Consider the following 230,686-nt stretch of genomic DNA (forward strand, 5'->3'; position numbering starts at 1 on the left):
ACGGGCATCATTTACAAACTAAAACAAGAATCAATGAGAAAACAGCCAAAACAAAAAATATTTTAGAAAGGGCGGTCATGAAGATGACGGGAAAAGTTTATTTAGTGGGTGCAGGTCCTGGAGATCCCGATTTAATGACTGTCAAAGGAATGCGCTGCCTTCAGGAGGCAGATGTTGTTCTTTATGATCGTCTCGTGAACCCGGAACTTTTAAAGCATGCAAAAAAAGAAGCGCAGCTCGTATACTGCGGAAAGCTTCCAAATCATCATGTCATGAAGCAGGAAACGATTAACCATCTTCTCGTGAAATATGCTAAAAAGGGCCTGCAGGTTTGCCGTTTAAAAGGCGGGGATCCCTTTGTTTTCGGCAGAGGCGGTGAAGAAGCAGAAGAATGTGTGAAAAATGGCGTCACGTTTGAAATCGTCCCGGGTATTACTGCTGGAATTGCAGCTGCAGCTTATGCAGGCATTCCTGTCACACACCGAACCTTGAGCAAGAGCTTCGCATTTGTCACCGGGCACCAAGCCGGAAATGAAGAAGCCGAGCATCAATGGGCCCATTTGGCTCATGCGGTAGACACCATTTGTGTATACATGGGTGTATCGCACTTACCAAACATTGTTAAGAATTTATTGAACAACGGAAAATCTCCGCAGACTCCCATTGCACTGGTACACTGGGGAACCCTCGAAGAGCAGCGGACTGTGACAGGTACTCTTGCCACCATTGAAAAAAATGTAAAAGAGGCCAATATCGCAAATCCCAGTATGATTATTATTGGTGATGTCGTTAAGCTCCACGATAAAATTAATTGGTTTGAAGAAGAAGTTTTACCGAATTTGCCGGTTATGCAGGGGTTAAGTTAACGTGTTTGTGGTATAGGAGAGAGGGAGCTGTTTCGTGTGCAGCTCTCTTAATTCGCTAAAATCAAGTTATGTTATATTGGCGTGGGAATGAGCCATTTGTGGGGCAGTTCTAAGGTTTTATCCGAAAATATCTTTTTGCCGGTCAATCAGGAACATATTTACAGACTAAGTGCTTCCAAACTATGCACTCTTTTTGCTTATCAAAAATACTTCCCAAAATCTCTTCATTCAACCTACCAGGAAAGGAGGCCCCATATGAAAGCGATCTTATATATCGGCCATGGAACCCGGTCGAAAAAGGGGGCTGCGGAAGCAAAACTTTTTATAGAAAATGTTATGAAAAAGGTTGAACATCCCATTCAGCAGCTGAGCTTCCTCGAACTCACAGAACCATCAATAGAACAAGGGTTTGAGCATTGTGTCCATAAAGGCGCTACCGACATAACGATAGTTCCTCTATTTCTGCTGGCAGCAGGACATATTAAGCAAGATATTCCTGACGCACTTGCCCCATTAATTCAAAAATACCCTAATATAAACGTAACAACAGCAGATCCTTTCGGAGTACAGCACCTGATTTTAGACGCTATTGCCGGGCTGGTTACCACGGAAGCTCACCCAGTTAGCAGCCATGATTCAATCCTTATCGTCGGGAGAGGGAGCAGCGACCCATCCATACAAGAATCATTCCACTCAATCGCACAAGGAATCAGCCAGCGGCTTGACTTGAAAGAGGTCCATGTGTGTTATTTGGCTGCAGCGTCCCCATCTTTCCAAGAAAGTCTGGATTCCCTTTGTGAAAATGCAAAAGGCAGAATCATTGTTATCCCTTATCTTTTATTTGCAGGTCTTCTATTGAGTGAGGTTAAGAGGGAAGTAGAAAAGAAGAAGAACAGGGGACACTCGATTTTACTAACGGATGCGTTGGGAAGCCAGCAGGTTATACAGAATATTGTCATCGAAAAAGCTAACGGAAAGGAGAATGCGAGTGCAGCCGCTAGTCATTAATTTAACTGGTAAAAAAATTGTTATCGCAGGCGGAGGCAGGATAGCCTTCCGTAAAGCGAAGGTGCTGGATACAGAACAGGCAGATATTATATTTATTGCGCCAGATTTTTCAAAAGATGTCATTGGGCTTGCCAATCAAAAAGGGTATGAACTTGTTCACCGTGAAGCATATCCAGAAGACTTTGAGGATGCATTCCTCACCATCCTGGCCACCAATAATCGGAAAATAAACCAGGCCCTGGCCCAATCACTTGCTCCTGCACAGCTAGTATGTGTTGTTGACCAATCCGGCGAAGGGAATGTGACATTTCCGGCTACTGTTCGCCGCGGTCATCTGCAGGTTGCTGTCACTTCAAACGGTGCCAGCCCCAAGCTTACCCGCAAGCTGAAAAAGGAATTGGAGGAGCAATTTAATGATAGCTGGACCGGATATACTGGTTTTTTGGCAGAATGCCGTGAGTATATCCGAAAGCTTCCAATCTCTTCCGAAGAAAAAAATAAGCTTCTGGCGGAATTGCTTGATGACCGCTATCGTGTCCATGAAGATGTCCGTGAGGAAAAATGGAACCATCTGCAATCATTACAACTTAGCTAATTTATGCAAAAACCGTGTGTTTCGCACAACGGGTTCGGATACCTGTCAATTTTTATAAAAATACGTTTGAAAATCTGCTTATATTTGTTATACATTTTGTCCTGCAAAATGCAGGGCTTTTTGTTATGTAAGAATATTCCAAAGCGCAACCTAATGTATAATGCATTTTATGGCCAATGCACTGTTATAAAACTATATGTTGATTTCACTGTGTTTGAAAAATAACCGGAAAAATTCCGTTTGAAATGGGAAATACCCATATTTCCTTAAGAATAAGTGGAGTTTTTTCGCTTATATGTTTCATATCTTTGAATTTTGGCTTATTTAGAGCAGTTAACCGGAATACCTCCGCTTATCTCTGCTTCTTAAGCTTTCTCTATATATATTAGCCGGAAATTCTCCGCCTATTAATTCTCATACCTATACGAAAATCATCAGTGAATAATTACAGAGCCAAAGAGAAACTTAGTTTTGTAACTAAAAAACATAGCATTTTGCAATCCAATCTCTGTAACCTTACATTTCGAAATACAAATAGGACCACAGTTTCAAGCCTATTTTTATAATTACTCGCGTTGTATCAATGAAAAATGACCATCAATTTCACATACAAATTGATGGTCATTTTAAAATACACATTGGATTTTTGTGACAGGTAAAAGGACCCGTTATGTTTCGCACACGGTTTTTTATTTTGTTTTATTGTGCATATACACTATGGTACATTAAAACCAATGAAGCAGGAAGGCGGCAGATATATGGAGCTTTTAACTCATGAGCTTGCACAGGAAATAGTGGAACGGACAATGAAAATTCTAAATAAAAATATAAACGTGATGAATGAGGAAGGCATTATCATTGGATCGGGCGATCGCAAAAGGATTAATCAGCTTCATGACGGTGCTTTGCTTGTCCTGAAAAAAGCGGAAAGTGTCGAAATTGATGAACCAAAGGCTTCAAAGCTAAAAGGGTCGAAGCCCGGAATCAATTTGCCTATTCGTTTTAATAACCAAATCGTTGGGGTAGTTGGCATAACGGGGGAGCCGGAACAAATCCGCAATTATGCAGAGCTTGTTAAAATGGCGGCAGAACTAGTGTTAGAGCAATCTTTTTTGCTGGAGAGAGTGCAATGGAAGCAGCGTCTGCAAAGCGAGATTGTTAATCAGCTTATATCTGATGAACATCTAAATAAAGCCTGGATAAAAGAGCGTGCAGGATTTCTTGGCATCGATCTTGAACAGCCGAGAGCAGCTATCATACTTAAACACAACAGGCATCCTGAAGCAGCCATACAAAAGCTCATAAGCGCCATTCAATTTGAACTCGAAAAACAAGATCTAATTGGTGTAACCTTTAATAATGAAATTGTGATACTTAAAGCTGGATCTCCATCTGAATGTACTGCATTTTTAAGACGTCTGTTAAACGTTCCAAAGGAGAAAATGGTGTTTGGAATCGGCAATATGTCTGAAACCATCAATGAAATCAAGACATCATTTCATTTGGCACAACTAACTCTCGCTGTTGGACAAAAGCTTAACCCAGATGCAGGTTTTTACCGTTACGAGGAGTACCGATTGGAAGTTATGCTATCGAAACTGGCACAAACTGAGCAGCCTGGGAATGCTTTCTCTTTTTACGACCGGCTGCTTGAGCAGGATAAAAAGGGGGAACTGGCGCATACCTTGGATATTTACATAAAAGAAGGCGGAGAACTGAACAAAATTGCGGAGAGCCTATTTATTCATCGCAATACACTCAGATACCGGCTGGATAAAGTCACAGAATTGACAGGAAAGGACCCAAGAAATATTAAAAATCTAATTGAGTTGTATATGGCAAAATTAATAAATGATCTTCGCTGATTGTGCAGATGCACAATTTATAGAAAATTCACTGCTTAAAATTTAGCAGCATACACAATGTAAAAAGCACCGCAAACGCTTACAATAAATTAATAAGCAAACAAGCACCTTGGGAGGTTTTCATATGGATGTTACTGTAAGCGCTTTAGGGGCCATTAGTGCCTTGGTTATTGCTATTCTATTAATCTTGAAAAAAGTGCCGCCTGCGTATGGGATGGTTGCCGGTGCATTAATCGGCGGTTTGATTGGCGGCGTTGATATTACAAATACAGTGAATTTAATGATGGAAGGCGCCAAAGGGATTATCCCGGCAGTCCTAAGAATACTGGCTGCAGGTATTCTGGCAGGTGTCCTGATTGAATCAGGTGCAGCATCTTCCATTGCTGAAACAATCGTAAAAAAATTCGGAGAAACGCGTGCGCTGCTTGCCCTGGCGGTGGCGACGATGATATTAACAATGGTTGGCGTTTTCGTCGACGTAGCCGTAATAACAGTATCACCAATCGCTCTGGCCATTGCAAAAAGAGCTAAGCTTTCAAAAATGGCCATCCTGCTTGCGATGATCGGCGGCGGTAAAGCAGGGAACATTATGTCACCGAATCCAAATGCCATTGCAGCCTCAGATACATTTGGCGTTCCGCTTACATCCGTCATGGCTGCGGGATTCATTCCAGCTATTTTTGGACTGGCTGTTACGTACTTTATTGCCAAGAAACTCGTAAATAAAGGCTCGGCCGTGATGACAGAAGATGTGGAAATGACAGATAACACGAAGCTTCCATTATTCTTCACAGCTATGATTGCACCGCTGGTTACGATTATTCTATTGGCGCTGCGCCCATTATTTGATATCAATATTGATCCAATGGTTGCTCTGCCGGCCGGAGGTATTGCAGGTGCCATTGCCATGAGAAAAACTAGAAAAATCAATGACTATGCTGTTTCCGGGCTAAGCAAAATGTCCGGCGTTGCCATTATGTTATTGGGAACTGGAACATTAGCCGGCATCATTGCCAACTCAGCGTTAAAAGATGTCATTATTAACGCATTAAGCTCATCAGGTCTTCCAGCTTATCTGCTGGCTCCTGCTTCAGGTATTTTCATGTCTGCTGCAACAGCTTCAACAACCGCTGGTACTGCTGTAGCGAGCGGAGTCTTTGGAAGCACGATTTTAGGATTGGGCGTATCTGCATTGGCTGGAGCTGCCATGATCCATGCTGGTGCCACTGTACTTGATCACTTGCCGCACGGAAGCTTTTTCCACGCTACAGCAGGCAGTGTCAATATGGACATAAAAGAACGCTTAAAACTGATGCCATACGAGTCTCTTGTCGGTTTAACACTCGCAATTATTTCTACTCTTGTATTCGGCGTCTTTAAGCTTTTTGGATAAGGTGAAACAAATTGTCTTTGAAAGCTTGTAACGGAGCTGCACTGCCGTTAACGCAGGTTAATAGAAAGGGAGATGTTCAATTATGAAAATAGTAATCGCGCCAGACTCCTTTAAAGAAAGTTTATCAGCTCTGGAGGCGGCCAATGCAATCGAAAGAGGTTTTAGAGCCATTTTTCCTAATGCCGAGTACATGAAAATGCCTATGGCAGACGGTGGAGAAGGTACTGTCCAATCCCTGGTTGATGCCACGAATGGAACAATCGAGGAACGGACAGTGTCAGGGCCGCTGGGAGAACCGGTTAAGGCATTCTTTGGTTTAATGGGAGATGGAAAAACAGCGGTCATTGAAATGGCAGCAGCTTCAGGTTTGCATCTCGTTCCTGCTGAAAAAAGGAACCCGCTAATCACATCGACTAAAGGAACAGGAGAGTTAATATCAGCTGCATTGGATTTAGGCGTCAAACATATTATCATCGGAATTGGCGGAAGCGCTACAAATGATGGTGGCGCCGGAATGGTCCAGGCATTGGGAGGTAAGCTTCTAGATACAGCAGGCAATGACATTGGCCCAGGCGGCGGTTCTCTCTCTCAACTTTCTTTAATAGATTTATCCGACCTTGATGTTAGATTGAAAGACGTTCATATCGAAGTAGCCTGTGACGTTGATAACCCGTTAACCGGACCAAGAGGAGCATCTGCGATTTTCGGACCGCAAAAAGGTGCCACAGCTGAGATGGTAAAATTGCTGGATGAAAACCTGGCCCATTATGCGGATGTGGTAGAAAAAGCTCTCGGCAAATCCTTTCGCGATTTAGAGGGGGCAGGCGCTGCGGGGGGACTTGGTGCAAGCTTGCTCGCCTTCTTGAATGCCGATTTAAAAAGAGGAATTGATATTGTCCTTAATGCAGTAAATTTTGAAGCTGAAGTTCAAGATGCAGACTTGGTCATTACTGGCGAAGGGCGGATTGACAGCCAAACCATTTACGGTAAAACGCCAATCGGTGTGGCGAAAGCAGCTAAAAAATATGGGGTATCTGTGATCGGCCTTGCCGGTTCATTATCGGATGATAGCCACATCGTGCACGAACATGGGATTGATTCGCTTTTCACTATTGTACCAGGCGTTATTTTGCTGCCTGATGCGTTTGAACATGCAGCAGTTTATATGGAAAGAGCGGCTAGAAATATCGCGGCCACTTTAAAAATGGGTAAATAGGATTTAGATGGGAAGCTGCGAAGTGCAGCTTCTTTTTTTGCAGAAAAAAAGGCGTATACACGATCCAAAGAGAATATGTTTTTAAAGAATATTTAATTGGAGGCTATGTTAATGAAAGCAATTATTGTTCCAGAATACGGCAAGCCAGAGGTACTAACTTACTTGGATATAGATATACCAAAAATCAAACCTAACCAGGTAATGATTAAAGTTGAAAAAACAAGCGTGAATTATGCGGATGTGAAAGCAAGATATGGCCAGGGTGGAAAGGGCATTTTTCCTTTTATTCCAGGGTTAGATGCGGCAGGAGTAATTGTTGAAACGGGTTCTGAGATTACTAGGCTTCAAAAGGGTGACCGGGTCATTGCGTTTCCGGCTGAGGGCTCGTATGCAGAGTACGTGGCTGCCGATGAAAATTTGACATTTTCAATCCCGGATGAAGTCAGTTTTGAATTAGCTGCTGCTTGCCCGACGGTTTCTTTTTTATCCTATAAGATGCTCGCTGATATTGCCCGTCTTGAAAAAGGCGAAACCGTTCTGGTTCATTCTGCAGCCGGGGGAGTTGGAACAACAGCGATCCAAATGGCGAAAATCTTAGGTGCAGGAAAAGTAATCGGAACTGTTGGCAGTGAAGTAAAAGTTCCTGTTGCTCTGGAGGCAGGAGCGGATCATGTGGTTGTTTATGAAAAAGAAAATTTTGCCGATATGGTTAATAGTCTTACAGAAGGAGAAGGTGCAGATATTATTTTGGATTCATTAGCCGGACCCATTACACAGCAAAGCTTCGGCTGTCTTGCCGATTATGGACGGATGATCCAGTTTGGCAATTCATCGGGTGAAATAGGCGTAATTAAAACAAATGATCTTCATAAAAGCTGCCGCTCTGTTTTAGGCTACAGCCTGGGTACCACACGGAAAAAACGGCCGGAAACATTGAGGGAAACGGCGAATCAGGTAATGGAATATCTAAAAGACGGCAAGCTAAACGTAAAAATTGGCCACACCTTTCCATTGGAAGAAGCAGCAGCTGCCCATCAATTGATAGAAAGCAGGATGAGTACCGGAAAAATTCTATTGGATATACGATAATTATATTATGTAAACAAAGACTGCGCAAAAAAGCTATTTTATAAAAACAGGCCAGCAACGGAAATTTTCAGACCAAAACTCTCAATTTCGCTGATTTAGCGTTTGAATACCTCTTTTTAAGGAAAAAGTATCAACGACCATCATAAAAGGAGCTATTCTATGACATTAAAAATTCGTGTGTATTCTGATTATGTTTGACCATTTTGTTTTATAGCGGAGGTTCCGCTGAATGAAGCGATTAAAGGCAAAGATGTGGATGTGGAATGGATGCCTTATGAGTTAAGGCCATATCCGAATGAAACGCTGAAGCCTGAAGGGGATTACCTGCAATCTACTTGGAAAAACTTTGTTTATCCTATGGCCGATCAGTTCGGCGTAAAAATAGTTTTGCCGCACGTATCGCCGCAGCCCCATACCCACCTACCTTTCGAAGGCTTTCAATTCGCCAAAGAACATGGAAAGGGTAATGAATACAACCATCGCATGTTCACCGCCTTTTTCCAGGATGAGCTGGATATAGGGGATATTGAGGTCCTGACAAAATTAGCCGCCGAATTGGGGCTGAACCAAAATGCTTTCCGGGTATCACTGGAAACAAGAAAATATAAGGACGTCCATAAAGAAGCACTCAGACATGCCTATAACGAAGCGGAAATTCAGGCTGTGCCAACCTTTAAGATAGGAAATACGTTATTGTCAGGTGCACGCCCAAAGGAAATGATTGAAAAGGCGATCGAAGAAGAGATGATTCGGAAGAATGGTAAATCTGATTCCAATGGTTTCGCATGCGGACCAGAGGGATGCAGCTAAAAGGAGAGAAGCCAATGTCCAAGGATCCCATTGAATTAACCAAAATGACTATCTATCCGGAAGATACAGCGAATAAGGTGAAAAGCGCGTACATTAGCGGCTTTCAGCAGCCTGTTTATTTTGGTGTCCACGGCGGCGTTAAGCAATTTTATGGTGTTGAACCGGAAGTGGAGTATCCCTCTACACTCGACCATATTGTTGCAGCTGCAGGCGGCTGACTGGTTGGAACTTTAGCAGGCGCGCTGGAGGCGCGTGATATTCCAATTACGAGAGAAAAATTGCGGGCTGACGTACAGGGTGTAATTGAGGCACCGGAAGGAGTCTTGAAAATTACCACTATCCGCACAAAATTTAACCTGCTTATTCCAAAAGGAAAAAGAGAAGCAGCAGAACGGGCCCTAAATGTCTTCGAAAGAGCCTGCCCTGTTGCTCAGACTCTTAAAGGAGCAATAAACTTGGAAAACACATGGGAAATTACGGAAGAATAAATGAAAAGGACTGAATTTCAGTCCTTTTATTGTCCCCAAACCAATATAAAAATAAAATAAGCCCCCATCGTCAACAATGCTACCGGAACCCCAAAAGTTGCCCATTCTTTGCTTGTAATTTGCAGCTTGCCTGCTGCGATTATATTCGGAATATTACCGGGGATTAGCATACCCCCGCTAATGAGAAGTCCGAGCAGAATCGATTTTACAGTAAAATGATCCATAGATGGACTAATTTCGGCGGCTGCGAGCGTTGCATTATCCAAAACGGCTGAAATCATATTGATCCAGTACAGCAGCAACGGGTTTAAGCCGATCAGGAAATGATTGATTAACGGTTCAAATCCTGCACCCAAAAAGGTCAATCCCATTACGAAAAAATAAATCTTAAGGGCACGAACAAGAATTTCTTCATAGCTCTCACCAGCTGGCTTTTTGCTAAAGGACCCTCTTCCCGACACAGGCCGTTTTACAAAAAGGGCTGCCAAAATCCCGAAAAAAAGCAATGCTATCCCAATCTGTGATCCCACCAACTCCAGCAAAAAGAAAAAGTCTTCATTTAATTTGCTGATGGCGATGGTGGAAAGCGGCTCTCCGATCGGTGTCAGAGCAGCTCCGAGCCCGATTGAAAAACAAGCCAGGACTGTAAGTCGTATTTCAGACGCCCGATCAAGGCGAAGGGCACTGACAACTAGAACTAACACTAACGCGGCAATTATTGCTGTAATGATGCTCGAGATTAAGCCAAGCAAAATGACTACTATTGCTGCAAAAAAGCGAAAGGGCAGCCTGCGACTCACTGAAAGTATGCTGCTTTCCAGCTTTACCTGAAACCATTTAAAAAGCAAGCCGGCTACAAAAACGGCAGCTGTAATATTTATAGGGTCATAAGCTGCTTTTAAAAAGAGTGTGCCATTCATGACTCCGCTTGCAAATGCAGCTGACAGACCCATCACGAACAGAAACATCTCCAGGTTTTTTTCCACATGTTCCGAGATAAACGGCAGCAGCAGGACGACAATGAAAATAACCAGTAAACCAATAATCATTATCTATCTCCAATTGGTTATTTTCCAAGTTAAGCACAAGGAATACTACAATCGTATGCTTTAAAAGGGACAAACTTTCCATAAAAAAATCCCTGCGCTGACTGCGCTGGGGATTTTAATAAAGAAAATCAGCTATAATCATTTAATACTGTTCCTGTTATGTCAAATTCCGGTTCCAGGCTTTGCATGGCATTTGAAGAATTAGGAGTTGTCCCGGCGGTATTCATTTCCTCATTCACAGAAGATATTGGGGGAGTTTGACTGCGTTCATTTTTTTCTCGACTATCCAACAAGATCATCAACTCCTTTACAATATTTGTTTTTTTATTTCCTATTTATTACATATATTCAAACATGCAATTTTTGGAAGTTGTTCAAGGGAGATAATTTTATCATTCCCAAAGCAGGAGATTTTATGTTATTAATTTATACATTAAATGAGAAAAGTCTGCCTGCTTTAGCAGACTTTTTTCTATTTTTTGACTATTCAATCCTTTGAACTTATCCCTTTCAGTATGTTAAGATGTTATTTTATTTTAACACTTAAAGATATTAAATAGATTTCTAGAGAGGAAGTTCAGCTTGGATAAACGCATCTATTTATTGGCGATTATTTCGTTTGTTGTTGGTATGGTGGAACTTATTATTGGAGGTCTGCTGGACCTTGTTGCTGATGATCTTGATATCAGCCTCGGACAGGCCGGTCTTCTGATAACTGTCTTTTCACTTGCTTTTGCCATAGCAGCGCCTATATTGCTTACCTTAACTGTTAAAATGGAGCGCAGCCGCTTAATGATGATTTCCTTAGTCGTGTTTTTAGCGGGGAATATCGTGGCTGTTTTCAGTCCATTCTACAGTGTTCTTTTAGTTGGACGAATCCTGGCAGCTGCAAGCGGTTCGCTGCTGATTGCTTTATGTATGACAATGGCATCTTATATCGTAACTGAACAATACCGTGCACGTGCCATTGGAATTGTGTTTATGGGAATCAGTGCCTCCCTTGTACTGGGTGTGCCGATCGGCCTTATGCTTGGAAATGCGTTCGGATGGCGTGCACCCTTTGTCCTTATTTCTGTATTGACAGTATTATCTATGGCAGGCGTTTATTTCTTCATGGGAAAAGTAGCTCCAAAGCCTGCAGTGCCGATTGGTGAACAGCTTCGGACGCTGAAAAGCCGTAAAATCGCGCTTACACAGACTACGTCTTTCTTATTGATGGCCGGCCATTTAACTTTTTATGGGTATTTAACGCCATTTCTAAAAATGAAAATGGGGCTCGATGGCAATTGGGTCAGCATAGTGTACTTAATCTTTGGGATTGCGGCCGTAATTGGAGGAGGAATTGGCGGATTGATGGCTGATCGTTTTGGTGCAAAGCCTGTCATCTTAACGTTAATTGCGCTGTTCGGAGTAACCATTTTTTCGTTGCCGTTCGCAGCCTTTTCATTACCGCTCTTCCTGATAGTCGTCATCATCTGGAGCATGCTAAGCTGGGCTATTACACCAGCCATACACAGCTATCTAATTGAAGTATCTCCGCAAACATCAGATATTCAGCAAACTTTGAACAACTCTGCTGTCCACATGGGAATGGCATTCGGCAGCATGATCGGCGGAATCATGATTGAATCAACTTCCGTCGAACTCAATGCAGCTGCTGGAAGTGTCTTTATAGTCATCGCCCTTGGAACGGCTGCACTTTCCATGGCGAAAAGAGAAAGACCGCTAACAGCCGCAGAAAGCTTTAAAAAGTAGGCTATGTTACATCTGCCTGTTGATTTCCGCTGCAGGAGCTCCCTTCCAAGGGGCAATCCAAAGGAATCCTGGTCCATTCGCTCCAATCAACATTCATCTTTAAGCTTTTAATACAGGCAAAAGAAAAAACGCCAGGCTCTCCAATAGAGCGTGGCGTATTTTTGCTATTTACCGGAAACTGCAATAGTGATAAAATTCAGACAATAAATAGAGGAGGTATATTGTGCGGATTTCGATTATCATCATTGCATTTCTTGCGGCTATCCCAGGCAGTTTCTTTGTTTTCCCCTTTATAGAAGATCAGAATTGGCCTATTTTAGCTGAAAGCCTTTCATTTGGACTGTATTTTGGCATTATGATCTATATGGTTTTGAAAGCTGAGGAGCATTTGAATTTACAAGACAAAAAAATCGGTGTAACTCCCGGACTTTTTCTTATTGCAGGATTATTCCTGATTCCACTTTTAACTGAACTAATTCTAAATGGCGATTTGCGGTTTTTCCAATAAAAATCCAATTTTTGAGTGATCGAGTTTTTTTATTTCTAGTAAAAAACAAAGTATTTAAATAATTATTAAAATAACCGATATATATATTGATATACTTTTTGCCAATCGAAAAAAACGTAAATGTAGATGGAAAGTTAAGAAAATAGTTTTTTAATTTAAGGATTCAGAAAAAAGGGGTCTGTATAATGAGTCAATCAAGCTATATGCTTCGGACATTATTCGTCATAATACCTACTGTCATTATTATCAGTTTAGCCGTGAGTATCGGAAATAATTTGGAAGGGCAGGCTTTTTGGATCACAATCGGTTTTATCGCCAGTTTAGGGTCGCTGGCAGGTATTTTATCTGCTTTTATGAATTACCGAAAATTCATTGCGCCAATTGCAAAAATTAATGCCCATTTGGAAGAACTCGCTGATGGAAATATATCTAGCCGCCTGGATGAAAACTCCGTTGGCCAGCTAAAATCTATCGCTGCTGCACTGAACCATACGGCTGCTGTATGGCAGGATGTGCTGAATAATGTTGTAACCGCTTCAAATGAAGTCACACAATACGCTCAGCAGCTTTCAACTGGTGCACAGCAAACAAACATGGCTACAAGCCATATTGCCGAAGTGATAGAGGAAGTGGCAGCAGGGGCAGACAATCAGGTGAAAGGGGTTAACACAGCATCTGATGTGATCATGCAAATGTCTGACAGTCTGGGCCAGGTGGCAGCCAATTCTGAACAGGTGACAGAGCAAATCAATGATTCTCTTGAAAAAGCAAATCATGGCTCTCAATCCATTTCAACAGCAGGCTGCCAAATGAATTCCATCCATGCAAATGTCCAGGATTTATCTAAAGTTGTCAAAGGATTAGGCCAGCGTTCACAGGAGATTGGCAAAATCATTGAAGTGATAACAGGTATTGCTGCACAAACGAATTTATTAGCATTGAATGCTGCAATCGAAGCAGCTCGCGCAGGTGAACAGGGGAAGGGCTTTGCGGTTGTCGCAAATGAAGTCCGCAACCTGGCAGAAAAATCTGCTGAGTCCACTTTGCAGATTAGCCAATTGATTTCCCAAATTCAGGAGGAAACCAATCAAGTTGTTCAAACGATGGAAACGGTCAATCATGAAGTGACGGAAGGAATGGATGTGATGAAGGATGCAGGTGATTCCTTCAAACAGATTCAGCAATCTGTCAGCAGTGTTACCCAGCAAATGGAGGAGGTTGCCACCGCTATCCAGCAAATGTCTGCCGGCTCCCAGCAAATGGTTCAGTCTATGGATGAAATTACTCATGTTGCAAACGAATCGGCAATGGCTACACAAAGCGTACTCGCTTCCACGGAAGAACAGGCCGCTTCCATAGAAGAAATCTCAGCCTCAGCAGACCGGCTAACAGGTATGGCTGAGGATTTAAAGGAATTAATCAGCAGGTTTAAGTTATAAAACAAGGCTATTTTCTTGAAGATTGTTGTTTTTGAATCGATTTTGAATAGAAACATTAAAAATAAGGTTGGTTGATTGGAGCGTAAGGTGCGAGACTCCAGCGGGAGGAGTGGGACAGGTGAGACCCCACAGGCGCTGCGCGCCGAGGAGGCTCACCGCCCGCCCCGCGGAAAGCGAGCATCCTGAAGTAGAAATCAACCACTCCTCAGTACTTATTAATTAAAAAGAGTTTAGGCCATGCGGACCTAAACTCTTTTTAATTAATCATTTATTTTATCCAGCATGCTGATCGTATCGACAAGGTGATTATTAAAAATTTTCCGTGCCACAGTAAGAAGATCAATAATCATCGGATCTCTTAACGAATAGATGACCCGGTTGCCGTCCTTCGTGCCAGTAACAATATTTTTAGTCCGCAGTACTGTAAGCTGCTGGGAAACGGCAGAACCCTCACTTCCTACCAGGCTTTGAATTTCATTTACACTTTTATCGCCCTCTGCTAAGAGTTCTAATATTCTTATTCGGAGCGGGTGGGCCAGAGCTTTGAAAAAGTCTGCTTTGAATTGCTGCATATCAAGATTCAATGTAGGGTATCCTCACTTTCCTGAGTCATGGCGCTGATATCGCTTTTTCTCTTGCTTGACAGTTTGATCCGGCTAGTTTTCCGCATTCCCTGAATGCAAAGTGCCTGCAGCCCAGGCACTTATTTTCGTCGATTAACCTAAGTGCATGGTTGATGGCATCCCCGGTATGCTCAAAAATATGCTCATCCCCAATCATATCGTATAATCCCGTTTTCATTAAGATGCTTTTAGGCTGGGACTGAAGCCCGGATATTAAAATAATGCCATGCTTTGAAAAACTTTGCACGATATGAGCAAAGTTGGACTCGCCGGTTGTATCCATAAATGGAACACGGCCCATTCTCAAAAGCAGGATTCCTGGCTTGTAATGAATGGTATCCATAATGGTTTGCGAAAAAGTTTGGGCAGCACCGAAGAATAATGGCCCCTCCACATTAAAAATACTTATCTGTGGGCAATCGTGATGCTCGGAAACCATCTGAGATTGTACCTTTTTGTGTTTATTCTCCGGATTCGGCAGAGCTTTTACAGTAACAAGATGATCGCTCATTCTCTTCGTAAACAGGATGACAGCCATTAATAAACCGATTTCAACAGCAACTGTTAAATTGATAAAAACCGTTAATAAAAAGGTCACAACAAGCACAAGTGAATCTTCGGTCTTCGTTTTTAAAACGTGGCAGAAAACTTTTCTTTCACTCATATTCCAGGATACGACCATTAAAATTGGGGCCATGCTGGCAAGCGGAATATTGGATGCATAAGGTGCAAAAAGCAGTAAAACAAGCAATACCATAATACCGTGAATAACTCCGGAAAGAGGGGATGCAGCCCCATTTTTAATATTGGTGGCCGTTCTCGCAATCGCTCCTGTAGCAGGTATACCGCCGAAAAAAGGGGTAATCATATTGGCTATTCCCTGGCCGGCCAGCTCCCGGTTGCTGTTATGCCGTGTGTTCGTCATCCCATCTGCTACAACCGCAGATAGCAGTGACTCAATCCCGCCTAAAATGGCGATCACAAATGCGGGACGAAGGAGCTCTATTACTTTTTCCAAAGTCACATCCGGAATAGCGAATCTTGGGAGAGTCCCGGGAATTTCTCCAAATGATGAACCGATAGTGGCTACCTGATTTGGAAAAAATACAATTGCTGCGGCAGTGGAAAGCAGCAATCCAATCAGAGGGCCAGGCACCTTCGGAAAAAATTTAGGCGTTAGCAAAATCCCTGCCAGGCAAATGCTTGCAGTTAGAATACTATAAAAATTGACGGTATGAATATGGCTCGCAATCTCTCTAATATTATCGATAAAGTATTCATGGTTCTCAACACCCTTGAGCCCTAGAAAATTCGCGACTTGGCCAGTAAAAATAATGACGGCTATCCCGGATGTAAACCCAATGGTAACAGGCTTCGGGATAAATTTTATCAAGGAACCCAGCCTGAAAACGCCCATTAGAAAGAGCATAACACCAGCAAGAAAACCTGCAATTAATAAATTTTCATACCCATAAGTCAGCACGATACCGAACAAAATGGGAATGAATGCACCAGTCGGTCCGCCAATCTGGTATTTTGAACCGCCAAGAAGGGAAATCAAAATCCCGGCAATTATCGTCGTATAGATCCCATACTCAGGCTTAACACCTGAAGCAATCGCAAAAGCCATCCCCAGCGGAATCGCAATAACACCGACAATAATCCCTGAAAGCAAATCCCTCTGAAAACTTTGCAGCGAATACTCCGAATACCTTCCAGTAAAAAGCCACTTACTTTTCATACATAACCCTTCTTTTTGTAATTATATTTAAATATTAGTATATCTGATTATTTGAATATACTACAGTACTTTAAGAGAGTAAAGTAAGTTTTTAGTATTTTTAAAGGAATATTAATCTCAATTATAGATAAGGCTGAGAAGGAGATGATTTATTTGATCGAAAAAGAACGAAGCAAGCCTGTGACTATACTTAAACTGGAAGCATTGTTAAAACGCAGTTCCGATATGCAGCCAGGAAAGGAGAAAATTGTTTTCGAACTAAACAAACGAAACGCTGGGTATAAAGGAGAACAAAAGCTGGGTTATTATTTAAGTTTTTTGGGTGAAAAGGAATTAGGATGTTCCACGGGCTGCGTCTTTCTAATAATTGATGAGATTTAGCAAAGAAAACTTTAAAACTAGCTAACAAAACCTAAATTTAGCGAACAAACCAACTAAATTAGCGAATAAACTCTTCTAACTACTGTTCCCATGCGGTAATTAACATCTTTTTATCTCTACTAAAACAAAAAAAGCCATCATCCGATGACTTTTTTTGCATTTATGCAATGCCTGCTTTTATTAGCATCCCATCCAGCGGACGCTCCATAACCGTTTCCATCCATTTTGCCGCCTCAAGGACTGAATTAAGATCCGTACCTGTTTCAACGTCCATTCCGTGGAACATATTGATCATATCTTCGGTACATACATTCCCAACAGCTTTCGGCGCAAATGGACAGCCGCCCAGTCCTGCAATGGAAGAATCGAACCTGCGAACACCAGCTTGATATCCTGCTAAAACATTGGCTAAACCCAATCCTCGTGTATTATGAAAGTGGAGGCCAAGTGAGAGCTCCTTTCCAAATGCGTCAAAAAATGAATTTACTACTTTTTGCACCTGAATTGGGTTTGCCATTCCCGTTGTATCCGCTAGTGTAATTTCCGTGCATCCTGCTTCTAAAAATTTCCCGGCTGCTTTCAATACATTTTCCAGTGGAACTTCACCTTCAAAAGGGCAGCCAAATGCAGTTCCCAATACTCCGGCCACACCCTTATTGGAGGCAGCACCATCCCTTATAACCAAAGAGAGTTCCTCTACCGCCTGATCAACGGTTCTTTTGACATTTCTTAAATTAAAAGAGTCGCTGGTAGTCGTTACGACATGAAGAAAATCCACATCCGTTTTCAGGGCACGTTCTAGTCCTGAGCGGCTTAAAACCAAACCTCCATAGCGAACATCACTTCTATTTGGAAGCGATTTCAAAACTTCTTCTGCATCAGCCATTGGCGGAACAACCTTGGGATTAACAAAAGAAACCGCTTCAATATTACGAATGCCAGCATCTATCAACTTATTAATTAATTCAACTTTTGTTTCCGTTGATACAATTTTGCACTCATTTTGGAGGCCATCTCTAGGGCCAACTTCACAGATTTCGATCATTTTCCTTCCTCCTTTAAAAGATGAATGTTTTTGATTTGTTCCAGGTGCTTCAGGACATGGTCCCGGCCCTGGTAAATATGCTCGTGCATAGCGATTCTTGCCCGTTCGGGTTCGCGATTTATGATTGCTTTCAAAATTGTTTTATGAACCTCAAGAGATTGTTTGAGCTGAAAGCTGTTATACCAATAGAAGGACCTAAATACGATGGGTACAACCACGACTTTAGAAATATGAAAATGGATATGTTCATTATTAGAAGCAGCGACAATCGCCTCATGAAATTTTTGATTTACCTCAACAATATCCTTGAGGCTATTCATATCTGATTCCACGTAACGGTTAATCGCTTTTTCATACAGCATGTTGGCTTCTTCCATTTTCAGTAAGTCACCTTCTGTGCGATGGATCGCGGCCTGGCTGGCAGCATAGCCTTCTAAAAGAGTCCGCAAGTCATAGATCTGGCGGATGTCTTCTTTTGTAAAATGCCTTACACTAACACCCCGTTTTAAGGGAATTACAAGGCCTTCAGCTTCGAGCTGCTTAATCGCTTCTCTAATAGGCGTGCGGCTAAGATTCATTTCTTTAGCCAGTGATTCTTCAGCCAGCCTCATGCCGGGCACAAATTTCCCTTGAATTATCGCATCTTTAATAAATTCGTATGCATCCATAGTAACACCTCAACTGAATTGTATACAAAAAGAATTCTATTTACAACAAATATTCAGAAAATTATTGTGAAAATAGTGTCCTAATCACATTTTTGCATAGATTTCTGAAAAATTTTAAAATTCTAATTGACATCTTGTATACAAACCCTTAAATTTGTATACAAGATTAAGAAGATTGAGATTTCAACTCACAATCCAGAATTAACAGGAGGTAAAAATATGTCTGAAAAACACCTTCCATTGGAAGACATCAAAGTTCTAGAGCTTGGCACTCTTTTAGCAGGACCATTCTCTGGACGTCTACTCGGGGACTTCGGGGCAGAAATTATAAAGGTTGAACCCCCCGGAAAGTCAGATCCAATGAGGAACTGGGGAAAGTCGAAAGATGGAATCGGATTATGGTGGCCGATCCAATCCCGCAACAAGAAATCAATCACCCTCAATCTGCGGGAGGAAGAAGGACAAGAGGTTCTAAGAGAACTCATTAAAGAAGCAGATGTGGTCATTGAAAACTTTCGGCCGGGAACGATGGAAAAATGGAATCTTTCTTATGAGACCCTATCAGAAATTAATCCAAGATTAATTATGGTCCGTACTTCCGGCTATGGTCAGACGGGACCTTATAAACACCGTGCAGGCTTTGGAAGTGTAGGCGAGGCGATGGGAGGGCTCAGAAATGTAACCGGTTTCCCGGATCGGCCGCCCTCAAGAATCGGTGTCTCCATAGGTGACACACTGGCAGCACTTTTTGCCACAATCGGCTGTCTTGTTGCGCTACACGAAAGAGAACGTTCGGGAAAGGGACAGGTTGTCGATACTGCACTATATGAATCGGTATTCTCCATCATGGAAAGCATCATTCCGGACTATTTGCTTGCAGGATACATAAGAGAGCGAATGGGCAATATCCTGCCAGGGGTAGCTCCATCCAACATTTATTTTACACAGGATAAAACCTATATCGTAATTGGCGCTAATGCAGATGGAGTATTCCGCCGTCTATGCGAAGCGATGGAACAGCCTGAACTTGCCGATGATCCAAGATTCGCTACCCACCACGCCAGAGGAGAAAATATGAAGCTCCTTGACTCCATGATCGAAGAATGGACGAAGACACTCCCGGCGAAAGAAGCGCTCAAAATTCTTGAAGAAAGAGGAGTGCCATCCGGTCTTATTTATTCAGCTAAAGATATTCTGGAAGATCCTCACTATAAAGAACGCGATATGATCATAAAAGTCGACCACCCGGAACTGGGAGAATTTCCGATGCCTGGAATCGTCCCGAAATTAAGCAGAACTCCAGGAGAAGTGAAACATGCCGGCCCTGAGTCCATGGGCAAACATAACAAAGAAATCTATTCCGGATTGCTTGGTTTTAGCGAAGATAGATTAGAAGAATTAAAGAAAAATAATATCATTTAGGAGGGCTTCGAATGGGGGAGACCTTATATGAAAAAATTTGGAATAAGCATGTCGTACATGAAGAAGGTGATCAGCCTTCCATTTTGTATATTGACCTTCACTTAATCCATGAAGTGACGTCACCACAGGCTTTTGAAGGATTAAGAATAAAGAACCGCAAAGTGAAAAGGCCTGAATTAACAGTTGCCACTATGGATCACAGCATCCCAACAACAGATCGCACTTTGCCTTTCAGAGATGAAATCGCGAAAAAGCAAGTAGATGTGTTAGCACAAAACTGCAAGGATTTTCGGATTCCGCTGTTTGACCTGCACAGCCCCAACCAGGGAATCGTCCATGTCATTGCTCCAGAGCTTGGCATTACCCAGCCTGGCATGACGATCGTGTGCGGAGATAGCCATACCTCTACCCATGGGGCATTTGGCGCTCTTGCATTCGGAATCGGTACAAGTGAAGTGGAACATGTTCTTGCCACGCAAACACTAAAGCAGTTCAAAGCAAAAACATTGGCAATCAATATAAACGGGTCACTTCCCCCGGGCACAACTTCCAAAGATTTGATTCTTTCGTTAATCGGGAAATATGGCCATGATTTTGCAACTGGTTACGTGGTGGAATACCGTGGGGAAGCCATCCAAGATCTATCAATGGAAGAGCGGATGACTGTTTGCAACATGAGTATAGAAATGGGGGCAAGAGCAGGACTCATTCAGCCAGATGAAAAAACATTTGCCTATTTAAAAGGCAAACAGGCTGTGCCGCAGGGCAAAGACTGGGAAGAGGCATTGACGGAATGGAAGCAGTTTTATACCGACGAAGATGCGAAGTATGATTTATCGGTTGAGTTCAATGCTTCTGAAGTAATCCCTCAGATTACGTGGGGAACGAATCCGGGACAGGTTGCAGGGATCACTGAAGCAGTTCCATTATTCGAGAACCTTCCATTAGACCAGGTTAATCCAATGAAAAAAGCCCTGCAGTATATGGGATTGGAACCTGGTATGCCAATAATGGAAATTGAAATAGACAAAGTATTTATCGGCTCCTGTACAAACAGCCGGATTGAAGACCTGCGCAAAGCCGCAAAAATCGTAAACGGTTACAAGGTGGCTGAACATGTGGAAGCGCTGGTTGTTCCTGGCTCGCAGCTTGTTAAAAAGCAGGCAGAAGCAGAGGGGCTCGACCAAATTTTTATTCATGCAGGTTTCCAATGGAGAGAAGCGGGATGCAGTATGTGCCTTGGCATGAACGAGGACTTAGTCCTTCCTGAAGAACGCTGTGCTTCTACCTCAAACCGCAACTTCGAAGGCAGACAGGGCAGAAATGCCCGGACACATTTAGTCAGTCCGGAAATGGCGGCGGCTGCAGCCATCGCAGGGAGATTTGTCGATGTAAGAGAATGGCACGTCAGAGAAAGCAAGGAGGTCAATGCATAATGAACTCTTTTACGAGATTTACAGGAATTGTTGCGCCTCTTGATGCAGCAAATGTCGATACAGATGCCATTATTCCAAAACAATTTTTAAAAAGGATTGAGAGAACCGGTTTTGGAGAATTCCTGTTTTATGAATGGCGTTATGAAGATGGCAAGGAAAAAGGGGATTTCATTTTAAATAAAGAACCCTACCGCCATGCACCCATTTTACTGGCCCGGAAAAATTTTGGATGCGGTTCATCCAGAGAACATGCACCTTGGGCAATTGCCGAATATGGAATCAGAGTGATTATTGCCACATCTTTTGCTGATATTTTTTACAATAATTGTTTTAAAAATGGTATTCTGCCAGTCATCCTTCCTGAAAAGGATGTAGACTTTCTTTTTGAAAAAACCAGCGAAATGCCGGGATACCAATTAGCAGTCGATTTGGAGAAGCAAAGAATCGATGATCCATTGGGATATATGGCTGAGTTCGATATCGCTCCTTACCGGAAGGAACAATTGTTAAAAGGACTTGATGAAATTGGATCAACCCTTCAAGCAGCTGAAAAAATAGACACTTTTGAATCAACTCATAAAATTTTTTATAAAGTGGAGGTTTAGTTTTTAAGCTTTGTTAAACTCGCCTGTTGATTTCCGCTCCAGGCACTCAGCGAACCGCGGGCGGTCAGGGAGCCTCCTCGGCGCTCTGCGCCTGTGGGGTCTCCCTTTGACTCGCTTCTCCCGCAGGAGTCTCGTGCCCTAAGCTCCAATCAACAGGGTGCTAATATCAACATTGGGCATTAACAGAGCCAGTTTTTTAAAAAAGGGAGGCAGTAAAATGAAAAATGGGCAAGTCAAGGAACCCATCCACAAGAAGTGGATTTGGATCGTTCTCCTATTGATAACATTAGGTATTGTACCTTGGTATTTTCCGGCAGCGGCAACAGAACCTTATATTCTCGGATTCCCGTTATGGGCATTTATCTCGACTATTTTTTCACTCATTTTATGCGGGTATTTAAGCTGGCTTTGTGTGAATGAGTGGAATATCGTGGAGGATCAGGAAGAAGCTGAAAAAGTAAAGGGGGATAAAGGATGAACGAATTAGCTTTTGCAGGCACCGATGGAATTATCATTTTATCTGTCTTTGCAATCGTCATGCTTTTAATTGGCTATCTGTCTGGCAGAGGAGAGAAAAATATTCACGAAAGCCTTTCAGGGTACTATTTGGCTGGAAGAAACCTTGGCTTTGTCGCACTGTTTTTTACTCTTTATGCAACACAGTATAGCGGTAATACGATTGTCGGATACGCTCCAGCAGCCTATCGCACTGGCTTTTCCTGGCTGCAATCGATTTCCTTCATGACTATTATTATAGCGATTTATTTATTATTTGCTCCAAGATTATATGTTATTGCAAAAAAGAGAAACTTTATCACCCCTACGGATTGGATTCAGCACCGTTTTAAATCTAAGGCAGTTACTTTACTGAGTATTTTCCTGATGCTTTGGGGGCTGGGAAACTATCTTCTTGAACAGCTGGTTGCGATTGGACAGGCGGTTTCTGGTATGACAGGGGGTACCATCCCTTACCAAATTGCTGTAATTGTTTTTGTTATTGTCATGCTTGCCTATGAATGGATGGGCGGTATGAAAGCAGTAGCATTTACCGACGTCATGCAGGGAATAATCCTTATGATTGGAATCATTGTTTTCCTGATCGGTGGATTATATCTGGTAGGAGGCAGCTTTGGAGATGTAACCCGATATATTGCTGAGATGGAGCCTGCTAAAACAGCCGTTCCTGCGATGGAAGTAAATATTAATTGGTTCAGTATGCTCCTTCTTGTAGGACTGGGTGCAAGCATCTACCCTCATGCCGTGCAAAGGATTTATTCAGCACAAAGTGAAAAAACACTGAAAAAGTCATTTTCCCGTATGGCATGGATGCCTCCTATTACAACTGGGCTTGTTTTTCTAGTTGGGATCATCGGAATTATGCTTTTCCCCGGGCTGGATAAAACAGGTTCCGAACAGCTTGTTGGACTAATGGCTAATGAAATTGCAGCCATTAATCCATTTTACTACTGGGTTATGATTATCTTCTTTGGTGGAATCGTTGCTGCGATTATTTCCACCGCTGACTCTGTTTTACTAAGCTTTTCTTCCATGTTATCGAATGATGTATATGGTAAATTTATTAATCCAGGTGCCACGGAACATAAGAAAGTTATGGTAGGAAAAGTAGGCGGGATTATTGCGATCGTACTTTTACTGTGGATTGCCTGGAATCCGCCGGGAACGCTTTATGAAATCTTTGTTTTAAAATTTGAGTTGCTTGTACAGGTATTCCCTGCTTTTGTACTCGGATTATATTGGAAGCGCTTATCAGGCAAAGCCGTTTTCTGGGGAATGCTTGCGGGTGCATTATTGGCGGGCCTTCTGACGATTACAGGATATAAAACAATCTTTGGCATTCATGGAGGAGTAATTGGCTTGACATTAAATTTCCTCATTTGTGTAGCAGGTTCGCTATTAGCACCGGCAGTGTCAAAAAACAAGGTTCTAGAGGAAGATTTGACTGCGCTAAATTTGAAGGCTTAAAAGCCATTAAAAGAGATGAATTAATATGAGTAATTTATTGGCAAAAAACAATGTTGTATCATTGGCAGATCCTTGGAGAATGCTATTATTTCTTTTGCTGGCACAGCTTATGGTTGCATTTGTGGGAAGAAGCATTGGACCGCTGGGAGTGTTAATTGGGGAGGATCTAACCTTAAGCAAGTCGCAGATCGGCATGCTCCCGGCGGCGCTCTTTTTAGGGCAGGCGATTGTTTCTGTACCGGCCGGCTTTCTTACTGATTTGGTAGGGTCCCGTAAACTATTAGTTCTAGCTTCGGGCTGTATGGGTTTAGGCTTCCTGCTTATGACTTTTCTTCATCAGTTTTGGCTGGTCCTTTTATTGATTATTATCGGGGGACTTGGATACGGATCTATGCACCCAATAACAAACAGAGGAATTCTTTATTGGTTCCCGCTTAAACAGCGGGGCACAGCCATGGGAATCAAGCAGACCGGAATAACCGCAGGATCGGCTCTTGCCAGCTTGATCCTGCTTCCGCTCAGCGTTGCTTTTGGCTGGAGATTCGTTCTGCTGTGTGCTTGCATATTTTTGCTGGCAGGCGGGTTTATCTCCTATCATTTTTATAGAGATCCGCCTGAATTGACACAGTCAAAGAGCAGTACAGGAATAGTCCAATTCTATAAGTCTATGTTTAAAATGTTTAAGAATAAAGCTTTAATGCTCGTAAGTTTTAGTGCATTTGGATTAAACGGCACACAAATGTGTTTAAATACTTATATCGTTTTATTTGCCTATGAACAGCTTGAAATTTCCATCTTTTTATCCGGAATCCTGTTGGTCGTTTCTGAAGTGTGCGGATCGTTAGGGAGAGTTGCCTGGGGGATGATAAGCGATCGGCTGTTCAACGGAAAACGAGTTGTCATTCTTATGATCATTACAATCATCACAGCTTTGGCTAGCGGCACTGCAGCTTCAATCACTTCAGCTCCTTTTTGGGTAATGGTCCCAATTGTCGCCCTTTTTGGGTTTGCGGCGTCTGGTTTTAATGGAATTTGGATGAATCTTGCCAGTGAATTGGTTCCAAGAGAACAAGCCGGCATCTCAAGCGGAATAAGCATTACACTCGGTTCAGCAGGAGCTATCATCATTCCGCCGCTATTCGGTTTAATCGTCGACCAGACTGGGGATTTTTCTTCAGGGTGGTTCTTGATTACAGGTATGATGTTCGTTGTATTTGCCCTTCTAACCATCCTATCTATCTTAAATAAAAAAAGAAACTATGTCATTTAGTGTCTGGAAGGAGTTTTCTAAGTGGAATTTAATCCCTCACAACTTGGCGAAAAAGAAGTATATAAATTATTGACTGGATCAGTTGTACCAAGACCTATTGCATGGGTATCCACCTTATCGGAGGAAGGGGAACTGAATCTCGCGCCATTCAGCTTTTTCACTGTTGCCTCAAGGAATCCTCCAATGCTGTGCATTTCAGTTGGACCTGGTGTAGGAGACCGTGAAGGAACAGAGAAGGATACACTTGTTAACATACGCTCTCAAAAGGAATTTGTTATAAATGTTGTTCCAGCACCATTAGGAAATCAAATGCAAAAAAGCTCAGAAAATTTGCCAAGTGATGCGAATGAGTTTGAAGCAGCGGAACTTACCCCTGTAAATAGCCATCTGGTCAGTCCTAAAAGGGTAAAAGAAGCTCCCATTCATATGGAATGCAAACTTGAACAAATTATCCAACTTGGAAGTGACCATCTTATTATTGGCAGAATGGTTCATTATCATATCGAAGATGATTACTATCTTGGGAACTATAAAGTGAACTTGGAAAAATTACAGCCGCTGGGCAGATTAGCAGGGAATTACAGTGAAAGCAACGAATTCTTCAAACTTCCAAGATAAGCAACGAAAGTGCCGAACAACATTGTTCGGCACTTTTTTATTAATCATTCATCTTTTTATGCTATCCTATCTACAAAGAAAGCATGGTGAGGTGGTCATATGTATCACATTGGTGTAGTTGGACCGGAACAGTCGGTGGAGAGAATTTTGGATGTTGCAAAAGAGTTTGAAAAAGAGATGAAATTTCATCCTTATACATATAAGCAGGCTGTTGAAACAAAAGAGATTGTTGTCGCACATAAGGATGGGGTTGATGCCTGGCTGTTTTCAGGGCCAATTCCGTATGCCATTGCAAAAGGCGTTTTAGGCGATGATGAAAGCCTGCATGGCGTATTATTTTTGGAAACAGGTTTATATAAATCGCTTCTTAATTTGCTTTTACAAAACAGGGGCTTGAAACAGCTATCCGTTGATCTGCCTGAAGGGGCCAATATAAGCGGAGAGGCATTATCACAGCTAGAAGTCCCAGTGGAAAATCTCCACATTAAAACGTTTCCTGCCGATATTGAAGAGGATCAAATCTATGAATATCATTACAGGCTCTGGGAAAATAGGGAGACCGAGGGGGTACTGACTTGCTACCCGGGCGTAAAGGAACGGCTGAAAGCGCATGGCATCCCGGTTTCGTGGATCACCACGACCCGGCTGGAAACGAAGCAGACTTTAATGTCCCTTTCCGAAAAAGCAAAGGCCCATTATTACCAAAATACACAGGTGGCTGTTTGTTTTATAGAAACGGAAAATCCGGAGCTGGAAAAAGTGAAGGAAGAATTGCTGTATGATATGCAATGGACTGAGCTGAAAATGGATGAAATTCTCCTGAGGGCGAGCCGAAGTCTGAATGGATCTTTTCATAAAACTGGAAGAGGAGATTATATGATTTTTAGCTCCAGAGGGGAAGTATACCATCACATTAACCTCCTGCACGATACCATTGATAAAATTCGCGAGGATTGGAAGCGGCCAGTTGCGGCAGGTATCGGTTTTGGGGATTCTGTCCTGAAAGCTGAATTTAATGCCCGAAAAGCCGTTCAGCGATCGAAGTCATCCAAACAGGATAAGATTATATTACTTGATGAGCATGGGATTGTGGAAGAGTATCAAAATGATCAGGTGATCCTTTCTTACATTAGCGAAAGTGATGAACCCGAGCTGGTCAAGAAGCTGGGTGAATATCATATAAGTGTTCAGCTTTATAATAAAATAAAAAGCTATGTGGAGCGGAAGGATTGGGATACATTTACTTCTAAAGATATTGCCCTTGAGCTTGGCATGAGCAACCGCAATGCGCAGCGTATTATGCAGGGGCTGCGTAAAGCAGGGCTAATTGCAGAGGTCGGTGAAACAAAGAGTCATGATAAAGGACGGCCGATGAAATTATATAGTTTTTCACATTAAAAACAGCCATTCTAACTGGCTGTTTTTAATTTTGGAAAAAAAGTCCACTGAATATTTATTGAAAATTTTCTATAAATTCTATATTATATATTTAGCGCATATGCGTTAATTAGTCGTTATATAGGAGTGGAACAAATGGATTTCAGCAAGATTTTAACTCGAGTAGATGAAGTTTACGGTGAAGTCATCGATTGGCGCCGCTATCTTCATGAAAATCCGGAATTATCCTTTCAGGAAGTACATACTGCAAACTATGTTTATGAAAAACTAGAAAGCTTTGGCGGCTTGGAATTGTCCCGTCCGACGGAAACAAGCGTTGTTGCCAGATTAAAAGGTTCCAAGCCTGGAAAGGTGATCGCTCTTCGTGCAGATATGGATGCTTTGCCAATCACAGAGAATACGGGCCTGTCTTTTTCATCCAAAAATGCGGGCGTTATGCATGCATGCGGCCATGATGCCCACACTTCCATGCTACTTGGAGCAGCAAAAATTCTCACGGAAGAAAAAGAAAATTTGAGCGGGGAAATTGTCTTTATATTTCAGCATGCCGAAGAACTTCCTCCAGGCGGTGCAAGAGAAATGGTTGCCGCAGGAGTGATGGATGGCGTCGATCAAGTAGCAGGCCTTCATCTCATGTCAACCATCCCTTTTGGAACCATTGGCATTCGCGATGGTGCCATTACATCAGCAAGCGACATTTTTGAGATCACTGTTCAAGGTAAGGGAGGCCATGCTTCAACTCCTGAGTTAACCGTTGACCCTGTAGCAGTTGGCGCCCAAATTGTATCAGGTTTAAATCATATCGTTGCACGCTCTGTTGGACCGCTTGATTCAGCTGTTGTGTCAGTTACTAGATTTCATGGCGGAGAAGCCTTTAACGTAATTCCCGATACAGTGGAAATTGGCGGCTCTGTCAGGGTTTTAGAGGAGTCAACGCGTGAATTAATCAAAAATCGCATCACCGAGGTTGCCGAAGGAATCGCTAAAGCTCACGGCGCAGAGGCCAAGGTAGAGTACACATATGGCTACAACCCTGTCATAAATAACGAAGAAATAACGAAAGAGATTACAAGTATGCTGGAAACCCATTTTACGGACAGAAAAATCGAGTGGATTGATCCAATGCTTGGCGGCGAGGATTTTTCTGCTTTCAGCGAAGCCAAACCGGGCTGCTACGTAATGATCGGTGCGGGAAATGACCAAAAGGGGATCACCTATCCTCACCACCATCCAAAATTTGACCTTGATGAAGAGGCTATCAAAGACGGACTTAAATTTCATATTTTAACAGCCTTAATGTTAACAGAAAAATAGATTAGGAGGGGTTTTATGGCCCGGGACAACAAGAAAGAAAAAAAGACATTTTTTGACCGGATGCTCGATTCGATCGAATATGCCGGGAATAAACTGCCAGACCCAATTGTATTGTTTTTCATGCTATGCGGGATCATCCTGGCAGCATCCTTCATCGCCGGATTGTTTAAGGTTTCAGCTACTCACCCGGTAACAGGGGAAACGGTAGTTGCCAATAATCTTTTAGATGGAGCAGGAATCGTAGACATCCTCACCAAGATGGTGACCAACTTCAGTGAGTTTCCGCCACTTGGCATGGTACTCGTTATGATGATTGGTGTTGGACTGGCAGAGCAGAGCGGATTTTTCGATACGTTGATGAAGCGATCCGTAATTGCTACACCGAAAAAAATTATTATACCAAGTATTATTTTGATTGCCATTGTTGGTAACGTGGCTGCCGATGCGACACAGGTCGTCCTGCCTCCAATTGCTGCAACGGTCCTTATGGCATTTGGCTTCCATCCAATGGTTGGTTTAATCGTTGCTTATGCTTCGACCACCGGGGCATTTTCAGCCAACTTAATGATCGGTATGACTGATACGCTGGCTGCAGGATTTACCGAGTCAGGTGCACAGACTGTTGATCCTGATTATAAAGCTAACCCAGCAATGAACTATTACTTTATTGCGGTTTCAACTTTTTTCCTTTTAGCCGTTTCCACATGGGTAACGTATAAATTTACAATTCCGCGCTTTGGATCTTATACCGGGGAAATTGAAACGGTGACAACCGTGACCCGAGAAGAGAGCCGCGGTCTAAAATGGGCCGGAATTTCAGTCGCTGTGTTTCTTGTTGCAGTACTAGCCATGATCATTCCGGAAAACGGAATTTTGCGAAACCCTGAAACAGGTTCAATCATTGAAGGGTCTCCGCTTATGAGCGGAATCGTACCGCTATTGACGATCTTCTTCCTGCTTCCAGGCCTTTTCTATGGATTAGGAGCAGGCACTGTCAAAAGTTCAAAAGATTTTGGAGAGATGACTGGAAAAGCGATGAGTACAATGGGACCATATATTGTTCTCGTCTTTGCATCCGCTCAATTCCTTGCCTATTTCAGCGCCTCAAATCTTGGTCCGATCATCGCTATAAAAGGAGCTGACTTCCTTGAGTCGGTAGGCTTTACAGGAATACCGCTATTTATCGTATTTATTCTATTTGTCAGCTTAATCAATATCTTAATCGGAAGTGCATCAGCAAAATGGGCCATCCTGGCACCGATTTTCGTGCCGATGTTTATGTTCCTTGATTACCACCCAGCATTCACACAAGCATTATACCGAATTGGAGACTCTATCTCGAACCCAATCACACCGATGCTTCCGTATCTAGTATTGCTATTATCCTTTGCGAAAAAATACGACAAGAACATGGGCTTGGGAACCTTAATATCAGCTCTATTCCCATACACCATCTTCTTCGGCATCTTCTGGATTTTACTGATTATAGTTTGGTACCTATTAGGCATCCCAGTTGGGCCGGAGGGACCGATCCATTTATAAGATTTGTTGAACACCCAGGTTTGACTGGGTGTTTTTACTATATAAAAAGAGGTTCCGGAACCTCGGTTATAGAAATTTTAATAAAGAAAGGAGTGACCTTATTTTGATAGAAAAAGAACGAAGTAAACCTGAGTTAATTTTTAAATTAGAAGCTTTAATAAAACGCTGCTCTGAGCTCGAACCACGAAAAGATAGAATACTATCCGAATTTAATAAACGGAGTGCAGGGTACAAAGGAGAACAAAAGCTGGATTATTATCTAAGTTTTTTGGATGAAAAAGAATATTGTATATTTCACGGACTCCGGCTTTGGAATGGGAAGTATTTTATCCAAATCGATACACTGCTGCTCACAAGAAAGTTCGCATTCATACTTGAAGTGAAAAACTGGAAAGGAGTGATTTTATTTGACCCGCAATTTCATCAGCTGATCCGAATACAAAATGAAAAGGAAGAAGCTTTTCATGACCCCATTTCCCAAGCTGAACATCAAAGCTGGCAATTGAAAAATTGGCTGAAGGTACATGGATTTCCCGGCATACCGATTGAGTATTCAGTTGTCATAAGCAACCCCACAACGATAGTAAAAACTTCTTCAAATCAACATTATATCTCCAATAAAGTCATTCACGCCCATCGTTTAGTTAACAAAATCCTATCTGTTGAAAAAATGTACACAGCTGAGAAATTAAATGATAAAGAAATGAAGAAATTAAGTAAGACACTTTTGAAAAGACATACCATGGAAGAAATAGATATTTTGAAGTACTTTAATATAAACCCGGATGCCATACTAACGGGTGTGCATTGCCCCAATTGCTCTGCGCTCCCCATGATATTCCATTGGGGAAAATGGCACTGCTCGTCATGCAAAACTTCATCTTCCACTGCACACCATCAAGCAGTTAAGGATTACTTCCTTCTTATAAAGCCCACAATTACAAATGCTGAATTTAGGAAATTTACCCATACAGATTCAGTTTTTGTTGCCTCAAAGTTACTCTCTCATATGGAACTCCCTTATAAAGGAGAAAAGAGTATGCGAGTATACTCCAAATGGGTAAAATAGGTAGTTTGTTTTTTGTAAAATTTACCCAATAATATGAACTTCGCAAAACGTTTGGGAAAACTAACGAAAAGATAGATGAATTTAGCAAAAGGAATAGATAAAATAGCAAAAGAAAGGGTGAATTTAGCAAAAAGATACATCTAATTAGCAAAAAGATACCTCATAATTGGCAAAATAATGCTCTAAGAAACAGCGGTCAAAAAAAGAACTAAGATTTTCAGCTTAAAATGTAAAATACTTTGATCTATAATCCCTAATTATGTATTTCTTCTCCTCCAGGTGATACTATATCCTTAATAACTTACCGAATCTGGAGGCTTTACATGGAAAATTACGCAGATTTGATCCAAAAACAGAGAAATTTCTTTTCAGAGGGGAAGACGAAGGAAGTTTCCTTTCGGATGGAGGCACTCGGACGGCTCCGCATGATTATAAAAGAGCATGAACAGGGTTTGATGGACACATTAAAAGCAGATCTTAATAAAAGTGAGTTTGATGCTTATTTAACGGAGATCGGAATAGTGCTGGAAGAGATCCGTTTTACGATGAAGAATCTGAAAAAGTGGGCAAAGCCAAGGAAGGTTAAGTCGACGCTCGCTCAAGTCGGTTCGAAAAGCTACATTTATCCTGAGCCGTATGGAGTAGCACTCATTATCGCTCCATGGAATTACCCTTTTCAGCTGGCAATTGCACCGCTTATTGGCGCTATCGCAGCTGGGAACTGCGCTATTCTGAAGCCTTCTGAATTAACTCCGCGAACTTCGGCATTGCTGTCAAAGCTTATCAGCGAGAATTTTCCAGAGGAATACATAGCAGTCGTTGAAGGTGGAGTCGAAACAAGCACTGCTCTTTTGAACGAAAAAGTGGATTATATTTTCTTTACAGGCAGTGTACCCGTTGGAAAAATTATTATGGAGGCGGCTTCCAGGAATCTTACGCCGGTTACGCTTGAGCTGGGCGGAAAGAGCCCGTGCATTGTCCATGAAGATGCGAATCTAAAACTGGCTGCGAAAAGAATCGCCTGGGGCAAATATATAAATGCTGGCCAGACCTGCGTAGCTCCTGACTATATTTACGCACATAGCAGCATCAAGGAAGAATTTCTAAAAGAGCTCAAACACGCAATCCAAGAGCTGTATGGCGTAGATCCAATCGCTTCAGGCAATTTCACAAAAATCGTGAGCGAAAGGCACTTCAAACGCTTAACCCAATTTTTAAGCAACGGAACCACTGTTCACGGCGGCCGGCATGATCTCGGCACACTGACGATTGAACCGACTGTTCTAAAAAATATTAGCTGGGAAGATAAAGTGATGGAGGACGAAATTTTTGGACCAATCCTGCCAGTTCAGGATTACAAGGACTTGTCCAAAATGATCTGTGAGGTTAATGCAAGGCCGAAACCGCTGGCACTCTATATTTTTTCAGAAAGTGAAACGATACAAAACGAGATTCTCAACCATGTTTCATTTGGCGGCGGCTGCATCAACGATACAGTCTACCATCTCAGTTCTCCCTATTTGCCGTTCGGCGGGGTGGGGGAAAGCGGAATTGGCGCGTATCATGGGAAAGGAAGCTTTGATGTGTTCTCACATGAAAAAAGCATCCTGAAGCAAACAACCAAATTTGATTTGCCGTTCCGGTATCCGACTACAAAAAATGCCCTAAAGAAAGTGAAGCTTTTTATAAAATAAAGCCGTCTTGCCAAAAGGCGGTTTTCTTACGCATTATTTTTAGGAAGCTTCTTTCCTTTGTTCAAATCCTGGATTGCAGCTTCCGTTTTCTTGGAAAGGTTTTTCGTGTATGGGGAAATAGAGAAGGTGGGGAAGTCTATATTTTTCACTTTCTTTGTCAGCTTTTTCATTAGGATCAGCCCTTTAAATAGGATTTGTTTCTTTATTATATGAACGGACATGGTGAACATGAATAAAGGCGCGGAAGAAAAATCCTTCCACGCCATATAGTATGCTCACGCTTTGCTTTTTGTATAAACACTTATTAATCTTTTATTCTCTTTTATGATCCGTTCAGTGTGCGGGCTGACTTCAAAGGCAGGGAGACTGATCCGCGACTTTTTTTTCATGACCTTCATGGTGCTTTTACTGCTTAATTTGTCCTTTTTATTGTCCGCTGGTTCCTTCATGGTCTTCGTCCTCCTGTTCAGCAGGGAGCATTAGATCGTATATTGAGATAAGTGAAGTAAATAGCAAGTAGTCGAATTCTGTGACAAAATCATCGGAGGTTAATTTAATGACATAATAGTCTTCAAGTATGGAAAAAGGAATCAACGCCAATTTTTCATCAGCGTCATAATATACTTCCTTGCGGTCCAAACGGCTGTGAATCAAAGCTTTATCCGTATAGTGCTCAAGCAAATAGTCTTTATCTTCCTGAGTTGTGTATTTGCACAATACCGCTTTCATATCCACTTTTTCCGCGTAATCGGCCAATAGTGTTTCGATGCCGGCAATATAGGCTTCCTTATCTCCATAATAAATGTCGATCGGTTCATTTTTCAACAAATATTGAAAAGATTTGAGCTTATTCATGTGCGAGTTCAAGAGATCGTTATTTTCTTCAAGCAATTCTCTTGTATCTGTCGCCAGCTCGTTATTGCCAACTCTTTTCAAGTAAGAACCAAGGAAAACAAACGCGTCAACCAGTGCAAATATAATCGCGACAATCAGATAATTCAGCCAGTCTGTAAAAATAGAAACTGGCTCCTTCGTCCAATAAATCACTGCCCCCAGCACATAAATGATGTACCAGGTTTTCCGGATGGCAAAAATTCGTTCCTTAACTTTCTTTTCCCATAACCACACAGAAATAACATAAAACCCGAGACAAGCAACAATTATCCAAACCGCAATCTTAAAGAAAAGGAGCAAAAGGATCGCCTCGTCAATCAATAAATTTAAAAACGGTTAGAAAATTTGCAAAATTTGCCTTATAGTTACATTATAACAGAGAATATGTCAACAATTTGAAAATAAATTGGGCCGGAGGAAAAACATGAGGAAATACCTATTTATTAAGATTGCAGCCTTGATGCTGCTTTCGTTTATCAACCACAGAAGCATCAATAAAGCAGTGGAATTATGTGAGGAGGGAAAGGGGAATCCCCAGGTTCAGAAGGATATTTTTGCTTTTAACTGGAGTGTTGGCTGCGAGAAGCCATAAAATCTGAAAACAACAAAACTAGTTGCTCTCTAGGCCATGGGACAGCCATTATTCATATTCCTTCATATAATAAACAGTGAGTTTGTATAGAGAAGGGAGAGAAATGGAAAGGTGACATGGAAATCAAAGGCTGAAAAATGGCTTTCCCACAAAAATTTAGATAAAGAATTGAAGAAGTTACTCCTTACTATAGACCAGCAGACTTTAGAAGATTGCTTTTATAAAGATTTAGAATTTGGTACAGGCGGAATACGGGGCGAATTGGGAGTAGGAACGAACAGAATGAATGTTTACACTGTCCGCAAAGCTGCTAAAGGCCTTGCTGATTACATCTCTCAAAAAGGTGAAAGGGCAAAAAAACGGGGAATTGTCATCGCATATGATTGCCGCCGCAAATCGGACGAGTTTGCCATGGAAGTAGCGAAAACGGTTGGCAGGGAGGGAATACAAGTTTATCTCTTTAACGAATTAAGACCCACCCCTGAATTATCTTTCGCAGTAAGTTACCTAAAAGCTTCAGCAGGGGTAGTCATTACAGCAAGCCATAATCCGCCGGAATATAATGGTTTTAAAGTATATGGCGAAGATGGAGGACAGATTATTCCTTCCGTGGCAGCAGAAATCACCAGCTTTATCAATAAAAATGATGATGAGCTTTCCATCCAAGTAGCCGATGAAAAAGAATTACAGAATAGGAATCTGCTTACTTTTATAGGGAAAGAAATTGATCAAGCTTATCTAGAAAAACTAAAAACGATACAATTAAATAGAAAGATCCCTAAACAAGCAGGCAAGGATTTAAAGATTGTCTTTTCACCCCTGCATGGTACAGCCAGAGAACTGGTATATAAAGGCCTTCAAGCTTTCGGGTTCAATAATATTACCCTTGTAAAAGAGCAGGAAGCGCCAGATTCCGAATTTAGTACCGTAGCATCACCAAATCCGGAAGAGCATGCAGCTTTCGAGATGGCCATCCAGTACGGCAAACAACTGGATGCAGATATTTTAATGGCCACAGACCCTGATGCAGACAGGCTGGGGGTTGCCGCAAAAAATGAACAGGGGAAATATGAGATATTAACAGGGAATCAGTTAGGGGCGATCATGCTTCATTATTTATTGAATCAAAAAAAGAAGCAAGGAACTCTTCCACACAATAGTGCAGTTATTAAAACAATCGTTACATCCGAAATTGGCAGGGCCATTGCAGACGATTTCGGCATAAAAACGTTGGATACTCTGACTGGCTTCAAATATATCGGCGAAAAGATCAAGGAATTTGAAGAATCCAGGGAGCATGTATTTCAGTTCGGATATGAGGAAAGCTATGGGTATTTAATTGGTGACTTCGTCCGTGACAAAGATGCTGTACAAGCAGCCGTGTTTGCTGCTGAAGTTGCGGCATATTACAAATCCAAAGGGTTAACTTTGTTTGATGGATTACTTGATTTATATAAGACATATGGTTTTTACAGAGAAACTTTAAGAACCTTAACACTAAAAGGAAAAGAGGGTACAAGGCAAATCTCGCATATTCTCTCCGCACTTCGAAAAAATCCGCCCATAGAAATTGACGGCGTTAAAATTGCTCTCATCGAAGACTACCTGACAGGACGCCGGCACAGTCCTAATACTGCAGTTGAGAGCTCTATTGATCTCCCTCGTTCTAACGTTTTAAAATTTATATTGGCTGATGACTCATGGTTTACAGTCCGGCCTTCCGGAACCGAGCCAAAAATTAAGTTTTATTTTTCCGTTAAAAGTGAATCATTGCTTATGAGTGTAAAGTTAATAGAGAAGCTTGAAATTGGAGTAATGAAGATCATTGATGGTCTTAAAAATTAATAATTCATTTTCCTCGTAACTATGTAAAAAAGTAAACACTAATAATAATTTAAATTCCTACCAGTATTGATAAAAAATAGCTTCCATAACCATCCCCGCCTATAAAAATAATACCCTGGCCAAAAGCCAGGGTTACTTTCTATTCATAGCACGTCAGTTTTCCCTGCTATGAAAAGACATTGTCTTATATTCTTTTGATAGCTCTAATAAATCAAACTTATCAATGTTTGCCAATTCCCACCGTTTAAAGCTGACGTTTTTCCCATCGCCTAAAAGAACTGAATCAGGATAATTCTTCAACAAGAAATTTCCATATGTTTCAAACTCGGAGAAACTGCAAACATCATTCTTGTTGATATTTTCCACAATAACTCGATACCACGGTTTACGGAACCTTTTCTCAATTGTTTTCTTTAAATGCCTAACTTTTGGTGAATGGAAGAGCATATGATGTGAGATTAAAGAAACCGGCGCAATTGCTTTATGTCCAAGCAATAGTTCGAGTAATTGAAAGATTGGACGGTAATTCCATTTAAAGGCTGGACAATAAAAAACATCTTTATTTCCATAAATAAAAACATGAGGCTGTAAGAATATAGTATCTGAATCTAACACTAGATAGTAATCGTTTTTACATATTTCATCCCCGTTCAGTTTAATAAATTGCTGGAAGAGCCAGCCTGACCTATCAGCTTCTTCATAATAAGTTATGTCTCCCCATTTCCATCCCGGTTTTACAGTGTAATCGATATCATTCTTTTTTAAAGGTAAAATAGTATCTTCATCAATAAAAGTGCAAGAATGCTTTAAACAAAAATCCTTAATTTTTTTATTGTTGGGAGATACAATATAAATTTGTCCAATAGGGTGAAGAACTTTCTCTCTAACGGATTTAACTACATAGGGAAGTACTGTTAAGTCTTTCTCCAAAACTGGAATAATTACATCAAGAGGAATGGGATTAAACTGAAAACGGGAGTGATCTAAGTCATTTAATTTATGCATTATATATACGCCTCCTGCGTTTTTTTAGCCAATCAAGTAATTTTAAAGAATTTTTTCTTAAAAATGTACGCAAATATAAGTATTTGATTTCTTTCTAGCACTGCATCTTAAGTCTGCTATCTTAGCTTCATTTTAAAATATTCAATCATTAAATTTACCGGAACGGCATTTAACCAGCATTTTTAGGGACATCTTCTTTTAGCAGATGTAAAGAAATCGTTGTTTGGTTTTGGTTAATTTCAACAACTTTTTTTAACACAAAATTATCCTTATCTAACTATATTGTATTAACTGAGGTTTTTATGGGGGGAAGCGAATGGCGAAATTCAGCTTTATTATACTTTGTTTCAATAATTGGGAAATGTCTGAAACAGCCATTACAACTTTGTTGGAGTCCTTTGATTCATGCCATGTTTCAAAGGGAATTGAACTCATTATTGTTGATAATGGATCAACTGACAAAACCCAGAAAGGGATAAAAAGAATAAAAAAAAAGTACGAAAACGTTTTTATCAGTATTAAAAATGTTAGAGCAGAAAAAAACATGGGTTACACAGTTGGTATAAATTTAGGGCTTGCGAAATGCAAAGGAGAAATCATTTCAGTTTTAAACAATGACCTTGTTTTTCCGGTCAATTGGTTTAATGGATTAGTTGAAATATTAGAAAGCGACAATAAAATTGGTATGGCTGCCCCATATCTCTCGAAATGCACCGGACAGCAAAATGTAAAAAAAACATTTAACTCCAACGAAGAAATGAGAGCATTTGCAGCTCAATTTATGAATAATCCTGCAGAAACAATATTTACAAAAAGAGTAATTGGCGCATGTATGACTTTTAAGCGGGAAGTTCTAGAACGTATTGGGGGAAATGACATTTGGTTTGGCTTAGGTTTATACGATGACGATGACTGGTGTAATAGAACAATTGCCTCAGGCTATAAAATTGCGATAGCAGGAAAATCTTTTGTTCACCATATTACTTCAGCCACTTATAAACAGCAAATAAAATATATAATGGAGTGCAATCGTGTAAATAAGAGAAAGTATAACAACAAATGGAGATATATCAAGAAAAAACCTTCCGGACTTACAAGGGAGCTGCTCTATTTCCCTGTAAAAATGGAAGATTTTAGACAGCCCTCAAAAGATAAAACTAAAGTAAGCAGTAATCGAAGCTTAATGGTTGCTGACTGGACTCATTCCCACTCCAAATGGGAGGTAAAGCTTTTATCATCCATTAGTAAACTGAATCCTAATGAAGAGATTCATCTTTGGATTCCTAATTTATATTATGAAAGGCTGGATATTCTAAAAAAGATTTCAAAAAAAATAGAACCTTCCTTTATGTCTAAAATAAAAGTCACTCGACAGAACATTCCTCCAGCTGAACTTCTAATCTTTCTAAGTTCCTTTGACAAATTATATAGTGTTGAAAACGATTATATCAACAAGTATCTTATTTCTTTGGCAGATAGCATCTCTATTCAAACAAAATAAAAAATAGTATTTATTCTGAACAAATGAATCTTCATGAATTAAGATTAGATTGGAATCGAGTTAAAATAGGTATTTATTCTCTGTTTTTAACCCAATCGATTTTTGGAATTGGTCATAAATTAGTAAAGAAGGGCACAATTATAAATTTAGGCTGTTTTCGAAAAGTTTGTTCCTTTTCAACTACTAACTATGTTTTACCAACTGAGTTGATTGTAGTGAAGGGCACTTGACTCCTCGAAAATGCATCCGTATTTTCTTAGACGAGGTGTTTATTCATGGAAGGTTGTTCATCCAGCGGGAAGAGAGGGAGGTAAGAGACACCGCAGGCGACGCTGAGGAGGCTCACATTCCTCCCCGCTGACTGCTTGAGGGCCTCGTGCTGAAATCAACGGACCGAATTCATATGATAAAACAACAATCTATGAGAATATAGTCAAAATTTATCATAACTTATTTCATTCTTTGTAAAGCTCGTTCTTTCCCCTTCAGGTTAAACCAAACTGCAACATTGGAGGAGAATATGAAAGTAGTTATTTTAGCCGGTGGTTATGGCACAAGGTTAAGCGAAGAGACTCACTTAAAACCAAAGCCTATGGTTGAAATCGGAGAAAATCCGATTATATGGCATATTATGCAGTTATACTCCAGTTTTGGTTTTAAAGATTTTATTATCTGTTTGGGTTATAAAAGTCATGTGATAAAAGACTATTTTGCTAAATATTTTCTGCACAATTCTGATGTAACCTTTGATTTTAGGAGCGGCAATAAATGTGTTATTCATCACCAAACCGTTGAACCTTGGAAAGTAACATTAGTAGATACAGGATTAAATACTTTTACAGGCGGCAGGATAAAAAGGATTGAAAAATATATCGGTAATGAGCCCTTTATGCTAACTTACGGGGATGGAGTCAGCAATGTTAATCTCAAATCGCTGCTAAGCTATCACCAACGTCATGGAAGAATCGCTACAGTTACGTCAACACAGCCCCAGGGGAGATTTGGGGTACTATCCTTATCCGAGGATTCACGGGTAGAACAATTCCGGGAAAAGGTTGAGGGAGACAGAGGCTGGATAAACGCAGGCTTTTTTGTTTTGCAGCCGGAGGTTTTCGAATATTTAAATGATGGGGATCAAACGATATTTGAAAAGAAACCTCTGGAACGTCTCGCAGAAGATGGAGAGTTAATGGCCTATAAGCATACGGGCTTTTGGCATCCGATGGATACTTTGAATGATAAAAATTATTTGGAAGAACTCTGGTTAACTGGTAAAGCACCTTGGAAAACCTGGAAATAGGTGTTTGATTTCATAAAACCTCTGGAGGATCTATGAAAATACTAATCACTGGTTCAACAGGCTTCTTGGGAAGTCACATAATGAAGGCATTAATTAAAGACGGACATGAAGTTATCATTTTAAAAAGAAGCTTCTCGGAAATTTGGAGAATTTCTGACGTTTTACCAAAAGTGACTGTTTATAACCTTGATGAATGTACTATTGAACAGCCATTTAAAGAATGCGGCCCGATTAATACTATTATACACACTGCAACAAAATATGACCGAAATGGAGAAAGACCTTCGCAATTACTTGATTCTAATGTTGCTTTCCCATTAAAGCTCCTCGAAACTGCTATTTTATTCAAGACAGAAAAATTTATTAATACAGACTCATTTATACACAAAAATGGTCAGCAATATAATCATTTGGCAGGTTATGCTTTAACAAAAAAACAGTTCCTGGATTGGGGAAAGAAATTAACCGCTGCAAAAAATATTCATTTTATGAATGTAAGATTGGAACATGTATATGGCTCTTTTGATGGTGAGGATAAGTTCAATTCATTCGTAATAAGAAGCTGTTTGAAAAATATTCCTGAATTGGATCTTACTAAAGGAGAACAAAAAAGAGATTTTATCCATATAGACGATATAATTTCTGCCTACTCACTTCTATTGAAATTGGAAGGGGATCAAATTCCCTGGTTTCAGGAATATGAACTTGGAACGGGAAGGTCAGTAACAATACGTCACTTTGTAGAGCTTATCCATAAGAAATCCAAATCGAATACCGTATTAAAGTTCGGTGCCATTCCTTACAGACAAAACGAAATTATGGATTCGAAGGCAAATATTGAGGTTCTCCAAAAATTAGGATGGAGCAGCAACATAAATCTTGATAAAGGAATAGAGCAGATTTTAAAAGACGAAAAGAGTAGACTTGGTCTTTGTTAAATTTAAGTATTAAAGGTGGATGTATATGGGAGAATTTAAAAAGGATACAATTTATTATAAAGACCTAGATTATATATACAATAACCTTACACTTTCCGAAAAAGAAAAGCTTAGGAATTCGTCCGTTCTCGTTACTGGCTGTGCCGGATTCCTGGGTTACTATCTGATGTCTTTTTTACTTGAGTTCTCAGATTCAGCTCGGCATAAAAAAGATAATAGGAATCGATAACTTTAAACTCGGAAAGCCAAATTGGCTGATGAGACTAGATAATTTATATGATAAGTTAGACCTTTATACTCTCGATATTACTAAATTTTCGCAATTTGATACTGAAAAAATCCAAGATACAGATTTTATTATTCACATGGCCTCAATAGCATCACCCACCTACTATAGAAAATACCCCCTTGAAACAATAGATGCAAATATTTTAGGATTAAGAGCTTTGCTAGATTATTATAAGCAAAAAGATATAAAAGGCTTTTTATTCTTCTCCAGCAGTGAAGTTTATGGTGATCCTTCTCCTAATAACATTCCTACTTCAGAAGAGTATAGGGGAAATGTTGCTATGATCGGACCAAGAGCATGCTATGATGAAGCAAAAAGATTTGGTGAAACTATTTGTTATATTTATGCGGAAAAATATGATATGCCAATAACAGTTGTCCGGCCGTTTAATAATTATGGACCAGGAATGAAACTCAATGATAAACGTGTCCCAGCTGATTTTGCAAAAGCTGTTATTGATAATCAGAAATTGATTATTCATTCAGACGGCAAGCCAACAAGAACATTCTGTTATGTCACAGACGCAATAACCGGGTATTTAAAAGCTTTGTTCTATGAACCATTTGACTACTTTAATATAGGAATCGAAAAACCGGAAATTTCAATAGGGGAGCTGGCAAAAATCTATAAAGCCACCGGTGAAGCTATCTTCGGGTTTGACCAATTAATAGAACAAAAAAAATCCGAGGAACAAAAATATTTAACTCACAATCCAGCCAGAAGGTGCCCTGACATTACTAAAGCAAAGAAGCTTTTAAACTATTCTCCTTCCATATCCATTCAAGAAGGGGTAGGCAGGTTTCTTTTGTTTTTGAAAGAGGAGGGAATAATTCATTGATTACTGTAATCGGATTAGGGTTTGTCGGTTTGACAACTGCCTTGGGTTTTAGTGAAAAAGGGAACAAGGTATACGGTTTTGATATAGATGAACATAAAACAATGCAATTAAAAAAAGGAAAAATTCCTTTTTATGAACCTTTTCTTGATGAACAATTAAAAAAGCATTTAAATAGTTATTTTTTAATTACTGACAATTTGGAAGAAGCCATCAGAAATAGCGAAGCCATTTTTTTATGTGTAGGAACGCCAAGCAGCTCCGATGGAAGTGCTTATTTGGGATATATTTTTGATGCTATAAAAAATGCTGCACTTTATATTGAAAAGTCAGCTTTTAAAGTTTTCGTGATTAAATCTACTATTCCGCCTTCAACAACTAATACAAGGATTAAACCCTTTTTAGAAGAACTGGGGTTTAATGTGGGTGAAGACATCGGGCTTGCGAATAATCCGGAATTTCTAAGAGAGGGCTACGCTTGGGAAGATTTTATGAATCCGGACAGAGTTATCATTGGCCAGGAGGATGAGAAAAGCGGAAAGATATTAAAAGATCTTTACCAGAACTTTCATGCTGAAATTTTTCATGTTTCATGCAATACAGCTGAATATATAAAATATTTATCAAATACTCTGCTGGCAAATCTTATTAGTTTTGCCAATGAGCAGTCCATGATAGCCAAGTCTATCGGCGGCATTGATTTAAAAAAAGCCTTTAACATTCTTCATCTTGATAAAAGATGGCAAGGCGATCCAGCGTCCATGACATCTTACGTGTTCCCGGGATGTGGTTTCGGGGGCTATTGCCTTCCAAAAGATACTAAAGCGCTAATCAGCATGGCACTGCAAAATTCTTACTCACCAGATTTACTGAGAAGCATCCTGACAGTGAATGAAAATATAAAAGAACATGTAGTCAGAGATATTGTTGAAAATGTGGAAGCAACAGAGATAATTGGTATTCTTGGTTTGTCCTTTAAACCTAATTCAGATGATATTAGAGAAACCCCTGCTAAAGATGTAATTCAATCATTAATACAAAAAGGATTTAAAAATATTATTGCTTATGATCCTATTGCAAATGAAAATTTTAAAAAAACTTATCAACTTCCAATTGATTATTCCAATGACATGGAATCACTCCTTACAAAAGTAAACCACCTCGTCATTTTAACCGCTTGGAACGAATTCAAGGACATCAAAGGGAAGAACGTATTTGATTATCGATATATCTTAGATTAAGAAATATGTTATAAAAGAAGGTGAAATCCATTTGGGACTTGCAGAAGGCTTTTTAAAACGATTTAAAAAAAATGGAAATAAACGGTTTTTGGTAATAGCAAGAGTAGGAGATAAATCGCGGCACAAAGAATGGCTGGAGCCAAATAAATATAAGAACTTTGATTTACTCCTTCAATATTACGGAGATGGGAGCAATGATTTTAGGAAGGATTGTGAATATTACTCTGAAGGCAAGGATACAAAGTGGCCAAATATCTATAAACTTATAAAGGAAAACAAAAATCTGATCTTCAGTTATGATGCCATATGGATCCCTGATGATGATATAAGTACAAATTGTTATAATATAAATAATATGTTTAAGGTTTTTACTGCGTACCAATTGTCTCTCGCTCAGCCGGCACTAACGAGAAACTCTTATTTTTCCCACAAAATTACCTTAAAAAGGCCCAGGTTCTTATTGCGTTTTACACAGTTTGTAGAAGTTATGGCCCCAATATTTTCAACTAAAGCACTTCAAACATGCTGGCCGACCTTTAAAGAAAGTAAATCGGGATGGGGTTTAGATTCTATATGGCCTAAAATACTGGGGCACCCAAATTACAAAATTGCCATTATAGATCAAACACCTGTTTTTCACACACGGCCTGTAGGAGGAGGAACTTTATATAAAGACATTGATTGTTCTCCATATGATGAACTTCATCGTCTATGCCGTGAATATCAGGTCAAAAAGCCCTTTGACTTTAAACTGTATGGGGTTGTTAGAAGAAAGAACCCTAAAATAAAATGATGCTTTCAGACTTGGCATATTACTCACCATGAAAAATTTTTTATTATTTATAAAGTAGGGGGGCAGGAGAAAAATGAAGCAAATGGATTTCATAAAAAAAGGGAAATTTGATTTGCATTTACACACCACTGCTTCCGATGGAATTTATCCTCCCCGTAAGGTGGTTGAAATGGCAGCTCAAAAAGGGCTGGAAATGATAGCAATAACAGATCATGATACAATGTCGGGAATTCAAGAGGCATTATTAACCGGGGGAGAATTGGGGATAACAGTTATCCCGGGTATCGAGCTAAGTACAAAATTTAAAGGGAAAACGATAGATATTCTAGGCTACCAAATTCAAGAATCAAAAGAATTGTTAGAAGAATTAACTAAAATGAGAGATTTCCGTTTAAATCGATCTAAAATTATAGTAAATAAGTTTTTTGAAATGGGAATGGCCATCACAATAGAAGATGTACAAAAATACAGCAAAGGCGGAGTGGTTGCCCGTCCACATATTGCCCAAGCTGTTGTAGAAAAAGGCTATGCCCGAAATACTCAGGAAGTATTTGATCGTTATTTGGGTGATGGAAAGCCATGTTCAGTGGATAAGATGGTCCTCTCACCAGCCAGAGGCATTGAACTTATTCATAATGCCGGTGGAGTTGCCGTTCTGGCACACCCTTCTCTTATTGGTGATGATACAATTGTAGAAGAACTTATGAAGCTTCCATTTGACGGAATAGAAATTTGGCATCGAAAGCATAATCAGGAAGATATAGAGAAATATAAAAAACTGGCAATAAAATATAACAAGCAGGTGTCAGGCGGTTCAGATTATCATAACGATGAGCATTCAATCGGCCAGTTTGGCTACGAATAATAATAAAAACAGGATTTCAACACTAAGCATTTCTATTTGAAGGACAAGCGCCACTTATTGCTTGTTTCTGTATAGATCAGTGCCAAATTTTAATAGAATAGAGAATGTAATCGTATAACCGAAGCAGACAGAATAGAACATGCTAATCTGTCTGCTTCGGTTGAAATTTTTGACGAAAAATTAGAGAACTTAATACTTAAAACAACAGAGTAGTATATAATCAAACTTTCATTCTTAAATAACCTTCATCTTTATAACTGAAAATACTTCAAGAAAGACCAAACAGCCTGAGGCGATTCCCATATCGTCTCAGGCATTAATTCACAGCTATTTTCTTTGTGACTTTGTTGAAATTTTTAACTTATAATTATTTATTTTCCTGTAATACTATGCCGGTTACTTACGTCTTTCATTCTTTTAATTCTTTTAATCCTTTCAATCCTTCAATTAAAATCTCTATCACTTCTGGACGGCTGAACTGGGGAGGGGGAGTAATTCCATTACGGAGCATTTCCCTAACTTTTGTCCCTGAAAGATGCAAATGTTCTTCCTTGCTGTGCGGGCAGGTTTTGCTGGAGGCCATACTGCTGCATTTCTTACAATAAAAACTGTGTTCAAATGGAAGGATCGTAATGCCGATCTCTTCTTGTGTAAATTGAGAAAAGATTTTTTGTGCATCATAAGTCCCGTAATAATCCCCCACACCTGCATGGTCCCTGCCAACAATGAAATGGGTACATCCATAATTCTTACGGACAAGTGCATGGAAAACTGCTTCTTTTGGTCCTGCATATCTCATAGCTGCTGGGAAGACAGCTAAAGATACTCTATCTTGCGGATAATAATTTTTCAATAGAGATTCATAGCTTTCCATGCGAATATTGGCAGGTATATCATCTGATTTTGTTTCACCGACCAATGGGTTTAAAAATAAGCCATCGACTGTTTCAAGTGCAGTCTTTTGAATATATTCATGTGCACGGTGAACAGGATTTCTCGTTTGGAAGCCTACCACCGTTTTCCAATTGTTTTTCTCAAACTGTTTTCTTGTTTCAAGCGGTGTTTTATAATATTGGTCGAAGTCGGTGCTTTTCGGCGGAACTTTTGTCAGGATAATTGGTCCTGCTAAATAAACTTTGGGGCGTTTTAACAATTTATTTACACCTGGATGCTTCCTATCAATCGTCTGATAAACGCGATGTGCTTCAAGCATTTTATCCGGTTTGTATTTTTCATCAAGCTCTAATATCCCATAAACAACGTCATTATGTTTCAGTTTTACTTTATCTCCAACCTTTAGCTTGTCTGCTGTTTTTTGCTCAACTGGAAGGGTAATGGGAATGCTCCAGACCAATCCATTCGATAACCGCATATGATTGATGACTGATTCATAATCTTTTTCTCCCAGAAAGCCGGTCAGCGGGCTATATGCACCATTTGCTATCAGCTCAAGATCAGAAAGGGCCGTGGCATCTATATCCACCTCTGATTTAACATCAGTGGAATCATAATTTTCATTAATGCGGTTTACTAACTTTCCACCGTGAGGAATACTAGATGACATCAATTTTCACTCCTTTTTAAAAGAAGTTTTTTATCAAGGTAAGATAGGAGTATCCTAACAGCTTCCTCAATGCTCATTTTACTTGTATCAATCGTGATTTCAGGGTTTTTTGGTTCTTCATAAGGCTGGTCAATACCTGTAAATTGCTTGATTTCTCCATTTCTCGCTTTTTTATATAACCCTTTAGGATCTCGCAGTTCACATTCGTAAATCGGACATTTCACATAAACCTCGATAAACTCTCTTTCCCCAATGACTCTTCTGGCGTTCCGCCGATCGTCTTCAAAAGGGGATATAAGTGCTGCAAGGATAACGATCCCTGCATCAACAAATAGTTTTCCAATTTCGGCTGTTCTCCGGATGTTTTCCTTGCGGTCATTTTCAGAAAAAGCAAGGTTATTATTAATACCATGGCGAAGGTTATCTCCATCCAATAAATAAACGCTTATCCCTCTATTATGAAGTTCATTCTGCAGGGCATTTGCTATGGTCGATTTCCCGGAACCGGAAAGCCCAGTGAACCAAACCATGAAGCTTTCATGTCCATGCAGCGTTTGTCTATCTTCTTTTGTAATGGTAGATTGATGCCAGACAATGTTACTGTTATTTTTTTGTTTCTTCAAAGTAGAATTCTCCTTTCATCAACCATTAAAGCCATTTTAAAGTTGCTATAGAAATCGTAATAAACATACAAATTAGGCTTAAAGGGAGACCAGCTTTTAAATAATCGGTAAATCTGTAGCCACCTGGCCCATAAACAAGTAAATTTGTTTGGTATCCAATTGGTGTTAAGAAGCTGCATGATGCTGCAATGGCTGTGACCATGGCAAACATCATTGGATCTAAATTAAGCTGAGAGGATATAGAAAAGCCAATCGGAAACATTAGGGCTGCAGTTGCGAGGTTATTTAAGATTTCAGTTAATATTAAAGTAATTAGATAGAACACTATTAGTATTCCAATTATCCCTAAGCTTGACTGCAGCTTAGCCAGTATATGAGCAACTGTTTGCCCTAGACCTGTTAGTTCAACAGCCCGGCCTATTCCAATCGCACTGCCCATGAGTATAATTACATTCCAGTTTATGGATTTGATTGCTTCTGTTACGGTAATTGTTTTAGATAATAGTAAAATAACTGCAGCCATCATGGTTAGTTGATAAATAGGAAAAATTTGAAAAATTGAACCGAAAAGAATTCCAGCGAGGATGCCAGCAACAATCACTCGCTCATTTTTGGATTGCATTCTTTTATAATCTGAAGAAGAAAGAAAATAGAAATCCTCTGAATCCGACCATGATTTTGGGAAGTCACTTTTAGCGAGTAATAGAAGTGTATCACCGGGCTTTATCACCACATTGCCAATTCCATTAGTGATTTGTGTTCCTTTTCTTTTTATAGCTACAATCACGGCATGGTACTTGGAGCGGAAATGGCTTTCTTTGATCTTTTTATTAATTAGTGGAGAATTTCCGGAAACTCCAATTTCATATAGAATTGTACTTTTATCATCAAAATCCCCCATTTCAGGACACGGGACCAAGCCAAGCAACTCGCTAATCTTTAAGAATTCTTGCGGGTTTCCGGAAAAAACAAGGACGTCACCGCTTTGAATCATTTCCTCATGCGGGTCAGGTATTATCGTTTTACCTTGCCTGATAATTTCAATTAGAAACAATTGGTTTAAGTTTCGGAGCATGGCTCCTACAATTGTTTTACCGATTAATGTTGAATCCTTTTTGACTCTAAACTTATTAATAAAGGTTCTCTTTCCGTCTTCAAACATTTTTAATGAATGTGTCCGATCAGGCAAGAGCCGATAACCTGCAGCTGTAAAATAGAAAATTCCGGTTAAAGCTAAAGGTATTCCAAACAATGAAAAATCAAACAAATGAAATCCCTCCAATCCTCTCTCCAGCAAAAGCCCTTGGACAACAAGATTGGTAGAGGTTCCTATTAAAGTAATAGTTCCTCCTAAAATGGCTGCATAAGAAAGCGGTATAAGTAATTTAGATGGTTTTATTTTATGGGATATCGCCCAATTTTGAAGCGGGGGAATGAGCATCGTCACGATAGGTGTGTTATTCATAAACGCTGATAACCCGCTTACTGGCAGCATCAATCGGAAAATTACTTTCTTCAAACTAGTATTCTCTTTAAGAATTCTTGCAATTAGGCCATCCAGTATGCCGCTTTTGGAAACTGAAGCTCCCAAAATAAAGAGGAAGGCTACAGTGTGTACTCCGGGATTAGAAAATCCAGTCAAAGCATCATTCGGCGATAAAATGCCGGTAAAGATTAGAGCGCCCAAAGCTAAAAACACAGTAAACTCAGGCAGCAGCCATTCTTTTATAAGGACAAGAAACATGCAGGATAAAATGATGCAAAGAATGATAGCCTCAAGGCTCATAGATATCTCTCCAGACAATTATCAACTCGATGTCCTTATTATATTTATGTAAAAATCGCCGGCTTGTACATAATAAACGCCTGTATTTTTCAATTTCCCACTTATCGGCATACGGGCAAAAGCACAAATTAGGACAAACTAGTCATCACTCCATTCGGTTTGACAATAAAAACATATGATATTGTATGTTTTTTTAGATAAGCAGACACGAATAGTGAGGTGTTCAATAGATGAAAGTAGTCATAATGGCAGGAGGGCAGGGAACCAGGTTTTGGCCTTGGAGCGTAAAGGGAAAACCAAAACAATTTTTGCCTCTAATGTCTGAAGATACAATGCTGCAGCAAACATATAACCGATTTAGAAAATGGCTGCCCCAAGAAAAAATCTTCTTTATTACAACCGTGGATTATTACCAAATCATAAAGGAACAAATATCTTCCATTCATGATGATCAGATACTAATAGAACCTATGCCCAGGGATACTGCACCGTGCATTGCATTAACCGCTATGCATTTTATAAATAATCATGATGATGAGCCGTTCGCAGCTGTTCCGGCTGATCACTACATTCCGGATGATGCCGACCTAAAGGAAGTCTTTTTAAAAGCAGAAAAAGCCGCGCAGCATGTTGGCTCAATCGTGACGCTTGGTATAAAACCAACACGCCCGGAAACTGGTTATGGATATATACACGCAGAAGAAACCAGAGATAACAGTGATAGTATATTGAAGGTAAAAGCATTTATAGAAAAACCCTCAATAAATAAAGCAGAAAAATTAATAAGGGAACCGTATATGTATTGGAACAGCGGTATGTTTATCTGGAAACCGTCAACTATTGAGTATTACATGAAAAAGTTTCAGCCTGACATCTGGAACATTCTTATAGACAGTAATAAAGATATTCAATCGCAATACTCTTTATTGCCTAAGATTTCAGTTGATTTCGCCATCCTGGAGAAAGCGGAAAAAATTTATACGATTCCGGTTAATCTTGTGTGGGATGATGTTGGGAACTGGAGTGCCATGGAACGACTGAATAAAACCACAGCAGAAAATAATTTCCTCAATGGTGATATCCATTTATTTGAAACTAAAAATTGTATTATTAAATCTGAAGATAAGAAGACAATTGTGATGGGAGTAGAGGATTTAATCATAGTCTCAACGGAAGATGGATTGCTGGTCTGTCATAAGACGTATGAGCAAAAAATTAAAGAAATTCTCAAGATGATATAAAAGATGCAGAGCGAATGAGGCCCTTCGCTCTGCATTTTTTAGTGTCTAAGAATCAGCGGTATTTAAAATTACGTTCGATCCAGCGCTTAACTCCCGGGCTACCTTCTTGGAATTGTTTTACAAACTTATATTCTTCTAGAGAAAGGGCGGCAATATTTAAAATTGAACAGCATTTGCCCTCAGTACTGATAGAGAACGTATTCACATTGTTTTTGGAGGAAAATGGAACGATTATAAGTGATTCCCCCTTTTTTAGTACGGTGCTTTGTAAATGACGGTTATTTAGATAAAAATTTAAAGGCAAATCCTTCTTCCCATGAAAAGTGATGTCTAGCGCAATAGCATGCAGGGGATTAGAATTATCATTTATAATATGTGCAGTATACGTATGGGGCGTTTGTGGTAACGTTTCAGAAATATTAGGGCTTTTATTAAATATAGAGGTTGACCTAAATAAATGAATAAACCAAAAGACTCCTTTTTTTCTATAAGAGTTTAAAAACATACTTATCCATGTTCTAGACACTGTTCCAAAATGCTTCTTACTAGTCCGAATGATTTCGGGAAAGCCAACATCAGCAAACTTAGATCCTGATTTACTTTCAGAATAAAATCTTGCATTTGCTAATAAAGCTTTCACTTTCCCCATTTTATATCCATTTTTTGCAATTCTAATCCATAATTCATAATCCATGCAGAAGTCAAGATTTTCATCCACACCTCCAAGCTGATTCAGCATCTTTTTCTTTAAAAAAACAGCAGGCTGACATATCGGACAACCTCTAAATAAATCTCTCAGTTTCACATTTTTTGTTAGAATACGCCGTATTTCCTTATTGTTAATATCCGTTATATTCGCATTCCCATATACCATTGACCATTCAGGACGCTTGTTAAAAGCTTGGACAGCATTTTTCACAGCACCAGGCAAATATGTGTCATCTGAATTTAGCCAGCCAATAATTTCTCCCTTAGCCATTTTAATCCCTTTATTTATTGCATGAGATTGGCCTTTATCAGGCTCGGAAACAAAACGAAACCGAGGATCCCTTCTGCTATACTCCCTTAAAATTTCAATTGTACCATCGGTGGATCCTCCATCTACTACAATATGCTCAATGTCCATAAAATCCTGTGATAAAACGCTTTCTATTGTTTCCCTAATGAATTTTCCCTGATTAAAGGATGGAGTAACAATTGAAACTAGCGGTGATTTTATTTCAGTCATTTTTAACCTCCTTTATAGAAATTTTTAACTGTATTTAAAATAAATTATGAAAGATTTTGACAGATGTGAGGGTTGTTAGAAATATAGGACATATACCGTGTCAGTATATTTAGTTGGGGAATAAAATGTCAGGGGAATGATATTATGAACTGATTTAAAAATTCAAATGAGAGAAGGTAGAGAATTGAGAAATAAAAAAAAGATATTACTTTTTCTTCATTTACCTAAAACAGCAGGGACTACTATGAATTCAATATTATACAGTCAATATTCAAAAAAACAAAGAATTAGGTATTATACAGAAGAATATAGTGATTTTTTAAATGGTTTAAATACTAAAGTAAGAAAAATGCCAAATCTTAAATGTATTATGGGTCATTTTCGATTTGGCATCCATGAAAAAATCGAAACACCATCTACGTATATAACAATGCTTCGACATCCGATTGACCGAGTCATATCAACGTTTTATTTTATTAGATCGAATCCATTTCATCCTTTTTATCAGAAAGCTAACAATATGAACCTTAAAGAATTTGTACTTTCATCCGATATCGAAGCAGATTTTCTGGTTAATAATATGCAAACAACCTTCTTGGCTGGTGGGTATTTTCCGCCCGAAAAAGGTCATTTAGATTTAGCTAAACACAATCTAGCTAAATATTTCGAAGTGGTGGGTATTACTGAGAGGTTTAATGAATCCATATTTCTTATGAAGAAAGCGTTTGGTTGGAGAAAGATTGAATACAAACCAATGAATATAACTAGAAACAGACCAAGCATTGACGACCATTCTGGTGAAATTATTGAAATAATTAAACAAAAAAATCAACTAGATATAGAACTTTATAATTTTGCTGTACAACTATTTGAAAAACAGGTTGATAGTTTGGACTTAAAGACGAAGGAGGAAATGTATAGGTTTTCAACAAATCAGAAAAACAACAATAAAGATCATTAAAATAAGTTTACAAATAGGTTTAAAATGCAGAGGAAAAAATAAAAATCTGCATTTTTTATTTTAGGATTTTTTTCTTTAATAAAATATGTAAGCTCCCTCAGAAAGATTCAAAGAATTCATGATATTGATACAGTCACATTGTACCATCGAAGAATACAATATCCTAGCTTTGTCCTAAGAAATAACGGGAGTTGGTTATATGAAAAAAGCTTTAATAACAGGCATAACAGGACAAGATGGCTCATATTTAGCAGAATTTTTGTTAACTAAAGGCTACGAGGTATATGGACTGAAGAGAAGGACGTCAACACCAAATTTTGAAAATATAAGTCATTTACTGGATAAAATCACACTGATACCTGGTGATCTTTTGGACTTGCCTTCTTTAATTAATGCCATTAAAGTATCGAACCCGGATGAGATTTATAATTTGGCAGCTCAATCCTATGTTGCTGATTCTTGGAGTCAATCTATTTATACTGGTCAGACTACAGGAATTGGTGTAACAAATATGTTGGAAGCAATCAGATTGGCAAAACCCAATGTTCGCTTTTATCAGGCTTCCAGCAGTGAAATGTTTGGTAAAGTACTTGAGATTCCGCAAAAGGAGGGTACTCCTTTTTATCCCCGTAGCCCCTACGCTGCCTCCAAAGTTTACGGACATTGGATAACGGTCAACTATCGTGAGAGTTATGGAATGTTCGCTTGTTCTGGCATTCTGTTTAACCATGAGTCACCAAGAAGAGGACATGAATTCGTTACAAGAAAAGTAACAGACGGAGTTGCAAAAATAAAATTGGGTCTGAAAAAGGAGTTGCTTCTTGGGAATCTAGAGGCAAAAAGGGACTGGGGATTTGCTGGAGACTATGTCAAAGCGATGTGGCTTATGCTCCAGCAGGAGAAGCCTGAGGATTTTGTAATTGCTACAGGAGAAACTCATTCAGTGAAAGAACTTGTTGAAGTTGCATTTGGTTATGTTGGTTTAGATTGGAGGAAATTTGTTAAACAGGATCCGCACCTTTTTCGTCCAGCAGAAGTAGACCTTTTATTAGGAGACCCGCAGAAGGCTAAAACTAAATTAGGGTGGGAGCCTGAAGTCACCTTTGAAAAATTAATAAAAATGATGGTTGAAAGTGATTTGGAACGACTGAAAAATTTAACAAAAAATTAACTTTTATAAAGATACCCAAAAAAGGAGGAAAACGGTGAAGAACTCTAATAAGCAAACCATTCTATTTATGCATATTCCTAAAACTGCCGGTTCTACATTAATTCTAATCTTAGATGAGATATACAAAAATATCGACCAAAGATGTTTCGCGGACGAGAGAGAAAGAGTTATTAACTCATTAAAGAACGAAAAACCAGAATGTGTTTCAGCACATTTGCCATTTGGTCTTCATAAATACACTTCCAATGAATGTGTTTATATAACCATGTTAAGAAATCCTGTTGATCGAGTACTATCATATTATTATTGGATTCAAGAACATAGTATATCCTCACCCGCCAAGAATTTGACATTGGATGAGTATTTAAACTCCAGTCATTACTATAGGATAGTAAATCAACAAACGCAATTTGCTTCAGGAACTTCTGATACCCAAAAGGCCAATTTAGATAAAGCAAAAGAAAACCTTCAAAATCATTTTGCAGCTGTAGGTATTACTGAAAGGTTCGATGAATCTATATTATTATTTAAGAATGTTTTAGAATGGAAAGTGGTACCAGCCTATCAAAGGACAAATGTAACCAACAAGCCTGAAATCATACCAGATCATTTGATAAAAAAAATAATGGATGATAATAAATTAGATGTTGAACTATATGAGTGGGCAATTATCCAATTCGAAAAAGCTTTAAGGACTTTACACTAACTTCTTAAGACGTGACCTTTAAATGAAGGGAAGTGAACTTTTGATGTTTTTTAATACTAGTAAACATCCTCTTGTAAGTGTTATTACTCCTTCTTACAATCAAGCAAAATATATAAGAAAAACAATTGAAAGTGTATTAAATCAAGACTATCACCATATAGAACATATCGTTATTGATGGAGGCTCAACGGATGGAACCTTGGAAATTTTAGAGGAATTTCGTTTAACACATCCTAATTTTAAATTCATTTCTAAAAAAGATCGCGGCCAATCACATGCTTTAAACAAAGGAATTAAAATGGCTAGAGGAGAAATAATTGGCTGGCTTAATTCTGATGATACGTACCTTCCTGGAGCCGTAAATAAAGCTGTAGATACTCTTATAAAACATACAGAGTGGGGGATGGTGTATGGAAAAGGATATTATATTAATGAATTCGGTCAAATCCTTTCTGAATACCATGTCGAACCATATAACCCCCAAAATTTGTATTTAAGATGTTTCATTTGTCAACCCGCTTCATTTATTCGAAAAGAAGTACTTAAAAATTTAAAAGGTGTAGATGAATCACTAGACTTCTGTATGGATTATGATTTATGGATGAGAATGTCGAAGAAGTATCAAATAGGATATTTAGATGACTATTTAGCAAATGCAAGAGTACACCCACAGGCAAAATCAACGCTAAATTGGGTCGATGTTGGCCTCCCTGAAATAATGAAAGTATGCCTAAAGAATTACGGATCTGTTTCCAATCGCTGGATTTTAAATTATATTAAAAATCACAAAGAAAAAGGGAACATTGAGCTTATAAAGCATCTGCAAAAATACGAAATATTTGGTAAACCTCCGCAAATTAAAAAGATAAATCGCTATGATGATCTTTGGGTATCTCCGTATTTCCCTATTACTCTTCAAGATTACCCTGAAAATCCTGTTCGAAAAGTATTAATTAAAGGCAAAAACCACCATAAGTTTAAAAATTTGAAATGTCTGGTTTATATAAATGGGCAGTATATGAAGACATACACCATAAACGGTGAAAAATTCACCTTAGAAATACCTGTTTTTTCTAATGATAGAATTATTCAAATAGAATTGTTTATGAATAGAAAAAAGGTACCTAATAGAGTATATAAAAGTTCAGATTCACGGGAATTATGCTTTATTGCTAGTGAGATTATTGCTTTATCTGAAAAGGAATATACCTTTATGAATGTAATAATGGAAGAAATGAAGAATGTAAATAAATGGCTGGAAGTTAATAGAATTGTTAATCCTTTTGATAAAAGCAGGAAGGAGTGAAATAAAATGAACCTTTTTGAAAAAAGAATAGTTGTAACTGGGGGATCAGGTTTCCTGGGGAAACACGTGGTGAAAAAATTAGAATCCCGGGGCTGTAATAAAATTTTTGTTCCAAGAAGTAGTAGTTTTGATTTACGGAAAGAAAAAGATATAAAAAGAATGCTAAAAGAATATAACCCAGATATCATTATCCACTTGGCTGCAGTTGTTGGGGGGATAGGAGCAAATAAAAAGAATCCTGGAAGATTTTTTTATGACAACTTAATGATGGGAACTCAATTAATGGAGTTTGCCCGAATAGCTAATGTTGAAAAGTTTGTCGCTATTGGTACCATTTGTTCGTATCCTAAGCATACTCCTGTTCCTTTTAAAGAAAGTGATTTATGGAACGGTTATCCTGAGGAAACTAATGCGCCATATGGCTTGGCGAAAAAAATGATGCTCGTGCAATCACAGGCATATAGAGAACAATATGGTTTTAATTCAATTTTTTTATTACCGGTAAATCTGTACGGTCCTCACGATAATTTTGACTTAGAGACATCTCATGTTATACCGGCTATTATAAGAAAATGTATAGAAGCGAAAAACAATAAAGCAGGAAGTATTAAGCTTTGGGGCACCGGAGTAGTTACTAGAGAATTTATATATGTGGAAGATGCTGCTGAAGCTATAGTTTATGCTACTGAACAATACAATGATCCTCAGCCTGTTAACATAGGATCAGGCTATGAAGTAACTATTAAAGACCTTTCTGAACAGATAAAAAACCTTACTGGGTTTGAAGGGGAAATTATTTGGGACTCAAGTAAGCCCGATGGACAGCCGCGCAGAATGCTGGATACAAAGAAAGCTAAAGAGAAATTTAACTTTGAAGCTAAAACAGATCTTATTACTGGACTAAAAAAAACCATTGATTGGTACAGAGGCAATAAATGAATGTTAGAAATCATATGTACACTCCATATTTATTATGGAGTGGTCTTTTTACTTCTAAGCTATTAACAAAGTTTAAAAATCAATCCCAAACTTCCCAAAATACCAATCATCATCATACTTCCTCTTTCTAAAATATTCCTCCCGCTGTTTTAACACTCCATGTTGAATCACTCGTGGTTCAATTAATCTCCTATATTTGCCCCTTAGCAGTTTTCTGCATTTATAAATACGTGCATCATTGAAATGGGAGTAGGCCATTCTCATCAAATTGTAGTTGACTTCCACATATCTGACTTTGTATGGATGCTTTTTTCTGAAGAGGTGGAGGATCGTTACATCCGGCTGTACATGGCATCTGAAGCCGAACAGCCAGAGTTTAATAGATATCTCGACATCTTCATGCCCCCACGTTTTAAAGCCTGTCTCAAAGCCTCCTACGGCTTCAAATGCTGAACGGGTAATAGCGAAACAGCCGCCGGGCAATACCGCTGTTTCGAAGAGGCCGGATTGACGTTTGTTCCACTTAATCGATAAGGATGGTGTCAGCGTTTGGCCGAATCCAATCGATTTCGGATTATCCATTGAAGCAATCGCAGGTGTAACTGCATCTGTTTTATTAGAAAGCAAAGGTTCCATTAAACGATCGATCCATCGATCTTCAAATTCCAAATGGGCATCACAGAAGAAGAAATAATCGCTTTTTGCCTGTTCTGCCCCAATGTTTCTTGCGTTGGACGCTCCTGCTCCTCTTGTTGTTATAAGCTTAACTTGATCTCTTTTAATGTAAGTACTTAAGAAGTCACAGCAGCCATCTGTAGATGCATCATCCACCACTATTACTTCGAAAGGGTAGTCAGTTTTTATTGAAAATAGGGAATCGAGAGTGTTTTTTACATTTTTCCCTTCGTTTTTAGCCGGGAAAATAATGGAAACTAAGGGGGCCTGCTTCATCATGTGTCGCCTCATTTCATTATTTTATTCCTTTAATCAATGTATGTTTTTTTGACATCCCTGTGAGGGTTGAAAGGACAAAAAAAGCTGATTTTACTGACGGTTTTTTGCGCCACATTTACAAAAATGAGTAAAAAGACTAAAGATACTAGTCCACTCCAAACTGTTTGAATTCACATATACAAGTAGTAAGTCAAAAGAAAAGGCTTAAAACAGAAGCTTGATTCATTTTGGCTGAAAAAATTTTAAAGGAGTGTATTTTATGAAGAAATGTGGTTGCGGTAAAGGTCATGATCATGGCAAATGCCCATCAATGCCTGCATGCGACACAGCAAAGTCCCATGCACATTTTTGTGAAGCAGGAATGGTTCTTAATCCAGGCGAAGTAGAAGAAACGATTATCTTGGGGGATGTACCTGTTCAAGTTCTTACTGAAGCAGATATTTGCCTTCCATCATATGCGACAGATATTAAGGTAATCAGGAAAAATATCTTTTTAACTCAATGCAGAGCAATTCCGGCAGCACCAGATTCCGATGATGAAGACGGTACAACTACTAACGCGAAATTGTTTGTAGAAGGGTATATTCACAAAAACATCCAGTATGTTGAAGACTGTGAAGGATATGTTAAAGATTACTCTGTTAATGTACCGTTTAAATGCTATACAAGAGTAACAGACCTAGCACCAATCCCGGTCCCTGTATTTAGCTCTAAAAACAGTAATAATAGAGAAATCAGAGAGATTGCAAAGGACGGTATGGGAGCAAACCGCTGTACCTTTGGATCTAATACTTCTGAGTTTCTTAATGAACCGATTAAGTGTAAATTAATTAGCTGGGATTTAACAGAATCAGACCATTTATCTAACTTCGATAGATGGGGCAGATTTGACAAATTCGTTGAGAAAGATGACATTAATCTTGTATTAAGATTAACTCAGAAACAATTTGTGGACGTACCGCCAACAATGGAAGGCTAATAGTTGGCTAACAAAGTAAAAGAGGTATCCCAATACTATTGGGATACCTCTTTCAAATCAGGATTCAAAAGTAAATAAAGTTGAGCATATATTTTGCGTCTTAGTGAGTTAACGAAAAAAAATTTAGTTGTTTCTAATTAATCAAAAGAATAATGCCCCAATTTAAGAACACTGTTTTATTAACATTTATAAAGTCACATACTGCTCCTGCAAAAAATCCACACACAATACCGCTTCACCCTGAATTTCAAGACTTTTATCCTCCAGATTAGACTTATCATGATGCCATACAACCTTAATGCTTTTAAGCTGGCAATTAATTTCCTCAGTGAATTGCTGTAAAAATTCATAATGGACATCCTGGCTGTTCTCTGTTTGAAACATAAACTCACGTTTAGCATTTGGTATAGGCATTTCAGGCTTGCATAGCCACTCAAGATGGATCGTTTTCTCAAAAGGCAGCGGGGAAGTTTTCATGTGTAATTTATCATTCATTACATACTGGATTTCCGCTGTAAGGACCCCTTTTACAAACACTGTATTAGAAGGGAGAAGCGTAAGGCAGCGCAATGATTTCACTGTCCATACCGTTTTTGTTATGCATTTCGCTGGAACGTCTATTGGCAGGCAATCAAATATATTAATCTCCACCTCTGATTTGGCAACTAAAACAGGCACCTTCACAATGGGACCTGGATGGCATGATTCTGAACAATGATCATGAAAATCTAGGTCGGTATGCTCCTGCTCCATGCAGCTGCTGGATGACTCTTCATTTCGACAGGAAGAAGATTCCTCAAAGGTTTCTGTTTTATCAGAGGACTCGAGTTCAGATGTAAACTTATCCGTTAAGTAGCTGCTTTCTGATTTTGATTCCTTTAAACTGGATGATGATTCATCTGCACAGTCGGCCAAATCATTATTTGATTCAGTACCTAGCAGCATAGCTGAGAATTCATCTAATAATATGGATATCTTTTGATATTTTTCATTATCATTATCTGATTCCGGTTCTGAATAATGCGCTTCCTTTAACATTTTCGTAAATTCATGAATAGAACATGTTTCCTCCAGCATTGCCAAAATTTTATTTTGTAAACTGGATTCTTCAGCAGACTGCTCATCAAGCATGCACCAGGCTTTTTTCAAAATGTCTGAAAATTCTCCTTCATAGGAGGAGGATTCTTCAGAGAAATCAAGTTTAGATGTGCTGGAGTTTTCTAATCCATCACCAGTATTTTCATTATATGTTTGGTCCTCACAGCTGGAAACAGATTCTTCATTTGATATGGATGATTCCTCAATTATGAAATCCATTGTGTTTTGTTCTTTTTCTATAATAGCGGACGATTCATTTTCGCTAAACGACGACTCTGCAAGCAGGGCGAAGACTTCATCCTGGTTTGAAAAGTCGCTTGAAGAATCTGATGAAGATTCCTCAAGCATAGAAATGAACTCTTCCTCCAATGAAGAAGAAGGATATGGAGAGTGGGAAGAAGATTCATCGATCTGGAAATTCTCTTTAGAGCTTTCTTTATCAATTGCTGCAGTTTCAGCTAACAGTAAGGAAAATTCACTTTCAAGTTCAGAGGTAGCAGCTGGTTCTGCCATTTCGGGTTCAGCTGGTGTGTTTTTACTTTCTTCCGCATTCAAAATGGCTTCAAATGTCTCTTCAAGTTCAGCAGTAAATTCTTCAATTAATTTCGCGTGTTCTTCTGGAATTATGTCTTCCAGATCACTCCAATCCTGCTCCTGAATATTCGAGTTATCAACGGGTTCCTTTAAAGCGTCATTGATAAGTTCAGGCTCAGAATCTTGTTCTCGGTCTGCTTCAATCACCTGTACATGATTATCTGGTTTATCTGAATTATAAATAAAACTGTTTGAAAATTTGCTTGGTAAAGAAGGAGACCAGCTGAGCATAGGAGAAAAGGGCGTAAGCATATATCTCAATTTGTCGGGAATACGTGCACCTTTTCTTTTTACATCTATACTTTTTTCTTTTACAGGGAAGGGCTGCGCTAATGTAGCCTTTGGTTCAGGCATTTCTGTCCTTTGCTTTTCAGAACGCTTTACCTGCATTGCTTCCACTTTTGGAGGCGGTAAAATGAATGGGACCGCTCCTGCTTTGGGAGCAAAAATGGACTGTTTTTTCTTCCCTTGGCTGCGTGCAGGCTTTGGTTCCTCAAGTTTTTTTTCAGGCTTGATACTGCTTCGTTTTTCTTCCCCTGAAAAAAAGAACTGCTGATATTGTTCGGGAGGTTTTTCACTTATTGTATGGTTGTTGTAAATTCGATTATATGCTTTCCTCATATCACTCATATTCTCAGGAAGGTGCTGCTTTCAAAAAGCATCCTCTCCAATCCCCCTCCTTACCTTTAAGATCATTCTCTTTTTATAACATTAGTCACAATGGTGGAAGCAGTCATGGTCATCATCATTGGTTGTAGATGAAACCCTGATTTGCTGTTTTTGCAGGACTTTTATCGTTATATCTAAAACCATTTTTTCTTCCACTTTAGTAAAATATCCTTCCCCGATTGGACCTCCGCCTTTCGGAAGAGGCTGACGGTCAATTGCTTCATCCCACTCAATGATTTTGCTGCAGACCAGTTCACAAAAAGGCAATTCATTATAATGTTGTATGCTTTCCTGATGAAATTGTGACAGATCTTTAGTCTGCAGCTCATCCTTCTCGGGGTATCCGTGCGGGAGCGGCTTAGAAATTAGGAAATCAAATTCATTTCTGTGGTTGGTTTCCGGCATAACCGGACATGTTAAAAACTTTTTTACTTCTGTTACACATTGAAAGGGGACATCGACAGTATAAGAATGTATTTCCGATGCGATTGTTTTTCCAGTATGCATTTCAATATCCGGGCACGGGGTAGCATACTGAATATTTTTACGGACAAAACCTTTTATAAACAGCTTGTTGGTTGGCAGCAAAAGTCTGCATTGTGTTAACTTAACTGATTTTTTAATATCTTTAATCTCCAAAACAGGTTCCGGAAAAGTGATTAAGGCATCTATATTAATTTGCAAGGCTAGTTCAGCCAATACAACTGGCACCTTGGTCACTATTTTGCCAATACTTACATGCGGGTGGTGCTCAATGTGGCTTTCGCATTCACAATGTCGGGTTTCAGCAACGCATTCATTCGTATGTTTATCTTTGTGTGGTTCAGACATAATGGGCCCTCCTGAAGTCAAGATATTGCATCCTATGCATGACAAATGTCTATGTTTGGGCACATGCCTACGGAAAGTAATCTTTTTAGACTTTGAAAAGGGAGAAATGCCAATGTCATTTTATCAATGGAGTGAATAGAATATTATAGACAGCAGTATTTTTTATTTTATTAAATAAAAATAAAAAGGCAACACCAGGAATCCTTAAGGATTCCCAATATTGCCTTTAACACAATCCTTGACTCGCCAAAGTACCAAGGATTCAAATTTATGGTTGAGCAATAATTCTTACTTGCTGATTTTGCAGGATTTTGACTCTAAATTGTACGAACATTTTTTCAACAATTTCATGGAAGGTTCCTTCTTCAAAAGGAGCATTGCCAGGAAGTGGTCTCCGGTCAACAGCTTCATCCCATTCGGTAATATTACTTCTAATTAATTCACAAAATGGTAATTGATTATAATGTTGGGTACTAACTTGATGGAACTGTGAAAGGTCGCTGGAAAGAAGTTCATCTTTCTCAGGGAACCCCTTGCCTAACTCTTGTGCTCTAAAAAAGTCATATTCTGAACGTGTGTTAGTAATTGGTAATTGTACGTCGTTTACTAAAACGTTTGTTACACACTCAAAAGGAACATCGACTGTCAGGGAACGAATTTCAGAAGAGACACATTTACTAGAAGAATTCGGACATGGTGTTGCATATTGAATATTTTTACGAACGAATCCTTTTAAAAATAAAGGCAAGGTTCTATCTTCAAAGTTGGTAGTAGTTTGTGCAGGAAGTAGAAGTCTACATTGAACAATTTTCAGTCTCTTTTTAATATCCTTAATTTCTAATACTGGATCTGGAAATTTAATATTAGCTACTAGGTTTGTGGTAACGTCGATTTGAGCAAGTTCAACAGGTACTCGTATAATCCTTGTTCCAGATGGAGTTACGATTGGTGTTGCAACTGTATTCTCGCAGTCTCCCACAGTTGCAGATTCATTAAAATTAATACAATCTTTATTTTTATCCATTTCTTTTTTTCCTCCCTTGATTTTAGGTTCAAGTTATCCTATGCATTTCCATGGTCTATTGCAGTAGTACAAACGTGGAATTTCTCTTCTTTTCTTAGGCATTCTTCAAAAAAATTGATGGAGTACGGGCACAACTGGACTCCTACCCAGCATAAGATTCAAAAGGAGGAGTGAGGGAAAAATGGATAGACAAAATTTTCTTGCCGTTGATATAGGGAACAGCTGGTATAAAGCATTGGCTTCAGATAGCGGAGTGGTATCCGAGTACCAGCTTCCCAATGCGATTGCACTTTTTGATGATGAGTTTTATGAGGTACCGTACGATGATGAAGATGTTATTTTTGAAGAGAACCTCATTGTTGAAGTGAAAAGCCAGGCAGTAAAGGACCGAAGAGAAATCTTTTATATTGGAAAAGCAGCCGCCAAGCAAAAGGACGTAAGTCTAACAGGTTTTAATAACCAAAAGGTAGATGAAGACCGAACTTATCTGCTTCTCTTTGGATTGGCAGCTTATCATGCAGCACTTCAGCAGATGGATGATGTGGAGGTCGACTATACCATTGATCAATTGGCAGTATCATTGCCGACAACTCAGTACAAAGAGAGAAAATCAAGGTTAAAAGAGCGTTTAATTGGCACCCATACCATTATCTTTCATAAGGTACCCGGTTTGGCAGAACCAAAGGAGCTCACAGTGAAGCTTCATATCCAGGACGTGATTGTTGGGGCGGAGGGAGCATGCGCCTACCTTGGACTTACCCGTGACCAAGATACTTTAGGGGTTAAGAATGAAGACCTTGTAAAAGAGTCCAAAAAAGGGATTATTATCGGTGACCTGGGAGGGGACTCTGTAGACTTTGTGGGAATTAAGAACAACAAACCGGTTGCGTCTGTTGAAGGAGAGTCTTTTGGAATCAATCAATTTCTAGACCATATTATCCAAAAGGTCAGCAAGAATGAGCTATATCGGTTCGACTCAAGGGCAGAGCTCGAAGAAAAACTGGCAGCAGGACAATCAGAGTGGTATGTAGAGCCGTTTGCCGGGGTAAGGAAGGATATTAGCAAATACATTATTCCCCAGCTTAAATCAATGGCTTTCAAGTATTTAGAGCACTTTGACAGGGTACGAAGCAGCTCAAGAGAAATAAAAGGAGCGGTCAGGTATATAGCTGTTGGCGGGGCAGCTAAACTTGCACAAAAACAGATCCAGGAAGCTGCTGTAAAGTGGTCTGAAAGAGGACGCCCAATTGAATTGACATTTCCTGAGGATATGGAAAAGCTAAACGTACTGGGATTAATGATTCTCGCAAAAATGAACCAAATAAAAAAAGAAAAAGGAAATAGCCACGCCGTTTCCGTTAAAGGTTAGGGATGATGCAAATGTCCAAAACGTATACGGATTATTTCAATAAAACAGCCATAACGATTACTGAGTCCTTTATTGATGTAAAAACCGGCAGCAGTATCCCGATATCGCCAAAAGTACAGGAACAGATTGAATATCATTCAAAAAACCATACTTTGAATCATTTAATCTTGTCGGCTCTTCACAGTTACTTGCATCCAACAAGAGCATCCGCTGGAAGCCATGATTTAATCTTGCAGGAGTTATCAGAGCTTAAAAAGCTGATAGAGGGTGGCAGTTTATCAATCAATTCTGCAGTGAAGAAGCCGAGTAACACGGCTCCTTATCACAGAGAAAAAGCTGCATTGGATTTAAATGATGTGGAAGATGTTCTCGAAGCATTTGGCGGTTAACGGGTAAAAAGGTGCACCTATTAGGTACACCTTTTTATTTTGAGCACTTTTCGCATTCAAGTTGTTTACTGCAACTGTGTCTCCGAAAAAGGCCCTCTTTATAGACGGACAGCCGGCAGACATGTAACTGCACAGAAACAGGAAAGATCAACATTGATACAAATGCCAGTTGGAATTAAATCTTCTACATTTTCGCAATCAATTTGGCTGCATGGAGAACAAAAATCTTTTGATGCATTTTTGAAAGGATCTTTAGAAGACTTGCAGTGCTTAAAGGCCAGTAATTCCAGAACTGCGCATTTTCCATCGATATCTTTGATTCTAAAAATAAAAGAAGTAATACAGGCGAACTTTTTCTCCTTTGAATGATGGGAAAACGTTGTAACTCCTGTTGCCTTGAATGGTTCGCAGTCTCCGCAATAAAGGATAAAAGGGATTGTGTTCTTCTTTGGCTTTTTGGATCTCCCAAAAGCTCATCAATGGAACCACTGCAGGATGTTTTGCAGTCATCCTCTTTTTTAACCTTTTTCTGCGCTATAAAAATCGCTTCCAGGACCTCTTCTACACAATTTTCATGATGCTTTTTGTGGTGTTTTTTGACATCGTAATCATCTTTCATAGGCCAATGGCAATCACAGTCAAAATCATGACTTTCACAAACGTCATGATGCTTATCATAATCTTTATGGTTTTTCTTACCGCACATACCCATGTGTTCTCACTCCCCTAAAATATCGTTCCACCATTAGCATACGATTAGGTCTGATTTTTCGAGTGAGAATCTAGCCTATTAATATGAAAAAAATTATAAATAAGAGTACAGGAGGGATGGTCAAGCATCACAATTATACTGAATATAGATAAACAGCATAATCCCTTCTGTCTCATTAACCATATATTGAATATGAAGATAAAAATATATTTAGGAGGGTATTTGTGAAAAAGCCAATATTTTTAGAGCCTGTTTTCCAAGAAAGAATCTGGGGAGGGACAGCTCTAAGGAATATTTTTGGCTATGATATACCAAGTGAAAAAACGGGGGAATGCTGGGCGATTTCGGGACATGCCAATGGCCAAAGCACAGTTATAAATGGTGTTTTAAAAGGAAAGAAGCTGGATGAACTCTGGCGGGACAAGCGTGAATTATTTGGAGATTACCCTGCTGCCAAATTTCCGCTCCTAGTAAAATTACTTGATGCCAATTCAAATTTATCTGTGCAGGTTCATCCAAATGATGAATATGTCAAAAAACACAAAAAGGAGGAATTTGGTAAAAGTGAATGCTGGTACGTGCTGGACTGTAAAGAAAATGCGGAAATTGTGTTAGGACATACAGCAAAGACAAAAGAAGAGCTCATCCACTTAATCGAGAAGGGTGAATGGGACAGCCTTCTTAAAACAATCCCAGTTAAAAAAGGTGATTTTTTTTATGTTCCCAGTGGAACCATTCATGCTTTAGGTGAAGGGACGCTTATCCTGGAAATCCAGCAAAGTTCGGATACAACCTTCAGACTTTACGATTATGACCGATTGGATGATGAAGGAAAGAAACGTGAACTTCATCTTAAACAAGCTATTGAGGTAACATCTGTACCTCATCATCCACTAAAAGTTCAGCCAGTGACAATTAGTAAGGGAAGAAATCGATTTATTAAGTTCATAGAATCAGAGCATTTTAGTGTCTGTAAATGGGAGATTACAGAAAAAGCAGCTTTGCAAAATGACCATAAATTTTTGCTGGTGAGTATTATAAGTGGGTGTGGTGTCTTAACAGTGGATGAAAAACCATATCTTTTAAACAAAGGCGACCATCTCATTTTGCCAGCTGCATTAGAACAATTTTATTTAGAAGGTAATTTTAATGCAGTTGTCTCAAAACCCAAGAATGTTTAGTTTGAAAGATTAGAACAATGACATAGTTTAGATAAAAACCTAATAAAAAGCAAGCCTACACCGGCTTGCTTCATTGTTTTAAAGAACATACATAAATACACAAAGAAAATGCGCCATACTTCCCATCATAATGAAAATATGAAAAATCTCATGAAATCCCAAATGCTTAAACTCCAGGAATTTGGGTTTTACGGCATAAATAACTCCTCCAACTGTATAGAGGATGCCCCCAAGCAGCAATAAGGAAACACCCGCAAAACTTAGTGTTTCGGAAAGTGGGGAAAAGGCAAATACGATAATCCAGCCCATTGCGATATATAGGGCTGTTGAAAGCCACCGCGGGCAGTTGAACCATACCATTTTAAAAAGGATCCCTGCTGCAGCTACCGCACTAACAATTGAAAACAAGACCCAGCCTGTGACACCATTCAATGTGATGAGGCAAAAGGGTGTATAAGAGCCGGCTATTAATACAAAAATCATGGAGTGATCAAGCTTTCTTAAAAAGGCAATGACTTTATCTTTTGCCACCACCATATGGTAAGTAGCTGATGCAGAGTAAAGCAGAATTAAGCTAACTCCAAAAATTGTAACAGCCGCAATCGAAAGCGGTGAAGATGTTGTTAATGAAGCCTTGATAACCATTGCAAGCAGACCGACAAAGGATAAAATAGCACCTGCTAAATGAGTGAGCCCATTGATCGGCTCCCGGATGTAGGTTGTCATACAGTTTCCCTCCTAATGTAACAATATGTAGTTTTAATAACTATATATTATAATATAGATAAAACATTAAGTAGTCAACATTTACAACTTGTCCATTTTTAAGTAAAATTTACTTAAAAGTTGGCTCTGTTAATGTTTATTGTAGTTTTTTAGCACCCTGTTGATTGGAGCGGAAGGGACGAGATCCTCGAAAATGCATTCGCATTTCCTTCGTGCGGTGTTTATTCAAGGAAGCTTATTCAAAGTCCTGCGGGAGTGCGGATCAAAGGGAGACCCCGCAGGAGCATAGCGACGAGGAGGCTCCCGGATCGCCCGCGGAAAGGGAGTGCCTGCAGCGGAAAACAACAGGCAAATTTAACAGAGCCTAAAAGTTAGGATTTGAGGGATAACAATGGAACTGGAAAAAATGATTAAGGAAAATCAAATACAATTAGAAGATATACCAGAAATTGATTTATATATGGATCAGGTTATTCAGCTATTTGAGAATAAATTTGGCAGTTCAAAACGGAATGAAGAGGAAAAAGTATTAACGAAAACAATGATTAATAATTATGCGAAAGGGAAGCTATTTTTTCCTGTAAAAAACAAAAAGTACACAAAGGAGCACTTGATTCTTATCGCTCTTATTTATCAGCTAAAGGGGACATTATCCATTAGTGACATAAAAACAACCATTAATGGTATTAATGATCGGACAGCGGAAGGAGATTTTCATCTTGACCATTTTTATCAGCTTTTTCTGGATTTGACTGCACAAAACCTTGATACCTTTAAAAATGATCTGCAAAATCAATTGAGCACTGTTAAAGTGGAGGCAGAAGCCCTGGAAGAAACAGCATCAAATGATCTTGAAAAAGTGCTTATGGTTTCCTCACTCGTGCATATGAGCAACTTATACAGAAAAGCGGCCGAGTGCCTTGTCGATAATTTAGCAGAAGAAAAGACGGACAAATAGGAAGGTTCGATGAATGCAAAACCAGAAAAAAAGAAAAGGTGAAAGCCTCACCAGGGCTATTTTTAATGAAGTGCGGGATTCAGTCATTTTCTCTGTATTATTTCACATTATTATGTGGATTCCGAAGCTGATACTTAGGGTATTTAAGAATTTATTTTAAATGAAAATCAGCCGTGAGTTAAAAAGCGGCCCTTTAATAAGGAGTGTCGCGAGGAGTTTTTTGCAGTTTTAAGTTTGAAAAGCTTTTATCATCTTAATAATTTCATTTGCCAATTCATCCGTGTTCCCATCAAACAGATGAAAATTTAGGGAGCTTTGCAAATGATCAAATTGAATTTGATTGTTATCGATTTGATTAAATTGAGCAGACCAGTTTATCTCTGGGATAGCTACAATAAAGCGGTTATCCAATGTTTTTTGGATGAATACCTCAGCAGTAATATTTTCAGAAATCTTGATTGTTTCTGGCATAGAGTTCATATTGATAACCTCCCAATGTTTGTATTTCATTCATTATAACAAGTTGGAATATAAATTGATACAAACAGGCTATAAAGGAAAAAGCTTATATGGAAAAGGAGAACCCATGAAGAGGTTCTCCTTTTAACATTTATTATCTTCCAGCCATAATATTTGAGGTAATCTCAAAAGAGCGAAGCCTCTCTTTATGATCATATATTTGGGCGTGTACCATGAATTCATCTGCCTGAGTATCATCTAAAAAAGATTGCAGCTTTTCTTTTACCGCAGCTGGCCCGCCTATAACGGAAGTGCCAAGCTGCTGTTCAAGAATCGCTTTTTCATAAGGGCTGCACAATTCATTTATATGATCAACCGGCGGTTTTAGCCTGCCTGGCTTGTTGCGGATCATATTTAAAAACTGCTGCTGAATGGAAGTAGCGAGCCACTCAGCCTTTTCATCGGTTTCCGCTGCTATGACGTTCACTCCCACCATCGCATAAGGCTCGTCCAAAACCCCGGAAGGACGGAAGCTCCTGCGGTATAAATCAAGGGCAGGCAACGTATTGTCTGGAGAAAAGTGGCTCGCAAATGCGAAAGGCAAGCCAAGCTGGCCGGCAAGCTGCGCGCTGTAGCCGCTTGAACCAAGGAGCCAGATCGGGATATTTAAACCCTCGCCAGGTATGGCACGAACACGCATGTTTTCTTCAGGATTGAAATAGCTTCTTAATTCCTTAAGCTGTTCCGGAAACTCCTGCCCGTCTCGGCGCTCTCTCCTTAAGGCCTGGGCAGTCAGCTGATCTGTTCCCGGTGCCCGCCCAAGCCCCAAATCAATACGTCCAGGAAATAGCGATTCGAGTGTCCCGAATTGCTCAGCAATCACTACCGGTGCATGATTTGGCAGCATAATGCCGCCTGAACCAACACGTATCTTTGAGGTTCCGGCTGCAACATGGCCGATTACCACAGAAGTAGCGGAACTCGCTATACCCGGCATATTATGATGCTCAGCCAGCCAATATCGATGGTATCCCCATTTTTCAGCATGCTGGGCAAGGTCTAGAGTATTTTGCAGGGATTGAGCGGCTGAACCGCCTTCTGTAATAGGGGCAAGATCAAGCACAGAGCAACGGATATCATTCAATCTTTTCATCTATATCAGCTTCTTTCATTAATAAAGTCATTAACCAAATATAAACTGTCTATATTTTAACAAGAATATTTCGGTCTTCAAAATAAAAAGCTTGGTTATGATATCTTCTTAAACAGTTAAGAATTTAAAATAATGGCTGTTTTCGCATACTTTGTTGCTTTTTAAACAAGTAGTGAGGAGAGGTTGATTTCCGCTCCAGGATGCTCAGCGAACGCGGGGCGGGCGGTGAGCCTCCTCGGCGTGCAGCGCCTGTGGGGTCTCACCGTCCCACTCCTCCCTCTGGACGTTGAATAAGCATCCTCGAAGCATCACAGCACGAAGGAAATGCGAATGCATTTTCGAGGATCTCGCACCTTGCACTCCAATCAACCAACCTTATTTATCACACTTTTTATTCACAGATCTATTTAAAAACAATAATCTTTCAGAAAAACAGCCAAAGTAATAAAAGCCGGGCAAAAAAGCCCGGCTTTGTTTATAGAAATATAAAATAAATCATACCTGCCAATACAATACGGTAAATGGCAAATGGAATCAGTTTTACCTTATTAATCATTTTTAAAAAAAAGCGGATGGATATTAAGGCAAAGACAAATGCACTTAAAAATCCGGCAATAAAGAACGGCAATGCATCAAGGGAAAAGTATTCCAGGTTTTTCACCAAGGAAAGCACACTCGCTCCCGCCATGATTGGCACAGCCATGATAAAGGTGAAATCAGCAGCTGCCCGGTGGGTGAGACCAAGCAAAACACCGCCGGAAATAGTTGAACCGGATCGTGAGAAGCCAGGCCAAAGGGAGAAACATTGAATTAAGCCTATCGAAAATGCCTGTTTATAGGTGATTTGGTCCACAGAAATTATTTTTGGGTTTTTTCCTCCAAAAATGTCTGCAAAAATCATCAGCACAGCCCCAATAACTAATCCAATTAATACAGTCTGAGTAGAAAACAAATGCTCATCTATATAATCCTCGAACAATACACCCAAAACTCCGGCAGGAATTAATCCAACAATCACTTGAGAGATTTTTAGGCGGCTCTCTCCCTCAGAATTCCTGCTGCGGCGCCCAAATCCCAGCATTTCAATAAACCGGTCCTTAAAAATAATAACAACAGCCAATATGGAACCAAGCTGAATGACTACCTTAAAAGTATTGGCCTCATATTTGGATAAAAACTCTTTTGAATGAAGCCACATATCATCCACAATGATCATATGGCCGGTAGATGACACGGGTGCAAATTCTGTCATTCCCTCTACAAACCCTAAAATGATCGCTTTAATAATTGTAAGCAAATCCATTTCCACTTTTTATATCTCCTTTAACTCTAAGTTGATAGAAGCAATTTTAGCAGGCTCTTTTCTAAAATATTGTTGTTTTTAAATAGATTTTGTAAATAAAAACATTGATAAATTAGGTTGGTTGATTGGAGCGCAAGGTGCGAAACTCCAGCGGGAGGCTCACCGCCCGCCCCGCGGAAAGCGAGCATCCTGGAGCGGAAATCGACCACTCCTCTACTTGTTTGAAAAGCAACAAAGTTTAGGAAAACAGCCTATATATAAGACAAAAACTCCATTTACTGATTATAAACGGATTAGTAAAAGATAGGTACAATTTTTTACAAAGTAATCAAGTTGTAAAAGAACTGTTATCTTTCAAGGCAGTTAAAAGTACGATCACTTATTCACAAACTCTTCACAGTTTTGTGAAGTCTTGTGAGAAATATCACCAAAAAAAGTCTTTATTTGCCATATGATAAAAGCAGATAAACCAAAAGATTAAGAGGAGGAAATGAAGATGAAAAAAGGAGTAAAATATCTGCTTACTTCAGCGATTGGCATAGGTTTATTAGCAGGATGCAATCAGGGGGCAATGACGGAAAAAGCCGATCAGCCCGAACAAAAGGTCTTGGCAGCAGAAACAAGCAAAGTGGACGCAATAGCACCTCATAAAGATTTGAACCAGGAACCGATTCCTTTAAAAGTAGAAAGAGTTGGGCCAAACGAGGTAAACGTTGAAATGACATCACAGATAACAGATATAGAAATTGATAAAGGGAAAATGTATAAAGCTTGGACATTTAACGGGGAAGCTCCTGGTCCAGTAGTAGTAGTAAACGAAGGGGATACGATTAATTTCACATTGAAGAATATGGATCCAGCCATCCCGCACAGCATGGATTTCCACGCCGTTCATGCAGCTCCTTCAAAGGATTTTGCCAATGTACAGCCAGATGAAACGGGAACCTTCAGCTATCCGGCTAACAAGCCTGGAGTATTTATGTATCATTGCGGAACCTCGCCAGTACTCTCACACATAGCAAATGGAATGCACGGCACCATCATTGTTAAACCGAAAGACGGCTACCCAACAGATAAAGAGATTGATAGGGAATACACAATTATTCAAAATGAATGGTACAAGTATAACGATCTGGACGATTTTACAAATGGGGTTCCAAGCCATGTCGTCTTCTCTACTAAAGCTCTAAAAGAAGGAGATCCTAACACAAATGGTGATACATTCACATTAAAAGACAAGCCACTTCTTGCAAAAGTAGGAGATAAGGTGAGGTTATATATCAATAACGTAGGACCAAACGAAGTAAGCTCATTCCATGTGGTAGGCACAGTCTTTGATGATGTCTATATCGATGGCAATCCATTTAACCGATATAAAGGACTGCAAACGGTCATGCTTCCAGCGAGCGGCGGTGCGGTAGTTGAATTTACTGTAACCCGTGTTGGCAGCTATCCAATCGTTACACACCAGTTTAACCATGCACAAAAAGGAGCCGTCGCAATCTTAAAGGTAACAGAGACCGGAGAAGACGACGGCAAGGCTACAATGAGCCACTAAATATAAATAAAAAACTCAACTTGAAAATAATTATACAAGAAAAAAATAGAAATGTGAATCCCTTTCTGGCCTTCCATTGACACGATTGAAGGCCAGATGGCGAAAATTCCGGGCAGGTGAATACTGAATGTATAAAAAAATAGGATTCCTACTTATACTTTTTAGTTTATTTCTGGCCGGAAAAGTCTACGGTGAGGAACTGACAGTATCGAATTCTGAAGAGCTTAGGGATGCCTTGTCCAGCGACAGGGAAGTATCTGTTATTAAGATTGAATCCGGCCGCTATAAGGGGAATTTTTCTATAGAGAAGAAGGTTCATATTATTGGAGAAAAAGGCGTAAAGCTTATTGGTACTGAAAGCGGGAATGTGCTGACAATAGCAGCCGACGATGTCATTGTCGAAGGGCTTGAAATAGAGGGAAGCGGTTCACAAAATGCGGGAATCTATGTAAAGGGTGACCGTTCCTATCTTCATCATAATGCCCTTAATAATGTTTTTCACGGCATCTATGCCAGGGATTCGTATGGCCACCGGTTTGAGAACAATATTGTCTCGAGCTTTGATGGTGCCAAAAGCCATAAGGGTTATGGCATCTACTTAGTCGATGCGCCAAATACAGCAGTTAAGGGAAATTATTTTTATGATACCCAGGACGGCGTCTATGTTTCTTATTCAGATTTCTGTGAAGTCTCAGGGAACAAAATGTCGAAAGCGCGGTATGGTGTGCATACGATGGATTCAAGAAATGTTCTGATCTCCCATAATCAGGTGACCAAAAGCATTAATGGCCTTATGATCATGCAGAGTTACGAGATTTTCATTATTGAAAACTATTTTTATTTAAATACAAAGATTGATGGAGCAGGTATGTTTATCTATGACACATTTGACTCCAAAATTTCTTCCAATATTGTAAAGGGAAATTTCAGGGGCATTGTGCTGGAAAATGCCCAAAGAAACAGACTTGAATTTAATACCTTTATGGAAAACGATACCGGGCTGGAAATTGGTACTAATTCTAATGATAATACAATCTATTTAAATAACTTTTATCGAAATACAAGGCAAATTATTTCTGAAAAAGATAACAGCAATTATTTTAATAAAGATGAATATGGAAACTATTACGATGATCATGGTTCTTTAAATTTGAATAGAGATACCAAGGTTGATTTTGCATATAAAAGCGGTGACGTTTTTTATCAGATGGCTAGCGAGGAGCCTTTACTGCAGGTGTTTTTTCAGAGTCCAGCCGTGGAGCTTTGGAACACGGTGGAACAATACACACCGATCCCGTCAGATTCAATGGTCATCGATGCTGCTCCCCTGGCAAAACCGTCACCTGTCAAATGGATGGAAAACACATCTGTAACACAGGTCTCATCCAGCAACCATGAATGGGATCAAATCGTTTTCTTTATAATTACCCTTTTTGCAAGTTTATTTATCTTGGTGAAATCCGGGAGGGAGCGTCATGAGGCTTAAACATTTTTTCCTCATAATCGGTTTGGGATTACTGTTAACGGCCTGTTCTTCCGCAGCGGCAGGGCCAGTGGATATAAAACAAAACAAGGATAGCTGCGAGGTCTGCCATATGGGAATTGAAGAAATGGAATCTGCAGCACAGCTTATTTTGGAAAACGGCAAGCCCGTCTTATTTGATGATATTGGCTGTATGGCAGAATATTTGCAGACAGAAAATCCTGAGTATGAAGCTGCCTTTGTTCATGATTATCAGTCAAAGGAATGGATATCATTTGATGCCAGCTCATTTATCCAGGACCATAACATTAACAGTCCGATGAGTTATGGAATTGCGGCTTTCAAGTCAAAGGATGCTGCTGCTGCATTTCAGAGGGAGCATGGCGGAGACGCGTATACAAAAGCAGAATTGCTGAATACTGATATTAAAAATTTTAAAAAACCGGGAATGAATCATACCCACTAGACCCGCACCTCTTTGAGGAGGAATTAACATGAAACCATCATTACTGTATTCCATGACAAAGTATGAACTTCGGCTGCTGATGAGGAGCAGGTGGCTTTTGAATTTTATGATTCTATTTATCTTTTTATCAGGCCTGCTTTACTTTTATGGCCTTCAATCTGTAAAATCTGACCCGGTTGAAGTTACATTCGGCCTGGAAGGTGTCAATACAAACATAGAAACGATGGGAGTCAATCCGGAATACTATGGCCTTCAGGAAATCAAGCAGGAAGAAGAGCAAGCGGGAACGGTCAGCCAATCAGCCTATAATCGATCGATTGCCATGCTGATCAACCTTTCTCTTTGGCTGCTCCCAATTATTTGCATGATTCTTGGGGCCAGCTCAATTATTGCCGATAAAGAAAACGGAAGGTTTTCGTTATACAAAACCTATCAAGCATCTTCAGGCTATTACATGGCCAGTAAGTTTTTATCTCTGGTACTTTCCATGTTCATAGTCATTGGCGTCTCCTATGGCATGTTCGGCTTTATCTTTTCTATTGCCGGCAATTCATTCGCAGCGGGAATTTATCAAGTTTTTATGATGGTAAATATGCTTCTGATCCTTGTTTTCTCGTCAGCATCCCTGCTGGTTGGGGCTGTTTCTAAAACGAGGATGCAAGGGCTATCACTGGCACTGTTTTTTTGGAGTACTATTGTATTTGTCTATGAATTCGTCATTTTTTCTGTTATAGATTGGATTCCGTATTCACTTAAGCAAAGCAGCCTATTTTTCCTCATATTGCTTAATCCAATTGAGTCAATCCGGGTTTGGTCTATATCCAAACTTAATTCCGAGTACGTGTTTGGTCCGGAATATTTAATGATTGAGCAGTGGGGCACTAATGGCATCTTAACACTATCTCTACTATTATCGATCATTATCATTATTTTCATCACAATTGGTTCATCCACCCTGCTTTTAAAGAAAAGGGGTGTCTAAATTGATCCTTGAATTAATGGAACTTTCCAAGTCATATAAAAAGAAAACGGCCTTAACCCGAGTGGATCTTCATATAGAAGAAGGGGAGTGTGTTGTTTTATGCGGGGGGAACGGAGCGGGGAAAAGCACGATGATCAAGCTCCTGACCGGTGTAGAAAAACCATCTACGGGAGAAGTAGTCTTTCATTCCAGCCTGAAAAAGACCTTTGCCTATATGCCTGACCAAATGAATTTCCCTCCAGAGCTGACTCCTATCGAAATTCTGCAATATTATGGCCATTTTTTTAAAAAAGGCCAAGAAGCCATAAAAATGGTATTAGAAAAAGTGGGCTTATGGGATGAACGGAATCAAAGAGTTGGCGGATTTTCCAAAGGAATGTCGCAGCGGCTGAATCTTGCCCAATGCCTGTTGGCAGATACAGATATTTATATACTGGACGAACCAACGAACGGGCTGGACCCATATTGGGTTATCCAGCTGAAACAAATCATCAGTGAATTAAAAAAAAGAAGCAAAACGGTCATCGTTAGCAGCCATATCATGCGGGACGCCATCGAAATTGCCGACAAGGTTCTTATCCTATTTAATGGAAAAGTAAAATCATATGGCACTCTTGAAAAGGTGTATAAAGAATACAGCTGCAGCTCTCTCGAGGAAGTATTTTTATCAATCCACGAAAGCGAGCAGCTAAAGAAACGTGAGAGAACATAAACGCCAAAAAGCGATTCCAAATGGAGCGAGTCGCTTTTCGTTTTGGTAAAATGACTTAATTTTCACCTTTGAAAGGAAAAGGTCTTCATGAAGGCTATATGATTAATAGCAATAAACCTATACCTTACTCCACATAAAACGAATAATCTTCAACACCTTTGGCCCACAATTTAGCATTTTTGCCGTTTACATCAGCAATCCAAATATCGCCCGCCGATTGCGCCAGTTTCTTTCGGATCCACGTTATCTTATTTGCTGACTTAACATAGAGAGGATTATAGTCCCCAATTGATGTTTTCGGATAGGTGATCCTTGTTTGCTGCGGTATATTCAAGTTGATTAAACAAAGTGTCGGTTCGGGACGTTTTTGTGGGTCATTGGACCATTCACTTTCATCTACCCTCGAGGCAATTAACGTTTGGTCGTCCACCCAGGTAAAACCCTTTTCTGCAAAATTTGGCGGAGTAAGGTTCATTGTTTTATAAGCAGGCAGTTCGGTTACCTTTAACTTTTTATTTTTAAACCCCATTACAATCCTGCCGCCACCGGCAATATAGCCCAATAAATTTTTAGAAGGTGCCCATTTCGGCACATCCAGATGCAGAATCATTTCATCGAGTACCTCGAAGTTTTTACCGTCAGCTGAAATGACGCAAACCATATCGCTATCCATTGATAAAGATGCGGTAGGGTTGACGATGAATGAGATCCACTTACCATCTGGAGAAAATTTAAACGTGGTAGCATTTATGGACATGATTTTAGTTTTACCGTTCCCGATTTCTGTGGGTATTGTATAAAGCGTTTCGGCATTCTCGGTCAGATTGATATTTTCCATATCCGCAGGTAAGGGAATTTTATAAAGCACAGGGTTTGTCCAGCCAGTCGGTCTGGGAACAGCACCTGAGGAAGCTATAAAGCTTTTCCCGTCTGGATACCAATTAAAATCATCCACCCCTAAAGCCACATTATAAAAATGACTCAAATCAGATACATTAAGCACTCCGCCGCTCGTAAAAGCTACCATATTTTCTGCAGGTGCCCACTTGGCATTTCCGCCATCATGAAAGATCCGCTTATGCTTCTGTGTCTTCAAATTATAAACCCAGATCTCTGTTTGAGTATCCAAATTGGGACTAATGGGCTCCTTTGCTTCTTTTTCATATAGAAGCCATTGCCCATCATATGACCATTTCGGCGTGCTATAAAAAACAGCAGGTTCAGCAGTAATTTTCTCCTCTTTATCGCCCATTTTTATCCATAAAAATCCATTTCGTATAAAAGCAGATGTGAGTTGTTGTTCTCGTGTCTCACCCATAACAGCAGAAGGGATAATGAGCAAGAAACAGCAAATAAGTAACAGCAGCTTTCTCATATTACTTCCTTCTTTCCAGATTATTTGACATTGCACACATTATTATTGGCATTGTCAGTGCTTTTATTGAAAAAGTTCATGGAAAATGAAACGTTTTAAATCTCTATTTCGTAAAAATTAGTGTGAATACAGATAATAAAGGGGAGTCAGGCATTAGATCTTTGCGACTTACAAGTAAAACTGAATCCTTCGGAAGCAGGGAAGTTAATTATTAATGCCATCGTCAATGGGGAATTATATCTGGCACATTAATTGATGATTTTATCGAGTGTGTTAAAAAAGCGCTATATTGCCATCGTATAGAATAAAAGCATTTCTTTTCCATGTTAGCTTACTCTGCTTTATAATTATGGATACTGCAGGAGTTTTGCAGATACAAAGTGGGTACTAATAAGAGTACAAACGTACTAATAATGGAGGCAACGAACTTTGTTTATCGCTATTCTGTTTTTCATGCTTATGTCATTCTTCCTCTCGGGAAGTGAAACAGCATTAACAGCCGTTAACAAAATGAAATTAAAATCAAAAGCAGAGAACGGTGATAAGAAATCACAAAAGCTATTAAAACTTGTTTCAAAGCCAGATGAATTAATCACGGCTATTTTGATTGGCAATAATATCGCAAATATTATGCTGCCAACCCTTGTAACTATCATTGCCATTGAATATGGATTCAATGTGGGAGTAGCAACCGGTATCCTTACCGTTGCGCTCATTATTTTTGCAGAAGTTCTTCCTAAATCGATTGCCGCAACATTTGCTGATAAAATTGCGTATCTGGTTTTTCCAGTTATAAAGCTATTATTAGTAATTTTTAAGCCTTTAACTTGGCTGCTGTCCAAGTTTACAAGAGCCATTATTAAATTATTATCTAAAAATGCACCTGAATCTGTCTCTGTATCAAAAGAAGAGCTTATTACAATGGTTGATATTGCGACCAGTGAAGGAACCTTTCATGAGGAAGAAACGCAGAGGATAAAAGGGGTTATTGATTTTTACAATCTCGATGTCCGCGATGCTCTTAAAACACCGAGAATGGAAATTGAAGGTATTCCTTATGATGCAACAATTGAAGAAGCCAAGGACATTGTCATGGATAATCGGTTTACAAGATATCCTGTTTACAAAGAAAACATGGATAATATTGTAGGTGTTTTCCATTCTAAGCTTCTGCTTGCCTGGTCCACTCAGCCAGAGAAAACATTAAAAGACTTTACTCGATCTGGAACCCCTATTTGTATATGAATTCCACAGCATAGATAAAGTTTTCAAAATGATGATGAAAGAAAGAAAGCATCTCGCAATTGTTCTCGATGAATATGGCGGCACTAAAGGAATTATCACACATGAGGATATTCTTGAAGCGATGCTTGGGCAAGAATTTGAGGATGAAACGGATGAAGACAGTGAAATTCTTATTGAAGAATTAACAGATAACCATATTATTGTTCACGCAAAGCTCGCCATCCGCAGGATAAACGAAGTCTTTAAAACCAAAATTCCTGAGGATGAAGATATACTTGCAGGATTCCTTTTAAAAGAGATGGGCCATTTCCCTGAAGAAGGCGAAACATTTGAATACCATCATCTGCATTTTGAGATTAAATCCGTTGAAGAAAACAGACTGAAGCTTGTAGAAATTAAGAAAAAGACACCCCAGTAAATGTTAAGCATTATTTCCCCATAAGGAAGTAATGCTTTTTTTATAGGCTGTGTAATACCTTCAGCACCCTGGCAATTGGAACAGAGAGTGCGAACCGCATTTCATTGGTGGGATATTTATTCAATAATCCATAATCAAGGTCATGCGGGAGTGTGGATGAAAGGGCGCCCCCATAGGATAGTGCTTTAGGAGGATACTTGACCGTCAGTTGAAGGTTGAATGCCTCGAATGAAAATCATCAAACAATTTTCCAGAGTTTATTATAAAAAAGGTTATTATCGCAAAATATATAAGAGGAAAATTTTTTAATTAAAATAAAAATTTTCTGATAAAATAGGTCTTTTTTAGTATATAATAAACACATTAACAATTCATGGGGTGATTGAAGATGGACCAAAAGCCATATCATTATGATGGAAGCGTACAAATGAATTATGAAAAAAATGAAGAAACAAACACAAATATCCCTTTCGAAATGACAGATGAAATGAGAAAAAGTATCGGGCGCAATCCATACGCTCCCGAAGAACAGGCTTAAGAGAGACCCTTTTTGGGTCTTTTTTTGTGTCAAATTTTGATATATCTTCAAAAGGGACGCGTTTTCCTCGTTGGGAAGGATTTATATATATATCCTTTATAGGATTATTTTTCTTCTTATTGGGTAAAAAAAAGATGGTCTGAGCAAAAGAGTTGAATTTCATTTTTATTTCGAATATCATTATCTCGAATTAAGAATAAAAATGTTTCATACTGCAGATGAATACATACTTCATTTCTGATTCAAACTAAAATGTCAATTCAATATGGAAAGGTGAGATAATTATGGCTCAAGTATTGTATATTACAGCACACCCACATGATGATAAGATGTCATACAGTATGGCAGTAGGAAAAGCTTTTATTGATGCATATAAGGAAGCAAATCCAAATGATGAAGTTGTTCATGTGGACCTTTACAAAGAAAACATTCCGCAAATCGACGTTGACGTGTTCAGTGGATGGGGCAAGCTTCAAACCGGCAAAGGGTTTGAGGAACTTTCCGAAGATGAGAAATCAAAAGTTGGCCGTTTATCCGAGTTAAGTGAGCAATTTATTGCAGCTGATAAATATGTTTTTGTCACACCGCTTTGGAACTTCTCATTCCCTCCAGTGATGAAAGCTTATCTTGATTCTGTTGCTGTAGCTGGCAAAACATTTAAATACACAGCAGAAGGCCCAATTGGACTGCTTACTGACAAAAAAGCCCTTCACATTCAAGCGCGCGGCGGTATTTATTCTGAAGGCCCTGCAGCTGAAATGGAAATGGGACACCGTTACCTAAATATCTTAATGAGCTTCTTCGGTGTACCTTCTTTCGACGGCATCTTCGTAGAAGGACATAATGCAATGCCAGACAAAGCAGAAGAAATCAAAGCAAATGCGATTGCACGTGCAAAGGATATGGCTCAAACATTTTAATTGAAGGCTGTTTTCGGCTAAGTTTGTTGCTTACAAACTAGTTTTAATTACTGAGTTGATTGGAGTGGAAGGCACTTGACTCCTGCGGGAGAGAGGGAGCGGGAGACCCCGCAGGCGTGAAACGCCGAGGAGGCTCCCGTTCCTCCCGCGGAAAGCAAGTGACTGGAGCGGAAATCAACGGGCAAGCTTTATAGCCCAAATACAACAATCTATACGAAGAGCCTAATTGAAAAAGCAGCGGTGTTCCGCTGCTTTTTTATTTCCATACAATATTTTCGGTTTAAATTAGGCATTCCCATTAAGGCCTCTTGTCCCAATTGAATAGTATAATAAATATAGGACTTGGATAAGAAAGGGGGAGGCCTCATTAGGATTTCCGAATTCGATCCCAAAAGCTTGACTGATAAAGCTATTACAAGGCTTTTATACAACGGTATTCAGGATGACCTGCTGAAAGGAGATTGCATTTTTGTACCTGGAAGCAGTAAGGCAGCAGAGTACCGGCTCCCGGAGGCGATACGGCTTTACAAGGAGGGAAGGGCAGGCAAACTCCTTTTTTCTGGCGGTGTTACTTGGCCTGGAAATGATTTAACTGAAGAAGAACTTTTAAAAAATAAAGCGATCAGTTTGGGTGTACCGCAAGAAGATATTTTGATAGAGGGGATTTCACTTCATACAAAGGAAAATGTGCTTGCCTCCTTGCTGGTGCTTGATCGGGCATTTGGCCTGCAGCATATTACCCGTTTAATCATTGTGACTGCCCCTTTTCATATGCGCAGAATGCACCTAACAATGTTGACCTATATGCCAGAATGGATAAAGTATTCATTAGCTTGTGCCAACGACAGTTCGACAAGACCGGATAATTGGTTTCTAAATCCTTATGGAAGGAAAAGGGCAGAGGACGAAGCGAAGAAAATCATCCATTATGTGCAGCAACGTATACTTAAAGACATGGAAGTATAGAGAAGAAAAATCCCCGCCATTACATTAATGGCAGGGGATTATTAAAAGGTATTATAAATATTTTCACATTCTGCTCCAGTAGGCTCATAAAAACAATGTAGTTTAAACCTGCCAACCAACGGCTGATCATACCAGGTAGGCGGACATTCACCAGGAGGACGAAAATACCATAAAGCAAACTTTGAAGGCCAAATCCTTTCTCCTTTTACAGCCCTCCGTGCCAAGCGCTTCTCAACTTCTCTTGCCCTCTGGTAAAAATACCCTTTTTGCACAGCTTCAAAAGCATGAGGCTGATAGATCATCTGAGGGATGGTCCGCAGCCCTTTAAAATCTGAACAATTGGCTCTAATTCGGTTGATGCCTACATTTCCGACCATCAACATACCCTGTTGTCCTTCACCTTCTGCTTCAGCCCTTAACAAGCGCGCCAATAAATCAATGTCTGCTTCCCGAGCACTAACTACTGCCATTATCTCACCGCCGTCTCAAAAATTTGTTATAGGCTGATATATGTTATGCATCTAAAAGGGAAATGTTCAGAGACGGTTCTAATACGAGAATGAAAATAAAAACAAAAAGCTCCTGCAAACAAAATAGCAGGAGCTTTAACTTTAATTAGCATAGAAGTTTTCCGTATAATACGGCTGTGATTGTGAATTAAAAGCAACACCTACACCTAGGTATTCATAATCAGGCCGCAGGATATTTTTTCGGTGGCCCATAGAATTCATTAAACCTTCATGGGCAAAGACACTGCTAAATTGGCCGGATGCAAGATTTTCTCCTGCTACCATAAATGAAACCTCATCTGCTTGCATACGGTCGAAAGGGGATTGACCTTCCAAATTGGTATGGTCAAAATAATTATTCTCAGCCATATCAAGACTATGTTTACGTGCTGTTTCTCTAACATGGTCATCCCAGGTTAGAAAAGAAACACCATTATTAACTCTGTCAGCATTGGTCAAATCAAACAGCTGATATTCAAATCCTTCTTTTAGTGCATTACTAGGCTCTGTATAAAAAGACTTTTTCTGCATTTCTAGGTTTTCATCGATAATTTGTATTGAAGTGACAGTGTTGTCCCTGTGTTTATCGTAGAAAACTGTTATATAGTTTCCGCCGATATTAAATAAATCATAGTCCCTGTCTTGTTCAAGCTGATAAAGTACAAAACCTTTCCGCACTTTGTCCATAGGCTCTCCAAGTTGTTCGAGAACCGCAGCTTTAGGAGTTCCATAAGTAATTTCATTTGTTGAGGATATAAGGTCCTGATTAGTGTATAGGCCAGCAACTTTATTTTCTTTATCATAAGCAACCATGACAAAATTTTGATAGTTTTCATGGTAAGCGTGCCATTCAGTTCCATATTCATTTAGAGAAGAACGTTTGGTTGGACCTAGCTGACTTTCTACTTCCGTTTTTTTGTCTCCGATTTCAATATTATGAATGGAGAAAATCTGTTCATCGGGTGTTTTTAAAGCAGGTTTTTCAGCTTCAGCTTGGGGAGCTTTGTTTTCGCCACCCGCAATTTTCTCCATTTTTTGAGTCAGCTCACTTGCCAATAAATTCAATTCATTAATAAATTCATTTAGCGCTGCAGACACTTCAGGATTATCCTTGAAAGTCTGAATTTCTGTTTTTATATTATTGATGACATTATTCGTTTTTGAATTATCTGCCATTTTTTCTTCAGGCTGCGAAAAAGCGAAACCAAGAAATAACAGGATGAAAATAAATAAGAATTTCCTCAATCTCTCACCTTCCTTTCTGGCGTACCGTATGTCTTATCTACCAAAAGGTATACCCAATCATTATAAGTTTTAAAAATCACGATAGGCAAAAGATGCGTTCTTTCCTTTTTTTACTACCCTAAAAACGAATTCTAATAACCGAATTCAAAACCCGATTTCGCCAAATTTCGTTTTTAAAAGGAAAGTTTGGGTAACATAATATAAAAATGAAGAGAAGCTGAGCAGAGAAAAAGGGGGAAGAAAGTTGAAATTAACACCAGAACAAAGAATTGAGCTTCATGGCTTTAATAATTTGACCAAATCTTTAAGCTTTAATATGTATGATATTTGTTACACCAAAACGAGGGAAGAGCGTGAGGCATACATTGAATATATCGATGAAGAATATAGTGCGGAAAGATTGACGAAAATTTTAAAAGATGTTTCGGATATTATAGGAGCACATGTTTTAAATGTAGCCCAGCAGGATTATGTACCCCAGGGTGCAAGTGTAACAGTGCTCGTATCAGAAGGGCCAGTAGTAGAAGTGCCGGATGAATCCTACGATGAATCACCTGGGCCTCTGCCCGACAATGTCGTCATGCAGCTTGATAAAAGCCATATCACAGTTCATACTTATCCAGAGTACCACCCAGATGAAGGAATCAGTACTTTCAGGGCAGATATTGATGTGTCAACATGCGGAGAAATTTCCCCGCTGAAGGCCCTTAATTATCTGATCCATTCATTTGATACAGATATCATGACTATAGATTATCGAGTGAGAGGATTTACAAGGGACAAGGATGGGAAAAAGCTCTATATTGACCATGATATCAATTCTATTCAAAACTATATTCCTGATGATGCCAAGGAAGAATTCGACATGATCGATGTGAATATTTATCAGGCACATACGTTCCATACGAAATGTAAAATCCGTGACTTCGACTTAGATAATTATTTGTTTGGATACACGAAAGATAAACTTGCCCCGGAGGAAGCCGAGGAAATTACAGAACGGCTTACGACAGAAATGGACGAAATATTTTATGGGAAGAACATTAAACCAGGTTCTCTGGCAGATTAAGTAAGCAGCTCCTTGCACGGGGCTGCTTTTATTGTAATGATCCTTACATAACAATTCCTAAATTGGAAATCATAACAAATAATTATTTTTAGGGGGTACTTTAATGCCGGAAAACCATGTGAATATGACATCAGGTGAGATGGGTGTTCTCTGGACGGGCTATCAGAACGACAGTATGTCTTTGCAGCTGCTGAGCTACTTTCTAGAAACTGCAGAGGACTCTGAAATAAGACCTGTAATTGAGTTTGCCCACCGTTTATCTGAAGAGCATATCAAATTTCTCACCGACTTTTTTCAAAAAGAGGATTTTCCTGTACCGGTTGGATTCACCAGCAAGGATGCTAATTTGAAGGCACCTAAATTGTATACGGATGCTTTTATGCTTGAGTTTATTCTGCAAATGGCTAAATCAGGATTAGTAGCGTATGGGAGTTCACTCGCCATGGGTGCTCGGAAAGATATTAGAGGTTATTTTATAACATGTATTAATCAGACAATAGAACTTTTTGAGATGGCGACTGATATTTCTCTTGAAAAAGGCCTGTATTTAAGAAGGCCTTTTATGGAGCCGCCAGCAGAAACAGATATGATTGATAGTAAAAGCTATTTAAGCGGTTTGAATCCATTAAAAAAGCCTCGGCCATTAAATGCCATTGAAATAGCCCATCTATCCTTTAATGTTGAAACCAATATGGTTGGAACCATGTTATCGTTAAGTTTCGGCCAGGTAGCAAAGTCTAAGGAAATCATAAATTATATGGAACGGGGAAAGGATATATCCAAAAAACATGTGAAGGTTCTGAGTGCAACGTTACTTGATAATGATATTCAAGCCCCCAATGCACCAGATTATGCAATTAGCTCCAGTACTGAATCTCCATTTTCAGAGCGCTTGATGATGCAGCTAATGGCTTTTCTCAGCACACTCGGAACAGGGAATTACGCTGCTGCAGCTTCCGCCAGCCAAAGAAGCGACGTCATAATGAACTATGAAAGACTTTCGCTCGAAATTGCCCAATTTGCCAAAGACGGGGCAGATATCATGATCAAAAACAAATGGCTGGAGCAGCCGCCACAATCACCAAATAGAGACCAACTAGCGAACAAGCAAAACTAAAAACCGGAAAAAACCAGGACAAAATCTCCTGGTTTTTTAGACTCAACGGAAGAGGGAAGGGAGAAGGGCAAGCATACAATTTCATAGTGACCATAATTCCTGCCCTCTCCGCAATATTGTCTTCAAAAGAGCTTCACGGCTACTATTTTCGATGCAATCATCTCAATATCGTCTTCATAAAAGCTCCATGGCGACCATAAACGGTGCAGTCTTCTCAATATCGTCTTCATAAGAGCTCCATGGCGACCATTAACGGTGCAGTCTCCTCAATATCGTCTTCATAAGGGCTCTATGGCGACCATAAACGGTGCAGTCTCCTCAATATCGTCTTCATAAGGGCTCCATGGCGACCATAAACGGTGCAGTCTCCTCAAGATCGTCTTCATAAGTGCTCTATGGCGACTATAAACGGTGCAGTCTCCTCAATATCGTCTTCATAAGTACTCTATGGCGACCATTTTCAGTGCAAACTCCGCAATATCGTCTTCATAAAGGCTCTATGGCGACCATTTTCAGTGCAAACTCCGCAATATCGTCCTTCATAAGAGCTCTATGGCGACCATAATCAGTGCAAACTCCGCAATATCGTCTTCATAAGGGCTCCATGGCGACCATAATCAGTGCAAACTCCGCAATATCGTCTTCATAAGGGCTCCTTGGCAACCATAATCATTGCAAACTCCGCAATATCGTCTACATAAGTGCTCCATGACGACCATAATCAGTACAAACTCCGCAATATCGTCTTCATAAAGGCTCTATGGCGACCATTTTCAGTGCAATCATCACAATATTGTCTTCATAAGAGCTCCATGGCGACCATTAACGGTGCAGTCTCCTCAATATCGTCTTCATAAGTGCTCCATGGCGACCATTAACGGTGCAAACTCCGCAATATCCTCTTCATAAGAACTCTACGACGACAACAATAAGATCAATCGCCGCAATATCGCCTTAACAGAGCTCTAAGCCTTCTACTTCCCCATATTGTCTTCCTTACTTCCAAAATTCCCACCATTTTTTCGTCTGTTCCTGGGCCGCGGCGGCGTTTCGAAAGGAGACGATCATTTCCTGGAAGACATCTTCTCTTTGTTTGACTTCATGCCAGTATTGTTCGCGTTCTTTGTTGATGGTCTCGATGTAGATTTCCCTGTCTGTGTTTAAGGTTTCGATCAGCGAGCTGATTTCGGTGCTGGTTACCTCGGCAGAAGAGGAGATGTAATGAATCATGGTTTTGAATTCTTCGGAAGAGGCCTCCGAGGATTCAGCCAGCTTGTTTGTTAATTGATGAATTTGATCGGAAGTGCGTTTCGAACTCTTCGCAACCCTCTTGGAAAGGGTTCCGAACGCTTCGGAAGTGCCTTCCGAAGACTGCTGTATCTTGCCGGAAAGGTTTTCAATTTCGGACTTTGTTTTTTCTCCCGATTTATAAATAGAGTCTGAAAGGCTTTTAACGGTATGCAAGGATCCTTTTGAAATCTCTTTTTTCACTTCCTCTAAAACTTCCTTTCGAATTCCGTTGCGAATTTCATTTCTAACGTCAGTGATCAAGCTATCTTTAAAGTTTTCCATCATAGCAATGAACTGCTCAGCATCCATGGCTGAATTTTCATCAGTATGTACTCCGGTTTCCTGGTGCACTGGAGCCAAAGCGGTTTCGGATGTTTCGGAACCAGCTTCCGAAGTCAGGTCCATATGCTTCTGCATTAAATCGCGAATCATTTCCTTGCTCAAATTTTTATCACGCATTTGCTTTACTTTTTCAAGTAATGCTATTTCATGCTCTGTATAAAACCTGGCGCCTTGCTTCGACCTTGGTATCAAAAGTAGGCCATTTAAATCCTTTTCCCATTGTCTTAAAGTACCAGGCGGAACGTTCAATAATTTCGAGACCTCTTTAATTGTGTATGCTTTCATGTATTGTGTATCCATTTTACTCAGCCCTTTCATCTATTAGTAGTATTCTGAATCCTTCGGAAGTTGGTTCCGAAAATTAGCTTGTAAACGTATTCAGCACGAACGCCCCTATTTTCCTGCCACATGACAAAAGCTCTCAAAAGAAGACGTTATTCATCAGAAAAAAGCAAAACAGCCGATTTCTGACAAAAATAATGAGGATTTTGAGAAAGAGTCAGCTAATTTGTCATATTATCCAGGGTGTGGCACAATGTATCTTGGAGTTTAGTAAACTAATAAAGTACTAATCAAACTGCATGATTAAAAGGGAGTAGGTACATTGGGTAATAGGATAATTGCTGTATCTGTCGCAGCAGGGATTGGTTTGTCGCTGACTTTAGGAAGTGTACAGCTGGGGAAGGGCGAAGAATCAAGAGAAAATGAGATACACTATACAGCAGTTCCTCATGCCGAAGCAAAACATCTGCCGCAAATAAAAAAGGGAATGGAAGAATCCGTTCTTCTTGATGTCCCTTTGTTCAATCAAATGGATAGTCCCCGTTTATATAATGGGTGTGAAGTGACAAGTCTGGCTATGATTATGAAATATGAAGGCATAGATGTTACCAAGAATGATTTAGCAAATGAAATTAACCGGGTGCCGCTTCGATACAACAACGGTGGGTATGGAAGTCCCAATGAAGGTTTTGTCGGAAACATGGAGGATGGGCCAGGATTAGGTGTGTACCAAGGGCCAATTTTTGAACTCGCCAAGAAATATTTCCCTGACCGTGCGGAAAACCTGACTGGAAAGCCATTTAACGTGCTTCTTCAAAAAGTGGCAGACGGATCTCCTGTATGGATCATCACAACTGCGAGCATGTCACCAGCAGCTTCGTTCGAAATCTGGAATACTCCAGATGGTCCGGTAGATGTCACGTTTCAAATGCACAGTGTTGCAATCACTGGCTATGACGAAAATTATATATATGTAAACGATCCGTACGGTACAAAAAACAAAAAGGTACCTAAAGAGGCTTTTGTTAAGGCTTGGGAGCTGATGGGTTCACAGGCAGTTGTGATTAACTAGATTGCTAAGGTACCAAACAAAGGGACTGCCGACTTTTATCTGGCAGTCCCTTTGTTTAATTTGAAGTTTCCTGTTTCTTATTTCTAATCTTGTAAAATATCCATTTTAAAAAGGGTGGAACGACAAAAAAGATAAAGAATAATCGAAAAAGCTGGTATCCTGTAACAATCGCTAAATCGGCATGGATTTCATGAGCCATAATCGCCATCTGATCCATACCGCCTGGTGCCAGGCTTAAAAAACTGGTGGCAGGGGAGAAGTGGAAAAACCACATAACCAGCCTGCTCAGTAAAAGGGAACCGCCTATCAGAAGGAGGGCGCTTAATGCTGCGAGCGAAATGGTTCGCGATTTGTGCGGAAGTTTTTCCGGCTTCATCATCAGGCCAATATGAGTACCGATCAGCAGCTGTGAAAGGTCCAAAAACGCATGTGGCAATTCCGGTCCTTTCAAGCCGGCGATTACAAGAGCCGCTGTTCCCATAATTGGACCCAATAAATAAGGGGTGGGCAGGCGTAATCGCTTGCTTAATAATATGCCAATAAGAGAAACAAAGGCAAACAGGAAAATATTCGGAAATAACTCTGACCACAAGGGATCAGCAGCCTGCATAACTGTACCGGGCGATGTATCAAACCATGGCCCAAATATCAGGAAAGGCACGATAAAAATAATCATTGTAAGTCTCGCAACCTGCATAAAGGTTACAACCGTTATATTAATTCCCTTTACCTCTTCAGCCAGCAAAATCATCTGTGAAAGCCCTCCAGGAATGCTGCCGATCAAAACAGTTGGATAATCAATGCCTGATAATTTAGCGATCAAGAGGGCAGATAATGCACTGAAAAACACCATGCAAACCGTAACAAGCAAAATAAAAGGAAGCTTTTGCAGAATTAACAGCACAGCTTCCTTGGTGAAAGCAAGGCCAATACTATAACCAACAATCATAATGCCCGTATCACGCAGCTTTACAGGCCAATAAAAGGGAATGCTGCTCATCCGGCTGCCGATCATGACGGCAGTCATTGCTCCAAGCAGAAAAGCTACAGGAATATGCAGAAATGAAAAGATGAATGCTCCAATCAGCGCTGTTATAAAAGTAACTATCAAATTTTTCTTCACTAAAAAACCTTCTTTTATTTCGGAAATAGCTAAACATATTTTTAACATATATAAACATTGATTGAATTACAAGTTTTATACTGAAAGATTTATTCATACATATTATCAAGAGTGATTCTTTTAAAGGAGTTTAAAAGAAAGGGGGACTAACCATGCCGGAAAAATTAAGCCATTTTGTATTTATCCTTTCTTTTATTTGCCTGGGATTATTTTTACTGCTCGGATTTTCGCCACTTTATGATATTTACTTGGATAAAGTCGGGCAGCGTCCTTTTTCAGTTCTCCTCGTTCTTACAGTAAGCGTCTTTCTCCTCAGTGTATACGTCCTAAAAAAAGTGCAGAATTGGCAGTCAGGCTTCCATGTTCTTTTTTCGATTGGCATTACATTATTTCTTTCAGCCGTATTGGCGATTATTGTATTCTTTGGGAGACTGTTCAGCTGATAGAAAAAGCTTGCACCCATTTAGGGACAAGCTCTTGGAAAATTGATTTTATTGAATTGGCATCCAGTTAACTTTCCAGATTCCTTCCTTATTTTTGCTTAGTCCAAATCCAAGGCCTTCTTCTTTCGAAATCGAAATATAAGCAGATGAATCATCGATCATGACCTCTTCCAATGATGCACTTTTCGCTTTATATAATAGGGACTGTTCCTCCGCTAAAGATGGAGATTCATTGATTGCTTGCAAATAATCGCTCAAGGTTTTGAAGGTTTTTTCAACCTCAGGATCATGATTGAATAGAGCATACTGTGTATAATAGTCCTCAACTTCCTCTGTAAATAAATAAAGCTGGAATACTTCTGCCGGCGATAAGCCTCTTAAAATTAGATCCTCTTTCCTCATTGAAAACTCTTTATAAACGTGATTCAATGGCTCTGGAAGAACGAGATTCTTGCCATCTTTCCAAAATAGATGAAAAGGGGTTCTCGTCATTTCTGGTTCTTTAGGTATCACTACCTCCAAAACATTTGCCTGATGAACTAAAGCTTCGCGGGCTCTATACTCATTAATAATGAGCTTAACATCTTCAACTTTAACAGCAGAACCAATGCCGAAAACCTTTTTTAGCATCTGCTGGTCTTTCTCATTAAAAGAAATTCTTGGATTTTTCCCATCCATAAGCGGCAATTTCTCCAAAGAAGCTTGATCTGGCAAAAGGATGACATTATCTTTTTGAAAATTAAGAGTACCTGCCACTTCAGCTTTCCCTGTAAAAACAGCAATAGAATTGCTATTTGAATCAGTTTCTATTTGGTGCAGTTCCCAGCCGTTCAGCATATCTCCATTCGCCATTCCCGGGTAAAAAGCTTTGTCCTCAGACGCGATCTGATCAGCATTTTGCTGATTAAAGAATCCTGTCTGATTTCCGGCGATTCCGCCAATTAAGATTACAAAACCAGCAACAGCAGCTGCCGTAAGGGCCTTTGGAAAATAGTCTGTTTTCTTCTTTATGCTTTTGACTGTACGAGAACCTATTCGATTTCTAATACGCTGTTTTTCTTCCTCGGTAAATACCGACTCTTCCGGCCATGATGCACTTATAGCTTGTTTCACTTCCTGATTCAGATCAGCCATGCTGTTCACCTCTTTCCATTGCGCAATAAAGCTTTTTAACTCTTTCCTGCCCTCGGTACAAACGTGTTTTCACAGTAGATAAAGGGATATCCAATGTTTCGCTGACTTCAGCCAGACTAAGGTCTTGATAATAATGGAGGAGGAACACTTCCCGATATTTAACTGATAGTGATTCAATCACTTTCAGCAATTCGTTATGCTTATCACGCTCAAAAAATTTCGTTTCCGGGTCTTTTTCTATGTCCTTTTTAAGAAAAAATACCCTTTCATTCATAACCATATTGCGATGATGCCAGCTTTTTAAATAATCTTTGCTTTTATTAATGGCAATCGTAAAAATCCAAGTTTTAAAAGAGGACCTCTGCTGAAAACTCTCCAGCTTTTCATATACGGTTAAAAACGTTTCCTGTGTGAGATCACTTGCAATATTCCAGTCCTTCACATAGGTATAGATCAATCTTTTCAATACTGTTCCATACTCATCCATGATCATTTCAAGGACGAGGGCACGGTCGACATTTGAGGCGATAAACCGCTCTACTCGTTCTTCAGGGCTCAACTTGACAGCCTCCCAGCATATGTGTTGATTTTTGGTTCCGGCAACCATTCTTTTCTGACAGTTAGACGACAGGTGGAAACTATTGGATTCAATTTTTTAACAATATATTATAAGTATATAAAAAAGCGCAAACCAGTAGGTTTACGCTTCATTATTTATTTACTTTGTTCCTTATAAGGTAAACCCACATTAATACATAGGTTGTGAAAAGCAGAAGCAAAAATAAAAAGGTGGATAAATTATGTTGGACGAGCAATATAATCACCTCATTTTATTTTAGGCTATCCAATGGAACCGGAAATAATAAGTAAAAAATAATCGCTGCCGGCAAAGAAACAAGCATAGCAGCTGCAGGCTTTCGATAATGAATCCGAATGACAGCAAACAATATAATGTTTAGCCAAATGTTGTGCCAGCTATTCCAGCCATTATCATAAACAAACATGCCTTTATGGGCAAATAAAGCCTGGATGATAGTGAAGAAAGTAATCCAAACCGCTGAATAAATAAATGCATGCTTTTTATTTTGCGGATAACGCTGCAGGTATATGATCAGGGCCATGGGAGTAATAAAAAATGTAAAAAATAAATTAATGATGGAATGATTGATCCACTCAGCAGTAATTCCTCTGAATGCCCAAAGTGTATGGTTATAATAAAGCATGTTGTAGGTCAGATTAATTGCAATAAAATACAAAACGGTAGGGTATTGTTTCTTCCATTGTGACCAATCTATAAAGCGGTAAGCAAATAGAATCCATACCACCACAACAAGTAGTAAATACATAGCTTCTCACCTTTCGGGAAATATATATACAGCTATTTCCAATTTATTTAAAAGTATTCATCTTTCAGAGGCTTTCCTTTGAATGGAATAGTATTTCTTTATATAATGTCTTTATTGTTTAGGAAAGGGAGATTATGATGCCAGAAAAAATGAATGCACCGGAGATAAAATTAATCGCTCTTGATATGGATGGAACTTTGTTGAATACGAATGACGAAATTCCAGAGGAAAACCGAGAGGCGATACGCGAAGCAAAGGAAAAAGGGATCGAAGTTATTCTAAGCACCGGCCGTTCCAGACTTACAGCCAGGGACCATGCGGACTCGCTTGAATTAAACTCCTATTTAATTACGGTCAATGGAAGTGAAATTTTTGGTCCGGAAGGGAATTTAATTTCGAGAACCCCAGTTGACTCTACTATAATGGAATGGATGTGGACATTATCTAAAACACATAAAACCCATTTTTGGGCTACCAGCTGCGATCAGGTCTGGAACAATGAAATGCCTGAAAATATCCATGACCATGAATGGCTGAAATTTGGATTTGATATCACTGATGATGAAGTACGGGAAATCATTCATAAGGAGCTCCAATCAAAGGGTGATCTGGAAATTACCAATTCAAGCTTAACCAATATTGAAGTGAATGCACTTGGCATTAATAAAGCAAAAGGAATCCAACAGGTTACAGAAATTCTTGGCATTTCCATGGAAAATGTGATGGCAATGGGTGATAGCTTAAACGATATTGCGATGATTGAGGAATCGGGATGGGGAGTTGCAATGGGAAACGCCCAGGACATTGTTAAAGAAACAGCAAATGCTGTGACTGCTTCAAATGATGAAGCTGGTGTTGCGAAAGCGATTCGGAAATGGGCTTTATAAGTTTTTCGAACTGGCAGGCACCTTGAGAAAAAATATTTCGTAAACCGCTTAAATGGTATTTAAGCGGTTTTACGCATAATTTCTGCTTCCAATTCAACCTCAACATTTCCTTTAATGGCCCTTGAAATCATGCAGGAAGCTTCAGCTTTTTTGGCCAGTTTCTGAGCGAGAGCGAAATCTCTCTCTGTGGCGTCAGTCTTCAGGATGATTATAGGCCGGTGGATAATTTTTTTGTATGTAATAATCCCATTGGTGACATCAACAATCCCAATGGATTCCATGGTCAAGTCTTCTTTTTTAAGTTTACTCCGTTCCATCATCGCTGCAAGCGTAATAATATAACAGGTTGCAGCTGCTCCTAATAGCATTTCATCCGGGTTTGTGCCAATTCCCGGACCATCCATCTCAGGCGGTATTGATACCTTCGTCTTTAGTTGTCCGGATTCTATTTTTCCAACATCATTGCGCAGGCCCGGCCAATGTGCTTTCAAGTAAAATTGATGTTCTGCCATAAGAAAACCTCCCAGGATACACTGCTATTATCGATATAAAGACAACGTCTAAATTGCACTTATTCACTACTATTAACGATATAGAGACAACGACAGAATTGCAAGACTTTACAGATTTCCATTTTCAAGCTAAGATGAAATCAGCCAACTAAATAGTTTTACTGCTAGGGGTGCCCGATGCGCGGGCTGAGAAAGAAACCGACCTGTTTTTTTACCCTTCGGACCTGATCTGGATTATGCCAGCGTAGGAAAGTAGTAATAGCGGGAACGATCATTCCTTCTCATTTATTATTCTGCCAGGTCCATTGATGGATCTGGTTTTTATTTTGTCAGAAAATAAGCCAATAACTAGGTTGGACACATTCATGAAAAGGGGAATTCAGATGAAACTTCAAGACCAAATTGTGCTCATCACAGGAGGGAGCAGAGGCTTGGGCAGGGAGACGGCCAAAGCTTTTGCAAGAGAAGGTGCGAGGGTGGTTATTAACTATTTTCATAGTGAAGAGAAAGCTTATGAGCTGCAAAGTGAAATTGGTGAACGTGCTATTGCCATTCAAGCAGATATCCGGGACAAAAGACAGGTTGTGGAACTGTTTGAAAAAGCGAAAAACCACTTTGGAACACCCATAACGACTATTGTTAATAACGCACTTGTAAACTTTCAATTTGACCCTGTTTCCAAAAAAGATGCAGAAACGATTGGATGGGAAGACTTCCAAATCCAGCTGGAGGGCGCTGTTCGAGGAGCTTTAAATACCGTTCAGGCTGGCTTGGCTGATATGAAACTAAACGGGTTTGGACGAGTCATTTCGATTGGCACAAATCTATTTCAGAACCCGGTTGTTCCGTACCACGATTACACGACCAGCAAGGCAGCCCTCCTGGGATTTACACGTAATATGGCTAACGAACTTGGGCAATACGGCATTACGGTAAATATGGTATCAGGTGGCTTATTAAAAACCACGGATGCAAGCGCAGCTACTTCAAATGAAGTCTTTGAAATAATTGAAAACTCTACACCATTGAAAAAGGTTACCGATCCGGCAGAGGCAGCTGATGCAATTGTATTTTTCGCATCTCCATGGGCAAGGGCTGTTACAGGCCAGAATCTTGTCGTGGATGGCGGACTTGTTATGAACTAATTGTGAGGGGGACTTATGATGAATATTTACGAGATTAGCAGTCTTTTAGAAAAAGTAAGAACCGCAAATCCGCTCGTACATAATATTACAAATGTTGTGGTAACCAATTTTACTGCCAATGGACTTTTGGCAATTGGAGCATCACCGGTTATGGCTTATGCGCATGAAGAGGCGGCTGATATGGCGAAAATAGCCGGAGCACTGGTTCTGAACATGGGAACTCTTACGGAAAAAGAAGTAAAAAGCATGCTGATCGCAGGAAGGTCAGCCAACGAGCATGGTGTTCCCGTAATCTTTGACCCAGTAGGTGTTGGGGCAACTCCATACCGTACAGAAACCGCCAAAAAATTATTAAAGGAATTAAATATTTCCATCATTAGAGGAAATGCGGCGGAAATAGCCAATGCCGCCGGCCAGCAATGGAAAATTAAAGGAGTAGATGCGGGGGAAAATCAGGGGAATACGACTGAACTTGCTGGAAGGGCTGCAAAAGAGCTTGGCACCATAGCAGTCATAACAGGCAAACAGGATGTTGTTTCAGATGGAGTTTCAACGTACACCATAGAAAACGGACATCCCTATTTAACAAAAGTAACAGGTGCGGGCTGCCTGTTGACTTCTGTAATTGGTGCATTTTCTACTGTGGAAAAGGATCCAGTTAAAGCAGCTGTTGCCGCATTGGTTGTGTACGGAACTGCTGCCGAAATAGCAGCAGAGGCAACGAATGATAAAGGTCCGGGAACGTTCCAAATTGAATTTTTAAATAGCTTGTTTAACATTACCGCTTCAGATATTGAAAAACTCGGTGCTTTTAAAAAAGTCAGCGAATAGGGAGGAGTTAAAATGATAATAAACAAAGCATTAACTATAGCCGGATCAGATAGCGGTGGCGGTGCCGGAATTCAGGCTGACTTAAAAACGTTTCAGGAACTTGGCGTTTTTGGCATGTCAGCATTAACTGCCGTTACTGCCCAAAACACAAAAGGCGTTCAAGAAGTTTATCCGATGACTCCAGAAGCAGTCGTTGCACAAATCCAATCGATCGGGGAAGATCTTGTGCCCGACGCAGTCAAAACGGGGATGCTTTTTAATGCAGAAATTATCGAGAGAGTATCCCGTGAGATTACGCGGCACCAATGGGAAAATGTTGTCATCGACCCAGTAATGATTGCAAAAGGGGGTGCGAGCCTGCTGCAAAAGGAGGCCATTGCTGCTATGAGGGAATATCTGATCCCTTTATCGATTCTTATCACGCCAAATATCCCGGAGGCAGAAGTTCTAACGGGATTGAGGATTAAAACGGACCAGCAAAAAAACGAAGCAGCAAGAAAGCTGCATGATATGGGCGCAAAGAATGTCATGATAAAAGGCGGGCATGCTGAGGCTGAAACCGATGCTGTGGATCTTTTATTTGATGGCCAACGCTTTTATGAGTTTAAAAGTAAAAGAATACAAACGGTTAATACACATGGAACCGGGTGCACTTTTTCGGCAGCCATAACTGCAGGCCTTGCGGAAGGGATGACTGTTTTGAGTGCTGTGGAGCGCGCCAAGCAGTTTATCCAGGCTGCTATTGAAGATGACCTGCAGCTGGGCAGCGGGCATGGACCTACGAATCATTGGGCTTATAACCGAAGGAAGAAGGAGACTTTTGTTCATGGCAGTTAAACCTGATGAAATGAGAAAATTATTAAGGGTCTACTTTATTATGGGCAGTGTAAACTGCAGCAATAATCCAGAAGAAGTTTTGCAGTCTGCAGTTAAGGGAGGTATCACCCTCTTCCAATTCCGCGAAAAAGGCAAAGGCTGTCTTCAAGGGAAGGAAAAGCTCCAGCTTGCAAAAAAAATGCAAACAATCTGCCGGGCAAACCATATCCCTTTTATTGTGAATGATGATATTGAGCTGGCAATTGAAATAGATGCAGATGGCGTCCATATCGGGCAGGAAGACGAGCCGGCTAGTATGGTTCGGAAAAAAATAGGCAATAAAATTCTCGGTGTGTCCGCCCATCATATAGATGAAGCAAGGAGAGCAATTGCTGAAGGTGCAGACTATCTTGGAATCGGCCCAATCTATCCTACCTCCACAAAGGAAGACGCAAAAGCCGTTCAGGGTCTGAGTTTTATTAATGAATTAAGAGCTTCGGAAATTAAGATACCTTTGGTTGGGATAGGCGGCATAACAGCGGAGAATGCGGCTCCGATTATCGGAGCTGGAGCAGACGGTGTTTCCGTCATCACAGCAATAAGCCAAGCCGAATCTCCGGATGCATCTGCACGGTTGTTATATGAAGCGGTTCATAGAGAAGTGATCAAGCAAAAAAATGCCCATTAGCTGTAACGGGTTCCGATACCTGTCACTTTTTATAAAAATACGTTTGAAAATCTGTTTATTTTTGTTATACATTTTGTCCTGCAAAATGCAGGGCTTTTTGTTATGTAAGAATATTACAAAGTGCCATCTAATGTATAATGCATTTTATGGCCAAAGTACTGTTATAAAACTAAATGTTGATTTCACTGTGTTTGAAAAATAACCGGAAAAATTCCTTTTAAAATGGGAAACACCCATATTTCCTTAAGAATAAGCGGAGTTTTTTCGCTTATATGATCCAAATCTTTGAATTTTGGCTTATTTAGAGCAGTTAACCGGAATTCCTCCGTTTATCTCTGCTTCTTAAGCTTCCTCTATATACTTTAGGCGGAAATTCTCCGCCTATTAATTCTCATACCTATACGAAAATCATCAATGAATAAACACAGAGCTAAAGAGAAACTTAGTTTTGTAACTAAAAAAAACAGCATTTTGCAATCCAATTTGCGAGGTAACAGAAATCTCTGTAACCTTACATTTCGAAATACAAATTGGACCACATTTTCAAGCCTATTTTTATAATTATTCGCGTTATATCAATAAAAAATGACCATCAAATTCACATACAAATTGATGGTCATTTTAATATACATATTGGATTTTTGTGACAGGTAAAAGAACCCGTTACATTAGCTGGGCATTTTTTTATATTTAGGTTGAAAAGAGAGCTATTTGCCAGGATTTTAGCAGAAAATTATTAATAATGGGAGTTTAAACAAGAATGATGTCCCCATTGAATGAAAGCATGAAAATTCCATTCATTTTCCGATTTAACCGTTTGAAGTTATCCCGTTTAACCCATTCTAATGATGGTAGCTTTTTAAAAAACAATGAAAAAAGAGGGATGGAGAATTGAAAAAATGGATGGTTGCCGGTCTCTATATCCAAGGCATAGTCTTATTACTTATTGTGTATTATGGCTTTTTCATGGGTTTGGTTGCTGCTGAAACGAAAATAACGGAAATTGAAGGAAAGGTAGAAGAAAAATACCTTCAAGCTTCAATCGATAATTACTTAAGCAATTATGATATGCACCAGGAATACTGGATTCGTATGGAGGGTGGAGAATCCGTAAGGTTGACTGCCTATTTATACAAAGGAGTTCAGCCGGGGGAAAACATCAAATTGGTGCAGATGAATGCCGGAACTATGATTTTTAAGCAATAGGTACTGCTTCATAGCAGGCCTCTTTTTAATGCCAGGTTTCCTTGTCAGAATAATTTCTATATTTTACAATAGTTTTATTGCTGCTTGGATAACCAAGTGCGGGGGTGAGTTATTGAACGTTTTGAATTGGATATTTACAAACAAACAGACACTTTCCGAGTTTCTGGCGGTAAGTGTGCTTTATTTTTTTGTGCTGCTTTTTCTGGATTATCTTAAATTAAACCTCCTAGGGGGACTTGTTTTCATAATAGGAGTCCTGCTTCTAGCCAGACTGCTTGAAGCATTAGTTTCGCTGGCGCTTGGCGATCATGACCAGGAGATCCCCCTAAAATACTATATCGCAATGTTTTTAATTGTACCGGTATTGTCATTCATGGTGCGGGCAGCGATTCTTTAAGTGTGCAGTGGAGCCTTATTCATGTTAATCTGATAGTCTGGTAGATTTTCAACGTAAGGAGATTTTTTCAATGAAACTTGTTTCCTGGAATGTGAATGGAATTAGAGCCTGCGTGAAAAAAGGCTTTATAGATTTCTTTAATGATGTGGATGCGGATATTTTTTGTATCCAGGAATCCAAATTACAAGAGGGTCAAATAGACCTGGTTCTCGAAGGTTACCATCAGTATTGGAATTATGCGATTAAAAAGGGGTATTCGGGTACAGCCGTCTTTACCAAACAAGAACCGCTTTCGGTCCGGTATAGCTTAGGCGATAGTGAAACAGAGCCGGAAGGAAGAATTTTAACCCTTGAATATGAAGAGTTTTATCTTGTGAATGTCTATACGCCTAACTCTCAGCGTGATTTGGCCCGGCTTCCTTACCGCCTTAAGTGGGAAGAACGGATTTGTGATTATCTGTTGGAACTTGATCAGATCAAGCCTGTCATTCTCTGCGGAGATTTAAATGTTGCCCATCAGGATATTGATTTGAAAAATGCAAAGTCCAATCGCGGCAATTCCGGTTTCACCGATGAAGAACGCGGGAAAATGACCGGACTGCTGAATTCAGGATTTGTTGATTCTTTTCGTTACAAATATCCGGAGGCAGAGGGCGCCTACACCTGGTGGTCTTACATGGCTAAGGTACGCGAAAGGAATATCGGATGGCGGATCGATTATTTCATTGTCTCTGAGAGACTCAAAGATAAGATAAAAGATGCACAAATTCACTGTGACATAATGGGAAGCGACCATTGCCCGATTGCTCTTGAACTAAATATTTAACCCCTGGATCAGAACAGGGGTTTTTATTTTTGAAAAATCCGGCAATACTTGTATTACTATTTCATAAAGGGCTGGTAAGATGAATAAAACAGAAATGCTAAAACTTTTTGTTCTTATTGAAAGGGTATATCCGGGTTTTAGGATTAAAAATGATATCGTTCAATATTATTTTTCGCAATGCCAGGACATAGACTTTGACGAGGCGATGGGTTGCATTAAGGAGCATATCAGGAAAAGTCCCTATCCTCCGTCAATCAGCCATATTGCGGCTAAAAGCTTGAGTAATCATTTAGCTCCAACAGGTTTTGAAACTTATTCCTGGCACGAAGAGTATGTCCTGGCTAACGATATTTCTTAGCAGCCTACTATGGTATCTATCCTTAAGACAATGCTATAATACATGGGTATGGATAAAAAGAAATGAAGGTTGAGGTTGCTTTTATGCTAAAAACACCGATCGGAAAATTCAGATTCATGGGCTTTCTTGAGGAGGATCTCTACTGCTCCTCTTATTTATAGCCATGCCTCTTAAATATGCTGCGGGCATTCCGGAAGCTGTCAGAGTTGTTGGCTCTCTTCACGGGTTCCTGTTCATCACTTATCTTTTCGTCATTGCCTACACGACTTTTAAAATCAGATGGTCGCTAAAATGGGCTGCAAGTGCAGTAGCAGTGGCATTTATCCCATTTGGCAATTTTATTTTGGATATCTTTTTGAAAAAATCATCCTTAACAGATTAATAGAAATAGAGAGAGCCTGCGCTATGCAGGCTTTTTCATTTTCCAATTCTCTTACAATACCTGCCAAAATTTGTGATAAGATAAAAGAAAGACTGGGAGCCCTGCAGACAAAATGCTGCAGGGCTAAGAACAGTTACTACGCTTGGCAACTTAATAAACTGCATAATCCGACCAAGTTTTGAATAATTATTTTAATGTAAGCGCTTTCTTATTTTAAGGCTGTGTTAAAGCTCAAGGCTAATTTTTAGCAGCCTGTTGATTGACGCGGAAGGCACAAGATCCTCGAAAATGCATCTGCATTTCCTTCTGCGTTGTGTATTTAAGGAATATTCAAAGTCCTTCGGGAGTGCGCTAAAAAGGGAGGCTTATTGCTTGAGAAGGCTCCCGGACCCTTCGCTGAGTGCCTGAATTGGAAATCAACAGGCAAATTTAACATAGTCACTATTTAAAAAGGGAGGTTGATTATGTCTTTAACCAAAAAGATTCTCATTGGTATGGGCTTGGGGATTGTGGTTGGCCTGATTTTGAACTTGGCGCTGCCTGGGTGGTATGATGCCGCTTCCACGTATGTACTGGTACCTTTAGGGAAAATATTCGTCAACCTGATTAAAATGCTAGTCGTTCCAATTGTCATTGTGTCATTAATTTTGGGTACTGCCGGAATTAGCGATCCGAAAAAGCTTAGCCGGATTGGCGGCAAAACGATCTTATTCTTTCTTATTACAACGGCTATCGCCATTATTTTAGCTTTGGGAGCCGGACTATTGTTCCAGCCTGGAGCGGGCGATTTCCAGCTTGATGGTGCAAATTTTGAGGAAACGGAAGCTCCGCCTGTCATCGAAACGCTTGTTAATATCATTCCTGCAAATCCGTTTGGCGCCATGGTGCAGGAGTCGATGCTTCAAATAATTGCTTTCTCCATTTTTATCGGGTACGGATTATCAAGACTGGGGGACAAAGTAGCCGGTGTTCTCCGTCTTATTGAACAGGCGAATGAAGTACTAATGTATCTTGTCCAGGCAATTATGAAATTTGCCCCGTATGGCGCTTTTGGTCTGATTGCTGTTGCCATTGGCGGACAGGGCATGGATGCGATAATGGCAATGGGCAAATATATGTTTGCAGTGCTTTTTGTGCTATTGCTCCACTTAGTCGTCACATATGGTACTGCGATATCCTTCCTTGGAAAAATGAATCCAATCCATTTCATAACAGAATTCTCTCCAGCAATGGTTGTAGCTTTTAGTACCTCGAGCAGCTCAGCCACACTGCCCATTTCCATGAAAACAGCCCAAAATAATCTAGGGGTTTCAAAGAGCGTAAGCAGCTTTGTACAGCCGCTCGGTGCAACAATTAATATGGATGGAACAGCGATCATGCAAGGAGTTGCTACCATTTTCATTGCACAGGTATATGGCACAGAATTAGGATTAGGGCAATTGCTTACGGTCATCTTAACAGCCACGCTCGCCAGCATTGGTGCGGCAGGTGTACCAGGAGTAGGATTAATCATGCTATCTATGGTTCTTACATCTGTGGGCCTTCCAGTTGAAGCGATTGCTCTTGTATTGGGTGTCGACCGGCTGCTTGATATGTGCAGAACTGCCATTAACATTACAGGAGATGCTGCATGCGCTGTTATCATTGACAGAGGGGAAGAGTCAGCCGGAGCGTCAGATTCTAATGAAGCAACTGCATAGTTTCTTGTAAAAACAATTGATTTTTGGTATAATAGCTGCGAATTTAATATAAAGGTTTTCTAGGGTTCCGCAGCAATTGCTGGCCTGGTCCGAGAGAAAACTCACAGCTGCCGAAGCTGTGCCACGGAAGGATAAAAGCCTGGGAGATACTGTTTAACAGTTATCTTCCGGGCTTTTTGTTTTTGAGGGGTATAGGTTAGAAGGGAGATTTTAATATGCATTGGTTAAAAGTCTTTATAGCGGCATTTTTTGAAGTGTTTTGGGTCATTGGGTTAAAGCATGCGGACGATCCATTATCATGGACAGGCACCATTATCAGCATTGCGGTCAGTTTTTATTTAATGATTATGGCAGGCAAGGCATTGCCGGTCGGAACGGTTTATGCCGTTTTTGTGGGATTGGGTACTGCCGGAACTGTTTTATCAGAAATTATTTTGTTTGGAGAGCCTTTGAAATTAACCAAAATGATTCTTGTGCTCTTTTTATTAATGGGTGTACTTGGATTAAAGCTGGTGACAGGCGAAGAAGAAAAGGAAGGAGCTGAGACATCATGAGCTGGGTTTATCTTGTCCTTGCAGGGCTATTTGAAATGACTGGTGTAGCGATGATCAACAGCTGGCATAGGAATCGAAATTGGCAATCTCTTTTCCTGCTTCTTGGCGGCTTTGGCGCCAGCTTTCTTTTCCTCGCACTCGCCATGAAGGAGCTGCCAATGGGAACTGCCTATGCGGTTTGGACAGGCATTGGTGCAGCCGGCGGCGCCATTCTTGGCATGATTTTTTATGGAGAACCGAAGGATGCTAAACGAATTTTCTTTATTGCAATAGTACTGAGTGCTGCAATAGGGTTAAAGCTGATTTCTTAATAAAAAGGCCAGCAGGTTTGGTTGGCCTTTTTATTTACTTTTCCAAAGGCACACTGAATAACACATATTTGCCAGTCCACATCTGGCTTGTTACAATAAGTGTTTTTTCGCCTTTTTCAAAGAAGAAACCTGCTCCGTTTTGTTCGATAAAGCTCCAGCCGCTTTCTGCCATTTTTTCTTTCATTAAATCATACGCTTTTCCCTGTTTCATTTGTGCCATGTACCAAACATGGCTGTTTTCCTCTGCAATCTTCGTCATTTTGTAGACGCTTTTTTCTCCTTTTGCAGCTGCTTCACGCTTCGTAATCGATTCAATCGGAAGGTCAGGGTAATAAACTTTTGAGTAAAATACGGATCCTGCTAAGCCTGCAAACAAAACGATGATTGAGATCATCCATTTCTTCAAAAATCTCTCTCCTTCAAAGCGGTTTACTATTCAATTCAACAGGGACCCAGTTTTTACCTTCTCTTACATATAAACATAAACTATAATAATAATATTAAATCCTTATAAGCAGGGCAGGTATAAAATGAACAAACAAACAATTGTTTTTACAGGCGGCGGTTCTGCGGGCCATGTGACCCCAAATATCGCCATCATAAAAGAACTATCCAAAGATGAATGGAACATACATTATATAGGTTCAAAAAAAGGCATAGAAAATGAATTAATTTCAAAAATGGGGATTCCTTACAATGGCATAAGCAGCGGGAAGCTTCGGAGATATATGGATGCAGAAAACGTGAAGGATATTTTCCGCGTATTAAAAGGGATTATGGAAGCAAGAAGCTTGTTGAAAAAAATAAAGCCCAAGCTTGTTTTTTCAAAAGGAGGCTTTGTTTCCGTTCCTGTTATCATCGCCGCCAGCTCATTAAAAATTCCTATTTATATTCATGAAAGTGATTTGACTCCGGGATTGGCCAATAAAATCTCCCAGCGTTTTGCTACTAAAATCTTCACCTCCTTTGAAGAGGCAGCAATGCATTTTCCAGCTAATAAAACAATTGTAATCGGTTCGCCAATAAGGAGAGAGATTTTTTCCGGTAAAAAGGAGAGAGGTAAAAGGTATCTTGATTTTACAAAAGATCTGCCGATTTTAACTGTCATGGGTGGAAGCCTTGGAGCTAAAAAAATAAATGAAACAGTAAGGGATTCCCTTGAGGTGCTCACCGCAAATTATCAAATCGTACACCTATGCGGAAAAGGACAGAAAGATGACAGTTTGGATAACACCGCTGGCTATCGGCAATTTGAGTATGTAAACGAAGAACTGCCGGATATCCTGGCCGCTTCCGACACAGTTGTTACACGGGGCGGTTCAAATGCCATTTTTGAATTTCTGGCTTTGAAAATACCCATGCTTATTATCCCTCTGACAAAAAAACAAAGCAGGGGCGACCAAATATTAAATGCGCAATCTTTTACAAAAAAAGGATACTCACTAACATTGGAAGAAGAGAAATTAACAAAAAACAGTCTTATTCAATCGCTGGAAAACCTCGAAAAAAACAGAGAAAAAATCATAAGTACAATGGAAACCTCCCCAATGGGAGATGCTCTGTCTGTCCTCATTAAAGAAATCGAAAGAAATCGTTAATCTTGAAATATTTTTCAACAGCCGGCAGCTTAATATGCCGGCTTTAACTATTTTTTGCGTAAAAAAGAACTGATCAACGATCATTTTATGGGAAAGCTCTTTTCTAAAAGATTGTTATTTTTAAGTAGATTTTGTAAATAAGAACATTGATAAATAAGGTTGGGTTGATTGGAGCGCAAGGTGCGAGATCCCCGAAAATGCATCCGCATTTCCTTCGTGCGGTGATTATTTAGAGCGGCTTATTCAAAGTCCAGCGGGAGGAGTGGGACAGGTGAGATCCAGCAGGTGCAGCGCACCTAGGAGGCACACCGCACACCCCGCGGAAGCTTGAGCATCCTGGAGCGGAAATCAGCGACTCCTCACTACTTGTTTAAAAAGCAACAAAGTATGCGTAAATAGCCTTGGGAAAAGAAGCAAGCATGGACGTAAAAAAATAATTTAACATCCTTCTTCAACAAAATTTTCCAAACCGACGTTAATAACATGGATTAACGACCATCCTGAAAGCCTTCTTCCTAATTATGAATCCTGACTCCGAAATTAAGTGTAACAATGCATATGTGCTTAAAAGAACCACCATGAAGACCTTAATCAATGACCGACGGGAATAGGGTCGCCATAAATCCGTCTTGTAAACGATCATCTAAGTTCAAGCATGAATAGGGTCGTCATAAAGCCTTCATGAAGACGATAAATGATGAACAGTCAAGGAATTGGTCGTCATAGAACTCTCATGGCGACGATATTTGATGAACAGTTAAGAAAAAGGTCGTCATAGAGCCTTCATGAAGACGAAAAATGATGAACAGTCTGGGAATTGGTCGTCATACAACTCTCATGGCGCCGATATTTGATGAACAGATAAGAAAAAGGTCGTCATAGAGCCTTCATGAAGACGATAAATGATGAACAGTCGAGGAATTGGTCGTCATACAACTCTCATGGCGACGATATTTGATGAACAGATAAGAAAAAGGTCGTCATAGAGCCTTCATGAAGACGATAAATGATGAACAGTCGAGGAATTGGTCGTCATACAACTCTCATGGCGACGATATTTGATGAACAGTTAAGAAAAAGGTCGTCATAGAGCCTTCATGTAGACGATAAATGATGAACAGTAAAGGAATTGGTCGTCATAGAACTCTCATGGCGACGATAAATGATGAACATCTAAGAAAACGGTGGTCATCAAGCCGTAATGACGACGATAAATGATGGACAGCCCAAAAGATGGTCGTCATAGATATTTCCCCATCCGGTTTGGCTTATGCAAGTCCATCAATCGGTCCCGGTCCCGCTAAACAACATTATTTTCACAAACAAACCTTCCGATTCCCTCCTGTAGCCGAACATCGACCTATATCTTCCTTCGTAAAAAGGGACACCAGTGTTTATATTAATAACGATGGGGTAGAAATTAATACCCTACTTAGTATGTGGGTTAACTCAACTAAATATGTCAATAAAGGTGGTTGCTATGAACTTTGCTTATACGGTAGAAACGAACAAATCGATTGAGGAAGCAATTTCGGATTTGGAAAAACAGCTGAAGGAAGAAAAGTTTGGTGTTTTATGGACGTTTGATATTAAAGAAAAGCTTGAAGAAAAGGGCTTCCAGCTGGATGAAGAGTATAAGGTTCTTGAGGTCTGTAATCCTAAGGAAGCTGAGCGCGTTCTGAAAGAAGAAAAGATGGCTGGGTATTTCCTTCCTTGTAAAATTGTTGTTTATAATGAAGCGGGCCAGACGAAAATTGGCTTGCCAAAGCCGACTGCGCTTATCAGCATGATTGATAATCGAAATTTAAAAGAGATGGCAGCAGACATTGAAAATCGCCTGATTGGCTGTCTGGATAAATCAATCTAAGCACAGATCCATTTGGAGTTATTCTCCTGTATTCTTTATTGTGTTTTTAAAAATACTTAAAAATAGGAAGGAGGGTTTTATTTGTCAATAACTGCTAATAAAGTGCTGGACGCGAAAGGTCTAGCTTGTCCTATGCCAATTGTAAAAACGAAGAAGATGATGAACGAGCTTGAACCCGGACAAGTCATGGAAATTCAAGCTACTGATAAAGGATCCACTGCTGATTTAAAGGCATGGAGCGAGAGTACAGGACATCAATACTTAGGTACAATTGAAGATGGGGATGTATTAAAACACTATGTAAGAAAAGCAAGTGCCTCTGAAGAATATAATGAAACGTCGCATCCCGATGTTGCCTCTTTGGACGATCTGTTAAAAAAGATCGAGGGGGACGAACAGATAAAAGTTCTGGATGTGCGGGAGTCTGCAGAATATGCTTTCGGCCATATTCCAAATGCTGTCTCTATTCCACTTGGTGAACTGGAGGAGCGTTTCAGTGAATTGAATCCGGAGGAAGAATTGCATATTATCTGCCGATCCGGATCCCGCAGCGATCTTGCAGCTAAAAAGCTTACTGAAAAAGGATTTAAGAAAGTTATTAACGTTGTCCCTGGTATGAAGGAATGGACAGGTCCGACTGAAAAATTATAAATCGGGAGGTTTTTACACATGAAAGTAGCTATCATCGCGGCCAATGGCGGCTTGTTCGATGCCTATAAAGTATTCAATATTGCTTCGGCAGCCGCTGCTACAGATGCAGAGGTTGGAATCTTCTTTACATTTGAAGGATTGAACTTAATCCATAAAGAAGGCCACAAGCAGCTGCCAATGCCTGCAGGAACGGAGCATTTTCAGGAAGGCTTTAAGCGTGCAAATGTCCCTTCCATTGAAGAGCTTGTCAGCATGGCTTCTGAAATGGGTGTAAAAATGATCGCATGTCAAATGACGATGGACGTCATGTCTCTTGAAAAAGAACATTTTGTCGAAGGTGTAGACGTTGGGGGTGCCGCATCATTCCTTCATTTTGCAAGCGATGCGAATATCACACTAACCTTTTAAAAAAGGAGGATGGAAATGGGCTCAAAAACAATTTCGGTTAAAGAGCTAGTCAGAAAGATCCTTGACCATGAAAACGTTTTTATCATAGATGCCAGAAACACCGATGACTTTGATGACTGGAAAATTGAAGGAAAAAACGTTGAAGTGATCAATGCTCCCTATTTTGAGCTTCTGGAAGGCGTGGATCCAATTAAAGATCAGCTTCCAAAGGATCAGGATCTTTTTGTTGTCTGCGCAAAAGGCGGTTCTTCCGAATTTGTCGCAGATCAGCTTGTAGAAGCAGGTTTTCCAAATGCCTTTTCTGTTGAAGGCGGAATGAAAGCCTGGAGCGAGCATTTGGAGCCTGTAAGAATTGGCGACTTGAAAAGCGGCGGCTCACTTTATCAATTTGTACGGATCGGCAAAGGCTGCCTTTCTTATCTTATTGAATCAAATGGAGAAGCAGCCATTGTTGATACAAATAGGATGCTGGAACCATATGAAGAATTTATCCAAAAGCATAATCTAAAACTGAAAGCGCTTCTGGATACTCACCTTCATGCAGACCATATTTCCGGCGGCAGAAAAATGGCTGAAAAAGAAGGTGCTGAATATTACCTTCCTCCTAAAGATGCAGAGGAGGTAACCTTCTCCTATAACCCGCTAAATGACGGCGACGAAATAAAGGTAGGTAACGCTGTTATTTCTGCGCTGTATTCACCAGGACACACAATTGGAAGTACTTCTTTTATAGTCGATGACCAATATCTTTTAACAGGAGATATCTTATTTATCGATTCTATTGGCCGTCCTGACCTTGCCGGAAAAGCCGAAGATTGGGTAGCTGATTTACGGACAACTCTTTACAAGCGCTATAAGGAGCTTGCGGATGAGCTTGTTGTGCTTCCTGCCCACTATATGACCATTAAAGAAATGAATGATGATGGCAGCATTTCAGAAAAGCTTGGTGTCCTTTACGCTCAGAACCATGGTCTTAATATCGACAGTGAAGAAACCTTCCGTAAAACAGTTACAGAGAATTTGCCTCCGCAGCCAAATGCCTATCAGGAAATCAGAGAAACTAATATGGGTAAAATTGACCCGGATCTTGAAAAACAGCGGGAAATGGAAATTGGTCCAAACCGCTGTGCGGTAAGATAATAATCATATTATAAAAAAGACAAACAGCCTATAATGACTGTTTGTTTTTTTCTTTATGTAATACAATATAGGAAGAATTTAGAACATTTAGATCTATTGAATGCAAATGAAAATTATGAAAGTGACATCTATGAGCCCCCGCTGGATTAGAACATTAAGCTGGATATAGAACAGCCATTTTATTTAGAAAGGAAATGCTAAGATGACTTACCATGAAAATTGTCCATTCTGCCACCCTCAAAGGGATCCTCATCAGCATATCATTTTTGAAAACAACACATGCTACTACCTTCAGCATGATAAGGAGCAGGATGTATTGGAGGGAAGCGGAGTCATTGTCCCGAAAGCCCACTATAAAGATGCCTTTCACTTAGCGGCTGATGAGTGGAACGATACATATGAATTATTGCAAAAAGCAAAGGAATACGTTGATAAAAGGTACTCACCGGATGGATACACTCTTGGCTGGAATGTTGGAGAGGCGTCAAACCAAACGATCCTCACTGCCACCTGCACATAATCCCCAGATATAATGATGAGCCACATGCAGGTAAAGGAATAAGGCATTGGCTTAAACAACCTGATAATAAAAGAGTAACCTTGAAATAAGATCAGCAAAAAACACACAGCTGCTTGAACTGTGTGTTTTTTGCTAAATCAGGCTGCTTTAACAGGTTTTTCCGGGGAATTGTTTTTAACTCCCAGCACATCAAGCAAAAAGACGAACACTGGAATTCCAACAATCAACCCCCAAACGCCAAAGAAATGCTCCGAAAAAATCAGGACAATAAACGTATAAAATACAGGCAGATCCGTTTTGGAAGACATAAGCTTTGGATTTAAAATATATGCTTCTATCGCGTGAATGACCATAATAACAAGAAGGATATAAAAAACCTGGATGAATCCGCCAAGTGAATAGGCGATCGTACTAAGCGGAATAAGAGAAATGATCACACCCGCAACAGGAATAAGACCTAGCAGAAATATAAGAATTGACAGTCCCAAAAGATGAGGGAAACCCATAACCCATAGTGCCAGGGTTGTTAATGCACAATTGACAAGCGCAATGACAAACTGCGCCTCTATAACCTTTCCAAACGTCTGCACGAATTTTTTGCCGAAGTATTCGATTTCATTATAAAAGTCTGCGATTTTACTGTATTTAAATTTCATTGTAAAATCAACGAGCTTTGGTTTTTCAAGCAGAAAGAATAAACTTAGGATTAAGGAGAGCAAAATTTGGACGGCAATATGGCTAACATCTGAAAAGTATTGCAGCAAAAATGCAAACCCTTGCTCAAGATATTTCGAAATCTCATTTGTTTCAAGCATTTGAACAATATAGGTGATCATAATGTTGTCATGCTTTTGAGTGTAAAAGCTTTCAACCTGGGTGAAGAGCTGTGATATTTCTGATACTATAATGGGCAGGTATTTAGTAATCCCTATCGATAACATGCCAATAATCGCTAGATACAGGCTTACTACCGTTAACTTCCTATTAAATTTAAATCTTGATAAAACCAGCTTCACAAGCCTGTCCATCAAGAATGAAAAGATAAAGGTAATCAGAATCAAGTTAATCATGCTTCTTAGCAAATAAAGCACCAGTACAATAACCCCGAAGATGATAAAACGTTTCAATCCATTATGGTTAAAAAATGATTTCAAGCTTTCCATTCTCATTCCTCCACATTTTCTTATTTATATAGATTTCCCTTAAACAGTGTGGAGGCAGTTGCTCTGAAACTTATGGGGAGTCATATACTTATGGATATTAGGAACAGGAACAAAACCAGCAAATTCAAGCTTGCTGTGTGCCATATCCTTAAATGTAAAAACTTTTGCGGCAATTTTCTTAAAAGCAGCCACGGAAGCATTTTTCGATGCTGCATTTTTTAAAACAGCTGCATCAATTACGATGGAATCACCATTGATTTGTTCCTCTAACTCAATCCAATCGCTCAAATCCATCGTTTGCTGCATAGTTGAAGACAAACCAGATATGAATAAAACCATGCTAAAAAATATGTGCGCCAACTTGTTCATCCTCTTAAAAAATTCACTTTATTTATTATTTTATAATACTTTCAATTTTTATTATATAACTAATTGCACGGTTAAAATAAAAATTTTAACACATTGATAAAGGATGATGATTTTGGGTAAAAAATATGCCGTTATTACTGGCTGTTCTGGTGGTTTTGGTACCTTAATGGCCATAGAATTGGCTAAAAATAATTTTCATGTCATGGCGACAATGAGGAATATGAAAAAAAGCAATTTATTAATGGAAAAAGCAAATGCAGAAGGAGTACAGGAGTTAATATCTGTTCACGAATTGGATGTTACCTCAGCAGAATCAATAGAAAATTTAAAAACATTCCTAAACAATCTCCCTTCAGTTGATGTCCTGATTAATAACGCGGGCTATGCTGGTGCTGGCTTTGTAGAAGAGATTCCGCTTGATGAATACAGAAGCCAGTTCGAATCGAATGTTTTTGGAACAATAGCTGTTACACAAGCCGTTCTTCCGTTTATGCGCAAGCAAAGAAAAGGAACGATCATTAATATAAGTTCCATTAGCGGAAGAGCAGGATTTCCGGGCTTATCTCCATATGCTGCTTCCAAGTTTGCAATCGAAGGCTGGAGCGAATCTTTAAGGCTTGAAATGAAGCCTTTTGGCGTGAATATCGCATTAATAGAACCAGGCTCTTTTAGAACAGGCATTTGGACAACTGGAAAAAAAGTAACGGAGCAATCAATGAAAAAAGACTCTCCCTATTATGCTTATATGAGAAAAATTCAAGATTACCTGGATAAAAGCGAGCCTTTCTATGGAGATCCGGTAATAGTAGCAAAAAAAGCGGCCAGCATCGCATTGGAGAAAAATCCAGGGTTAAGACACCCAGTTGGAAAAGGTGTACGAGCAAGAATAAATTTGAAGAATATGCTGAGCTGGAAGACCTGGGAGAAAGTAATTATGAAAACTTTGTACAAAAATTAATTAGAAAACAGATACGAAGTAATCAGCAAACATATGACAAACAAGGCAAAAGTGCCTAGCAAGAGAAAGCTTGATATGAATAAAGAAATTTGTGCGTTCTTAGCTTTAAGATGTTTCAAAATTTCCCTTTTTTTATTCTTTTTTCTGAAGTTCCCAATCCCTGATTAATTTTCTAATATCAAGAGAAAATAAAAAAACTAGTCCATTAATCATCTGGGGGGAGATGGAATGAAAAAGGGAATGAAAAAAACTTTAATCATCGTACTGTCATTCATGACCCTGCTGATTGTCTGGAATCAAACACAAGCGCAAGTATCCGGGCCTCCAACCATTCACTTGCGTCTAATGGAAACGACTGACCTGCATGGGAACATGATTGGATATAATTACGAAAATAAAAAAAAGACGGTAGAGTTTGGACTTTCCAGAACGGCGAACCTGATCAAACAAGCCAGGATGGAAGTACCAAATTCCCTTCTTTTTGATAATGGAGACATATTGGAAGGCAACGCACTCGATGAATATGCCTACAGGAGCCATCCGTTGGACCTGGCCAATGTCCATCCGGTTTTTAAAGCCATGAACACTTTGTTATACGATGCGGCTACAGTCGGGAACCATGAATTTAACTATGGAATTGACTTTATGGAAGAAAGTTTAAGGGGTGCAAATTTTCCTTATATAAATGCCAATATATATGTAGAAGACCGTAACCATTTTGAAAATGATGATCTTAATTATTTCAATCCTTATACGATTCTTGAAAAAGAGGTGACAGATACAGCAGGGGAGAAGCATAAGCTTAACATTGGCGTAATTGGCTTTATCACTCCTATTGTCGCTGAATGGAATAAGGAATATTTTCGAGGCAATCTAAAAGTGAAAAATATTAAAGAAACTGCCGAACATTTTATCCCAATCATGAAGAACAAGGGTGCAGATATCATTGTGGCTCTTGCTCATACTGGACTGCAATCAGATAAAGGATTGGATGAGAAAAAAGGCAACTCTGTTTATGCTCTAAGCAAGGTAAAAGGCATTGATGCCATTCTATTTGGCCATAGCCATTCTGTCTTTCCTGTAAGGGATGAACTGCAGAAGCTGCCGGGAATTGATTTGAAAACAGGGACCATAAATGGAACGGCTGCCGTCCAGGCCGGGTATTGGGGCAATCACCTGGGACTCATTGATTTAAAGATTGTCGAACGAGAAGGCAGCTGGAAGGTTACTAGCAGCTTATCCTCGATTAGGCCAGTCTATCGTACAATCAATAAACAAAGCAGACCAGCTATCCCGGCAGATCCGCTAATTGAACAAATTATGAGAAAAGACCATAAAGAGACTTTGGATTTCTTGAGGGATAAAAAATAGAACCCCGCCCATTGGAGGGAGGGGTTCTCACATTTAAAAATCATTCTCGGTATCTCTTGTAGATGGGTCTGTAATTCTGTTTGTCGATTCCGGTATAGCATCATACACAGCGGGATCTACATCATGGATGGATCCATCTGCAAGTGCATTAAATAAATCGTAAAGCGGCGCCTTAACTGTTTCTTTCAGCATACCAGCTTGTTTCTGTCCTAAAGTCTGGCTTTGCCCTTTAATTTCCATCAGCATAATTGCTGCATCATTTAAAGCAAAGGCACCAAGTGCTGTACCCGGAAGGTTGACATCAGGATACTTCTGGATGGCACCAAAGTGGGAGAAGCCTCTTTGCAGTGTCTGAGCTGCAAGGGCATTCACCTGCTTGCCTAATGTAAGAACGTCCTCATCTACCTCATATTCCTTGCCTGTAAATGGATCGGTATATGGGTCGGCCACAACAGCTGCAAGCTGAATCGGAACAGAGCGGTTATCTTCATCAGACACGGTATTAAAACCGCGGTGATGAACATCTACATAGACATCCGGGCGCAGATCCTGGAATACACTCGTAACCGTTCTGGCTTCTGCTGTTACGTAAAATCCGCCGAAGTTACTGTTATTGGTATCTTTATCATTTAGGAAAGCTTCGACTTCACCTTTATCCTGCTCTTCGACTCTGAAATCCAGGTTCGGGTTATAGTCACGGTTCTGGTCGTATCCAGGAATTCCATATACGACCCGTCCATTATTATTCTGAGCTCTTTCACTGCCGTCACTGTTATAATACCATGGAGCTTCTGTACCTGCTGGAAGGTCAATGTTCTCCGGCAGCCATGTTTGGTGAGTATACCTTGTTGGATACCACTTGCCTTCATATTGATTATCTGCACCTTCCGGATTAATGCGCGGCATGATCCAAATAGAGACCTTATCCAGCATTTCATTTACTTCTTTAGAATTAGAGGATAATTTTTGGATGATATCAATTGCCGCTTCTGCGCCAATTTGCTCGTTTCCGTGAATTTGTGCCGTAATCAGCACGCGTTTTTTATTCGGATCTGCATCTCCAAATTTTACAACATATAGAGGCTCGCCTTTATCTTCTTCCGTTTGGTAGCCATCAGGAGACTGATTGGAATAGCCGGCAATTTCAAGCTTCATTTTGCCTTTCGAAGAAGCCTCCAGCTTTTCGAGTGTTTGACGCAGCTCTTCATTAGACATGTAGCTGGATAAAGAAATATTTTGTTCATTTTCAATGTATGGGCCGTTAGGCTTTGACTGTGGATCTGCAAGAGCTGTTGACGATGCAATCATTGATAGTGCCAGTGCTGCAGGAATTACTGCTTTAGAAATTTTCTTCATTTTTCATCCTCCTCATAAAATAATTTCTATGTAATGCGAAAATTTCGTGTTGCTTAATAAAGAGTTTAATAGATAAAAGCAATAAAGTTAATTGAAAATACAGTATTTTATAAAAACGAATCAAAAGACACAGAAACCTATTAAATCTTTTGAGAAAAAGGAACCAACTGGGATAGGATATTATTACCAATAAAATAAGAAAAAGGCGCCCAAGAATCAGGACGCCTCTTTCTTATAAAACTGCTAAATCTTCATTCTTCAAATCCGTGATAAACATATGGCCGGGTGCATGTGTGATCATGATTTCCGGTTTTACATGCATAGCAACTGCCTGAGGGGTGACACCGCAAGCCCAAAATACAGGAATTTCGCCATCCTGAATCGTGACAGAGTCCCCAAAATCAGGCTGATAGATATTTTTTATGCCGATGGCTTCCGGGTTCCCCATATGGACTGGAGCACCATGGACAGAAGGGAAGCGGCTTGTTACCTGCACAGCTCTGATTGCATCTTTTTCCTTCATTGGCCGCATGCTGACAACCATTGGACCTTCAAACCGGCCTGCTTTTACACAGCCAATATTTGTTTTATACATCGGCACATTTCGGTTTTCCTGGATGTGCCTTATAGGGATATTGTTTTTAATCAGTGCCTCTTCAAACGTAAAGCTGCAGCCCAGCAGAAATCCTACCATGTCTTCATTCCAATAATCGCTTATATCTGTCAGCTCTTCAGCCAGCTCGCCGTTCCGGTAAATCCTGTATTTAGGAATATCTGTTCTAATGTCAGCATCAGGAGCAGAGAGCAGCGGAACAGGAGATCCAGGTTCGGTGACGTCAATGATGGGACAGGATTTCGGGTTTCTTTGGCAAAAGAGCAAAAACTCAAATGCCATTTCCTTTGGCAGAATGGCCAAATTTGCTTGAATATAACCATTTGCCATTCCTGATGTAGGCTTGTCCCAGCCCTGGCGGCGGATTAACTTACGTGCTTCAGCAGGACTCCAAATAGAAGGGTCGCTCATGAAAAATTCTCCTTTCAACCTTATTTAAATAACTGAGGGATACCATTTATTAATGAATAAACACCCATATAAGACATGGCCGCAACAATTATCACGCCAAAAATCGTCATCCAAAGCGGATGCTTATAATCACCGACAATTTTGGTTTTATAGGCAGCAATCAGCATGACACCTAAAGCAATCGGCAAAATTAAACCATTTAAGGAGCCCACTAAAACTAAAATCTTAACAGGTTTTCCGATGATGACAAAAACAAGTGTGGATATGGCAATAAAACTTACAATCAGCCATTTATGATATTTTTCCAGGACCGGGCTGAAGGTACGTATAAAGGAAACAGACGTATAAGCTGCGCCGACTACAGACGTTACAGCGGCAGCCCACATCACAACCCCGAAAATTTTATAGCCGATATTGCCTGCTGCCAATTGGAAAACGGAAGCAGGAGGGTTGGATGGATCGAGCGCCAGTCCTTGGGATACAACCCCCAATGCAGCAAGGAACAGGAATATACGCATGACAGACGCAATACCAATCGCGCTGATGGAGCTTTTTGTAACTTCAGGAAGAGCTTCTTTTCCTTTAACCCCGGCATCAATCAAGCGATGCCCGCCAGCGAAGGTGATATATCCGCCAACTGTTCCCCCAACTAAAGTAATAATGGCAAGAATATCAATTTTATCAGGAGCGAATGTTTTAACAACAGCTTCGCCAACTGGAGGCTGTGCAGTGAACATGACATAAACGGTGAGGGCAATCATCACAAAACCTAAAATCTGCGTAAAGCGGTCCATCAGCCTTCCAGCTTCTTTAACAATAAAGATCCCTATCGCCAGGATTCCGCTTAGCAAAGCACCCATTTCAGGGGAGATGCCAAAAATAACATTGGTACCCAATCCGGCTCCGGCGATGTTCCCAATATTAAAAGCCAGACCGCCCATGACAATAAGGGCAGCGAGAAAATAACCAAGGCCGGGAAGGAGATCGTTCGCAATATCCTGGGCCCGTTTCTCGGAAACAGCAATAATTCGCCAAATATTCATTTGCGCACCAATATCAATAATGATGGATATTAAAATAACAAAGCCAAAACTGGCTAAAAGTGTTTCAGTAAATACAGTTGTTTGTGTCAGGAATCCCGGTCCGATGGCCGATGTGGCCATTAGGAACGCGGCACCCAGCAATAAGCTCGCATTTGTTTGCTGTTTCATTCAGTTTCCCCCTGTATTGTTTAATTTTAAGAAATATAGCTCTCCGACCGCCTCTTTTTCGTGAAAAAGGCGATCCAAGGAAGTGAAATTTATGTTTATCGTCAACTTTGCAAAAAATATCATCAACATTGCCAATAAATCGTCAACTCTTCGTTTTTATCATCAGCTTTAGCCATATTCATCAACTCAGACCTAAATATGATTAACCATTTATTACAAAAAATCACTAATTTTAGCTACCTTTATCCCTGCATCCTTCAGAGCAGTTGGAATATATTTGGCAAATTCAAGTGCGCTTTCACCATCGCCGTGAATGCATATCGTGTTTGCTTCTATAGTAACTTCCGTGCCTTGAATAGAAGTTACTTTACCTTCCTTTACCATCCGGATTACCTGATTAACTGCAGCTGTATGGTCTGTAATGAGGGCATTGCTTTCTCTTCTGGAAGTAAGCGAGCCATCTTCCTGGTAAGTACGGTCTGAGAACACTTCATGGGCAGAGCGGAGGCCGATTTTTTTCCCGGCCTTCACAAGCTCACTGCCAGCAAGACCAAATAAAATCAATTCAGGATCCACTTTATAAACCGCTTCGGCAATTGCCTCGGAAAGAGGAGCACTTTTAGAAGCCATATTGAATAGGGCTCCATGCGGCTTAACATGCTGAAGCTTGCCGCCTTCGGATTTGACAAAACCATATAATGCCCCGATTTGGTAGACTGCCAGGTCATAGGCTTCCTGGGGTGTAATGCTGATGTCGCGCCGTCCGAATCCCGGAAGATCCTGCAACCCAGGGTGTACGCCGATTCCGACGTTTTTATCCAATGCCATCTTAACCGTTTTGCGCATAGTGGCAGGGTCGCCTGCATGAAAGCCGCACGCAATATTTGCAGAAGTAATATAGTTCAGGATTTCCTCATCCCGCCCCATTTTATACGCTCCAAAACTTTCACCCATATCACAATTAATATCAACAATATGCATCTCATTATCCTCCTATCTGGTTTTCAAATAGATTCCTTGCTTCAATTCTTTTAATTTCCTTTCCCTCTCGAGGTACAAGTGCTGAGCCTTTTCATGCGATATTTCCACAAATCTCAGCTTATCACCGGGCTTGGCCTGTGCAAGCAAAGGGAGGTCGGCAAAAGCGACTTGGCCGATTTTTGGATAGCCTCCAGTTGTTTGCCTGTCCACAAGCAATACAATCGGATTTCCATCAGGCGGAACTTGTATTGAACCAAAATTGACTGCCTCGGAAATCATTTCGGCTGGTTCAGATAATGAAAGGGCAGGGCCCTTCAGTCTGTAACCCATTCGATCTGACTGTGCTGTTACTTCAAAGTCAGCACCGATCAGCTTTTTCTGGCTCTCCTTTGAAAAAAGCTCAAATTGGCGGCCCTTTGTGAAGCGGATGAACGGATTGGATTCAGAATTCGGAATGAGCTCGGCTGTGATGGACCAATCACTTTCCACAAAGGGGTGATTTTGTAACTGTCGTGATAAATATTCCGTCATTTTATCTGATTGGTCTGATGGCGTCCCCCAAACAAGCTGGTCACCAGCTTTTAAAGATCTTCCTTCATAACCGCCAATGCCAGCACGCAAATAAGTGGCCTTGCTTTTCATTACTTCAGGTACAGAGAAGCCGCCGGCAACAGCCAAATAGGCACGGCAGCCGCTCTGTGTGTAGCCGAATTTAAGTTCGCTGCCTTTTTTCACAAAAATAGATCTCCAAGCTCGAACAGGCACGTTATTTATGGCTGGAGATAGATCCCCGCCGCAAATAGAGATAAGGGCATCTTCTTCAAAAATGATTGTAGGCCCCAGCATGGTTATCTCCAGAGTAGGTTCATTTTCAGCATTACCTGTCAGCAAATTAGCCATTCGGTGTGCAAATGGGTCCATCGCTCCGCTTGCAATTACACCAAATTTTTGGAACCCGGTTCTCCCCAAATCCTGTATGCTTGAAAGGAGACCCGGTTTTTTTATTTTAAGCATTACTCTGTCTCCTTCCAATTCTCGTATTCTTTCAGGCTAATCGGGAAAAATTTGATTTTATCCCCGGCTTTTAACAAGGTAGGGGAATCATGATGCGGGCGAAATAATTTGACAGGAGTTCGACCAATCAGCTGCCAGCCGCCAGGTGTTTCGATCGGATAGATCCCAGTCTGCATGCCTGCAATCCCAACCGTCCTTTCCGGAATTTTCAAACGGGGAGATTCCCTTCGAGGCGCAGCGATTTTCTCGGACATGCCTCCAATAAAAGGGAAGCCTGGAGCAAACCCAATCATATAAACCAGATAGTTTCCAGAAGAATGAATGTTAATGACTTCCTCCGGTGTAATTCCATTATGGTCTGCAACATACTCCAGATCCGGACCAAATTCACCGCCATAGCAAACAGGAATTTCAACAACCCTTGCATCTGCAGCTTTGCTTGCTTCTAAACCCTCCATCAGCGGTTGAATCAGTGAACAAACGTGGTCATATGGAAGCTTGTCATTTGAGAGCTGATAAATTAGCAGCGGATCATAAAAAATGCTAACAGTCGAAAAAGCAGGGATGTACTCAGTCATCCATTCCGGCGGCTGATTTTCAAGGACTGCTGTTAAGGCCTGAACCTTTTCGTGCGCCTCCTGGCTAATTTCGTTCCCAAGTTCAATGAGGACGGCATTCTCCCCAAGAGGGTGTATAGTGTATTCCATTTTTTCACCTGCTTTCATAAAAAAACTATTCTGGTAATAGTAATTAGCTTTAGAAGTTTGCATAAAATAGAAACTTATTGATTCTCTAATACAAATGTTTATCGGTAATAATACCGGTATTATATAGATAGTTTATAACCAATGGTTTCCATCTACTCAACAACTTACGCTAACTAAATATATTATTCTATAATAGACTGAAAATTCTTTTTGTGCAAATTGTCCTGCTATACATCCTTCTAAGCTAGGAAATTATGTAGCAGGTGATTGTAGCGATGATTAATGAAACCCTCTAAGAAGAGAAGTAGAATAACGAAAAATGAACCTCCATTTTCTTCATAGTTTACGAAACCTGCAAATATGGGAATACAAAAGAGACATTATGATTTAGGGAGAGATAATTGTGGGTGCAAAAACAGAAATTAACCTGTCCGGAAGATTTGAGGCAGCTTTTAACCGTATTCATAAAGCCTTAAAACAATCTGCCAAAAAAGCCAGGACAGATAAATTTTATAAATTGATTGAGATACAAAAAAATCATTCGCTGATTCGATTATACGAAGATGATTTATTTCAATTTGCAAAACTTCGAAATGCGATTGTACATGAAAAAATAGATCTCGATTATTATATTGCCGAACCTCATTTGGAGACAGTTGAAAGGATCGAAAGGATTGCTGAAGATTTTGAAAAGCCGAAGACAGCACTGTCGATCGCCGCGACACCTGTTTTTTACTTTTACGAAGATGGCAAGCTGTCAGATGTTTTGGCCATTATCAATAAGTTTTCACACTCCCAGTTTCCCATCTATAATAGAAAGGAAGAATACTCGTGGCTGCTGACTTCAGCAGATATTGTAAAATGGATGGCCGAGCATTTTACAGAAGATTCGATTCAGCTGAAGAAAGTGCAAATAAAAGAGCTATTTAACAAAAAATCGAAGCATCAAATAACGTTCGTCAGCAAAGATACTTCCATTTTTGATTTAGAGGACTTATTTGAAGAGTACAGGTGCAAAAATGAAAAACTGGAAGGCATTATTGTTACTGAAAAGGGTAAGCCGACAGAAAAGCCAAAAGGGATCATAACTGCCTGGGACCTTCTCGAAGCGGATGCCGAAAATTAATATGAAAAAAGGTGCAAACCGATTGGTTCGCACCTTTTTTCAGTCCCCATAAGGACGTTTACAGGAATCCTATTGCATCAGGCCAAAGCGGATTAGTGTGGGCCTATCCTGCACTTGCATCCCCGCTGACCTCAGTGCAAAGATTCCTTTCTTTGCAACGCCAAACGAATACCGTGAAGTCGCTGTAAACCTAATCATGGCTTCAGTCCCTCCTTTTGGTTTTGGCCTTGCATTATTACTTTTTCCACGATTTTGAAAAATAAAACATCTTTAAATACCTCTGTAAAAATGCGATAAATATGCTAAGATAAGGTGATAGCTAAATAGAAATCCGTTTGATTACGGTAGAGGTTCTAGCTACCCTCTTTAAAAAACTAAGGAAAACAGGTCTGCTTTCTTAGTAGTCCTGTTTTTCTATTAAAAGGAGAATTTCTTATGAAAAATGATAAAGCGCTTGTTGTGTTCAGCGGCGGGCAGGATAGCACCACATGCTTATTTTGGGCAAAAGAACATTTCGCAGAAGTGGAAGCAGTCACTTTTAATTATAATCAGCGGCATAAGCTGGAAATTGAATGCGCACAGCAAATCGCAAAAGAATTGGGCGTTACCCATCATATACTTGATATGTCTTTACTAAACCAATTGGCGCCAAACGCATTAACACGTAATGATATCGAAGTGAAGGATGGGGAAGAGGGGGAACTGCCTTCCACATTCGTACCCGGCAGGAACTTGTTATTCCTATCTTTTGCTGGCGTGCTTGCCAGTCAAATCAATGCCAAGCATATCATTACTGGTGTATGCGAAACAGATTTCAGCGGATACCCGGATTGCAGGGATGTTTTTATAAAATCACTAAATGTAACACTTAATCTTTCAATGGACCAGCAGTTTATTATTCATACGCCATTAATGTGGCTGAACAAGGCCGAAACATGGAAGCTGGCAGATGATCTGAATGCGCTTGATTATGTACGTAAAAAAACGCTCACCTGCTATAACGGAATCCCTTCTGATGGCTGCGGCGAGTGTCCGGCATGCCATTTAAGGCAAAAAGGGCTTGAAGAATTCCTCCAAGAGAAAGGGGAGCTGTAAGCCATGTACGGATTCAGAATTGTTGATAAACTTCAGAAGATTGACAAGGATATTAAGCGCGATCAGCTAAAATATCATCAAAAACGTGTTCTTGTCAGTAAGGAATTCACCTTTGATTCCGCCCATCATTTGCATTGCTATGAAGGCAAATGCAAAAATTTGCATGGCCACACATACAAAGTCATTTTTGGCATCAGCGGATTTGTTGATGACAGAGGTCTGATGATTGACTTTGGTGATATTAAAGAAATCTGGAAAAATGATATTGAAGTTTTCCTTGACCATAAGTATTTGAATGAAACACTACCGCCTATGAATACGACAGCAGAGAACATGGTTGTCTGGATTTATGAAAAAATGGCGGAATCCCTTCAAAACCGGAAGGATCAATATATTGGGGCAAGGATGGAATTTGTACGCCTTTACGAAACTCCTACCAGCTTTGCAGAAGCGAGAAGGGAGTGGATGGAGGTTGAGTAAAATCCCTGTTCTTGAAATTTTTGGGCCGACCATCCAGGGTGAAGGAATGGTTATCGGCCAGAAAACAATGTTTGTCCGTACAGCAGGCTGTGATTATTCCTGCAGCTGGTGCGATTCCGCATTCACCTGGGATGGAAGCGCTAAAGACAGCATTCGTCAGCTGGATCCGGATGAGATTTTGAAGGAACTGAAGGAACTTGGCGGCGACGGTTTTTCTTTTGTGACAATCTCAGGAGGAAATCCGGCTCTTCTGAAAAACCTCGATGAGTTCATTTCATTACTGAAAGCAGAAAGGATTAAAGTCTGCCTCGAAACCCAGGGAAGCCGCTGGCAGGATTGGTTTTACGAAATTGATGAACTGACCATTTCACCTAAGCCGCCAAGCTCAGGAATGAAAACAGATTTTGAAATGCTTGATTCGATCCTCGAAAATCTGCAAAGAAAAGGCGATAGAGATAAACATGTCTCCTTAAAGATTGTTATCTTTAATGATGGTGACTATGAGTATGCAAAAATGGTCTATCAGCGCTACCCGGGTATTCCATTTTATCTGCAGGTAGGGAATGATGATACGGCTACTGCAGATGACCAGGATCTGATCCAAAGACTGCTTGGCCAATATAATTGGCTCATTGAGAAAACGATGGCTGACCATGATTTGAAAGATGTAAAAGTCCTGCCGCAGCTCCACACCTATATTTGGGGCAATAAGCGGGGAGTATAGCTTCTTTCATATACCCGTTACATACATTATGTGCGGGTTTTTTTCTTGAGAGCCTTTATACATCCAAGGTATGAATATCCGCCATTTGTGCTTTTTCTCGAAAATACAATCAACGAAAAAAGCTGCCAGACATTGTGTCCGGCAGTTTTTTTCGTTTGAAAGATTTCCTCAATCCCAGGGAATGCTAGCCAAAAGGAGTGTGGAAAATGAAAATATTCATTAGCTTTCTGTTACTGATTTTTTCATTAGGCAGTACGGCAGGTTACACCGCTGCTGCTTCGCCAAAACCCGAGCTGGCCATTGTCATTGATGACCTGGGAAACAATATGAAGGGTACAGCAGAAATGATGGAACTTCCAGTCACCTTGACGGTAGCCATCATGCCTTTCATGCCAACGACAAAAGAAGATGCCGAAATGGCTAATAAGAATGGCCATGAAGTCATTGTTCATCTCCCAATGGAACCGAAAAGAGGCAAGAGAAGCTGGCTTGGCCCTGGAGCAATTACAACTGATTTAAGCAATGAAGAAATCCGCAAGAGAGTAGAAGATGCCATAAAAGAGGTCCCGCACGCTGTCGGCATGAACCATCATATGGGATCAAGAGCGACAGAAAATGAGCGTGTCATGAGAATTGTTATGGAAGTTTGTAAGAAACATGGTCTTTTTTACTTGGACAGCAAAACAACCGGCAAAAGCGTGGCAGGCAAGGTGGCAAATGAAATTGGTGTTCCTTATGTAGAGAACCATATTTTTTTCGATGATATTTACACCACAGCACACATTACTAAACAAGCTGATCGGCTGGCAGAAAAACTCGTAAAAAGCGAACGAATTATCGCTATAGGGCATGTTGGCATCACAGGCCCCAAAATGGTATCCGTTTTGAAGGATTATATCCCTGTTTATTTACAAAAAGCCAACATCGTACCGCTGTCAGAACTAATCCCCGGCTACGAACTAATTGACGATGGACCATAAAAATAAAGCTGCAAACCCGAAGAGGTTTGCAGCCTTTATGGTGTGTAATGAAACTGGTCTAGTGGTGGTATAGGTACCTGGTACTGAAAGGGGGCCGCCCACATTCCGGTCTGGTTAGTCCCGCAACGAAGCGAAGTTAGAAGAGGTGGGCGGCCGTGAATATAGTATATGCAATCAGCGGAAAAGGATGCAAAAAACCTTCCTGCATTTTGGCAGGAAGGCTTTTGCAGCTTACTGGTCTAGTGTGGTATAGGTACCTGGTACCTTTTTGAATGCCAGATACATCATCGGGACGATGATCAGGGTTAGGATAACCGAGAACAGGATGCCAGAGATGATCGTGATGGCGAGCGGGGTAAATAAGGCATCGCCGCTTACTGCTACTGGGATCAACGCTACAATGGAAGTGAGTGCTGTTAGCAGGATAGGGCGGATTCTTGTACGGCCTGCTTCTACAACTGCTTCTTTTATAGGCATTCCATTTCTTAGTCCCTGTTCCATAAATTCAATCAGCACGACAGAGTTTCTAACTACAATTCCGGTCAATGAAACCATACCCATAACGGCAAGGAAGCTGATTGGCGTTTGTGTGACAAACAGCCCCAAGATTGCACCTGCAATCGCCAGATAAACAGCAACCAGAACCAGAAATGGAATTCCCAGTGAGTTAAACTGGAAGGCTATCAGCAGGTATACAAGAAAGATGACAATGATAAATAAAACGGTAATCTCAGCAAAGAAATCATTTTGCGCCTGATTTTCTCCACCTACTGAAATGCTATAATCATTATCATTCAGATTTTCTCGTTCATCTTCAACGACATTTTGCACATTTTCCTTGAAATTCTCCTCGTCCTTTGGGAAAGCTCTGATCGTAATAGCACGATCTCCATTTAAGTGAGGAATCCGTTGAATTTCTTCAGTTTTTTCTTCATCTACAAGAGTGTCAATGGACACAAGGGCTGGAGGACCACCCTGGGCATTGCCAGACGCAATTTCAAGCTCTGAAAGATCAAGAGCTTCATCTTTTTCACCTAGAAGGATACTCATATCCATTTTGGTAACTCCATTGTCAAAAGGTTTAAGAGGAATTCCTTCAGTTGCAAGACGAATTTGCTCGCTTATCTGGTTAACCGTGATTCCATAATCCTCTAAAAGCTCCCGATTTGGTACATACTTTAAGGTAGGCTCAGGATTGCCAATATTATCGACTACAAAGTCGGCTCCTGCTTTTTTCATATCTTCAGTCAGGCTATCCCTCAGCTCCAAAAGCTTCCCGATTTCCGGTCCTTTAATCGTTACCGTTACAGGAGCGCCAGCAGGAGGCCCCTGCTGGATGGTTTCCATAAAAATTTCAGCATCCGGATATTTATTCCGAAGCACGGAAGACCAGTCATCAATCAATCCCTGCGCTGTCTGGCTTTCCCGATCTACCCGGGCTACTATTTGTCCGGTATTAGGACCCGTTACCTTGAGGGAGCTATTAAACAAATTTGGCAGCCCGGTTCCAGCAAATATGCTCGTTTCCGTTACACCCTTATCACTCAATAGTATTGCTTCAATATTTTCAAGCTCATTTGCTGTTTCCTCAAGAGTCGTTCCGATCGGCAGGGAAACATCAATCGTTACTTCTTCGCGGTCAGCAGCAGGGAAAAATTCAAACGGTGTTAATACAACCAATCCCATAATAACTGTTGTAAAAAATAATCCAAGGATAGAAACCAGTTTTGGTCTTTTTGAAAAAGGCTTTAAAATTTTATCAGCATAAAAATCGGATGTTTTATTCAATGGTTTGCCTAATAAACCTGGTGCATCTGAAACCTTTTTGCTCGTTTTTCTATAGAGCATAAAACGCAGCATCGGCACAAAAATCAGCGCTACGAGTGTCGATGCCAGAATAGTCGTAATCAGGACTGTTGGCAATGCACGGATAAATGCTCCATTGCCCCCTGATAGAAAGACGAGCGGAAGAAATGTAAAAACGATCGCCAGTGAAGAGGTGACAATGGAAACCCATATTTCTTTTGTCCCATTTACAGCGCCGGCCAGGGCGTTATCACCCAGCTTGTAGCGTCTTTGTATATTATCATTCACTACAATCGAGTCATCAACCAGTATACCTAATGCGATGATTGCACCAATGACTGATATTTGATTTAAATCCACCTCCGCAAACGGAAGGGGAATCAGCCCCATTAAGATAGAGATTGGAATGGCAAGCGCCACGACAAAAGCACCAGATGCCGTTAAACCAAGCGCAGTTGTTAAAATAACCGCAATGACTGAAATGGCTAGTGAAAGGAATAATCCATCAAATATATCTGTCACCAAATTAGCCTGAGAGTAGTAATTCTCTAGTGTTACATTTTCAGGTAACCCTGTACTGAGCTCCTTCACTTTTTCACTTACTCTTTCATCAACAGACGGGATATCCTGGCCTTCTTCTACAAAAGCGGTAAACGAAATAGAAGGCTTTCCGTCTAGACTAACAATATCTTCTTTCTCCTGTTGAACAATTTCAGCCTTTCCCACATCTCCCAACAGGACTGATTCCCCTTGAGGAGTCTTTCCGACAAATACAGCCTCAATTTGTTCTTCAGAAGTAAAGTGATCAACAGTCAATTGCACAACTTCTTGATTTATTTCCTGTTTCCCGATAGGAGTCGGGTAATATTCCTCGTTAATTGCCTCGATCACATCAGGAAGGATAATGCCCTTTGCTTTTAATAGCTCAGGATCCATCTGGATCTCTATTTCTTCTTCAGGTAGACCTTTAATTGCTACTCCCGATACACCTTTTAAGGATTCAACTTCCTCTTTCCAGCGAGTTAATTCTTTTTTTAATGGAAGAAGATTCTCCATATCATTACTTGTGAGATGATAAGAGACGATTGGCATTTTAATCGTTGACTCATTAATTTCGGGTTCAAATGCTTCCTCAGGAAATCCGGCAGCTGTATCTGATACTGCCTGACGGACATTACTGAAAACTTCTTTTTTGTCTTCTCCGTCGGATACGGTTACGATTATAGCGGAGAAGCCAGCGGCCGAAGAAGAACTGATTTCTTCAATTCCATCAATAGACAGCAATTTTGATTCCAGGGGGTTTGTTATATTTCGTTCCACACTATCTACAGTAGCACCGGGATAGACAGTATTTACTGTGCCAATATTGACAGTGGTTTCAGGAATTTCCCTTTGCGGAAGCTGAAAAAACGTAAACACGCCAATAATAACAAATAATAAAAACAAAATGATAAAAATTTTGGATCGCTTCAGTATCCATCCTAGCATATATGTTCCTCCTCAGGGTATTGACTCTTGGGTCAATTGATGAATAAAATAGATTTAAACCTTTACAAAACAAGGAAATATAATTGACTCAATAGTCATTTTGCATGTTTCTGAAGGTGGAGTCAAGAATGAGTGTGCTGGGTTTAGATACTAAACCAATTTATGTCCGAGGTGCTGATATGAATAAAAGAGAAGTCATTTTAGAAACGGCAGTTGAGCTTTTTGCCGAGAAAGGATACAGCCATACATCTATGCAGGAAATTGCCGAAGGAGTGGGGATTTCCAAGGGCTCATTGTATTCCTTTTTTACATCAAAAGAAGATCTGATCATTTCGATCTATGAACATTATCAGCAGCTTGTATTCGAGCGAGTTTTCATTATTGGTCTTGACGGGGATCTGCCGCCGAGGGAAAAGCTTGAGAAACAATTTGAGGTTCAGTTTGAGGGAATTCTGCATTATAAAGCTTATATGAAAATGCATATGCGTGGCGAAACAGGGACGAATAACAAAAAAATTTCCGCCATGGAACACAGGATGAGAGGCCGCTTATTTTCTTGGCTGCAAAATAGCTTGCTAGAACTTTACGGAGAAGAAATAATTAATTATAAATGGGATCTGCTGTTCATGACGCAATCCATCTATCGTACCTATATGATGCTCTTGGTGACAGGGCAGGCAAAAGCAGATCCTTCTGCTATTGGCAGACACATCGTAAGGCAGCAGGATGTGATGGCAAATGACTTTCTAAATGGGAATAGCCACCCCATCCTTAATGATGAAATGATGCAGAACTTTGTCGTCGATATGGATAGGGAGGGGGCCTTTGTTTCTTTTGAAAAAAGGGAGCAGGCCTGGAAAACACTTTATAACAAACTAAACAAACTGGATCCTTCTCAATTTACCAGCTTAAAGGAAATTGCCAACCGCATCTCTGAAGAAACAAAGAAATCCCGTCCTGAGAAAGTGGTGCTAAAAGGGCTTTTCGCTTTGCTAAAAGAAAACGAGGAAGTTGCAGTCGAAGCAAAAGCCCTGGAAGACGTGATTCTCTCTGTATAATTAAGATCTTTACATGTAAAAAATAACATTGTCATCAATTCTTTTTAGGATTGCGGCGATGTTATTTTTTATCCTGTTTTCCAAAAACTGATGAGGAAGTTTGTCCGGCTTTTATGCAGGGTATGTAAGCAATATAAACAAAAATGGAAGGAGAGGTTAGGATGCTTTGGACGATTGCAGGTATTTTGCTTGTATTATGGATACTCGGATTAATATTTGAAGTAGCAGGTGGCATCATCCATCTACTGCTAGTAATTGCAGCCATCATTATTGTCGTAAACTTTATCAAAGGCCGAGCATCAGGCAGGGGATAGGAAAGAAATTCAAACAAAAAAGCCTTCAATGAAGGCTTTTTCTATGCCCTTTTCCTTTTTATAGCGTCATCGGAGAACACCTGTAATTCCCAGTACATTGTATTCCATTTGTTTCATCCATAAAAACTATTACTCAAAACGCGGAAGCAAGTTTCTTTTAACTTTCCTCAAAGTATAATGCCTAATTCGGTTGGTGCCGGCCGGCAGAGTTTACTTTAGCGAGTGAGGTCTATACCTGTTCATCAGATAATTTAAACAATGGCAGCTTGATTGTAAACGTCGTCCCATTATTCTCTTCGCTATTAATATTATACTCGCCCTTCATGCGTTTAATAATGTCAAAAGAGATCATCAGTCCAAGTCCGGTACCTTTTGTTTTCGTTGAATAGTATGGCTGGCCGAGCATTGACAATTGCTTTTGTGAAAGGCCAATTCCCTCATCTTTAATTTGAATAAATGCGGTGCTTCCTTTTTTAAATGCGGAAACCTCCAAAATTCCTCCATCAGGCATCGATTCAATACTATTTTTTATTAGATTAATAAAAAGCTGCTTGAGTTCATTCCTATTGGCATTAATAAAAATATCATTAGAAATCTTAGTTTTAATTTCGACCTTAGCCATGAGAGCATACGACCTCATAAAATCCGCCACTTCAAAAAGCGTAGTCGAAAGCAGGACCTTTCCGGAAACAGAGCTATCCGGACGAGCAAGTGAAAGAAAATCATCGATAATGTGGTTTGTCCGGTCAAGCTCTTCCAATGAAACTGAGATGAAGGTACTCTGATCTGAAGTGAGATTCTGGTCATCCTTAAGCATTTGCAGAAAACCTCTTACCGTGGTCATTGGATTTCTGATTTCATGGGCAACAGATGCTGCCAGCTGGCTAATGGCATTTAATTTATCTGCACTCTTTAGTTTTTCCATCATGGCAGCTTGCAATCGATTTATTTCAATTAAATAAATAATCATGGAAATCGTGACAATTGAAACGATTGAGAACAAGACAAGGTATATAGCTTCGCCGTAAAGCCCCTCCTGAATAAAAATCAGATAACGAGTAATGGTAATCGGTACATAAAATAGCGCTGCTAGACTAAGCTTTTGCCTGAAAGAGCATTTCTGATAATATTTCGAAGCAAAATAAAAAAGAACAGCGATAATCGAATAATTTAAAATCATGAACAGGAGGGATCCTGCTGAAAAAAAGGCTTTAAAACCGATTAATGCACTAATCGTAATAATCCCCGCAACAGGATGGATATAGAAATAAGCCACAAATACGGGTATAAATTTTAAATCGAAAGACTGATCCCCAGCAATTGTAACAGGAAAAGCCATAGTCAAGAAAAGGGATAAAATAAGCGCAACTATAAGAAATGATGGTGACTTACTACCTGCTCTTTGATGAGAAAGGAGGTTATTGGTAAAAGGTATTATCATCATGATCAAAAAATGCAAGATCAAGTCAGCTGCAAAATCATTCAAAAGAACCATGCCTCCATACCTGTTTATCTATTAACTAATTAAACAAAAAGAGGAAAGAATCCTTTATAAATCGGCAATATTTTGATAATAATTTACTTTTTAACGATTATAGTTTACATAATATAATTATAAAAAACTTGACTCCTAATCCGTTCATTCCTTTTCTTGTGCCTTCGACAAACTTCTCCATTAAACAATGATGAATGCCGCTATTGAAATTGAGAATCAAGGCCTGTTCTATCCTCATTTAAAAGCACGTGGGTGCATTATTAAGAATTTTGACGCAGGATTATAAATCTATAATTCTCTAAGAAATTCAACTTATGTTGTCAGGATTAGGGATAATAGCTTATTTTCTCGTTATCTGTCTAAATATGACAATTTATTTTACTAGTAAATCTTATAATGGGCTTGTTTAACAGAAAAAATAGGAGGTGCATGTTTTTTGTCAAAGAGTAAGAAGTGGAAAAGCGGTCTAGTCGTCTTGACAGCAATTTCCGGGCTGGGTTTCTCAACCGTATACCCATCCTTTAGCACACCAACCGCTGCTGTTCAACAGGATGGGCAGCCATTGCCAGTTGAAGAATCTGTATCTGTCGTCCAGCTTGAGGTACCGAATAAGCAGGCAATGGATAAATTGCTTGAATTGGGCATTGATTTGACTCACCGGATCCACGAACATGATGGTGTTATTGAGGCTGATGCTGTTGTAACGCCGACTGAAATCGCTCTTTTAAAAACCTATGGAATTAAAGTGAAAGATACTTTAATCAATGAAAAACAATGGAAGGAAAGAACAGAGGAACGCAGACAGGTACAACAGCAGGAGAATTCAATCACTGCTGCTGAGGATCAGATTACTATTTTGAGAGCCAACCATTTTACAAATCAATCTGGCACGTTTTTATACATTGAAGCGAAGTCTAGTGCAGGAGAAACATCAAGCACCGCTTTGACTGCACACTGGGCAGAGGATGGTGTTGAGAAATCAGCTGCACTCAGCAGGAAGGTAGATATGGGGGAGTATCTATACCACTATTTGCTTTTGCCTATAGATCAGATACCGAATCAAGTAAAAATTGAAAGCAATCTGGGCGGTACAGCAAGCCAGTCTGTAACAGAATGGCTTGGCGATGATAAGCCTGGAAACCCGAAAAAGCATTATGTAAAAGACTTTGTAGACCATTATATGGACCCCACCGAACTTTATGAACGGGCTGAAAAATTGGCAGAGGAATTCCCTGATTTAGTTGAAATAATTGAAATGCCGAATAAAACAAACGGTTACCGCAGGAATGCACAGGCGATCCTTGGCAGTACGACGGATAACAGTGTAGTAGTGACATCAAATGACTGGGGACATGAGGGCGGAAATGAAATTACTGTAGAATTCAGGAATACAGGTGACACCTCTTCTCCTCTTAAAGTATTGGTTGAAGACAAACGGATTATCGTGGAATTAGCTACCGATTCTAACGGGAATTCGGTAAGCGCTGCCAGAGATGTTGCAGCAGCAATTAACTCCCAGGCAAGCGATCTGGTAACTGCCACTACATACAGAGGGAATAGTGGATTAGGGAATGTTGTCCCAACAGAAGCCCAGTTAACGGATAACCTTAAAGCTCCGGAAAAAATCTCAAGAGATCCATTCACTGTAAAAGCCATTCGAATTGGAAAGCATCGTGACGGTTCAAAGCCCGGTGTGCTTGGTTATGCACAAGAGCATGCACGTGAATGGGTGACTCCGCTGGTTACGATAGAAACAGCAGAACGTTTGCTTCGTAACTATGCTCATGATGGAGAAACGAAAAAATTAGTAGATAACCTGGACATTTTCCTGGTTCCATCAACGAATCCGGATGGGGCACATTACAGCTTCTATGATTACAATATGCAGCGGAAAAACATGACCAACCACTGCGGTCCAACAGCATCTGACCCCGGGCGCCGAAATAGCTGGGGAGTGGACTTGAACCGTAATCATTCAGTCGGTTCAGCGTTTGATGGTTTTATTGGAGCTAGTACTACAAGCTGTACGAGCACCACATTTGCCGGGCCTGAAGAAACTTCCGAACCAGAGGCACAAAATCTGGTCTGGCTGGCAGATCAAAACCCGAATATCAAATTTGCGATGAATATCCATAGCTACGGCGGTTATTTCATGTGGTCTCCAGGTGCCTATGATGCTAACCGCACGACACTCCCCAGACCGACTGCAGGGGAAGAAGCCTTCTATTGGGCAGCATCTGATCATATTTTAAATGAAATCCAAGATCACCGCGGCACTGTTATTTTACCAAGCCGTACAGGCCCAATTCCTGATGTATTATACTCAGCAGCAGGCAATTCAGCTGATTATTTATGGTATGAAAAAGGCATCTACGCATGGAACTTTGAAGTTGGCGCTGATTTATGGGATGAAGAAGAAGATCGCTGGAGAGCAGTTGGATTCCAGCCGGACTTTGAAGAAGGCCATGAAGAAGCAATGGAATTTGCCAATGGCCTTATCGGATTGATTGAGGTTGCCTATAACCAATCCAAGGATAAACAGCCTCCGTCTACAAAGGCTGTGCCTGGCAAAGGAACCTTTAATGGACCCATGAATATTGAGTTCCAAACAAGCGAACCAGCCAGCATCTACTACACACTGGATGGAACCAAGCCAACTTTTGAATCCAATAAACTGCAGCTAAGCGGAACCCGAGAGCAAGCAGAAATGCTTAAAATTGAAAACACAACAACCATCAACTGGTTCTCCGTAGACGCAGCCGGCAACATCGAAAAAAATTACAACCCGGTTGAAAAAGGAAACAACTACAATTCTGCTAAAATAACAATCAAATAACTTAAAAGCCCCAGCCTAAACAAACTTTCAGGCTGGGGCTTTGATCTTTTTATGCTAATTAAAAGCTGCTCTTTGCGGAGAACATACAAATACCGGCCATACGCTGTTTTACCGGCCAATTATAGAGGAATACCGGCCAAAACCGCGGATTTACCGGCCGATCGCAGAACAAAAGCTGAGAAACAAGGAAAATGGTTCAGGGGTAGATGACAGCTTCGTTGCTAATGTCACTGAATAACTACCATACCCAAGAGAAAGCAGACAATTTCGTCGTTAATGCCTCTGATTAACTACCATATCCAAGGGAGAGCAGGCAATTTCGTCGTTAATCCCACCGATTAACTACCATACCCAAGGGAAAGCAGACAATTTCGTCGTTAATGCCTCTGATTAACTACCATATCCTAGGGAGAGCAGGCAATTTCGTCGTTAATCCCACCGATTAACTACCATACCCAAGGGGGAGCGCGTAATTTCGTCGTTAATCCCACCGATTAACTACCATACCCAAGGAGGAGCGCGCAATTTCGTCGTTAATCCCACTGATTAACTACCATATCCAAGGAAGAGCAGACTATTTCGTCGTTAATCCCACTGATTTACTACCATATCCAAGGGGCAGGAGGCAATTTCGTCGTTAATCCCTCTGATTAACTACCATATCCAAGGAAAAGGAGACTATTTCGTCGTCAATCTCACTAATGGAAACAATCCATCAAAGAAAGAGGTCACTTTGATGTGTAAAAGCACCCGATTACGAACTTTTAACAAAACAAATCAATAATCGCCGTCAGCGAAACATATACCCCTTAACAATAACAAAGCCGGCCCCCATTCAGGGCCGGCTTCACTTTTAAGCTATAACCATATCAACATTTAATTCTCCTACAATCTCCTGAACCTCTGTACCTTCCAAAGTCTCTTTTTCAAGAAGGGCTTCTACAAGATTCTCAAATTGCGGCTGATGGTTTGCAATTAACAGTTCGCATCTTTCCAGCGCTTTTTGGAATAGATCCTGCATTTTAGCTTCTTTTTGTCCTTTGTTAAAAGTAAGCTCAAAGCCGTTATCCAGCAGGCCTGTATCGACCATTTGCTCGATAATATGCTTAGCTTGCTTAACATCACCGCTGACGCCAATGCTGTGCTCACCGAGAATTAATCTTTCGGCTACACCGCCTGCAAGAATCATGGCTACTTGATCAAGCAGCTCGCTCGTTGTGGAAAGATGAAGTTCCTTTTGAATTGGAGCTACATATCCAAGAGCTTCACCACGTGGGATAATTGTTGCTTTACGAACAGAACCCGGCTTGGTCAAAGCTGCAACCAATGCATGGCCCGCTTCATGGATCGCCACACGCTGCTTAGTTCCTGCATCTTGCAGGGCACGGGTAGTGGTACCAAGAATCGTACGGTCAAGCGCATAATCCAAATCTTCTTTTGAGATAATTTCCTGGCCATTTCGTACAGCTCTTCGGCTTGCAGTTTCAAATAGTGAATGAAGATCTGCGCCAGAGAAGCCTGAAGTGCTTTCAGCTAAATCACCAAGAGTCGTCATAACATCTTCAGCCAGCAATCTATTTTTCGTATGGATATTGATAATCTCTCTTCGGCCCTTTGTATCAGGAAGCGGGACATTAAAGGAGAAGTCAATACGTCCAGGGCGAAGGAATGCTTCGTCCAGCATATCTTTTCGGTTTGTTGCTGCAATGAACAAAATCCCGTCATTGGAATGTCCGCCATCAAGCTGGACAAGAAGTTCTGTTAATGTTTTTTCGCTTTCTTCTCCGCCATGCTGCTTTCTTCGGCCTGCCAGTGCATCCACTTCATCGATAAACACGACAGCAGGTGCGTACTTTCTTGCATTTTGGAAAAGATTTCTTACACGGGAAGCACCAACACCGACAAATAATTCATTAAAGCCGGAACCGCTGGTTGAGAAGAACGTTGCCCCAAGTTCCTTGGCAATTGCCTGTGCAAGCAATGTTTTCCCCGTTCCGGGAGGTCCGTATAATAGAATGCCCTTCGGCGGTTTAATCCCCATTTTCAGCGAGCGTTCAGGCTCTTTTAAAATAGAAAGAGTTTGCATAATTTCCTCTTTCATTTCTTCCTGGATGCCGCCCACATCTTCAAGTGAAATGGAAGGAAGGGGCTTTTGCTTTGAAACACTTTGCTTCATCGTATTTGTAGCGCCCATTCCGCCTTTTCCTGATTTATATAAGTAAATTCCGATGGCTATGAATAATAAGACCAATCCGCCAAGAATCCAAGGCGTATACGGGCCTGTTGTTGCGAAAGTATATTGTATATTATAGGTTTCTACTAATTTATCAACCATTTCACTGTTAGGAGGCACATGTGAAATATACTCTCCATCAGGGGCAGTAATTAGTAGCTTGCCGTTTTTATATTCCTGTATTGCAACAGTCTTTCCATCCTGGGAGGCAATGAGCTTTTCCACAGAAGAAAACGGGACTGTCACTTCCTTATTTCCTGCTTGTACGGTCCAAATAACCGCTGCCAAAATCACCGTGACTACCAATAAAAGCGAAACAATCGTCGAAGGTTTCTGTAAACGTGATTTCAACTAATTCCCTCCTTATTGAACATATTTTCATTATAAGGAAAAAGAAAAGTTATTTATAGGCTTTTACACTTTTTAAACGTTGTAAATTATGGAAAAATAATATTTTTGCCGCTAAAGTGTGCTATAACAGGCCGGGGAAGATGCTTATTTGTGAAAGATATGTGACAAAGGAATGCACACAATAAGACTAGCTCCACTCCAAGTATAATCCGGACCCAAACAATATTATTTTTAGAGATTCCCAAAACAAATTAATTATCTCGAAAGTAGAAAAAGCTATCAAACCCCGTTTTGCGTCTTAAGTTCATATAATTGGAAGTTAAAAGGAAAATCATTGATAATAGAACTTATTACCTTATAAATAGAAAAAGGTGTAGGGAATGAACAACCAGCAGGATTTTACGAAAGGGAATATACTTAAACAGCTCCTTATTTTTTCAGCACCCATCATGCTGACAAATTTGCTGCAGGTTTCCTATCAATTTATTGACAGTTTGTGGGTCGGAAATTTGCTTGGAGCTAATGCTTTGGGAGCCATAGCGGTTTCAGGGACTGTTATTTTTACTGTGCTCTCCTTTATTATCGGGATTAACAATGCTACTTTGACCATTTTGTCTCAGCAAAAGGGAGGAGACAATGAAAAGGGGCTTAAGAGATATTTAAATGCCTTCGTCGTGATTTTAACAGTCTTATCCATAGGACTCGGCTTGGCAGGATTTTTATTTTCTGAAAAAATATTGGTCTTCATGGGGACTCCTGCGGGAATGATTCCAGACGCAGCAGCTTATCTGCAAATTAATTTTCTCGGCATTCTGTTTTTATTTGGCTATAATTTTCTCGGCACTGTACTTCGTGCTCTGGGAGACAGTAAAACCCCATTATACTTTGTGTTCATTGCGGTGATTCTGAACGCAATTTTGGATCCGCTTTTCATTTGGACCTTCAATCTTGGAATAGAAGGGGCTGCGTATGCAACCATTGTATCACAGGGACTAGCTTTCCTGGCTGGCATAGTGCTTATTCTCCGCAAAAATCTGGCACCATTCACCATGCCTTCATGGCCGCAGAAGGAAGAGGCAGCATTAATTTTCAAACTTGGCATTCCATCTGGTCTGCAAATGACCGTTATTTCAGCTGGGGTTATGGCCATTATGAGTGTTGTCACATCGTTTGGGGGAGATGTGGTTGCCGGATTTGGTGCAGCACAGCGGATTGACAGTATCATTATGCTCCCGGCTATGGCTTTGGGGACTGCTGTGAACAGTATGGCAGGGCAGAATATTGGCGCTAATGAATGGGATCGCGTTCACAAAATTGCTCTTTACGGAGTGATTTATAATCTTGTATTTATGCTAATCATCGCTTTGCTAACGGTATTGTTGGCCGAATATGGAGTCAGCCTGTTTATCCAGGAAAAAGAAGCGCTGGAGTACGGAACTGAGTATTTAAAAATGATTGCTTTCTTTTATCCATTGCTTGGTATTAATTTTATCCTGAATGGGATAGTAAGGGCTTCTGGAGCAATGTTTCAGGTGCTGGTACTCAACATCATTTCTTTCTGGGTTCTGCGCTATCCTTTGACATATCTTTTTTCAAAATTTATGGGGGAGAATGGCATTGCTGCAGGCATGGGTGTCAGCTTTGCCATTAGCAGTGTAATTGCATTTATTTATTATCGATATGGCAAATGGAATGAGCAAAAACTCTTTGAGGAAGGTAAATAAACACTTTTCATAGATTAGAAAACAATATATAATAAAATGGAATAATTTGATAACGTTACCACAAGGGGAGCATTTTGCTGAGAGTGAACACTTTGCTGTTCTGACCCTTTGAACCTGTTAGATAATGCTAGCGCAGGAATGTGGACTAAAAGGCAGATGGGATCACTCTGCCTGCTTGTTCTCCTTTGGGGTATCGTCATACTTTTGAAGGGGATTTTTTTATGAAAAAATTAAGCTTGGCGGCGATGATTGAAGCATCCTTTTTCGCAGCATTTGCGATTATCCTGGATTTTTTGCCATCTATTAAACTTTCGCCATCGATATCTATCTCTGCTGCCATGATTCCGATTTTTGTACTGGCATTCAGATGGGGCATTAAAGTAAGCTTTATAGCAGGCTTATTATGGGGCATCCTGCAGATTGCGATGGGTGATGCATGGATTGCTACACCACTGCAGGCTTTTATTGAGTATTTTGTTGCTTTTGCTTTTATAGGAGTAGCTGGTTTGTTTTACCTTCCAATCCAAAAACAACTTCGCAATGAGAACAAGAAAAAGGCACTTGGCTGGATTGTATTGGCCATTTTTGCAGGAAGCTTCGCCCGCTATTTCTGGCATTTTATTGCAGGTGTTCTCTTTTTCGGAAGCTATGCACCAGAGGGAATGTCACCAGTTCTGTTTTCCTTCCTGGCAAATGGCGCAACCATGCTTGGAGCAGCCATATTATGCTCCATCCTGGCGGTATTATTAATTTCATCGGCTCCAAGGTTGGTTATTCGAAAAGCTGATGGCAGCATCACAGTACAAAAGCGGGCTTCTTAACGATAGAACCTCTTGGGATCATCCATCCGAAGAGGTTTTTTTTATTGATGCGGGTAACGAACTCCTGAAAATTGGGTATATTACTCAAAAAGGAGAGTGATTGCCTTGTCAAATTCCTTGCAAGGAAGCATTATCTCTGGTGTATATGACGCGGAAGCCAGTGCTTTTGAAATTCATAAAGTTAAAAACTTCAACACCCAATCAGTCCTTAATAAAGTACAGTGTGAAAATTTGTACCGATACTTATCACTTCATGAAGATGATGAGGATGGACAAATCATTACATTATATGACCAAATGCCTCTAATGCTGACACGCCAGGAAATTTGCAGCTTAATGAAAGATCTGGAACAAATTAAGAAGCTATATCAATAGAAGAAACTAGCGTTTTGCTCAGGGCAAAACGTTTTTTCTTGCAAAAAATGTTTGACAATTTTGTGAACAAAGTTAGAATATTTAGTAAAAGGGGATGAAAATGATGAAGGAAACTCAGCTAAAAGTTATGCTCTTTTTTAAAAATATGGCAGGAACAGGTATAGTGATTGGGTTAACAGTCCTTATAGCCAGTTTTTTTGTAAGCGGTATCAATGGGGAATATATCTTTTCAATTGGATTAAGCGTTATGGTGTCTTCCATGTTGTTCTTCGGCTTTGGCCTATTTATTCATTTAATGGAAGAGATGGCGGAAGGAAGCAAGGGAATTAGATAGCTGCTAAATTTATGTTCTGAATGATGATATAAAACATAATTAAAAACCGGCTCCCTCGTTGAGAACCGGTTTTTCCATTTTTATTATAAGATTTTAGTGGGCATGGCCTGAGCTCAAAACCCAAATCGACCCTGCCACAATAACCACAGCCATGAAAACGCCGTAAAAGATATTAAGGACGTTCGTTTTGCCGTCTTCGCCTTCACGCAAATGCATAAACATGAAAAGCTGTATTCCGGCTTGCATGATAGCCAGGGAGCCGATGATCCACATAATCACTTTAAAAGATAAGTCTGTTTTTAAAGCAATACCTGCTGCACCGAAAGTGAGTATAAGTGAGAAAACAAAACCAATAACATGACTTATTGGGAAACCTTTCCTAGTCTTTTCCATTTAGCCCACCAACCCTTTTAAATATACAAATGTGAAAATAAAGATCCACACTACATCTAGAAAGTGCCAATACAGACCAATAATAAAGGTTTTGCGTGCGGTAACTGGTGTTAGTCCCCGTTTTGCCAGCTGAATAATAACCATGATGGCCCAGCCGATACCAAGTGTGACGTGCGCACCATGAGTTCCGAGCAGAACAAAAAGACTTGAAAGAAAAGCACTTGTCTGCATTGTTGCACCTTCATGCACATAATGGATAAATTCGTTAATCTCCATGAATAGGAAGCCTGCGCCAAGTACAAGTGTAATTATTAGCCATGTAATCAGCCTTTTCAGATTATGCTGTCGCATTTCAAAGATGGCCAGTCCCATCGTAAAGCTGCTCGTTAAAAGGAGAAGGGTTTGTATCATTACATCCTTGATAACAAAAATATCTTTATGTGTTGGACCTCCAGCATAGCGCTCATAAAGGACTCCGTACACACCAAACAGAGTGGCGAACAGAATAATCTCTGCACCAAGAAAGATCCAAAAACCGAGTATATTCAAGCGGTTTTGTTCTGTTTGGTATTCAAGGGGCAGTGTTGTATCTACATTAGCTGACATCATTATGCACCTCTCCTTCAACATTTCTCCAAGTGCTTTCTATCTTTTTGATCTCATCTTTCTTTACATGATATCCTTCATCATAATCAAAGGAACGAATAATCAGCCCCGCAATTATGCCTATCGCAGCAACGACGGCTGCAATATGCCATTCAAATACAAGGAAGAATCCGGCAACACTGAATACTGCACCCATGAAAATAGGGAGTCCGGAATTGCTTGGCATGTGAATTTCTTCAATCTCGCTATCCTTTAAAGTTAAGCCTTCATTATTTTTCTTCATATGCCAGAATGGATCAAGGGTTGTTACTTCCGGCTGTTTAGCAAAATTATAGAATTGGACCGGAGAAGCAGTTGACCATTCAAGTGTTCTTGCATCCCATGGATCACTGGAAATTTTGCGATCCGCATATCTTGCACTCCAGTAAATGTTATAACAGAAGGCAGCAAAACCTAGAGCCAAAATGGCAGATCCAATGGCAGATAATAAAAATAATGGTGCAAATCCTGATTCAACGGAATATGTGTAAGAGCGTCTAACAGCTCCGTCTAAACCAAGGAAAAACATTGGCATAAAGGTTACGTTGAATCCAATTACAAATAACCAGAAATGCCACTTGCCGATTTTTTCATTTAACATAAAACCGAACATTTTAGGCCACCAATAGTAGAGAGCCGCAAATACGGCAAACACAACACCGGGAATAATGGTGTAATGAAAGTGGGCAACCAAGAATAGTGTGTTATGGTATTGGAAATCTGCTGCTCCCATTCCTAACATAACCCCAGTTACACCTCCGATGATAAAACAAGGAATAAAGGCTAAAGCCCATAACATCGGGGTTGTCATCTTGATCCGGCCTTTTCGCATTGTAAACAGCCAGTTAAATATTTTGATTCCGGTTGGTACGGCAATCGCCATCGTTGTAATTGAGAAAATGGAGTTAACCGCAGGACCTGAACCCATTGTGTAAAAATGGTGAACCCAGACAACCATACTTAAAATAGCAATGGCCACGATTGAGAGAATCATAGATTTGTAGCCAAATAATGATTTACGTGAAAAAGTGGCAAAAATTTCTGAGTATATACCAAATGCCGGAAGGATGAGGATATATACTTCAGGATGTCCCCAAAGCCAAAATAAATTGGCCCAAAGCATATCCATACCTCCACCAGAAACCGTAAAGAAATGTGTTCCGTAAAGTCGGTCAGTTGTCATCAGGGCAAGTGCAACCGTAAGGATCGGGAAAGCAGCCACGATAATTACTGATGCAATAAATGATGTCCATGTGAACATCGGCATTTTCATTAAAGTCATGCCCCTTGTCCGCATTTTTAAAATGGTTACCACGAAGTTAATTCCCGAAATCAGCGTTCCGATACCGGCAATCTGCAGGGCTATTGCATAATAGTTATTTGCTATGCTGGGACTAAACTCTTTCCCTGCAAGAGGGAAGTACGAAGTCCATCCAGCATCAGGGGATCCCCCAATAACAAATGAAATGTTAAACAGCATTGCACCACTGAAGAATAACCAGAAACTTAAAGCATTCAATTGCGGAAATGCAACATCTCTGGCGCCAATTTGCAATGGTATAATTACGTTCATTATTCCGATCAAAAGAGGCATTGCCATGAATAGAATCATGATTACCCCATGTGTGGTAAATACTTCATTGTAGTGCTGTGCATTTAGAAATTCCATTTCCGGTCTGGCCGTTTGGGCTTTCATCATCAGACCGTCAATTCCTCCACGGAAAAACATCAATACAGCAGCAATAATGTACATAATACCTATTCTTTTATGATCGACAGTCGTAAGCCATTCTGTCCAAAGCCATCTCCATTTTTTTAAATAGGTGATCCCGGCGATGATTCCTATCATCGTTAGGAGAATAGCAATCTGTGATCCTAGTATTAAAGGGTCACCCGTAATTAAAAGTTCATCCCATTTAATGCCCATTATGGCCACCTCCATGGCTTTCTTTATTTTCTATATTTTCATCATGACCATGTTTATCATTCTCGTTGATTTCTTCGGATTTATAGTTATCTTCTTCTTCAAAGATCTTTCCTTGATAACCATGGCCTCTATAAAGATCCGGGTTTGTATAAGCTTTAGAATCCGGATCCGCGTGGTTGACCCATCCGAGGTGAGTGTTTGAAAAAGTCATTCGTCCAAGATGTGTAGGCTTAAGCAGATCCTCATACTCTTTTTCCGTCAATTGTGGAGCTTTTTCTTTTACTTCATCAACCCATTGCTCAAATTCTTCGTGCGTTTGTGCAAGCACCTCAAATTTCATATCCGCATAACCACGGCCATTAAAGTTTGTATTTTGCCCTTCATAGGACCCAGGGTTATCCGCGATTAGATACATTTCTGTTTCCATTTTCGGCATCGTATACTTCTGGCCTCCTAAAGCAGGCACCCAGAATGACTGCATAGTACTAGCTGATGTCAGTTTGAACAAAACAGGCGTATCTTCCGGAATATTGACATAGTTAACAGTTTCAATTCCTTCTTCCGGATAACTGAAAATCCATTTCCAGTCAGCAGATGTTACATGTATGGTAATAGGCTCTTTTTCTTCATATCCTTTAGGCACGTCTTCAAGAGCATAAAGGGTTTTAACTGTAGGAATTGTCAGGGCGATTACAATTAAGATTGGTATTCCTGTCCAAATAATTTCCAAAAGTGTACTGCCATGCTCCTCCGGTGGTTCATAGTTCATATTTTCAGGCCGTTCACGGTATTTCCAAACGATGTAGCCGAATAATCCAAATACGACTACTACCACGAGAAGCATCCAGATCAGGGACCAGTTTATTAAATCAGTAATGCTTCTTGCAACAGGGCCCTGCGGTTCAAACACAACCATATTGCAGCCGCTTAGAACAAACAAGGGCAATAAGGCTGTTAAAGAGAGCAGAAATTTCTTCATCTGATTTTCATCTCCTTTTGGTAAAAAAAGCTATTGTTAAATAATTCACAAATAATGTGCGGTTTTTCACAAATTTGTAAAAAAATATATTGATGAAAAACCTGAACAGACAATAAACCATTAATAAACCTAGTTATCACTGTGTAAATGATAATAACATAGAGAAAAATAAAAAGTTGTGACAAAAGTGGGAAGGAAATTAATGTAAGCAATAAGTAAGCTAATTATTTTTGTCAAAATACATTTACAACAAGGGTTTGATAGGAAAAATGTATTTTTGAACAAATTTTGAACATTTTTTTAAAGGATGAAAAGAAAAAACAATATAATTTATTCAGGCACCTGTTTTAAGAAAAAACATAGGATAGATAATGAATTCCGCCCAAGGGAGGTTTGAGTTATGTATCCATATCATTACTATCAGGGCAGCATGAATTATCGCCAGAATGATAAATTGGCAGGAGATATTGCAAAGGCTATTAACGGTGAATATGGTGCTGTTCAATGTTATCAAAAGCTTTCTGAAATGGCTTCTAACCAAAAGGAAAAAGACCAGATCTTAGAAATTAGGCAAGATGAGATTAAGCATTTTCAGCAATTCAGTCAAATTTATATGAACCTGACCGGACAGCAGCACCAGCCACAAATGACAGAAGATTGCCCGAACACTTATAAGGAAGGTTTGGATTTTTCGTTTAATGACGAACAAAATACAGTGGATTTTTATTTGGATATAGCTGAGCAGACGTCAGATCCAACCATTAAAGAAGTTTTTAAAAGGGCAGCAGCGGATGAACAGCACCATGCGGTATGGTTTTTATATTTCTTGAATAAGCAAAAATAAGAGCTTTACTTAAGGGCTCTTTCTTTTTTGCTCCGTTAACCTTGACTGTAGATTTCGCTCAAACAAAAAAGGGCCGAAATCAAGATTGTGCTTGAACATAATATATATTTGAACACCCTTTTTTATTGAAAAATACAGAATAGTGAAGTAACATGGATTAAAAAATGAATGGCAGGGTGAGGAAATGATCGACTTACGAAGTGATACAGTAACAAAGCCAACAGAGGAAATGAGAAAAGCCGCTTATAAAGCTGAGGTAGGAGACGATGTGTACGGCGAGGATCCAACAATAAATAAATTGGAGGAAACCGCTGCTGAAATTTTGGGAAAAGAAGCTGCCTTATTTGTTACAAGCGGCACACAGGGAAATCAGATAGCCATTTTGACGCATTGCCGTCCAGGAAACGAAATCATTCTTGAAGCAGAAAGCCATATATTTTATTATGAATCCGGCGCTGCATCTGCATTTGGAGGTGTCCAGACAAGGACAATCAGGGGTGAAAGAGGTGCAATGGACCCGGCTGAAGTGAAGTATGCCATAAGAGGAGAAGATCAGCACTATCCAGAGACGGGCCTGATTTGCCTTGAAAATACCCATAATAGAGCAGGCGGTGCTGCAGTTCCGGTTGAAAATATGAAGGAAATACATAAAATCTCTAAAGAAAATAACATACCTGTACATATTGATGGGGCAAGACTGTTTAATGCCGCAGCAGCATTAAATCTGCCAGCGAAAGAACTCACTCAATATTGTGATACTGTTCAAGTGTGTTTATCCAAAGGATTAGGTGCGCCAGTTGGCTCTATTCTTGCAGGGAGCAGGGAGTTTATTGCTTCTGCAAGAAAGTGGCGTAAAAGGCTTGGAGGGGGGCTTCGCCAGTCAGGGATCATAGCTGCTCCTGGACTTGTAGCATTATCGCAAATGAGAGAACGCTTATCTGAGGATCATGAAAACGCCCAATATCTTGCCGAACAACTAAGCCAAATTAATGGAATTCACATCAGCAATCAAGTGGATACCAATATTGTTGTGGCTGATGTTAAGGACCTTAATATAGATTCTTCACAATTCGTTGAGAAAATTAAAGCAGAAGGAGTTCTTGCAGGTACATTTGGGCCTACTTCCGTTCGCTTTGTAACCCATTATGATGTTTCGAAAAACGATATTGAAAAAGCTATTGCTGCAATCCAAAGGGCTGCAAGCTAAATAAAGGGATTTACTCTTATTCCTTTCTAAAAAGGGTATTGAATAATAACTCCTTTTAGAAAGGAATGAAGAAAATGAAAAACAATGGTGAATGGTATAGTGAGCAAAATTCAGTTTATAAAACTTGGGAAGACAGGCAGGACAAAGAGGTTCTCGGGAAAAATGCTTTATATTATGGAATCCCATCTTTGATCATGATCATATTGCTTATTTTGTGATAAACAGTATATAAAAAACGCATGTTATTTTCTGTAACATGCGTTTTTTTATGCACTCAATACCGTCCTTGCCACACAGGGGATGAATAGTGCTGATGGTGAGCTTGAAAATGGCTGGGATCCCAAATGCTGTGAAACGGGTATCCCTGGTGAACGGGCTGGTACCAAGGCCCATATAACATCGCCGGAAAGCCTTGATAAGTAACCCCGCCATTCATTCCTGTTATGATATATTGCCTCAAAGGTATCACTCCTCATTTGTTCCCTTAACATCAAAATATGCTTTGAAATTCAGGAAGTTCCCATAAGGCAAATTCGGCTTTTTCTCTATATTTCCAACTATACTTTCCTCATTAATCCGCATTATAAGAAAGTAAATTTATTTTAAAGGAGATAAGCTAAAGATGAAGATGCTTTTTAACAGAAACTTTTTGTTAGGCGTATTTCTCGTCCTATTACTTGCAGCATGTAATAATAATGCCGAGCAGGGGATGGATAATGGAAATTTAACAGGCAATGAATTAGAAGAAATAAGCAACACAAATAATGTGAATGTGGAAAGAGAAAGAAGGGGAGCGACTCCTCTTGAATTGCAAAGAGTGAATAATGGCTATCTGACCATTGACCCGAATTCCTACAGCACAGGTATGCCAAGCCAGGAGTACCCCCACAGTGAGTTAACCAATGATGGCGGATTGCCATTTTTCCAATTTGGCGAGGACGAGCAGCAAAATCAGGGAATGGCGCCAGGCCAGCCCGGAGCCGATCAATTTAATCAGCAGCCTTACGGACAGGGAGGAATTGGCGGACAGCAGCCGGCAGCACCAGAGCCGCGAAAGGAAACAAACCAGGCACCAGAAGCACAGGGTGACGAAATCAATAATTTTGAAGCGCAAGTAATCGAGTTAACGAATGCTGAGCGTACAAAGAATGGACTTTCAGCTTTAAAGGCAGATAATCCATTAAGTAATGTGGCACAGGCAAAATCAAATGATATGCAGCAAAAGAATTACTTTTCACATACTAGCCCAACATATGGTTCACCATTTGACATGATGAGAGACTTTGGTGTCAACTACAGCAGCGCTGGAGAAAATATTGCAATGGGACAGCAGACACCACAGCAAGTCGTTCAGGCATGGATGGACAGTGAAGGGCACCGGAAAAACATCCTGAATGGTACATTCACTCATATTGGAGTGGGATATACAGAAAACGGATCTTATTGGACCCAGATGTTTATAAGCAAGTAATAAAAAAGAAATCGGCATTCAGCCGATTTCTTTTTTATTTATTAATGGCTCCAGCTGGTTTTTTATATCATCTACTAACTCATGAATCGTAATTTGACTCTCTGATTGCCCCTTATCAAGAGCAGATTCCAAAACTTTTGCAAAATCATTAAAATTGGCTTCCATTATAAACACCTTCTAGCAAGAGTGATAGTTGATGAAACTATTCCCTGTAAAAGTTTTTTTAAACTTCAGTCACTATATATTATTTAAATATGAAATGGTATGTGACTAATAGTGATTAATCATTCATTTTCATCACATGAAAGTTATTGGACATATAGGTTTACTAAAGAATAAATGTGGGTATGTGGTTTAAAAAAACTTTTTGAGGTTACCCCCACACCGGTTGAGAACGGCACGAATAGTATAGAAGGAAAGAGAAAATATACATAAACCATGTATATGTTGAACGAATATTAAAATAGGAGGTCTGGTTATGAGATTGGTGCAAATGGATATTGATCAGATTTTGGAATCCACATCAGAAATTGCAGAAGAAGATCTTGGCTATATGATCAGACAAGTTGAAATCGATATTTTACTTGAGAGAACCCAGGATTGGTAATAATATAGAAAGAAAACTCCCCGCAATAGCGGGGAGTTTTTTATTGGGCCTTATTCGGGGAAATACTGTTTTGCTTTATATTTCTTTTTCTAACTCCGAAAGAAATATTGGATGAAAGCAATACACCAAAAATAACGATAACTCCGCCTATAACTTGGTAATGATATAAGGATTCAGCTGTGAATAGAACGGCAAAAGCAGTTGCAAAAACAGGTAAAAGATTTAGAAAAACCCCCGCTTTAGAAGCTCCAATTATTGAAACTCCATAATTCCATGATAAAAATGCGACAATGGAGGCCAGAAAGCCTACATAGAGTAAAATCCCAACCGAAAAAGCCGAGAAGGCCGGTCCTATACCAGAAAGCCTGTATTCAATCAAACTTAAAGGCCCCAATATTAAAATACCAAGAAATGAAGTCACATAAAAAGTCGAAAGTGCTGGCAGTATGCCGGAATATTTCTTCCCAATAACTGAATACAAGGCCCACAAAAATACGGCAGTTAAAACAAACAGGTCTCCCGTATTAATGCTCCAAGAAAGGAAAGCATCAATCGAGCCCCTTGAAATGATAAACGAAATTCCGAAAACAGATAAAATAATTCCAGCAATCTGCTTAAGTGAAAGTTTTTCTTTTAAGATAAATATAGCCAAGATTGCTATGAATAGTGGAGTAGTACTATTCACTACCGATGCATTTATAGAGGTTGTGTATTGAAGGGCAAAATAAATAATCGTATTATAGCCTGCCACCCCCGTCACCGCCAAAAGCAAAAGAACAGGTTTATGCTGCCAAAGAATCTTCCAATCTTTTTTGAGGGGCTTTAGCATAAATGGAGTTAATAGCAGGAACGCAATCAGCCATCTGAATAAAGAAAAAAGCAGCGGCGAGAAATACTCAACTCCCATTCTGCCAATAACAAAGTTTCCTCCCCATATCATATTCGCCAATATTAACAAAAAAAAACCGTAATTTTTGTTTGCTGCAGCTTGCACAGATAAAACCTCTTTCCCATCCTGATATAAATTCCATTTTACCTTTCTTCGCAATAGAGTTCATTAATTTCTGAAAATATATCAACAGGAATTTGTAACAATTGGAAGATAAAACCCGTCAATTGTTTTAAAAGGGGTGTCTAAAATGAAGAAAAAGTGGCTTTTAATTGGAGGCATGGCGGTCATTTTATTTCTATTCGTTTCGGTTCTCTTTGGGACCCGGTTAAAAATGATTAGTGATCTAGCTGGAAAAAGTGAAGAACTCATTGTATTGAAAAATAAAGTTTGGGAGGTGGAGTTTTCAAAAGAACTGGATGCTCGAAGTGTGAATAGTCAAACAGTCTATGTGCTGAATCAAGATGGCAAGAAACAAAATGTCGGTATATCATTGGACAGGGACAAAAAGACCGTACTCATCGAGCCCCCAAAGAACGGATATCAAGTGAACTCCCCTCATTATTCGTTAGTTATTACAAAAGGCATTAAAGCAGAATCCGGAAGAAGATTATATCGGTCCTTAGAAGCTGCTTTTACGGTTAAAGAAACTCTGCCGACAATAGGATCGAAGGAAAAGTTAAATGCATACTTTTTAAAACTTCTAAAAGAACAGAAGTATTTCGATGGCAGGGATATGGCTGTAAGCCTGGAAAGCAGCAATGAAAAAAGTGCGGCTGATACAGCTGAGCAGGATCACTCAGAGACCAATGTTCAAGTTCAGGGAATTGACGAAGCCGACATGGTAAAAACAGATGGAACCCATATATATAGAATAAGCGAAGGGAAAGTACAGATTATTAAAGGAGTCCCTGCTGACAAAATGCAAATGGACTCAGTGCTTACCTTTAATCGATCCTTTTCTCCCTCTCACTTATTTTTGGAAGGAAACCAATTAATTGTCTTGGGCCACAGCTATAAAGAGCTAACTAAAAGTCAAGACAAAAGAGCAGCCGATTTACTGATTGCACCAGCATTTCAATCAACGAAAGCCATCGTATACAATGTCAAAAATAAACAACAGCCAAAAATGTTAAGGGAGATTGAAATCGAAGGCAGTTTGCTTGCTTCGAGACTAATGGATGGGAAAGTTTTTATGATTACAAGCCATTATCCCGACTTTTGGATTCTTGAAAGAAATGAAGATGCAGATCTTCGTCCCCGATATTCTGATACTGCCCAAAACAAGGATTTGCAAATAATTGATTATAGAGATATTCAATACTTTCCAGATTCCAGAAATGCAAATTACACAAATATAGCCGTTATGGATTTGGAAGACACAAAAGCAGATTTGGGCATAACAACCTACCTGGGAAGCGGAACGGAACTATATATGTCCAAAAACAACCTCTATCTGGCTGTTCCTAATTACCATCATGAACCTATTACAACAGACAGGGTCTTCAGCCCTGACAGCAGCATCTATAAATTCAACTTAAACGGCAAAAAAGCAGAGTTTCAAAATTCCGCTGAATTAAAAGGAACAGTCTTAAACCAATTTTCAATGGATGAGTATAAAGGAAACTTTAGGGTTGTCACTACCAAGGGGCAAGCTTGGGATGATCGAAACCCGTCAACCAATAACCTCTATATTTTGGATGAAAATTTAAAGCAGATTGGCCAGCTCGAAGACCTTGCAAAGGGTGAGAGAATTTACTCTGCCAGGTTTATGAATGAGCGAATTTATATGGTTACTTTCAAGGAAACCGACCCGCTCTTTGTAATCGATGGTTCCAACCCTCAAAAACCAGTGGTATTAGGTGAACTGAAAATACCTGGTTTTAGCAACTATCTGCATCCATTGGATGAAAATAATCTAATCGGATTTGGCCATGATACAAAGGTTTTGGCTGGAAAGGGATCAGGAAACCAGCCACTTATTACAACAGAGGGAGTCAAAATATCTCTTTTCGATGTTAGCGATATGAAAAATCCAATTGAAAAAGATACCGAAATAATTGGAGGAAGAGGAACTTACTCTCCTTTAAATTATGACCATAAAGCTCTGCTCTTTCACAAAGAAAAGAACCTGTTTGCTTTTCCAATTACTGTTTATAAAAGCGTTGAAGGCAGCCAATTTGAATCCAGATACGAGTTCCAGGGAGCTCATGTATACAGAATAGACGCTCATAACGGGATTCATCTGGAAACAACATTTACTCACCAGGAAACCAATGCAGTGTATGAGGAATGGGAAAATACGATGGAAAGGCTTATTTATATTGAAGATCAGATCTATACTTTATCACCAAATAAGATTGCTGCCTATAATATTAACAGCTACAGAAAAACGGGTGAATTAAAGCTCCCTTAAATGTAAGAAGAAACTGGCTTTTATAGAGCTTGTTTCTTTTTTTTTGGTAAAATTTTTCCATTTAAGTGAATGAGTTTCCTTTTTAAAGGAGATGATAAAGTTATTAGTATATAAATATAATTTTTAATAAAATGGCTGGTGAAAATATGAATGGCAGCAGTATTCCTAAATTAATATCATCTGAAATGGCAATGCTTTGGAATACTTATGTAGCAGACACAGCAGCAGTTTGCTGCATTCAGCATTATATAAATACATACGAGGATCCTGATGTATTACCTGTATTGGAATATGCTTTATCCATTGCCCAGGACCATATAGAAGACATTCGTTCATTGTTTAAAAAAGAAAATTTCCCCTTACCCAATGGATATAATGAAAACGATTGGAGACAAGATGCCCCTAAGCTGTTTTCGGATGTAACTTATTTAAGATTCATGCATCATCTGGGGAGAACAGGATTAAATGCTTATTCACTTGCAAAATCAGTTTCAGCAAGAAAAGACGTCCGCAGTCTTTTTAAAAAATACTACGAACAAACTGAAAATCTATTTGATATGGCTTCAGATGCAATGGAAGAAAAAGGTTATTTTATTCGTTCACCTTATATTGATTATCCAAAAAAAGTGAAATACGTTACCGATTATCATTTCCTGGGAGGATTAGTGGGCAAAAAAAGACAATTGCTCGCGATTGAAATAGCCCATCTTGGAACCAATGTAGAAGTAGCTAATATCGCAAAGACAATGTTGCTGGCATACAGTCAGGTAGCAAAGCAAAAAGAGATAAGCAATTATTTTAAAAAAGGGTACGATATGTGTTTGGAACATGTAGAGTATTTTCTCAATGTATTGAAAAATGATGATGTGGCGTATCCAAGCACCTGGGATGGATCACTTACTGATTCAACGACTTCGCCTTTCTCTGACAGGCTAATGATGTTTCAAATCGCCAGCATCTCAGCAGTAGGTGTAATGGACTTTGGCATCGCAATTGGTGCCAGCGTGAGGAAGGATCTCGCAATCCGCTATGCGAAAATGATGGCCGAGGTTGGCACTTACGCAGATGATGGCGCCAAAATTATGATTGACAATGGCTGGCTGGAGAAACCACCTCAATCACTTAACAGGGAAGAACTAAGAAAGAAATAAAGAGAGACAAGCACTCAATTATGGGTGCTTAATTTGTTTGGGATAATCTGAACTATTCCTATGAATGCAACCGAATAAAATGGGGTAATAGAATACTAGAATAAAAAAAAGGAAAAGGAGCTGAAAGTAATGTGCAAATTGGTATACGCATTCTCTGCTGCGTTACTGCTGACTGCATGCGGGGCAGATGAAGAAGCTAATAATCCTTCAGAAAAAGAAGTAAGTATGGAAGAAAATAATAGTGAAGACTATAACAAGCCAACGAATACAGAGGGGGAAGAGAAACCACTGTCTGTTGCAGAATTGGATGACCGCATTGATGAGGGAATGAATATAGATACTTACTCTGCCGAAGTTCAGTCTTGGGCAGAAAAAGGACAACTTGAAATGGAGGAAACGGTTATTATCGAAGAAGAAGATCCTTCTTCAGCAGATATTCTCCAGCTTGCAGATGGTTTCCTTGGCGTTGCTTATGATGAGAAGGAGGTTACAGAGGTAAAAATGTTCCAATCTGTTGAAAATGCAAAAGAATATTTTGAATCACTTTAAAAAATCCCAAAAGGCCATCCAGTTGACTGGAAGGCCTTTTTTCTTAGTCATGACAATTTACCATAATTGCGGCTACCTGCATTAAACGATCATAGAAGGGACCCGCCGCCGGGTTTTGGTCCAGACCTGTTTCTTTGAAGGCATCTTTCATGCAGCTGAGCCATCTCTCTGCTCTTTTGGGGGTAATTTCAAAAGGCATATGACGCTGCTTCATAGCAGGTGGGCCGAATTCCTGGCTATAAAGCGGTGGCCCGCCGAGAAACTGTGAAAGAAACATGCGCTGCTTTCGCTTAATTTCCTCTATGTCACCTTCAAATAGGGGACTCAATATTGGATCTGCATAAACGCGCGGGTAAAAAGCGTCCACCAACTTTTCAATGGTTTCTGTTCCGCCAATTTCCTCAAATAGAGTCTTAAATTCCTGTACCATTTCTTCACCTGCTTTTTCAACATAATTTACTTAATTTTATTGTCATTATATAGTAGGTATTTTAGCTTAAGTGTGATGTAAATCACAATTTGAATATTTGAAACAATTTTTTCCCTTAACCGTATAGTAAGGAAAGGGATACGAAAGGGTGGATAGTATGGAGAAAAAAGGCTGTGTAAAATGCGGAAGCAGAGATGCGGGACAAAAAGAAGTATCCATGACTGGAAGCGGGCTCTCAAAAATGCTTGATCTTCAGCATAATCGCTTTCTTGTCGTTTATTGTAAAAACTGCGGCTACTCTGAGTTCTATAATAAAAATTCGTCTACTGCCGGTAACGTACTAGACTTTTTCTTCGGCGGTTAAACAACTCAGATGAGTAGAAATCAGTTCAACTAAACGAACTTCCCTCCATGGAAAAAGCGTTTCGCAGATAACCTTAAGCATTGCCGTTCATAAGGCAATGCTTTTTAATTTAACAGATCCTAATAATCCTTAAAGCAGATAATTTTGATATACGAAAAGAATGTGAGAAAATTATCCAGTAAATAATAGAAAAAATATGAGGTGAAAGAATGGAAAATTTACAATCAGCAACAACCTTACATAACGGTGTAAAAATGCCATGGTTTGGACTTGGCGTTTTTAAAGTCCAGGACGGCGATGAAGTGGTCCAATCTGTTAAAGCCGCATTAAAAGCAGGCTACAAAAGCATTGATACTGCAGCTGTGTATCAAAATGAAGAAGGGGTAGGCCAAGCAATTAAGGGAGCTGGCGTGCCACGTGAAGAACTTTTCATTACAACAAAAGTTTGGAATTCAGACCAAGGTTATGAGTCTGCCATACAGGCATTTGAAACCAGCCTTAAAAAACTCGGCCTTGATTATATCGACCTTTACCTCATTCATTGGCCAGTTAAGGGAAAATATAAAGAAACATGGAAAGCACTTGAAACTCTTTATAAAGAGAAAAAGGTAAAAGCAATTGGAGTAAGCAACTTCCATATTCATCATCTTGAAGACCTTTTACAGGATGCAGAAATAAAGCCGATGGTTAACCAAGTGGAACTTCATCCATTGTTAAACCAATCGGACCTAAGGGAATTCTGCAGAAAACAGGAAATCCAAATAGAAGCTTGGTCGCCTCTCGCACAGGGTGAATTGCTTGAAAATGCTGCCTTAAAAGAAATAGCTGAAAAATACAGCAAATCTGCTGCACAAGTTATTTTAAGATGGGATCTGCAAAATGAAATCGTCACAATCCCTAAATCTGTAAAAGAACACCGAATTATTGAGAATGCCGATATTTTTGACTTTGAGCTGACATCAGAAGATATGGACAAAATTAACAGCTTGAACCAAAATCGCAGGGTAGGTCCAGATCCTGACAATTTTAATTTTTAATAAAAGGCTGTTTTCGCATACTTTGTTGCTCTTTAAACAAGTAGTAGTGAGGAGAGGTTGATTTCCGCTCCAGGATGCTCAGCGAACCAAGGGGCGGGCGGTGAGCCTCCTTGGCGCGCAGCGCCTGTGGGGTCTCACCTGTCCCACTTCTCCCGCTGGAGTCTCGCACCTTACGCTCCAATCAACCAACCTTAATTATCAATGTGTTTATTCACAAATTATTTAAAAATAACAATCAGTCTTTTAGAAAACAGCCTAATAAAAAACAAACCGGCATCCCGTGTTCAGCCGGTTTGTTTTTTTAAATAAAGCAAGTGAATTCCGCAGAAAATTTATTACTCCTCAAAATAATCCCGAAATTCCTCTGTATCAGTTTCTTCTTTATTTTTGTAATAAGGATTGTCTTCAGTCGAATTCTTTGGATCAAGGTTGGTTTTAATAACAAGCATGGGTTCATTGGTATGCTGAGCAATCATTCGATCATCCAGTTCTTCAAAATCCGGCATTTTTTTACTTCCTGGTTTTAATGGATCCATCCTGCACCTCCCAATCCATAGGATGCAAAAAGAAAGAGGAAAATATGCATGATTTGGAATATAAAGGCCAAAAAAGGTTTGCGGATTAAGAAAAAAGGTAATTAGGGAAGAAGACAAGTTATTACCTATTAAAGCAAAATTAAATGACGTAAGTGTGTTAATTGTTACTGACCGAAAAGGCATTTTTTACTATCTTTATTGTAGAACCAAAAATAAGTCTTACAGTTGGCAGCTTAGTGTTAATGGAGGAAAGAGACTATGAGTATTTTTGAAAACATTCTGGATATTTTAGAGAAGAAAGGCCCCTTATCAATACCTTCATTGCTAGATGAAATGAACAGGCTGAGCCGTTTTCAAAATACAAATGGTAAACCCATTGAACTATCCCATGTTAAATCGGTAATAAGCAGGAAAAGAGAGCTTTTCAACATAAAAAACAATATTGTGACCATAGATCCCGATAAAGATCCGGTACTGTTAAGTGTCAACCTCGGCGGCTATCCGGGTCCGTGGTATAAAATTGAAGTGGATTTTATCAATGAGCGATTTATTTACTTTGAATGGCACTTAAGTTCTTTTTCACCGAGGAATGAATTGCCCAAAGCATCAGGCAGCATAGAGAATTTTAAGAAGGAATTATATCGGCTGAAAATCTGGAAATGGCAGCCTGAATATAATCATCCTGGCATTATACTGGATGGAATAACGTGGTCCGTTAAGCTGATTACGAAGGGAAATATTTTTGAGAGCACCGGCATACAGTCCTTTCCAAACGATTGGGAAAAATTTTGCAAAGCACTATCAAAACTGACAGGAAAATATATATGTTAAAAAAGCTGCAGCCGGATATCGCTGCAGCTCTTTAGTTTTCTAAAGATATGAGCCTTACCACAAAGCACTGATTTTCTTCATCAATGAATAAGCAATACTCCTCTTCTTCAGATATATCCAGCAGTGATTGCAATTCTTTTGGAATATGGATGGAGCCATTTTCAGAAATGAGCCTTTTATTATGAGTAGAATTTAAATTGGCCTTTTTAATAACAATGTGATTTTGGCCGAAGCGGAGATCAGCCAGCCTGCCTGGCAGGAGGCCAAATTGGTTCCGCCACTTGCTGGGCAGCAGAATTTTTCCTGTTTTATTAAAATTCTTACATTTATAGATAGTCAACATGCTGATCAGCTCCTTGTACGCTTGTTAATCTATTACACATATTGGAACTTTCAAAACACTTTTTTTAAAACAAAATTAAATTTCAGCATTAACCCCTATTTTACGATGAATAATTCCTTCCAGAAAGGCAAAACCTTTTAAAAAAGGTGGGGTAAGATGAAGAAGAAGCTTATTTTGGTCCTGATAGTTCTCCTTTCCTGGATGACTGTTCCTTTCATAGGCAAAAGAGATTTTAAAAGGTTTTATCCTGCAGCCATCTTTATGGGTATATATATATTAGGTGAGGGAGCCATAGCTGAAAAGAATAAATGGTGGACGATCAAAGAAAGATTCCACCCGAAATTAAGCGGTGAAATGCCTATGATACTGGGGCCGTTCTTTGCCGGTTCCATATGGATTCTGAAATTATCATATGGAAAACCTTTACTATACTTGTTGTTGAATGCCATTGTTGATGCTTTTTTCTCTTACCCTTTTTATAATTGGTTCAAAAAGCTCGGTATATGGAAGCTTGTCCGTTTCACACAGCTCCATCTGTTCATTTTATTTATGATGAAGTCTATCTTGATGTATGTTTTTCATGTTGTTTTTGTGGATAAAAGGATATTATACAAGCTTTTTAAATATAGGAGCCCTGGGGAAAAAGAACCCATTCTTAACCAAAGAGAGGAGAAAGCATAGTGGAAAAAAGAAAAGACCTTGCTTGTGCAGATGAGAAGGATATTCTTCATCATCTGATGGAACAGCAAATTGCCTTTATTTGTGTCGATGAAGAAGAAGAACGAATGAGAGAAGAGACAGAAAACAAATACTAATATAAGCAGTCTTTCTGAAATGAGGGTTTTTATTTGAAAAAAATAATGATCAGCTTTGCGGCCATGGCTTTTTTAACATCTTCTTATAGCATACCGGCGTTTACCGAACAGGCAATTGCGGAAAGGCCAGAACCGGCATATGCCAAATGGGGAAGATTAGCCATGAAAACAGCGAAAGAAAAATATCCGTCCGCTAAAATACTTGATTACTTGCATATTGGCAGGGAAAAGAAAGAAAAATCTGATATCGAAAAATTCAAGCTTTGGGTTGAAGATGGCGGAAAAGAATTCGGGGTATATATAGATATTGAATTTGACCCGAAAACAGACAGAGTGATTCAAATTAATACTCGAAAATCCTCCAATTAACTGGTGCAAATTCATGCATCAGTTTTTTTTATTGAAAAATTCAGGCAGTTTGAGCGACACTCGATTATAATAGAAGGAAAATGATGTTAAATTGGGGGCGTGTTATTTGGAAATCAGGTTTAAAGAAATTACTTATCAGAATTGGGAGGAGTGTATAGGACTTCAGGTAGCGGATTATCAAAAAGGCTTTATGGCGTCAAACTTATATTCCATTGCTGAAGTGCAGTTCTTGCCCGAATTCAAAGCAATGGGGATTTATTTCGATGATGTTATGATTGGATTTATTATGTTTGGACTAGATCCTGACGACGGAAATTACTGGATTTATCGTTTTATGATCGATGAGAAATATCAAAGGAAAGGCTATGGAAAACAGGCCATTATCCAAGCTGCAGCAATGATCAGCAACAACCCTGGCTGCCAGGAAATATATGTTGGCTATCATCAGGACAATATAGCTGCAGATCAGTTATATAAGAGCACCGGCTTTATAGACAAAGGAATTGCTCCTTGGGGTGAAAGGCTGGCTAGCTATGTAAAAAAATAAGAAAAACCGCGGCCAGTTCCATTTTAGCCACGGTCTTTACAAGCGATCGTTTCGAATTTGGAGTAACAATCGATCGTATAGTCTGCATAAGGGTTGGGGTTTCGGAAAGCACAGGTAGTAATGCCAATCTTCCGGGCTGGTATTAAATCTGTATCCTGGTCTCCGATTGCCAGGTTAATATTATAACGGTCATGCAGGTATTCATAAGATTCCGGGTGTGGCTTGAGCGAGAAACCATCAAATTCAGGACAGATGATTTCCTCAAAATATGGCCCCAGATTCCAATAGTCCAATAACTCCTTAGTGGATTGCCGATTGCGATGTGTTACGAGGACATTAATGTTGTTTTGCTCCAAAATATCTCTTACATATGGAAATAAGGGTTTTTCAGCATGCGCAAAAGTTCTTTCCGTTTTGCGAAAATCAGTTATTTTTTCAGAGGGCACTCCATACTTGGCAAATGCAGTTCCGTTTTTGAGCAGTGGGAGGACCTCATCAGGATTAAGATCTTTGCCGGATATTTGAATAAAAGATTGAACCAAAGTAGGCCATGCATCCAAAATGGTGCCATCCAAATCCCATAAAACATTCATCACGATTTCTCCTTCCAAACATGTATATATGTATTGTAAAGGTTTTAAAAGCAGCATGGCAAGCATGCCAGATAAGCAAAAACCCGGCAGCTTTGCCGGGTTTTTTGCTTATCTTAATACATTGAAATATCTGGCTTCCGGATGGGCAAATACCATCGCAGAGACGGATGCTTCTGGCTCCATCATGCATCCTTCCGTTAGATGGACGCCAATGTCTTCTGGCTGAATAAGCTTGAATAGCTTTTTCTGATCTTCAAGATCAGGGCAGGCGGGATATCCGTATGAAAAGCGCTGTCCCTGGTATTTGGCTGCGAAACGGTCTTTCATCGTCATTTCGACTGGATCCGGGAAACCCCAGCGATCCCGGATTTGACGATGAATAAGCTCGGCAAATCCTTCTGCTGATTCAAGGGCAAGTGACTGCAAAGCGTGGCTTTCCAGGAATCTGCCTTCCTCTTTTAATCGGTCAGCTACTTCCCGAATACCTCTGCCGGCAGTAACAGTAAAGAATGCCACATAATCCATTTGTCCGCTTTCTTTAGACTTTAAAAAGTCTGCCAGACATAAAAACGGCTCCGTTTCCTGGCGCGGGAACTCAAATGTTTCTATGATAGTAGTCTGATCCTCAGCATAGATATAAACCTTATCGCCATCCGATTGGGCAGGGAAGAATTGATAAACGGCCTTAGGGTCAATCCAGTTTTTCTGCTTTGATTCAGCAATCAGTTCATCAACCATTGCGTTCACTTTGATGGCCTTTTCATCACCTTCAGCAAGAAGCTTTTGAAGGTTTCCTTTTAACCCAAGATGATGGCCAATCAGCATTTGTTTATTAATATACGGTTCAATATGCGAAAGGGAATACGTCTTTAACAAATGGCGTTTCAGATCTTTAGGAACAAACACAGGCGCTTTTGTACTTACCGTAGGCTTCGGCTTTACTGCCACAGCAACGGATCCTCGGTCAAAAGGTACTGCATTTAGTGCAGCAGCCTGTTTTTCAGCCTGCTGGACCTTCAGTTTTTCAGCTTCTTCCGGTTCCTGCAGCTGGTTAGCTAATGAAAGGCCGTTCATGGCATCTTTGGCATATAAAACAAGCCCTTCATATTCCTTGGAAATTTTAGTGTCAGTAAATTTCCTTGAAAGAGCCGCACCTCCTACTAAAATAGGAACATCAATGCCAGCCTGTTTCATATCATGTGCTGTAATGACCATCTGCTGTGCTGACTTAACAAGCAGGCCAGATAAGCCAACCATATCAGGCTTTTCTCTTTTAATTGTTTCAATTAGCTCGGCAGGGGAGACTTTAATCCCTAAATCAATTACCTCATATCCATTATTGCTTAAAATAATATCAACCAGGTTTTTGCCTATATCATGCACATCGCCTTTAACAGTAGCCAGTACAATTTTCCCTTTGGAAGATGATTGGGCAGCGTCCTTTTCCATATATGGTTCAAGGTAAGCAACAGATGCCTTCATAACCTCAGCACTTTGCAGAACCTCTGCTACAATAAGCTGATTATCGTTAAATAGTCTTCCAACTTCTTTCATTCCGTTCATTAAAGGGCCATTGATGATATCAAGAGGGGCAGGATATTGTTCTAGTGCCAAAGCAAGGTCCGGAATCAACCCTTCTTTTGTGCCTTCTAAAATATAATAGGCAAGGCGCTCCTCCAGTGTCATATCAGGCAGGACACTTTTGCTTTCTTTCTTCTTATCACGATAAAAATCAGTGAAAACTGCAAGAGATTCATCCGTTGTTTCAAATAGCAGCTTTTCTGCCATTGCAACTTCTTCCTTAGAAATGGAGGCAAACCTTTCAAGCTTCTCCGTATTCACGATGGCGTAATCCAGGCCGGCTTGTGTACAGTGATATAAAAATACGGAATTTAGAATTTCCCGGCCGACAGGAGGGAGGCCAAAGGATACATTACTGATTCCCAATATGGTCTGAACTTCCGGAAGTTCTTCTTTGATCAGTCTTATTCCATCAACAGTCGCCTTAGCCGAACCGATATATTGTTCATCGCCAGTACCGACAGGGAAGACCAGCGGGTCAAAAATAAGATCCTCAGGCGGGATATTGTATTTATTCACAAGAAGATCATAAGAGCGTTTAGCGATTTCAAGTTTTCTTTCAGCTGTAACGCCCATGCCTTCTTCATCAATCGTACCGACAACAACGGCAGCTCCATAGCGGTGTATGAGTGGAACGATAGCCTCAAACCTTTCTTCGCCATCTTCCAGATTAATGGAATTAATGATTGCTTTCCCCTGGGAATAGGTGAGGGCTTTCTCGATCACCTTTTCATCTGTCGAATCAATTACGAGCGGAGCCTTTATTTTCTTAACCAATTCCTTCATAAAGTTCTCCACATCCTGCATTTCTTCCCGGTCAGGATCGGCAAGGCAAATATCAATGACATGAGCTCCGCCTTTCACCTGGGCACGGGCTATCTCAGCTGCTTCTTCAAATTTCCCTTCAGCAATCAGCCTTTTAAACTTACGGGAACCAATAACATTTGTACGCTCTCCAACCATAATCGGCCTTAAAGTTGGGTCATCATAGATAAGCGGCTCAATGCCCGATACTTTGTGAATTGAATTTTCTTCAAATATTCGTGGGTTATATTCCTTTACGGATTCGGCTATCGCCTGAATGTGTTCAGGTGTTGTTCCGCAGCAGCCCCCGACAATATTCAGCCAGCCTTCCCTGGCAAAACCGGCAAGCTTGCTCGCCAATGATTCCGGTGTTTCATGATATTGGCCTTCCTCATCAGGCAAACCCGCATTCGGATAGCAGCTAACTGCAGTGGTTGCCAGTCCGGAGAGGGAACGGATATGGTCCTGCATGAATTCCGGACCTGTCGCACAGTTAAGCCCAACCGCAAGGGGATTCATGTGCTCAAGCGAAATATAAAAAGCTTCAATCGATTGGCCAGCAAGGGTAGTGCCCATCGGTTCAATTGTTCCTGAAACAATTAGAGGAAGTTTCTTTCCTGACTTTTTAAACGCTTTTTCAATACCGATAAAGCCAGCTTTCACATTCAGCATATCCTGGCTCGTTTCCAAAAGAAGAAGGTCAGCGCCGCCGTCAATTAAACCCAGCGCTTGTTCTTCGTAAGCTGCTGCCATACCATCAAATGTTGCACCGCCAGTCACGCTTAAGGTTTTGGTCGTAGGTCCCATTGCTCCTGCCACATACCTTGGCCAATCAGAAGTAGAGATGCTGTCAGCTGTTTTACGGGCAATTTCCGTCGCCTTTTTATTTAGCTCATAAGCCATGTTTTCAAGATCGTAGTCTGCTAGAACGAGACTGGTCGCGCCAAATGTATTAGTTTCAATAATATCAGCGCCGGCTTTCAAATATTCAAGGTGGATATGTTCTATCACAGCAGGAGCGGTCACGTTTAAGTATTCATTGCAGCCTTCATATTCCTCGCCGCCAAAGTCATCCGCTGTTAGATTCGCTCTCTGAAGCATGGTGCCCATTGCTCCATCCATGATTAAAATTTTCTTCTTAAGCTGTTCCTGTAATGTTGGTTTATGCATGCTGTTTCCTCCTTGAAAGCCCTTCTGTCTTTTCCCGTGCGTAGTTTGAAAGTTCAACAGTCATTTCATAACGCATGAACGGGGTGATCAGATAAATTCCGTTGAATAACTCCGCTGCGGCATCAATCAGCGACTTTGCAATTGCAATGCCTTCCTGGCCCGCTTGTATGGGATCGTCCTTTAAGGCAGCCATCCGGTCTCTGATGCTATCGGCAATCTTTATTCCCGGCACTTCATTATGAAGGAATTCTGCGTTTCTGCTGCCCGTCAATGGCATAAGCCCAATATAAACAGGTGCTTTTAAATCCTTGACTGCTTCATGGACCTCCAGCAATTTTTCTTCTGAAAAAACTGGCTGTGAAATGAAATAATCTGCGCCATGGTCTATTTTCTTTTCCAGTCGCCCAACCGCTTTTTCCAGTGAACGGACATTGGGATTAAAAGCGCCGGCTACAGAAAAAGCAGCTTTCTGGCCCAAGTCTTTTCCGGAAACCGATAAGCCTTCATTCAGCTGTTTAATCATACTGATCAATTCGAATGAAGATACATCATATACAGAGGATGCACCAGGGAAATCGCCGACACGGGCCGGGTCTCCAGTTACTGCCAATATATCATTTAATCCAAGTGCGTGCAGACCCATTAAGTGAGATTGCAATCCAATGATATTCCTGTCCCTGCAGGTAACATGAACAAGGGGGCGTAAGCCTGTTTGCTGCTTGACCATGTATCCCAAAGCAGAATTGCATACCCTTGGGGAAGCAAGAGAGTTATCTGCCAGAGTGATCGAGTCGATGCCAGCTTCCTTTAAAGCTTTCGCTCCTTCAAAAAAACGTGTGGTATCCAGCTTCCGTGGAGGATCAAGCTCAACAATGACAGAAGGCCTTTCCTTCACAATTTCCTGAAGAGGAGGGAGGTCTCTTGATGGCGAAGGCTTTTCAGATACGATTATTTCTTTTTTCGCCTTTACCTCTTTTTCCTCAAGCGGTGCTAATCCTTTCAATTCATCCGCAAAAGCTTTGACATGCGCAGGAGTAGTACCGCAGCAGCCGCCAAGAAGCCGTACGCCCTGATTGCGGAAGTCTCTTGCTGACTGGCGGAAATACTCGGCATCTCCTTCATAATGAAATTTGCCGTCTGTATAAGCCGGAATACTGGCATTAGGGTAAGCAGAAAGGAATGCATGTTTAGGCAGAGGCACACTTTCCAGCGTTTTAAGCATATGATGAGGACCAAGTCTGCAATTTATTCCCACAACATCCGCTCCTAGGCCTTCAAGCCTTGAAAATGCTTCAGGGATTGGTGTCTGATCCTGGAGGACTCCTGCTTCATGGAGGGACACCTGAGCGATAATCGGCAAATCGGTTTCTTTTCTTGCAATGGCCAGCACCGTTTCAAGTTCTTCAAGGTCATAATAGGTTTCTAGCAAAATATTATCGACACCCTCAAGCAGGAGGCAATATAGCTGTTCGCGAAAGCTTCTTTTGATTTCTTCAAGCGAAACCATATTAGGCTTTATGCCTCTATTTCCTCCGATCGTCCCAGCCACATAAGCTTTGCCCTTGGATGCTTTCTTAGCAATCCGTGCTGCCGCACTATTGATTTCTTTAACAGAGTCTTCAAGTCCATACCTTTGCAGCTTCAGATAATTTGCTGCGTAAGTGTTCGTCTGGATCAAACCGGCACCGGCATTGATATATGCTTCATGAATGTGCTGGATTTGTTCAGACTGTGATAGATTCAATTCTTCAAAACAGCTGTCTGTCCCATAGGAGTATAGCAAAGTTCCCATTGCACCATCAGCTATGATAATTTCATTTTTCAACTTATCCAGGAAACTCAAAGATGATCACCCCTGCTGTAAAATTGTTTGCTTTGTTTGCTGTGCAGCAATTAATGCTGTCTTGAAATCTTCTATAATATCATCTGCATTCTCCAGTCCAACAGAAAGACGGAGAAGGCTTGAGGTAATCCCGCGCTGATCTCTTTCCGCCGGAGGCATAGCCGCATGCGACATTTTTGCAGGGTAGGAGAGGATCGATTCAACTGCACCCAGGCTCACCGCGAACACAGGGATTTGCACACCTTCAACAAACGTCCTTAAGGCCTGCTCATCTTCAAGCTCAAAGGAAAGGACAGCACCTGCGGAATTAGCCTGCTTTTTCTGAAGCTCATAACCAGGATGGTCCTCAAGTCCCGGATAATGCACTTTCTTAATAGAGGGATGATCTTTAAGAAAAGAAGCAATTTTCTCAGCCGATTTTACAGATTGCTCCAGACGAACGTGAAGGGTTTTGATCCCTCTTAGTACAAGCCAGGCATCCTGTACACCCAAGACTGCACCAAAGGAATTCTGCAGGAACGCCAATCTGCCAGCCAAATCTGGATCCTTTACAACCGCAAGGCCGGCTACAACATCGCTGTGTCCAGATAAAAACTTTGTCGCACTGTGAAGGACAATATCTGCACCCAAAGCAAGCGGCTTTTGCAGGGCAGGGGTAAGGAATGTATTGTCTACAAAGGTAAGAGCGTCATGTTCTTTGGCCAGAGAGCTAATAGCCTCAATATCTGTCACTTTCAATAGCGGGTTGGAAGGAGTCTCTACATAAAATACCTTTGTATTTGGACGGATCGCAGCCTTAACTTCTTCCAGATTGGTCATATCGACGAACGTGTGCTCAATCCCAAAACGTGTCAATACTTCTGTTACCATACGGAAGGTGCCGCCATACACATCTTCGGTGATGACAACATGGTCACCCTGTGACAATAGAAGGAAGGCTGTTGAAATCGCAGCCATGCCGGAAGAAAAGGCAAATCCTCTAGTTCCTTCTTCAAGCTCGGCGATTACTTCCTCCAAAGCTTCCCTTGTAGGGTTTAAGCTGCGGCTATAATCATATTTTCCGAATGTATCAATATCCTTTTGATGGAAAGTGGATGCATGCTGAATAGGTACACTAACAGCCCCAGTTTCAGGATCGTATTTTTGTTTATTGTGCAGCAATTTAGTTTCGAACCTAAATGATTGATCTTTACTCATCGTAAAACCTCCTTTAAAACATTAGCAAAAGCATGGTCCAAATCTGCCTTTAAGTCTGCAGCGTTTTCAATGCCAACAGAGAAACGAAGAAGTCTGTTGCAAACACCCGTCTCAATTCGGATTTCTTCAGGGATATCGGCATGTGTCTGTGTCGCAGGATAGGTGATGAAACTTTCAACACCGCCAAGGCTTTCAGCAAAAGAAATGAGAGAGAGGCTTTGCAGGAATGGGTTAACCCAAGATTCATCTTTGACCCGGAAGGAAATCATTCCGCCTCTGCCCGGATACAAAACGTCTGTAACCGCATCATGTTCTGTTAAATACTCCACTAATTCCTTTGCATTCTTTTCATGGCGCTCCATACGAAGGGAAAGAGTCTTCATCCCCCTAATCAATAACCAGGAATCAAAGGGGCTTAATACGGCGCCGGCAGCGTTATGATTCATAGCCAGTGATTCACACAATTCTTTTCCTTTTGCGATAATTAACCCGGCAAGAACGTCATTATGCCCACCCAAATATTTCGTAGCACTATGAATCACAATATCAGCGCCAAGCTTTAACGGCTGCTGAAGAAGAGGGGTATAGAAGGTGTTATCAACAATTAATAAAATATTATGCCGTTTCGCAATCTCAGCTGTTTTCTTAATATCTGTTTGTTCCATCAGCGGATTGGTAGGCGTCTCGAGGAAGATCGCCTTTGTATTTTCAGTGATTAGGTTTTCAATCTGGTCTGGATTGCTTGTATTCACATACTTACTCTGCAGTCCCCATTTTTTGAAGCCTTGTTCAAGAAGCCTATAGGTACCTCCGTATAAATCCTTGGATACAATCCACTCATCTCCGGATTTAAAAAGCGAAAGTATCGTAAGAATAGCAGCCATTCCTGAACTGCAGGCGTAACCCTGGTCTCCTTCTTCCAGATCTGCGATGGCTTTTTCAAGCAGCTGGCGGGTAGGATTGCCTGTACGGCTGTAATCAAAACCTGTAGACTGACCGATCCCCTCATGGCGATATGCTGTTGAAAAATAAACTGGCGGATTTACCGCACCTGTTGCTGTCTCACTTTTGTTGCCGATTTGTGCCAATTTTGTATCAAGCTTATACATATGTGAACACTCCTTATACGAAATAAAAAAAAGCCTTCTATAAGAAGAAGACTTTTTAATGTGATTAGCCATTCTTCTTATCTTTCAAGTTTTTTAAAACTTGCAGGAATTAGCACCTTTTCAATCAACTTAAGATTGATGGTTGCTGAGGCGTCGTCGGGCCTTACCCTCGACCTCTCTGGATAAGAAATCTAATATTCAATTTTCTCTACACTTTACTACAGTAAACCGTTAATAGTCAACACTTTTTGAAAATATTTTGAAATAAAATTAAATTTTTTTAGGGTGGTTTACAAATTAAAAACTCCCATCCTAAGGTGGAAGTCTTTAAAAAAAGGCTATTTTCTAAAAGATTGTTGTTTTTGAATAGCTTGGTAAATAGAAACATTGAAAAATAAGGTTGGTTGATTGGAGCGTAAGGTGCGAGACTCCTGCGGGAGGAGTGGGACAGGTGAGACCCCACAGGCGCTGTGCGCCGAGGAGGCTCACAGCCCGCCCCGCGTTCGCTGAGCATCCTGGAGCGGAAATCAACCACTCCTCACTACTTGATTATAAAGCAACAAAGTTTGCGAAAACTGAAATAGATTTGAATTTATTCTTCAATTAAGCTGTTTACATGTACATCCATTTCATTTTCTGGATCTGCTTTCGTATAAATACGGGCCATCTTTGTCTGCTCATCCACATGCTGAATGATTACAGGATTGCCATTATATGTGACACCTACCATATCAGCAGACTCTGATATTTCTCTAGCTCTTCCAATATTCATGATGATACCTCCTGTATTAAATAATAGTAATTTGTCTTTAAAATTAAAATTTATACTTGGCTGAATCTATGGCATAAAATGTTAGGTCTGTACTTCTTTAAAGTTCAGAATATTTGATTTATAATAAAAGAAAATAAATATCTTTTCTTGTGGAGGGAAGTTATCATGCAAGAGCATAGCCACTGTCACCATCGCTTTGCAGAATTCGGAGGACCAGCGGTTTTCCAAACGGAAGACGGAATTGAGGTTAACATTTCAGGTACAGCGTTTCAAAAATGCACCACTTGCGGCCACGTTGATTTTCCGGTTGATACAAGAGAAGTAATTGAATCTTCCCTGAAAGAAAACAGAAAGAACCCTAATGCGGTTAAACAAATTTATATTAACCTAGTGGAGACTTTTTAAAGCCGATAAAAAATCGGCTTTTTTTATTTTTGTGATAAAAATATTGCCCAGTTATTTCTTATTAATAAATGTACATAGTTTAACAAATCATTTTATTAATATAAGTAATTCACCTGAAAATTTTTTAATAGTTTTCCACTATATTCATGTTTTAATCTTTGTACAACAAGATTTTCCGTGTTAGAATAGCTGTGGAAACGTTTTATCCTCTGAAAAATAATATTATTCGTAAAAATAAAACGTTAATTCATTTTTATAAAGGGTAATGGTATCAGAGGACAAAAATGTATTGAATTATTTATTTAAAAACAGTTATGGAGGTAATTTTCCATGAAAAAGCCATCTAATGGTGAGGGACCTTTTGAACAAGGATTTCATGGCCCAAACCTTGGCTATGTTATTGAATTATATGAGAGATATCTAGAAGACGCGGATTCAGTGGATCCGGAGATGAAAGAGTACTTTGAAAGAAATGGGTCCCCAGTACAAGATGAAGGGTACACGAAACCTTCAAGCCAAGTGGATGCAGCCTTAAATGCAGGGCAGCTTGAAAAGACACTTGCAGCGATTCGCCTTGCTGATAGTATTCGCACATATGGCCATCTGGCTGCAGATATTTATCCATTGGGAAACCATAAACCTGAAAATGAACTATTTGAACTATCCAAATATGGATTAACTGAAAGTGACTTAAAAGAAATTCCTGCAGGTCTTATTACGAAGGATGCAACATATCCGCTGCGAAATGGCTTAGAAGCCATTGAGTTCCTTAAGAGCGCTTACATGGGGCCTATTGCATTTGAATTTCAGCACATTTACGATGAAACTGAAAAAAATTGGCTGCGCAGAAAAATAGGAGCAAACAGCCATAAGCTCACCATGAAAAAGGAAGAGAAAAGTCAAGGTTTTAAAAAGGCTTACTGAAGTAGAAGAGTTTGAAAAATTCCTTCATAAAACTTTTGTCGGCCAAAAACGATTTTCAATAGAGGGCCTTGATTCAATGGTGCCATTATTGGATGAAATTGTCTCTGAATCTGTATCTGATGGAGCAAAAACCATTAATATCGGAATGGCTCACCGCGGAAGGCTAAACGTGCTTGCCCATGTGCTAGGGAAGCCATACGAAATGATTTTTGCAGAATTCCAGCATGCGCCTAACAAAGAGCTAGTTCCCTCCGAAGGATCCATTGGAATAAACTACGGCTGGACAGGTGATGTGAAATACCATCTTGGACTTGATAAGCAAATCAAAGATGAGAACACAACCATTGCCAGAATTACATTAGCAAATAACCCTAGCCACTTGGAATTCGTTGGTTCCGTTGTAGAAGGATTCACAAGAGCTTCCCAGGATGATCGATCTCAGCCTGGATATCCGAAAGTAGATCACAGCTCTGCATTGGGAATTATCATTCACGGTGATGCCGCATTCCCCGGCCAGGGAATTGTTGCAGAAACACTAAACCTTGGACAGCTTACAGGATATAATACCGGCGGATCCATCCATATTATTGCAAATAATACACAATCGGATTTACGACAGAATCACATGATTCACGCTCAACCCGGTATGCAAGCGATCTTGCAAAGGGCTATGAAATGCCGATTCTCCATGTGAATGCAGATGAACCGGAAGCTGTAGTTGCGGCGGCAAGGATCGCATGTGAGTACCGCGCAAAATTTCAAAAGGACATCCTGATTGATTTAATTGGCTATCGCCGGTTCGGGCATAACGAAATGGACGAGCCCATGACAACCAATCCGCTGATGTATAATATCATTCGCGAGCGTCCTACTGTGAAAGCACTATATGCAGAAAAGCTTTTGAAGGAAAATACTATTTCGAATGAAGAAGCGGTAAGCATTCAAAATGCTATATTGGAGAAAATGAAAGCAGCAAACGAAAAAGTGCCCAAAGAGAAAAAGGAACCAGAGCCATCCAATCCGCCTGAAATTGTGGAGAAGGGCCTGCCTAAGATAAAAACAGCTGTTCCGATTGAGACACTTAAGCAGATTAATGAAGAGCTTTTAACATGGCCAGAGGATTTCAAAGTGTTTGACAAGCTTGGCAAAATTTTGAAACGCCGAATGGAAGCGCTTGAAGGTAACGGAAAAATAGACTGGGGACTTGCTGAAACATTGGCATTTGCATCTATTTTATCTGATGGAACACCTGTCAGATTGTCTGGCCAGGATTCTGAAAGAGGAACGTTTGCACAGAGAAACGTGGTACTTCATGATCATACGACTGGAAAATCCTATTCACCGCTGCACAAGCTTTCTTCTGCCAAAGCTTCGTTTGCCGTTCATAATAGCCCGTTATCAGAAGCGGCTGTTGTGGGCTTCGAATATGGCTATAATGTTTTCGCGCCAGAAACTCTCGTGCTTTGGGAAGCGCAGTATGGTGATTTTGCTAACGCCGCCCAGGTAATGTTTGATCAGTTCATCGCGGCAGGCCGTGCGAAATGGGGACAAAAATCAGGTCTTGTCATGCTTCTTCCTCATGGATACGAAGGCCAGGGACCTGAACATTCCAGTGCCCGTCTGGAGAGATTCCTGATTCTTGCTGCTGAAAATAACTGGACAGTCGCTAACCTTACTTCATCAGCACAGTATTTCCATATCTTAAGAAGACAAGCCGCCATCTTAGGGAAAGAGGAAGTTAGGCCATTAGTGATTATGTCTCCTAAAAGTCTATTGCGCAATCCATCAGTTGCTTCTAACGGACTTGAATTAAGCGAAGGTGAATTTAAATCCGTCCTGGAACAGCCTGGATTGGGCAGCAATCCTGAAAAGGTAAAGCGGATCATACTCGGAACCGGTAAGATTGCCATTGATTTAGCGGAAAATCTGAAAAACTATGAAGATCAGGATTGGTTCCATATTTTACGTGTGGAAGAGATTTATCCTTTCCCAATGGTTCAAGTCAAAGAAATCTTAAAACGCTATCCGAATGTAGAAGAGATGTTATGGATTCAGGAAGAACCAAAGAACATGGGAGCATGGAATTTTGCCGAGCCAAGGCTGAAAGAAATCGCCGGCAGCGGAATTGATGTAAGGTATATTGGAAGAAGACGCAGATCAAGCCCTGCAGAAGGTGATCCAACTGTTCATAAAAAAGAACAGGCTCGCATTATAGATGAAGCATTAACACGCAAGCAAGAAGGAGGAAATTAAGGTGGCAGAAATAAAAGTTCCAGAATTGGCTGAATCAATTACAGAAGGTACAGTAGCGCAATGGCTTAAACAGCCAGGTGACACTGTCAATAAAGGTGACTATGTGGTTGAACTGGAAACAGATAAGGTAAATGTAGAAATTATCTCTGAGCATAGCGGTGTATTAAAGGAAATTAAAGCACAAGAAGGAGATACCGTAAACGTAGGCGAAACAATCGCCATTGTCGACGAAAGCGGACAGGCATCTCCTGCACCTCAAAAGGCAGAAGAAAAGCCGGCAGAAAAAACAGAAGAAGCAGCACCTAAAGCTGAACAACTGAAAGGACAGGAACAGCCTGCTGCAGAAGAAAAAGGCAGCGGCCAGCGCACGATTGCCTCTCCCGCAGCACGTAAATTGGCAAGAGAAAAAGGGATTGACCTAAGCCAGGTTCCAACTGCTGATCCGCTTGGAAGAGTAAGGGCTCAGGATGTTGAATCCTATAATCCTGAACAGACTAAACAGCAGCACGCACAGCCATCGAAACCAGCTGCACCAGCCAAGCCGGCTTCACAGGAAACAAGCGGCAAAGAGGTGGAAAGAATAAAAATGTCACGCCGCCGCCAGACCATTGCAAACCGTCTTGTTGAAGTACAGCAAACAGCTGCAATGCTGACAACATTCAATGAAGTTGATATGACAAATGTTATGAACCTTCGTAAAAAGCGCAAAGATAAATTCTTTGAAGAAAATGATGTTAAGCTTGGCTTCATGTCATTCTTCACAAAAGCGGTTGTTGCTGCTCTTAAGAAAAACCCATTCCTGAATGCTGAAATTCAAGGGGATGAAATAGTCCTAAAGAAATTCTATGACATCGGTATTGCTGTATCAGCCAAAGAAGGACTTGTAGTCCCGGTTGTTCGCGACGCAGACCGCAAAAACTTTGCTGAAATCGAAAAAGATATAATGGATCTTGCTACTAAAGCAAGAGACAATAAACTAGCATTATCAGACCTTCAAGGAGGAACATTCACCATTACAAATGGCGGAATCTTTGGCTCTATGATGTCAACACCAATCCTGAACGGCCCGCAGGTTGGTATTCTTGGAATGCATTCTATTCAATTGCGACCTGTGGCAATTGATGCAGAACGAATGGAAAACCGTCCAATGATGTATATTGCACTATCCTATGACCACCGAATTGTGGATGGAAAAGAAGCAGTTACATTCCTAAAACGGGTTAAAGAACTGATTGAGGATCCGGAAAGCCTTCTTTTTGAAGCCTAATAAACCCAGCAGAGCGGAATTAATCCGCTCTGTTTTTTATTTAGGAAAATAATTTTGCCTCAAGGAAACATTGTACTTGTTGTGAATATTATATTAGTAAAAAGCAGGTGAGCAACATGCGGAGAAGGCAAATGAAGATACTGCAGTATTCTGCAGTACTGAAGAAACTGGGAGTACTTACCGACGAAGAATACAAAAATATCAAGCATGCTAATAAGCTAAAAGACAGTGTTCGCAGACATTAAAAAAAGCGGGAGTAGCTCCCGCTTCTAACTTTCAAATTAAGTATTTGCCAAACTGTTAAAATATAGAACCGCTACTTTTTAAACGGCTTCAATCCCCGTTTTTGAATCTCGGTTTTTAATATCCTAATCCATTCCTTTTCAGACCCTGACTTCAATGCATCACGATACGAGACGACCAACTGTTCATTACTCATAATTTTCATTCTGCATACCTCCTGGTAAATGGATTGAATATTCTATTTTTTAATTTATTGTAAAGGTTTTCTTAAGATTTGTGAACCCGTTATTTTAAAAATTTATATTTCATTCTGATTACAAGGATTTGCCTCGAAGAAACATGGATGCCTTATATTGGACGGGCCTAGACAACATTTGTATGATTTAGATAACAGAGTGCAATAAAAGGAGGAGTTTCCAATCGAATTAAAGCTTGATCATATCGTCCATTTTACTGGAGCCCATCCAGCACAAGCAGTGAATGGCTGGAAGAAGCATGGATACCATGCTGTTATGGGCGGCAGCCATGAAAACTGGGGTACTTATAATAGTCTCCTCTATATCGGCCATTCTTACTTGGAATTTCTCTCTATCGAGAATAATAAAATTGCTGACCAGTCAGACAACCCCCTTATCACGCAGCTTACTCAAGACCTTCAGAATGGGGAAGGCGTCGGACAAATTTGTTTCCGAACGAATAACATCCATGAGCTGCAAAGAGAACTTGAAAATAAGGGATGTGAAACACATCCAATTTTCCAGGGGAGCCGAAAGCGTGAAGATGGCAGTACGATTTCTTGGAGTATGCTTTTTATTAAAAATAACCCACAGCATATCTATCCGTTTTTTATCGATTGGGGAATGGATGACGATATAAGATTTCAAGAACTGAAACGAATTGGAATGCTTGATGAGAAGCTTGAGGAGGCTAGCGTTCAAGCTATTTTCATAGCTGCTAAAGACAGTGAAAAATCTGCAAAAGAGTGGACCAAGCTTTTTCCATTTAAAATGATGGGTACAAACAAAACCAGCAGCCAAAATGAAAAAAGGATTTCTATTCAGGCTGGCTTTGTTGAAATTGTCTTTTGCCAGCCATTACATAAAGAAGGCATGGCAGCTGAAGTTTTAGCTACTCGCGGAGAAAGGCCTTTTGCCATTCAGTTTGCACCTTCACTTGAAAAAGAAGTAAACCTTTTTGGATCAATCTATTTATAAGGGGGAAGAGCAGTTGTTAAAGAAGTTTACGATTAACACCTCAAAGCGGGATGAGTTTTATGAAGTAACGTCCCAAGTACAAAAATTCATATCAGAATCCGGTATAAAGGAAGGGGCAGCAGTCATTTATTGCCCCCACACAACTGCCGGGATTACCATTAATGAAAATGCCGATCCGGATGTAAAAACAGACATGATCAGACGTTTTGAAGAAGTTTATCCCTGGGAGCATAAAGAAGACCTCCACATGGAAGGCAATACTGCTGCACATATGAAAGCAAGTACAGTCGGCTCTTCCCAGCATGTTATCATTGCTGAAGGAGAGTTGCTCCTTGGGACATGGCAGGGAATATACTTTTGCGAATTCGATGGCCCCAGGACTCGGACTTTTTATATTAGAATATTAAATTAAATAGATTTTATCAGACTGCTCTCTAGTTTGGAGCAGTTTTGTTTTTGGGAGCTTACATTTGTTTAACTGGAGGTACATGAGCTTGAATGGGACATGTAATACACATGAGTCACGCTTGTGTTATTCAATTGCCGCGCAGGAATCCTCCAGACTCATGCTAAACCCTTCATTCATTCCAACAGACCACCCTTATCCCGCGGAAAATATATCTTAAAACAACAACCTTCAACTTTACAAATGTATTTCTACATACTTTATTGCTAAACCATGCCAGCATAGGGTTTCCAACATTATAAGAATATTAATATACGAAAATATTGAATATTCAGGAATATATGATAATATACAATGTAAGCGTTTTATTTTGACATCTTAGAAGAATCTCTGCATAAGGATTAGATCAAATTCTAAGGAGGATTTCTGGATGACGGAATTGTTAAATCTCACAGTAGGGAAGCTTCTCGAAGAGAAAGCCAACCTTCACCCCAATCACGAAGCTGTAGTCTATGCAGACAGAGGGCTGCGGATGACTTATAGGGAGTTTGATGAATATTGCCGGCTTGCAGCAAAGGGTTTTATGAAGCTGGGCCTTGAAAAAGGGGAACATATTGCTGCATGGTCGACAAACACGCCTGAGTGGCTGACATGCCAGTTTGCAACAGGTAAAATGGGGGCTGTGCTCGTAACAGTTAACACAAACTATCAAGCTGCTGAGCTTGAATATCTTCTAAAACAATCTGATACAACAACTATAGTTTTAATGGAAAATTTCAGAGACACCTCTTACATAGAGATGCTATATAGTATTGTTCCGGAACTTAAGACTTCAGAGCCGGGACAACTGGAGAGCAAGCGGTTGCCTTACTTAAAGAATGTAGTAGTTATGGGCGAGAAACGCTTCCCTGGCACTTTCAGCTGGGATGATATGATTAAAATGGGTGAATCCGTCACCGAAGAAGAACTAAATCAGCGTATGGAGAGCCTGGATCCGGATGATGCGATTAATATGCAATACACATCGGGAACGACAGGTTTTCCGAAAGGGGTTATGCTAACCCATAATAATATTGTGAACAATGGCTACAATATCGCCAATTGCATGCATCTAACAAAAGATGACCGCTTATGTATCCCAGTTCCGTTCTTTCATTGTTTCGGATGCGTACTTGGAACTATGGCGTGTGTATCTGTAGGGGCCACCATTGTTCCGGTTCAGGAATTCAGTCCCAAAGCAGTTCTTCAGACAGTACAGGATGAAAAATGTACGGGTTTGCACGGGGTTCCGACTATGTTTATCGCAGAGCTTAATGATCCGGAATTCAGCAAATATGACTTATCCAGTCTTCGCACAGGCATAATGGCTGGCTCCAATTGTCCAATTGAGGTAATGAAAGGGGTTATCGAAAGGATGGGCGCCAGCGAAATAACGATCGCTTATGGCCAGACAGAATCTTCTCCAGTCATTACCCAGACACGTACTGATGATCCAATCGAGATAAGGGTTGAATCTGTTGGCAGAGCCCTGCCTAATGTAGAAGTAAAAATCGTGGAGCCGGGTACTAATAAGGAAGTTCCCCGCGGTGTACAGGGTGAGCTGTGTACAAGGGGCTACCATGTTATGAAAGGGTATTACAAGAATCCTGATGCCACAAAAGAAGCCATCGATGAAGAAGGCTGGCTCCACACAGGAGACCTGGCCGTAATGGATGAAAAAGGATATTGCAAGATTACAGGCAGGCTTAAAGATATGATCATCAGGGGTGGAGAAAACATTTATCCCCGCGAAATAGAAGAGTTCCTTTATACACATCCAGCCATTCTTGATGTCCAGGTAGTAGGTGTTCCCGATGCTGTTTATGGAGAGGAAGTAGTCGCCTGGGTTATTTTAAAAGAAGGTGAAGAAATAACAGCTGAAGAACTGCGTGAGTATTGCAAAGGTAAAATATCACGTCATAAAATTCCGCGCTATCTTGAATTTATCGATGCTTACCCAATGACTGCTTCAGGTAAAATCCAAAAGTTCCGTTTGCGGGAACAAGCAAAAGAAGTAATTGAAAAAGCCAATACATTAAAATAAATTTTTAAAAAGCCCTGTTGGCCTCCCTGTCGAGTATCAACAGGGCTTTTTTTTGGAAACTAAATCTTCTCTCATCCAAAAGTCTCATAGAATCTCATCCCCTCTGCCAATGTTTTACAAAAAGAGAAAGGATAGAATGAGATTAAAGATGAGAAGAAGGGTGAGTTATAGGAATGTATGATGAAATTTTTGTTATGGAAACATTGAATAAACTAAAACAAAAGGAATTTGAATCAGCAAGGCATCCTCAACTACTTCAAAATCGTAAAAACGAACTGGTCTGCAAGCTTCCAATTATTAAAAATTTCGACGTTTGCCAGTGCCAATCCTAAATGGACGGAGAATCTTTCTCCGTCTTATTTTTGGAAAGAATCTTCAGAAAATGGTAGTATAGTAAACAAATTCGGACCATTTCGTTTTAAAAGAGAGTCCCTGTATTGCTGAGCAGGCATGGGTATACGGGGAATTATATGATACAGGACTTGGCTATCCCTCGATGAAGGCATCGCTTGACCAAAAGGTATATGGGGAACTCTATGAAGTTCATCTGGATCATTTCTCTGATCTGGATGAACTGGAAGATTACATTCCTGGCAGAAAAGACAATTTATACGACAGAGTTGAGCAGACTGTCCATACCGATACTGGAGATGTCAATGCACTTGTTTATGTTTCAAACAGGGATAATTTACTGGCTGAACCGATCTTGCACGGAGATTGGAAGCTCTATCGCTTAATGAGAGAAAAACCGGAAAAAACCTGCTACTTTGCATATGGTTCTTGCATGGACGATGAACGATTTAGGTTAGCCAGTGTTGATCAGCATTTCAAGTCTGTTGTTGGTGGCGGAGTACTAAAAGGTTATTCCATGCAATATTTATTTTCACGTGATGATGGTGGTAGAGCTGATATTGTGGAGGATGGAGGAGTGACCGAGGGAATTCTTTATGAGCTTCCATATGAAGCGGTTGAATATCTCTTCCATCGAGAAGGGTTTTATGGTGAATGGTACCGGCCAGCGTTTGTAAATGTACAGGTTGGAAAGGATTTGTACTCCAATGTGTTAACTTTCCACGTTTATAATAAAAAGGGAGAACTGCCTCCGCCTGACCACTATGCACTGGAGATTCTTCGCGGGGCAAGAGGCAGAGTCAGTGAAGAATATTTTAAAAAGCTTGAAGAACAGCTAGTAAAACTTGGAGTAAAAATAAACTTGGATGCTTAATAACACTAAGACTAAAGGATGAGCTGATGTTCATCCTTTTTTCTGTATATCGCTGCAGGCTATTTTTATACAATAAAATCAGAAAATGAAAAGGGGGACATAAATTGCAGGGAGCAAAACTGTATGAAGCACATTTGGATACATCCGATTTGGAAAGAAACATTCACTTTTATGAAAACCTGGGTTTTACAATGGCATACAAAATTGAGGATAGGAGAGCGGCATTCTTTTTCCTGGGAGAAAACAAAGAAAATATGCTTGGCATATGGGAAACAAAAGATACTCCAATCCGGCGGAATCATATTGCTTTTTCTGTTTCACCTGAGAAACTGAAAGGGATTATTCCATTTTTAAAAGAAAAAAACATTGAAGCAAGGGAAAGTTTCGGCCTTCCGCCAATAGAACCGATAGTCCATACTTGGATGCCCGCTGCTTCAGTATATTTTTATGATCCGGATGGCCATTCATTGGAGTATATCGCTGTATTAAATGGTAACCCAAGGCCTGATTTAAAACCGATGTTTTTAAGTGAATGGGAAAAAATATGATAGGATTTAATGCAAAAATATTCATTTGATGTTTGAAACAGGCTAAGTACGTGGTAAATAACCTTTGCCATCATCTTAGAAAGAAGGTCATCATATGAATATAATTGCAGATAATGGCTTTTATGAAGTGGAGTACGATAATGAGCACTACGAACATTTGGAGTTTGTACGAATAGATCATATCTGTGAAATTACCTATGTTACATTAAAAAACATTTTAACCGGAGAAGTATATACTTTCGATACGGACCGAATTAAACGATTCCGGAAAATTATGAAGGTTTTGCCATCGTTTAAAGAGAATCATGTTGCAGACAACAGCTCGTATTCTTTATAATATTTAATAACGGGCTTCGCTATTTGAATGATAAAGCAAGCTGGTTATGCAGAAAACGAAGGAGTGGCAGTTTTGATTCATTTAACATGGCATGAACGCGATACAGTAAAAAAAGTAAAATGCGTGCATACAGATGCAGCAAAATACATTGTAGACAGAGCACTGACAGCAGGAAAAGTTTATGATGTCAAAAATGAAACCGAAGAATTCTATTTTATTTTAGATAACTCTGGAAAAGTAAGCGGCTTTTACAAAGATTATTTCCAGGATGCTTAATAATAGGAAGAAAACGGCCTGTATAAAACGGCCGTTTTCTTCTTTCATACATCTTAATAGATGCTATCTTTGAGTTGGAAAAATTCTACGCACTGTTTCGTTAAACTCATCAAAGAATCCCTCTAGCGGCTGTCCGCCGCGAATATCGTCCGTATATCCAGCCATTCGATCATAAAAGTCAGGATTGACTGAAACATATACATTATCAATATCCTGATCAACAGACTTTACTTGATCCGCAATTTTACCTTCGATATCCCTTGTCAATTTCCCATTTCCATTATCCAATCGTGCAGCCACGTAGGCATTATTATCTGTAACAATCACGTTTGCCGTTTCAACCTCAGGGATGGCTGTAATTTTCTCGGCAGCTTTATCAGCAACCCTCATTCTAGGGGATTGTTCTCCATTTTGATTTTCTGTACGGGTACGGGTCAGATCAATCCCCGGTTCTGTAGTGCGGCCATTTTCGCCGTAATTGCTGTCGTTAACTTTTGTCGGCTGGCTTAAATCTCTGTTTCTTTGTGCTGTTTCATTCATATCTGTGTCGTTCATTGTACATCCTGTAAGAACCACAGCTGTCAGAGCACCTGCAAGAATTGCTTTTCGCTTTAGCATTCTTATTCACTCCTTTTTTATTTTTTCATCCTTAGGATTCCTATAACATTTTTTGTTATTCAATATTTTTACCAATAAAAAGATGCTAAAATGATCTATGGAAAGCCATAATGAAAGAGTTGGTCCTTTTGAAAGTTATCATTTATATAGGAATGGGAGGCATGGCCGGAAGCCTTTTAAGGTATATTCTTTCTGATCAATCCGCCCAAGCTTTTGGGAGCAGTTTCCCATTCGGAACGTTAATCGCAAATCTTGCAGGAGCGTTCATTCTTGGCCTTTTTACTTCACTTGTCATAAGGCAAAACCGACTTACAAATGAGTGGCGGCTGGCAATTGGAACGGGGGCCATAGGTTCTTTTACCACTTTGTCCACCTTAAGCAATGAGACAGTTATGCTTATTGATGAACAGGCCTATATAAAAGCACTTCTTTATATCTCAATCAGTATATTTGGGGGACTTGCCGCTGCATTTGCAGGGTATCATGCGGGCTTAGGCAAAAAGGAGGCGGCCAGCCATGATTAATTTTCTATGGGTGGCTGCAGGAGGTTTCCTTGGAGCAATCAGCAGATATCTGACTGTCTTGTATGTTAAAAGGAAATTTACATCAGATATTCCGGCTGGTACTCTGGCTGTTAACCTGTTAGGGTCTTTTTTGTTAGGATTGTTAATTGGTTTGGATTTTAATGAAAATCTTTTTTTGCTTCTGGCTGTCGGTTTTATGGGGGCTTTTACAACTTTTTCAACATTTAAATTTGAAACAGTTGAGCTTTTGGAGGGGAAAAAGAAGAAACAAGCCGTTACTTATTTAATTTTCACCTATGCGGGTGGCATTTTATCTGCATTTGCAGGATTAATATTTGGGAGAATGTAAAAGGAGCAAGGCTATTTTGCCGTGCTCCTTTTTTATAATTTGGCGGTTTACCCAAACTTTGTTGCTTTTTACCTTATTTATCAATATTTTTATTCACAGATCTATTAAAAAACAATAATCTTTCCGTGAAAAGAGCCTATAATTTAAATTGGTTGTCCATTCTATTGTACTCATCCAGGAATATAATGATAAAAAAGTGTATGTGTATTTTTTTCGGCAGTATGGTACTACTCTATCAGGAAGCTTTAAGCTCATACATAATACTCAATTAAATGAATGGTGGGGTAATTTGTCTTTCTTAAAACAAAAAACGTTCCTATCGTTGGCCAAATTCCTGGTACCCATATTCATATTACTATTTATAAGCTATGAAGCAAAAGGCATGTTTGACGATTTTAACTGGGCCTTACTTGAACTTTATTTGGATCGGCTTTCACCACAGAAAGTAGCCTTTATTATGATACTTGGACTAGTCGCTCTTTTTCCTATGTATTTCTATGATGAGATTCTTCAGAGGCTTTTCTTGATTAAAGTACCTAAAAAAAAGCTGCTTTTTTATTCATTATCAGCAAATGCGTTTTCGAACTTCATTGGTTTTGGGGGCGTTGCAGGAGCAACCCTACGATCTTATTTTTATAAAAATTATTTAGCTGGCGGCACTCCCTATATAAAAATAATTGCCAAGCTCTCACTTTTTTATCTGACGGGTTTATCTTTGCTGTCATGGATGATTATTTTTTCGGATTTGCATTTATATGAAGATGTAAAGCTAATAAAAATTGCTGTCTGGGCGACTTCCGCTTATACACCTGTATTGCTGGCCATTTACTTCTTCAAAACCTCGTTTTGGAATTTAAAACATATCAAAAAGGGATATGCAGCAGAATTACTGGCTGTTTCATTTTTGGAGTGGCTATTTATCATAATCTGCATATGGGGAATTTCAAACGCTCTGGAAGTTTCGATTCCATTCTTTGTTATATTTCCCATAGTAGTTATATCAGCATGCGCCGGCATAGCAAGTATGATCCCCGGCGGTATAGGATCTTTTGACTTTGTATTTTTAATCGGGTTAGAATCACAAGGGATTCCTACCGAATTGGGCCTATTAATCCTGATGTTCTACCGACTAAGTTATTATATCGTTCCCGTCTTTATCGGTACGCCTTTTGTACTGAACCAAATCTGGAATAACGGGGATGTAAGAAATGCTTTTAAGATTTAAGTTTTGTTGATAGTTTTGCACGCTTGGGAGTGAAGGGGAAACAGGCTTAGTGTTTGAGGTTTCTCCCGGATGCCAGCGGTTCGCTGAGCTTCTTGATCGGAAATCAACAGACAAGGATAACAGAGCTAAAATTTAAAAGAGCCTTTTTGGGCTCTTTTTTGATTGTTATTAATCTTTTACCATAAAACATCCATAATCCCGCCATTAAATAAATTTGTATCAATATTGCATGCCTGCGCATCTATCCCGTATTGCCAGCCAGCAATCAAAGCATTTTCTGGTGCTTGCGGTTTATAGCCAGGAGCCTGTTTTTCTGTGGTAATGCCCACATTGGGTGCCGCTGTCCATACATATGTGTTTTCAAGAAGAGCGGAACTGCTGCCGGCTTGTTCAAAAGCGCGTGTAAGAGCCCGCTGCGGATCAAAAATCCCATATATGCCTGGACGGTAAGGTGATTCTTCCATCTCTTGATACCACCCTTCAATAAATGCAGAATCAACAGGATAACTAGGCTCAATATCGGCAAAAATAGCAACACCTTCAGGGATGCCTAATTCCTCAGCGAGCTTTATGGCGGCTTTCGCTTCACTCTGTCCATTTTCAAGCCCTGTTGCATCGCTAAACCGATTCCAAATGACAAGGATTTTTATATCATTAGAATGGAGCAGTTCTGCTTCTTCCCCAGTGACACCTGCTGAAACACCTTCTTTTTCACCCAAATATCGTCCCCAAACTTTAGGGCTGCCAAAATTATCCCGTACACAGGAAAGCAAGCCGCTTGTGGTGAGACTTGCAGAGTCTACACCCCAAACGACTTCATCTTCATCCGTTTGGCCATCCTGATCATCCTTGTTTCCGCTATTATTGTTATCATTATTGCCGTCATTATCGCTCTTATTATTGCCGTCACCATTTTTCCCTGAGCTGGAATCTTGGCTGTCAGCTTTATTCTTTATTTTATTTGTTACGTTCACATCGACATTTACTTCTATGTCATTTGAAACATTATTGTCAATTTGGCTATTGTCCCCGTTATTCAAATCATTATCAATTGAATTAGTTACATTTGCCTTATTGCCTTTAATATTATTTTTAACATTATTGGTGATATCACTGTCACTATTTGTCTCACCGCCACTAGGATTCTGATGCGTGTTCGGTTCAGCATTCCTTGAATCAATGAGGGAGAAAGTGAATATCGATATCATTACAGCAAAAAAAGCAGTTACGATAAAAGGCAAAAGTCCCCGTCTGTCCATATCTCACAGCCCTCCTTGTCAGTTCATGACATCCTATGCAGATTGGAGGTGGGGGGTGCTAGGACTGCTACTTTGCTTAAAAGGAAGGGGAATGTCGATAAAGATCCCGATTAACTACCATTCTCCTTGGGGAAGAGGTCTTTTCGTCGTTTATCAACCCGATTAACTACCATTCTCCTTGGGGAAAAGGTTTTTTCGTCGTTAATCATCACGATTAACTACCATTCTCCTTGGGGAAAAGGTTTTTTCGTCGTTAATCATCACGATTAACTACCATTCTCCTTGGGGAAGAGGCTTTTTCGTCGTTAATCATCACGATTAACTACTATTCTCCTTTGGAAGAGGCTTTTTCGTCGTTAATCATCCCGGTTAACTACCATTCTCCTTGGTGAAGAGGCTTTTCGTCGTTACTCAACCTTTTTACTGCTAAGGCTAGGTGATTTGCCAAATGGATAAGGAATAGACCTGGGATACTTATTAAAACAGAAAAAACAGCCGATACTTAGGATCGGCTGTTTAACTATTCAAACGGATTCATTTATGTTCCCTTTAGCAGGGAAGAGGAGCTTTGCGGATTGGAGTCTTTTTCTCACAATGATGCCAATCCAGGATGCAAGGGCAGCTTTAATTAATCCAACAATAATAAAAGGTGCAGCGCCGCCGGTGATGGCAGCTGTCCAAGTCAGTTCAGCAGCAATTTTTAGCCAGGCTGTTCCGAATGCCAATGTCACCAGCATGCCAATCGTATTGGCGACCATTGCATTTTTGAAAGAGAAAGATGTTCTCTCCATATACCATCCGATAATAAACGCTGCCGGGATAAAGCCAACCAAATAACCGCCAGTAGGTCCGACTAATTTGGATATTCCCCCTGAGAATTCAGCAAATACTGGAACTCCTGCTGACCCAATAACTAAATATAAGATAACGGAAAGTGTTCCATAGCGCGCTCCCAGTATAGTGGCTGCCAGTCCAATTGCCAATGTTTGGCCGGTAATCGGCACAAGTGGGAGGGGAATTGTAATTTGTGCCATTACCCCGATGATGGCAGCAAATAAAGCAGTTACAATCATGGATATCCAACTTCAGCTGATCTTTAGTCATAAAAAAACTCCCCTTTAATATGTAAACTTAATAAACTAACAGGTTAACAAGACAACTATATTATTATATGAAATGATTGTCAACGCCAAACAGGTTATAGAAAAAAATAGAACTAGCCAAGCACGATATAAGGCGGGTTTTAAGTACTCATCTCCAGGTACCTTGAAAACAGTTTTAATAGAAGATTTAAGTAAAAACTCATTATCCACAACTCTTACTAATTATCCACAAGTAATCAAATAGGTGTATAGGTATAAATTATACTAGTACAGGTATATATGGATATATTATAAAATGTACCCTATAGCCAATTAGCTCAACTGTATAAATCACCAGTTAAAAACCCCGATGTTTCATCAGAAAACAAAAACAGATATAAGCCAAATGTTATTCTAAAAAAACTCCCCAAACAACCTGGCGGGAAATAATAAATATTTTATTATTATCGAATAATTCCCTTGTTCATTATAACGAACGAATGTTCAAAGCAGGTTTTTTGCAGAGGAGTAAATCACCCTATTTGCGGGTAGATTTCAAATATACATAAGCTGTCGGGATGAAAAAGTTGATTAATGTGCTAATTTTCACTTAGTATCTAATTAATAGCCAAAATTTTCATCCAAGCGAGATGATAATATATAAATGGGGGATATTAGATGACAAAAGCACTTTTAAATATTGATTATACGAATGATTTTGTCACCGGAGCATTGCCTTGCGGACAGCCTGCTATTGATATAGAAAAGGAAATAGCAGCGATCACGGCAAAGTTTATTGAAGAGGGGGCATTCACTGTCTTTGCGATTGATCTGCATTTTCAGGATGACCTCTATCACCCTGAAACAGCCCTTTATCCGCCGCATAACCTTAAAGATACCGAGGGACGCGATTTGTATGGCGAATTAAGCAAGGTATATCAGTTACATGGCGATAAGGAAAATGTATTTTGGATAGATAAAACAAGATACAGCGCCTTTGCGGGAACAGACCTTGAATTAAAATTAAGGGAGCGCGGGATAACCGAAGTGCACCTTGTTGGTGTCTGCACAGATATCTGTATATTGCATACCGCTGTTGATGCATATAACAAAGGGTTCAACATTGTTGTTTATGAAAAGGCTACTGCCAGCTTCAATGAAATTGGCCATCGCTGGGCTCTGGAACATTTTAAAAGCTCAATGAACGCAAAGGTGATTTAACAGAAGATATTACACAGGAGGTTGCGTTAATGCGTAATGAATTTGCGGATGACAGTTTAACTTTGCATACTGATTTATATCAAATTAATATGGCCCAAACCTATTGGGAGGATAATATACATAATAAAAAAGCTGTTTTCGAGGTGTTTTTCAGAAAGCTTCCGTTTGGCAACGGATATGGGATCTTTGCCGGCCTTGAAAGAGTAATCGAGTATATTGAGAATTTCCGCTTCACCGAAAGCGATCTTATGTATTTAAAAAATGAACTTCATTATAAGGATGGTTTTCTTGATTATTTAAAAAACATGAGATTTACTGGCACCATCAAATCAATGGAAGAGGGCGAGCTGGTTTTTGGCAATGAACCAATCATGAGAGTCGAAGCTCCTCTTGCAGAAGCTCAAATTGTTGAAACAGCTTTATTGAATATCATTAACTATCAAACATTAATTGCCACCAAAGCTACACGCATAAAAGAAGTGATTGGCGATGGAACTGCCATGGAATTTGGATCCAGAAGGGCACATGAGATGGATGCAGCCATCTGGGGTACAAGAGCAGCATACATAGGAGGCTTTGATGCGACTTCAAATGTGAGGGCAGGCAAGAAATTCAGCATCCCGGTTGCAGGAACACATGCGCATTCATTTGTTCAGGCTTATCGTGACGAATATACAGCTTTTAAGAAGTATGCAAGCACTCATAAAGATTGTGTTTTCCTTGTAGATACGTATGATACCCTGAAATCCGGTGTCCCTAATGCAATCAGAGTAGCAAAAGAATTAGGCGACAAAATTAATTTTAAGGGCATAAGACTCGATAGCGGCGACCTTGCCTATCTATCTAAGGAAGCGCGAAGAATGCTTGATGAGGCAGGATTCCCTGATGCAAAAATAGTTGCTTCGAATGACCTGGACGAATATACGATTATAAACCTGAAAGCCCAGGGCGCGAAGATTGATATTTGGGGTGTGGGCACGAAGTTAATCACTGCTTTTGAGCAAGCAGCACTTGGAGCTGTATACAAACTCGTTTCAATCGAGGATGAAGCGGGTAAAATGGCTGATACAATAAAAATAAGCGGAAATCCGGAAAAAGTCACCACTCCTGGCTTAAAAAGAGTTTATCGCATCATTAATAAGGATAATCAAAAATCAGAAGGGGACTATATTGCTCTGGAACATGAAAATCCCCAGAAGGAAGAAAGGCTGAAGATGTTCCATCCAGTTCACACCTTTATAAGCAAATTTGTAACAAACTTCGAGGCAAGGGAGCTTCATAAAGAGATCTTTAAGGAAGGCAATCTGGTCTATCAGGTTCCATCTTTAAAAGAAATGCAAAGATTTGCAAAAGAAAATCTTAATGTGTTATGGGACGAGTACCGCCGTTCATTAAATCCTGAAGAATACCCAGTCGATTTGAGCCAGGAATGCTGGGATAATAAAATGCAAATGATCAAGCAAATTAAAGAAGAAGTAAAAGGCAGACCGTATTAAGAGGGAGGAACCGGAAATGAAATTACAGAAAGAAATCATGCAGGCATTAAGTGTTAACCCTGAAATTGATCCAAAAGAAGAAATCAAAAAAAGAATCGATTTCTTAAAAAATTACCTAGTTAAAACTAATTCCAAAGGTTATGTGCTCGGCATCAGCGGCGGGCAGGACTCTACCCTGGCAGGACGCCTGGCACAGCTTGCGGTTGAGGAACTGCGAAAGGAAGGAAAAGAAGCAACATTTACAGCAGTCCGTTTGCCATATGGTGTACAGAAGGATGAAGATGATGCCCAGCTGGCTCTATCCTTTATTCAAGCAGACCGGGAATATGTATTCAATGTAAAAGACCCGGTCGATGAGGTTAAAAAGGAATACGACCTAATCTTTCCGGAAGACCCTTTAACGGATTATCACAAAGGAAACGTAAAGGCACGCATGAGAATGATAGCCCAGTACGCAATCGGCGGACAAAATGGCTTGCTTGTTATTGGTACCGACCATGCTGCTGAAGCAGTAACTGGATTTTTCACAAAGTATGGCGATGGCGGTGCCGATGTCCTTCCGTTATCCGGCCTGACAAAGAGACAGGGTAAAGCACTGCTAAAAGATCTTGGCGCAGAAGAAAGGCTATATTTAAAAGTGCCAACCGCTGATCTCCTTGACCAAAAGCCCGGACAAGCCGATGAAACTGAATTAGGTATATCCTATGATGAACTGGATGATTATCTTGAAGGGAAAGAAGTAAGCCAAGAGGCTGCTGAAAAAATTGAAAAACGCTATTTGTTCTCTGAGCACAAGCGCAGAATGCCGGCATCCATACATGATGACTGGTGGAAATAATCATTATAAAATGCAGTTCCATACCATGGAACTGCATTTTTTATTGACCTGATAGAAGCTGGTAAGCCCATTCAGCTTTTTCTTCACTCGGCGGCTCTATATCCTTTAATGGATATTCCAGCCCAAGCGCTTCCCATTTATATACTCCGAGTTTATGGTAGGGGAGGACTTCAATTTTTTTCACGTTTTTTAAACCTTTGATAAATTGTCCGAGCCTTTCCAGATTTTTCGCTCCGTCAGATATTGTTGGGACCAGCACATGCCTAATCCATACTGGGACTTGGTTATCTGAAAGATATTTAGCAAATTCCAGAATATGTTCATTTGTAAGACCTGTCAGTTTTTTATGTTTATCTTTATCAATGTGTTTCAAATCCAGCAGCACTAAATCGGTATAACCCATCAATTCTTTCAGCTGGCTTTGGAAAAGAGGGGAGCTGGAATAACAGCCGCCAGAAGAATCAATAGCTGTATGGATACCTAGTTTTTTACATTCTTTAAAAAGCTCGATAAGGAAGGGAATTTGCAATAAGGGTTCTCCTCCGCTCACTGTTATCCCGCCCCCAGATGCTTCTATAAAGGGGAGGTAGGATTGGAGGTCATCAATGATTTCCGAAACAGACATTTGTTTCCCTGTCCCAATCTCCCATGTATCAGCATTATGGCAGAATTGGCAGCGAAGCAGGCAGCCCTGCGTAAATATGACATAACGGATGCCTGGTCCGTCTACCGTCCCAAATGTCTCAATTGAATGAATGTTTCCGTACATGATAATCTTCCTTTCAATAAGCAAAGAGCGCTGCCTTGGCGCATCCAGACCTTTATTAGTGATAGGGAGGACCTCCTAAGGGGAGGTCCAGTAATACAAATTACATTGTTTCATGGAATGTTCGATTGATTACATCAAGCTGCTGCTCTCTTGTCAATTTAATAAAGTTTACCGCATACCCAGATACCCTTATGGTTAATTGCGGATATTCCTCCGGGTGCTCCATGGCATCCAGCAAAGTTTCTCTATTAAATACATTTACATTCAGATGATGGCCGGATTTAATCGCATAGCCGTCAAGGATGGAAACAAGATTTCGAATACGGCTATGTTCATCTTTGCCAAGCGCTTTAGGCACAACGGAGAAGGTATTGCTAATTCCATCCAGCGCATATTCATAAGGCAATTTCGCAACAGAAGAAAGGGAAGCAAGCGTACCTTTTGTATCCCTGCCGTGCATAGGGTTGGCTCCTGGCGCAAAAGGTTCGCCTGCACGCCGTCCATCTGGCGTATTTCCTGTCTTTTTGCCATACACCACGTTAGATGTAATGGTCAGTATGGACATCGTATGCTTGGAGTTCCGGTATGTTTGATGCATGCGGAGCTTTTTCATAAACCGCTGGACAAGGTCTACAGCAATGCTGTCAACACGGTCGTCATTATTGCCGTATTTCGGGAAGTCACCTTCTGTAATGAAATCAACTGCCAATCCGTTTTCATCCCGGACCACCTTTACATTAGCGTATTTAATAGCGCTCAATGAATCCGCCGCCACACTTAGACCTGCAATTCCAGTCGCCATTGTCCTTAATATTTCGGAATCATGAAGGGCCATTTCAATTCGCTCATAGCTGTATTTGTCATGCATATAGTGAATGATATTCAATGTGTTAATATAAAGGTTTGCCAGCCAATCCATCATAAGGTCGAACTTAGCCATTACTTCTCCATAATCAAGAACTTCTGATGTGATAGGGGAATAGTCCGGACCTACCTGGATATTCAGCTTTTCATCCTTTCCGCCATTAATGCTATAAAGAAATGCTTTCGCCAGGTTTGCCCTAGCCCCGAAAAATTGCATTTGTTTGCCGATTTCCATGGCAGATACACAGCAGGCAATTCCGTAATCATCTCCGTATTCAGGAAGCATAATGTCGTCATTTTCATATTGGATGGAGCTTGTTTCTATAGACATCTTGGCACAATACTCTTTAAAGTTATCAGGCAATTTAGCAGACCAAAGCACCGTTAAATTCGGTTCCGGAGCAGGCCCCAAGTTCCTTAAAGTATGAAGGAACCGGAAAGAGCTTTTCGTTACTAGCGGACGTCCGTCAAGCGCCATGCCGCCAATTGACTCTGTTACCCATGTAGGGTCGCCGCTGAATAATTCGTTATAATCAGGTGTCCTTGCAAATTTCACGAGACGAAGCTTCATCACAAAATGGTCGACAAGTTCCTGAGCTTCCTGTTCGGTCAATACGCCCTTGTGAATATCTTTTTCTATGAATATATCAAGGAAAGTGGATACGCGCCCCAGGCTCATAGCGGCACCGTTTTGTTCTTTAATAGCTGCAAGATAGCCGAAGTATAACCATTGGAAAGCCTCAACTGCATTTCCTGCAGGCCTTGTAATATCGAATCCATAGCTTTCCGCCATCTGCTTTAGTTCCTGCAGTGCACGAATCTGTTCTGAAATTTCTTCGCGCAAACGGATATTTTCTTCATTCATTACACGGCTTGTAGTTTTTAAATCTTCTTTCTTGGCTTCTATGAGACGATCAACACCATAAAGGGCAACCCGGCGGTAATCCCCAATAATCCGTCCACGGCCGTACGCATCAGGAAGGCCAGTGATAATTCCGGCTTTGCGGGCAAGCAGCATTTCATCTGTATAGGCATCAAAAACACCCTGATTATGTGTCTTGCGATAATCCGTGAAGATTTTCTCCATTTCCTTGCTGGCTTCAAAGCCATACGCTTCACACGCTGCCACGGCCATGCGGACTCCTCCGAACGGCTGAAGTGAACGCTTAAAAGGGAGGTCCGTCTGAACACCGACTATTTTTTCTTTATGCTGGTCCAGGTAGCCTGGTCCGTGAGAAGTAATGGTAGAAACAATTTCAGTATCCATATCAAGAACTCCGCCATTTTCCCGCTCTCGTTTGGTAAGTTCCATTACCTGATTCCATAATAATGTTGTTGCTTCAGTAGGTCCTGCCAAAAATGACTCATCACCTTCGAAAGGTGAGAAATTTGTTAATATAAAATCCCTGACATCAATTTCATTTGTCCATTTACCTTTTTTAAAGCCATTCCATTGTTCCATGGAAATCCACCTCAATTTTAATTTCTAATGTAAGGCTGTATAACAGTTGCTACAACTTTACTATACATTCAATATAACAGATTATATGTGAAGTGAATCACAAACTTTGTGGCTGTATTGTGAATATTGATATAAAGGTAATTATTAGAGTATATAAACTTCTTTTAACTAACCTGTACTATAAAAATCATTAATAATTACAAACTGTTATAGGTTTATAATTATTAAGTTTCCATCATTTTAACAATGAAAACAGTCTGTATAATCAGCCAAATATGTAAATGTGGTGAATTGGTTTTAAAAAGGAAGAGAGAAACAAAAAAGCAGAGAAAAGAAAATCCTTGAATGAACGGCAACAATTACCTGTTTAATAGATTGTTATATTCTGATTAAATATTAGTATGAAAACACTATCAAAATTCTCATTCATCCTTATGTTGTCTGTCGCACTAGTCTTTGGATTCCATTACGATGCAAAAGCATCAACAGTACATACCGTCCAATCAGGGGATACCATGTGGAAAATTGCCCTGAAGTATCAAGTGGGGGTTCATGAAATCATCAATGCCAACCAGCAGATTTCAAATCCTAATTTTATCTATCCTGGCCAAAAGGTGAATATTCCTACTTTATCTAAGGCTACAGTTAGTGTTGAAGAGCAGGTCGTTCAACTCGTAAACCAGGAAAGAGCAAAATACGGATTAAAGCCTCTTAAATCAAATTGGGAGCTTGCGAGAGTGGCGAGATACAAATCTCAGGATATGATTAATAAAAGATATTTCGATCATAATTCTCCTACATACGGAAGCCCATTTGATATGATGAAAAGCTTTGGCATTACATACAGAACTGCCGGCGAAAACATTGCCGCAGGGCAAAAAACACCTCAAGAAGTTGTCAAAGCCTGGATGAACAGCGATGGCCACCGCAAAAATATCTTATCTGCCAATTACACTGAAATTGGTGTTGGATATGCACAAGGCGGCTACTACGGTCATTACTGGACTCAAATGTTTATAGGACGATAAAAAAGAAGCACCGGGATTTCGGTGCTTCTTTTCATTTTCCGCTTTAGTCAACAACTATATAAGCAATCATCGGGCCGCTGTTCTCTTTATCCGGATGTGTAAGGCAAACTAAGCGGTATACACCTTCTTTGTCAAACTGAAGGGGAACTACCGTTTCCTCGCCTTTTTTTACAATCCCTTTTATATCAGTACCCTCTATGATGTATGGGTGCTCGGTACCATTCACTCCGAGAATCTTAAGGTTGACCTTTTCATCTTTTTCAAGAAAAATGGTTCCCGGATCCCAGCGATACGCTTCAATTTCCTCCCCATCCGGCAGCTTGGACTTAAACTCCCCGGTAACCATATGAATCTCGCGGACAGTTTCATTCTCCGCCTGATTAAATACTGTCAAACTATCTGATTGTGTATAAAACCAGACCGATGCCGAGGCAATGACCATAAAAATTATGAAGAATGCAATGATGCTTCTTTTTTTCAAAACAAGAAAAGGCATGTCGTAACTCCTTCCTGAATTAGTTGTCCATATATAGATATGCAGGGAGGGGAGGGGAACTTGTCTATTTTCCATCAATTTTTCTGATTATTTCTTTACATACCTTAAAATATTATTTCATAATAGAGTTAAAAAAGGATGTGGCAGCATGTACAAGGTACTTGTGGCCAATCGGGATGAGTATGATACAAAAGGCATTGAATGGCTCTTAAAATCCTCCATGCCTGCATGGCAGGTGGAAACAGCAGAGGATGAGACTGAAATGATTGAGAAAATTGAATCATTCCAGCCCAGTCTTATGATTCTCGAACTTGATATGATCGATGAAAACAGTTACGGGACTTTTATAAAAACCATTCAGATTATACGTCCTGATGTGATAGCTCTTACAATGGAAGCCACCTTTTCACAGGCAAAAAGGGCAATAGATATGGGTGTTGCTGATTTAATTTTGAAACCTATCTCCGCCGATACTCTGCTAAAGTCAGCCAGAAAGATCCACAGACAGGCCCAGCTGGATGGGCGATTTTCTAAACAGAAACCAAAGGTAAAAACTGAAGAAGGGTACCAGTACCAGGATTTATTTTTGGAGAGCCCAGCTTTAGCTAAATTCTTTATTACGATTGGCATTAAAACAGAGAATCCAAGTGAACTTCCAAAACTATATTCTTTTCTTAAGAGCTATTCCTTTCAAAAACCAATCCGCTCGTTTATTTTGAGTGATATGGTTCTTCTTGTTACCGAACAAGCCAGCTTTGCTTGGAAAGAAGAAAGTATCCGCTTTATGAGGGACTGGCAGGAAACATCTGCCGTGCAAATTGCCATTAGTATATATACCGGTTGAGAAGGAAACAGCACAATCAGGAGTCATTATCTTGCAAACCGAAAGCTTATGGAATTAACCTTTTACGCAGGATTCAATCAAGTTATAGAGGGAAATTCCCTCCCCAAGTGGCATTCTATCGATCCTTTTTTAACACCTGACGAACAAAGCACCTGGATTGATTTTTTAAACCAATCCGATATAGAAAGTATAAAGGCGTGGTTCCATCAAGAATTTCTCATTCTGGCTGAGCCCTACCCAGATCCAGGACTAATCAGAATCAGACTGACAAGCATATTGGCCCAAATACGCAGGCATATGAAGACGTTCAGACTTTCAGGAGAAAATATTGAAAAAGAATATCTTCGTTTATTTCAGACTATCCTGTATTCTCCCTTGATTTACCGGATTATTAAAGAAATGATCCGTTTTATTTCATTTATCTTTGAAGCGATTCGATCAGATAAAAAACTGAAGCTGGACTTAGCGGACCGAATACTATTTTTCCTTGAAACGAATTACTGGGATCCAACTGTCAGCCTTGAAAAAGCTGCAGAATATGCCGCTCGTAATGCTAACTATATTAGCTCCGTACTGGCAAAAAAATGTGGAAAATCATTTCGGGAACTCCTGAATGAAACCAGAATCCGGCAATCGGCCAAGCTGCTTATTGAATCGGAAATGAGCATAAAAGAGATTGCATCTGTTTGCGGCTTCAGCAACCAGCAATATTTCAATAAAGTTTTTAGTAAAATAAAGGGCATGCCCCCGAACCAATTTAGAAAAAACATGCAGAAAGCCTCCGTGTAAACGGAAGGCTTTTTTATATGAAAATATTATAAAAACACTAATATTTATATAAAAATAACAGAATAACCAATGAAAAATCTAATAAAATTATAAATAATTAAATGTTATTATTATACTTTTCTGACATTTTTCCTTCTACAATTTATGTATAGATAATATTGGAGGGATCGATATGAAAGCGGAAACAAAAAGAGAAATTAAGAATTATCATGGCAGCGAGCTGCATGCAAAAGGATGGATCCAGGAAGCGGCACTGCGCATGCTAATGAACAATTTAGATAAAGAAGTGGCAGAAATTCCAGAAGAACTTGTCGTATATGGCGGCATTGGCAAGGCTGCACGTAATTGGGATTGCTATGATGCTATTGTCAAAACACTGCATGAGCTAGAAGATGATGAAACCCTGCTTGTCCAATCAGGTAAACCAGTTGCTGTATTCAAGTCTCATAAGGATGCACCAAAGGTATTGATCGCGAACTCAAACTTAGTACCGGCCTGGGCAAATTGGGATACATTCCACGAGCTTGATAAGAAGGGGCTTATGATGTATGGCCAAATGACGGCAGGCAGCTGGATTTACATCGGAAGCCAGGGAATTGTCCAGGGAACCTACGAAACTTTTGCCGAGCTTGGCAGACAGCACTTCTCCGGATCTTTAAAACAAACCATTACTTTAACTGCTGGTCTTGGCGGAATGGGCGGCGCCCAGCCATTGGCGGTAACGATGAATGATGGTGTCTGCATCGCCATCGATGTGGATGAGCACCGCATCAACCGCAGACTTGAAACAAAATATTTGGATACAAAGGTCCACACTATTGAAGAAGCTATTACACTGGCAAAAGAAGCAAAGCAGGAAGGCCGTCCGCTTTCTATCGGACTATTAGGAAATGCGGCTGAAATTCTGCCAAAGATGCTCGAAATGAACTTTATCCCAGATGTTCTCACAGACCAGACTTCTGCCCACGATCCATTAAATGGTTATGTTCCTGTTGGTTACACCCTTGAAGATGCTGCACTTCTACGAAAAGAAAAAGCGGCTGAATATGTGAAGAAATCCAAGGCAAGCATGGCAGTCCATGTCCAGGCGATGCTTGACATGCAGCAGAAAGGTGCAATTACGTTCGATTATGGAAACAATATCCGCCAGGTTGCCAAAGATGAAGGCATTGAAAATGCTTTTGATTTCCCTGGATTCGTACCGGCATATATCCGCCCATTGTTCTGTGAAGGTAAAGGACCTTTCCGCTGGGTAGCATTATCCGGCGATCCGGAAGATATTTATAAAACAGATGAGGTTATCCTGCGCGAGTTTGCAGATAATGAGCACCTTTGCAAATGGATTAAGATGGCTAAGGAAAAAATCCAATTCCAGGGGCTGCCATCAAGAATCTGCTGGCTTGGGTACGGAGAAAGGGCCAAATTCGGCAAAATCATCAATGATATGGTCGCCAAAGGTGAACTGAAAGCGCCAATTGTTATCGGGCGTGATCACCTTGATTCCGGTTCCGTTGCATCACCTAACCGTGAAACAGAAGGCATGAAGGACGGCAGTGATGCTGTTGCAGACTGGCCGATCCTGAATGCGCTGATCAATGCAGTCGGCGGAGCAAGCTGGGTATCCGTCCATCACGGCGGCGGAGTAGGAATGGGGTATTCTCTTCATGCCGGCATGGTTATCGTCGCAGATGGAACGAAGGAAGCAGAACAGCGCCTCGAACGCGTCCTTACATCTGACCCGGGAATGGGAATTGTCCGCCACGTCGATGCCGGCTATGACCTGGCAATCAAAACGGCTAAGGAAAAAGGCGTTAACATTCCAATGATGGAATAGCAGGTACAATCCCAAATTTAACATAATTGTGAACTATACGAATAAAACGGTGAAACTTACGAATAAGAACCAAAATTTACGAACAAATCAACAAAACCAGGAATAAAACAGCCAATTTAGCGAAGAAACAGCTGAAACTTACGAATAAACCTTACGCCAACCGAAAAATAACCTAATAAACTTCCAAAAGGAACGCTCCAATCCGTGGAAAAGCATGGATTGGAGATTCCATTTTTTAAGGAGGAACAAAAATGCACCCAAAAACTATCTTTATCAAGCATGCGAATCAGGTCATTACCCTAAAAGGAAGCTCACACCAGCCTTTGACAAGAGAAAAAATGAGCGAACTGCACATCATTGAAGATGGAGCAGTATGGATTGCGGACGGCTTAATCAAAGAAGCAGGAAAAACATCCGAGCTCGAAACTAAATACCAAAACAGACTGGCAGAAGCCGAAATCATTGATGCTTCTGGTAAAATTCTGCTGCCAGGACTTGTCGATCCGCATACGCATCTGGTCTATGCGGGCAGCCGGGAAGAAGAATTCAATATGCGCCTGAATGGTGCTACTTATATGGAAATTATGAATAATGGAGGCGGGATCCATGCCACTACATCTATGACGAGAAAAGCGTCCGAAGAGGAATTGGTTCAAGAGTGCCTGGTCCGACTTGATCGCTTTCTTAAGCATGGAGTCACAACGGTAGAAGCCAAAAGCGGCTATGGACTTGATTGGAATACAGAGCACAAACAGCTGCGTGCGGCTCAAAAGGCAGATACTCTGCACCCGATAGATGTTGTCCGTACCTTTATGGGCGCACATGCCGTTCCAGCCGAATACAAAGAGAATCCGGACGCCTTCATTGATTTGGTTATAGAAGAGATGCTGCCAATAGTGGCGGAAGAGGGGCTCGCTGAATTTAATGATATTTTCTGCGAAAGGGGCGTGTTCACTCCGGAGCAGTCCAGAAAGCTGCTGGAAGCCGGGAAGAAGCTTGGTCTGACACCAAAAATCCATGCAGATGAAATTGAACCTTATGAGGGAGCAGAGCTTGCGGCTGAAGTCGGGGCCATATCTGCAGATCACCTGCTAAGAGCTTCTGATAAAGGCATGGAGATGATGGCTGAAAAAGGAGTAATCGGCGTCCTGCTGCCTGGCACAGCTTTCTTTTTAATGGCTGAAGCCGCCAGAGGCCGAAGAATGATCGATAAAGGAGTTCCTGTAGCCCTTTCAACGGATTGCAACCCAGGCTCTTCGCCAACATGTTCCATGCCATTCATGATGAACCTAGCTTGTATGCATATGGGCTTGACTCCTGCTGAAGCGATTTCTGCGGCGACAATCAATGCAGCGCACGCGATCAACCGGGCCAATGAAATTGGCAGCATAGAAGCTGGAAAGAAGGCAGATCTCCTGCTGCTGAGTGTCCCGAACTATATGCAAATGCAATACCACTACGGCATGAACCATACAGACACTGTTATTAAAAATGGGGAGATTGTCGTTAAAGGAGGGAGCTTATGCTTCCAACGCTGAATCCTCCAGGTTTCTTTTGGCCGCGGACTGAATTAGGTACAGATGTTAAAGTCCATGAATGGATCTGCCAGCTGCAGAGTGAAAAGGAATTCAACGAAAAAAACTGGGATGCCGTTGTCTTTGGCGTTCCGCTTTCCCGATCATCCATAAGCGCCTCGGGAGCTTCCGAGTTTCCGGAGGCCTTCCGCCGTTCCTGGAAAGGGTTCTCCACTTATAACCTGGATTTTGAAAAAGATCTGCAGCAGCTGAAAGTAGCTGATCTGGGCGATGTCAAAATGCATTTTACAGACATCCCGCAATGTCATTCCAATATAAAACAAACAATTAAAGATGTCAGAAAGCAGTACCCTGATTCTTTTCCAATTGCCATCGGAGGGGATCACTCGATTACCGCAATGCTTGTAAGCGGCTTAAAAGAACTGGAACCAGAAAAAGAGATTGGGATTATCCAATTTGATACCCATCTGGATTTGCGCAGTCTTGATGACCATGGCCCTACAAATGGCACACCCATCCGCAACTTGATTCAGAATGGTGTGATAAAAGGGGAAAATGTTTTCAATATTGGACTCCATGGCTTCTTTAACGGCCAGTCTCTCATCCAATATGCCCGTGAGAACAAGGTCAATTGCATTCCCCTGAAAGAAGCAAGAAAACGAGGAATATCGGAAACGGTTAAAGAATCCCTCTCACGGTTGGAGAAAAAGGTAGACATCATATATGTCACAATCGACATGGATGTCCTCGATATTGGCTTTGCTCCTGGCGTACCAGCCTCAACACCAGGAGGGATGAGGACAGATGAACTTTTTGATGCCGTCTATTATGCCGGGCTTTCTTCCAAAACGGCTGCAATGGATATAGTTTGCCTGGATCCAACGAGGGACCATCAGGCACAGCCGACTGTAAAGGCCGGCACCTACACATTTTTAACCTTTTTAACAGCTTTAATGAATAGATAATAGGAAGGAGCAGGTTTGCTCCTTCCTATAAATTAAGGGGGAAAGAGAATGGAAAAAGAAACGATGATTAATCCATCACCTCAGCAGCCTCATGTCAGCAGTGCAAATTCCACTTCAAAAAATATCGTGAAGTTCTTTCTTTTCAGTGCAGTTGGCATTTTTATGTTTTTTATCCCCGTCACCATGAATGAGAAATCCTCCATCATGCTCGATCATATCGTTACAGCTATCCAGACCGCCTTACCTGCCATCGTCCCTTATTACGCCTTGCTTGTTATTTTGCTGGGGGCAATCTATCCTTTCTATACAAAAACGTGGAACAAAGATAAAGTGAATTCTGTATTTTCCATTTTTAAAATCATCGGTCTGGCTGTTGCCGTTATGATCGTTTTCGGGTTCGGTCCTGCATGGCTATTTGATCCAAGCATGGGACCATTCCTGTTTGAAAAGCTTGTCATCTCTGTCGGTTTACTTGTTCCGATTGGATCGGTATTCCTGGCATTGCTTGTTGGCTATGGCTTGCTTGAGTTTATCGGCGTATTGATGCAGCCTGTCATGAAGCCGATTTGGAAGACACCGGGAAGGTCTGCCATTGATGCAGTCGCATCATTTGTCGGCAGCTATTCCATTGGGCTTTTAATAACAAATCGCGTATTTAAAGAAGGAAAATATAGCATAAAGGAAGCAGCCATTATTGCGACAGGTTTTTCAACTGTATCGGCTACCTTTATGATTGTCGTTGCCAAAACACTGGGATTAATGGAAATCTGGAACACCTATTTTTGGACAACGTTGGCTGTAACCTTTATTGTTACGGCAATCACCGTCCGAATCTGGCCTCTTCGATCCATGAGCGAAAAGTATTTCGATGACCAGGAACCGCCGAAAGAATCCTTCTCGGGAAGCCGCCTTCAAGCAGCCTGGAAAGAGGCGATGGAGACGGCGGAGCATTCACCGGCACTATGGAAGAATATCAGCATTAATTTAAAAGATGGCTTTGTCATGACCATGTCCATTTTGCCATCCATTATGTCCGTTGGTTTGCTGGGATTGGTACTTGCTGAATTTACACCTGTTTTTGACTGGATTGGTTATATCTTTTATCCTTTTACTGCACTCGTGCAGCTTCCAGAGCCATTATTAGCTGCAAAAGCAAGTGCAGTTGGCATAGCGGAAATGTTCTTGCCTGCCCTTCTTGCAGCGGAAGCCGCGTTGGTTACTAAATTCGTTATCGGTGTCGTTTCAGTTTCAGCGATCATTTTTTTCTCAGCGCTTGTACCTTGCATTTTGTCAACGGATATTCCAATCTCTATTCCACAGCTGCTTGCCATCTGGGTGGAGAGAACGATTTTAACGATCTTAATTGCAGCTCCAATCGCATTTTTACTGCTTTAAAACGATAGTCCCCGCTTAAGCAGCGGGGATTTTTCGCATAGAATTTCCCTGTACAAACAAACTAGTAAAGGATATTGTAACTAGTATTTAAAGAGTCTAAGGATAAGCAGGTGATGCATTTTGTACAGGCTGTATACACATAATGACCTGGATGGGGTTGGATGCGGTATTGTTGCCAAGATTGCATTCGGAAAAGATGTGGAAATTCGCTACAATTCCGTAATGGGTCTGGACCATCAAATCGAAAGGCTTTTTGAACATGAAAAAAAGCTGAAGGATGACTTTCTTTTTATCACAGATTTATCCGTGAATGAGGAAAATACAATCAGGTTAGATGATCTTTCAAAGAGCGGCGGGAAGGTTAGATTGATCGACCATCATAAAACAGCTTTGCATTTTAATGAATACAGCTGGGGGAGAGTCAAGGTTAATTATGAAGATGGAAGGCTCACAGCAGCGACTTCCTTGCTTTATGAATATCTGCTCGAACACGAGCTTATAAAGCAATCTCAAGCTCTCGATGAATTCGTCGAACTTGTCCGCCAGTATGATACTTGGGAGTGGGACCAAAACGAAAATATTAAAGCTAAAAATCTAAATGATTTATTTTTCATGGTATCGATCGATGAATTTGAAGAAAAAATGACAGAACGGATCTTAAACGCCGAGCATTTTGATTTTGATGACTTTGAGCAGAAGCTGCTTGAGATGGAAGAAGAAAAGATTGAACGGTACGTTAGAAGGAAAAAGCGGGAAATCATCCAAACTTTCATCGGGGATTTCTGTGCAGGAATCGTTCATGCAGAATCATACCATTCTGAGCTGGGCAACGAACTGGGCAAGGACAATCCGCATTTGGATTATATTGCGATTTTAAATCTGGGCGGCAAAAAAATCAGTTTCAGGACCATTCATGACCATGTGGATGTTTCAGCCATTGCCGGCCAGTTCGGAGGAGGCGGACATGCAAAAGCATCCGGATGCTCTATGGGCAAGGAAGCTTTTCAGCTGTTCGTCAATGATATATTTCCCTTGGACCCCTTGAGGCAGGACGCATACAAGAATAGATACAACAATAAAAACTCACCGCAAGGCGTTCTGTACGAAAATAAAAAGGGAGACAAATTCTTTATTTTTGCCAAGAACGAAAATAAATGGATACTTGAAATGAATGGAAAGCCTATTCAGGAGCCCTATGATGATTTCCAGGCTGCCGAAAATTTCATTAAAAGAAAATATATGGCATGGCTTGTTCGTGATGACATTTATGTTGATTTTTTAAAGAATTTTTATATGAAAACGAAGCATTAAAACCGCCTTTCTGGCGGTTTTTCTTTTGGTTTGCCTAAAAATATACTTTTTCTGTAAAAAATATGCAAATATCATTTATAATGGAGAAAGCCACTTTATAAGGAGAGGACTTATGGAATTATTATTGGTTTTTTTCGGCATTATTTTTTTCGCTGTATTTATTAAAATCCTTTTTACCGGATCTAAAAGAGCTTCTTTCATAAAAAATGAACAGATTCCCGAAAATCTAGGCATCCAGGCAGAAAACCTGCTGCCAGTTACCCAGCGGCTTGAAAATTCGCTGCCGCACGGATATAGAGAAAATATTAAAAACCGGGTGTTAAAGGATCATCCACGGTGGGAAGATCATGAATATGATTGGGCTTTTTTCGAGCTCCAAAGATATTTTATTCTAAATAGCCTTTTAAAAACTGTTCCCATGTTCAGTGAGAAAGTGGATGAAATATGGCATGAAATGCTAATGTTTACCCGTGACTATAGTCAATTTTCACAGAATTTTTATGGAGAGTATCTGCACCATTCCCCCAATATGGACAGCACGCCCATTCCAGGGGAAAGAGCCTTTTTCGATTGGGTGTATTTAAGCCTTTTTGAAACTAGCCATAATAGCCGGAGAATTTGGGGCGGCTTTTTAAAAAACCCGATAAAAAAGGAAATCCTTGAGGACTTCAGAAGCTTGAATGAAGAGGAACTATTGGCAATGTATTTTAGAGAAAGCAGCGATTGGCTAAGCATAAAGAAGGAACTCATCACAAAATTAAAAAGTGAAATTTCAGAGGCAGATGCCATTAAGCTTGGAAATAAACCGCTTGAGTTTTCAAAACCAGGCTCCGTTTATCAATACTCATATTTGCTTCTGCCTGCAGTTTATTACTCTTTTTATGAATCGGACAGTTTCGATGAATATATGAATGAACTTCTTCCTAAAGAACTGGCAAAAGACGGTGCTTCAAGCAGCGTATCATGCTCGGGCTATGCTTGCAGCAGTCCAACTGATCATGATTCAGGCGGGGGACATGACTCCGGCGGGGGATCCAGCTGTTCAAGCTGCGGGGGAGGCTGCAGCAGTTAAAATAAGTAACCCATATCGGGTTGCTTATTTTTTTATCCTTAATTATTTAATGACATGGTTACAATATAGTAAGAGTTTTGGCTAAGATTATCAGTACTTTCAAATTCCGGCAGTAAATTTTCAATTGTGTAACAATTTATATTTATAATATCTCACTGAAATGATTCTTTGGTACAATCAAAGATGCATGATTAATGGCTCGAATTGGATGTGTATTTATGAGAAAATTGGTTCTTTCTATGCTGCTCCTTTGCTCCTTTCCAAATGCAATTGCAAATGCCGAGGAAATAGCAGAACCTGAAATTATCAGTGAAGCAGCAGTCCTTTCAGATACGGAGTCAGGGACTGTTCTGTATGAAAAAAATGCAGGGAAAAAGATGTTTCCAGCCAGCTTAACAAAGATTGCTACAGCTATTTATGCAATCGAGAACGGTGACATGAGTGAAATCGTGACCATAAGCAAAGATGCGATGGAGGTAGATGGGACAAGAGTTTACCTGGAGGAAGGGGAAGAGGTTCCCCTAAAAAAGCTGGTGCAGGGGATGCTTATCAATTCCGGCAATGATGCAGCATGGGCGATAGCCGAACACATGGATCAAAATATGGATAATTATTCAGAAAATCTAAATAGTTATCTTAAAGAGAAGGTTCACTTAAAAAACACTCACTTTGTAAATCCTCATGGTCTGCATGATGAAAATCATTATACGACAGCAGCGGACCTTGCCAAATTGACAAACTACGCACTTAAAAACCAAACCTTTAAAGAGATATTTGGAACAAAGGAATTAAAGTGGTCGGGGAAGTCATGGAAAACAACAATCTTTACACATCACAGGATGCTAAAAGGTGAGGTGCCTTTTGAGGGAGTCACAGGCGGAAAAACAGGTTTTGTAAATGAAGCTAAGCAAACTCTCGCAACTTCTGCTGAAAATGAATCAATAAAACTTACAGTGATTTTATTAAAGGCAGATTTTAAGAGGGATATATATAAGGATACAAAAAACCTGCTTAAATTTGGATTCCAAAATTATGAATCCTCAGCTCTCAGCAGCACAGAGGTTTTCCCAGCAGAGGGAAAAACCTTTACGACCGGTGGAAAAAATGTTCCGATTACCTTACCAAAAGGCTCATACAATGAGAATGTAACTTCAACAGGAAAGCTGATCATCGAGGATGATAACGGAAGGGTCATTCAAACTCTTCAGCTCATTGAAGATAATGAAGATGAAGTTGTATCAAGCCAGCTTCAGCAGGAAGAGGAACCAAAAAAAGCAACAACCGGATACTACGGAAAAATCGGTTTAACAGTATTTTTGTTTGCTGTTTTTATTCTATTATTAAGGAAAAATCTTAAAGCAAGAGCTAGAAGGAGAAGACGGGTTTAATACCCGTTTTTTTTATTGACTATGTTAAAATTCATATTTGATTTTGGCTGAATTTAGATTGGATTGGAAGGCGCTAGACTCTTGCAGACACGAATGTGCGGAGGACTGCCGGGCCCCCCGGGGTTCGCTGAGCACCTGAAGCGGAAATCAACTTAATTATTTAAAAAATTAATTGTGTGATAGTTGTGGCAGTATAGACTATATGCTGAGAAAAATTTTATACGCAGAGAAACGTGATTATGTGCAGAGAACACGCAATAAAAAAGACTAAAGTATTAAACTTTAGTCTTTGACCCTACCTTATTGCATTCTTTGCTCAACCTGGCGGCATACTTCATCTGCGGACAGGCCGCTTGCTTCAATTACAGGTGCTTTTGTAGAAGTATCCTGCATACCCATTACGTTCGAGTCTACTCCGCTTACTACACAGCATGAGCAGTTTTCTGCATCATGAGCTGATTTCATATCGACCACTTCATACCCCTTTTGTCGAAGCGCTTCAGATACATTTGTTAAGGATTGCTCAACAGCTACTCTTTTCGTCATTCTTAACACCTCCTCCGTTGATAGATTGGCTTTATTGTTCCATTTTTATTCCATGGATAAAAACACCCGAATCACGAAAAAGTAAGGAAGGAGGTGTTGAAAATGGGTAAACGCAAAAAGGATCCTTCTAAGGCGGGATTAAGCTCTCCAAATATAGAGGGGCAAGGGACTACCAATATGGAAACAGGGAGCAGAAGCGCTTCCTCCGCACGCCATAAAAAAAAGAAACAGGATTTTTAAAGAAAGGCTATGTTAAAGATTATTGTTGATTTTGGCACCCTGTTGATTGGAGTGGAAGGGACGAGACTCCAGCTGGAGGAGCGTGTCGAAGGGAGACCCCACAGGCGCGAATGCGCCGAGGAGGCTCCCGGACCGCCCGCGTTCGCTGAGTCCCTGGAGCGGAAATCAACACGCAAGTTTAACAGAGCCAAAAGAAAAAAAGCAGGAAGGCTGCACCTCCTGCTTTTTCCAATCAGTTATACATTTCCGCTACTTGCTTTTGGATCGTAGCATCTTCCAAATACTCATCATAACTCATTTGCTTATCCACGATGCCAGCAGGTGTAATTTCAATAATGCGGTTGGCGATTGTTTGAATAAACTGATGGTCATGAGAAGCAAACATTAAAGAGCCTTTAAAGTTAATTAATCCATTGTTCAGTGCTGTGATGGATTCCAAATCCAGATGGTTTGTAGGCTCATCAAGCAACAAAACATTGGCCCCGCTCAGCATCATTTTTGAAAGCATGCAGCGGACTTTTTCTCCACCTGATAACACACTTGCTTTCTTCAAAACTTCTTCTCCCGAGAATAGCATTCTTCCTAAGAAGCCCCTTAGGAAGCTTTCGCTGTCATCAGCAGGGGAGAATTGGCGCAGCCAATCAACAAGGTTCAGCTCAGAGTTTTCGAAGAACTCGGAGTTATCTTTCGGGAAGTAAGACTGAGATGTTGTCACACCCCATTTATATGTTCCTTCATCCGGTTCCATTTCGCCTGTTAAAATCTTAAACAGAGTCGTTTTAGCAAGCTCGCTTGCGCCAACTAGCGCAATTTTATCATCCTTATTCATGATAAAGCTGACGTTATTTAGGACCTTCACACCATCAATTGTTTTGCTTATGCCATCAACACGCAGCAAATCATTGCCGATTTCACGTTCTGGAGTAAAGCCGACATATGGATATTTTCTTGAAGAAGGCTTGATGTCATCCAAAGAAATCTTATCAAGCAATTTTTTACGTGAAGTCGCTTGTTTGGATTTGGATGCATTTGCACTGAAACGTGCAATAAAGCTTTGCAGTTCTTTGATTTTTTCTTCCTTTTTCTTATTGGCATCCTGTGCCATCTTTGAGGCAAGCTGGCTGGATTCATACCAGAAGTCATAGTTACCAACATAAATTTGGATTTTTCCAAAGTCAAGATCGGCAATATGGGTACAAACCTTGTTCAAGAAATGGCGGTCATGGGATACCACAATTACAGTATTTTCAAAATTGATCAGGAACTCTTCAAGCCATTGGATCGCTTTAATATCCAAGTGGTTTGTCGGCTCATCCAGCAAAAGAACATCCGGCTTGCCGAAAAGAGCTTGTGCAAGCAGTACTTTAACTTTTTCAGAACCGCTAAGATCTGCCATTTTCTTTGTATGAAGCTCTTCTTCAATTCCTAAACCTTTTAGCAAAATGGCTGCTTCAGACTCTGCTTCCCAGCCGTTCAATTCTGCAAATTCACCTTCAAGTTCAGCAGCCTTCATGCCATCTTCATCAGTAAAATCCGCTTTCATATAAATAGCATCTTTCTCCTGCATTACTTCATAAAGCCGTGCATGGCCCATAATAACAACTTTTAGGACCTCAAATTCTTCATACTCAAAATGATTCTGCTTTAAGACGGCAAGACGCTCGTCAGGACCCAGGTGAACACTCCCGGATTGTGCTTCAATTTCGCCGGAAAGAATTTTTAGGAAAGTTGATTTACCCGCACCGTTTGCACCGATCAAGCCGTAGCAATTTCCGGGTGTGAATTTAATATTAACATCTTCAAATAGCTTGCGATCACCATATCGAAGACCTACGTTACTGACTGTTATCATATTATTTTTATTCCTCCAAAATACATAATCCTAAAAATTATAACACTTCCTACGCTTAATCGCGAATTCTTCTTCATGCTATTTTACATCCAGACCTAAAAAGCAAAAATTTTCGATAATTAAAAGGAAGTAGTTTGAAAAAATTGAATATATAAGGGAGTGAAATCTTGCCAAACAGTCAGGAAGGAAGTGTATGAATTCGTGGAATCTCTTTTGCTGGAGGAATTAAAGATTGAACCATTCAGTTTTGAAATTGAGCGGGGTAAAATCAAGGAATTTGTTATGGCGATTGGAGACCAGAACCCCATTTATTATGATGTAGAATCTGCAAAAGGAATGGGCTACAGGGATGTCCCCGTTCCGCCCACATTTCCTACAGCTATTGAAATGTGGGGTGGTTTGGATTTTGAAACCCTTATCGATCTTCTTGGCCTGGATCCGCTTAAAGTGCTTCACGGCGGCCAGGAGTACCGCTACTTAGGCGAGATATATGCAGGGGATACTGTAACTGCCTTTCCTAAATTAATTTCAGCATTTAAAAAAAGAAATTTACGCTTCTTTACTATAGGCATAACTTATAAAAACAGCAACGGAGAACAGGTTCTCTATTCTGAATCAACCATTATTGAAAGAGGAGGCTTGTTAAATGACTGATTTAAAACCCCTTCAAAAACAGGAGATAACACATACCCAGTTGGTCAGGTATGCAGGAGCATCTGGTGATTTTAACCCGATCCATACAGTTGTCCCTGTCGGCGAAAAAGCCGGTTTAGGCGGAGTAATTGCCCATGGGATGCTTATTATGGGAATGGCAGGAGAAGCATTAGGGACTTGGTTTCCAAGAAAAGACTTAAGAATGTTCAAGGTTCGCTTTAGTAAAATGACCCGTCCCGGCGAAAAGCTGGCAATTGAAGGCAAAGTGATTAAAGAAACAGTGGAAGAAGGAGAGAAGAGATTGGCAGGAGAAATGTTTGTTAGAAATGAAACAGGCGAATTGAAGCTATCAGGTGAGTTTCAAGTCAAAATTTAAATATAAGGGCGGTTTTCTGGCGGTTTTCTTTGGAAGAAAATGCAGGAGTCCAATTAAGGCCCAAGGTAGCATGAAAAAAATATGCACTATGGACCGGTGCTATCCTCATTGCAGCGCTGCTTGTTGTCTTGATCGCTTCATATGCTTATATCTCCCGCTCGCTCCCCAGGACAGAGGGCGAAACAAAAATTGAATCCATATGCTCAAGTTATGGGTATCAGAGAAAAAATGGAATCCCGCACCTCCATGATATCCGAAAAAAGCTCCCTACATAATAGCTAATAGTAACTTGGATATAGAAAGAAGCTTTGCATCTGTTACAACACCACCAGAGTTTAACGGCAGCAAAACAGCCTCCGGAAACTAATGTGGCAGTTGATCCACATTGATCTTTAAGCACACCTTCCATCTAGTATTAAATGCACCTGGATTCCCCTGAAATAAACGTTAGCGGTGTCACTTTTGCCGGCATTCCGGGCATTATCCTCGGACATAATGAACAGATTGCATGGGAAGTACCCAATACTGGAACAGATGTTAAGGGTTTTTTATAGAAAGGCTGTTTTCGCAAAGTTTGTTGCTTACAAACTAGTTTTAATTACTGAGTTGATTGGAGTGGAAGGCACTTGATCCTCGAAAATGCATTCGCATTTTCATCGTGCGGTGCTTATTCGAGGAAGATTATTCAATGTCCTGCGGGAAGAGAGGGAGCGGGAGACCCCGCAGGCGTGAAACGCCGAGGAGACTCCCGTTCCTCCCCGCGGAAAGCAAGTGACTGGAGCGGAAATCAACGGGCCAGCTTTTTAGGCCAAAAACAACAATCTATACGAAAAGAGCCTATAGAAAAAGGAATCCTGACAAAAAAATGAGTTTCTATTTAAGGAAAAATGGGAAAAGGCAGAAGTAATTGATGAACCAATAAAAGTATGGCAAAGGAATAATTTACAAAGTAACAGTTACCCGCCATGGACCTGACATTTCAGATTTTGCTGCAGATAGCGGCAAGGATACCGTCCTGCCTTTGCAATGGACAGCCCTCGAACGATCAAAGGAACTCGAAGCTATTCTAAAGATGAATAAGGCTGAGGGAACTATTTCATACTCCTGCCCAGAATTTTGTGTTTGCTTCACCTGATTGTACAATCGCTTACAAAGCTAACGGCAAATTACCCATCAGAAAAAAAAGCTCAGGTCTTTTGCCAGTACCGGGACGAGCTACTGAGAATTGCAGCAGAAGGCAAGGAAAGCAAATGGATAGCAGAGAAGGGAGGATTCCTGGTGGAGAGCTGCCAAAAAGAAGATGGCACTGTAAACCATCGAAGATCGTGGAGGTTTGTGATTGATACTTCCAATAAGTATACAGCATTCCACCTGGTGGGGCCGGGCCAATCAGGCCACCCGCTGAGCCGCTGGAACCATGATCAAATGAATGACTGGGCAGAGGGAAACTATCATCAGACTAGCCTCCATGAACAGAGCAGCAAACATAAGCTGGTTTTAACACCATAAAACGCCCCCGCTAAGGCTGAGACATAGTCGAAAAATAGTTATAAAATGTTCCTAATTGTTCATAGTTTTTTCATAATTTTCATGTACAATATAACCATACAGGCAGGAAAAAGGAGTTTTATTAATGGCTAAGAAGCAGCTCGTTGATTTAGTTAACCGATTAAAGCAATCCGGTATTAAAGTAAGCTTTTCCAAGCCACGATCAAAAACTTTAATACTCATCAACCAAAACAAAAATTTATCTTCTTCTGCAAATTAGTTAAAAAAATGGCGGATCATGCATCCGCCATTTTTTTGTTTAAAACTTAAGTGGTTAATTCCGCTCCAACAGACTGGTGCTCACTCAACATTAACTTTAACATAACCCTATTTTTAGATATTAAGAGATTATAAAACCTTTATACATCTTAAATTTCCTTCATTATTTTATTAAAAACATCTTTTTTATCAAAATCTTCGCCCATAGGGAATTTCTTTATAAATTTATTATTCTCATCTAATAAATAAACAAAGGTGCTATGAACATAAAACCCATCTCCAGGATCGCGATACTGAAATTGGAACGTGTTAGCCAGCTCCTGGATTTCGTATTGATCCTGCTTTAAGTTATCCGGATCTGCTGTGAGCAAAATCCAATTACCGTCATTTTCAATGTCAAAGGTATTCATATATTTTCTGAGTACCTCTGTTGTATCCCTGTAGGGGTCAATAGTCACGGTCACGAATTGGACTTTCTCTCCAAAAACGCCTTCTTTTTCAAGATCATTTTTAAGCATGTTCATTCTCTGTGTTGTTGTAGGGCAGATATCAGGACAATGCGTATAAATAAATTCGACGAGCTTCAGTTTTTTTTCAGAATCGGCAAAATCATATACCTCATCATTAGCAGTTACCAGTGTAATATTATCAGGAATCTTTGCGGTCATGTCACGTATGATAAAAAAAGAAATGCCGGCAGCAATGCCTATGATAACAATGAGCGTGCTTATAATATAAATCTTTTTCATTATTTCCCCTCCCAATATAAAGATAAATAATATCCCACGAAAATCCTATGGATAATATGTGAACATATTTAAATAGGGGGGAATTTTATAAAAAAAGGTTGAGCCTGTTGACTTGTGTGTTTTTCCCTTGCAGGCACAAAGTAAATAGCAGGAGGTCCGGGATACTCCCGCTGCATCTTCCGGGTATCTCTTTGACATGCTCCTCCCGCTGGAAAGAACTTTAACACAGTAAATAGAATGGAAGGGATAGAAAAAGGAACCCCGCAAGGTTCCTTTTCTGTATTTGTATTATTTAATCGAATTTACTTCATTGAAATCCAAACACTCTTTACTTCTGTATAGTTATCAAGGGCGTAGGATCCCATTTCACGGCCGATGCCGGACTGCTTATATCCGCCGAATGGAGAAGCTGCATCGAACGCATTGTAGCAGTTCACCCAAACTGTTCCGGCACGAAGCTTGTTGGCTACATAGTGGGCATTTGCAACATCGCGCGTCCACACGCCAGCTGCCAATCCATATTCACTGTTATTTGCACGATTGATTAACTCATCAATATCGTCATACGGCATTGCAGAAATGACTGGTCCAAAGATTTCTTCTTTTGCGATTGTCATTTCATCACGAACATCTGCAAAGATAGTAGGGGAGACGAAGTAACCCTGCTCCTGAGGCTTGTCACCGCCCGCTACAAGCTGCGCACCTTCGCTTAAGCCTTTTTCAATATAGCCAAGAACACGGTTTTGCTGTTCAGCAGAAACTAACGGGCCAATTTCTGTGTCAGCATGAATCCCTGCACCCTGCTTGATTTTCTTGGCATGTGAAGCCATATCAGCTACTACATTATCAAACTGCTTTTTCTGAATAAATACGCGTGAACCTGCACAGCAAACCTGTCCCTGGTTAAACATTACACCGTTAAGCGCTCCTGGAATGGCTTTTGATAAATCAGCATCTGGAAGGATAATGTTAGGTGATTTTCCGCCTAGCTCAAGCGTAACACGCTTAAGTGTCTTGGAAGCATTGGACATGATCAGTTTTCCTACTTCAGTAGAACCAGTGAAAGCAATCTTGTCTACTAATGGATGGTCAACCAGCGGCTGTCCAGCTGTTTCTCCAAAGCCCGGAACGATATTTACCACTCCTGGTGGGAAACCGGCTTCTTCCATTAATTCAGCCAGATATAAAGCAGATAAAGGTGTCTGCTCTGCTGGTTTTAGAACCACTGTACATCCAGTTGCCAGGGCAGCTCCAAGCTTCCACATCGCCATAAGAAGAGGGAAATTCCAAGGAATAATTTGTCCAACAACACCTACAGCTTCATGGCGAGTATAGTTAAAGAACGGGCCGCTAACAGGAATAGTTTGGCCAACAATTTTCGTAGACCATCCAGCATAATAGCGCATGTGCTCAACAGCCAGCGGAATATCTGCATTAGAAGTTTCACGGATAGGCTTACCATTATCCAAAGTTTCAAGCTGTGCCAATTCTTCACTGTTTTCTTCCATTAAATCAGCAAGCTTATACATTAAGCGGCTCCGCTTAGAAGCGCTCATTTTTGACCATTTGCCTTCATCAAAAGCTTTACGTGCAGCCTTAACAGCCAAATCTATATCTTCCGCACCGGCTTCATAAACAGTTGCAAGAACTTCACCTGTAGCAGGATTATACGTATCGAACGTTTTCTGGGATTTGCTTTCAACAAATTCACCATTGATATATAATTTTTTCTTTCCACTTAAGAATTTTTCAACCTTTTCTTTTAAACTTACAGTTAGTTGACTCATATAATTCCTCCTTAAAATAGTAGTCTATGTATTTCTCGGTGCTAAAACTTATAGAAGAACAACTATGGTAACGCTTACATAGGTATGTTAACACTATTAAAACTATAAAATCAACTCTGAATTAAAATAATTTTCAGATAATATTCGACATTTTTCTGAATAAGCCTTAGAACAGAAAAATAGTTACAAGGAAAAAAGCATACCAGTTTCGGTATGCATCTGGAGCGAATGCACTGAGGAGGCTACCGGACCGCCAGCGTTCGCTGAGTCCCTAGAGCGGAAATCAACAGGCCAGGCCAATGTTATAGAGCTATAGTCTTGAAAAGAGGGTGCCCAAAAGCTAAACTTTTGGACACCCTCTTTATCTATTAAAGTAACATCCCTGCAATAGCAGCACTTAAAAGCGATGCCAACGCACCAGCGATTACAGCGCGAACGCCAAGCTTCGCAATATCACTTCTGCGATTGGGGCCAAATTTCCAAGTCCGCCAAGAAGAATGGCCATTGAGGAAATGTTGGCAAAACCGCAAAGTGCAAAACTAACTACGGCAACTGTCTTAGGAGACAGGCTGCCGATTTCCGGAGCAAATGATGAATAAGCAACAAATTCATTCAAGACAAGCTTTTGGCCGATATATCCGCCTGCCTGTACAGCTTCTGCCCAAGGAACTCCAACTGCAAAAGCGAGAGGAGCGAACACAAATCCCAGAATCGTTTCTAGGGTCAGGTTTTCAAATCCGAAGATGCCGCCTGCAAAGCCAATGATTCCATTAATAAGAGCAACTAAAGCGATAAAAGCAAGAAGCATTGCCCCAATATTTAAAGCAAGCTGCAGACCAACACTAGCACCGCGTGCAGCTGCGTCTACTACATTAACAGATTCAGTATCTTTTTCGATGGTAATGTCGTCAGTCGTTTCAGAGACTTCTGTTTCAGGTATCATAATTTTAGCCAGTACCAGACCCGCGGGTGCAGCCATGAAGCTGGCAGCCAGCAAGTATTCAAGCGGTACGCCAAGCAAAGAATATCCTATTAAAACAGAACCTGCCACTGACGCAAGACCGCCAGTCATTACTGCAAAAAGTTCAGATCTAGTCATTTTATTTAAGAAAGGGCGGACAATTAACGGTGCTTCAGTTTGCCCGACAAAAATATTGGCTGCTGCAGACATTGATTCTGCTTTACTTGTTCCTAGAAGTTTGGAAAGTCCTCCGCCAATCACTTTGATAATTACTTGCATGATCCCAGTGTAATACAGAACGGAAATTAGTGAAGAGAAGAAGATAACAGTTGTCAGTACTTGGAACGCAAAAACGAAACCTACACCTGAACCTTCCTGAAATAATCCTCCAAATAAGAAGTTAATTCCTTCATTTGCGTAACTGACAATATTATTTACTCCTAAAGTTAGCTTTTCTAAAGCTTTTTTTCCCAGTTCCCATTTAAGAACTGCAAATGCGAAACCAAATTGGATAGCCAGCCCGCCAAGTATTGTTCTTAAATTGATTGCCTTTCGATTAGATGAGAGAAGAAGGGCAATACCCAGTACAGTGGCAATCCCCAATAAACCCCAGATAAAACTCATGTTGGACACCTCTTTTGTTGAATTTAAACTCCATGAAAACGTTTTTATGAAACGTCAAAACTTTAGACCTCTTGATAGAGAGGTAGGTGAGTAGACGTCAGACATCTAACTTGTTTACATGTTCATTTTAACATGAATACGTTTACAGTAAAGAGTTTTTTTATGCCAAATTAGATTTGATTTTTAGTCATCATATTTTTGATGCATTAAGGTATTGAAAAATCCTTTATTAGTAAACATTACTTCTATAAATTAGGCTGTTTTCTAAAAGATTGTTGTTTTTAAAAAGATTTGTGAAAAGAAACATTGATAAATAAGGCTGGTTGATTGGAACGTAAGGTGCTAATCCCGCGAAAATGCATTTGCATTTCCATGGTGCGGTGAGGAATCGAGGATGCTTATTCAAAGTCCTGCGGGAGAAGTGGGACAGGTGAGACCCTACAGGCGCTGAGCATCCTGGAGCCGAAATCAACCTCTCCTCACTACTTGTTTAAAAAGCAACAAAATTTGCGAAAACAGCCATAAATTAAAAGAGGAGGAATCAAACCCAATACTATCAAAAAGTGGTAAAATGATAATTGTTTTCCTTTCGTTTAAAGGAAATCTACATAGAAAGCAGCGGAGGAGCACGTATGGAAAAGAGCAAAGATGTTAATAGAAATATTTTAACAATGCAGGGTTTTTATCTTCTCACTTTTTTTGGAATAGGCAGCCTGTTTCCATTATTAAGCGTATATTTAAGTGAGGTTGAAAAGCTGAATGGTTATCAAATAGGCGTCATCATGTCTATAAGCCCCATCATCATGATTTTTTTCCAGCCTTTATGGGGACTAATATCTGATAAAACAAATTCTCCAATAAAAATTTTAGCCGCTACAACTTTTGTTGCTGGCCTTTTAGGATTAGGATTCCTGGCTAATAGCGGCTACATTTGGCTTTTGATTATTGCAGTATGTGTAGCTATATTTCAAAGTGCTATCATACCTGTCTCTGATAGTATTTCCATTCAATATACGAGCAAGGTGAATTATGATTACGGAAAGGTAAGATTATTTGGATCTCTAGGTTTTGGCGTAGCAGTGTTTATAATGGGCAGACTCTCGGAGATCACACCTAAAGTCATATTTTTATCTTTTTTTCTATCACTTGCTTTAGCAGCTTTGCTGGCCATTAAAATGCCTGCAGCAAAGAGCAAGCCTAACCGAAACGTCATAGGGGGTATAAAAGAAATTCTAACATATAAGAAATTCATCCTGTTCCTGGGAATTACATTTCTCATTTTTGGACCGAACTTGGCTAACAATACTTACTTTGGTTTATTTATCGAAGATAGCGGTGGTACCTATACGGGGATCGGGATTGCATTCTTAATTGCTGTATTATCGGAAATTCCGTTCATGAGGGCTGCAGGAAGCTGGATTTATAGGTTAGGCCTTCTACAAGTGGCCGCAATTGCAGGAATTGTGTCGCTAATCCGCTGGCTGATTTATTTCATGGAACCAAACCTGGCTATTATATATGGAACCGCAGTCATCCAGGGTTTTTCGATTGGACTGTTTATTCCGGCCGGTCTTCAATACATTCGTGATATCGCTCCCATTCATATCACGGCCACAGCCATTACTCTCTATTCAGCAATTGGCAATGGCCTGGGAAACTGGTTCTGCACCTTTCTAGGAGGCATTATTTATGAAGAATTCAGTATTTATGCCGTCTATTTATTTTTCAGTCTGCTTGCTCTTATTGGTGTACTGTTAAATTTCTGGCTCCTTCATGAAGAGAAGGCCAAAGACACAGCAAGGGCAGCAGTTCAATAATCTTTACAATGCTAAAAAAAATGCCTGAGGCTGATACTTCCGACATTTTTTTATTAATTTTTTGGCTCTGTTAAAGCTCATTGTTGATATTTGATTGGACCGGACCGCCCGCAGTTCGCTGAGTTCCTGTAGCGGAAATCAACAGGGAGGTTTAAAAAGTATAAAAAATATCCTAGGCGCTTATAAATGCCCATTCGGGACAAGCATCTATTTCATAGACTGAAACTAGATGTCAGGAGGTGTTATGATGAGCGCAGGTGCAGGTTACGGCGGCGGTTTTGCATTAATCGTTGTCCTGTTTATTCTTTTAATTATCGTTGGTGCCTCTTACTGGAGTTACTAATATTTACTCCTGAAGACTAAAAGGTTAAGAGCCGCATTTAAATAGAAATGCGGGAAGAAAATCTGTCCAGATATTGGGCAGATTTTTTATTTACCTGCACACAGAGTTAAAATGCTCAGTATGGTAATCGGCATTATGTCCAAAATAAGGATAGTTCTTATTTTGAAAGGAGGGTTTCTTACATGGATAAGAAGGACAACAAGGACAGTGCAAACATTGCAGGAAGATATTATGAAACAGAAGATTATAAACGCAGCGATCAGCTTTCATCAGGATTGGCAACTACACATGAACAAGTAAGCGACGCATACATGGAAGGCCAGGCGGATGCAGTAATCGAAGATGTTGTCGGAGTGGATATTTCCATTCCCCGCAAGGGCTACGATGAATAAGATAATAGGAAAAGAGGGTTCATAAGTGACGCCAAAAGAAGCACAAGATGACATGAACCAATATAAAATGCCAAAAGCGCTGCAGCAAAAAAAGACTTCTTCCTATCGAGTGGGGTACCAGGCCACAACAGGCAACCAGACACCTGGGGAACCTGAAGCAGGCAAGAGGTCAGATGAACTAAATTAATTGCTTACCATTATTGATTAGAGCGAAAGCCGCACGAGATCCCCAAAATTGCCTTCGCACTTCCAATGTGGGTTTGATTCAGGGATGCTGATTTAGCCTCTGCAGGATCCGGAATGCACGAGGTTCCGCTGACCTTCTTAGTTGTAATCAATATTTAACAAATCGAATTAATAAAAAAAGAAAGAGAAGCGACTTCTCTTTCTTTTTTTGCCTTTACAATAATTCCATTATGAGTTGAATTCACGCTGATCAATCGATAGATACAAATCAGATTTGTTTCTTCCATGAATGTATTCTAAATAGACTCAACTTCGAGGATGTTAACCCTCCTGAATAGTTCTTATGCTCATAATTCGGTAAAAAAGGAAAAGCCATAAAAATTTTTTAAAAAAATAATTACTCGACTTTGAAATTTGATTTCTGAACAGCATTATACCCATATCCTTTTCTATTCCAAAAAGGCCTTAGAGGCTGAACATGGCCTTCCGTATCCTGAGCCCGAACCAGAATGGTATGTTCCCCCTTAACAGCCTGCCATTCAAACTGCCATTTTACCCAGGCGTATTTCTCGTTTTCCTTCCGCTTAAGGGATGCTTTTCTCCAGCTAATGCCATAATCAAAACTTATTTCCACTTCTTTTATAATCCCTGTACCGGTCCAGGCAATTCCTTTTATCAGTTGAGTTCCATCTTCAATTATGGAATGGTTCATTGGCTGTTGGATTGTACTGTTGACATTAATGGTTGTTACAGGTTCTTTATCCTTGTCTGTGTCTTTATATGGATAATAAACATAATCTTTTGTTTGAAAGGGGCCATTAAACTCATGCTTAATAATAAAAATATTCTGCAGCCATTTAACCGAAGCCATAGCATACCATTGTGGCACAATTAACCGGTAAGGAAATCCATGCTTGTAAGGTATTGGTTTTCCATTATATTCATAGGCTACAATGGTATCTTCGTGAAGTGCTTTCTCAATGGGAAGGCTTCTCCCATAGTAAAAAGACTCTTCCAAGTCTTTTCGTTCGCCAAAATCCATACCCACAAACACGGCTTCTTTACTTCCTTCCATAAGTCCTGCCTGATTTAAAAGTTCCCTTAGAGAGACACCTTTCCATCTAGCCTGGCTGACAGCGCCTTCTTCCCATTGCTCTCCATATACCTTCGGCTTAAATTTTGCCCGATTATTGCCAGCGCATTCCAATGGTAACATGATTGTTTTGGAAGGGAGACGGTGAAGATCATTCATTGTTATTTTTACTGGTTTTTTTACATTTCCTTGAATGGTCAAAAAGAACGGCTGAGGAGTTAACTGTGGATAGGGAAAGTGGTTTCGTAAATAGAAATAGTCCCTTGGCGTTTTCCATCGGTCCAGAAATTGAATGGGAGACTCCTGGTTTTCCGGATCAAGACTTAATGTTTTTAAATAGGGAATGACAAATTCGTTTCTCAATAGCCGATCACCTCTATTCATAAATATAATGGCAAAGGTCAAGTTAGAACATTATTAAAATGCCAGATCAATTGCCTTAAGGCCACTTTAAGTTTACAAAAGTCATTTTGAGGAATAATCGTTAGTAAACATGCTGAAGGGCGGAACCAATAATGAAGAAAGAAATCAAGATAACAGGCCACAGACCCTTTCCAATGCCAAATTCACCATGGATAATGGAACAGATATGGAATGATGTCCTATTTTTACATTGGCCAGTGCCAACAGAGGTGATGGAAAAGCATATCCCTTCCCAGTTGAAATTAGACACGTTTAACAGAACAGCCTGGATTGGAATTGTGCCATTTTGGATCAGTAAAATGCGGGTGCGCGGTTTGCCGCCAATGCCTTTTATGAATTCAATGAATGAACTGAATGTAAGAACTTATGTAGAATACGAGGGAAGAAAAGGGGTTTACTTTTTCAGTCTGGATGCAAACAATCCTTTAGCCGTAACCGGAGCCAGAATGCTGTATTTTCTTCCTTATATGAATGCGGAAATGAATGTTACAAATGCAGAAGGAATGGTGAGTTATGAAAGCAGGCGAAAAAGCGGGAATACTGATAGAAATCATTTTTTTGCCTCCTATAAAGCTTCATCTAACCCCTATAATTCGGAACCAGGTTCACTTGATGAATGGCTGACAGAACGTTATTGCTTATGGGTTACAAAAGGGAACAAGGTCTTTCGTGGCGATATCCACCATACGAAGTGGCAGCTCCATGAGGCATCTTGTCATATTCAGCATAATTCAATGGCATCTTTTTTGCCACGTGAATACTTTCAAGGGCAACCAATTGTACATTATTCCCCGCAAAAATATGCCTTTTTTTGGCCATTAAAACGGGTTACTTAAACTAAGGAATAAGTAACCCGCTTTAGATTATTTAAGTTTGTTATTTAAATTTTCCGCGAGCAATCTCTTTACTTCATTATAAGAAAGCCCCGATTGGCTATTAAGCCTTTTTACTTCATCAATATCTGTCCCGGTAATAGTTAGATTCTTCTTCTGAATTATTTTATTCACATTATTTCCTCCAAGCAGATAGAATGATCATTTTGCCGCATGTAAAAGTTTTTCTATAAAAAATGACTTTTTTGTCCATACTAAGAAAAAAAGGGGGCGTTTCCTATTTTTTTCAATAAAAAAGGACAAGATGATAAGCCGGAAGTGGTGCTCATGGACACAGAGGTATATTCATGCAATAGCTGCAATGGTTGGATGAGAAAAGATTTTGCCTCTGCAGATTTGAAATGTCCATTATGCGGTGATGAAACAACAGTTGAAATGAGGGAATTGCCGCAAATTCAATAAAATACTTATAAATGAAAAAGACTGTTGTCAGCCAGATAACAGTCTTTCTTATTGGGACTAAAAGTCTCCGTACAATTCTTGAAAGGCTTGTTCCGCATCTTTTTCAGAAGTAAACAGCGCATCGTCCTCTTCGATTAAATGGAATGATTCGTTAAGAAAGAGGGCTACTGCGTTAGGATCTTAGGATGAGGAACAATTTCGGCTGGGCGAACGTTTGCTACGCTGGGAGTATGAGGATTATGATAAATGACAAAAACCTCATCGCCTGCTTTTACATTTCTTGGATCGACTGTTTCCATTCTTATTCACTCCTTCAGTATAGATTGGACAAATTTATAGATTTTCGTTTTGCTGACCAATTTCTTTGGCTCCAATAATTGCATTTGCCGTTTCCTGCTGTTCATGTCCATCAACTGAGTCTCCGACAGTATTTCTTAAATTGGGAAACCTTCCATCCGTATCAACTGTGACCATTTCCTCTTTTGGTGCCTGTGTTAAATATTTTTCATCTTTTTCATTCATCATCAAAACTCCTTTGGACACTGATATTCAATTCGTTGTCTTTTAAGTTTTCTCTCACCATTGAACCAATATGCAACCATATTAATCCTTGATTTAATGGGTATATTATTTTTATAAATTTTAAAATCAAGCAGAGGTGCCAAAATAGTGGACAACAACATGAATTTGATTAATGCAATTCAGAATGAGGCCTATTCATACATTGCATCATCTGATCTGGACCGAGTTATCGATGCTATCGGTGATGCAAAATTTGTTTTATTAGGCGAGGCTTCTCATGGGACATCTGAATTTTACACTATCAGAACTGAGCTATCCAAAAAGCTCATCGAACAAAAAGGCTTTAATTGTATTGCAGTGGAAGGGGACTGGCCTTCATGTTTCAACGTTAACCGGTATGTTAAGGGTTACGAACAAATGAGTTCCCAAAAGGCTCTGGGGGATTTTAACAGATGGCCAACCTGGATGTGGGCAAACGAGGAAGTCAAGCTGCTTATAGAGTGGCTTCATGACTTTAATCATCGTACTGATCAGCAAAGTAAAAAGGCCGGTTTTTATGGCATTGATGTGTACAGTTTGTGGGAGTCGATGGAAGAAATCATTAAACTCCTCGAAAAAAACGGGGCAACTGAGTTGGAAGCGGCGAATAATGCTTTTTCTTGCTTTGAGCCGTTTCACCGGACTCCAGAAAATTATGCCGTGTCTGCAGCTTTCTATGGTGAAGGCTGCGAAAAGGAAGTTGCTGAACTTCTTCTTAAAATTAAAAACAAATGGGATTCAGTAAGGGACCTAGAAGAAACCTCCCTAAACCTTTCGATAAATAGTCTTGTTACGGTTAATGCTGAAAACTATTACCGTGCAATGGTAAAAGGCGGTCCAGATGATTGGAATATTAGAGATCACCATATGGTAAGCGCTTTGGAGGAAATCTCCAACTATTACGGCCAAGAAACTAAGGTGATTGTCTGGGAGCACAATACCCATATTGGCGATGCAAGAGCAACGGATATGCAAGAAGAGGGTCTTGTTAATGTAGGCCAAATCCTTCGTGAAAAATATGGAGAAAATCAGGTTTATGCAATAGGCTTTGGTACACACTCAGGGACGGTTGTGGCAGCGGAAAAATGGGGCGAGGACCTTCAGGTAATGGAAGTGCCGCCAGCACAAGAAGGCAGCTGGGAGGATGCCCTTCAAAAAGCAGGAAATGGAAATAAAATATTGTTATTTACAGATAATAACCGGGAACTTTTCAGCAATTTCATCGGCCACCGGGCTATAGGAGTAGTATACAATCCGGAATATGAGCGGTATGGGAACTACGTACCTACACAGATTTCACGCCGGTATCATGGGTTTATTTATATTGAAAAGACAAGGGCTCTCAACCCTATTTTATCAACAGCCGGAATCACATAAATTATTCCGCTCCCTATAAGTAAAGCTGTGAAAACGTTCACAAAACAGACACCACTGAACCTGTATGGAAGTGGATGAGGGTGGTAAAATAAAGATGTAAAGGAAATACAAAAACTCCTTAACATCTTAGGAGACTCAGCCATATAGTGTTCGTTCCGGCTGTCAGTGAACGAAAGCTAAAAAATCCTTTACTATGCTGAAAATAGGGGGGTAAATAACTTTAGTTAACAGGATAATCAAAGCAAAGGCTATTTGAAGCTCACTATTAATTTGACACTCTGCTGACGCAATCGGAAGGCGCGAGAACTACGAAAATTCATTGCATTTCCTTCGTGCGATGATAATTCAAGGAAGCCTATTCAATGTCCTGCGGGAGAAGCGAGTTAAAGAGAACCCGGACCTTCATGAGGCTTCAGGACTCCCGCGGTTTGCCGAGCGCCTCTAGCGGAAAACCAACAGTCAAGTTAAGCAAAGCTAAGCATTAAAAAAGGATGCATACTTTATTTCCACCAGATTTCATGTGAAACTTCTGTCTAATACTCCTAATGGAATAGAGCTTACGCAGAACCGGATCATCTAATCTAAAGGCCTTTGGCTGGGAATTAATAAGTGAATCCTTATAAGAGAATAGACTCTATCCAGGGAAGATAGTGAACGATTTCTCTTAAATTGCCAAAAGATTTCCTTCTTGTACTCAAAAACCTGTTACTCTAAAGTTAAAAACGACTTGACCAAACCTCTCCTAAAGGATGTTGTTTTTCAGTAAGAAATGAGTCTCAAAAAAGTGTTTTTCCAAAACAAAGTTCAGTTAGCAGGAACTAATTAAACGGAACAAACACTCCATCAGCTGCCAGGTTATCAGCTCTCGAAAATGTGTTTAAAATAGCTGATGTGCATGGTTGGGTCCCCTAAGATGTTAACCTAAAAACCCCTCCGAATCGGAGAGGTTTTTCTTTTATTCATAGCTTTTTTCTAATTCAACGACTAAAGCACCTACATAGCTCACAGCTTTGCGGATTGCATCCGGCTTGGACATATCAATGCCTGCTTTCCTTAAAAGTTCAAGCGGTTTTTTAGTTCCACCCGATTTAAGGACATCCAGCCAGCGATCTACCGCAGGCTGGCCTTCTTCTTTAATGCTTTGTGCCATCGCTGTAGAAGCAGTTAGTCCTGCTGAATAAGTGTATGGATACAGTCCCATATAATAATGTGGCTGTCTCATCCATGTTAATGCTGCTTTTTCATCCAGTTCGACAGAATTTCCCCAGAAAGAGCTAAGGGTCTCATATTTTTGGTCTGATAGCGTTTTTGCAGTCAGCGGCACACCGTGTTCCGCCAGATTATAAATCCTCCGCTGATATTCACCTTCCAGAAGGTGAGTAACAAAATTGTGATAGTAAGTTCCAAGGAGCTGGAGAATCACCCAGCGTTTCATTCTTTTATCTTCGGTTCCATCCATTAAATGCTGTCCCAAAAGCAATTCATTGAGGGTTGAAGGCGCTTCAACAAAATAGGTGGAAGGGCGTGTATTCATGATGCGCTGATATTTATTCGCCAAATAGAAATGTCCCGCATGTCCAAGCTCGTGCGCCAGGACAAAAGCTCCCCTCATCGTATCTGTCCATGTAATCAAGATAAATGGGTGGGAACCATATGGGCTCGAACAGAATGCGCCAGTTGATTTCCCGACATTATCAGCAAGATCCACCCAGCGTTCCGTTAACCCTTTCTTCATGATTTCAGAGTACTCTGACCCCATCACTTTAAGTGATTCCAATATAATCTTTGATGCATCTTCATAGGTTGTTTCGGGATTGAAGTCTGGGTCTAAAGGTGCCTTTAAATCACAAAACAGCATTTTATCTAATCCTAAAACCTTTTTCTTCAGCTGTGCAAATCTGCGCATATGAGGTGCCAATTCTTTTTGGATTATATCAAGCTGATTATGATACATTTCCTCAGTTACATGCTGTGAATCCAACAGCATCTGTGTAACAGAGTTGTATTTTCTTAATTTTGATAAAGTTACTTGCTTCTTGACTTCAGCAGAATAAGCGGAAGCAAATGTATTCTTATAGTTTTCCAATGAATCAGTGAAGGAAGAATAGGCATTTCTTCGAATGGTTGTGTCAGGTGAAAATTCGTAGCGATCCTCGTATAGGGCAAAAGAGTTTGGAAACTCATTGCCTTCACTGTCTTTAAAAGAAGAAAAAGGCATGTCAGCCAGTTTTCCAGCCTGATAAACATTATATGGAGCTCCAAGAACCTCACCTAATGCTGCAATAGCTTCCTCTGTTTCCGGTGATAGCCTGTGTTCCTTAGTTTTTATCAAGTCAGAAAGCTGATTTTTATAAACCTCGAGTTCACTTTCTTCTGCTATGTAATTTTCAACGGTACCATCTGGCAGGGACAATATTTCAGATTCAATAAAAGAAAGAGAAGATGCTGCTTTAGCTCTGAGGGAAGCAAGTTTGGATGAATTCGCTTGATTAACAGGGTTAGTGCCATCTTCTGATTGCCGCAGCATAGCGTATGTACCCGCTTGGACAAGGCGGACAGAAACTTTCTCCTGAGCGGAAAGACAGTTCATGAACACTTGCGGCCCTTCATGAAGTTTGCCTTTAAACTGTTCAAAAATAGCAAGGTCCTCTTCAATGCTCTTCATTTCATTTTGCCAATCTTCCTCTGCGGCAAATAAATCCTCTACTTTCCAGGTAAGGTCTTTAGGTACCTCTGAACGTTTTAATCTGGTAACAACCGTTTGAACCATATAAATCCCCCTCCTATTTCGACTCTCTAAATACTGAGATATCAGACAATTATACAGGAAGAATTCATAATTTTATATATTTTTCTTTACGAGAAATGTTCCCCAAATTAATATTTTCTATTTTAAAGTCCTCTCTTCCACCTGTTGTATTACAGAAGTTGTTATAAAATGTTAGCAAAGGAGGAATAAGATTTCCATAAAGCGGTCATGACAACGATTTTCATAGAGTGAGGGACTTGGGCACTTTGGAGACTTCATGATTTCGATTCTCCTCAAAGAGAAAGGAGCTTGAGTCGTCACAAACCGGTCATAATGACGATTCTCATCCCGAAAAGGAAAACTCTAATGCACTCAAAACCAATCCATACTCTAAGACATAAAAAAAAACGGAAGGACTCAAATCCTTCCGTTTTTTGTTCTACTCCATTTTCTTTGAAAGGCAGCGGTCACATTCCATTAAATATGATTCAGCCTGTTCCTTGACTGTTTGGCCGCACTCCGGGCATACCTTCTTAGGCAGGTTTCTGAAAAATTCAACTGGACTTTTAATCATGATTATTCCTCCTTTTTATAATACAGTTTATTTTATTATCTTCTGTTGTAGTACAGTATATACTATTTATTTTCAATTGTGTAGTCTTTTACCTAAATTTTTTTAAAATTTTATTTATTTATAAAAATGGAAAATGCTTATGGTTTTTTCCATATAGGACAAAGGGTATATAAAGCTATAATTAGAGAGCAGTGTGAGGTGTTTGCCGTGGAATTACAAGAGAGCCAGCAAAAAAAACGGGACCATAGAGATAAGCTGGGTAAGGAATCGATACCTTGGCTAAGAAGGTACGCTCGCCTTGGCTATATGGCTAGAGGCTTTGTATATATGATCGTAGGGATATTGGCTATGATGGCCGCAGCAGGAGCGGGAGGCAGCAAAACAGATACTGGGGGTGCACTGCGGTCAGTTGCAACTGTGCCATTTGGTGAGGCACTTTTGTGGGGCGTAGCCTTCAGTTTATCAGGCTATGTTCTTTGGAGGATTATTTTAATCATTTACGATCCTGAAAAAAAGGGGTTTGGAATAAAGGGTATTGCTTTAAAAATATCCTACCTTGTAAGCGGCATAATTTATGCCAGCCTATCCTACGAGGCGTTCACAATCGCCATTCATGCATCAAGTGGCCGCAGCAATGAGAAGTCGCTTTCAGCAAAACTTCTTCAACAGCCTTTTGGGCACTGGCTTGCCGGGATTGCAGGCATAATTATTATCGGGTATGGATTTTATGAAATGTATAATGCATATAGTGGAAAGTATAAGGAGGAATTCAGAGAATGGAAGATGAGTAAAAAAGAAATCGAGCTTGCTGCCAAGGCAGGAAAAATAGGCCTTACATCCAGGGCAGTTGTTATGTTTATAATTGGGTACTTTGTTATAATTACAGCCATTACATCTGATCCTGATACTACAATCGGAATGGATGGAGCACTTGCCAAAATTTCAGCCCAGCCGTTCGGACAGATTTTGCTGGGAGTGGTAGCCTTTGGCCTTTTTCTGTATGGAGTATACCTGATTTTGAAAGGACGATATCGTAAGATTAAATTAAATTAGGGCAAAATAGGCAGGGAACGAATAATCTGAGTTTAACAATCTTTATTTAATTTTCCTTTTACCTCTTCCATGGCCTTAAGGTTTCCATTACAATCATATTTGAAACTGTTTGGATGAGGAGGCTGATAGCCCGTAATGACTGAAATTGTTGTATCTTTTAATCCTATTCTAATATTTGTAGCCGTTATTTTAACCATTATGGCTTCTTATACAGCATTGGACCTGTTTACTTTAATTAAGGCCTCTGACAGTAATCAGAGATTTTTGTTTCTGGGTGGAACTTTTTCACTGGGGATCGGCATTTGGATCATGAATTTTATCGGAATGGTCGCAATCAATATTAACGCATCAGGCAATTATAATATTCCGCTTACGGTATTATCCATCGTGTTTGGGATTTCCTTTACAGGGATGGCTTTTAATACAGTAATAGACCGCCAGCCTAAAACAAGCTATCTTGTGACAGGAAGCTTCTTTTTAACAATGGCTGTTCTTTCCATCCATGTTACAGGGATGTATGCCATGGGTATGAATGTACAATTCGATCCTGTTGTTTTTTTTATTTCGACTATGTTAATATTCATCTCATTTTTCTTTTCACTTTGGATGCTTTTTTACTCAAAAAGTCTTGCGTATTCCAAGCATGTTTGGATAAAGCCATTAAGCGCTCTCATCATTACCGGAGCAATCGTGGAAGGATATTTTCTTCTTATACGCTCGTCTTCTTTTTATTCAAATGGAGAGATAGACCGAGAAGGAGGGGCTCCAGAAACCTTTCTTATATACCTGGTGTTTTTTGCAACCATCCTTATTCTGAGCGGCCTTATTGCTTCAAGTACATTAATCAGCAAACGTCTTGAAGCAAGCGATACCCATTTAAAGGATATTCAGGCTGCGCTTGATGAATCATCAATTGTAGCCATTACAGACCCTAAAGGAATCATCACTTATGTAAATGATAAATTTATTGAAATCTCGAAATACGAAGAAGCAGAACTGCTTGGAAAAAATCATAATATCCTAAACTCCGGTTTCCATCCCCCTGAATTTTTCCGTGAACTCTGGAAAACAATCGGTGCGGGGAAAATATGGCGCGGGGAAATTCGGAATAAAGCAAAGGACGGAAAATATTACTGGGTCGAGACCACAATCGTTCCGTTTCTTAATAAAAAGAATAAACCTTATCAATATGTTTCAATCCGGACAGATATTTCCGCTTTAAAATCTGCTGAGGCTAATCTTAAAGACTCTTTAAAGGAAGTCAATGACATAAGATTTGCACTAGATCAATCTTCCATTATTGCTTTTACAGATGAAAAAGGAATCATTACAAATGTAAATGACAAGTTCTGCGAGATTTCCAAGTACAGCAGGGAAGAATTGATTGGCCAAAGTCACTCTATCTTAAATTCCGGACTTCATTCCAGGGAATTTTTTAAGGACCTATGGAAAACGATTGGCCAGGGTGATGTGTGGAAAGGCGAAATAAGGAATAAAGCAAAAGACGGCACTTATTACTGGGTTCATACCACAATCGTTCCGTTTTTAAATGATAAGGGAAAACCTTATCAATACCTTGCTATCAGAAATGATATTACGGAACGGAAGAAAACGGAAGAAGTGCTGCACCGTCAGGATAAGCTTGCCGCAGTTGGACAGCTGGCAGCCGGAGTTGCCCATGAAATCCGAAATCCTTTGACATCCATGAAAGGATATACAGAGTTCCTTCAACTGGATGAAACAAATAAAGAGCGTCAGGAGTTTTTAAGTATCATTCTGGATGAAATTGAACGAGTTAATAATATTGTTGAAGACTTTATGGTATTGGCCAAACCAAAGGCCGTGGAACTGGAAGAAAAAAATATCATTCCAATTATTAAGAATGTTCTTTCATTAGTAGAATTTGAAGCACGTAAAAGAAGTGTGAAAATTCATTTTGAATATGAGAAAGATATCATCCAAATCGAATGTGATGAAAACCGTCTGAAACAGGTATTCCTGAATTTTGTAAAGAATGGAATCGAAGCAATGCCAGACGGTGGAGATATTACTGTCCGAGCAAGTATTATAAACAACCAAGTTCAAATCGCCATACAAGATACAGGAGTAGGTATTCCTGAAGAGAAACTAAAAAATATCGGTGAACCTTTTTATACAACAAAGAAAAACGGAAATGGCCTGGGGCTTATGGTTAGCTTTAAGATTATTGAAAGCCATAACGGCAAGGTTTATATTGAAAGTGAATTAAATAAAGGAACAACATTTAATATTATATTACCGGCAAAATCGGCTTAGCCAATCCAATAGGGTTGGCTTTTTTTATTTAAATTCACTAAAAATTCTTAATTATATGGTCTATTTATTGGCAGCTGCATTTAGAATAAAAATAGAAGGTCGTTTCACGGATTGCTGAAAAGTTCAATCCAAATCTAGTGGCTTAGGTTATGGATGTGGATCGTATTGGCAAAGCCGAAAAAGGGGGGTATTTTATGGACACAGCCAAGCCCATTAAAACAGTATGTGGTTATTGTGGTACTGGATGCGGACTTTTGGTTGAAGTAAAAGATAATCAGATAACTAAAATCAGGGGAGATAAAGACGCTCCTGTAAACAAAGGACAAACTTGTGTAAAAGGAGCTTTTGCGTATAAGTATGTCCATTCAAATGACCGGTTAACAACTCCGTTAATCCGCAGGGCAGGTCAGCTTGTCGAATCGACATGGGAGGAAGCATTATCTTTAATCGCAAAAAAACTTACTAACATTAAATCCGATTGGGGTCCTGACGCCATTTCCATGTTTGCATGCGCACGTTCGACAAACGAGTCCAACTACATCACCCAAAAATTCATGAGAGCAGTTATTGGCAGCAACAATATCGACGGCTGCAACCGAACATGACACGCTCCATCCGTCGCCGGTCTGGCGACTGTTTTTGGAAGTGGTTCTCCTACAAATACATTAGATGATTTTGATCAAGCAGAGGTTCTTCTGCTGATGGGCTCCAATACAACTGAAGCACACCCCATCATCGCCAACCGCATGAAAAAGGCTGTAAAAAACGGGCTTAAAATCATTGTGGCTGATCCAAGAAAAATTGATATGGTGAAATTTGCTCACCGTCATCTGCAAATCAATATCGGATCGGATATAGCACTCATCAACTCATTAATCTATACCATCATTAAAGAAGGGCTATTTGACGATGAATTTATTAAAGCCAATACCATCGATTTCGATTTATTAAAAAAGCAGGTAAGCCAATATACGCCGGAGAAAGCTGCTGAAATTACTGGGCTGACATCAGAAGAGATCATTGAAACTGCAAGAGAATATGCAAGTGCCGGCAATAGCATGATTGCCTATACATTAGGAATAACTGAGCATCATTGTGGAGTTAACAACGTTTTCGATATTGCAAATTTGGCTCTTTTAACCGGACATATCGGCAAAAGAGGCAATGGCATCATGCCGCTGAGAGGACAAAATAATGTTCAGGGTGCAGGAGACATGGGGTGCCTGCCTAATTTGCTCCCAGGTTCCAGGAGCCTTGCTGATGAATCATACCGCAGGAGATTTGAGAAAGAATGGGGAGTTTCGATAAATCCTCATGTAGGAAGCACCCAGACACGGACATTTGAAAAGATGGAAAATGGTGAAATAAAGGGTCTCTATATTATAGGAGAAAATCCTTTACTGGCAGATGTACATTTAAACCATACCCGCACTTTATTCAATCAATTAGACTTGCTGGTTGTCCAGGATATTTTTCTTACCGAAACGGCTAAGCTTGCTGACGTTGTACTTCCTGCCAATCATGGGCAGAGTCAGATGGAACCTATACCAATACAGACAGAAGAATCCAAAGAGCGAGAATAGCAGTAAAATCCCATCCTAAAGTGAAGGAAGACTGGGAAATCCTTTGTGAGCTTTCCACGAAAATGGGTTACCCTATGTCTTATGCAAATAGCGAGGAAATATGGGATGAGGTCAGGAGGCTTGCAAAGGAGATGTACGGGGGCATTTCATACAGCAGGCTGGAGAATGAGTATGCCATCCATTATCCTTGCCCAGATGAAAACCACCCGGGCACACTTGTATTGCATCAGCATCTTCATGACAACAAAACTGATTCCAGAAAAGCGCCTTTTGTGCCGGTAGGCTATACTCCTCCCATTGAATTGCCGGATAAAGACTATCCTTTTACATTAACAACAGGCAGAAGATATGAGACCTATAATACGCATACCCAAACCCGCTTTTACGCTGAAGGGGTAAAAATTAAACAGCTTGAAGAAACCTTGGATATTCACCCTGACGATGCAGCAGCTCTTGGAATTAACAATGGAGATACAGTAAATGTGTCCTCTAGAAGAGGGTCACTGGAGGTAAAAGTAAAAATAACTGAACAAGTTGTTCCTGGACTTGTCTTTATGAGCTTCCACTGGCACGAGGTACCAACCAATGTCCTGACAATTAATGAATACGATCCGATTTCCGGTACAGCCGAGTTTAAAGCTTGCGCAGTAAAAATAGATCCTATCAATAAAAAAATTAAATCTAATTAATAGGCTAAGTTTAAGGTCGTTGTTGATAAATGGCATCCTGTTAAGTTGATAAAAAATGTTATTAGCAATGGGCTATTTTTAAAATAGCTCTTTTTTTTCGAAAAAATTGTTTTCCAATTTTAACCTCCACTGTAAACTCACTCCTATCTAGTGAATATCTATACTAAATTCTAGGAATTTCTCTATTTAAGATAGAATTCCTTTTATAACAATGTTTAAGCCATATTAGGAGTAAAAGAAAAAAATTATTCATTAAATAGTCTGATATTTTGATACACTCCTGTTATATTCCTGTTATATCCGTAACGCTTTTATTATCTTTTTGTTCTTTTATAGCAAAAAAACCATGTTATTATTAACCTCGTTAGCTCAAAACAAGCTATACAGGAGGTTTTAACAACATGAAAAAATCCATACTATCTTTTGTAGCCGCTGCTGCAATTACAGGAACGGCAGGCGCAAATGTACAAGCCGAAGAAGTAACAGTTAAAAAGGGAGATACTTTATGGGGATACTCCCAGCAATATAATACACCAGTTGACATGATCAAAGAATGGAACGGTTTATCTTCTCACATTATCCATCCAGAAGACAAACTAGAAGTATATCCGGAAAAGAAATACATAGTATCAAAAGGCGATACTTTATGGGATATTGCAAGAGAACATAATGTAACAGTAGATGCGATCAAGGAATGGAACAACGTAAAATCTGATCTCATTTTTCCAAACGAGGAATTGACTCTTTATCCGAATGCTAAAGCAGTAGAAGCTGCTGCTGTTATGCCAGCTAAAACAGCGGCACCTAAAGTTTTAAATGACAAGCCAGCTGAAATCAAGCCTGCACAGCCGGCTGCAGAGCAAAAACAGCCTGCTGAAAAACCTGCGCAGCAGGTTGAAGAAACAAAGCCGGCTGCTGAGTCAGCTAAACCGGCTGTAGAATCCAAGCCGACTGCTGAAACAGCGAAACCTGCTGCGGAATCTAAACCAGCTGCTGAAACAACCAAGCCTGCAGCTGAATCGGAAGTCTCTGAAAAACCGGCTGAAATTGCAAAAGAAGAAACAGCTCAAAAAGTACTTACTATGGAGGCAACAGCCTACACAGCAAATTGTGAAGGCTGCTCAGGGATCACGGCTACAGGGATTAACCTTAAGGAAAATCCAAATCAAAAGGTAATCTCTGTTGACCCGAATGTTATTCCACTTGGAACAAAAGTCCATGTAGAAGGCTATGGAGAAGCAATTGCAGGGGATACTGGCGGGGCCATCAAAGGAAATAAGATAGATATCTTTATGCCTGCCAAAGAGGACGCCATCAATTTTGGCAGACAAACAGTTAAAGTTACTATTCTTGATTAATAGAATATAAGTAAGGAAGGCTCCAATATTGGCGCCTTCCTTTTCTTTACTTACTAACATCGTTTTTCTTTTCTTTTTCTTCCTGATTAATAAAAAAACTGTGTACTGGTTTTGCCAGCTGTTTTAAGCTTTTTTCAAACCGTTCGGAAAGGTGGGAAGCCCGTTCATAAACAATTGATTTAAGATTATCCAATTGTCTGGTTATTTTTTGGGTTATTGCTTCCTGCTGGTCCAGACGCTCCATTACTGTACTATGAAACATCTCCTGGACATCCAGCTTTTTAGATATCTCTTCTTTTATTTCCTCCTGGGTTTTAAACTTCGCTGAAGCTTCCTCCGAAAAGGCTTCGAACTTATCAAATTTTCTGGAAAGTGCCTGAGTAGCTGCATCCTGGCAGGACACCTGTTCAAGGATTTTCTGGTGGACAGGACTTTCTTTTTCTAATGCTTCCAGGACTGCTTTGTTCATTTCTTCCAAGGAGGTCAATCTCTCAAGCAGCAATTCATGTTCTTTGTCACGATGATTCATAACTTCAAGAAATCGTGCTATAAAATCATCCTGCTTTTCTATCTTGGATACAAGATTCTCAAAATGATCATTATGCCTGCCAGCAGCTTTTTTTACAAGCTTATTCATATCCGTAAAGGATTCTTTTAACTGGGTTTGCATATCTCCGTAATTCTCTGCCAAACGATTATTCATTGATTGCTGCTCTTTTATTACCTCTTGCAGATAATTTAGCCGGTAAGTATTCTGATTTGAAACTCTATCCGATTGACTTAGGAAAAGCTTCGGCTTTCCTTCTTGATTTACAGAAAAGGACATAGAAACACTCCTCATTTTCACGGTCTTTCCTATATGCTATGTCTGGAAGCATTGAATTGGATGGGCAATGCCCCATGAAAGGGCTAATTAATCAGTTTAATGGGTCCTTTTAGCATATAACGGTTTTCACTAGGAAACTTTAAATGTATGAGGAGGGAAGTTATGCTGAAAAAGGATAAGTTAAAGAACGAGCCTACTATTGCACCAGGGATAGACGATGAAGAAGAACTGAACCAAATGGCCTCGGAAGAAGAAGTAGAGAAGGGAGAATATACATCCGTTACTACTTTATCACTTGATGAGGCAGATCCAAGCTGACCCTTGATGTTTCAGGGGTCTTTTTTATTCGGCCTGCAGAAAGCGATCTTATTGTACGTAAATCAACAGTAAAATTTAACAGACTTAAATAAAGTTATATAAAAAAAACAAAAAAGTTTCGACATTCGTAATAAAACTGTTGCAAAAACTCAAAAAAATAGTTAAATTAGTAATTGTCAGTCAATTACCATTGGCGAATTTGTCTGGCTACATAGGGAGTCAACCAAAACTACCTCTAAAACAAAAAGAAGGAGAGGACAAAAAATGAAGAAATTATTAGTTTTACTTTCAGCAGCATTGCTGACGGTCGTTTTAGGAGCATGTTCAAACGAAGAAGCTTCTAAAGGGGAAGAAAACAAAGAGGAAGCTGCAGCTGCCGAAACAGAAACTGCTGATGAGTCCAAAGAAGTACGCTCAGCTCTGCTTAGCTACCAAGGGGAAGTGACGAAGGTAATTCGTAACACAGAAGCAAGCATTACGGCAGAAGATCACGATG

General features: G+C 40.1%; 224 protein-coding genes, 10 pseudogenes and 5 riboswitches (1 of these 239 running past the window's edge). Of the genes and pseudogenes, 156 read left to right on the forward strand and 78 right to left on the reverse strand.

Features of this window, described 5'->3' with window-relative positions:
* Positions 1-83: 83 nt before the first annotated feature.
* The 10 genes from cobA (at position 84) to AC3ZVC_RS16895 (ending at position 9,330) form a co-directional block, all read left to right on the forward strand.
* Entirely contained in the window at positions 84-866 is a 783-nt protein-coding gene (gene cobA, locus AC3ZVC_RS16850; protein ID WP_490064362.1) for a uroporphyrinogen-III C-methyltransferase, read from the forward strand.
* Positions 867-953: 87 nt separating this feature from the next.
* Positions 954-1,874 carry a sirohydrochlorin chelatase gene (locus AC3ZVC_RS16855; protein ID WP_490064363.1) on the forward strand — a complete coding sequence of 307 codons (921 nt, stop codon included), beginning with the start codon at positions 954-956 and terminating at the stop codon, positions 1,872-1,874.
* Positions 1,855-2,469 (forward strand): precorrin-2 dehydrogenase/sirohydrochlorin ferrochelatase family protein, encoded by a 615-nt coding sequence (locus tag AC3ZVC_RS16860; protein WP_490064364.1) that lies wholly within the window; start codon positions 1,855-1,857, stop codon positions 2,467-2,469. The genes AC3ZVC_RS16855 and AC3ZVC_RS16860 overlap by 20 nt, the downstream gene beginning before the upstream one ends.
* Before the next feature lie 758 nt (positions 2,470-3,227).
* Positions 3,228-4,334, forward strand: a complete 1,107-nt coding sequence (locus AC3ZVC_RS16865; protein WP_490064365.1) for a sugar diacid recognition domain-containing protein — start codon at positions 3,228-3,230, stop codon at positions 4,332-4,334.
* A 124-nt stretch (positions 4,335-4,458) separates the two neighbouring features.
* Positions 4,459-5,727 (forward strand): GntP family permease, encoded by a 1,269-nt coding sequence (locus tag AC3ZVC_RS16870; protein WP_490064366.1) that lies wholly within the window; start codon positions 4,459-4,461, stop codon positions 5,725-5,727.
* Between the two features lie 82 nt (positions 5,728-5,809).
* On the forward strand, positions 5,810-6,943 hold the full coding sequence (locus AC3ZVC_RS16875; RefSeq protein ID WP_490064367.1) for a glycerate kinase: 1,134 nt from the start codon (positions 5,810-5,812) through the stop codon (positions 6,941-6,943).
* Between the two features lie 111 nt (positions 6,944-7,054).
* The gene (locus AC3ZVC_RS16880; RefSeq protein ID WP_490064368.1) at positions 7,055-8,032 is read left to right on the forward strand and encodes a quinone oxidoreductase family protein; all 978 of its coding nucleotides are present in this window, start codon (positions 7,055-7,057) and stop codon (positions 8,030-8,032) included.
* A 159-nt stretch (positions 8,033-8,191) separates the two neighbouring features.
* On the forward strand, positions 8,192-8,842 hold the full coding sequence (locus AC3ZVC_RS16885) for a DsbA family oxidoreductase (RefSeq protein ID WP_490064370.1): 651 nt from the start codon (positions 8,192-8,194) through the stop codon (positions 8,840-8,842).
* Between the two features lie 14 nt (positions 8,843-8,856).
* Positions 8,857-9,060: a hypothetical protein gene (locus AC3ZVC_RS16890; protein ID WP_110062934.1), complete on the forward strand. Its 204-nt coding sequence runs from the start codon at positions 8,857-8,859 to the stop codon at positions 9,058-9,060.
* Between the two features lie 24 nt (positions 9,061-9,084).
* The gene (locus tag AC3ZVC_RS16895; protein ID WP_490068948.1) at positions 9,085-9,330 is read left to right on the forward strand and encodes an OsmC family protein; all 246 of its coding nucleotides are present in this window, start codon (positions 9,085-9,087) and stop codon (positions 9,328-9,330) included.
* Positions 9,331-9,356: 26 nt separating this feature from the next.
* Here AC3ZVC_RS16895 and AC3ZVC_RS16900 read toward each other — a convergent pair whose 3' ends face one another.
* Entirely contained in the window at positions 9,357-10,379 is a 1,023-nt protein-coding gene (locus AC3ZVC_RS16900; protein WP_490064371.1) for a DUF1646 family protein, read from the reverse strand.
* 128 nt (positions 10,380-10,507) lie between these two features.
* Entirely contained in the window at positions 10,508-10,672 is a 165-nt protein-coding gene (locus tag AC3ZVC_RS16905; protein ID WP_490064372.1) for a hypothetical protein, read from the reverse strand.
* Between the two features lie 289 nt (positions 10,673-10,961).
* Between AC3ZVC_RS16905 and AC3ZVC_RS16910 the strand changes: the two genes are divergently transcribed.
* The 3 genes from AC3ZVC_RS16910 to AC3ZVC_RS16920 all read left to right on the forward strand — a co-directional run bounded on the left by AC3ZVC_RS16910 (position 10,962) and on the right by AC3ZVC_RS16920 (position 14,081).
* Entirely contained in the window at positions 10,962-12,134 is a 1,173-nt protein-coding gene (locus tag AC3ZVC_RS16910) for an MFS transporter (RefSeq protein ID WP_490064373.1), read from the forward strand.
* A 223-nt stretch (positions 12,135-12,357) separates the two neighbouring features.
* Positions 12,358-12,642, forward strand: a complete 285-nt coding sequence (locus AC3ZVC_RS16915; protein ID WP_490064374.1) for a hypothetical protein — start codon at positions 12,358-12,360, stop codon at positions 12,640-12,642.
* Between the two features lie 185 nt (positions 12,643-12,827).
* Positions 12,828-14,081, forward strand: coding sequence for a methyl-accepting chemotaxis protein (locus tag AC3ZVC_RS16920; protein ID WP_490064376.1), 1,254 nt, complete (start codon positions 12,828-12,830; stop codon positions 14,079-14,081).
* Positions 14,082-14,341: 260 nt separating this feature from the next.
* Here the strand turns inward: AC3ZVC_RS16920 and AC3ZVC_RS16925 are convergent, their stop codons facing one another.
* Together AC3ZVC_RS16925 and AC3ZVC_RS16930 are read right to left on the reverse strand one after the other, a co-directional pair.
* Positions 14,342-14,665, reverse strand: a complete 324-nt coding sequence (locus AC3ZVC_RS16925) for an ArsR/SmtB family transcription factor (protein ID WP_490064377.1) — start codon at positions 14,663-14,665, stop codon at positions 14,342-14,344.
* Between the two features lie 25 nt (positions 14,666-14,690).
* Entirely contained in the window at positions 14,691-16,445 is a 1,755-nt protein-coding gene (locus AC3ZVC_RS16930) for a SulP family inorganic anion transporter (protein WP_490064378.1), read from the reverse strand.
* A 153-nt stretch (positions 16,446-16,598) separates the two neighbouring features.
* Here AC3ZVC_RS16930 and AC3ZVC_RS16935 point away from each other — a divergent pair, with 153 nt between their 5' ends.
* Positions 16,599-16,826 carry a hypothetical protein gene (locus tag AC3ZVC_RS16935; RefSeq protein WP_490064379.1) on the forward strand — a complete coding sequence of 76 codons (228 nt, stop codon included), beginning with the start codon at positions 16,599-16,601 and terminating at the stop codon, positions 16,824-16,826.
* Between the two features lie 160 nt (positions 16,827-16,986).
* On the opposite strand, the gene AC3ZVC_RS16940 is transcribed toward AC3ZVC_RS16935, so the two are convergent.
* Both AC3ZVC_RS16940 and AC3ZVC_RS16945 read right to left on the reverse strand, forming a co-directional pair.
* Positions 16,987-17,871, reverse strand: coding sequence for a hydroxymethylglutaryl-CoA lyase (locus AC3ZVC_RS16940; RefSeq protein ID WP_490064380.1), 885 nt, complete (start codon positions 17,869-17,871; stop codon positions 16,987-16,989).
* Complete coding sequence (locus AC3ZVC_RS16945; protein WP_490064381.1) at positions 17,868-18,539, reverse strand: GntR family transcriptional regulator; 672 nt, start codon at positions 18,537-18,539, stop codon at positions 17,868-17,870. Before AC3ZVC_RS16945 ends, AC3ZVC_RS16940 begins: the two co-directional genes overlap by 4 nt.
* Positions 18,540-18,758: 219 nt before the next feature.
* On the opposite strand from AC3ZVC_RS16945, the gene AC3ZVC_RS16950 reads away from it, so the two are divergent.
* The 12 genes from AC3ZVC_RS16950 to AC3ZVC_RS17005 all read left to right on the forward strand — a co-directional run bounded on the left by AC3ZVC_RS16950 (position 18,759) and on the right by AC3ZVC_RS17005 (position 32,890).
* Positions 18,759-19,961, forward strand: a complete 1,203-nt coding sequence (locus AC3ZVC_RS16950; protein ID WP_490064382.1) for a CaiB/BaiF CoA transferase family protein — start codon at positions 18,759-18,761, stop codon at positions 19,959-19,961.
* A gap of 11 nt (positions 19,962-19,972) precedes the next feature.
* Entirely contained in the window at positions 19,973-21,397 is a 1,425-nt protein-coding gene (leuC, locus tag AC3ZVC_RS16955; RefSeq protein WP_490064383.1) for a 3-isopropylmalate dehydratase large subunit, read from the forward strand.
* A complete protein-coding gene (leuD, locus tag AC3ZVC_RS16960; protein WP_490064384.1) occupies positions 21,397-22,002 on the forward strand; it encodes a 3-isopropylmalate dehydratase small subunit in 606 nt (201 codons plus the stop codon). The genes leuC and leuD overlap by 1 nt, the downstream gene beginning before the upstream one ends.
* A gap of 217 nt (positions 22,003-22,219) precedes the next feature.
* Complete coding sequence (locus AC3ZVC_RS16965; RefSeq protein ID WP_490064385.1) at positions 22,220-22,480, forward strand: hypothetical protein; 261 nt, start codon at positions 22,220-22,222, stop codon at positions 22,478-22,480.
* A complete protein-coding gene (locus tag AC3ZVC_RS16970; protein ID WP_490064386.1) occupies positions 22,477-23,985 on the forward strand; it encodes a sodium:solute symporter family protein in 1,509 nt (502 codons plus the stop codon). Before AC3ZVC_RS16965 ends, AC3ZVC_RS16970 begins: the two co-directional genes overlap by 4 nt.
* A gap of 25 nt (positions 23,986-24,010) precedes the next feature.
* Positions 24,011-25,255 carry an MFS transporter gene (locus AC3ZVC_RS16975; RefSeq protein ID WP_490064387.1) on the forward strand — a complete coding sequence of 415 codons (1,245 nt, stop codon included), beginning with the start codon at positions 24,011-24,013 and terminating at the stop codon, positions 25,253-25,255.
* Between the two features lie 21 nt (positions 25,256-25,276).
* Positions 25,277-25,873 carry a flavin reductase family protein gene (locus AC3ZVC_RS16980; RefSeq protein WP_490064388.1) on the forward strand — a complete coding sequence of 199 codons (597 nt, stop codon included), beginning with the start codon at positions 25,277-25,279 and terminating at the stop codon, positions 25,871-25,873.
* Positions 25,874-25,972: 99 nt separating this feature from the next.
* Positions 25,973-27,271: a hypothetical protein gene (locus tag AC3ZVC_RS16985; protein ID WP_490064389.1), complete on the forward strand. Its 1,299-nt coding sequence runs from the start codon at positions 25,973-25,975 to the stop codon at positions 27,269-27,271.
* 135 nt (positions 27,272-27,406) lie between these two features.
* A complete protein-coding gene (locus tag AC3ZVC_RS16990) occupies positions 27,407-28,585 on the forward strand; it encodes an amidohydrolase (RefSeq protein WP_490064390.1) in 1,179 nt (392 codons plus the stop codon).
* 15 nt (positions 28,586-28,600) lie between these two features.
* The gene (locus tag AC3ZVC_RS16995; protein WP_490064391.1) at positions 28,601-30,127 is read left to right on the forward strand and encodes an AbgT family transporter; all 1,527 of its coding nucleotides are present in this window, start codon (positions 28,601-28,603) and stop codon (positions 30,125-30,127) included.
* A 103-nt stretch (positions 30,128-30,230) separates the two neighbouring features.
* The gene (locus tag AC3ZVC_RS17000; protein WP_490064392.1) at positions 30,231-31,196 is read left to right on the forward strand and encodes a nuclease-related domain-containing protein; all 966 of its coding nucleotides are present in this window, start codon (positions 30,231-30,233) and stop codon (positions 31,194-31,196) included.
* 323 nt (positions 31,197-31,519) lie between these two features.
* Entirely contained in the window at positions 31,520-32,890 is a 1,371-nt protein-coding gene (locus AC3ZVC_RS17005) for an aldehyde dehydrogenase (protein WP_490064393.1), read from the forward strand.
* A 26-nt stretch (positions 32,891-32,916) separates the two neighbouring features.
* Here AC3ZVC_RS17005 and AC3ZVC_RS17010 read toward each other — a convergent pair whose 3' ends face one another.
* From AC3ZVC_RS17010 to AC3ZVC_RS17020, 3 genes are read right to left on the reverse strand one after another with little or no spacing between them, the layout of a single operon-like run.
* Positions 32,917-33,156 carry a hypothetical protein gene (locus AC3ZVC_RS17010; RefSeq protein ID WP_214722738.1) on the reverse strand — a complete coding sequence of 80 codons (240 nt, stop codon included), beginning with the start codon at positions 33,154-33,156 and terminating at the stop codon, positions 32,917-32,919.
* A gap of 9 nt (positions 33,157-33,165) precedes the next feature.
* Entirely contained in the window at positions 33,166-33,339 is a 174-nt protein-coding gene (locus tag AC3ZVC_RS17015; RefSeq protein ID WP_490064394.1) for a type II toxin-antitoxin system SpoIISB family antitoxin, read from the reverse strand.
* Complete coding sequence (locus tag AC3ZVC_RS17020) at positions 33,317-34,084, reverse strand: type II toxin-antitoxin system SpoIISA family toxin (RefSeq protein ID WP_490064395.1); 768 nt, start codon at positions 34,082-34,084, stop codon at positions 33,317-33,319. The genes AC3ZVC_RS17015 and AC3ZVC_RS17020 overlap by 23 nt, the downstream gene beginning before the upstream one ends.
* A 124-nt stretch (positions 34,085-34,208) precedes the next feature.
* Here AC3ZVC_RS17020 and AC3ZVC_RS17025 point away from each other — a divergent pair, with 124 nt between their 5' ends.
* Both AC3ZVC_RS17025 and AC3ZVC_RS17030 read left to right on the forward strand, forming a co-directional pair.
* On the forward strand, positions 34,209-34,376 hold the full coding sequence (locus tag AC3ZVC_RS17025) for a hypothetical protein (protein WP_490064396.1): 168 nt from the start codon (positions 34,209-34,211) through the stop codon (positions 34,374-34,376).
* Between the two features lie 111 nt (positions 34,377-34,487).
* Positions 34,488-36,221 (forward strand): phospho-sugar mutase, encoded by a 1,734-nt coding sequence (locus AC3ZVC_RS17030; protein ID WP_490064397.1) that lies wholly within the window; start codon positions 34,488-34,490, stop codon positions 36,219-36,221.
* A 153-nt stretch (positions 36,222-36,374) separates the two neighbouring features.
* Here AC3ZVC_RS17030 and AC3ZVC_RS17035 read toward each other — a convergent pair whose 3' ends face one another.
* A complete protein-coding gene (locus tag AC3ZVC_RS17035) occupies positions 36,375-37,226 on the reverse strand; it encodes a DUF6492 family protein (protein WP_490064398.1) in 852 nt (283 codons plus the stop codon).
* A gap of 316 nt (positions 37,227-37,542) precedes the next feature.
* Here AC3ZVC_RS17035 and AC3ZVC_RS17040 point away from each other — a divergent pair, with 316 nt between their 5' ends.
* From AC3ZVC_RS17040 to AC3ZVC_RS17070, 7 genes are all read left to right on the forward strand, one after another.
* Positions 37,543-38,727 (forward strand): glycosyltransferase family 2 protein, encoded by a 1,185-nt coding sequence (locus tag AC3ZVC_RS17040; RefSeq protein WP_490064399.1) that lies wholly within the window; start codon positions 37,543-37,545, stop codon positions 38,725-38,727.
* 520 nt (positions 38,728-39,247) lie between these two features.
* The gene (rfbF, locus tag AC3ZVC_RS17045) at positions 39,248-40,027 is read left to right on the forward strand and encodes a glucose-1-phosphate cytidylyltransferase (protein WP_490064400.1); all 780 of its coding nucleotides are present in this window, start codon (positions 39,248-39,250) and stop codon (positions 40,025-40,027) included.
* Positions 40,028-40,059: 32 nt separating this feature from the next.
* The gene (locus tag AC3ZVC_RS17050) at positions 40,060-40,965 is read left to right on the forward strand and encodes an NAD-dependent epimerase/dehydratase family protein (protein WP_490064401.1); all 906 of its coding nucleotides are present in this window, start codon (positions 40,060-40,062) and stop codon (positions 40,963-40,965) included.
* Between the two features lie 179 nt (positions 40,966-41,144).
* Positions 41,145-42,092 (forward strand): NAD-dependent epimerase/dehydratase family protein, encoded by a 948-nt coding sequence (locus tag AC3ZVC_RS17055; protein ID WP_490064402.1) that lies wholly within the window; start codon positions 41,145-41,147, stop codon positions 42,090-42,092.
* Positions 42,089-43,330: a UDP-glucose dehydrogenase family protein gene (locus tag AC3ZVC_RS17060; RefSeq protein WP_490064403.1), complete on the forward strand. Its 1,242-nt coding sequence runs from the start codon at positions 42,089-42,091 to the stop codon at positions 43,328-43,330. Before AC3ZVC_RS17055 ends, AC3ZVC_RS17060 begins: the two co-directional genes overlap by 4 nt.
* A 31-nt stretch (positions 43,331-43,361) precedes the next feature.
* Positions 43,362-44,123 carry a DUF707 domain-containing protein gene (locus AC3ZVC_RS17065; protein ID WP_490064404.1) on the forward strand — a complete coding sequence of 254 codons (762 nt, stop codon included), beginning with the start codon at positions 43,362-43,364 and terminating at the stop codon, positions 44,121-44,123.
* A 73-nt stretch (positions 44,124-44,196) separates the two neighbouring features.
* Positions 44,197-44,988 (forward strand): PHP domain-containing protein, encoded by a 792-nt coding sequence (locus AC3ZVC_RS17070; protein ID WP_490064405.1) that lies wholly within the window; start codon positions 44,197-44,199, stop codon positions 44,986-44,988.
* A 409-nt stretch (positions 44,989-45,397) separates the two neighbouring features.
* Here AC3ZVC_RS17070 and sat read toward each other — a convergent pair whose 3' ends face one another.
* From sat to AC3ZVC_RS17085, 3 genes are read right to left on the reverse strand one after another with little or no spacing between them, the layout of a single operon-like run.
* Positions 45,398-46,552 carry a sulfate adenylyltransferase gene (sat, locus tag AC3ZVC_RS17075; RefSeq protein ID WP_490064406.1) on the reverse strand — a complete coding sequence of 385 codons (1,155 nt, stop codon included), beginning with the start codon at positions 46,550-46,552 and terminating at the stop codon, positions 45,398-45,400.
* Positions 46,552-47,175, reverse strand: a complete 624-nt coding sequence (gene cysC / locus AC3ZVC_RS17080) for an adenylyl-sulfate kinase (protein ID WP_490064407.1) — start codon at positions 47,173-47,175, stop codon at positions 46,552-46,554. Before cysC ends, sat begins: the two co-directional genes overlap by 1 nt.
* Before the next feature lie 25 nt (positions 47,176-47,200).
* A complete protein-coding gene (locus AC3ZVC_RS17085; RefSeq protein WP_490064408.1) occupies positions 47,201-48,961 on the reverse strand; it encodes an SLC13 family permease in 1,761 nt (586 codons plus the stop codon).
* 230 nt (positions 48,962-49,191) lie between these two features.
* Here AC3ZVC_RS17085 and AC3ZVC_RS17090 point away from each other — a divergent pair, with 230 nt between their 5' ends.
* Positions 49,192-50,202, forward strand: a complete 1,011-nt coding sequence (locus tag AC3ZVC_RS17090) for a mannose-1-phosphate guanylyltransferase (RefSeq protein WP_490064409.1) — start codon at positions 49,192-49,194, stop codon at positions 50,200-50,202.
* A 52-nt stretch (positions 50,203-50,254) separates the two neighbouring features.
* Here the strand turns inward: AC3ZVC_RS17090 and AC3ZVC_RS17095 are convergent, their stop codons facing one another.
* Positions 50,255-51,430 carry a glycosyltransferase family 2 protein gene (locus AC3ZVC_RS17095; protein ID WP_490064410.1) on the reverse strand — a complete coding sequence of 392 codons (1,176 nt, stop codon included), beginning with the start codon at positions 51,428-51,430 and terminating at the stop codon, positions 50,255-50,257.
* Positions 51,431-51,614: 184 nt separating this feature from the next.
* On the opposite strand from AC3ZVC_RS17095, the gene AC3ZVC_RS17100 reads away from it, so the two are divergent.
* The 5 genes from AC3ZVC_RS17100 (at position 51,615) to AC3ZVC_RS17120 (ending at position 56,513) form a co-directional block, all read left to right on the forward strand.
* Positions 51,615-52,391, forward strand: a complete 777-nt coding sequence (locus tag AC3ZVC_RS17100; protein WP_490064412.1) for a sulfotransferase family 2 domain-containing protein — start codon at positions 51,615-51,617, stop codon at positions 52,389-52,391.
* A gap of 199 nt (positions 52,392-52,590) precedes the next feature.
* Positions 52,591-53,562 carry a GDP-mannose 4,6-dehydratase gene (gmd, locus tag AC3ZVC_RS17105; RefSeq protein WP_490064413.1) on the forward strand — a complete coding sequence of 324 codons (972 nt, stop codon included), beginning with the start codon at positions 52,591-52,593 and terminating at the stop codon, positions 53,560-53,562.
* Between the two features lie 34 nt (positions 53,563-53,596).
* Entirely contained in the window at positions 53,597-54,268 is a 672-nt protein-coding gene (locus tag AC3ZVC_RS17110; RefSeq protein WP_490064415.1) for a sulfotransferase family 2 domain-containing protein, read from the forward strand.
* Between the two features lie 22 nt (positions 54,269-54,290).
* Positions 54,291-55,574: a glycosyltransferase family 2 protein gene (locus AC3ZVC_RS17115; RefSeq protein WP_490064416.1), complete on the forward strand. Its 1,284-nt coding sequence runs from the start codon at positions 54,291-54,293 to the stop codon at positions 55,572-55,574.
* A gap of 6 nt (positions 55,575-55,580) precedes the next feature.
* Positions 55,581-56,513, forward strand: a complete 933-nt coding sequence (locus AC3ZVC_RS17120) for a GDP-L-fucose synthase family protein (protein WP_490064417.1) — start codon at positions 55,581-55,583, stop codon at positions 56,511-56,513.
* Between the two features lie 72 nt (positions 56,514-56,585).
* On the opposite strand, the gene AC3ZVC_RS17125 is transcribed toward AC3ZVC_RS17120, so the two are convergent.
* Complete coding sequence (locus AC3ZVC_RS17125; protein WP_490068949.1) at positions 56,586-57,464, reverse strand: glycosyltransferase family 2 protein; 879 nt, start codon at positions 57,462-57,464, stop codon at positions 56,586-56,588.
* Between the two features lie 262 nt (positions 57,465-57,726).
* Between AC3ZVC_RS17125 and AC3ZVC_RS17130 the strand changes: the two genes are divergently transcribed.
* Complete coding sequence (locus AC3ZVC_RS17130) at positions 57,727-58,446, forward strand: CsxC family protein (protein WP_490064418.1); 720 nt, start codon at positions 57,727-57,729, stop codon at positions 58,444-58,446.
* Positions 58,447-58,632: 186 nt separating this feature from the next.
* Here AC3ZVC_RS17130 and AC3ZVC_RS17135 read toward each other — a convergent pair whose 3' ends face one another.
* The 3 genes from AC3ZVC_RS17135 to AC3ZVC_RS17145 all read right to left on the reverse strand — a co-directional run bounded on the left by AC3ZVC_RS17135 (position 58,633) and on the right by AC3ZVC_RS17145 (position 62,662).
* Positions 58,633-60,759 (reverse strand): hypothetical protein, encoded by a 2,127-nt coding sequence (locus tag AC3ZVC_RS17135; RefSeq protein ID WP_490064419.1) that lies wholly within the window; start codon positions 60,757-60,759, stop codon positions 58,633-58,635.
* Positions 60,760-60,849: 90 nt separating this feature from the next.
* Entirely contained in the window at positions 60,850-61,638 is a 789-nt protein-coding gene (locus AC3ZVC_RS17140; RefSeq protein ID WP_490064420.1) for a CsxC family protein, read from the reverse strand.
* Between the two features lie 268 nt (positions 61,639-61,906).
* Complete coding sequence (locus AC3ZVC_RS17145) at positions 61,907-62,662, reverse strand: CsxC family protein (RefSeq protein ID WP_490064422.1); 756 nt, start codon at positions 62,660-62,662, stop codon at positions 61,907-61,909.
* A gap of 181 nt (positions 62,663-62,843) precedes the next feature.
* Here AC3ZVC_RS17145 and AC3ZVC_RS17150 point away from each other — a divergent pair, with 181 nt between their 5' ends.
* Positions 62,844-64,031 (forward strand): ParM/StbA family protein, encoded by a 1,188-nt coding sequence (locus AC3ZVC_RS17150; protein WP_490064423.1) that lies wholly within the window; start codon positions 62,844-62,846, stop codon positions 64,029-64,031.
* 11 nt (positions 64,032-64,042) lie between these two features.
* Positions 64,043-64,420, forward strand: coding sequence for a hypothetical protein (locus AC3ZVC_RS17155; RefSeq protein ID WP_490064425.1), 378 nt, complete (start codon positions 64,043-64,045; stop codon positions 64,418-64,420).
* Between the two features lie 98 nt (positions 64,421-64,518).
* On the opposite strand, the pseudogene AC3ZVC_RS17160 reads toward AC3ZVC_RS17155, so the two are convergent.
* A pseudogene (locus tag AC3ZVC_RS17160) lies at positions 64,519-65,132 on the reverse strand (CotY/CotZ family spore coat protein).
* Positions 65,133-65,356: 224 nt separating this feature from the next.
* Here AC3ZVC_RS17160 and manA point away from each other — a divergent pair.
* Complete coding sequence (gene manA, locus AC3ZVC_RS17165) at positions 65,357-66,313, forward strand: mannose-6-phosphate isomerase, class I (protein ID WP_490064426.1); 957 nt, start codon at positions 65,357-65,359, stop codon at positions 66,311-66,313.
* A 78-nt stretch (positions 66,314-66,391) separates the two neighbouring features.
* Here the strand turns inward: manA and trhA are convergent, their stop codons facing one another.
* On the reverse strand, positions 66,392-67,039 hold the full coding sequence (gene trhA / locus AC3ZVC_RS17170; RefSeq protein ID WP_490064427.1) for a PAQR family membrane homeostasis protein TrhA: 648 nt from the start codon (positions 67,037-67,039) through the stop codon (positions 66,392-66,394).
* A gap of 391 nt (positions 67,040-67,430) precedes the next feature.
* Between trhA and AC3ZVC_RS17175 the strand changes: the two genes are divergently transcribed.
* The gene (locus AC3ZVC_RS17175) at positions 67,431-67,997 is read left to right on the forward strand and encodes a DUF1836 domain-containing protein (protein WP_490064428.1); all 567 of its coding nucleotides are present in this window, start codon (positions 67,431-67,433) and stop codon (positions 67,995-67,997) included.
* 228 nt (positions 67,998-68,225) lie between these two features.
* On the opposite strand, the gene AC3ZVC_RS17180 is transcribed toward AC3ZVC_RS17175, so the two are convergent.
* The 3 genes from AC3ZVC_RS17180 to AC3ZVC_RS17190 all read right to left on the reverse strand — a co-directional run bounded on the left by AC3ZVC_RS17180 (position 68,226) and on the right by AC3ZVC_RS17190 (position 70,912).
* Entirely contained in the window at positions 68,226-68,477 is a 252-nt protein-coding gene (locus tag AC3ZVC_RS17180; protein WP_490064429.1) for a YueH family protein, read from the reverse strand.
* A gap of 133 nt (positions 68,478-68,610) precedes the next feature.
* Positions 68,611-69,609 (reverse strand): LLM class flavin-dependent oxidoreductase, encoded by a 999-nt coding sequence (locus tag AC3ZVC_RS17185; RefSeq protein WP_490064430.1) that lies wholly within the window; start codon positions 69,607-69,609, stop codon positions 68,611-68,613.
* A gap of 475 nt (positions 69,610-70,084) precedes the next feature.
* Positions 70,085-70,912 carry an undecaprenyl-diphosphate phosphatase gene (locus tag AC3ZVC_RS17190; protein ID WP_490068950.1) on the reverse strand — a complete coding sequence of 276 codons (828 nt, stop codon included), beginning with the start codon at positions 70,910-70,912 and terminating at the stop codon, positions 70,085-70,087.
* Positions 70,913-71,408: 496 nt separating this feature from the next.
* Here AC3ZVC_RS17190 and AC3ZVC_RS17195 point away from each other — a divergent pair, with 496 nt between their 5' ends.
* The 5 genes from AC3ZVC_RS17195 to AC3ZVC_RS17215 all read left to right on the forward strand — a co-directional run bounded on the left by AC3ZVC_RS17195 (position 71,409) and on the right by AC3ZVC_RS17215 (position 76,113).
* A complete protein-coding gene (locus AC3ZVC_RS17195) occupies positions 71,409-72,470 on the forward strand; it encodes a multicopper oxidase domain-containing protein (protein WP_490064432.1) in 1,062 nt (353 codons plus the stop codon).
* Positions 72,471-72,597: 127 nt separating this feature from the next.
* Positions 72,598-73,956 (forward strand): right-handed parallel beta-helix repeat-containing protein, encoded by a 1,359-nt coding sequence (locus tag AC3ZVC_RS17200; RefSeq protein WP_490064433.1) that lies wholly within the window; start codon positions 72,598-72,600, stop codon positions 73,954-73,956.
* A complete protein-coding gene (locus AC3ZVC_RS17205; protein WP_490064434.1) occupies positions 73,946-74,419 on the forward strand; it encodes a nitrous oxide reductase accessory protein NosL in 474 nt (157 codons plus the stop codon). The genes AC3ZVC_RS17200 and AC3ZVC_RS17205 overlap by 11 nt, the downstream gene beginning before the upstream one ends.
* A gap of 28 nt (positions 74,420-74,447) precedes the next feature.
* Positions 74,448-75,401: an ABC transporter permease gene (locus AC3ZVC_RS17210; protein WP_490064435.1), complete on the forward strand. Its 954-nt coding sequence runs from the start codon at positions 74,448-74,450 to the stop codon at positions 75,399-75,401.
* A gap of 1 nt (position 75,402) precedes the next feature.
* Positions 75,403-76,113, forward strand: a complete 711-nt coding sequence (locus AC3ZVC_RS17215) for an ABC transporter ATP-binding protein (protein WP_490064436.1) — start codon at positions 75,403-75,405, stop codon at positions 76,111-76,113.
* Between the two features lie 124 nt (positions 76,114-76,237).
* On the opposite strand, the gene AC3ZVC_RS17220 is transcribed toward AC3ZVC_RS17215, so the two are convergent.
* The gene (locus tag AC3ZVC_RS17220) at positions 76,238-77,488 is read right to left on the reverse strand and encodes a TolB family protein (RefSeq protein ID WP_490064437.1); all 1,251 of its coding nucleotides are present in this window, start codon (positions 77,486-77,488) and stop codon (positions 76,238-76,240) included.
* Between the two features lie 429 nt (positions 77,489-77,917).
* On the opposite strand from AC3ZVC_RS17220, the pseudogene AC3ZVC_RS17225 reads away from it, so the two are divergent.
* The 4 genes and pseudogenes from AC3ZVC_RS17225 (at position 77,918) to AC3ZVC_RS17240 (ending at position 81,575) form a co-directional block, all read left to right on the forward strand.
* A pseudogene (locus AC3ZVC_RS17225) lies at positions 77,918-79,151 on the forward strand (hemolysin family protein).
* Between the two features lie 388 nt (positions 79,152-79,539).
* The gene (locus tag AC3ZVC_RS17230; protein WP_490064438.1) at positions 79,540-79,689 is read left to right on the forward strand and encodes a hypothetical protein; all 150 of its coding nucleotides are present in this window, start codon (positions 79,540-79,542) and stop codon (positions 79,687-79,689) included.
* Between the two features lie 284 nt (positions 79,690-79,973).
* The gene (locus AC3ZVC_RS17235) at positions 79,974-80,609 is read left to right on the forward strand and encodes an FMN-dependent NADH-azoreductase (RefSeq protein WP_490064439.1); all 636 of its coding nucleotides are present in this window, start codon (positions 79,974-79,976) and stop codon (positions 80,607-80,609) included.
* Between the two features lie 396 nt (positions 80,610-81,005).
* Positions 81,006-81,575: a YdcF family protein gene (locus AC3ZVC_RS17240; protein WP_490064440.1), complete on the forward strand. Its 570-nt coding sequence runs from the start codon at positions 81,006-81,008 to the stop codon at positions 81,573-81,575.
* Positions 81,576-81,616: 41 nt separating this feature from the next.
* Here AC3ZVC_RS17240 and AC3ZVC_RS17245 read toward each other — a convergent pair whose 3' ends face one another.
* The gene (locus tag AC3ZVC_RS17245) at positions 81,617-82,045 is read right to left on the reverse strand and encodes a cell wall hydrolase (RefSeq protein WP_490064441.1); all 429 of its coding nucleotides are present in this window, start codon (positions 82,043-82,045) and stop codon (positions 81,617-81,619) included.
* Positions 82,046-82,186: 141 nt separating this feature from the next.
* On the reverse strand, positions 82,187-83,329 hold the full coding sequence (locus tag AC3ZVC_RS17250; RefSeq protein ID WP_490064442.1) for a CAP domain-containing protein: 1,143 nt from the start codon (positions 83,327-83,329) through the stop codon (positions 82,187-82,189).
* A 244-nt stretch (positions 83,330-83,573) separates the two neighbouring features.
* On the opposite strand from AC3ZVC_RS17250, the gene speD reads away from it, so the two are divergent.
* On the forward strand, positions 83,574-84,398 hold the full coding sequence (gene speD, locus AC3ZVC_RS17255) for an adenosylmethionine decarboxylase (protein WP_490064443.1): 825 nt from the start codon (positions 83,574-83,576) through the stop codon (positions 84,396-84,398).
* A gap of 103 nt (positions 84,399-84,501) precedes the next feature.
* Positions 84,502-85,515 (forward strand): DUF3231 family protein, encoded by a 1,014-nt coding sequence (locus AC3ZVC_RS17260; RefSeq protein ID WP_490064444.1) that lies wholly within the window; start codon positions 84,502-84,504, stop codon positions 85,513-85,515.
* Between the two features lie 996 nt (positions 85,516-86,511).
* On the opposite strand, the gene AC3ZVC_RS17265 is transcribed toward AC3ZVC_RS17260, so the two are convergent.
* Positions 86,512-87,447 carry a MerR family transcriptional regulator gene (locus tag AC3ZVC_RS17265; protein WP_490064445.1) on the reverse strand — a complete coding sequence of 312 codons (936 nt, stop codon included), beginning with the start codon at positions 87,445-87,447 and terminating at the stop codon, positions 86,512-86,514.
* 304 nt (positions 87,448-87,751) lie between these two features.
* On the opposite strand from AC3ZVC_RS17265, the gene AC3ZVC_RS17270 reads away from it, so the two are divergent.
* Complete coding sequence (locus tag AC3ZVC_RS17270) at positions 87,752-88,501, forward strand: C39 family peptidase (protein WP_490064446.1); 750 nt, start codon at positions 87,752-87,754, stop codon at positions 88,499-88,501.
* A gap of 55 nt (positions 88,502-88,556) precedes the next feature.
* Here AC3ZVC_RS17270 and AC3ZVC_RS17275 read toward each other — a convergent pair whose 3' ends face one another.
* Positions 88,557-89,624 carry an AbrB family transcriptional regulator gene (locus AC3ZVC_RS17275; protein ID WP_490064447.1) on the reverse strand — a complete coding sequence of 356 codons (1,068 nt, stop codon included), beginning with the start codon at positions 89,622-89,624 and terminating at the stop codon, positions 88,557-88,559.
* Positions 89,625-89,776: 152 nt separating this feature from the next.
* On the opposite strand from AC3ZVC_RS17275, the gene AC3ZVC_RS17280 reads away from it, so the two are divergent.
* Positions 89,777-90,067, forward strand: a complete 291-nt coding sequence (locus AC3ZVC_RS17280; protein ID WP_490064448.1) for a hypothetical protein — start codon at positions 89,777-89,779, stop codon at positions 90,065-90,067.
* A 48-nt stretch (positions 90,068-90,115) separates the two neighbouring features.
* Here AC3ZVC_RS17280 and AC3ZVC_RS17285 read toward each other — a convergent pair whose 3' ends face one another.
* The 3 genes from AC3ZVC_RS17285 to AC3ZVC_RS17295 form a co-directional block, all read right to left on the reverse strand.
* Positions 90,116-91,201 (reverse strand): hypothetical protein, encoded by a 1,086-nt coding sequence (locus tag AC3ZVC_RS17285; protein ID WP_490064449.1) that lies wholly within the window; start codon positions 91,199-91,201, stop codon positions 90,116-90,118.
* Positions 91,194-91,760: a sigma-70 family RNA polymerase sigma factor gene (locus tag AC3ZVC_RS17290; protein WP_490064450.1), complete on the reverse strand. Its 567-nt coding sequence runs from the start codon at positions 91,758-91,760 to the stop codon at positions 91,194-91,196. Before AC3ZVC_RS17290 ends, AC3ZVC_RS17285 begins: the two co-directional genes overlap by 8 nt.
* Before the next feature lie 271 nt (positions 91,761-92,031).
* The gene (locus tag AC3ZVC_RS17295; protein WP_490064451.1) at positions 92,032-92,547 is read right to left on the reverse strand and encodes a CBO0543 family protein; all 516 of its coding nucleotides are present in this window, start codon (positions 92,545-92,547) and stop codon (positions 92,032-92,034) included.
* Between the two features lie 137 nt (positions 92,548-92,684).
* Between AC3ZVC_RS17295 and AC3ZVC_RS17300 the strand changes: the two genes are divergently transcribed.
* Entirely contained in the window at positions 92,685-93,434 is a 750-nt protein-coding gene (locus tag AC3ZVC_RS17300; protein WP_490068951.1) for a Cof-type HAD-IIB family hydrolase, read from the forward strand.
* Positions 93,435-93,493: 59 nt separating this feature from the next.
* Here AC3ZVC_RS17300 and AC3ZVC_RS17305 read toward each other — a convergent pair whose 3' ends face one another.
* On the reverse strand, positions 93,494-93,946 hold the full coding sequence (locus AC3ZVC_RS17305) for an OsmC family protein (RefSeq protein WP_490064452.1): 453 nt from the start codon (positions 93,944-93,946) through the stop codon (positions 93,494-93,496).
* 156 nt (positions 93,947-94,102) lie between these two features.
* Positions 94,103-94,214: riboswitch (TPP riboswitch) on the forward strand.
* Positions 94,215-94,329: 115 nt separating this feature from the next.
* Here AC3ZVC_RS17305 and AC3ZVC_RS17310 point away from each other — a divergent pair.
* From AC3ZVC_RS17310 to AC3ZVC_RS17365, 12 genes and pseudogenes are all read left to right on the forward strand, one after another.
* Positions 94,330-95,091, forward strand: a complete 762-nt coding sequence (locus AC3ZVC_RS17310) for a 3-oxoacyl-ACP reductase (protein WP_490064453.1) — start codon at positions 94,330-94,332, stop codon at positions 95,089-95,091.
* A gap of 18 nt (positions 95,092-95,109) precedes the next feature.
* A complete protein-coding gene (thiM, locus tag AC3ZVC_RS17315) occupies positions 95,110-95,922 on the forward strand; it encodes a hydroxyethylthiazole kinase (protein WP_490068952.1) in 813 nt (270 codons plus the stop codon).
* 12 nt (positions 95,923-95,934) lie between these two features.
* Positions 95,935-96,759: a bifunctional hydroxymethylpyrimidine kinase/phosphomethylpyrimidine kinase gene (gene thiD, locus AC3ZVC_RS17320; RefSeq protein ID WP_490064454.1), complete on the forward strand. Its 825-nt coding sequence runs from the start codon at positions 95,935-95,937 to the stop codon at positions 96,757-96,759.
* The gene (gene thiE / locus AC3ZVC_RS17325) at positions 96,749-97,426 is read left to right on the forward strand and encodes a thiamine phosphate synthase (protein WP_490064455.1); all 678 of its coding nucleotides are present in this window, start codon (positions 96,749-96,751) and stop codon (positions 97,424-97,426) included. Before thiD ends, thiE begins: the two co-directional genes overlap by 11 nt.
* Before the next feature lie 891 nt (positions 97,427-98,317).
* Positions 98,318-98,632, forward strand: coding sequence for a hypothetical protein (locus AC3ZVC_RS17330; RefSeq protein ID WP_490064456.1), 315 nt, complete (start codon positions 98,318-98,320; stop codon positions 98,630-98,632).
* Between the two features lie 112 nt (positions 98,633-98,744).
* Positions 98,745-99,029, forward strand: a complete 285-nt coding sequence (locus AC3ZVC_RS17335; protein WP_490064457.1) for a hypothetical protein — start codon at positions 98,745-98,747, stop codon at positions 99,027-99,029.
* 70 nt (positions 99,030-99,099) lie between these two features.
* Positions 99,100-99,855: an exodeoxyribonuclease III gene (locus tag AC3ZVC_RS17340; protein WP_490064458.1), complete on the forward strand. Its 756-nt coding sequence runs from the start codon at positions 99,100-99,102 to the stop codon at positions 99,853-99,855.
* Positions 99,856-99,934: 79 nt separating this feature from the next.
* Positions 99,935-100,213 (forward strand): replicative helicase loader/inhibitor, encoded by a 279-nt coding sequence (locus tag AC3ZVC_RS17345; protein WP_490064459.1) that lies wholly within the window; start codon positions 99,935-99,937, stop codon positions 100,211-100,213.
* 83 nt (positions 100,214-100,296) lie between these two features.
* A pseudogene (locus AC3ZVC_RS17350) lies at positions 100,297-100,595 on the forward strand (DUF3817 domain-containing protein).
* A 464-nt stretch (positions 100,596-101,059) separates the two neighbouring features.
* Positions 101,060-102,295 (forward strand): dicarboxylate/amino acid:cation symporter, encoded by a 1,236-nt coding sequence (locus tag AC3ZVC_RS17355; RefSeq protein WP_490064460.1) that lies wholly within the window; start codon positions 101,060-101,062, stop codon positions 102,293-102,295.
* Positions 102,296-102,343: 48 nt separating this feature from the next.
* A riboswitch (guanidine-I (ykkC/yxkD leader) is annotated at positions 102,344-102,443 on the forward strand.
* 67 nt (positions 102,444-102,510) lie between these two features.
* Positions 102,511-102,849, forward strand: a complete 339-nt coding sequence (locus AC3ZVC_RS17360) for a DMT family transporter (protein ID WP_490064461.1) — start codon at positions 102,511-102,513, stop codon at positions 102,847-102,849.
* Positions 102,846-103,160 carry a DMT family transporter gene (locus tag AC3ZVC_RS17365; protein ID WP_490064462.1) on the forward strand — a complete coding sequence of 105 codons (315 nt, stop codon included), beginning with the start codon at positions 102,846-102,848 and terminating at the stop codon, positions 103,158-103,160. Before AC3ZVC_RS17360 ends, AC3ZVC_RS17365 begins: the two co-directional genes overlap by 4 nt.
* A gap of 34 nt (positions 103,161-103,194) precedes the next feature.
* Here the strand turns inward: AC3ZVC_RS17365 and AC3ZVC_RS17370 are convergent, their stop codons facing one another.
* A complete protein-coding gene (locus AC3ZVC_RS17370) occupies positions 103,195-103,566 on the reverse strand; it encodes a hypothetical protein (protein ID WP_490064463.1) in 372 nt (123 codons plus the stop codon).
* 124 nt (positions 103,567-103,690) lie between these two features.
* Here AC3ZVC_RS17370 and murG point away from each other — a divergent pair, with 124 nt between their 5' ends.
* The 6 genes and pseudogenes from murG to AC3ZVC_RS17400 all read left to right on the forward strand — a co-directional run bounded on the left by murG (position 103,691) and on the right by AC3ZVC_RS17400 (position 109,433).
* Positions 103,691-104,758: an undecaprenyldiphospho-muramoylpentapeptide beta-N-acetylglucosaminyltransferase gene (gene murG, locus AC3ZVC_RS17375; RefSeq protein WP_490064464.1), complete on the forward strand. Its 1,068-nt coding sequence runs from the start codon at positions 103,691-103,693 to the stop codon at positions 104,756-104,758.
* Between the two features lie 1,480 nt (positions 104,759-106,238).
* Complete coding sequence (locus AC3ZVC_RS17380; RefSeq protein ID WP_490064465.1) at positions 106,239-106,625, forward strand: DUF302 domain-containing protein; 387 nt, start codon at positions 106,239-106,241, stop codon at positions 106,623-106,625.
* A gap of 81 nt (positions 106,626-106,706) precedes the next feature.
* Positions 106,707-107,276, forward strand: coding sequence for a sulfurtransferase TusA family protein (locus AC3ZVC_RS17385; RefSeq protein ID WP_490064466.1), 570 nt, complete (start codon positions 106,707-106,709; stop codon positions 107,274-107,276).
* Positions 107,277-107,294: 18 nt separating this feature from the next.
* Positions 107,295-107,684: a DsrE/DsrF/DrsH-like family protein gene (locus tag AC3ZVC_RS17390; protein ID WP_490064467.1), complete on the forward strand. Its 390-nt coding sequence runs from the start codon at positions 107,295-107,297 to the stop codon at positions 107,682-107,684.
* A 15-nt stretch (positions 107,685-107,699) separates the two neighbouring features.
* Entirely contained in the window at positions 107,700-108,824 is a 1,125-nt protein-coding gene (locus tag AC3ZVC_RS17395; RefSeq protein WP_490064468.1) for an MBL fold metallo-hydrolase, read from the forward strand.
* A gap of 202 nt (positions 108,825-109,026) precedes the next feature.
* Positions 109,027-109,433 (forward strand): annotated as a pseudogene (locus AC3ZVC_RS17400) (HIT family protein).
* A 48-nt stretch (positions 109,434-109,481) separates the two neighbouring features.
* Here AC3ZVC_RS17400 and AC3ZVC_RS17405 read toward each other — a convergent pair.
* Together AC3ZVC_RS17405 and AC3ZVC_RS17410 are read right to left on the reverse strand one after the other, a co-directional pair.
* Positions 109,482-110,507: an AI-2E family transporter gene (locus AC3ZVC_RS17405; protein ID WP_490064469.1), complete on the reverse strand. Its 1,026-nt coding sequence runs from the start codon at positions 110,505-110,507 to the stop codon at positions 109,482-109,484.
* Positions 110,508-110,546: 39 nt separating this feature from the next.
* Positions 110,547-110,867: a hypothetical protein gene (locus AC3ZVC_RS17410; protein ID WP_490064470.1), complete on the reverse strand. Its 321-nt coding sequence runs from the start codon at positions 110,865-110,867 to the stop codon at positions 110,547-110,549.
* Positions 110,868-110,988: 121 nt separating this feature from the next.
* On the opposite strand from AC3ZVC_RS17410, the gene AC3ZVC_RS17415 reads away from it, so the two are divergent.
* Positions 110,989-111,834, forward strand: a complete 846-nt coding sequence (locus AC3ZVC_RS17415; RefSeq protein ID WP_490064471.1) for an SDR family oxidoreductase — start codon at positions 110,989-110,991, stop codon at positions 111,832-111,834.
* A 228-nt stretch (positions 111,835-112,062) separates the two neighbouring features.
* On the forward strand, positions 112,063-113,205 hold the full coding sequence (locus AC3ZVC_RS17420) for a metallophosphoesterase (RefSeq protein WP_490064472.1): 1,143 nt from the start codon (positions 112,063-112,065) through the stop codon (positions 113,203-113,205).
* Positions 113,206-113,238: 33 nt separating this feature from the next.
* On the opposite strand, the gene AC3ZVC_RS17425 is transcribed toward AC3ZVC_RS17420, so the two are convergent.
* The 6 genes from AC3ZVC_RS17425 to pxpB all read right to left on the reverse strand — a co-directional run bounded on the left by AC3ZVC_RS17425 (position 113,239) and on the right by pxpB (position 119,498).
* Positions 113,239-114,561, reverse strand: a complete 1,323-nt coding sequence (locus tag AC3ZVC_RS17425; RefSeq protein WP_490064473.1) for a M14 family zinc carboxypeptidase — start codon at positions 114,559-114,561, stop codon at positions 113,239-113,241.
* Positions 114,562-114,793: 232 nt separating this feature from the next.
* The gene (locus AC3ZVC_RS17430) at positions 114,794-115,585 is read right to left on the reverse strand and encodes a putative hydro-lyase (RefSeq protein ID WP_490064474.1); all 792 of its coding nucleotides are present in this window, start codon (positions 115,583-115,585) and stop codon (positions 114,794-114,796) included.
* 20 nt (positions 115,586-115,605) lie between these two features.
* Complete coding sequence (locus AC3ZVC_RS17435) at positions 115,606-116,796, reverse strand: NRAMP family divalent metal transporter (protein ID WP_490064475.1); 1,191 nt, start codon at positions 116,794-116,796, stop codon at positions 115,606-115,608.
* A 213-nt stretch (positions 116,797-117,009) separates the two neighbouring features.
* Positions 117,010-117,777 carry a LamB/YcsF family protein gene (locus AC3ZVC_RS17440; RefSeq protein ID WP_490064476.1) on the reverse strand — a complete coding sequence of 256 codons (768 nt, stop codon included), beginning with the start codon at positions 117,775-117,777 and terminating at the stop codon, positions 117,010-117,012.
* 12 nt (positions 117,778-117,789) lie between these two features.
* Positions 117,790-118,791 carry a 5-oxoprolinase subunit C family protein gene (locus AC3ZVC_RS17445; protein WP_490064477.1) on the reverse strand — a complete coding sequence of 334 codons (1,002 nt, stop codon included), beginning with the start codon at positions 118,789-118,791 and terminating at the stop codon, positions 117,790-117,792.
* Positions 118,791-119,498 carry a 5-oxoprolinase subunit PxpB gene (gene pxpB, locus AC3ZVC_RS17450; RefSeq protein ID WP_490064478.1) on the reverse strand — a complete coding sequence of 236 codons (708 nt, stop codon included), beginning with the start codon at positions 119,496-119,498 and terminating at the stop codon, positions 118,791-118,793. Before pxpB ends, AC3ZVC_RS17445 begins: the two co-directional genes overlap by 1 nt.
* Positions 119,499-119,901: 403 nt before the next feature.
* Here pxpB and AC3ZVC_RS17455 point away from each other — a divergent pair, with 403 nt between their 5' ends.
* The 5 genes from AC3ZVC_RS17455 to AC3ZVC_RS17475 all read left to right on the forward strand — a co-directional run bounded on the left by AC3ZVC_RS17455 (position 119,902) and on the right by AC3ZVC_RS17475 (position 123,903).
* Positions 119,902-120,624, forward strand: a complete 723-nt coding sequence (locus tag AC3ZVC_RS17455; protein ID WP_490064479.1) for a CBS domain-containing protein — start codon at positions 119,902-119,904, stop codon at positions 120,622-120,624.
* 341 nt (positions 120,625-120,965) lie between these two features.
* Positions 120,966-121,008, forward strand: a riboswitch (PreQ1 riboswitch).
* 51 nt (positions 121,009-121,059) lie between these two features.
* Positions 121,060-121,719: a 7-cyano-7-deazaguanine synthase QueC gene (queC, locus tag AC3ZVC_RS17460; protein WP_490064480.1), complete on the forward strand. Its 660-nt coding sequence runs from the start codon at positions 121,060-121,062 to the stop codon at positions 121,717-121,719.
* A 3-nt stretch (positions 121,720-121,722) separates the two neighbouring features.
* Positions 121,723-122,199, forward strand: coding sequence for a 6-carboxytetrahydropterin synthase QueD (queD, locus tag AC3ZVC_RS17465; RefSeq protein WP_490064481.1), 477 nt, complete (start codon positions 121,723-121,725; stop codon positions 122,197-122,199).
* Complete coding sequence (gene queE, locus AC3ZVC_RS17470) at positions 122,192-122,923, forward strand: 7-carboxy-7-deazaguanine synthase QueE (protein WP_490064483.1); 732 nt, start codon at positions 122,192-122,194, stop codon at positions 122,921-122,923. Before queD ends, queE begins: the two co-directional genes overlap by 8 nt.
* Before the next feature lie 206 nt (positions 122,924-123,129).
* The gene (locus AC3ZVC_RS17475) at positions 123,130-123,903 is read left to right on the forward strand and encodes a divergent polysaccharide deacetylase family protein (protein WP_490064484.1); all 774 of its coding nucleotides are present in this window, start codon (positions 123,130-123,132) and stop codon (positions 123,901-123,903) included.
* 231 nt (positions 123,904-124,134) lie between these two features.
* Here the strand turns inward: AC3ZVC_RS17475 and AC3ZVC_RS17480 are convergent, their stop codons facing one another.
* Positions 124,135-127,197, reverse strand: a complete 3,063-nt coding sequence (locus AC3ZVC_RS17480) for an efflux RND transporter permease subunit (protein ID WP_490064485.1) — start codon at positions 127,195-127,197, stop codon at positions 124,135-124,137.
* 128 nt (positions 127,198-127,325) lie between these two features.
* On the opposite strand from AC3ZVC_RS17480, the gene AC3ZVC_RS17485 reads away from it, so the two are divergent.
* Both AC3ZVC_RS17485 and AC3ZVC_RS17490 read left to right on the forward strand, forming a co-directional pair.
* Positions 127,326-128,255, forward strand: a complete 930-nt coding sequence (locus AC3ZVC_RS17485; RefSeq protein WP_490064486.1) for a TetR/AcrR family transcriptional regulator — start codon at positions 127,326-127,328, stop codon at positions 128,253-128,255.
* A 161-nt stretch (positions 128,256-128,416) separates the two neighbouring features.
* On the forward strand, positions 128,417-128,569 hold the full coding sequence (locus AC3ZVC_RS17490) for a lmo0937 family membrane protein (RefSeq protein WP_110062821.1): 153 nt from the start codon (positions 128,417-128,419) through the stop codon (positions 128,567-128,569).
* Between the two features lie 229 nt (positions 128,570-128,798).
* Here AC3ZVC_RS17490 and AC3ZVC_RS17495 read toward each other — a convergent pair whose 3' ends face one another.
* The gene (locus AC3ZVC_RS17495) at positions 128,799-130,055 is read right to left on the reverse strand and encodes an ATP-binding protein (RefSeq protein WP_490064487.1); all 1,257 of its coding nucleotides are present in this window, start codon (positions 130,053-130,055) and stop codon (positions 128,799-128,801) included.
* Positions 130,056-130,500: 445 nt separating this feature from the next.
* Here AC3ZVC_RS17495 and AC3ZVC_RS17500 point away from each other — a divergent pair, with 445 nt between their 5' ends.
* Positions 130,501-132,900, forward strand: coding sequence for a M14 family metallopeptidase (locus AC3ZVC_RS17500; RefSeq protein ID WP_490064488.1), 2,400 nt, complete (start codon positions 130,501-130,503; stop codon positions 132,898-132,900).
* A gap of 853 nt (positions 132,901-133,753) precedes the next feature.
* Here AC3ZVC_RS17500 and AC3ZVC_RS17505 read toward each other — a convergent pair.
* Entirely contained in the window at positions 133,754-135,484 is a 1,731-nt protein-coding gene (locus tag AC3ZVC_RS17505) for an AAA family ATPase (RefSeq protein ID WP_490064489.1), read from the reverse strand.
* A 380-nt stretch (positions 135,485-135,864) separates the two neighbouring features.
* On the opposite strand from AC3ZVC_RS17505, the gene AC3ZVC_RS17510 reads away from it, so the two are divergent.
* The 4 genes from AC3ZVC_RS17510 to AC3ZVC_RS17525 all read left to right on the forward strand — a co-directional run bounded on the left by AC3ZVC_RS17510 (position 135,865) and on the right by AC3ZVC_RS17525 (position 138,738).
* Complete coding sequence (locus AC3ZVC_RS17510) at positions 135,865-137,208, forward strand: MATE family efflux transporter (RefSeq protein ID WP_490064490.1); 1,344 nt, start codon at positions 135,865-135,867, stop codon at positions 137,206-137,208.
* A gap of 53 nt (positions 137,209-137,261) precedes the next feature.
* A riboswitch (TPP riboswitch) is annotated at positions 137,262-137,364 on the forward strand.
* A gap of 65 nt (positions 137,365-137,429) precedes the next feature.
* Positions 137,430-138,029 carry an energy-coupled thiamine transporter ThiT gene (thiT, locus tag AC3ZVC_RS17515; protein ID WP_490064491.1) on the forward strand — a complete coding sequence of 200 codons (600 nt, stop codon included), beginning with the start codon at positions 137,430-137,432 and terminating at the stop codon, positions 138,027-138,029.
* A 96-nt stretch (positions 138,030-138,125) separates the two neighbouring features.
* Positions 138,126-138,404 carry a hypothetical protein gene (locus AC3ZVC_RS17520; protein WP_490064492.1) on the forward strand — a complete coding sequence of 93 codons (279 nt, stop codon included), beginning with the start codon at positions 138,126-138,128 and terminating at the stop codon, positions 138,402-138,404.
* 100 nt (positions 138,405-138,504) lie between these two features.
* The gene (locus AC3ZVC_RS17525; protein WP_490064493.1) at positions 138,505-138,738 is read left to right on the forward strand and encodes a hypothetical protein; all 234 of its coding nucleotides are present in this window, start codon (positions 138,505-138,507) and stop codon (positions 138,736-138,738) included.
* 93 nt (positions 138,739-138,831) lie between these two features.
* On the opposite strand, the gene qoxD is transcribed toward AC3ZVC_RS17525, so the two are convergent.
* The 4 genes from qoxD to qoxA are packed head-to-tail and all read right to left on the reverse strand — an operon-like array spanning position 138,832 to position 142,682.
* The gene (qoxD, locus tag AC3ZVC_RS17530; protein WP_490064494.1) at positions 138,832-139,131 is read right to left on the reverse strand and encodes a cytochrome aa3 quinol oxidase subunit IV; all 300 of its coding nucleotides are present in this window, start codon (positions 139,129-139,131) and stop codon (positions 138,832-138,834) included.
* On the reverse strand, positions 139,132-139,737 hold the full coding sequence (qoxC, locus tag AC3ZVC_RS17535) for a cytochrome aa3 quinol oxidase subunit III (protein ID WP_110063510.1): 606 nt from the start codon (positions 139,735-139,737) through the stop codon (positions 139,132-139,134).
* Entirely contained in the window at positions 139,727-141,703 is a 1,977-nt protein-coding gene (gene qoxB / locus AC3ZVC_RS17540; protein ID WP_490064495.1) for a cytochrome aa3 quinol oxidase subunit I, read from the reverse strand. Before qoxB ends, qoxC begins: the two co-directional genes overlap by 11 nt.
* Positions 141,693-142,682, reverse strand: coding sequence for a cytochrome aa3 quinol oxidase subunit II (qoxA, locus tag AC3ZVC_RS17545; RefSeq protein ID WP_490064496.1), 990 nt, complete (start codon positions 142,680-142,682; stop codon positions 141,693-141,695). The genes qoxB and qoxA overlap by 11 nt, the downstream gene beginning before the upstream one ends.
* A 400-nt stretch (positions 142,683-143,082) precedes the next feature.
* On the opposite strand from qoxA, the gene AC3ZVC_RS17550 reads away from it, so the two are divergent.
* From AC3ZVC_RS17550 to AC3ZVC_RS17565, 4 genes are all read left to right on the forward strand, one after another.
* Positions 143,083-143,526 (forward strand): ferritin-like domain-containing protein, encoded by a 444-nt coding sequence (locus AC3ZVC_RS17550; protein ID WP_490064497.1) that lies wholly within the window; start codon positions 143,083-143,085, stop codon positions 143,524-143,526.
* 184 nt (positions 143,527-143,710) lie between these two features.
* Positions 143,711-144,733 (forward strand): low-specificity L-threonine aldolase, encoded by a 1,023-nt coding sequence (gene ltaE / locus AC3ZVC_RS17555; protein ID WP_490064498.1) that lies wholly within the window; start codon positions 143,711-143,713, stop codon positions 144,731-144,733.
* 74 nt (positions 144,734-144,807) lie between these two features.
* A complete protein-coding gene (locus AC3ZVC_RS17560; RefSeq protein WP_490064499.1) occupies positions 144,808-144,951 on the forward strand; it encodes a hypothetical protein in 144 nt (47 codons plus the stop codon).
* A 404-nt stretch (positions 144,952-145,355) separates the two neighbouring features.
* Positions 145,356-146,204, forward strand: coding sequence for a CAP domain-containing protein (locus tag AC3ZVC_RS17565; protein WP_490064500.1), 849 nt, complete (start codon positions 145,356-145,358; stop codon positions 146,202-146,204).
* 18 nt (positions 146,205-146,222) lie between these two features.
* Here the strand turns inward: AC3ZVC_RS17565 and AC3ZVC_RS17570 are convergent, their stop codons facing one another.
* Positions 146,223-146,369, reverse strand: coding sequence for a YwzD family small protein (locus AC3ZVC_RS17570; RefSeq protein WP_490064501.1), 147 nt, complete (start codon positions 146,367-146,369; stop codon positions 146,223-146,225).
* Between the two features lie 313 nt (positions 146,370-146,682).
* Between AC3ZVC_RS17570 and AC3ZVC_RS17575 the strand changes: the two genes are divergently transcribed.
* Positions 146,683-146,811 carry a hypothetical protein gene (locus AC3ZVC_RS17575; protein ID WP_258309119.1) on the forward strand — a complete coding sequence of 43 codons (129 nt, stop codon included), beginning with the start codon at positions 146,683-146,685 and terminating at the stop codon, positions 146,809-146,811.
* A 40-nt stretch (positions 146,812-146,851) separates the two neighbouring features.
* On the opposite strand, the gene AC3ZVC_RS17580 is transcribed toward AC3ZVC_RS17575, so the two are convergent.
* Entirely contained in the window at positions 146,852-147,805 is a 954-nt protein-coding gene (locus tag AC3ZVC_RS17580; RefSeq protein WP_490064502.1) for a DMT family transporter, read from the reverse strand.
* Between the two features lie 145 nt (positions 147,806-147,950).
* Here AC3ZVC_RS17580 and AC3ZVC_RS17585 point away from each other — a divergent pair, with 145 nt between their 5' ends.
* From AC3ZVC_RS17585 to AC3ZVC_RS17595, 3 genes are all read left to right on the forward strand, one after another.
* On the forward strand, positions 147,951-150,116 hold the full coding sequence (locus tag AC3ZVC_RS17585) for a beta-propeller domain-containing protein (protein WP_490064503.1): 2,166 nt from the start codon (positions 147,951-147,953) through the stop codon (positions 150,114-150,116).
* A gap of 146 nt (positions 150,117-150,262) precedes the next feature.
* Positions 150,263-151,267, forward strand: a complete 1,005-nt coding sequence (locus AC3ZVC_RS17590) for a DUF3231 family protein (protein ID WP_490064504.1) — start codon at positions 150,263-150,265, stop codon at positions 151,265-151,267.
* Between the two features lie 129 nt (positions 151,268-151,396).
* Positions 151,397-151,816, forward strand: coding sequence for a hypothetical protein (locus AC3ZVC_RS17595; RefSeq protein ID WP_490064505.1), 420 nt, complete (start codon positions 151,397-151,399; stop codon positions 151,814-151,816).
* 43 nt (positions 151,817-151,859) lie between these two features.
* On the opposite strand, the gene AC3ZVC_RS17600 is transcribed toward AC3ZVC_RS17595, so the two are convergent.
* Entirely contained in the window at positions 151,860-152,246 is a 387-nt protein-coding gene (locus AC3ZVC_RS17600) for a globin domain-containing protein (protein WP_490064506.1), read from the reverse strand.
* Positions 152,247-152,403: 157 nt separating this feature from the next.
* Between AC3ZVC_RS17600 and AC3ZVC_RS17605 the strand changes: the two genes are divergently transcribed.
* Positions 152,404-152,610, forward strand: coding sequence for a zinc ribbon domain-containing protein (locus AC3ZVC_RS17605; protein WP_490064507.1), 207 nt, complete (start codon positions 152,404-152,406; stop codon positions 152,608-152,610).
* A gap of 209 nt (positions 152,611-152,819) precedes the next feature.
* A complete protein-coding gene (locus AC3ZVC_RS17610) occupies positions 152,820-153,647 on the forward strand; it encodes an aldo/keto reductase (protein WP_490064508.1) in 828 nt (275 codons plus the stop codon).
* A 335-nt stretch (positions 153,648-153,982) separates the two neighbouring features.
* On the opposite strand, the gene AC3ZVC_RS17615 is transcribed toward AC3ZVC_RS17610, so the two are convergent.
* Complete coding sequence (locus AC3ZVC_RS17615) at positions 153,983-154,183, reverse strand: hypothetical protein (protein ID WP_490064509.1); 201 nt, start codon at positions 154,181-154,183, stop codon at positions 153,983-153,985.
* Positions 154,184-154,441: 258 nt separating this feature from the next.
* On the opposite strand from AC3ZVC_RS17615, the gene AC3ZVC_RS17620 reads away from it, so the two are divergent.
* Complete coding sequence (locus AC3ZVC_RS17620; protein WP_490064510.1) at positions 154,442-155,014, forward strand: hypothetical protein; 573 nt, start codon at positions 154,442-154,444, stop codon at positions 155,012-155,014.
* Between the two features lie 31 nt (positions 155,015-155,045).
* Here AC3ZVC_RS17620 and AC3ZVC_RS17625 read toward each other — a convergent pair whose 3' ends face one another.
* Positions 155,046-155,357, reverse strand: a complete 312-nt coding sequence (locus tag AC3ZVC_RS17625) for a hypothetical protein (RefSeq protein ID WP_490064511.1) — start codon at positions 155,355-155,357, stop codon at positions 155,046-155,048.
* A 156-nt stretch (positions 155,358-155,513) separates the two neighbouring features.
* Here AC3ZVC_RS17625 and AC3ZVC_RS17630 point away from each other — a divergent pair, with 156 nt between their 5' ends.
* The 4 genes from AC3ZVC_RS17630 (at position 155,514) to AC3ZVC_RS17645 (ending at position 157,088) form a co-directional block, all read left to right on the forward strand.
* A complete protein-coding gene (locus tag AC3ZVC_RS17630; protein WP_490064512.1) occupies positions 155,514-156,038 on the forward strand; it encodes a hypothetical protein in 525 nt (174 codons plus the stop codon).
* Positions 156,038-156,172: a hypothetical protein gene (locus tag AC3ZVC_RS17635; RefSeq protein WP_490064513.1), complete on the forward strand. Its 135-nt coding sequence runs from the start codon at positions 156,038-156,040 to the stop codon at positions 156,170-156,172. The genes AC3ZVC_RS17630 and AC3ZVC_RS17635 overlap by 1 nt, the downstream gene beginning before the upstream one ends.
* Before the next feature lie 33 nt (positions 156,173-156,205).
* Positions 156,206-156,541: a YqzG/YhdC family protein gene (locus AC3ZVC_RS17640; protein ID WP_490064514.1), complete on the forward strand. Its 336-nt coding sequence runs from the start codon at positions 156,206-156,208 to the stop codon at positions 156,539-156,541.
* A gap of 106 nt (positions 156,542-156,647) precedes the next feature.
* A complete protein-coding gene (locus AC3ZVC_RS17645; RefSeq protein WP_490064515.1) occupies positions 156,648-157,088 on the forward strand; it encodes a GNAT family N-acetyltransferase in 441 nt (146 codons plus the stop codon).
* Between the two features lie 23 nt (positions 157,089-157,111).
* Here AC3ZVC_RS17645 and AC3ZVC_RS17650 read toward each other — a convergent pair whose 3' ends face one another.
* The 6 genes from AC3ZVC_RS17650 to AC3ZVC_RS17675 form a co-directional block, all read right to left on the reverse strand.
* The gene (locus AC3ZVC_RS17650; protein WP_490064516.1) at positions 157,112-157,681 is read right to left on the reverse strand and encodes an HAD-IA family hydrolase; all 570 of its coding nucleotides are present in this window, start codon (positions 157,679-157,681) and stop codon (positions 157,112-157,114) included.
* Between the two features lie 108 nt (positions 157,682-157,789).
* On the reverse strand, positions 157,790-161,236 hold the full coding sequence (gene metH, locus AC3ZVC_RS17655) for a methionine synthase (RefSeq protein WP_490064517.1): 3,447 nt from the start codon (positions 161,234-161,236) through the stop codon (positions 157,790-157,792).
* Positions 161,229-163,079 carry a bifunctional homocysteine S-methyltransferase/methylenetetrahydrofolate reductase gene (locus tag AC3ZVC_RS17660; RefSeq protein WP_490064518.1) on the reverse strand — a complete coding sequence of 617 codons (1,851 nt, stop codon included), beginning with the start codon at positions 163,077-163,079 and terminating at the stop codon, positions 161,229-161,231. The genes metH and AC3ZVC_RS17660 overlap by 8 nt, the downstream gene beginning before the upstream one ends.
* A 6-nt stretch (positions 163,080-163,085) precedes the next feature.
* Complete coding sequence (gene metC, locus AC3ZVC_RS17665) at positions 163,086-164,276, reverse strand: cystathionine beta-lyase (protein ID WP_490064519.1); 1,191 nt, start codon at positions 164,274-164,276, stop codon at positions 163,086-163,088.
* Positions 164,273-165,385 (reverse strand): methionine biosynthesis PLP-dependent protein, encoded by a 1,113-nt coding sequence (locus tag AC3ZVC_RS17670; protein WP_490064520.1) that lies wholly within the window; start codon positions 165,383-165,385, stop codon positions 164,273-164,275. The genes metC and AC3ZVC_RS17670 overlap by 4 nt, the downstream gene beginning before the upstream one ends.
* Positions 165,386-165,459: 74 nt before the next feature.
* Positions 165,460-165,574: riboswitch (SAM riboswitch) on the reverse strand.
* 403 nt (positions 165,575-165,977) lie between these two features.
* Positions 165,978-166,157, reverse strand: coding sequence for an H-type small acid-soluble spore protein (locus AC3ZVC_RS17675; RefSeq protein ID WP_490064521.1), 180 nt, complete (start codon positions 166,155-166,157; stop codon positions 165,978-165,980).
* A 165-nt stretch (positions 166,158-166,322) separates the two neighbouring features.
* On the opposite strand from AC3ZVC_RS17675, the gene AC3ZVC_RS17680 reads away from it, so the two are divergent.
* The 4 genes and pseudogenes from AC3ZVC_RS17680 to AC3ZVC_RS17695 all read left to right on the forward strand — a co-directional run bounded on the left by AC3ZVC_RS17680 (position 166,323) and on the right by AC3ZVC_RS17695 (position 171,251).
* Complete coding sequence (locus AC3ZVC_RS17680) at positions 166,323-166,562, forward strand: hypothetical protein (protein WP_214729283.1); 240 nt, start codon at positions 166,323-166,325, stop codon at positions 166,560-166,562.
* A gap of 330 nt (positions 166,563-166,892) precedes the next feature.
* Positions 166,893-169,739: pseudogene (locus tag AC3ZVC_RS17685) on the forward strand (2-oxoglutarate dehydrogenase E1 component).
* A 1-nt stretch (position 169,740) separates the two neighbouring features.
* Positions 169,741-171,006, forward strand: coding sequence for a 2-oxoglutarate dehydrogenase complex dihydrolipoyllysine-residue succinyltransferase (gene odhB, locus AC3ZVC_RS17690; protein ID WP_490064522.1), 1,266 nt, complete (start codon positions 169,741-169,743; stop codon positions 171,004-171,006).
* 116 nt (positions 171,007-171,122) lie between these two features.
* Positions 171,123-171,251: a hypothetical protein gene (locus AC3ZVC_RS17695; RefSeq protein WP_490064523.1), complete on the forward strand. Its 129-nt coding sequence runs from the start codon at positions 171,123-171,125 to the stop codon at positions 171,249-171,251.
* A 71-nt stretch (positions 171,252-171,322) separates the two neighbouring features.
* On the opposite strand, the gene sda is transcribed toward AC3ZVC_RS17695, so the two are convergent.
* A complete protein-coding gene (sda, locus tag AC3ZVC_RS17700) occupies positions 171,323-171,454 on the reverse strand; it encodes a sporulation histidine kinase inhibitor Sda (protein WP_490064524.1) in 132 nt (43 codons plus the stop codon).
* Between the two features lie 235 nt (positions 171,455-171,689).
* Between sda and AC3ZVC_RS17705 the strand changes: the two genes are divergently transcribed.
* The 8 genes and pseudogenes from AC3ZVC_RS17705 to AC3ZVC_RS17740 all read left to right on the forward strand — a co-directional run bounded on the left by AC3ZVC_RS17705 (position 171,690) and on the right by AC3ZVC_RS17740 (position 177,338).
* Positions 171,690-172,463 carry a VOC family protein gene (locus tag AC3ZVC_RS17705; protein ID WP_490068953.1) on the forward strand — a complete coding sequence of 258 codons (774 nt, stop codon included), beginning with the start codon at positions 171,690-171,692 and terminating at the stop codon, positions 172,461-172,463.
* A 13-nt stretch (positions 172,464-172,476) separates the two neighbouring features.
* Entirely contained in the window at positions 172,477-172,875 is a 399-nt protein-coding gene (locus AC3ZVC_RS17710; RefSeq protein ID WP_490064526.1) for a secondary thiamine-phosphate synthase enzyme YjbQ, read from the forward strand.
* Positions 172,876-173,308: 433 nt separating this feature from the next.
* Positions 173,309-174,952, forward strand: a complete 1,644-nt coding sequence (locus AC3ZVC_RS17715; RefSeq protein WP_490068954.1) for an AMP-binding protein — start codon at positions 173,309-173,311, stop codon at positions 174,950-174,952.
* A gap of 421 nt (positions 174,953-175,373) precedes the next feature.
* Positions 175,374-175,664, forward strand: a pseudogene (locus AC3ZVC_RS17720) (gamma-glutamylcyclotransferase family protein); the annotation flags it as partial.
* A gap of 156 nt (positions 175,665-175,820) precedes the next feature.
* A complete protein-coding gene (locus AC3ZVC_RS17725; protein WP_490068955.1) occupies positions 175,821-176,177 on the forward strand; it encodes a gamma-glutamylcyclotransferase in 357 nt (118 codons plus the stop codon).
* Positions 176,178-176,281: 104 nt separating this feature from the next.
* Positions 176,282-176,725, forward strand: coding sequence for a VOC family protein (locus tag AC3ZVC_RS17730; RefSeq protein ID WP_490064527.1), 444 nt, complete (start codon positions 176,282-176,284; stop codon positions 176,723-176,725).
* A 94-nt stretch (positions 176,726-176,819) separates the two neighbouring features.
* Entirely contained in the window at positions 176,820-177,062 is a 243-nt protein-coding gene (locus AC3ZVC_RS17735) for a hypothetical protein (RefSeq protein WP_490064529.1), read from the forward strand.
* Positions 177,063-177,134: 72 nt separating this feature from the next.
* The gene (locus AC3ZVC_RS17740) at positions 177,135-177,338 is read left to right on the forward strand and encodes a DUF6501 family protein (protein ID WP_490064530.1); all 204 of its coding nucleotides are present in this window, start codon (positions 177,135-177,137) and stop codon (positions 177,336-177,338) included.
* A 63-nt stretch (positions 177,339-177,401) separates the two neighbouring features.
* Here AC3ZVC_RS17740 and AC3ZVC_RS17745 read toward each other — a convergent pair whose 3' ends face one another.
* A complete protein-coding gene (locus tag AC3ZVC_RS17745) occupies positions 177,402-177,956 on the reverse strand; it encodes a YhcN/YlaJ family sporulation lipoprotein (RefSeq protein WP_490064531.1) in 555 nt (184 codons plus the stop codon).
* A 128-nt stretch (positions 177,957-178,084) separates the two neighbouring features.
* On the opposite strand from AC3ZVC_RS17745, the gene crcB (AC3ZVC_RS17750) reads away from it, so the two are divergent.
* From crcB (AC3ZVC_RS17750) to AC3ZVC_RS17760, 3 genes are all read left to right on the forward strand, one after another.
* Positions 178,085-178,480, forward strand: a complete 396-nt coding sequence (gene crcB, locus AC3ZVC_RS17750; RefSeq protein ID WP_490064532.1) for a fluoride efflux transporter CrcB — start codon at positions 178,085-178,087, stop codon at positions 178,478-178,480.
* On the forward strand, positions 178,473-178,829 hold the full coding sequence (crcB, locus tag AC3ZVC_RS17755; RefSeq protein WP_490064533.1) for a fluoride efflux transporter CrcB: 357 nt from the start codon (positions 178,473-178,475) through the stop codon (positions 178,827-178,829). The genes crcB (AC3ZVC_RS17750) and crcB (AC3ZVC_RS17755) overlap by 8 nt, the downstream gene beginning before the upstream one ends.
* 289 nt (positions 178,830-179,118) lie before the next feature.
* Positions 179,119-180,054 (forward strand): lysylphosphatidylglycerol synthase domain-containing protein, encoded by a 936-nt coding sequence (locus AC3ZVC_RS17760; protein ID WP_490064534.1) that lies wholly within the window; start codon positions 179,119-179,121, stop codon positions 180,052-180,054.
* Between the two features lie 176 nt (positions 180,055-180,230).
* Here AC3ZVC_RS17760 and AC3ZVC_RS17765 read toward each other — a convergent pair whose 3' ends face one another.
* A complete protein-coding gene (locus AC3ZVC_RS17765) occupies positions 180,231-181,313 on the reverse strand; it encodes a glycoside hydrolase domain-containing protein (protein WP_490064535.1) in 1,083 nt (360 codons plus the stop codon).
* A gap of 524 nt (positions 181,314-181,837) precedes the next feature.
* Complete coding sequence (locus AC3ZVC_RS17770) at positions 181,838-182,386, reverse strand: biotin transporter BioY (RefSeq protein ID WP_490064536.1); 549 nt, start codon at positions 182,384-182,386, stop codon at positions 181,838-181,840.
* 687 nt (positions 182,387-183,073) lie between these two features.
* Between AC3ZVC_RS17770 and AC3ZVC_RS17775 the strand changes: the two genes are divergently transcribed.
* From AC3ZVC_RS17775 to nadE, 3 genes are read left to right on the forward strand one after another with little or no spacing between them, the layout of a single operon-like run.
* Positions 183,074-183,616: a cysteine hydrolase family protein gene (locus AC3ZVC_RS17775; RefSeq protein ID WP_490064537.1), complete on the forward strand. Its 543-nt coding sequence runs from the start codon at positions 183,074-183,076 to the stop codon at positions 183,614-183,616.
* 29 nt (positions 183,617-183,645) lie between these two features.
* Positions 183,646-185,112, forward strand: coding sequence for a nicotinate phosphoribosyltransferase (locus AC3ZVC_RS17780; RefSeq protein ID WP_490064538.1), 1,467 nt, complete (start codon positions 183,646-183,648; stop codon positions 185,110-185,112).
* A gap of 16 nt (positions 185,113-185,128) precedes the next feature.
* Positions 185,129-185,950 carry an NAD(+) synthase gene (nadE, locus tag AC3ZVC_RS17785; RefSeq protein WP_490064539.1) on the forward strand — a complete coding sequence of 274 codons (822 nt, stop codon included), beginning with the start codon at positions 185,129-185,131 and terminating at the stop codon, positions 185,948-185,950.
* A gap of 40 nt (positions 185,951-185,990) precedes the next feature.
* Here the strand turns inward: nadE and pflA are convergent, their stop codons facing one another.
* Together pflA and pflB are read right to left on the reverse strand one after the other, a co-directional pair.
* Positions 185,991-186,719, reverse strand: coding sequence for a pyruvate formate-lyase-activating protein (gene pflA / locus AC3ZVC_RS17790; RefSeq protein ID WP_490064540.1), 729 nt, complete (start codon positions 186,717-186,719; stop codon positions 185,991-185,993).
* Between the two features lie 100 nt (positions 186,720-186,819).
* Positions 186,820-189,045, reverse strand: coding sequence for a formate C-acetyltransferase (gene pflB, locus AC3ZVC_RS17795; protein WP_490064541.1), 2,226 nt, complete (start codon positions 189,043-189,045; stop codon positions 186,820-186,822).
* Positions 189,046-189,446: 401 nt separating this feature from the next.
* On the opposite strand from pflB, the gene safA reads away from it, so the two are divergent.
* Complete coding sequence (safA, locus tag AC3ZVC_RS17800; RefSeq protein WP_490064542.1) at positions 189,447-190,073, forward strand: SafA/ExsA family spore coat assembly protein; 627 nt, start codon at positions 189,447-189,449, stop codon at positions 190,071-190,073.
* Between the two features lie 43 nt (positions 190,074-190,116).
* On the opposite strand, the gene AC3ZVC_RS17805 is transcribed toward safA, so the two are convergent.
* The gene (locus AC3ZVC_RS17805; RefSeq protein ID WP_490064543.1) at positions 190,117-190,569 is read right to left on the reverse strand and encodes a cupredoxin domain-containing protein; all 453 of its coding nucleotides are present in this window, start codon (positions 190,567-190,569) and stop codon (positions 190,117-190,119) included.
* Between the two features lie 148 nt (positions 190,570-190,717).
* Between AC3ZVC_RS17805 and AC3ZVC_RS17810 the strand changes: the two genes are divergently transcribed.
* From AC3ZVC_RS17810 to AC3ZVC_RS17850, 9 genes are all read left to right on the forward strand, one after another.
* Entirely contained in the window at positions 190,718-191,413 is a 696-nt protein-coding gene (locus AC3ZVC_RS17810) for a response regulator (RefSeq protein ID WP_490064544.1), read from the forward strand.
* A gap of 48 nt (positions 191,414-191,461) precedes the next feature.
* Positions 191,462-192,202 (forward strand): helix-turn-helix domain-containing protein, encoded by a 741-nt coding sequence (locus AC3ZVC_RS17815; RefSeq protein ID WP_490064545.1) that lies wholly within the window; start codon positions 191,462-191,464, stop codon positions 192,200-192,202.
* A gap of 172 nt (positions 192,203-192,374) precedes the next feature.
* Positions 192,375-194,036 carry a urocanate hydratase gene (hutU, locus tag AC3ZVC_RS17820; protein WP_490064546.1) on the forward strand — a complete coding sequence of 554 codons (1,662 nt, stop codon included), beginning with the start codon at positions 192,375-192,377 and terminating at the stop codon, positions 194,034-194,036.
* 251 nt (positions 194,037-194,287) lie between these two features.
* Entirely contained in the window at positions 194,288-195,574 is a 1,287-nt protein-coding gene (gene hutI / locus AC3ZVC_RS17825) for an imidazolonepropionase (protein ID WP_490064547.1), read from the forward strand.
* Complete coding sequence (locus AC3ZVC_RS17830; protein ID WP_490064548.1) at positions 195,559-196,536, forward strand: agmatinase family protein; 978 nt, start codon at positions 195,559-195,561, stop codon at positions 196,534-196,536. Before hutI ends, AC3ZVC_RS17830 begins: the two co-directional genes overlap by 16 nt.
* A gap of 48 nt (positions 196,537-196,584) precedes the next feature.
* Positions 196,585-197,931, forward strand: a complete 1,347-nt coding sequence (locus AC3ZVC_RS17835; RefSeq protein ID WP_490064549.1) for a YjiH family protein — start codon at positions 196,585-196,587, stop codon at positions 197,929-197,931.
* Between the two features lie 120 nt (positions 197,932-198,051).
* A complete protein-coding gene (locus AC3ZVC_RS17840) occupies positions 198,052-199,242 on the forward strand; it encodes a DHH family phosphoesterase (RefSeq protein WP_490064550.1) in 1,191 nt (396 codons plus the stop codon).
* Between the two features lie 112 nt (positions 199,243-199,354).
* The gene (locus tag AC3ZVC_RS17845) at positions 199,355-200,314 is read left to right on the forward strand and encodes a glycine-rich domain-containing protein (protein ID WP_490064551.1); all 960 of its coding nucleotides are present in this window, start codon (positions 199,355-199,357) and stop codon (positions 200,312-200,314) included.
* Between the two features lie 218 nt (positions 200,315-200,532).
* On the forward strand, positions 200,533-201,702 hold the full coding sequence (locus AC3ZVC_RS17850; RefSeq protein WP_490064552.1) for a D-alanyl-D-alanine carboxypeptidase family protein: 1,170 nt from the start codon (positions 200,533-200,535) through the stop codon (positions 201,700-201,702).
* Positions 201,703-202,002: 300 nt separating this feature from the next.
* Here the strand turns inward: AC3ZVC_RS17850 and AC3ZVC_RS17855 are convergent, their stop codons facing one another.
* Entirely contained in the window at positions 202,003-202,248 is a 246-nt protein-coding gene (locus tag AC3ZVC_RS17855; protein ID WP_214726654.1) for a YkuS family protein, read from the reverse strand.
* Positions 202,249-202,350: 102 nt separating this feature from the next.
* Here AC3ZVC_RS17855 and AC3ZVC_RS17860 point away from each other — a divergent pair, with 102 nt between their 5' ends.
* Positions 202,351-202,488 carry a YuzL family protein gene (locus AC3ZVC_RS17860; protein WP_490064553.1) on the forward strand — a complete coding sequence of 46 codons (138 nt, stop codon included), beginning with the start codon at positions 202,351-202,353 and terminating at the stop codon, positions 202,486-202,488.
* A 232-nt stretch (positions 202,489-202,720) separates the two neighbouring features.
* Here the strand turns inward: AC3ZVC_RS17860 and AC3ZVC_RS17865 are convergent, their stop codons facing one another.
* Entirely contained in the window at positions 202,721-204,340 is a 1,620-nt protein-coding gene (locus AC3ZVC_RS17865) for an ABC-F family ATP-binding cassette domain-containing protein (RefSeq protein ID WP_490064554.1), read from the reverse strand.
* 201 nt (positions 204,341-204,541) lie between these two features.
* Between AC3ZVC_RS17865 and AC3ZVC_RS17870 the strand changes: the two genes are divergently transcribed.
* From AC3ZVC_RS17870 to AC3ZVC_RS17895, 6 genes and pseudogenes are all read left to right on the forward strand, one after another.
* Entirely contained in the window at positions 204,542-204,994 is a 453-nt protein-coding gene (locus AC3ZVC_RS17870) for an FAS1-like dehydratase domain-containing protein (protein ID WP_490064555.1), read from the forward strand.
* Positions 204,987-205,370 (forward strand): MaoC/PaaZ C-terminal domain-containing protein, encoded by a 384-nt coding sequence (locus AC3ZVC_RS17875; RefSeq protein WP_490064556.1) that lies wholly within the window; start codon positions 204,987-204,989, stop codon positions 205,368-205,370. The genes AC3ZVC_RS17870 and AC3ZVC_RS17875 overlap by 8 nt, the downstream gene beginning before the upstream one ends.
* Positions 205,371-205,789: 419 nt before the next feature.
* Positions 205,790-205,924, forward strand: a complete 135-nt coding sequence (locus AC3ZVC_RS17880; protein ID WP_490064557.1) for a penicillin acylase family protein — start codon at positions 205,790-205,792, stop codon at positions 205,922-205,924.
* Between the two features lie 290 nt (positions 205,925-206,214).
* Positions 206,215-206,665 (forward strand): annotated as a pseudogene (locus AC3ZVC_RS17885) (penicillin acylase family protein); the annotation flags it as partial.
* Positions 206,649-206,879: a penicillin acylase family protein gene (locus AC3ZVC_RS17890; RefSeq protein WP_490064558.1), complete on the forward strand. Its 231-nt coding sequence runs from the start codon at positions 206,649-206,651 to the stop codon at positions 206,877-206,879. The pseudogene AC3ZVC_RS17885 and the gene AC3ZVC_RS17890, both read left to right, overlap by 17 nt.
* Before the next feature lie 124 nt (positions 206,880-207,003).
* Positions 207,004-207,138 carry a hypothetical protein gene (locus AC3ZVC_RS17895; RefSeq protein ID WP_285289079.1) on the forward strand — a complete coding sequence of 45 codons (135 nt, stop codon included), beginning with the start codon at positions 207,004-207,006 and terminating at the stop codon, positions 207,136-207,138.
* A gap of 148 nt (positions 207,139-207,286) precedes the next feature.
* Here AC3ZVC_RS17895 and AC3ZVC_RS17900 read toward each other — a convergent pair whose 3' ends face one another.
* The 3 genes and pseudogenes from AC3ZVC_RS17900 to AC3ZVC_RS17910 all read right to left on the reverse strand — a co-directional run bounded on the left by AC3ZVC_RS17900 (position 207,287) and on the right by AC3ZVC_RS17910 (position 211,258).
* Entirely contained in the window at positions 207,287-207,886 is a 600-nt protein-coding gene (locus tag AC3ZVC_RS17900) for an SCO family protein (protein ID WP_490064560.1), read from the reverse strand.
* A gap of 302 nt (positions 207,887-208,188) precedes the next feature.
* Entirely contained in the window at positions 208,189-209,673 is a 1,485-nt protein-coding gene (locus AC3ZVC_RS17905; protein ID WP_490064561.1) for an aldehyde dehydrogenase family protein, read from the reverse strand.
* A gap of 368 nt (positions 209,674-210,041) precedes the next feature.
* Positions 210,042-211,258, reverse strand: a pseudogene (locus AC3ZVC_RS17910) (NupC/NupG family nucleoside CNT transporter).
* 632 nt (positions 211,259-211,890) lie between these two features.
* On the opposite strand from AC3ZVC_RS17910, the gene AC3ZVC_RS17915 reads away from it, so the two are divergent.
* From AC3ZVC_RS17915 to AC3ZVC_RS17930, 4 genes are all read left to right on the forward strand, one after another.
* A complete protein-coding gene (locus AC3ZVC_RS17915; protein WP_490064562.1) occupies positions 211,891-213,075 on the forward strand; it encodes an MFS transporter in 1,185 nt (394 codons plus the stop codon).
* A gap of 247 nt (positions 213,076-213,322) precedes the next feature.
* The gene (locus tag AC3ZVC_RS17920; protein WP_214988018.1) at positions 213,323-213,418 is read left to right on the forward strand and encodes a YjcZ family sporulation protein; all 96 of its coding nucleotides are present in this window, start codon (positions 213,323-213,325) and stop codon (positions 213,416-213,418) included.
* A gap of 182 nt (positions 213,419-213,600) precedes the next feature.
* Positions 213,601-213,810, forward strand: a complete 210-nt coding sequence (locus tag AC3ZVC_RS17925) for a YozQ family protein (protein WP_490064563.1) — start codon at positions 213,601-213,603, stop codon at positions 213,808-213,810.
* Between the two features lie 25 nt (positions 213,811-213,835).
* Positions 213,836-213,997 carry a hypothetical protein gene (locus tag AC3ZVC_RS17930; RefSeq protein ID WP_490064564.1) on the forward strand — a complete coding sequence of 54 codons (162 nt, stop codon included), beginning with the start codon at positions 213,836-213,838 and terminating at the stop codon, positions 213,995-213,997.
* 396 nt (positions 213,998-214,393) lie between these two features.
* On the opposite strand, the gene AC3ZVC_RS17935 is transcribed toward AC3ZVC_RS17930, so the two are convergent.
* Entirely contained in the window at positions 214,394-215,473 is a 1,080-nt protein-coding gene (locus tag AC3ZVC_RS17935; protein WP_490064565.1) for a sulfite oxidase, read from the reverse strand.
* 131 nt (positions 215,474-215,604) lie between these two features.
* On the opposite strand from AC3ZVC_RS17935, the gene AC3ZVC_RS17940 reads away from it, so the two are divergent.
* On the forward strand, positions 215,605-216,348 hold the full coding sequence (locus AC3ZVC_RS17940; RefSeq protein ID WP_490064566.1) for a YqjF family protein: 744 nt from the start codon (positions 215,605-215,607) through the stop codon (positions 216,346-216,348).
* 27 nt (positions 216,349-216,375) lie between these two features.
* On the opposite strand, the gene AC3ZVC_RS17945 is transcribed toward AC3ZVC_RS17940, so the two are convergent.
* Positions 216,376-216,519 (reverse strand): hypothetical protein, encoded by a 144-nt coding sequence (locus AC3ZVC_RS17945; RefSeq protein ID WP_490069009.1) that lies wholly within the window; start codon positions 216,517-216,519, stop codon positions 216,376-216,378.
* 105 nt (positions 216,520-216,624) lie between these two features.
* Here AC3ZVC_RS17945 and AC3ZVC_RS17950 point away from each other — a divergent pair, with 105 nt between their 5' ends.
* The gene (locus AC3ZVC_RS17950) at positions 216,625-216,807 is read left to right on the forward strand and encodes a cold-inducible protein YdjO-related protein (RefSeq protein WP_214726794.1); all 183 of its coding nucleotides are present in this window, start codon (positions 216,625-216,627) and stop codon (positions 216,805-216,807) included.
* A gap of 57 nt (positions 216,808-216,864) precedes the next feature.
* Here the strand turns inward: AC3ZVC_RS17950 and AC3ZVC_RS17955 are convergent.
* Together AC3ZVC_RS17955 and AC3ZVC_RS17960 are read right to left on the reverse strand one after the other, a co-directional pair.
* Positions 216,865-217,106, reverse strand: a pseudogene (locus AC3ZVC_RS17955) (transcriptional regulator SplA domain-containing protein).
* A gap of 34 nt (positions 217,107-217,140) precedes the next feature.
* Positions 217,141-217,329 carry a hypothetical protein gene (locus AC3ZVC_RS17960; protein ID WP_490068956.1) on the reverse strand — a complete coding sequence of 63 codons (189 nt, stop codon included), beginning with the start codon at positions 217,327-217,329 and terminating at the stop codon, positions 217,141-217,143.
* Positions 217,330-217,488: 159 nt separating this feature from the next.
* Between AC3ZVC_RS17960 and AC3ZVC_RS17965 the strand changes: the two genes are divergently transcribed.
* Positions 217,489-218,745 (forward strand): erythromycin esterase family protein, encoded by a 1,257-nt coding sequence (locus AC3ZVC_RS17965; RefSeq protein WP_490068957.1) that lies wholly within the window; start codon positions 217,489-217,491, stop codon positions 218,743-218,745.
* A gap of 955 nt (positions 218,746-219,700) precedes the next feature.
* Here the strand turns inward: AC3ZVC_RS17965 and pepF are convergent.
* On the reverse strand, positions 219,701-221,515 hold the full coding sequence (gene pepF, locus AC3ZVC_RS17970) for an oligoendopeptidase F (RefSeq protein WP_490064567.1): 1,815 nt from the start codon (positions 221,513-221,515) through the stop codon (positions 219,701-219,703).
* A 418-nt stretch (positions 221,516-221,933) separates the two neighbouring features.
* Complete coding sequence (gene yhfH / locus AC3ZVC_RS17975) at positions 221,934-222,068, reverse strand: protein YhfH (RefSeq protein WP_110066586.1); 135 nt, start codon at positions 222,066-222,068, stop codon at positions 221,934-221,936.
* Positions 222,069-222,275: 207 nt separating this feature from the next.
* Between yhfH and AC3ZVC_RS17980 the strand changes: the two genes are divergently transcribed.
* The 5 genes and pseudogenes from AC3ZVC_RS17980 to AC3ZVC_RS18000 all read left to right on the forward strand — a co-directional run bounded on the left by AC3ZVC_RS17980 (position 222,276) and on the right by AC3ZVC_RS18000 (position 229,046).
* Complete coding sequence (locus AC3ZVC_RS17980; RefSeq protein WP_490064568.1) at positions 222,276-223,121, forward strand: DUF1206 domain-containing protein; 846 nt, start codon at positions 222,276-222,278, stop codon at positions 223,119-223,121.
* A gap of 135 nt (positions 223,122-223,256) precedes the next feature.
* Positions 223,257-225,416 (forward strand): PAS domain-containing protein, encoded by a 2,160-nt coding sequence (locus AC3ZVC_RS17985; protein WP_490064569.1) that lies wholly within the window; start codon positions 223,257-223,259, stop codon positions 225,414-225,416.
* Positions 225,417-225,610: 194 nt separating this feature from the next.
* Positions 225,611-226,998, forward strand: a pseudogene (locus tag AC3ZVC_RS17990) (molybdopterin oxidoreductase family protein); the annotation flags it as partial.
* Between the two features lie 75 nt (positions 226,999-227,073).
* Entirely contained in the window at positions 227,074-227,688 is a 615-nt protein-coding gene (locus tag AC3ZVC_RS17995) for a molybdopterin oxidoreductase family protein (RefSeq protein WP_490068958.1), read from the forward strand.
* A 401-nt stretch (positions 227,689-228,089) separates the two neighbouring features.
* A complete protein-coding gene (locus tag AC3ZVC_RS18000) occupies positions 228,090-229,046 on the forward strand; it encodes a LysM peptidoglycan-binding domain-containing protein (protein ID WP_490064570.1) in 957 nt (318 codons plus the stop codon).
* Positions 229,047-229,092: 46 nt separating this feature from the next.
* On the opposite strand, the gene AC3ZVC_RS18005 is transcribed toward AC3ZVC_RS18000, so the two are convergent.
* Positions 229,093-229,872, reverse strand: coding sequence for a hypothetical protein (locus AC3ZVC_RS18005; RefSeq protein WP_490064571.1), 780 nt, complete (start codon positions 229,870-229,872; stop codon positions 229,093-229,095).
* Positions 229,873-230,034: 162 nt separating this feature from the next.
* On the opposite strand from AC3ZVC_RS18005, the gene AC3ZVC_RS18010 reads away from it, so the two are divergent.
* Complete coding sequence (locus AC3ZVC_RS18010) at positions 230,035-230,190, forward strand: hypothetical protein (RefSeq protein ID WP_214726676.1); 156 nt, start codon at positions 230,035-230,037, stop codon at positions 230,188-230,190.
* A gap of 264 nt (positions 230,191-230,454) precedes the next feature.
* Positions 230,455-230,686, forward strand: the 5' portion of a protein-coding gene (locus AC3ZVC_RS18015) for a hypothetical protein (protein WP_490064572.1). 260 nt of this gene lie beyond the right edge of the window; only the first 232 of its 492 coding nucleotides appear in the window; the start codon lies at positions 230,455-230,457; its stop codon lies beyond the right edge, outside the window.

This window comes from Cytobacillus sp. C11.1, assembly GCF_058145115.1.

Bases quoted from the DNA above. Each gene is read 5' to 3' on its own strand.
- AC3ZVC_RS17135 (WP_490064419.1), bottom strand. From the start codon at position 60,759: ATGAGGAAAGCATATAATCGAATTTACAACAACCATACAATAAGTGAA.
- cobA (WP_490064362.1), top strand. From the start codon at position 84: ATGACGGGAAAAGTTTATTTAGTGGGTGCAGGTCCTGGAGATCCCGAT.
- AC3ZVC_RS17965 (WP_490068957.1), top strand. From the start codon at position 217,489: ATGAATTTGATTAATGCAATTCAGAATGAGGCCTATTCATACATTGCA.
- AC3ZVC_RS17300 (WP_490068951.1), top strand. From the start codon at position 92,685: ATGCCAGAAAAAATGAATGCACCGGAGATAAAATTAATCGCTCTTGAT.
- AC3ZVC_RS17005 (WP_490064393.1), top strand. From the start codon at position 31,520: ATGGAAAATTACGCAGATTTGATCCAAAAACAGAGAAATTTCTTTTCA.
- pxpB (WP_490064478.1), bottom strand. From the start codon at position 119,498: ATGGAATACACTATACACCCTCTTGGGGAGAATGCCGTCCTCATTGAA.
- queC (WP_490064480.1), top strand. From the start codon at position 121,060: ATGAAAAATGATAAAGCGCTTGTTGTGTTCAGCGGCGGGCAGGATAGC.
- AC3ZVC_RS17405 (WP_490064469.1), bottom strand. From the start codon at position 110,507: ATGGAAAGCTTGAAATCATTTTTTAACCATAATGGATTGAAACGTTTT.
- AC3ZVC_RS16945 (WP_490064381.1), bottom strand. From the start codon at position 18,539: ATGGATGCATACGAATTTATTAAAGATGCGATAATTCAAGGGAAATTT.
- thiM (WP_490068952.1), top strand. From the start codon at position 95,110: ATGAATATTTACGAGATTAGCAGTCTTTTAGAAAAAGTAAGAACCGCA.
- AC3ZVC_RS16870 (WP_490064366.1), top strand. From the start codon at position 4,459: ATGGATGTTACTGTAAGCGCTTTAGGGGCCATTAGTGCCTTGGTTATT.
- AC3ZVC_RS17440 (WP_490064476.1), bottom strand. From the start codon at position 117,777: ATGCATATTGTTGATATTAATTGTGATATGGGTGAAAGTTTTGGAGCG.
- hutI (WP_490064547.1), top strand. From the start codon at position 194,288: ATGCACCCAAAAACTATCTTTATCAAGCATGCGAATCAGGTCATTACC.
- AC3ZVC_RS17855 (WP_214726654.1), bottom strand. From the start codon at position 202,248: ATGACGAAAAGAGTAGCTGTTGAGCAATCCTTAACAAATGTATCTGAA.
- AC3ZVC_RS17125 (WP_490068949.1), bottom strand. From the start codon at position 57,464: ATGAAGCAGGCCCCCTTAGTTTCCATTATTTTCCCGGCTAAAAACGAA.
- AC3ZVC_RS16900 (WP_490064371.1), bottom strand. From the start codon at position 10,379: ATGATTATTGGTTTACTGGTTATTTTCATTGTCGTCCTGCTGCTGCCG.
- AC3ZVC_RS17245 (WP_490064441.1), bottom strand. From the start codon at position 82,045: ATGGCAGTAGTTAGTGCTCGGGAAGCAGACATTGATTTATTGGCGCGC.
- AC3ZVC_RS17675 (WP_490064521.1), bottom strand. From the start codon at position 166,157: ATGAATATTGGAAGAGCTAGAGAAATATCAGAGTCTGCTGATATGGTA.
- AC3ZVC_RS17735 (WP_490064529.1), top strand. From the start codon at position 176,820: ATGAATATAATTGCAGATAATGGCTTTTATGAAGTGGAGTACGATAAT.
- AC3ZVC_RS17210 (WP_490064435.1), top strand. From the start codon at position 74,448: ATGAAACCATCATTACTGTATTCCATGACAAAGTATGAACTTCGGCTG.
- AC3ZVC_RS17775 (WP_490064537.1), top strand. From the start codon at position 183,074: ATGACAAAAGCACTTTTAAATATTGATTATACGAATGATTTTGTCACC.
- thiT (WP_490064491.1), top strand. From the start codon at position 137,430: ATGAAAAAATTAAGCTTGGCGGCGATGATTGAAGCATCCTTTTTCGCA.
- AC3ZVC_RS17050 (WP_490064401.1), top strand. From the start codon at position 40,060: ATGAAAATACTAATCACTGGTTCAACAGGCTTCTTGGGAAGTCACATA.
- AC3ZVC_RS17600 (WP_490064506.1), bottom strand. From the start codon at position 152,246: ATGGTACAGGAATTTAAGACTCTATTTGAGGAAATTGGCGGAACAGAA.
- pflA (WP_490064540.1), bottom strand. From the start codon at position 186,719: ATGTACGGAAACATTCATTCAATTGAGACATTTGGGACGGTAGACGGA.
- AC3ZVC_RS17475 (WP_490064484.1), top strand. From the start codon at position 123,130: ATGAAAATATTCATTAGCTTTCTGTTACTGATTTTTTCATTAGGCAGT.
- AC3ZVC_RS17585 (WP_490064503.1), top strand. From the start codon at position 147,951: ATGAAGAAAAAGTGGCTTTTAATTGGAGGCATGGCGGTCATTTTATTT.
- qoxC (WP_110063510.1), bottom strand. From the start codon at position 139,737: ATGTCAGCTAATGTAGATACAACACTGCCCCTTGAATACCAAACAGAA.
- pflB (WP_490064541.1), bottom strand. From the start codon at position 189,045: ATGGAACAATGGAATGGCTTTAAAAAAGGTAAATGGACAAATGAAATT.
- AC3ZVC_RS17340 (WP_490064458.1), top strand. From the start codon at position 99,100: ATGAAACTTGTTTCCTGGAATGTGAATGGAATTAGAGCCTGCGTGAAA.
- AC3ZVC_RS17195 (WP_490064432.1), top strand. From the start codon at position 71,409: ATGAAAAAAGGAGTAAAATATCTGCTTACTTCAGCGATTGGCATAGGT.
- AC3ZVC_RS17485 (WP_490064486.1), top strand. From the start codon at position 127,326: ATGAGTGTGCTGGGTTTAGATACTAAACCAATTTATGTCCGAGGTGCT.
- metC (WP_490064519.1), bottom strand. From the start codon at position 164,276: ATGAGTAAAGATCAATCATTTAGGTTCGAAACTAAATTGCTGCACAAT.
- AC3ZVC_RS17150 (WP_490064423.1), top strand. From the start codon at position 62,844: ATGGATAGACAAAATTTTCTTGCCGTTGATATAGGGAACAGCTGGTAT.
- AC3ZVC_RS17590 (WP_490064504.1), top strand. From the start codon at position 150,263: ATGAATGGCAGCAGTATTCCTAAATTAATATCATCTGAAATGGCAATG.
- AC3ZVC_RS16950 (WP_490064382.1), top strand. From the start codon at position 18,759: ATGTCTGAAAAACACCTTCCATTGGAAGACATCAAAGTTCTAGAGCTT.
- AC3ZVC_RS17995 (WP_490068958.1), top strand. From the start codon at position 227,074: ATGTCTTATGCAAATAGCGAGGAAATATGGGATGAGGTCAGGAGGCTT.
- queD (WP_490064481.1), top strand. From the start codon at position 121,723: ATGTACGGATTCAGAATTGTTGATAAACTTCAGAAGATTGACAAGGAT.
- AC3ZVC_RS17765 (WP_490064535.1), bottom strand. From the start codon at position 181,313: ATGGACAGACGGGGACTTTTGCCTTTTATCGTAACTGCTTTTTTTGCT.
- AC3ZVC_RS17345 (WP_490064459.1), top strand. From the start codon at position 99,935: ATGAATAAAACAGAAATGCTAAAACTTTTTGTTCTTATTGAAAGGGTA.
- AC3ZVC_RS16890 (WP_110062934.1), top strand. From the start codon at position 8,857: ATGTCCAAGGATCCCATTGAATTAACCAAAATGACTATCTATCCGGAA.
- safA (WP_490064542.1), top strand. From the start codon at position 189,447: ATGAAAACACTATCAAAATTCTCATTCATCCTTATGTTGTCTGTCGCA.
- AC3ZVC_RS16875 (WP_490064367.1), top strand. From the start codon at position 5,810: ATGAAAATAGTAATCGCGCCAGACTCCTTTAAAGAAAGTTTATCAGCT.
- AC3ZVC_RS17095 (WP_490064410.1), bottom strand. From the start codon at position 51,430: ATGACTGAAATAAAATCACCGCTAGTTTCAATTGTTACTCCATCCTTT.
- AC3ZVC_RS17615 (WP_490064509.1), bottom strand. From the start codon at position 154,183: ATGGATCCATTAAAACCAGGAAGTAAAAAAATGCCGGATTTTGAAGAA.
- qoxB (WP_490064495.1), bottom strand. From the start codon at position 141,703: ATGGGCATTAAATGGGATGAACTTTTAATTACGGGTGACCCTTTAATA.
- AC3ZVC_RS17610 (WP_490064508.1), top strand. From the start codon at position 152,820: ATGGAAAATTTACAATCAGCAACAACCTTACATAACGGTGTAAAAATG.
- AC3ZVC_RS16990 (WP_490064390.1), top strand. From the start codon at position 27,407: ATGGATTTCAGCAAGATTTTAACTCGAGTAGATGAAGTTTACGGTGAA.
- qoxD (WP_490064494.1), bottom strand. From the start codon at position 139,131: ATGGAAAAGACTAGGAAAGGTTTCCCAATAAGTCATGTTATTGGTTTT.
- AC3ZVC_RS17525 (WP_490064493.1), top strand. From the start codon at position 138,505: ATGATGAAGGAAACTCAGCTAAAAGTTATGCTCTTTTTTAAAAATATG.
- AC3ZVC_RS17670 (WP_490064520.1), bottom strand. From the start codon at position 165,385: ATGTATAAGCTTGATACAAAATTGGCACAAATCGGCAACAAAAGTGAG.
- nadE (WP_490064539.1), top strand. From the start codon at position 185,129: ATGAAATTACAGAAAGAAATCATGCAGGCATTAAGTGTTAACCCTGAA.
- AC3ZVC_RS17510 (WP_490064490.1), top strand. From the start codon at position 135,865: ATGAACAACCAGCAGGATTTTACGAAAGGGAATATACTTAAACAGCTC.
- AC3ZVC_RS17560 (WP_490064499.1), top strand. From the start codon at position 144,808: ATGAAAAACAATGGTGAATGGTATAGTGAGCAAAATTCAGTTTATAAA.
- AC3ZVC_RS17935 (WP_490064565.1), bottom strand. From the start codon at position 215,473: ATGAATAGAGGTGATCGGCTATTGAGAAACGAATTTGTCATTCCCTAT.
- AC3ZVC_RS17035 (WP_490064398.1), bottom strand. From the start codon at position 37,226: ATGCATAAATTAAATGACTTAGATCACTCCCGTTTTCAGTTTAATCCC.
- rfbF (WP_490064400.1), top strand. From the start codon at position 39,248: ATGAAAGTAGTTATTTTAGCCGGTGGTTATGGCACAAGGTTAAGCGAA.
- AC3ZVC_RS17620 (WP_490064510.1), top strand. From the start codon at position 154,442: ATGAGTATTTTTGAAAACATTCTGGATATTTTAGAGAAGAAAGGCCCC.
- AC3ZVC_RS17180 (WP_490064429.1), bottom strand. From the start codon at position 68,477: ATGAACTCTATGCCAGAAACAATCAAGATTTCTGAAAATATTACTGCT.
- AC3ZVC_RS17040 (WP_490064399.1), top strand. From the start codon at position 37,543: ATGGCGAAATTCAGCTTTATTATACTTTGTTTCAATAATTGGGAAATG.
- AC3ZVC_RS17895 (WP_285289079.1), top strand. From the start codon at position 207,004: ATGGCTAAGAAGCAGCTCGTTGATTTAGTTAACCGATTAAAGCAATCC.
- AC3ZVC_RS17835 (WP_490064549.1), top strand. From the start codon at position 196,585: ATGGAAAAAGAAACGATGATTAATCCATCACCTCAGCAGCCTCATGTC.
- AC3ZVC_RS17365 (WP_490064462.1), top strand. From the start codon at position 102,846: ATGAGCTGGGTTTATCTTGTCCTTGCAGGGCTATTTGAAATGACTGGT.
- AC3ZVC_RS17425 (WP_490064473.1), bottom strand. From the start codon at position 114,561: ATGAAGAAAATTTCTAAAGCAGTAATTCCTGCAGCACTGGCACTATCA.
- AC3ZVC_RS16970 (WP_490064386.1), top strand. From the start codon at position 22,477: ATGAACGAATTAGCTTTTGCAGGCACCGATGGAATTATCATTTTATCT.
- AC3ZVC_RS17395 (WP_490064468.1), top strand. From the start codon at position 107,700: ATGGGCTCAAAAACAATTTCGGTTAAAGAGCTAGTCAGAAAGATCCTT.
- AC3ZVC_RS17220 (WP_490064437.1), bottom strand. From the start codon at position 77,488: ATGAGAAAGCTGCTGTTACTTATTTGCTGTTTCTTGCTCATTATCCCT.
- AC3ZVC_RS17435 (WP_490064475.1), bottom strand. From the start codon at position 116,796: ATGAAACAGCAAACAAATGCGAGCTTATTGCTGGGTGCCGCGTTCCTA.
- AC3ZVC_RS17445 (WP_490064477.1), bottom strand. From the start codon at position 118,791: ATGCTTAAAATAAAAAAACCGGGTCTCCTTTCAAGCATACAGGATTTG.
- AC3ZVC_RS17915 (WP_490064562.1), top strand. From the start codon at position 211,891: ATGGAAAAGAGCAAAGATGTTAATAGAAATATTTTAACAATGCAGGGT.
- murG (WP_490064464.1), top strand. From the start codon at position 103,691: ATGAACAAACAAACAATTGTTTTTACAGGCGGCGGTTCTGCGGGCCAT.
- AC3ZVC_RS17845 (WP_490064551.1), top strand. From the start codon at position 199,355: ATGGAATTATTATTGGTTTTTTTCGGCATTATTTTTTTCGCTGTATTT.
- AC3ZVC_RS17285 (WP_490064449.1), bottom strand. From the start codon at position 91,201: ATGGCTGATCTGAATCAGGAAGTGAAACAAGCTATAAGTGCATCATGG.
- AC3ZVC_RS17630 (WP_490064512.1), top strand. From the start codon at position 155,514: ATGAAGAAGAAGCTTATTTTGGTCCTGATAGTTCTCCTTTCCTGGATG.
- sat (WP_490064406.1), bottom strand. From the start codon at position 46,552: ATGTCATCTAGTATTCCTCACGGTGGAAAGTTAGTAAACCGCATTAAT.
- AC3ZVC_RS17265 (WP_490064445.1), bottom strand. From the start codon at position 87,447: ATGGATACACAATACATGAAAGCATACACAATTAAAGAGGTCTCGAAA.
- AC3ZVC_RS17115 (WP_490064416.1), top strand. From the start codon at position 54,291: ATGAAGGGAAGTGAACTTTTGATGTTTTTTAATACTAGTAAACATCCT.
- hutU (WP_490064546.1), top strand. From the start codon at position 192,375: ATGAAAGCGGAAACAAAAAGAGAAATTAAGAATTATCATGGCAGCGAG.
- AC3ZVC_RS17650 (WP_490064516.1), bottom strand. From the start codon at position 157,681: ATGAATGTTTTATGGGATTTGGATGGCACCATTTTGGATGCATGGCCT.
- AC3ZVC_RS17745 (WP_490064531.1), bottom strand. From the start codon at position 177,956: ATGCTAAAGCGAAAAGCAATTCTTGCAGGTGCTCTGACAGCTGTGGTT.
- AC3ZVC_RS17830 (WP_490064548.1), top strand. From the start codon at position 195,559: ATGCTTCCAACGCTGAATCCTCCAGGTTTCTTTTGGCCGCGGACTGAA.
- crcB (WP_490064533.1), top strand. From the start codon at position 178,473: ATGATTAATTTTCTATGGGTGGCTGCAGGAGGTTTCCTTGGAGCAATC.
- AC3ZVC_RS17770 (WP_490064536.1), bottom strand. From the start codon at position 182,386: ATGATTGTAACTGCTTTATTTGCTGCCATCATCGGGGTAATGGCACAA.
- AC3ZVC_RS18000 (WP_490064570.1), top strand. From the start codon at position 228,090: ATGAAAAAATCCATACTATCTTTTGTAGCCGCTGCTGCAATTACAGGA.
- AC3ZVC_RS16865 (WP_490064365.1), top strand. From the start codon at position 3,228: ATGGAGCTTTTAACTCATGAGCTTGCACAGGAAATAGTGGAACGGACA.
- AC3ZVC_RS17070 (WP_490064405.1), top strand. From the start codon at position 44,197: ATGAAGCAAATGGATTTCATAAAAAAAGGGAAATTTGATTTGCATTTA.
- AC3ZVC_RS16985 (WP_490064389.1), top strand. From the start codon at position 25,973: ATGTATCACATTGGTGTAGTTGGACCGGAACAGTCGGTGGAGAGAATT.
- AC3ZVC_RS17235 (WP_490064439.1), top strand. From the start codon at position 79,974: ATGGCTCAAGTATTGTATATTACAGCACACCCACATGATGATAAGATG.
- yhfH (WP_110066586.1), bottom strand. From the start codon at position 222,068: ATGATTAAAAGTCCAGTTGAATTTTTCAGAAACCTGCCTAAGAAGGTA.
- AC3ZVC_RS17185 (WP_490064430.1), bottom strand. From the start codon at position 69,609: ATGAAAAGATTGAATGATATCCGTTGCTCTGTGCTTGATCTTGCCCCT.
- AC3ZVC_RS17985 (WP_490064569.1), top strand. From the start codon at position 223,257: ATGACTGAAATTGTTGTATCTTTTAATCCTATTCTAATATTTGTAGCC.
- AC3ZVC_RS17605 (WP_490064507.1), top strand. From the start codon at position 152,404: ATGGAGAAAAAAGGCTGTGTAAAATGCGGAAGCAGAGATGCGGGACAA.
- AC3ZVC_RS18005 (WP_490064571.1), bottom strand. From the start codon at position 229,872: ATGTCCTTTTCTGTAAATCAAGAAGGAAAGCCGAAGCTTTTCCTAAGT.
- AC3ZVC_RS16930 (WP_490064378.1), bottom strand. From the start codon at position 16,445: ATGAAAAGTAAGTGGCTTTTTACTGGAAGGTATTCGGAGTATTCGCTG.
- thiD (WP_490064454.1), top strand. From the start codon at position 95,935: ATGATAATAAACAAAGCATTAACTATAGCCGGATCAGATAGCGGTGGC.
- gmd (WP_490064413.1), top strand. From the start codon at position 52,591: ATGAAAAAAGCTTTAATAACAGGCATAACAGGACAAGATGGCTCATAT.
- AC3ZVC_RS17570 (WP_490064501.1), bottom strand. From the start codon at position 146,369: ATGGAAGCCAATTTTAATGATTTTGCAAAAGTTTTGGAATCTGCTCTT.
- AC3ZVC_RS18010 (WP_214726676.1), top strand. From the start codon at position 230,035: ATGCTGAAAAAGGATAAGTTAAAGAACGAGCCTACTATTGCACCAGGG.
- AC3ZVC_RS17875 (WP_490064556.1), top strand. From the start codon at position 204,987: ATGACTGATTTAAAACCCCTTCAAAAACAGGAGATAACACATACCCAG.
- AC3ZVC_RS17280 (WP_490064448.1), top strand. From the start codon at position 89,777: ATGCCGGAAAAATTAAGCCATTTTGTATTTATCCTTTCTTTTATTTGC.
- thiE (WP_490064455.1), top strand. From the start codon at position 96,749: ATGGCAGTTAAACCTGATGAAATGAGAAAATTATTAAGGGTCTACTTT.
- AC3ZVC_RS17960 (WP_490068956.1), bottom strand. From the start codon at position 217,329: ATGAATGAAAAAGATGAAAAATATTTAACACAGGCACCAAAAGAGGAA.
- AC3ZVC_RS17430 (WP_490064474.1), bottom strand. From the start codon at position 115,585: ATGAGCGACCCTTCTATTTGGAGTCCTGCTGAAGCACGTAAGTTAATC.
- AC3ZVC_RS17205 (WP_490064434.1), top strand. From the start codon at position 73,946: ATGAGGCTTAAACATTTTTTCCTCATAATCGGTTTGGGATTACTGTTA.
- AC3ZVC_RS16965 (WP_490064385.1), top strand. From the start codon at position 22,220: ATGAAAAATGGGCAAGTCAAGGAACCCATCCACAAGAAGTGGATTTGG.
- AC3ZVC_RS17090 (WP_490064409.1), top strand. From the start codon at position 49,192: ATGAAAGTAGTCATAATGGCAGGAGGGCAGGGAACCAGGTTTTGGCCT.
- AC3ZVC_RS17815 (WP_490064545.1), top strand. From the start codon at position 191,462: ATGGAATTAACCTTTTACGCAGGATTCAATCAAGTTATAGAGGGAAAT.
- AC3ZVC_RS17145 (WP_490064422.1), bottom strand. From the start codon at position 62,662: ATGGATAAAAATAAAGATTGTATTAATTTTAATGAATCTGCAACTGTG.
- AC3ZVC_RS17490 (WP_110062821.1), top strand. From the start codon at position 128,417: ATGCTTTGGACGATTGCAGGTATTTTGCTTGTATTATGGATACTCGGA.
- AC3ZVC_RS17420 (WP_490064472.1), top strand. From the start codon at position 112,063: ATGAAAAAGGGAATGAAAAAAACTTTAATCATCGTACTGTCATTCATG.
- AC3ZVC_RS16940 (WP_490064380.1), bottom strand. From the start codon at position 17,871: ATGATCGAAATCTGTGAAGTTGGCCCTAGAGATGGCCTCCAAAATGAG.
- AC3ZVC_RS17295 (WP_490064451.1), bottom strand. From the start codon at position 92,547: ATGTATTTACTACTTGTTGTGGTGGTATGGATTCTATTTGCTTACCGC.
- AC3ZVC_RS17865 (WP_490064554.1), bottom strand. From the start codon at position 204,340: ATGATAACAGTCAGTAACGTAGGTCTTCGATATGGTGATCGCAAGCTA.
- AC3ZVC_RS16920 (WP_490064376.1), top strand. From the start codon at position 12,828: ATGAGTCAATCAAGCTATATGCTTCGGACATTATTCGTCATAATACCT.
- AC3ZVC_RS17805 (WP_490064543.1), bottom strand. From the start codon at position 190,569: ATGCCTTTTCTTGTTTTGAAAAAAAGAAGCATCATTGCATTCTTCATA.
- AC3ZVC_RS17310 (WP_490064453.1), top strand. From the start codon at position 94,330: ATGAAACTTCAAGACCAAATTGTGCTCATCACAGGAGGGAGCAGAGGC.
- AC3ZVC_RS17230 (WP_490064438.1), top strand. From the start codon at position 79,540: ATGGACCAAAAGCCATATCATTATGATGGAAGCGTACAAATGAATTAT.
- AC3ZVC_RS17390 (WP_490064467.1), top strand. From the start codon at position 107,295: ATGAAAGTAGCTATCATCGCGGCCAATGGCGGCTTGTTCGATGCCTAT.
- leuC (WP_490064383.1), top strand. From the start codon at position 19,973: ATGGGGGAGACCTTATATGAAAAAATTTGGAATAAGCATGTCGTACAT.
- AC3ZVC_RS17200 (WP_490064433.1), top strand. From the start codon at position 72,598: ATGTATAAAAAAATAGGATTCCTACTTATACTTTTTAGTTTATTTCTG.
- qoxA (WP_490064496.1), bottom strand. From the start codon at position 142,682: ATGAAGAAATTTCTGCTCTCTTTAACAGCCTTATTGCCCTTGTTTGTT.
- trhA (WP_490064427.1), bottom strand. From the start codon at position 67,039: ATGACAACCTACATCCGGGAGCCGATCAATGGGCTCACTCATTTAGCA.
- AC3ZVC_RS17810 (WP_490064544.1), top strand. From the start codon at position 190,718: ATGTACAAGGTACTTGTGGCCAATCGGGATGAGTATGATACAAAAGGC.
- AC3ZVC_RS17860 (WP_490064553.1), top strand. From the start codon at position 202,351: ATGGGTAAACGCAAAAAGGATCCTTCTAAGGCGGGATTAAGCTCTCCA.
- AC3ZVC_RS17155 (WP_490064425.1), top strand. From the start codon at position 64,043: ATGTCCAAAACGTATACGGATTATTTCAATAAAACAGCCATAACGATT.
- AC3ZVC_RS17575 (WP_258309119.1), top strand. From the start codon at position 146,683: ATGAGATTGGTGCAAATGGATATTGATCAGATTTTGGAATCCACATCA.
- AC3ZVC_RS17905 (WP_490064561.1), bottom strand. From the start codon at position 209,673: ATGAGTCAACTAACTGTAAGTTTAAAAGAAAAGGTTGAAAAATTCTTA.
- AC3ZVC_RS17360 (WP_490064461.1), top strand. From the start codon at position 102,511: ATGCATTGGTTAAAAGTCTTTATAGCGGCATTTTTTGAAGTGTTTTGG.
- AC3ZVC_RS17920 (WP_214988018.1), top strand. From the start codon at position 213,323: ATGAGCGCAGGTGCAGGTTACGGCGGCGGTTTTGCATTAATCGTTGTC.
- AC3ZVC_RS17140 (WP_490064420.1), bottom strand. From the start codon at position 61,638: ATGTCTGAACCACACAAAGATAAACATACGAATGAATGCGTTGCTGAA.
- sda (WP_490064524.1), bottom strand. From the start codon at position 171,454: ATGAAAATTATGAGTAATGAACAGTTGGTCGTCTCGTATCGTGATGCA.
- AC3ZVC_RS17380 (WP_490064465.1), top strand. From the start codon at position 106,239: ATGAACTTTGCTTATACGGTAGAAACGAACAAATCGATTGAGGAAGCA.
- pepF (WP_490064567.1), bottom strand. From the start codon at position 221,515: ATGGTTCAAACGGTTGTTACCAGATTAAAACGTTCAGAGGTACCTAAA.
- AC3ZVC_RS17925 (WP_490064563.1), top strand. From the start codon at position 213,601: ATGGATAAGAAGGACAACAAGGACAGTGCAAACATTGCAGGAAGATAT.
- AC3ZVC_RS17130 (WP_490064418.1), top strand. From the start codon at position 57,727: ATGAAGAAATGTGGTTGCGGTAAAGGTCATGATCATGGCAAATGCCCA.
- ltaE (WP_490064498.1), top strand. From the start codon at position 143,711: ATGATCGACTTACGAAGTGATACAGTAACAAAGCCAACAGAGGAAATG.
- AC3ZVC_RS17015 (WP_490064394.1), bottom strand. From the start codon at position 33,339: ATGAAGGAACCAGCGGACAATAAAAAGGACAAATTAAGCAGTAAAAGC.
- AC3ZVC_RS17355 (WP_490064460.1), top strand. From the start codon at position 101,060: ATGTCTTTAACCAAAAAGATTCTCATTGGTATGGGCTTGGGGATTGTG.
- AC3ZVC_RS17305 (WP_490064452.1), bottom strand. From the start codon at position 93,946: ATGGCAGAACATCAATTTTACTTGAAAGCACATTGGCCGGGCCTGCGC.
- AC3ZVC_RS17695 (WP_490064523.1), top strand. From the start codon at position 171,123: ATGCGGAGAAGGCAAATGAAGATACTGCAGTATTCTGCAGTACTGAAG.
- AC3ZVC_RS16855 (WP_490064363.1), top strand. From the start codon at position 954: ATGAGCCATTTGTGGGGCAGTTCTAAGGTTTTATCCGAAAATATCTTT.
- AC3ZVC_RS16975 (WP_490064387.1), top strand. From the start codon at position 24,011: ATGAGTAATTTATTGGCAAAAAACAATGTTGTATCATTGGCAGATCCT.
- AC3ZVC_RS17780 (WP_490064538.1), top strand. From the start codon at position 183,646: ATGCGTAATGAATTTGCGGATGACAGTTTAACTTTGCATACTGATTTA.
- AC3ZVC_RS17550 (WP_490064497.1), top strand. From the start codon at position 143,083: ATGTATCCATATCATTACTATCAGGGCAGCATGAATTATCGCCAGAAT.
- AC3ZVC_RS17085 (WP_490064408.1), bottom strand. From the start codon at position 48,961: ATGAGCCTTGAGGCTATCATTCTTTGCATCATTTTATCCTGCATGTTT.
- AC3ZVC_RS17725 (WP_490068955.1), top strand. From the start codon at position 175,821: ATGCAATATTTATTTTCACGTGATGATGGTGGTAGAGCTGATATTGTG.
- AC3ZVC_RS17940 (WP_490064566.1), top strand. From the start codon at position 215,605: ATGAAGAAAGAAATCAAGATAACAGGCCACAGACCCTTTCCAATGCCA.
- AC3ZVC_RS17025 (WP_490064396.1), top strand. From the start codon at position 34,209: ATGAGGAAATACCTATTTATTAAGATTGCAGCCTTGATGCTGCTTTCG.
- metH (WP_490064517.1), bottom strand. From the start codon at position 161,236: ATGCATAAACCAACATTACAGGAACAGCTTAAGAAGAAAATTTTAATC.
- AC3ZVC_RS17190 (WP_490068950.1), bottom strand. From the start codon at position 70,912: ATGGATTTGCTTACAATTATTAAAGCGATCATTTTAGGGTTTGTAGAG.
- AC3ZVC_RS16880 (WP_490064368.1), top strand. From the start codon at position 7,055: ATGAAAGCAATTATTGTTCCAGAATACGGCAAGCCAGAGGTACTAACT.
- AC3ZVC_RS17625 (WP_490064511.1), bottom strand. From the start codon at position 155,357: ATGTTGACTATCTATAAATGTAAGAATTTTAATAAAACAGGAAAAATT.
- AC3ZVC_RS17175 (WP_490064428.1), top strand. From the start codon at position 67,431: ATGGAACTGGAAAAAATGATTAAGGAAAATCAAATACAATTAGAAGAT.
- AC3ZVC_RS17010 (WP_214722738.1), bottom strand. From the start codon at position 33,156: ATGGCGTGGAAGGATTTTTCTTCCGCGCCTTTATTCATGTTCACCATG.
- AC3ZVC_RS17850 (WP_490064552.1), top strand. From the start codon at position 200,533: ATGAGAAAATTGGTTCTTTCTATGCTGCTCCTTTGCTCCTTTCCAAAT.
- AC3ZVC_RS17595 (WP_490064505.1), top strand. From the start codon at position 151,397: ATGTGCAAATTGGTATACGCATTCTCTGCTGCGTTACTGCTGACTGCA.
- AC3ZVC_RS17900 (WP_490064560.1), bottom strand. From the start codon at position 207,886: ATGAAAAAGATTTATATTATAAGCACGCTCATTGTTATCATAGGCATT.
- leuD (WP_490064384.1), top strand. From the start codon at position 21,397: ATGAACTCTTTTACGAGATTTACAGGAATTGTTGCGCCTCTTGATGCA.
- AC3ZVC_RS17680 (WP_214729283.1), top strand. From the start codon at position 166,323: ATGCAAGAGCATAGCCACTGTCACCATCGCTTTGCAGAATTCGGAGGA.
- AC3ZVC_RS17565 (WP_490064500.1), top strand. From the start codon at position 145,356: ATGAAGATGCTTTTTAACAGAAACTTTTTGTTAGGCGTATTTCTCGTC.
- AC3ZVC_RS17480 (WP_490064485.1), bottom strand. From the start codon at position 127,197: ATGCTAGGATGGATACTGAAGCGATCCAAAATTTTTATCATTTTGTTT.
- AC3ZVC_RS17260 (WP_490064444.1), top strand. From the start codon at position 84,502: ATGCCGGAAAACCATGTGAATATGACATCAGGTGAGATGGGTGTTCTC.
- AC3ZVC_RS17120 (WP_490064417.1), top strand. From the start codon at position 55,581: ATGAACCTTTTTGAAAAAAGAATAGTTGTAACTGGGGGATCAGGTTTC.
- AC3ZVC_RS16995 (WP_490064391.1), top strand. From the start codon at position 28,601: ATGGCCCGGGACAACAAGAAAGAAAAAAAGACATTTTTTGACCGGATG.
- AC3ZVC_RS17880 (WP_490064557.1), top strand. From the start codon at position 205,790: ATGCACCTGGATTCCCCTGAAATAAACGTTAGCGGTGTCACTTTTGCC.